The organism is Microbacterium testaceum (assembly GCF_006539145.1).
Classification (GTDB): Bacteria; Actinomycetota; Actinomycetes; order Actinomycetales; family Microbacteriaceae; genus Microbacterium; species Microbacterium testaceum.
This window is the reverse complement of the sequence record NZ_BJML01000002.1, coordinates 114,596-344,490: the sequence shown is the minus strand read 5'-3', so window position 1 is coordinate 344,490 and position 229,895 is coordinate 114,596. Positions and strand designations below refer to the sequence as shown.

Below are 229,895 nucleotides of genomic sequence, written 5' to 3'. Positions count from 1 at the left end.
GCACCCCCGAGGGCGGCCCGAGCGAAGACCTGCGCCACGCCATCCAGGCGGTCCTCGGCGTCCGGGTCAAGTACCTCGCCCGCCTGGAGGGGGACGGCCCCGGAGGTTCCGGTCCCGGGGGCGCGTCGCGTGGTCCTTCCGGCCCCGCGAGCGGTCCGGCGTCCGGCCCTCCCGCCCCCGCGCCGCGCTCTCCGCAGAGTTCGGCTCCATACTCGTCTTCGGTGACCGAGTGGGCCGTCGCTCCCATTCCGGCATCCGATGGTTCTGCTCCGGCCACGACGCGCGCCGCAGCGGCTCCGTCGACGGCGCTCGCGGTCGACGACGAACCCGACGAAGCGATCGCGGTCGCCCCCTCCGGGGTGCACGAGGGTGTCGTCCTCCCGCCGCGCGAGGTCACCCCCTCGGTGCCCGCGCCCGACGAGGCCGACGACGATGACGTGATCCCGCCGGTCGACGAGTCCGAGGTCCCGCTGCCGCCGGTCGTCGTTCCGCGTATGGCGCCGCTCAGCGGGGGAGTTCAGCGCTACGGCGAAGCCGTGGTGCGCCAGATGCTCGGCGCGAACTACGTGCGCGATGAACCCTACGAACCCCCGACGAGGTTCACCTGATGTACGACGGCATCGTCCAAGACCTGATCGACGAATTCGGGCGCCTTCCGGGCATCGGTCCGAAATCCGCTCAGCGCATCGCGTTCCACATCCTGCAGTCGCCATCGTTCGACGTGTCGCGTCTGTCGACGCTGCTCGGCGAGATCCGCGACAAGGTGAAGTTCTGCGAGATCTGCGGCAACGTCTCCGAGCAGGACCGCTGCTCGATCTGCCGTGATCCGCGTCGTAACGCCACCCTCATCTGCGTGGTCGAGGACGCCAAGGACGTCTCGGCGATCGAGCGCACGCGCGAGTTCCGCGGCCTGTATCACGTGCTCGGCGGAGCCATCAGCCCCATCGCGGGCATCGGTCCCGACGACCTTCGCGTGACCCAACTCATGCAGCGCCTCGCCGACGGCACCGTGCAAGAGGTCATCCTCGCGACGAATCCGAACCTCGAGGGCGAGGCGACCGCGACCTACCTCAGCCGGCTCATGCACACCCTCGAGATCCGTGTGACGCGTTTGGCATCCGGTCTGCCTGTCGGCGGCGACTTGGAATACGCCGACGAAGTGACCCTGGGCCGCGCCTTCGAGGGTCGTCGCACGCTCTGACCCGACTCGCCGCACGTGGTGATCCGATCCATCGCGCTGCTCGCAGTCCTTCGACCTGCCCCGACTCATGCTGCGACCCGGCGTACTCAGCGAGCTGAACCGGCTCGCCGCGTCGGCGCGGACGACCTCGTCACCCTGACGGCCCCCGCCTTCCCGACCAGCAGGTCGTATGAACCGGCGGGTGAACGCACCTTATGAGTTCGTGACGAATCGTTGAGGGCTGGTGAACCGCTCGTTCACCCGTTGATCGTGCCGCGGCCATGCCGGGGGAGGACGTTCTTCTGAGCGGAGAAGCACCGGTCGACCCGAAGGGCCGGTGCGAATCCGCGAGACAGGGGACCCCTCGTGAGCGAACAGCTCTCCGCGCGATCGAGCGCGCAGGCGCGCGTCGTCTTCGACACGTTCCGATCCACCGACGACCCGATGCTGGCGTCGTGGCTCTCTTTCCGGGCCCGCATCCTGCCCGCGGAAACCGGTCAGGGCGTCGTCGCCCCCCGCGCGAGCGGGCCGGTCGCACGCGGCGGCATGTACGGCGTGTGGAGACTGCTCGCCACGAACAACCGCGAGCTCGGTCGGGGGACGTGGCTGTACCCCGCCCCGGACGACGCCTGGGCCGATGCCGAGGTGTTGAGCGCCCGGGCGGGCGAGCTGTCGCCGACCACCGTGCGCGGCGACGTGCCCACCCGGCACGCCTGGGCCCTCCGACTCGGCGGTCTGCCCGTGCTCATCAGCTCCCGCTGGTACGAGTCGCCGGGTGAGGCCGCCGCAGCGGCGCGCGCGGCGCGTGATCACCTGGGTCGCGCCCACATCGCTCGTGTCGTGAACATCGGCACGCGTTCCGGGCGCCGTTACCGTCAGGTGCGCGAAGAAGTCCCCCTCCTTGGCTGAGCGACCGATGGCGACACCCGCGTCGGCGGCCGGGACGGCGTGCCCGTGACCGGTCCGCAGCTTCCTGATCTGATCGGCGGGCGATTCCGGATCCGATCTCTGCTGGGCTCGGGCGCCACCGCCTCGGTGTACGAGGCTCTCGATACGGTCGAGGGCGGAGTGGTCGCCGTGAAGGTCCTGCACCCCCATCTCGACGTGACGCCCACGGTGCGAGCCGCCTTCTTCCGCGAGGCGTCGATCGCCCGGTCTATCTCGCACCCGTCCGTGGCCCGGGTCGTCGCGATGGGCGACGACGGCGATCTCCGAGTGTGGACGGCCTGGATGTTCGCCCCGGGCGTCACCCTCGCCGAGCTCGTCCGCACGCGGGGGCCGCTGCCTCCGGCGGCGGCTCTCGCCGTCGTCGACCGCGTTCTGGGTGCCCTCGAGGCGGTCCACGCGGCGGGCTACGTCCACCGTGACGTGTCGGCATCCAATGTGCTCGTCCAACGCGAGGCCGGCGGCGACGTCACCGCCGTCACTCTCATCGATCTCGGTGTGGCGGACAGGCCGGGCCGATCCGCACGGGCCGGAGACGTCCTGCTGAGCGGCGTGACAGCCGCGGCCGAGGGGATCGTCGGTAACCCCGCGTACGCCTCTCCGGAGCACCTCCGCGGAGACGCGGTGGGAGTCGCGGGCGACATCTACCAGGTCGGGGCTCTTCTGTACCTGGCCCTCGTCGGGGAACCGCCGTTCGTGCGAGCGAGCATCGACGAGACGGTCCGGGCACACCTGATGGCCCTTCCGCCCACCGTTTCCGTCCGCGCACGCGGCGTTCCCGTCGAGCTCGATCGATTCGTCGTCCGAGCGCTGATGAAGGAGCCCGGCGATCGCTTCGCCTCGGCGCCGGCGATGCGATCGGCCCTCTCCGCCGCGGCCCTCTCCTCCCCACGCGGCGTCGCGGCTTCGATGGCCGTCGCACCGTCCGGGGTGCCGGCGCCGGCCACCCGACTTCTCCCGTCCCCGGTGGCCCGGTCTGCGGCCGAGACTGTCGGCCCGCGCTCCGGGGCGTCGTCCCTGATGTGGATCCTGCTCTCGACCGCCGCCGTGCTCGTGGGCATCCTGGTCTTCGCCCTCGTCCCTCGCGCGGCCCCGGTCGAAGCGCAGGAGCGGCCACACGCCTCCTCTTCCGCCGCCGCCTCGCCCTCCGTCTCATCGGCGTCGCCCTCACCCCCTGCCGCTCGAGCTGCCGAGACTCCGGTCCCGCGGAGTGTCACCGTTCCCACGGTGGTGGGCCGGCAGGAGGAAGACGCCCGCGCCCTCCTCGCGGCCGCCGGTCTCCGCGTCGCAGAGAAGACGGGTTCGTCGGATGGAACGGATGCCGTGGGCACGGTGACGGCGACGGATCCCGCGCCGGGCGAGGTCTCGGTATCCGGTGGTCCGATCACACTGGTCGTGGCGAGCGGCTTCAACACGGTGCCCGACGTGCGAGGCGCGACGGCGGATCGTGCTCAGTACTCGGTGGCGTCCGCGGGCTTCGCGATCGTCCTGCGGCACGCGACCTCGAGCATCGTGCCCGCGGGTGGCGTCATCGATGTCGACCCCGCGGCCGGCTCCCGATCGCCGCTCGGGACGCCGGTGACCCTGACACTGTCGACGGGAGCCGCCACCCCGACACCGCTGCCGTCGCCGACCGGGACGACGCGCGCCCCGACCTCGACACCGACTCCGGAGCCGTCGTCATGAAGCGCTCGTGGCCCGCTCACGTCTCGGCCAAGGCTCCTTCCCCGGAACGTGGTCGGTTGTTCATGTTCGGCCCCCACGCTGTCGAGGATCCGGCTGGAACCCGCCGCCGGTCCGTGTTCTCAGGAAGCCCGATGAGACCATCTCTGCGCGCCGTCGTGTGCGCGCCCCGGAGCGTGACGCGATGACCGCCGTCGGCCCGGACGCGCTCACCGAGCTCCTGCGCCCCGCTGAAGCACCGTCTGCCGAGGAGAAGCAGCCGGTCGCGCCCCGCGAGCTGCGCGCGCGGCCCTCACGCGGAGATGCCGTCTTCCGCGCCACGTCCTACGCCGCGGGCGGAATCACCGTCGCGATCATGCTGGCGGTCGGAGTGTTCCTCACCCTCCGCAGCGGCGAAGCGCTGAGCGTCGCGGGCCCGTCGTTCTTCTGGACGCAGGAGTGGAACCCGGAGGCCGGGGATTTCGGCATCGTCGCCGTGCTGTTCGGCACCGTCTCGATCGCACTGGTGGCGATGGCGTTCTCTGTTCCCCTCGCCGTGGGGACGGCGCTGCTCATCTCGGAGGTCGCTCCTCCCCGCCTCCGGTCGGCCCTGGTCACACTGGTCGATCTCATGGCCGCGGTGCCGAGCGTGGTCTACGGGCTCTGGGGGGTGTTCTTCCTCCAGGCGGCGGTCATCCCCGTCGCCCAGTGGATCTCCTACTACTTCGCGTGGGTTCCCGTCCTCGCCGTGACCGATCCCGATGGTGCACGCATCACCTCGGCGGGGGCGTTCACCTCCTCGGCCTTCATCGCCGGCATCGTCGTGGCGCTGATGGTGGCACCGACCCAGACCTCGGTGATGCGCGAGGCCTTCTCGCAGGCGCCGATCGGAGAACGCGAGGGGGCGCTGGCCCTCGGATCGACCCGATGGGGCATGATCCGCACCGTCGTTCTGCCGTTCGGTCGGGGTGGAATCATCGGCGGGACGATGCTCGGGTTGGGCAGGGCGCTGGGGGAGACGATCGCCGTCTACATGATCATCTCGCCGATCTTCACGATCAACGTCGAGGTCCTCAGCAAGGGGTCGAACTCCATCTCCGCGCTCATCGCCCTCCGCTACGGCGAATCGAGTCAGTTCGGTCTGTCGGCCCTGATGGCGGCCGGGCTGACGCTGTTCGTCATCACCCTCGTCATCAACTTCACCGCGTCCTCCGTCGTGGCCCGATCGCGCTCCGGCGCCCAGAGCGAGGGATGACATGACCCCGGATGCCACCCTGGCTCCGCCACCGGTCGGAGACGACGTCACGCGCCTCGTCGAGGTACCCGGAACGCCCCCGGCCCCCCGTCGCGGACGGACCGTGCTGCCCGACCCGGGCGCCGAGGCTCCGGGGCCGCGCCGGCGCGTGCGCGGCATCCCGGCCGAGCAGCGTTTCGACCTGATCGGCGCGGTCTGCGCCTCCCTCGCGGTGGCGACCCTGCTGTTCGGGTGGCTCACGCCGATGACCGGGGTGATCGGGTGGGCTGTGGTGGCCTACGCGTCGTTCTTGGCGATCTACGCATTGCTCATCGTTCTGCGCTCCGACCGGCTCGATGTGGTCGACCGCGTCATGACCGCCCTGCTCTACAGTGCCGGTGGCCTGTTGCTGGCCGCTCTGGTGTTCGTGGTCGTCTTCACGCTGCTGCGTGGTTTCGACGCGGTCACCCACCTCACCTTCTTCATCGAGACGATGAAATTCGCGGGTCCGCTCGACCCGCTCGACACGGGCGGCATCGCCCATGCCATCGTCGGCACCCTGATCCAGATCTCGATCGCCCTGGCCATCGCCGTACCGCTGGGCATTGCGACCGCGGTCTTCATGAACGAGATCGGCGGGCGGTTCGCCCGCTTCGTCCGGACCATCTCGGATGCCATGACCGCGCTGCCCTCGATCGTCGCCGGCCTCTTCATCTACGCCGCCGTCATCACCCTGGTGACCCAGGAGCGCTCGGGGTTCGCGGCGTCGCTCGCGATCACCGTGATGATGCTGCCGATCATCATCCGCGCCTCCGACGTCGTCCTCCGGCTCGTGCCGGGGAACCTGCGCGAGGCGTCCTATGCGCTCGGCGCATCGCGATGGCGGACGGTGTGGACGGTCGTGCTGCCGACGTCCCGTTCGGGGCTCGCGACCGCGGTGATCCTGGGCACGGCACGCGGTGTCGGCGAGACCTCGCCGGTCCTTCTGACCTCGGGTGTGACGGCCGTCATGAACACGAACCCCTTCCACGGGCCGATGATCTCGCTGCCGCTCCAGGTGTTCGACATGGTCAAATCTCCCGAGCCGTCGATGATCGCCCGAGGATTCGGGGCGGCCGCGACCCTCATCGCGCTCGTGCTCGTCCTGTTCATCGTCGCTCGCGCCATCGGCGGAAAAGGCGCGGGTCAGTTGAGCCCGCGCCGACGCCGCGCCCGCGCCGCGGCGTCACGGGGCGATCTCGCACGTATCGAGCGTCGCGCCGCTCTGTCGGCGGCCGCCGCGAGTGCTGTCCTCGTTCCCGCGACCTTGACGGCCAGCGAAGCGCTCGCCGCCGAGCGGGTCGCCGCCGACACTTCCCACCCCTCCGAGGAGACTCCGTGATCCCCCGCCGCTTCCGACTCGCCGCGACCGCCCTCGTCGCCGCCCTCGTCGCGGGGGTGGTCGGCGCCGGTGGCGTCACCCCCGCGGCCACCGCCGCGGACGCTGCCTACGCCGACATCTCCGGCTCCGGGTCGACCTGGTCGCAGAACGCCCTCGACCAGTGGCGGCGAAACGTGCAGTCCAACTACACGATGACCGTCAACTACCGGGGCCTCGGCTCCACGGCCGGTCGCACCGACTTCATCAACCGCAGCGTCGATTTCGCCATCAGCGAGATCCCGTTCCAGCTGCAGCCGACCGAGAAGGGGGCGCAGCCCGAGAAGCCTCCCGTCGGGGGCTACGCGTACATGCCCATCGTCGCCGGCGGCACCTCGTTCATGTACAACCTGAAGATCGGCGGCAAGCAGGTGACGAACCTGCGCCTCGCGGGGGCCACCGTGACGAAGATCTTCGCGGGCAAGATCACCAACTGGAACGATCCCGCCATCCAGGCCGACAACCCGGGGCTCGCGATGCCCGACCGCCCCATCCAGCGCATCGCGCGTTCCGACGGATCGGGTTCGACCGCGCAGTTCACGATGTGGATGTCGAAGCAGCACCCCGATATCTGGACGACGGGGATGACGTCGCAGTTCCCCGACGACGTGGGGGCCACCCTGCAGAACGGTTCGCTCGGCGTCTCCGCCTATGTGGGACAGAACTACGGCGAGGGTGCCATCACCTACGTCGAGTACTCGTACGCACTGAAGTCAGGGTTCCCGGTGGCGAAGGTGCTCAATGCCGCCGGCTATTACATCGAACCGACCGCCTCGTCGGTGGCGGTCGCGATGCTCAAGGCGCAGATCAACACGAACGCCTCGTCAGCCGACTACCTGACCCAGATCCTCGATGGGGTCTACAACAACGGCGACCCTCGCACGTACCCGCTCTCGAGCTACTCGTACATGATCGTGCCGACCCAGGAGGGCGGGACGTTCAACGCCGACAAGGGGCGCACGCTGGGTGCCTTCGCCAAATACGTCCTCTGCGAGGGGCAGCAGCAGGCGGAGCAGCTGGGCTATTCGCCGCTCCCGATGAACCTCGTTCAAGCGGGTGCCGAGCAGATCAAGCGGATTCCCGGCGCCCAAGGCTCGACCGTCGACATCAACGCGTGCAACAACCCGACCTTCCAGCCGGGGGACTCCCTGGACAACAACCGCCTGGCGCAGACCGCCCCGCAACCGGCCGACTGCGACAAGCAGGGGCCCAGCCAGTGCGTGACCGGGACGGCGGGTGCCGCCGGCACGAGCACCGACGTCACCGGGTCCGGTGACGGGGGAGCCGCTGCCGGCGCCGCGACCACGGGCACCGCAGCCGCGGGGGCGACCGCCGCGACCGACCCGGCCGCCGCATCCACGGCCGCGGAGGCGGTCTACGACGCCAACGGCAACCTCCTGTCCGGTGCCGCCGGGGGTGGGCGGGCAGCGGCATCCGCTCCCTTCTCGATCCCCGATCCGGTGCCGGGAGCCCCCGCGGTGATGATGGCTGCCGCGGCCGTGCTGCTGCTCGCCGCCATCGGTGTGCCGCCTCTGCTGCTGCGTCGCTCCCGTCGCCCCAACGGCCGCTGACGCGCCACTCGCCTCGCGTCCGACGCGGTCGGACGCGGCTTCGGCGTGCCTGAATTTGCCGTCGACCGGGTCTTTCGCAGAAACGTCTCTCCGCAACGCGAGCGCGAGACCTCGTTGTGAGCTTGTTCATCCGTCCGTCATAACCCGCCCATAACTTCGACCCGTCGACAGGCCCTGTCGATGAAGAATCAGGGGAATCCCGTGCGCTTGTCAGCACCCCACCACCGCCTCCGCCGAGTTCTCGCCTCGGTCGTCGCCGGCGTGGTCGTGTCCGGAGTGGTCTTCGCCGCGATGTCCGGCGGAGCTCTCGCGGCTCCTTCCGCCTCGGCCGCCGACGGCGCCGACCTCGGCGCGGCGACGGTCTCGGCCGCGTCCTACGACCCGGATGCCGCGAATGCGCCGTTCCCCGACCTCGAAGTGTCGGTGTCTCAGACGCGCGGGCTCGGCGCCCAGGGCATCGAGGTGTCGTGGAAGAACGCCGCGCGCTCGACCCCGCCGAGTCAGCAGACCGGTGGCGAGAACTTCCTGCAGATCATGCAGTGCTGGGGCGATGACCCCGACGACCCCGGTCGCCCCGATCGCACGACGTGCCAGTACGGCGCGAGCGGCACCTTCGGCGGCGGGAGAGTGGGCTCGCCGGACTGGGAGTATTCGATCCCGAAGCAGGACCTGCCCTACACCGTCCTGGGCAAGGGCGTCAGCGAGCCCAGCGAGACGGCGATTCCCTTCCGCTCATCCACTCTGCGCAACGGCGAGCACGAGATGGTCCAGCGCATCGCCGACGGAAAATACGTCGACGGTGACCGCGTCGACGTGAACCAGAACCCCTTCTTCTCGCAGTACACCTCGAACGAGGTCTCCTGGGCTGGCTCCGGGTCCAACGGCACCGGCAGCGCGAAGTTCGAGGTGCAGACGGCCGTGCAGTCCCGCGGTCTCGGCTGCGGGCGTCGGGTTGAAGCGACCGACGGAACCGCGCGCGGACAGTCGTGCTGGCTCGTGATCATCCCGCGGGGCACGCACGACAACGGCTCGCCGTCCATCACGCAGCCCGGACTGTTCTGGGACAGCTGGAAGCACCACGTCGCCGTGCGCCTCGACTTCCGCCCGCTCGGCAGCAGTTGCGCCATCGGTGCCGCCGAACGACAGGTCGTCGGCAGCGAGCTGCTCGCCTCGGCCATCTCGTCGTGGCAGCCGTCGCTGTGCGCGAACGGCGGCGACATCTACAACATGATCACCAGCAACGAGGCCGATGCCGTGGCAGCGGCCAATGCCGCCACGACCTCCGCACCCCTCGCCCTGACCTCGCGCCCCTACGCCGGCGATTCCGCAGACGACCTCATCTACGCGCCGGTGGGCCTCTCCGCCATCACGATCGCCTTCGCCATCGACCGGTTCCCGAACCCCGGGAGCACCGACGAGGTCGCACGGAGCAGGGCCGGCCTCCCGTTCACCTCGATGAAGCTCACTCCGCGGTTGATCGCGAAGCTCCTGACCTCCTCGTACATCGACGCCCTTCCCACCGAGACCGATCGTCGGCACCTGGGGAGCAACCCTCGCAATCTGCTGTTCGATCCGGATTTCCTCGCCATCAACGATGCGGAGTGGAAGGAGCAGGCCATCGCCGGCGTCGGCGTCTCCGACATGCTGGTGACGCAGGGGCGATCCGATGTCGCGCACACCCTGTGGAGCTACGTGCTGGCGGACCCCGAGGCCCGGGCCTTCCTCGACGGCGAGGCCGACCCCTGGGGGACGCGCGTCAACAAGTACAGCTCCACCAACCCCCAGGTGAACCCCAACGGTGCTCTCTCATTGCCCACGGACACGTTCCCCAAGGCCGACCCGACGAAGCGGGAGGCCGTCAAGGGCGGCGCGGGCGAACTCAACGTGATCGGATGGCGACCTTTCACGAACGACCTCGATACATCCGGTTACCTCACGCTTCGCGGCGACGCGCAGGTCGCCGGGTCATGGGATCCGCTGGCCAACCCGCCTCGCTACGTCAAGACGCCCCGCAGTCTCCAGGGCACTCAAGCTGTCATCGGCCTCACGGACAGCGCGGCCTCCGAGAAGTATCAGATCGTCTCAGCCGAGCTGAAGAACCCGGCAGGGGCCTTCGTGGGGCTCTCCAACGACGCGATGAGCGCCGCCGCCGCGGCGATGACCTCTACGACGGCGCAGACGCAGACCGTCGGCTTCGACTTCACCTCCGACGCGGCCCGCTCCGCCACCGCCGCCTACCCGCTCACCCTGCCCATCTATGCCGCGACCAACCCCTACATGACGGATGCCAAGGCTCGCGCCAGCTACGCCGCATTCATCCGCTACGCGGCCGGTTACGGTCAGCAGCCCGGCGTCGATCTCGGTCAGCTCCCGGTGGGGTACGCGCCGATCTCCGAGGCGTGGCACCAGCAGGCCGTCGTCGCCGCGAACGTGATCCAGTCCGGTCTCATCCGTTCCACCGCTCCGTCGCCGACGAAGGCCCCCGCGGCCGCTGCCCCCCTCGCCTCCGGGACCATGCCCGGCGCCTCGGGGAGCGTCGCTGCAGCGCCGGCTGCCGCGGCAGCGGGTTCCGCGGCGTCGGGCGACCCCGTGGCATCCGGAGCCGTCGCCGGTGCCCTCGCCGGGGCTCAGACCCCCGTGGATCCGGGTGTGGGCGGGCTGCCGGCGGTCTTGCCGGCCAGCCTGCTCGCGGGCGTGCTCGCCGCCGGCGTCGTGTTCCTCATCCCTCGTCTTCCGCGTCGCCTCGGCTGACGCGAGCCGCTCTTCCCTTCCGCGCATCACCAGAAATCACACCATCCACCTTTTCCAGATTGGTATCTCGTGAAGATCAAGAAGATCGCCGCCATCGGCGCGGCAGTCGGCCTTCTGCTGGCGGGAGCGGGCTTCGCCTCGACCGCTTCGGCCGAGCCGGTGTCGAACAGCTACGTCGCTGTCGGCTCCGACACCCTCCAGGACGCGATGAACGCGCTCACCAACGGCACCAGTGCCTCCGGCTCCTACGTCCGTGTGCTCGCCGACGGCAAGTCGATCGGCAACTTCGACGCCTTCGGCTCGGCGGCCATCCAGGCCAAGTCGAACGGCCCCTTCTTCGCCCGTCCGAACGGCTCGGGCGCCGGCCGCGACGCCCTGCGTCGCTCGATCGACGGCGCGAACTGGTCGATCAACGGCAACATCACCCCGGCGCGCAGCATCGCCGGTCAGGTCGACATCGCCCGCAGCTCGGGCGGGCCCGGCACCAACGCCAACGCCGACGGCCGTCTGCTGTACGTCCCCTTCGCTCGCGATGCGGTCGCCTACGCATACAAGGGCGGCACCGCGGCATGGGCCACGCTGACCCCCGCGCAGCTGAAGGGCATCTACGAGGGGACCATCACCTCCATCGACGGCGTCACGATCAAGCCCCGCCTTCCCCAGACGTCCTCGGGCACGCGCGGCTTCTTCCTCAACGCCCTCGGTGTGACCACCCCCTCGGGTGTGGCAGACGCCTCGAACACCACGGTGCCCGAGAACGACGCCACCGTGCTCGGTGACGGCGAGATCATCCCGTTCTCGGCTGCCAGCTGGATCGCCCAGGCCAACAACGTGGCGGGGGTCAACACCGTCGCCGTCGCCTCGACCGTGCAGCTGGGCTCGCCCGTCGCCGGTGCCAGCGCTTTCACGGGCACGGCTCCCTCCCTCGTCCCCAACGCGAGCTACTACTCCAACACCACCTTCGGACGTGACACCTACCTGATCGTCGAGCGCGCTCGCGTGCAGTCGACGTTCACCTACACCGGCTCGCCCGCGTACGACGCGGTCCTGGCGAACCTCGTCAACTCCTCCTCGCTGACCAGCCTGACCAACTTCGGCAACTCGCCGCTGGCTCCCGGCTCGGTGAAGCGCAAGTTCGGCTTCCTCGCCCCCTCCTCGACCACCCCCCTCTCGGCGTACGCCCAGGGCTGATCGAGACCACGGAAAGGTACACAGAGATGTTCCGCTCTACGACCCTGAAGGCCGCGGCTGCCGCGGCTCTCGCCCTCCTGCTGGTCGGCACAGGCGTCTCGGCCGCGCAGGCCGCCAACACCCCGGCCGGTTCCACCGAGCCGTTCTACATCTTCGACGCCACCACCGAGAACCTGGTCAAGAACGGCGAGGCCATCGCTTTCGACCAGCTCGTCGCGGGCTACCCCGTCGGCGAGGGCTTCTCGAACTACGACAAGATGTTCACCGGCCCGGCCGCGGCAACCGGTGTCTCGGTGTTCGTCTCGCCCCGCGGCGGCGAGCGCGACACCTCAAAGTGGCTCGGCAGCCAGATGAACGCCTTCAACGACACCACGAAGAAGACGGTCCTCACCCCGGCGCTCCTGCTCAACAATCTCGCCGGCGCCAACTACGCCTCGGTCAAGGCGAACGGTGGGGACTTCTCCGCCGGCCTCGCCTTCACCTCCAGCAACGGCGTGACCGTCGAGGACGCCTCGTTCGTCTACATCACGGTCAAGCCGGGCGGCTCGTGGAGCTACACCGCGACGGTACCCGCCACCGGCGGAAACACCGGCGGCGGTTCGGCGGCCACGACGGGTGACATCGGTCTCGAGGCGACCACCGTCGCGCCTCAGGACGGCGCTCTGTCGCTGTCGGTTCCCGCGGGTGCCACAGCCACCTTCGGTCAGGCGCAGTTGATCAACAACAAGTCGACCTCGACGGCGACGCTTCCCGAGGTCACCGTGACCGACGAGCGCGTCGTCAGCAAGAAGGGTTGGACACTGACGCAGACCGTCGGCGCCTTCACGAGCGACTCGGCCACCTTCACCGCCGCCAACCTCGGCGTCGCACCCAAGGTGAACGCGGCGGGGACCACGGCGACCGGGGTGACCGCCGCGGCCGCGCAGACCGCGGGCTCGGCCGTCTACCCGGCGACGTTCGCCGGTGCGGCCGCCGGCTCGGGTACGGGTGTGACCAAGCTCAGTGCCGACCTGACGCTGGTTGCACCGTCCGACGCTCCGGCCGGCACCTACACCTCGAAGATGACGCTCACGCTCGTCTCGAAGTGACCACGCGAGGGGCGGCGCCGTGGCGCCGCCCCTCGTCCGTCCCCCGAGAACCCGTGCGGCGTTCAGACGTCGTTCAGGTCGCGGATCGACCGCGGCCAGCCCCTTCTGCGGAGATGTATCGTGCTTTCCAACCTCGCTCCCGCCCGCCCGAACGCGTGGGGGATCCGATCGGCCGCTCTGGCCCTGATCGCCGCCGCCGCGGTCTCGCTGGGCCTGTCGTCTGCGGGCTCCGCGCGCGCCGACGACGCGCCGGCGCCGAACGACACCATCGGCATCTCTGCGGCACCCCAATCGGCGGACGCCGCCTCGCCCCGCTCGCGGTTCAGCTACCAGATGGGCCCCGGCCAGGAGCTCGACGACGTCTACGTCGTGACGAACGTGGGATCGACGCCGCAGTCGTTCACGGTGTTCGCGACCGACGCGTTCAACACGGACGAGGGCGGCTACGGCCTGCTCGAAACCGGTGTCGCCCCGACCGATGCGGGTGCATAGGTCGCCTTCTCCGGGCAGCCGTCCGTCGCCGTTCAGCTCGAGCCGGGAGCATCGACCGAGGTCCCGTTCCGTGTCGCCGTGCCCGCCGACGCCCGCCCCGGCGACCACGCCGCGGGATTGGCGGTCTCCGCGCTGTCGAACGATGGCCAGGTTCTCGTGGACCGTCGCGTCGGCACCCGTCTCTACGTGCGCGTCCCCGGTGATCTGCAGCCCCTCCTGTCCATCGATGGCATGTCCGCCTCGTACACGCCGAGCCTGAACCCGCTCGATGGCGAGACGGCCGTCACCTTCACCGTGCGAAACGCCGGCAACGTGGCTCTTTCGGGCCGCCTGAAGGCCGAGGTCCGTGGACTTTTCGGCATCGGCGTCTCGGGCGAGGTCGGCGCGGAGGTCGACGAGATGCTGCCGGGCAGCACCCGCACCGTCACGACCACCGTTTCGGGGGTCGGCCAGTGGATCTACCTTTCGCCCACGGTGACGTTGTATCCGTCCGTCGATCAGCAGGCGCTCAACCCCGGGCCCCTGCGCAGCGTCTCTCGCGACACGGTGCTCTTCGTCGTGCCGTGGGCCCTTCTCGCCGCGCTGATCATCGGTCTGCTCGTGTGGGGCGGGCTGCGCCTGCGTCGCCGTATCGACGATCGTCGCGCCCGGGCCTGGGTGGAGTACACCGAGGCCGAGGCTCGTCGAAAGGCCGAGCTCGAGCGTGAGGTCGTCGGGGCCGGAACCTCGGGAGCGACACGGTGACGTGGTCTCGGCGCGACCGGATGCCACGCCTGCTCGCCGCGGTACTGCTCTGCGCTGCTGCCGTGTCGGCGCCCGTCGCCGCCCACGCCTCCGCACCCGCTTCGGCGAGCAGCGGAGCGGTCACGTGCCCGACCGCGGCACCCTCTCCCGCCCCGACCGGTGCCCTCGACATGTCGGCGACGGTGATCGGCCCGCCGAGCTCTGAGTCCTCGCCGTGTCTGCCCGGAGCGACCGGATCCTCGCGGAGCGGGGCGACCTCGTCGACGCAGGGCTCGGGGTCACGGTCGGCGAGTTCCGGCGTGTCCACCGCACCGTCCAGCGTGTCCACCGTGCAGGCGGTGACCCCCTCGCCCTCGCCGGCTGCCGGTGCCGTGGATCTCGGTGGCGTCGTCCACGTCGGCGGTCTCGTCAGCGAGGTCCGCCTGACGCCCAACCCGTTCGAGGGATCGACCCTGCTGTCGTTCACCGTGCGCAACGTCTCAACGACCACGTTCGACGCGACGGCGGACTTCTGGATGGAGGGTCCCTTCGGCAACCGTCTCGCGCAGACGGACGCCGTGCAGATCCCGCAGCTGAAGGCGGGGGAGTCCCGCGTGGTCTCGGCCGACCTCTCGGGTGCCGGGCAATGGGGACTCGTGACCGCGCACGCCACGTTCCGCCCGCCCACCGAGGTCGGCGGAACGACGCTCAGTCCGCTGACCCGCGACACGACCGTTCTCGTCTTCCCGTGGCTGGTGGCCCTGTTGTTGCTCGCTGCGGCCGGAGCGGTGATCGTGGTGCAGATCGTCCTCCGCCTCCGCCTCCGCCTTCGCCGCTCCGCGACAGAGGTCGAGCTCGGTGCCGGTGCCCCCGCATGAGCGTGATCGACGACTCCGCCGCAGCAACCGCACCCGGGAACGGGGCGGTCGCCGAGCCGCCTCGGGAACCGCGGCAGCGATTGCTCACCCGTCCTCCGCGTCCTCCCCGACCTCCGCGTCGGCCGCCTGCGCCCCCGCGTGCGACGAGCGAGATGACAGGGGCCGAGGCTTTGGCGCGCAGCATCGTCGCGACGCTGCTGCTGCTCCTGCTCATGTTCGTGCTGAACGTGACCGTGTTCAGTCATCTGCAGCACCTCGCATCCCAGCAACGGCTCGAGGACGATCTGCGCGCGCAGCTCGCGGCGGGGACGGCCCCGGTCAGCGAGGGGACGTTCGAAGACGTCCTGCTCGCAGACGGTGCCCCGGTCGCGATCATGGACATCCCGCGGTTGAAGTTCCACGAGGTGGTCGTCGAGGGCACGGCATCCGCTCAGACCGCGCAGGGAGTGGGACACCGTCGCGACACGGTGTTGCCGGGCCAGGTCGGCGTCAGCGTGCTCATGGCGCGCGCCGCAGCGTTCGGCGGGCCGTTCTCGGCGATCTCCTCGCTCGATCCGGGCGATGAGATCACCGTGCGCACCGGTCAGGGACTCCAGCGCTTCGAGGTCATCGGCCTGAGGTACGCGGGAGACCCGACGCCGCCGAACCTCACCCGGGGAGAGAGCCGCCTGATCCTGCAGACGGCGCGCGGCGTGCCCTACGTGCCCACCGGCATCGTCTACGTCGATGCCCGATTGGTCTCCGAGACCCAACCCGCGGGTGCGCGCCTGACGACGACGGGCACTCTCGGTCCTGCGGAGAAGGCGATGGCGACCGACGCGCGCACGGTCTGGGCTCTCATCTTCGCCCTGCAGTTCCTCCTGGCGGTCGAGGTCGCGGCCGTGTGGTCGTTCCGTCGCTTCGGTGCGCAGAAGACCTGGATCGTCTTCGTCCCCGTCGCCGCCCTCGCCGGCTTCTTCGTCGCCGACCAGCTCACGCGGCTGCTTCCCAACCTGCTCTGATCACCGAGGACCACCCGACATGTCCGATGACATCACCGCCGTTCTTACTCCCGCCGGCGACCCCCACGGCCCGAACGGTCGCCGATCGCGCCGAAACCCCTCGCCGGCGGAACTCGTGTCCGCGCCCGCCGGCGCCGCGCCCGCGCCCTCGGTGAGCCTCCCGGCGTTCGCCCCGCCCCGAGCCGGAGGCGCGGCCGATGTGCACCTGCCGCTCACCTCCATCCCCGACCTCGCTGTGGACCTCCCTTCGCCGCTCGCGACGCTCGACGCACGGGGGATCACCGCCTGGTTCGGCGACCACCAGGTGCTCGACCGCGTCTCGCTGACGATGCCCGCGGGCGAGGTCACCGCTCTCATCGGTCCCTCCGGATGCGGCAAATCGACATTCCTGCGCATCCTCAATCGCATGCACGAGCTCGTCCCCTCCGCATCACTGGCAGGAGAGGTCCTCCTGGACGGCGTCGACATCTACGACACCGGGCGACGCTTGACCGAGGCTCGACGCGACATCGGCATGGTCTTTCAGAAGCCGAACCCGTTCCCGGCCATGTCGATCTACGACAACGTCGTCGCGGGGCTCAAGCTCACCGGCATCCGGGCCTCCCGCGACGAGAAGGACCACCTCGTCGAGCGCTCCCTGACCTCGGCGGGCCTGTGGAAAGAGGTCAAGGACCGCCTGCGCCAGCCCGGTGGCGGTCTGTCCGGCGGTCAACAGCAGCGTCTGTGCATCGCGCGCTCGCTGGCGGTCAAACCCAAGGTCCTGCTCATGGACGAGCCGTGTTCGGCGCTGGATCCGACGTCGACCCGCGTGATCGAAGAGACGATGGGCGAACTGCAGAAAGAGGTGACGATCGTGATCGTCACGCACAACATGCAGCAGGCGCAGCGCGTTTCGCAGCAGTGCGCCTTCTTCCTCGCGTCCCAGGGGCAGCCCGGACACATCGTCGAGCACGGCGACACGGCGGAGATGTTCGACGCGCCGATCGACCCCCGCACCTACGACTACGTCAACGGCCGGTTCGGATAGGCCGCGGCGCATGGCCCTCTCCGACCAGCAGACCGCCCTGCTACCGCCTCGACTCCAGCCGGGACCTCCCGACCCGGGACAACCTCGACCGGGGGTGCTGTTCGCGGTACTCGCCGTTGTCCTCGTCGCCCTCGCGGTGACCGCTCTCGCAACGGCGGAGGCGATTTCCCGAGCCGAGAGCCAGAGGACGATCGCCTCGATGGTCAGGGCCGCGCTGGAGCTCCCCGATAGTCAGCGGATCGACGTCGACATCGAGGGCTTCGCGCTCCTCCAACAGCCCTTCGGCCGATTCGACGGCGCCCACGCCACGGTTCGTAGCTTCCCGACCGGCCCGGCCACTTCCGATCTGACCTTCGACATGGAGGGACTTCGAGGCGGCGACGGCGACTGGACGCTGGACGGCCTCTCCGGAGCACTCACTCTCACCGCCGCGCAGGCCACGGCGCTGTTCGTGCCCGCCGAAGCCCGCGGCGCGGTGCGCGTCGGCTTCTCGGGCGATGACGTGGTCTTCGACGTTTCGCTGCCGGGCGGGATGGGCACGCAGACAGGGAGCGTCGCGATGACTCCGCGCTTCGAGAAAGGGCGCGTGAGTGCCGGGGTCTCGAGCGTCACGGCCGGGGGAAAGGTCCTGTCCGTCGAGGAGGTGACAGCGCTGACCGGTGGCGATCTCGCCGCGCTCCAGGTCGAGCCGCTCTGCTTCGCAGAGCTTCTTCCGCGTGCCCTTCACGTGAGCGACGTCGCCGTCAGCGAACAGCGTTTCCGGGTGGAGCTCGGTGTCGACCTCGCCACGTTCGACACCGCGGCAGGAAGCGAACCCGGCTCCTGTCCTTGAGAACCCGGGATGCCACGGCCCGGTGCCCGCGCGACGCGGGGGCCGTGGCATCCCGGCGCCTTTCGTTGACTACCGTCGCACGCGCGCTCGTACCCGGGTGACGCTCGACAGGGTCGCCCGCACGGGCTGACCCAGGTAGATGCCGAGTGAGGCGCCCACCGCCAGGGCGATGCCGATCGTCGCCGCCCCGGCGAGGGTGGTGACCCCGGTCATGAGCACCGCCGGGTCTTCGCCCGACTCGACGATCCCGAGCAGGCCTCGGAACACCGCGGCACCCGGAACGAGGGGGAGGATCGCCGCCGTTGTGATCGCGACCGAGGGCACGTGCAGCCGGTAGGCGACGACGATGCCCGCGAAGCTGCCGACGAAGGCGCCCACGCCGCTCGCGGCGGCGACCTCGAAGCCCAGGCCCGAGGCCGCGACGTACCCCGCCCAGGCAACGAGGCTGAGGGCGGCGCTGACGAGGACGATGCGCGCGCCGGCACCGTTGAAGACGGCGACGGCGATGGCGATGACGGCGGCTCCGACGAACTGTACGCTCACCGGTCCGAGCGGCAGAGCGTTCGACGGCGCTGACATGCCCATCCCGAGAACGCGCACCGTCTCGAGCCCCGCGAGGATCCCCAGCACCACACCGAGGGTCTGCGTGGTGAGTTCGAGGATGCGTCCCGTCGCCGTCAGCGCGAAGCCGTCGATGGCATCCTGTGCCGCGCCCACCACGGTGAGACCCGCGAGCATCAGGACGATTCCGGATGCCACGATCACCGACGGTCGGATCGCCGCTGCCGCATCGAGGCCGGTGTAGCGCAGCAGCGGCGACAGCGCCGCGAAGACGGTGAGGACGAAACCGCCGGCGATCTGCGCGAAGAAGTACGGCACGCGGGCCCGCGCCAGGATGTACTGCGTCGTGGCGGCCAGGGCCGCGGCGATGAACGACAGCACGAGGGCCAGCCAGTTCGCCCCGAACATGATCGCCACACCCGCGGCGAGCGATGCCTGAGAGGCGATGACGATCGCGGGGCGATAGCGGAAGGGGAGGCGACGGATGGCGCGGCACCGCGAGATCGCGTCGTCGAGACCCAGACCGCCGGCGATCTCCTGCACGAGAGCCTGAAGGCGCTGCAGCTTCGCATGGTCGGGGACCGAGCCGCGCACCACGCGGAGGAGAGTGGTGGGATGGCTGGCTCCCGGGCGGCTGTGCGCGATCGTGATGGAGTTGTAGGTCACGTCGACATGTACGGGGTCGAGTCCGTACGCCCCGCACACCCGCACGATCGTGAGGGTCACCTCGTTGGCCGGAGCGCCGACGACGAGCATGGTCTCGCCGATGCGGATCGCGAGGTCGAGGATGCGCGTCGACAAGGCTTCGTCGATGACGGGGAGCAGCGTCGTATCGGGCGACGAGACATCGTCGACCTGGACGAGACGACGCAGGGACGACAGCAGTCGGCGCGGGGTGGGGGACAACCGCGGGCCTCCAGAAAGGCGGGGGAGAGGGAGCGTTCGATCCTACCGACGGGGCCTGCGGTTTCGCCGGGCGTCGGCCCATGACGGGGGCGGTATGCGACCGCCTCTAGGATGATCCTCGGGCGCGGCACGAGCGCCCCGTCGTGGCATCCCGACGCACGACCTCTCCGGGAGTTCTCCTCATGGCTCTGATCGTCCAGAAGTACGGCGGTTCTTCCGTCGCCGACGCCGAGAGCATCAAGCGGGTCGCCAAGCGCATCGTCGACACGCGCCGCGCGGGACACGAGGTCGTCGTCGCGGTCAGTGCCATGGGCGACACCACCGACGAGCTGCTGGATCTGGCGAACCAGGTCGCGCCCATCCCGGCGCCCCGCGAGCTCGACATGCTGCTCTCGAGCGGAGAGCGCATCTCGATGGCCCTGCTGGCCATGGCGATCCACTCGATGGGCTTCGAGGCGCGTTCCTTCACCGGCAGCCAGGCCGGAATGATCACGGACGCCACGCACGGCGCCGCCCGCATCGTCGATGTCACCCCCGTGCGGCTGCGCGAGGCGCTCGACGAGGGGGCGATCGTGATCGTCGCCGGCTTCCAGGGCTTCAACCGCGACACCCGCGACATCACGACGCTCGGTCGCGGCGGATCCGACACGACCGCCGTCGCGCTCGCCGCCGCTCTCAAGGCGGATGTGTGCGAGATCTACAGCGACGTCGACGGCATCTTCACCGCCGACCCCCGCGTCGTGCCGCTGGCCCGAAAGCTCGACCGTGTCGGCAGCGAAGAGATGCTCGAGCTCGCCGCCAACGGCGCCAAGGTCCTCTACATCCGCGCGGTGGAGTACGCCCGCCGTCACGGCGTGCTCATCCACGCCCGGTCCACGTTCAGCTCGGGCGAGGGCACCTGGGTGCTCGATGCCTCGAAGTCCTCACCGCTCGTCCCCGAGGGAGCCACCATGGAAGAGCCCATCGTCGCCGGCGTCGCCACCGACCTCAGCCAGGCGAAGATCACCGTCATCGGCGTGCCCGACGTTCCCGGCAAGGCCGCCGACATCTTCAAGATCGTCGCCAAGTCCGGCGCGAACGTCGACATGATCGTGCAGAACGTCTCCGCCGCCGCGACCAGCCGCACCGACATCTCGTTCACGCTGCCCAAGACCGACGCCCCGACGGCGCTCAAGGCGCTCGCCGCGGAGCAGGCCGAGGTCGGGTTCGAGAGCCTCGTGCACGACGACCAGATCGGCAAGCTGTCGGTCGTCGGCGCGGGCATGCGCACGCACTCGGGCGTCTCGGCGACCCTCTTCGAGGCGCTGAGCCTCGCCGGGGTGAACATCGAGATGATCTCGACGTCGGAGATCCGCATCTCGGTCGTCGTCCGCGGTGTCGACCTCGCCGAGGCCGCACGACTCGTGCACACGGCGTACGGTCTCGACGGCGAGGCCGAGGCGACGGTGCACGCGGGCACCGGTCGCTGACCGGCTCTTCGCCTGGGCGGGTGACGTCGCCGCGCCCCGGGGCGAGGCGCACGAGGAGCGTCGCGGCTCGTTTCGGTGCGGCGTGATCGGTGACGGCGGCTAGCTCGTCGTCTCCCGTCGCTCTTGCCCGGTCTTCGGGAAGGGCTCGGGCAGTCGTTCGCCCGAGAAAGCCCAGACGACGATGTAGAGCACCGAGCCGACGAAGAAGAGCCCGAGCAAGACCACTCCGGCGATCGCCCCCGGCCACAGGAGCAGGAGCAGCCCGGCCGGTCGCGTCATCGCGCCCGGGACGAAGCCACGGGTCATGAGGTGGAACATGACCACGAGCACACCGCCGGCGTAGGCACTCGATAGGCCCAGGGCCAGCGCCAGAGGGCCGAGAGGGTCGCCTGCGGCGGCGTAGAGCACGATGCCGATGAAATCGAGGACGAGCGCTCCGGCGATCGCCCACGAGCTGAACTTCGACAGGGGACCGTCGTCCATTCGAGACGCGACGATGGGACGGAACAGTTCACCGAGGTGGCGCCGCATGCGACGGAGCCACAGACCCAGGATGGCGATGGCGGCGGAGAAGAGGATCGCCTGGAGACCCGCGCCGACGAGATGGCCGAGGCCGGTGTCGATGCGCCACCCCCAGAGGCCCCCGGTCGGCACGCACACTGCGAGGAGGGCGACGCACAGGCCGAACACGACCGACACGGGCAAGACCAGCGCCCGGCTGGTGGCGAGTTCGAAGAACACCTCGTTGTCGTCATCGCCGGGATCCCTCGCCGCGCGGCGAGCCGTTTCGAGAAGCGCGTCCGATCCGCGCTGCCCCGGCCCTCCGAAGACCGCCAGAATGCGTTGGGCGTCGTCGTTCGTCGGGTCGATGCGCAGCGCGGAGGCCGCCGTCTCGCGCGCCTCGCGTGTGCGGCCCACCTTCCACAGGCACGTCGCCCTCGCGAGATGCAGATCGACGTCATCGGGCTGTGTCTCGAGCGCACGCTCGAGGGCGGGGAGGGCGTCCGCGGCGCGGCCGAAGGCGTGCAGGACGCGCGCGTAGGTGTACACCGCGAAGGTGACCTCGGGCGCGAGCGCGTAGAGCCGGTGGGCGGCGTGAAGCGCATCCGCCTCGTGACCGGTCTCCATGTGGGCGAGGGCCAGCAGACGCCACGCCCACGCGTCGTCAGGGAACGACGACACCGCGTCTCGGGCCAGCGAGGTCAGCTCGTTCCAGCGCTCCAGTTCGACCAGGGCCTCCCCGACGATCCGCTGGGCGTCGGCGTTGCCGGGTTCGCGAGCGAGCACCGCTCCCGCATCGCGCAGCGCCTGCTCGTGCCGTCCGAGGTCGAGCAGTGTTTCGGCGTTCCGGAGTGCCCGGGCGTCGTCGCTCACAGCCGGCGCACGCTCTTGAGGTAGTCGCGCAACTGGGTGAAGGTGCCGTCGTCGTCGCCGAAACGGACGACGTTGCGCGCCGCCTCGAGCCAGGGGCCCGTGGACGAGGTGGTCTGGGCGACGCCGTGTCGCAGGTCGTCCATGCCGATGAGACGCGCGGTGCCCGTGCGCGCGCTCTCGAGCAGCGCGTTCTCGCTCGCGACCTCGCAGACGTACGCGATGTCGGCGCCGCTGTAGCCGTCGGTCGATCGCGCGAGCTCTGCGAGGTCGACGCCCTCGACGGGGCGGCGTGCCAAGTGGTGCCGGAAGATCGCACGTCGCGCCTCTTCGTCGGGAGGGAGGACCAGAACCGTGCGGTCGAGACGGCCCGGCCGCCTCAGCGCCGGATCGACGTCCCACGGCTGATTCGTCGCCGCGAGCACGAAGACGCCCTCATTGTCGCTCGCGACGCCGTCGAGCTCCTCGAGCAGGGCGACGACGACCCCGCGCATCCCGCTGTGGCGGGCCTGCGAACGGCGCTGCCCGATGGCATCCAACTCGTCCAGGAAGATCACCGTCGGCGCGTCGCGGCGTGCTAGCTGGAAGAGGTCGCGGACGTTGTGCTCGCTCTCGCCCAGGTACCGGTCGAGGATGTCGCTGATGCCGACGGAGATGAAAGATGCACCGAGTTCGCCGGCGATCGCGCGGGCGATGAACGTCTTGCCGCACCCCGGCGGTCCGTACATGAGCAGTCCGCCGCGCAGGCTCTTGCCGTAGAGCGCGCGCAGCTCGGGGTTCTTCAGCGGGGCGAGGAACGCGGCATTCAGGCGCTCTTTGACCTGGGTCATGCCCCCGACGTCGGCGAGGGTGGTCGTGGGGCGCTGCAGGTCGTGCGCGTCGAAGGCCGGGGCGCCCTCGCCGTCGACGAACGCGGGCTGCGCGATGTGCCCCACCTCGGTCTCGGCGGCCGACCAGTCGAAACCGCCTTCCGGGCGCGGCGGGGCGGGCGGATCGGGCAGCTGGCGACTCGCCGGATCGGGGGAGGGGAACGACGCGGCATCGGGCGCGGGAGCGCCCAGCGCCCGCGCGAGGAGATCGCGGGCCCGTGAGTCGGTCGGGGAGTGCGACAGAACGGTGCTCGCTTCCGCGACCGCCTGTTCGGAGAGACCGCGTTCCCACAGCTGCGTCGCGAGATGCAGGCGCAACTCGTCGTCGAGCGGTGCGGCCTCGACGGCGCGACGCAGGGCTTCGATCAGCGGGTCGTTCATCGGTCTCCTCGCAGCGGGGGTGCCCTGCCATTGTGGGCGAGACCACCGATACGTGCCAGGTGGTCATGCCACCTGTGGATGAACCGGCCGGCGGGGCAGCGGTCCTGCCATCCTCGCGCTCTCGACCGCCAGAGCGATCGGCACCGATCGGAGAGCTCGCGGGCGCACGCTACTCTGGCACGAATGTCGCGCGCATCCGTTCGCGCGCGCCCCCGCGTACCCGAGGAACAGTCATGACCCGCATCTCCGATTCCGGAATCTCCCTCGCAGTCGTCGGCGCCACCGGCCAGGTCGGCACCGTCATGCTCGAGATCCTCGCCGAACGCGCGTTCCCGATCCGCGAGCTGCGTCTGTTCGCGACGGCGCGTTCCGCCGGCTCGTCGATCGAATTCGCCGGTCACTCCGTCGTCGTCGAAGACGTCGCCACCGCCGACCCCGCCGGCGTCGAGGTCGCTCTGTTCTCCGCCGGCGCCACGGGGAGCCGCGCCCACGCCCCCCGCTTCGCCGAGGCCGGTGCCCTGGTCATCGACAACTCCAGCGCCTGGCGCATGGACCCCGAGGTGCCGCTGGTCGTCAGCGAGGTCAATCCCCACGCCATCGATCAGGCCGTCAAAGGCATCGTCGCCAACCCCAACTGCACCACCATGGCCGCCATGCCGGTCCTGAAGGTCCTCGACACCGAGGCCGGCCTCGAACGCCTCATCGTCAGCACCTACCAGGCCGTCTCCGGCTCCGGCCTCGCGGGCGCCCGGGAGCTCCTCGGCCAGGTCGAGGGCGTCCTCGCCCAGGGCGAGGTGGAGCGTCTCGTGCGCGACGGCTCGGCCCTCGACTTCCCCGAGCCCGAGAAGTACGTCGCCCCGATCGCCTTCGACGTCATCCCCTTCGCCGGCAACCTCGTCGACGACGGCCAGAACGAGACCGACGAAGAGAAGAAGCTCCGCAACGAGAGCCGCAAGATCCTGGAGCTCCCCGACCTGCGCGTCGCGGGGACGTGCGTCCGCGTCCCCGTGTTCACCGGCCACTCGCTCAGCATCAACGCCGAGTTCGCCCGCGACCTCTCGCCCGAGCGTGCGCGCGAGCTCCTCGCCGAGGCTCCCGGCGTGGCGCTCGAAGAGGTTCCGACTCCGCTTCAGGCCGCGGGCACCGATCCGAGCTACGTCGGGCGCATCCGTGCCGACCAGTCCGCCCCCGAAGGCAAGGGCCTCGTGCTCTTCATCAGCAACGACAACCTCCGCAAGGGTGCGGCGCTCAACGCCGTCCAGATCGCCGAGCTCGTCGCGCAGAAGCGTCTCGCGACCGCCTGAGGACACGGCATCCGGATGCCGGGTGCGAGGTGTCTCGACATCGAACCGACGGTTCTCTCGATGTCGAGACACCTCTCGGCTCGCGCCTAGAATCGACGGGTGACTGAAAACGTCGATGTTCTTCTCATCGGTGGCGGCATCATGTCCGCCACTCTCGGCACGCTGCTGAAGGACCTCCAGCCCGATCTCAAGATCGCGGTGCTCGAGCGTCTGAGCGACGTCGCTCAAGAGAGCTCGAACGCCTGGAACAACGCGGGTACCGGTCACGCGGCGCTGTGCGAGCTGAACTACACGCCCGAGTCCAAGGACGGCACGATCGATCCCGCCAAGGCGGTCGCGATCAACGAGCAGTTCCAGCAGAGCCGTCAGCTGTGGGCCTCGCTCGTCGCCGAGGGTGTTCTCGACGAGCCGTCGACGTTCATCAACGCCACGCCCCACATGACGTTCGTGCGCGGCGAGAAAGACGTCGCCTTCCTCCGCAAGCGCTACGAGGTTCTCAAGCAGCAGCCGCTGTTCGCGGGCATCGAGTACAGCGAGGACTCGCGCGTCATCAACCAGTGGGCTCCGCTGCTCATGCAGAAGCGTCGCAAGGGCGAACCCTTCGCCGCCACGCGCGTGCCCGCCGGCACCGACGTCGACTTCGGCTCGCTCACGCGCCAGCTGTTCGCGAACCTGCGCGAGAAGGGCGTCGAGGTCGCCACCAACCACGACGTCAAGAAGCTGAAGAAGAAGAAGGACGGCACGTGGGAGGTCTCGTACCGCCACGTGATCGGCGGGACCCCCGGCTCCATCAACGCGAAGTTCGTCTTCGTCGGCGCGGGCGGCTGGGCCCTCAAACTCCTGCAGCGCTCGGGAATCCCCGAGATCAAGGGCTACGGTGTCTTCCCGATCGGCGGGCAGTGGTTGAAGACCTCCCACCCCGACATCGTGGCGAAGCACCGCGCGAAGGTCTACTCGCAGGCCTCCGTGGGTGCGCCTCCCATGTCGGTGCCGCATCTCGACACCCGCGTGATCGACGGGGAGTCGTCGTTGCTGTTCGGTCCGTTCGCGACCTTCAGCCCGAAGTTCCTCAAGAACGGATCGATGCTCGACATCGTCACGCAGGTGCGCCCGCACAACATCGGCCCGATGCTGAAGGTCGCCGTCGACAACCCGAGCCTCATCAAGTACCTCGTCAGCGAGCTGCTCAAGACCCACTCGAAGAAGGTCGACAGCCTCCGCGACTTCATGCCCACCGCGAAGGACGAGGACTGGGAGCTGCTCGACGCCGGCCAGCGCGCCCAGGTCATGAAGCGCGACAAAGACAAGGGCGGTGTGCTGCAGTTCGGCACCGAGGTCGTCACCTCGGCCGACCACTCGATCGCGGGGCTCCTCGGTGCCTCGCCGGGTGCCTCGACCGCCGTGTCGATCATGCTGGGGCTCATCAAGACCTGCTTCCCCGAGCGCATGGCCGACTGGGAGCCGCGCCTGCGCGACCTGATCCCCAGCTACGGCGAGACGCTGAACACCAACCCGGCCGCGGCGCGAAAAGAGCTGGATGCCACGGCCCACGCTCTCGCGATCAACCCCTGAGTCGCGCGTGGCGAAGCTGTACTTCCGCTACGGGGCGATGAACTCGGGCAAGTCCACGGCCCTGCTGCAGGCGGCGTACAACTACGAGGAGCGCGGTCAGCGCGTGCTGCTGGCCAAGCCGGAGATCGACACGAAGGGCGCTGACCAGATCGACAGCCGCCTGGGTGTGAAGCGCCCGGTGGACTTCCTGGTGGCGCCCGACGACGACCTGCGCGAGGTCTTCCACGCCGCGGCCGGTCACGCGCCCGTCGCTTGTCTTCTGGTCGACGAGGCGCAGTTCTTCACCGCCGCGCAGGTCGACGACCTCTTGCGCATCGCCGTCCTCGACGGCATCCCGGTCCTCGCCTACGGGATCCGCACGGACTTCCGTACCGAGGCGTTTCCGGGGTCGGCGCGTCTGATGGAGATCGCCCACAGCCTCGAAGAGCTGAAGACGATCTGCCGGTGCGGGCGCAAGGCGATTTTCAACGCACGGCTCGTGGGTGGCCGGTTCGTCTTCGACGGCGATCAGGTCGCCATCGACGAGGGGCAGATCGAGGGCGAAGTGACGTACGAGTCGATGTGCGCCGCGTGCTACCTGCGCGAGTCCGGCGGGCGGCTCGACGGGCGCTGAGCCCCTCTCGCGCGATCGGCGCGGTGTCGCCGAGCGATAGCCTGGAGGCATGCGCGTACTCCTGGCCGGCGGAGCCGGTTACATCGGAACCCACACGGCCGTCGCCCTCCTCGAAGCGGGTCACGACGTCGTCCTCCTCGACGATCTGTCGGGCACGCACGCCGTCGCCGCCGAGCGGGTCGAGACGATCACCGGCAAGCCCGCGCCCCTGATCGTGGGCGACGCCGCCGACGAGACGGTCGTGGCGAAGGCGTTCGACGAGCACGGTCCGATCGACGCGATCATCCACCTCGCCGCGTTCAAGGCGGTGGGGGAGTCGACGCAGAAGCCGCTCGAGTACTACTCCAACAACCTCGACACCACCTTCGCCCTGCTGCGCGTGGGCATCGCCCGCGGCATCCGGAGCTTCGTCTTCTCGAGCACCGGGACGGTGTACTCCGACCCGGCCGATCTCCCCTTCACCGAGGAATCGACGACGAGCATCGATCTGTCGAACGCGTACAGCAAGTCCAAGCGCATGAACGAGGTCGTGCTCGCCGATGTGGCGCGGGTGAACCCCGAGCTGAACGTCACCGTGCTGCGCTACTTCAACCCGGTGGGCGCGCACCCCTCCGGTCTGATCGGCGAAGACCCCGCCGGCATCCCGAACAACCTCATGCCCTTCGTCTCGCGCGTGGCCATCGGCACGCTGGACGAGATCGGGGTCTTCGGCGCCGACTACGACACCCCCGACGGCACCGGCCTGCGTGACTACATCCACGTCGTCGACCTGGCCGAGGGCCACGTCGCCGCGCTCGAGCAGGCCCAGCCCGGACACCAGGTGTTCAACCTGGGCACCGGTCGCCCGGTGAGCGTGCTCGAACTCGTCGCCTCGTTCGAGAAGGCCGTGGGGCGCGAACTGCCCAAGAAGATCCTCGACCGTCGTCCCGGAGACGTCGCCGCCACCTACTGCGACCCGTCCAAGGCCGGCGAGGTGCTCGGTTGGCGCACGCGTCTCGGCATCGACGACGCCTGCCGTGACTATTGGAACTGGCAGACCACCAACCCGGCCGGGTACCGCACGACCGCCGACGTCTGACCATCCGCGCGTAGGGTGGTGTGGTCGGGTCACATCACCGTGTCCGAGAGGACGGGGGATGCCATGCCGAACACCGCACCCCGTGCCTGGCAGGTGGTCCTCGAGCGAATCGAAGGCGACCTCCGCGAGGGGCGTCTGGCTCCCGGCGACCGGCTCACCCCGGAACGCGAGCTTGCGACGCAGCTCGGCGTCGGTCGCTCGAGCGTCCGCGAGGCGATGCGTGTGCTCGAGGTGCTCGGGGTCGTCCGCACGGCGACCGGGTCCGGGCCGACCGCCGGGGCGATGATTGTCACGACGCCGAGGGGCGGCCTGGCCGCCTTCCTGCGGCTGCAGGTCGCCGCGAACGGCTTCCCCCTGACCGACGTGGTGCGCACGCGCATCGTGCTCGAGTGCGATGTGGCCGAGCGCGTGGCCCGCGACGACGTCGACCTCACCGAGGTGATGGCCATCTTGGACGCGATGGATGCCGAGGGCCTCGCGCCCGACGAGTTCCTGGCCCTCGACGCGCGCTTCCACCAGGCCTTGTCCGAGGTGTCGGGCAATGCGGTCATCTCGGCGATGATGGCGGGACTGCGCAGCTCCATCGAGGCGTACACGCGCGCGGGTGCGGCCCGTCTCGACGCGTGGCCCACCGTAGCCGAGCGGCTGCGATCGGAGCATCGGCACATCGTCGCGGCGGTCTCGGTGGGCGACGCCGACGGTGCGCGCGAGGCCGTGCGCGCGCACATCACCGACTACTACACCGAGGTGGCGCAGGCGCTGAGCCCGTCCGACGCGGCCGAGGCCGCCGTCGGTGACGCGGCGCGGGTCGCCGTGCGCTCTTCACCGTCCGCTCGAGAGGATCCCCATGAGTGATCGACCCGCGCGCCCGCCGCGCCCGCAGCACGTGCTCCACGTCGTCGAAACCGAGCGTCTGACCCCGCACCTCGTCCGCGTGCGCGCTCGGGGTGAGAACCTGGAGGCGTTCCGAGACAGCCCGCACACCGACAAGTACGTCAAGATCACCTTCGCGAAGCCGGAGCTGGGCCTCGAGCCGCCGTACGACCTGGCTGCCTTGCGCGAGACGCTCGCGCCGGAGGACCTCCCCGTCACCCGCACGTACACGGTGCGCGCGGTCGACGGCGACGAGGTGACCATCGATTTCGTGGTGCACGGCGACGAGGGGCTCGCGGGCCCGTGGGCGGCGCGCGCGCAGCCGGGGGAGCGCCTCGTGGTGTCGTCGCCCGGCGGCGGCTACGCGCCCGACTCCACGGCGGACTGGCACCTGTTCATCGGCGACGAGTCCGCGATCCCCGCGATCTCCGCGGCTCTCGAGGCCCTGGCCCCGGATGCCGTCGGCGCGGCGTTCCTCGAAGTCCAGGCCGCCGACGAGCAGCTCTCGCTCGACGCTCCGGCTGGAGTCGAGATCGTCTGGGTTCACCGCGGGTCCGCCGTGGCGGGTGCGACGAACGTCCTGGCGGATGCCGTGACCTCCTGGCATCCGCACGACGGGCGAGGACATGTCTTCGCGCACGGAGAGCGCGAGGCGATGAAGCGGATCCGCGACCTCGTCTTCACGCGGTGGGGCTTGGGTCGCGAGCAGGTATCTCTGTCGGGCTATTGGGCGTACGGGCGCACCGAAGATCGATTCCAGGCCGAGAAGCGCGAGCCGATCGGGCAGATCCTCTGACGGCTCGCGCCCCGCGGGCTCAGTGCCCGGTTCGTGCGGGAAGCGTCGGAATGAGCTGCTCGAGGAACGCGGCGGTGTCTTCCCACCCGTGCACGGCCTGGCACTCGACGCCCATCGCCAGCACGGGGTAGTCGTTTCCGTCGGGGTCGAGGCGGTCACCGACGAAGAGCATGTCGTCGAGGGGGATGCCGGTGGCCTCGACGAGTTTGTTCATGCCGTAGGCCTTGTCGATGCCGCGGTGGGTGATGTCGACGGAGGTCGATCCGCCGGAGCGGACCTCGAGGTCGGGGATGCGGTTCGCCACGGCCTCGCGCAGGCTGTTCTTCTTCTCGCCGGTGGGGTCCCAGGCCATCTTCGCCTCGAGGGGGGCGGACTGCCCGAGTGCCGAGAACGTGATTTGCGAGCCGCGGTCTTCGAGGATGTCTCCCCACGGCTCGGACTCCCAGAGGTCGAGGCGCTCGGCCTCTTCGCGCACGGCGGCGAGAGCGCGCTGCTTCTCGTCGTCGGTGAGCGAGTGGGCGTAGACGGTCTCGACGCCGGCGGGCGTGAGGAGGTAGTACTGGGTGCCGCACGTGGGCATGAGGTGAAAGTGAGAGAGCAGCTCGGGAGAGGCCTCGGGGAGGCGCTCGACGACCTGGCTGCGGAACTGCTGGAGCTGCCCGCCGGAGATGATGGCCACCTCCACCTTCTCGGCCAGGGCGAGCAGCAGGTCACCGATGCGCGGGTCGATCGCCGACTTCGAGGGGGCGAGGGTGTCGTCGAGGTCGAAGGCGACGAGGCGGGGCGAGGCGTCGGACACGGTGCTCCTGAAAGGTGAGAGGTCGTCGCACGGAGGTGTCGCGTGCGCGCGGCGGGCGGGCCGCCGAGGGGCCCGCGTACGAAGTGATTCTACCGGCGGGCTCCCGTCACCCCTTGCGTCGTGCAGTGGGTGGGGGCGCGGGTTCAGACGGCTCGGGTGAGGATGCCGATCCGAGAACCAGCGCGGTCGAACACCGTGAGCGTGTCTCCGGCGATTGTCGCGGTGGCCACCCTGCGCAGCCAGGTGTCGACGCCCATGCAGGCCTTCAGCGTCGACAGCCCGAGACGGACGGCGAGCGTGTCGCCCTCCCGGGAGTACGAGCCGTTGAGCCCATTGCAGCCGTCGCTGCCGGTGAGGACCTCGTCTTCCAGTGTGAGGAATTCCGGTCCCTGCCCGGCCCAGCGGCCGCACTCGGATGCCGGGGCGGTGCCGCTCGCGGGGGCGGCGCACGCCGCGGCAATCATGCCGCCGACGGCAAGCGCGGAGAGGGCAGCGAAACGGCGGGACATGAGAATCTCCTCATCCACATCGAAAAACGAAATCGACTTCATATACAACGCTCAGGTTCCCCTAAGGTAATCCTTGACGCTGAGAGATGGGTGGGGGCCCTATCGAGATTCCCGTCCTGCCTCATCGCGCGTTTTCACCAACACATGAGATGAGACGATGACACGAAACATGAAGCGTATGGGGTGGGCCGCAGCGTCCACCGCCGTCGCGCTCACCGCTTCCGGTCTGCTGGCCCCCGCGGCCTTCGCCGGGGAAGACCCGTCGCTCGCGCCGACCTCCGGTCCGGCATTCGATGCGACCGCACAGCAGCTCCTGGCCAACGACGACGTTCAGGCTGTGACGAAGGACACCCAGGGCCGCGTCGTCGTCTACACGACCGAAGCCGAGGGTGAGGCGAAGACCTTCGCCGACTCCAAGTCAAACGTCGTGGTGAAGCACATCGACAGCCCGTTCAGCCCGAAGGCCGAGACCGACGTGGTGGCGGGTGCCGGGTACTTCAGCGCAGACCCGTCCGCGCCGACGGCTGCCGGTGGTCTGTGCTCGATCGGTTTCACGGGATTCACGCCCACCGGTGACCCCGCCGTCATCACGGCCGGTCACTGCAACGACGACGGTGCGTTCACTGCCAGTCTGCTGACCGAGCCGACGGGAGATCCCGCGGGTGGCGGCGCCGCCAACAACGACGACGTCTCGTTCCGCGCTCCTCTCGGTACGCTCGGCTTCTCGCAGTACGGCGGACCCGGCAACTCTGCCGGCACCGTGGGCGACAAGGCCTCCGTCGACATCGCCGCTATCGACGTGACCAACACCGCGCTGAACCTCAAGCCGGAGATCACGAATTGGTCGACCGCCGCGTCGGGTGACCTTTCGCTCTCGACCATTGCCGTGACCTCTGTGGGCAAGGTGCAGGCGGGTCAGGTCTCGAAGTCGGGCCGCACGACCGGTTACACCACGGGTACCGTGCTCGAGCTCGAAGGCTGGGCCAAGGTCGGAGACCGCGAGGTCTACGGCTTCCCCGTTGAGAGCACCGAGGTCATGGTCCTGGAGGGTGACTCGGGTGGTGCCGTCTTCCAGGGCAACACCGCTGTCGGTGTCGTCTCGGGCGGCGACGACGCAGGAACGCTGCTCTGGGCGGCCGACCTGCAGGCAGGTCTCGAGCGGACCGGTGGCTACACCGTCGCCGTCGAGATCGCCGCCCCGGCTCTTATTACTCCCGCGAACGGCGGCGAGATCGGTGTCGGCGGAACCATCTCCGGCACCGCGCCGGCCGGCACGACCGTGGAGATCAAGCCCGCCTCCGGCGCGGCTTTCGACGCCCTGACCGATGCCGCGGGCAACTGGAGCTTCGCGGCCCCCGACAAGCTCGGTACCTACGCGTTCTCGGTGACGGCGAAGAGCGGTTTCAGCCGGTCGCCGTCGGTCGACGCAACCGTCGAAGTCAAGGCGGCTCCGCCCGTCATCACGTCACCCGGAAACGGCTCGATCGTCATCGATCAGCTGAATGAGTTCACGGGGACCGGTCTCCCCGGAGCGACAGTGACCCTGACTGCCGAGACGGTCGACGACTCCGCGCCCGGTGACGACGCCCGGGTCAAGGTGGCCCCGGCAGCCGTCGCCGCGAACGGCAGTGCGGTCGTGCGTGCGGACGGCACCTGGTCGATCCCGGTCGACCTCGGCATCGGTGCGTACACCGTCTCGGCGACCCAGGCTCGCGACGGTCAGGTCTCTGCTGCGGCTGTGATCTACTTCACGATCGCCCCGCCGGCACCGACGATCGACGGCATCCAGGACGGTGCGACCTACAGCGGTGCGGCTGTCCCGACGTCTGTCTCTGGTACGGGAGTCAACGGCGCGGAGATCGTTGTCGTGGTCAACCAGAGCGAGGTCGCTCGCACCACGGTGCAGAACGGCACGTGGTCGGTCGTGCTCCCCACCGTTCTCGGTGAGGGCGCGTACGAGCTCGGTGCTGTCCAGACGGTCCAGGGCGTGTCGAACGGCACGTACCTGAACTTCACCGTCGTCGCCGCTGCAGCCCCGGCCCCGAGCGGTACCCCCGCCCCGGCCGGTAACGGTGGTGGCCTGGCGGTCACCGGTATGGGCGGCGACGTCGCTCCGCTGGCCTGGGGCGCCCTGGCGCTCCTGCTCGGCGGGATCGGCGCCCTCGGCTTCCGCTCGCTGCGTCGGGCGAAGAGCTAAGCACGACTGAGCAAGCGCCCCCGGTGCCTCCCCGTTTCGGGAGGAGCCGGGGGCGCTTCGCTATGTCGGGATCACGCAGGAGGTGATCGCCAGCGGCACGTGGCTTCGAGCGCGGGTGTGGGAGCGTCTCGTTCGCGGTCCGCCGGTGCGGTCGGCGGGGTGCCGCTCGGGCATCCCGGGGCGATGCTCTACCCGTATAGCAGAAGGGCCCTCCGCCTGAGCAGAGGGCCCTTCTGTTGATGCAGTGGTCGGGGTGACAGGATTTGAACCTGCGGCCTCGTCGTCCCGAACGACGCGCGCTACCAAGCTGCGCCACACCCCGTTGCAACTAGACAAGTCTACCCTGCACCGAGGAGTGCTTCGAACCACTCCGGGAGTTCGAGTTCGATCAGTCAGGTTCTGCCGGAGCGGCGTGCGGGCCTCGAAGCGACGCACGCCACTCTGGCAGAACATCACCCGGTCAGCGGCTGTGTGCGTCGGCGACCGCGCCGCCAGGCATACATTCCTACGGCAATGGTGCCGGCGGAGACGCCGCTCGTCACCACCAGCGATGTCCCGGACACTCCTGTCAGTGCGAGTGCGGCGGGAACCAGCGGGGGTGCCGGCGGTGTCGGCGGAATGATCGCGGCGACGGTCGTGGGGGTCGCCGTTGGGGAGGGCTCGGGGTCAGCCGGCGGCGGAGAGAAAGCCAGCTGCTCCGTCTGTGCGGGAGTGGCGAAACGCTCCATCCAGAAGTAGCGCGTGGGGAAGTTGACGACCGAAGCAGGGTCCTGTGAGGTGCGCTCGATGCGCCACACCGCCGTGTAGACGCCCGGACCGGGCAGGGCGGCGGATACCGTCCGATAGACGGCGGGGCCGATCTTCGGGTCGGTGCGGAGTTCGAGGTGGGCTACCGGGCTGAGATTTGACGGGATCTCGGTGGCCTCGGCGGGGAACGCGTTCGTCCGGTAGACGTCGGCAGTTGCACTCACGACCACGAAAGTCCCGTCGCTGTGTCGCGGCCAGACACCGTCACCGGCAGACACCATGACGTCATCGACGAACCGGCCACGGGAGTCGATCGTGGCCGCCGTCTCGATCCGCGGGGAGAAGCGCACGGGCCGCGGTGAGGCGTCTTGGGTCGTCAGAGTGAAGGTGGTGGGTTCGGCCGGCCCGGCAGACTCCTGTTGGCCTGGGGTCGAGTAGTACCGGATGGCTGCCGAACGCACGGTGAATGTACCTGCGGCCCGGGCGACGTACGGTCGTCCGTCGTCGGACGCCGTCACCGGAGAGATGATCGGGTACGTGGCCGCCCCCTGGATTCCGGCACGCTCGGAGCTTCCCGTGTCGGCGAAGACCGCGTTTTCGAGTCGAAGTGTTCCCGAGGCGGTCGGGTCGACATCGAGCGTCACCGCTCCCCGCGTGGGATCGTCTTCGTCCATCGACAGCGTCAGCGAGCCGCCCACTCGTGGAACGGGCATGCCCTCGGCTTCGGCCAGATACCGCACGGTGCGCTGCTGAATCGCGGTGCTGTTCTCGGGGCTCGCTCTCCGCATGATGTAGTCGATCGCCTCGGTCAGCTCGTTCCCGCCGTACCCCCAGGAATGCAACGTCGTATCCCGGTCGACGATGGCTTTCACCGCCCACCCGACGCTTGCCGCCTGCACCGCGTCGCCGGTCTGCCCGTACGTGCTGACGAGGTAGTTGATGGAGATCAGCTGCTGCGGGGTCAGTCCGTTGACGTCGGTGGTGATGCCGTGGTCCGTCGTGGTCCCGGTGGCGACGGGAAGGCCGGGATGTATGCAATAGGTGTGAACATCTCCCACCCGCATCGAGCCGTGCCAACCGGTGCGGGAGAGCGGGGCCCACGTACCGAAGCCCGTGCCTCGGTCAGCGGCGTTCGCAGCCGGCGCCACGGCGACGCCCAACAAGACGGCGACGAGCGTCAGGACGGCGGGGAGGCGTCGGAGAGAGGGTGGACGGTGGCGCATCGGGGGAGTCCCTTCGGTCGAGGAACTCGATCTTCGGGGAACGACACGTCCTCTCGACGCGCGAAGGGGCCGATCCGTGCACGGATCGGCCCCCGAGGCGGCTGTGGAGAAGTTGTCAGCGCGGCAGCAGAGTGAGCAGCGATGCCTCCGGGCGGCACGCGAAGCGAACGGGGGCGTAGATCGAGTGACCGAGCCCCGCGCTGACGTTCAACGGCACGGTGCGGCCTTCGTGGGTCCAGTCGCTGAGCCCGCGTGCTTGATCCAGCGGGATGTCGCAGTTCGACACGAGCGCCTCGCGGCGGAACGGCACCCGCACCTGTCCACCGTGCGTATGACCGGCGAGCAGTACGTCGGCGCCGAGGTCGGTGAACGTGTCGAGAGTACGCCGGTAGGGCGCGTGCATCACGCCGAGCGTGAGGTCGGCGGCATCCAGGCGTTCCAACACCGGGGGGATGAGCTCGGGGTGGTCCCACTTGCGGTGGGCGTCGTTGACGCCGAAGGCGGTGACGCGTAGGCCCTTCACCTCGAGCGACACAGCGGTGTCGTCGAGGATGCTCCACCCCAGGTCATCGGTGAAATACCGGTCGAGGGCGTCGACATCGAGGTGCTTGTGCGCGGGCTGATGACCGGACGGCCCCAGAAAGTACCGCAGGGGGTTACGGGGCGCCGGCTCTTGGAAGTCGTTCGACCCGTGCACGACCAGTCCGGGCACACCCCGTAGGGGTGCGAAGGCCGTCCGGATGCCGATGAGTCCGTCGCGGTGACCGAGATTGTCGCCCGTGTTCACGACGAGGTCGGGCGATAGCTCGGACAGACGAGCCATCCATTCCTGCTTGCGGTGCTGCCAGGGAGCCATGTGCGCGTCGGAGACGTGAAGGACGCGGATCGGCTCGGCCCCTTTGGGGAGGACACGCAGCGCGTGGTAGCACACCGTGAACAGGTAGCGCTCGATGCCCGCGCCCCACACGGCGGCCCCGACAGCGGCCGCCCCCGCGACCCCGAGGGGTGCGAGGGCGGCCGTCACGAGAGGACGTGTCATCAGCACTTCTTCGCGACGATGGACAGAGCGATCGCGGCGCTCTTGTTCGTCGCCGTGCCGGCGGCCGGGTTCGTGGCCGTCACCTGGCCCTCGTTCGGAGCGTTGCCCTCGGGCTGGCAGGCGCCGATGGACACGTTCGTGAAGCCGGCCGCGTTCAGTGCTGCCTGGGCCGCGGGAACGGTCTGCCCGCCCACGTTCGGCACCGTCGCACCCTGGCCGTTACCGGGGCTCAACGTGATCTGCGAGCCCGCGGGGGCCGAACCGGCACCGGGGTTCTGCGCGGCGACCGTGTCAGGACCCGACGGGGAGTCGACGGGGTCACCGACCGAGACGCGGAAACCCGCGTTCTGGAGGGTCGAGGTGGCGTCGGAGATGCTCTGCCCCACCACGTTCGGTAGATCCCGCATCTGGGTGCGGAGGAGGTTCGACGAGGGGTCGGGGAACCGGTCGCCGCCGTAGAAGTCGTCGGACGCGCGCTGCACATCGGCCGCCAGGGGATAACGGATGTCCGAGAGAGCGCGACCGCCCCAGAACTTCTTGAAGACGTTGACGCTGCCCTCGTAGTTGCCGACCCAGGCGGCGGTCGTCGTGTTGGTCGACGACTCGATCATCCACGTCTGCCACTCTTCGTGGGTACCGGTCTTACCGAGAACGGGGGTGCCATCGCCGGGGTTGCCACGGGCACCGGTCCCGCCACGGGCCATGACGCCCTGCAGGGCGTATGCGGCCGTTGCAGAGACCTCCGGGGTCAGCGCAGCCGAGCAGGTGCGCTCGGGGATGGCACGCTCCGCGCCGCTGCTGTCGGTGACCTTGTCGATCACTTTGGGCTGGCAAAGCGTCCCACCGTTGGCGACCGTGGCGTAGGCCCCGGCCATCGCGATGGGAGAGACGTTATCGCTGCCGATGACGTTGTTGGCGTACTGCATCGTGATGTCCGAACCATCACCCCGGGTCACGCCGAGCTTCTTGGCCGTCTTGGCGATGTCACAGAGGTCGAGCTGCGCCGCCATCTGGAGGTAGCCGGTGTTGAGCGAGTCGCGCGTGAACATCATCGGCGTTCCGACGTAGCCGCCGTCGTTGCCGAAGTTGTTGATGCGGTCGTTGTTCTTGTTCACGTAGTTGCCGGTGCACGAGTTCGTCATGTTCGGCACGGGACCGATCCGGCCGTTCAGCGTCTCGTTCAGGGAGTGCCCTGTCTGGAGCCAGTCCACGAGAGTGAAAAGCTTGAAGGTCGATCCCGCGTTGAAACCGATGGACCCGCCGTTCGTGCTGTCGCCCGCGAAGATCACGGAGTTATAGGAGGGATCGGACTCCGCTTGCCCGGGGTCCTGCGTGAACTTGGTGTTCTGCGCGATGGCGAGGATGCGCCCGGTCTTGGACTCGAGGTTGACGACGGTCGAACCGAAGTTCATGCCGTCGATGCTTGCGGGCGTGTACGCGTTCATCGCGTTCTGAGCGGCATCCTGAACGCGCCAGTCGAGCGTCGTCTGGATAGTCAGGCCGTCCTGGCGGAGGGCGCGCACGCGGTCGTCGGTGTCAGTGCCGAAAGCCGGATCGTTCAGGATCGTCGACACCACGTACTGGCAGTAGTACGGCGCGGCGGACGAGGCGCACCCCTGGCTGGTCGGTGTGATCTTGGGGGTGATCGGCTCGATCGCGGCTGCCACATACTGCTCGTGCGTGATCTTTCCGTCGACCTCCATACGGCTGAGCACGTAGAGCTGTCGGCCCTTGGTCTCGCTGTAGCCGTCGGCGGCGTTGACGAGTTGCTCCTGTGTGATCTCGCCGTTGTCGCGCAACGTATAGAGGGCCTGGATCGTGCTCTGGTCGACGTCGTCGATCGAGCCGTCGGGTGCTTTATTCCACGCGGTCTCGCCGTCGCTGATCGAGCCTTCGGGGCGGTCGATTCGGAAGCGGTTGGGGTTCTGCACCATGCCCGCGAGAACTGCCGCCTGGCCGACGCTCAAGTTGGCGGCGGGGGTGTTGAAGTAGTAGCGCGCTGCGGCGTCAATGCCGTAGGTGGTGCCACCGAAGTTGGCGATATTCAGGTAGCCGAGAAGGATCTGGTCCTTCGTGTACTCCTTCTCGAGCTGGATCGCGTACCGCATCTCCTGCAGCTTGCGCTGGTAGCCGGCGGCGCCGTCTGACTGCACGGCCTCGAGGGCGCACTTCTGCAGCGCTTCGTCGCGCGTCATCGCGGGAGTGGTGTCGGTCGCCTCGACGGCCTTGGCGTCGCGCTCGCAGCGCTGCACGAGCACGTTCTTGACGTACTGCTGGCTGATCGACGATCCACCCTGCGTCTCGCCGCCCGAGGCGTTGCTGAGCAGGGCGCGGGTCGTTCCGATGAGGTCGACGCCGCCGTGCTGGTAGTAGCGCGGGTCTTCCGACGAGAGGATCGCGTCGTACATGACCGGGTTGACCTGGTCGAAGGTGACGGGGGAGCGGTTCTGGTCGTAGAACTTCGCCAGCACCCGGTCGCCGGCCATGAGCGTCGTCGGCTGCATGAGCTCGTCGGGCTTCAGGTAACTGGGCATGTTGTCGAAGACGGTGATCGCGCTGGAGGCAGCGGCACCGGAGACGGCGATGGCCGGCGTCACGGCAGCGGTGACCAGGAGTCCGGCGACCGCGCTCAGGCCGACCAGGCCGACGATGCCGCCGAGGGCACCGCTAGCCGTTCGTTTGTTCTCGGGCATAGGCTTGATGCTAAGCGACGTTGCTGGGCGATGCCTTGAAGGCGTGCGCTCGCGCGCGGACGCGTCCATCCTCGCGCGCATCACCGTTGCGCGCTCCGAGCCACCTCCGGGAGCCCGTCATGACCACGTGGGAGTACCTCACCACCCCCCTGCTCATCCACAACACCGCGGCGATCCTCAACAACTGGGGCAAGCAGGGGTGGGAACTCGTGCAGGTGGTCACCGGTCCCGAGGGTGGACTCGTCGCCTACTTCAAGCGCCCCACCGGTGGCGGCGCGGCCAACGCCGGCCTCGGTGCCGCCGAGACGGCCGCGCGGCAGTTCGAGGGCCAGCAGTGAGCGTCTCGGAGCGCCTCGCCGCCCTCGGCGTCGACATGCCCGCGGTCGTTCCCCCGGTCGCGTCCTACATCCCGGCCAAGCGCCATGGCGATCTCGTTTACACCTCGGGTCAGCTCCCCATGGTCCAGGGAGCCCTGCCCGCGACCGGCAAGGTCGGCGAGTCCGAGGGTCTTGTCGCCCCCGCCGACGCGAAGACCTACGCCCGTCAGTGCGCGCTCAACGCGATCGCCGCTGCTGCGGCCCTCGTCGGCGGCGTCGACAACCTCACCGGCGTGCTCAAGCTCACCGGCTTCGTGGCATCCGTCCCCGATTTCACCGGGCAGCCCGGCGTCATCAACGGCGCGAGCGAGTTCCTCGGCGAGGTCTTCGGCGAGACCGGCGCCCACGCGCGCTCCGCGGTCGGTGTGCCCGTCCTTCCCCTCGACAGCCCCGTCGAGGTCGAGGTGATCTTCACCGTCGCCTGACGATGATCCCGGATGCCGGCACCCCGGCCTCCGTCCGAGAGGGACGCCCTGGTAGCCACGGGGCGTCCCTCTCGTCGTCGGCGCGTCGGTGTCTCGGCTGATTCAGAAGTGTGCGGGGGCAGGATGCCCCCGTGACCTCTTCTTCCGCGCCGAGTGGGCCGTCGACGGCCGAGAGCGCTCTTCTCACTCCTTCGGCTCACCTCCGGCGCGACATCGTGGTGGCGATCTCGACCATCGTCGTGCTCCTCGCCGCCGGATTCGTCCTCCGCTTCGTGCCGATCGACGTGGCGTTCTCGAACGCGGTGCATCATCTGCATGTCAGCGTCCTCACCCAGGTGGCGGAGGGGTTCTACCGCTCGCTGAAACCCCTGCCGGCGGCGGGCATCATGGTCGTCGCCACGGTCGCCGTCGGCCTCCTCTCCCGCCGATGGCAGGTCGCCCTCGCCTTCTTCGGGGGAGTGGCCGTGACGTGGGGTCTCGCGGAAGCGGCGAAGCTCGTCGTCGACCGGCCGCGGCCGGGGATGTCCGAGGCGATGACGCACGCCGTCGGCGCGACGGCCGACCCGTCGTTCCCGAGCGGTCACGTCGCTTTCACGGCATCGTTCGCCGCCGTGTTGATCTGCGCGCTCTGGGCGACGCGATGGCGCGCCCTGGGGATCGTCGTCGGGGTGGTGCTGGTCGTGGGGATGTCGGTGTCGGTCGTGATCATCGGCGTGCACTACGCCGGGGACGCCATGGCATCCGTCGTCTGGGTGGCGGGGGTGTATCCGGCGGTGCGGGCGGGAGCGGCCATGCTCGTCATCCCGTCGGCCGAACGCGCGATACGACGATCGGTCTCGTCGCGGGGGCGCTGATTCGCTAGCATCGAGGCCGAGTCGATCACCGGGGGGAAGGACTCGCATGGATGACGCCGCGCAGATGCTGCTCGCTATCGCCGGGCAATTGGAACGAGCCCAAGAGCTGTCGAATGTGGCCGAGGAACTGTCGGGCGAGCTCGCCGCGCTGACGGGGATGGGTCGAAGCGACGAAGACGGGGCCACGGTGACGGTCGACCATCAAGGAATCGTCATCGATGTTGCCTTCTCGGATGCGATCCGGGATGCCGACGGACCCACCGTCTCGGAGTGGGTGATGTCGGCGACGACCCGGGCGATCGAAGACCTGCAGAATCAGGCAGAGCCCATCCGGGCAGCGATCCTGCAACCGCATCTGCCCGCTCCGGCGGTCGACTTCTCAGCGCGGATCGACGAGCTCTTCGAGCGGGTGCAGCGGTTGGACGCCGAGACGTCGGCCGCAACGCCCGTGAAAGACGAGTTCGAGGGGGGCCCACGATGACGGATCTCGAGGTACAGGCCGATGCGCTGCACGCGCACGCCTCTCGGCTGAACGGCTCGGCCGACCAGTTGAACGACGCAGCCGTGGCCGCGTTGAGTGCCGTGGCACTGCAGCCGGTGGCTTTCGGATTGCTCTGCTCGTTCCTCGTTCCCGTGGTGACCCTGCAGCAGTCGACGACGGTCGCCGGACTCTCGGCGCTCCGCCTGGCACTCGCCGCCGAGGCCACCGCGGTGTCAGCGGCTGGTACGACATACTCTCTTCTCGACGATCACCTGGCCGCCGAGATCGCGAAGGTCATCTGATGTCGCTCATCGCCGCACCGACGTACGAGAGCGGGCTGAGCGGGGAAGCCGTACTGGGCGCGCTGCCGGTCGCCGGGGGGATCGCTGATTCCGTGCGCGACTTCGGCAGCGGCAACATCACATCGGGCGTGATCGATGCGGCCGGCTCAGCGCTCGATGTCGTCAGCCTGATCGCGAACCCGATCGCGACGCTCGCGTCATCGTGCGCATCGTTCCTGCTCGATTACATGTCGCCGCTGCATGAAGAGCTGGAGCTGCTCACCGGCAGCCCCGAGATGGTGCGCGCACTCGGCAAGACCTGGGACAACGTCGGAGACGCCCTCACTGCCGTCGCGGACGACCGGGATCAGGCGCTCGGAAATCTTCGTGAGTCGTGGCAGGGAGCCGCCGCCACGGGGTACGAGACGGTCGCGACCGGCCTCACCACGATCATGCGATCCCTTGCGGAGGCCGCCCACAGCAACGCGAACGGGCTTCGTTTGGCGGCATCCGTCGTCCAGATCGTCTACGAGATCGTCAAGGGCATCATCGCCGACCTCGTCGGACAGCTCATCCAGGCGGTCGTCGAGGCGCTGGCCACCGTCGGCGTGGGGCTCCCGGTGATCATCGCCCAATGCAGCACCAAGATCGCGACCCGCGTTCCTCAGGTCGCTCGGTGGGTCGAGAAGATTCAGGAGGTGATGCAGAAGATTCAGGGAATCGTCGAGCGTTTCACCCAGTTCGGTCGCGAATTTCAGGTCGAGACGGCGGGAATCGAGAAGATGCTCAACGTGGGTGAGCTCCGGGTCAACTTCCAAGCACTCGACGTGGTCAACGCTGTCAAAGGCATCAACGCCGGAGTCGGTAAATCGGCAGAGGCCGACGCAAATCAGCAAGGGGAACGCTGATGGTCGCTCCTGATTTCTCCGGCGTCCCCTTCGATGTGCAGGAACGTCTCGCCGCTCGCGATGCGAAGTATGCCGCCGCGATTGCACGGGGTACGGCCTTCGAAGCGGTTCGAACGGCCGTCGAGACAGCCCAGGGGGCGGCCGTGTCGTTCCAGGGCGAGGTGAGAGCGACCGTGTCCTCTCGCGGGCTTCTGACCGAATTGCATGTTTCCGCGCGCGGAGTCGCTCTCGGTCCGCGCGCCCTCAGCCGTCTCGTGACCGCCACGATTCGCGAGGCGCTCACCAACCTGCAGGAAAATCTGACGAACGCAATCGAGGAGGCCGATCCTGGAGTGGCCGGGGCCTCGGTGTTGAGCGAGATGCGGGCTGGCCTCGTCGGTCCGCTATCCCTGCTCGATGCAGAAGGCCCGGTTCAGGGTCTCCGCTAGCGTCGACCGGTCTGCAGGGCGCCGCCTCACCGGCATCGCTGAGTGTCTTCCCCAGCCCACCGGTGGTGCGACAAGCGGAATGGTTCTGCACGCGACATCCGCCCGCGTCGTGTGCGCGACTCCGTCACTCAGCTGTCGTGACGCGGACCCGACAGGAGAGTGGACGCGACAGTGGGGATGCCGCGGGGTGTCGCCGTGCCCAGAGAGGCGCTCCCCACATGTGCACTCACGTTCAGCCCCGGCCGTGCGCCTGACGGCGCTTCCCAACGGTCGATCGCTTCGCTGCGCTTCATGAGCACATTGCTGGGTGCGTCGGGCGCCTCCTGCCAGGGGATTTTGTTGCCGAGACCGTAACCTTTCCAATCCGGGTGGACCAGCCGACGATCAAGAACCAAGCGCGGACCGTCCGCGTCATGATTGGGGAACACACCGACGCCAGCGACGAGCGCATCCGCTCGCCCCCATGAACTGGCGGGCACCCTGTCGAGCAGTGCGTCGAGCGTGTGAGCGACCGCACGGATCGTCGGCACGTCGTAGTCCCGCAAGCCGTAGGCAAGGATCACGCCTGCACGGATGACGACGGCGCTCAGGGGCGGGAGCGATGACAGGATCTCGACGAAAGCGGGCTGAAGCAAATCCGTCGCGAACGCGGGGACGAACCCTTCCACCTGCCAGCGTCCATCGGCCGTGCGCGAAGGTTCCAGAGGGGGGAGTGCCAGACCGAGGTCCTTCTCGGTTGCGAGAGTGTCGACCATCCGAAGTTCCGGAAGCGATGCGGGGAGCTCGAGCCAAACACCGGCGGTCTCGCGGCGATCACCGTAGGGCAGGCCGCCGTTTGTCGTGCTGTACCGGTAGCCGATCAGACGTGCTGCTCGAAATGCGCGCTTTTCGACAGATCCGTCAATGACCTCGCTCAGGCCCACCGGCCAAATGTCGAAGCCGTGTTCACCGCGCATCGAGGCCTCGGCCAATTCGAAGGGGCACGGAGGCTGCGCATCGTTCCACGACCACCCCTGAGAGGTGACGTCATGCCGCAATGTGGCACGGCGCTGCGCGGCCTCTTCGCGTTTCCGCTTGCCAAAGATCACGTCTGCCGTCTCCTCGATCTCTCTATCAATTCGGTGTCATGCCATCATGCCCACGGAGCCTCTCCGCCTGCGAAAACGCCGCGGAGACGGCTATCGGCGAGGTTGAGTCCAGTCTGCCGTCCGCCGCTTTCGGTACTCGGTCACACGACGTCGATGTCGCGGTTCTTCCGAAGCCGACCGACCCGCCGCCGACAGGACGGCATCGACTCTCCCCGTGGGCGTGATCGCGCTCCTCAGACGCCATGATGAGGAGCCGACGCGACCGTCGGTACGTCTGAACCGCCGGCCTGCGTACCGATGTAGATTCCCGAAGGCGTACCCGGCGGCACGTCCCAGACGTCCACCGCTTCGCGTCGCGACATCGTCACGTGCTTCAGAGCGTCGGAGGCTTGCCGCCATTGCACCTTCCCGCCGAGACCGTAGCCCTTCCAATCAGGTCGCACCAGCCGTTGCTCGAGCCTCAGCTCTGCACCGCCGACCGTCCGACGGGGGAACACACCGAGGCCGGCGACGAGGACGTCAGAACGTCCCCACGCGCCCGACGGCACAGCGTCGATCAGTGCCGCGAGCGAGTCGGCGACGGGTCCAATAGTAGAGGCGTCATGAGCGCGCATTCCGTAAGCGATGAGGAAGCCCGCGCGGATGACGATCGCCGTCACGGACGGCACTTTCGACAACGCCGGGGTGAACGTGGGTCGAAGAAGGTCGGTTGCGAAAGCGGGGATGAAGCCCTCCACCTGCCACCGGCCATCTGATGTCCGAGGGGGATTCAACACGGGAAGCGACAGACCCGCATCCTTTTCAGAGGACATCGTGTCCACCAACGTGATCTCCGAAAGGGAGGCGGGCAGCGAGATCCACACCGCATTCGTCTTGCGAAGATCGCCATGCGGAATGCGGCTGTTCGTCATTCCGTACTCGTATCCCATGAGACGGCCGGCCTGAAAATCTCGCTCACCGACGCTACCTCGGAGGGCATCCGCGACACCGATCATCCAGATGTCGTGATAGGGCGTACCGCGTAACGCGGCCTCGCCGAACTCGAAAATCGGTGCGGGTGCTGCACCCTCCCACGTCCATCCGGCTGCCGACGCCCCCTGGCGCAGGAGCTCTCGGCGCTGCTGTGCTTCGTGGCGCTGGGCTTTCCGAACCTTACGTTCGAAGTTTAGGCGCGCTTACCGAGTTCGCGAGGAAATCCGGGTGAGACGAGTGGCCCGTCGAATTGCTGCTTCGCGGCGTGACGCGGGTCCTTCCCGGCGACGCGTGACGAAGGTGACGCTCAGGCTCCCGTCGCTCTGTGATCAGCCCCGGCGATCAGGCACGCGGAGCCGCCACGCCCTGCGAGATCGTGGAGGCCACGGTCGGGATGCCCAAAGGCATCCCCGAGCCGATGGTCGCACGTCCGAATTGTGCGCTCAGGGAAAAGCCCGGTGCATCGTCGTGGGTGGGCTCCCACACCTCTACCGCCTGGCTGCGCTTCAACATGACATTCTTCGGGGCGCCGGGCGCGTCTGGCCACGGCACTTTCTCCGCCAGCCCGAAGCCTTTCCAGTCGGGGCGCACAAGACGCTGGTCGAGTGAAAGGCCGGCCCCGCCGGGGACGCGCCGTGGAAACACCCCGGTGCCCGCGACGAGAGCGTCGGCGCGGCCCCAGGCGTTGCCGGGCACCGCCTCGATCAGTGCAGCAAGGGTCGTCGCGACGGTTCGAATGGTCTGCGCATCGTAGCGCTGCAATCCGTAGGCGAGGATCATTCCCGCGCGGATGACGACGGCTGTGAGAGGGGGAAGGGTCGCAAGCGCCGTGACGAATGTCGAATGAAGGAGGTCCGAGGCGAACTGCGGGACGAAACCTTCGACCCGCCATCGTCCGTCGGTCGTCCTCGCAGGGTTCAGTGGGGGAAGAGGGAGCCCCTCGTCCTTCTCCGTCGACGAAGCGTCTACGAGACGGATCTCGGGCAGCGAGTCGGGCAGGTCGATCCACACCGCGCTCGTCTCGCGACGATCCCCGTACGGGATGCCTCCGTTCGTCGTGGTGTAGTCGTAGCCGATGAGTCGCGCGGCGCGAAAGGGACGGGTGTTCACCATGCCGTCGACGACATCGCCTAAGCCGACCGTCCAGATTTTGAACCGCTCGGGGCCTCGAAGGGCCGCCTCCGAGAGTTCGAAAGCGGGGGCGGGCTGGGCGTCGCTCCACCGCCACCCTTGCTCGGCGGCGGCAGCTTTCAGCTCTTCGCGTTGCTGCGCAGTCTGCTCATGCCTTCGCTTGCCGAAAATCACGTTCGCAGTGTAGGCAGACCGAAGCGATCAGAAGGACTTAGCGAGCGAATCCTCCGTCGCGGCAATCGCCTCACCCGTTCGCAGAAGTACCTCCGCGCACCCCTCCAACAGCGTCTGCATCGACCGCATCCGTTCTTCCCACTGGGCGCGTGCGACGGAGTACGCCTCCCGCGCCTCGCCTCGCCACCCGCTTTCCATGGTCGCCAGTCGCGCGTCGAGTGCGTCGAGCTCGCCTCGGATTCCCCCTGACGCGGCGCGGAGCACCTCGACCGTTTGACCGACCCTGCCGAACTCGATTCGAATGTGATCCGCCACGCTCATCCCCCCGGAACAATGGTTTCGACCCCTGTCACAATACGAGATCGCACGGCCACGGAGAGCGCCGCGCTCGGGTTCGCCGGAAGATCCCGGATGCCGAAGCCCTCGGCATCCGGAACCGAATTTCACCTCACCTGGGCGCTGATGACGCTCATGACTGCCGTATCGGCGAGGGTGGTGGTGTCTCCGACCTCGCGGCCCTCGGCGACGTCGCGGAGCAGACGGCGCATGATCTTGCCCGAGCGGGTCTTCGGCAGCTCGCCGACGATGTAGACGTCACGGGGGCGGGCAATCGGACCGATCTGCTGACCCACCCAGGTGCGCAGCTCGTCGCCGAGGCCCTCGACGGGGTGCTCTTTCAGGTACCGGCTCTTGATGATGACGAACGCGACGACGGCTTGGCCGGTGGTCTCGTCGCTCGCGCCGACCACGGCGGCCTCGGCGACGCCCTCGTGTCCGACGAGGGCGGACTCGATCTCGGCCGTCGAGAGCCGGTGGCCGGACACGTTCATGACGTCGTCGACCCGGCCGAGCAGCCACACGTCGCCGTCGTCGTCGAGACGGGCCCCGTCACCGGCGAAGTAGTAGCCCTTGTCAGCGAACTTCTCCCAGTAGGTCTCGCGGTACCGGTCGGGGTCTCCCCAGATGCCGCGGAGCATGCTCGGCCAGGGCTCGGTGATGACGAGGAGGCCCCCACTGCCGTTGCCGACCGGCTCGCCCTGCTCGTCGACCACGGCGATCGAGACGCCGGGGATCGGCACTTGGGCAGAGCCGGGCTTGGTCTCGGTCACTCCGGGGAGCGCGGAGATCATGATGGCACCGGTCTCGGTCTGCCACCACGTGTCGACGATGGGGGTCTTGTCGGCGCCGATGATCTCGCGGTACCAGATCCAGGCTTCGGGGTTGATGGGCTCACCCACCGAACCGAGCAGACGGAGCGACGACAGATCGAACTTCTGCGGCACGTCGCGCCCGATCTTCATGAACGAACGGATCGCGGTCGGCGCCGTGTAGAAGATCGTCACGCCGTGCTTCTCGATGAGCTCCCACCAGCGTCCCGGGTGCGGCGTGTCGGGGGTGCCTTCGTAGAGCAGCTGCGTCGCGCCGTTGGCTAGGGGACCGTACGTGACGTAGGTGTGTCCTGTGATCCAGCCGATGTCGGCGGTGCACCAGTACACGTCCGTTTCGGGGTGGACGTCGTGGACGACGCGGTTGGTGAATGCGGCTTGGGTGAGGTACCCGCCCGACGTGTGAAGGATGCCCTTCGGCTTCCCGGTGGTTCCCGAGGTGTAGAGGATGAAGAGGGGGGTCTCGGCGGGGAACGCCTCGGCCTCGTGGTCGGCGGAGGCTTTCGGAACCACGTCGTGCCACCAGAGGTCGCGGCCCTCGGACCAGTCGACCTCGTTGCCGCCCCGCTTGACCACGAGCACGTGCTCGACGGTCTCTTGCTCACCGGAGCCGTTGCGGTCGGCGAGCGCCAGGTCGACAGCGGGCTTGAGGGGGGAAACCTTCCCCTTTCGCCATCCTCCGTCGGCGGTGATGACGAGCTTGGCGCCGGCATCGTCGATACGCGCACGCAGGCTGTCGGCCGAGAATCCGCCGAAGACGACGGAGTGCACGGCGCCGATGCGCGCGACGGCGAGCATCGAGGCGATGGCCTCGGGGATCATCGGCAGATACAGCGCGACGCGATCGCCGCGCTCGACGCCGAGCTCGGTGAGGACGTTCGCCAGGCGCTTCACCTCGTCGGTCAGTTGGGCATAGGTGACGTTGCGCTGATCGCCGGGCTCGCCCTCCCAGCGCAGAGCGATGCGATCGCCGTTGCCCGCTTCGACGTGCCGATCGAGGCAGTTGTATGCGACGTTCAGCTCTCCGTCGGCGAACCATTCCGCGAACGGGGGGTTCGACCAGTCGAGCACCTGGGTGAAGGGAGTGTGCCAGTGCAGTTCACGCGCCTGATCGGCCCAGAAGCCCTCGCGGTCCGCTGCGGCGCGCTCGTAGAGGGTGCGGTCGGCGACGGCCTGCGCGGCGAAGTCGGCCGACGGCGCGAACCGGCGGGTCTCGTTGAGGAGGTGATCGATCTGGCTGCTCATCGCGGCGCTCCTTCGCGTTCACGGACCCGCGCACCTGCGCGCGGTGTCCTCACCTCGGTCACGCTATCGACCGCCTCCGACACCGGCCACCTCCGATAGATGGGATCGGGGTGGATGGGAAACAGGTGATATATCGCCATGAATAGGTCGGTCGAGTTGGCCTGACTGATTTGCACGCGTACTCTAGCTAGCGCCCGAACATCGCTTCCGGCACTCGCGTCGGGGGGAGCCCCCCAATTTTTCCCCGGCGCGTGGCGGCATCCCTCGCCCCCCACTGTAGGGATGCCGCCCCCTTTTTTTGCGCCGGCGGCTCTCGCTGACGAGAGGTGGCCGCGCCTCCTCGAACTTGTTCCTCCCCAGGAACGGGTGTTCGCGCCGCATCCACCGTTCGCCTCTGCCGGCCCGCAGCCCAGGGCATCGCAGCTCTACCGTCGTCGTCGTGACCTCCCTCGCCCCGCTCGGAAGCGGCTTCGACGCCGCGGCCGTCGACACGCTCGATCCGGCAGTGGCCTTCCTCCGCCCCTTCCTCGACGACCCGGGCGTGACCGACCTCTTCGTCAACGGCGACCGAGGACTCTTCGTCGATCGGGGGGAGGGGGTCGAGCGCGTGACATCGTGGCAGGCCACCGAAGCAGAGGTGCGCCGTCTGGCGGTGCATCTGATCGCGCTCGGAGGACGACACCTCGACGATGCATCGCCGTGCGTGGACGTCCGGCTCGAGAGGGGCGTGCGGGTGCACGCCGTTCTCGCTCCCGTGGCCGCGAGCGGAACGAGCATCTCCGTCCGGGTCCCCGCGTTCGACGGCCCCGACCTGTCCGACCTGCAGCGCGCGGGCATGTTCTCCGCGTATCAACAGGAGCGATTGCAGGCTCTGGTCGACGGTTGCGAGAACGTCCTCATCGCCGGACCGACCGGGGCGGGAAAGACGACTCTCCTCGCAGCTCTGCTGTCGCGGGTCCCCGCGACGGAACGCATCATCACGATCGAAGAGGTCGCGGAGCTCCACCCCGACCACCCCCACCACGTCGCGCTCGAGGCTCGGCAACCCAACATCGAAGGTGCCGGCGGCATCTCCCTCTCCCGCCTCGTGCGGGAGGCGCTGCGCATGCGCCCCGACCGGTTGATCCTCGGCGAGTGCCGAGGGGAAGAGATCCGAGACCTCCTCATGGCGCTCAACACCGGCCACGATGGTGGAGCGGGGACCCTTCATGCCAGCAGCCTGGCCGAGGTCGCGACGCGTCTCGAAGCCCTGTGTGCGCTCGCGGGGATGGATGCCAGAACGTGTGCGCGTCAGAGCGCCGGGGCCATCGACGCGGTGATCCACGTGGACCGGGTCGACGGGCGTCGATGCATCACCGGCCTGGGCCGGCCCGTGGTCAGGGACGGGCGCCTCTTCATCGAGCCGGAGAAGTGGACGTGAAGGCGCGGACAGCGCTCCGACCCGAGCGACATCGACGTCGCGAGGTGAGGGCCGCCGATCCGATCGAGACGGTTCTGCGTCTCGCCGTCCTGCTGTCCGGCGGAACAGCCCCGACTCTCGCCTGGAGATATCTCGCCGAGAGCGGTGATCCGACGCTCACCGCCGCTGCGGACGCCGCCGAGCGGGGAGCGGACGTCGGCACGGTCCTTCGGCAGGCCGGGGATTCGTGGAGCGGTCTCGCGGCGATCTGGAGCGTGGCCGTGGCCGCAGGGGCCCCGTTGTCCGATGCTCTCCGCTCGGTCGTGGGCGCGCTGCGCGAGACGGCCGAGGTGTCCTCCGACGTGCGCGTCGCTCTTGCCGAGCCGGCCGCGACCGCACGCCTTCTCGGCTGGCTACCTCTTGTCGGCGTCCCGCTCGGCGGTCTCCTGGGCTTCGACCCGGTCGGCACGCTGCTCGGAGATCCCCTCGGGCAGTGCTGTCTGGCGCTCGGGCTCACTCTCATGGCGACGGCGTACCTGTGGATGCGGCGTCTCTCCCGCAGGGCCCAGCCGCCGTCTGCGATCCCCGGGCTCGAGGCCGAGCTGTGGGCGGTGGCGCTCTCTGCGGGCGTCTCCGTCGACCGGGCGCGGGGGCTGATCGGCCATCTCGGCTTCGACCCCACCGGGCGCACCGATGTCATCGACACCCTCGAGCTGGCCACTCGCGCCGGAGTTCCGGCTGCCGAGTTGCTGCGCGGCGACGCATGGATCGCGCGCTACCGGGCTCGGAGCGCGGGCCGCGTGTCCGCGGCACGGCTCTCGACACGCCTGCTCGTGCCCCTCGGGTTGTGCACCCTCCCGGCGTTCCTTGTGATCGCGGTCGTCCCCACGGCGCTCGCCGTCCTACGATCCACGGCGCTGCCGTGATCTCCGTCCATCCACCCCTGAAAAGAAGGAGTTCCCGTGTTCCGTTTCGTTCCCACTGCCCCGCGTCCTCGACGGGGGGCAGACCTGCCCCCACTGACGAGCGCACGTGCCGGAGCCCTCTTCCTCGACGAACGGGGTGCGGCGACCGCCGAGTACGCCATCGCGACCATGGCGGCCGTGGCGTTCGCGGGGTTGCTGGTCATGATCATGCGCAGCGACGAGGTGCGCGGAATTCTGACGGATCTCGTGCGTCGGGCACTGACGGTCCAGTGAGGATGCCGCAGCTCGGGGAGCGTGGGGCGGTCACCGCCGAGTTCGCCGTGGCGCTGCCTGCTGTCCTTCTCGTCCTTGCGCTGGGCGCCGGTGTGCTCGGTTCGGTGGCAACCACTGTCCGTGCGCAGCAGATGACGGCGGAGGCCGCGCGTCTCCTCGGACGCGGTGACGGCGGGGCGCTGGCGCGCCTCGCAGAGATCGGTGCTGACGCGTCGGTGAACCGCGGCGGGGGAGTGGTGTGCGTCCGCGCATCGCTGCCGGTGCCGTTCGCGCTTCCGCTCCCGCCCGCATCCGCTCGGGCCTGCGCCCTCGACGGGGGTCGCTGATGGCGGGCGCCGTGTCCAGCGTCGGCGTGGCCGCGGTGATCGCGGGCCTCATCGCCGCTCTGGGCGTGGTCGGCGGCGCGGCGCTCGCCGCCGAACGCCTCGCGGGGACAGCCGATGCCGCCGCCCTCGCGGCCGCGGACGCCGCGAGTGGAGCGGTGACGGGTGTGCCCTGCGACGAGGCTGCGCGCATCGCTGAGGCCGGGAACGCGAGCCTTCGGGAGTGCGATGTCGAGGGCCTGATCGCCACCATCACCGTCGCCGGGGCGTACGGTGGGATTTCATTCGATGCGCGCTCGCGGGCCGGACCCCCTGAGGCCGCGATCCCGTGAGACCTCCCGGAACCCGAACAGGGAGGCGTGTGTATGGTGTGCATCGACGAAAGGACCCCAGTGGCAAACGGAAAGAAGCTCGTCATCGTCGAGTCCCCGACGAAGATGAAGTCGATCCAGGGATACCTCGGCGACGACTACGAGGTGCTCAGCTCGGTCGGTCACATTCGCGACCTCGCGTCGAAGAAAGAGATCCCGGCTGACAAGAAGGCGGCGTACGGCAAGTACTCCATCGACGTCGAGAACGACTTCGATCCCTTCTACGTCGTCAACGACCGCAAGACCAAGACGGTCGCCGAGCTCAAGCGGGCGCTGAAGGGCGCCGACGAAGTCCTGCTCGCCACTGATGGTGACCGCGAGGGCGAGGCCATCGCGTGGCACCTGCTCGAGGTTCTCAAGCCCAAGGTCCCCGTCCGCCGCATGATCTTCCACGAGATCACCAAGGACGCCATCAAGGAAGCGGCCGAGCACACCCGTGAGCTCGACGTCTCCCTCGTCGACGCGCAAGAAACGCGTCGCGTTCTCGACCGCCTCTACGGCTGGGATGTGTCGCCGGTGCTCTGGCGCAAGGTCGGCTCGGGTCGTGAGGGCACCGCCCTCAGCGCCGGTCGTGTGCAGTCCGCCGCAACCCGCATGGTCGTCGAGCGTGAGCGCGAGCGCATGGCGTTCGTCTCCGCCTCGTACTGGGACGTCGAGGCTCTCGCGTCTCAGTCCGGCTCCTCCTTCACCACCCGCCTGAACCGTCTCGACGGCGCGCCCATCGCCCGCGGCGGCGACTACGACGACAACGGTCAGCTCAAGAAGGCCGTCGTCGTGCTCGACGAGAAACAGGCCCGCGCTCTCGCTGACGCCATCACCGCCGCCGGCACCGCGACCGTCGCCAAGGTCGAGGCCAAGCCCGGCACGCGTAGTCCTCGCGCGCCTTTCACCACCTCCACACTCCAGCAGGAGGCGGGTCGCAAGCTCTCCATGAGCGCCAAGCACGCCATGGGCGTCGCGCAGCGACTCTACGAAAAGGGCTTCATCACCTATATGCGTACCGACTCGGTCGCCCTCTCGGGGCAGGCCATCTCGGCAGCGCGTGCTCAGGCCGTCGCTCTCTACGGCGACAAGGCGGTCCCTGCGAACCCGCGCGTCTATAAGAGCAAGTCGAAGAACGCGCAGGAAGCGCACGAGGCGATCCGTCCCTCGGGCGAGACCTTCCGCACGCCCGCGTCGCTCGCTTCCTCGCTCGATCGCGACGAGCAGAAGCTCTACGACCTCATCTGGAAGCGCACCGTCGCCAGCCAGATGGCGGACGCCAAGTACGAGACGACGACCGTCACCCTCACGGTGAAAGCCGGTGCACAGGTCGCCGAGTTCACGGCATCCGGGACCGTCTACACGTTCAAGGGCTTCCTCGAGGCGTACGAGGAAGGAGCCGACGAGAAGCGCAACGATGACGACGCCGATCAGTCCCTCCCCGCCGTCGCCGTCGGCGACACGCTGTCGGTCAGCGACGTCGAGCCCAAGGGTCACAGCACCTCTCCGAAGCCGCGTTACACCGAGGCCAGCCTGGTCAAGGCGCTGGAAGAGAAGGGGATCGGTCGCCCGTCGACGTTCGCCAGCATCATCGGCGTGATCCTCGATCGCGGCTACGTCAGCAAGCGCGGCCAGGCCCTCGTGCCGAGCTGGCTCGCCTTCAGCGTCGTGCGCCTGCTCGAGGAGCACTTCGCCGATCTGGTCGACTACGACTTCACCGCCGCCCTCGAGGACGATCTCGACGCCATCGCGCGCGGTGAGCAGCGTCGTACGGAGTGGCTGAAGTCGTTCTACTTCGGATCCGAGAAGCAGGTGGGCCTGCGTCACATCGTCGACAACCTCGGCGAAATCGACGCTCGCGAACTCAACTCCACGCGGATCACCGACACGGCGACGCTGCGCTTCGGCAAGTACGGCCCCTACCTCGAGGTCACCGACCCCTCAGCCGGCCCCGACGCGAAGCCCCGTATCGTCAACATCCCCGAAGACCTGGCTCCCGACGAGCTCACGCCCGCGAAAGCCCAGGAGCTCATCGACGCCCCCGTCGCCGGCGACCGTGTGCTGGGGGAGAATCCCGACAACGGCAAGCTCGTCGTCGTCAAGGACGGCCGCTTCGGTCCCTACGTGCAAGAAGTCGACGCCGAGGAACCCGAAGAGGTCGACCAGGCCACGGGCGAGGTCGTGGAGGCTCCGAAAAAGCGAGGGGCGAAGAAAGAAGCGGCCCCCAAGCCCCGGACGGCGTCGCTGTTCCGGTCGATGTCGGTCGACACCGTCGACCTCGACACGGCGTTGCAGCTCCTCTCGCTCCCGCGCGTCGTCGGAACCGATCCCGAATCGGGCGACGAGATTACCGCGCAGAACGGTCGCTTCGGTCCCTACCTCAAGAAGGGCACGGACTCGCGGTCGCTCGACGACGAGAAGCAGATCTTCGACATGACGCTGGAGCAGGCCCTCGCCAAGTACGCCGAGCCGAAGTACGGCGCCCGCCGGGCGTCCAGCGCGCTCAAGGAATTCGACGCCGACCCCGTGAGCGGCAAGCCCATCAAGCTCAAGGACGGCCGCTTCGGCCCCTACGTCACCGACGGTGAAACCAACGCGACCGTTCCCCGCGGCGAGGACGCGATGGCCATCACCTTCGAGCGTGCGGTCGAGCTGATTGCCGACAAACGCGCCAAGGGCCCGGCGCCCAAGAAGACGGCCGCCCGCAAGGCCCCGGCGAAGTCGGCGACGAAGGCCACGACGAAGACGACCGCGGCGAAGACCACGGCGACCAGAACCGCCGCGGCAAAGACCACGGCGGCGAAGACGACCGCGACCAAGAGCGCGGCGGCCAAGACCGCCGCCACCACAGCGGCGGCGCCCAAGGTGGCATCCACGCGCAAGGCGCCGGCGAAGAAGTCGTGACCGACGACCCCACCCGGCCGCTGACCGTCCCCCGGGCGGCCTCGGCCGGGGGCCCCGGCCTGTTCGTCACCTTCGAGGGCGGCGACGGCGCGGGCAAGACGACCCAGGCATCGATGCTCGAGGACTGGTTGGGCTCGCGTGGCCATACGGTCGTCCGCACGCGCGAACCCGGTGGTACCGAGGTGGGAGTGCGCATCCGCGACATCGTCCTGCATCATCGCGGTCATATCGCGGCGCGAGCCGAGGCCCTGTTGTACGCGGCGGATCGTGCTCATCACATCGAGACCGTCGTTCAGCCGGCCATCGCCCGCGGCGACGTCGTGATCCAGGACCGCTACCTCGACTCCTCGGTCGCCTATCAGGGCGCGGGCAGGGTCCTGGATGCCGACGACATCCGCACCCTGTCGCTCTGGGCGACGGGCGGTCTCCTCCCCGACCTCACGGTGCTGCTCGACCTCGATCCCGCTGCAGCGCGTCGTCGACTGGATGCCGACGACAAGCCGTTCGACCGGCTCGAGGCGGAGAAGAGCGAGTTCCATGCGCGTGTGCGGGCCGGTTTCCTCGCCCTCGCCGTCGCTGAACCGCGGCGGTTCCTCGTGCTCGACGCCACACTTCCGGCGGACGAGCTCGCGCGCCACGTGCGCGCCGCGGTCTTCGCGCGCCTCAGCTGACGCAGCGCCGGGCGATCCACAGTCGAACGCCAGCGGCCGTGTCCGACCCCGCGGTTAGGCTGGAGCCCATGTCCATCGCCCTCGATCCGTCCGTTCCCGCTGCGGGGGCGGCGGCATTTCCTTGGGATGCCGTGTGGGGGCAGGACGAGGCGGTGCAGACGCTGCAGAACGCGGCGTCCGATCCTTCCGCGCTCGCCCACGCCTGGCTCATCACCGGACCTCCGGGCTCCGGTCGCTCCACGTTGGCGTACGCGTTCGCCGCGGCACTCATCGCCGATCCCGGTGACGAACCGGCGCAGCGTCAGGTGCTCGCCCGCACGCACCCCGATCTCACCGCTCTGCGCACCGAGCAAGTCGTCATCCGCATCGACGAGGCGCGCCGACTGGTCGAACGCGCGTCTTTCGCCCCCTCGCTCGGTCGTCACCGTGTAATCGTGGTCGAAGACGCCGATCGCATGGCGGAACGCACCTCGAACGTGTTGTTGAAGGCCCTCGAGGAGCCACCCGAGAAGACGGTGTGGGTCCTCTGCGCGCCCAGCGACGCCGACCTTCTGCCCACCATCCGCTCGCGCGTGCGCGTGTTGCGCCTGCGCGAGCCGTCCGTCTCCGACGTCGCCGCTCTCGTCGTGGAGCGCACGGGAGTCAGCCCCGATATCGCCGAAGAATCTGCCCGGCACGCACAGCGCCACATCGGGATGGCGCAACGCCTCGCCACCGACGACGACGCCCGCGGACGTCGGGCCGAGACCCTCGCCGCCGTTCTCGCCGTCCGCGGCATCGGCGACGCCGTCGAGGTCGCCGGGCGAATCGTGCGCCTGGCGACCGACGACGCCAAGGCGCTCACGGCCGCCCGTGACGAAGAGGAGCGCCGCTCGCTCCTGCGCATGCTCGGCGTGGCCGAGGGGGCCGCGGTGCCGCCGTCCGTGCGCGGTCAGGTCAACGCCCTCGAAGACGATCAGAAGCGCCGGGCGACCCGCAGCCTGCGCGACGGCATCGACCGCGTGCTCACCGACCTGCAGTCGCTGTTCCGCGACGTCGTGATGATCCAATACGGCCGCGAAGGTGATCTCGTGAACAGCGAGCGCCTCGATGCCCTGCGCGCCTTGGCCTCGGAATGGTCGCCCTCGCGCACACTCGGAGTCCTCGACCGCATATCGGTCACCCGCCGCAACCTCGAACAGAACGCCGCCCCGCTGCTGGCGCTGGAGAGTCTCATGATCACCGTCGCCAACGGATCCGCCCCGTGAGCGTGCGCCGCCGGCTCGCGGCCGTCGTTGCGGGCGTCGCGGGTCTGGTCCTCACTCTGTCGGCCTGCCTCTACGCGCAGATCCCGCCCATGGCTCCCGCCGTAGGCCCGTCGTTGACTCCGCAGACCGAGGGCATCGACGCCTCGCTCCTGCCGTACTACGGGCAGGAACTCAGCTGGACCGACTGCGGTTCGGCGGGCTTCGACTGCACGACGGTCACGGCTCCGCGCGACTACTCCGACCCGTCGAAGGGCGAGCTGTCGTTGGCCGTCATCCGCCACCGAGCGACATCGGGACAGCCCCTGGGTTCGCTCCTGACCAACCCTGGCGGGCCCGGCGTGAGCGGTGTCTCCACCGTGCGCGACTCCCTCTCGCTCGTGGCGGACGAGACGCTCACGAGGGAGTACGACGTCATCGGCTTCGACCCGCGCGGTGTCGGCCAGTCTGCCCCGGTCACCTGCTACGACGCGGCGGGCATGGATGCGTTCCTCTACGACATCCCGCCGGGAGCGCGCGGCAGCGACGAGCGCAACTCCGCCCTCGAAAAGCGTCAGGCCGACTTCGCACAGGCGTGCCAGCAGAACAGCGACGGCATTCTGCCGTACGTCTCCACAGAGAACGCGGCACGCGATATGGACCTGCTTCGGGCTGTCCTGGGCGATAAGAAGCTCAACTACCTCGGTTTCTCGTACGGCTCGTTCCTCGGCACCACGTACGCGGGGCTCTTCCCCGATCGCGTGGGCCGGATGGTGCTCGACGGCGGCATCGACCCCAGCCTGCCCAGCACCGCGAGCGGAATCGCCCAGGCGGTCGGATTCGAGAACGCCCTGCGCGCCTTCATGGCGGACTGCCTGAAGAGCTCGGACTGCCCGTTCACCGGTTCCGTCGACGACGCGATGAACGACCTCTCCTCGCTGCTCGAGCGGGTCGACGCTCGTCCCCTGACCGGCCCCGATGGCCGACAGCTCGGCGCGGACACCCTCGTGACCTCGATCGTGGCGGCGCTCTACAGCGACCAGAACTGGCCGTACCTCCGAATCGCTCTGACCGGCGTGCAGAACGGTGATGCCTCCGTCGCCTTCCAGCTCGCAGATTTCTACAACGGTCGCGTCGATGGGAAGTACCAGGACAACACGATGCAGGCGCTGCGCGCCTACAACTGCGTCGATTATCCCGACGAGGGCGACGAGAACGACCCGCAGATCGAGCAGGAGCTTCAGCAGAAGGCGCCGGTCGTCGCACCGTACTGGCTCGGGCCCGACGCGTGCGCCGCGTGGCCGGCACCGCCGACCGGGAAGCGCGCGGCGATCACCGCCCCCGGCTCCCCGCCGATCGTCGTCCTCGGTACGACCGGCGACCCCGCCACACCGTACACGGAGGCGCAAGCGCTCGCCGGTCAGCTCTCGCAGGGCGTGCTCGTGACCTACGTGGGTGAGGGACACCTCGCCTATAACAAGGGCAACGACTGCGTGAACTCGGCCGTCGACGATTATCTGGTCGACGGCGCCGTGCCCGCCCAGGGGCTGCGCTGCGAGTAGCGCCGCGCGCCCGGCCGCCTGCCCGCCTAGGCTGATGACGTCACACCCCGAGGAGACCCCATGACCGCGCCCATCGCCGACCTGGCGACCTACATCGACCACACGCTGCTCAAGCCCGAGGCCACCCGCGCCGACGTCGAGCGCCTCATCGCCGAGGGCGCCGAGCTCGGCACCTACAGCGTGTGCATCTCGCCCTCTTTCCTGCCGGTGCAGCTGCCGGAGGGACTCAAGCTCGCGGTCGTGTGCGGCTTCCCGAGCGGTAAGCACCACGCCGAGGTCAAGGCGGCGGAAGCCGCCCTGTCGGTCGCCCAGGGCGCCGATGAGATCGACATGGTCATCGACGTGGGTGCGGCCGTCGAGGGGCGTTACGACATCGTCGAGTCCGAGATCCGCGCCGTCCGCGCCGCGGCTCCCGCCCCCACCGTGCTGAAAGTCATCATCGAGTCGGCGGCGCTCTCCGACGAGGCGATCATCGCCGTCTGCGAGGCCGCGGTGAACGCGGGCGCCGATTTCGTGAAGACGTCGACGGGTTTCCATCCCGCCGGCGGCGCGAGCGCCCACGCCGTCGAGCTGATGAAGCGCACCGTCGGTGACCGCGCCGAGGTCAAGGCCTCCGGGGGCGTGCGCACCCGCGCCGCCGCCGAAGAGATGATCGCCGCGGGCGCCACACGCCTGGGGCTGTCGTCGAGCCGTGACATCCTCGCCGACCGCACCGCGGCCGGCGACTACTGACCGCGTACCTCGACACCCGCTGGAGCATGTAAGATCGATGATCGTGCACGCGACAGCGCGCACATGCCGCCTTAGCTCAGACGGCAGAGCGATTCACTCGTAATGAATAGGTCAAGGGTTCGATTCCCTTAGGCGGCTCCGAAGGCCCTCACCCGCTTCCACCGGGTGGGGGCCTTTCTTCGTCGACGAGATACCCGACCGCCTCTTCCGCGCTGTTCCGTCTATGGTCGGCCCCGAGGGTCGCGGCTCCGCCGCTCACTCTCGCTCTGATCGCGACGCGGCGTCTCGAGGCGCTGCAGCCGGGTCCGTCTCCGGTGAGCCCGGTGGCAGCCCGATAGGCTGATCCCGCCTCGTTCCGCGCTCGCGTGACGGCCGTCCTCCGCCCGCTGACCTCGCTGGAGCTCCCGTGTCGAACGCCCTCGATGCCGTCATCGAGATCTTCACGTGGGTGGGTCTGGGTGGTGGCTTGCTGTTGGCTTTCGCGGCAGTGTTCCTCTTGCTGGCCGACGGCACCTGGCTTCCCGCTCGCGCCGTCGTCGAGGATGTCGAGGGCGGCCGCGTGGTCCGCTGGTTCGACGCCGACGGGGGAGTGAACGAGGCGCCCCTCTCGGCACATGACGAGGCGAAGATCGGCGCCGCCGATATGGCCGATATCTTCTATCGCCGTGGTGCGGTGAACCGCATGCGGCTCGCGCGCTCCTCGCCCCTCGTCCGTTTCGTCTCGCTGCTCGCCGCGGGAGTGCTCGGCCTGGGCGTGCTGGCGTTCGTCGTCTCGATCGTGGTGCTGTTCGCTCGGGGGTGACCGACTGGCGCACAGGCCATATAGCTAGATAAGCTAGCTATATGGCATCGTCCTCTGCGCCCACTCGTCGCTCCCCCCGAGGGGAAACAACCCGGCGCTCCGTGCGGCCCCCGCGTGTCTCGCGGTGGCTGCGTGTCGGCATCCCGAGTTTGCTCGTGCTGCTGTGGGTGGTCGGCGGATCGATCGGCGGGCCGTTCTTCGGCAGAGTCGACCAGGTCGCGACGAACGATCAGTCCTCGTTCCTGCCGCAGTCGGCCGATGCGACGCGCGTCAGCGAACGGTTGACGGACTTCACCGGCAGCGACACGATTCCCGCGATCGTGGTCGCCACGACGTCCGACGGCAGCGCCCTGAGCGATGCGCAGGTCGCCGCCCTGCAGAGCCTTGCCACCGACATCGCCGCCGTCGAGGGAGTGGCCGGCGACGCCTCGCCCCCCGTGGTCTCGGACGACGGTCAGGCGGCGCAGATCTTCGTTCCGATCGACAGCTCCGGCGAGGTGCGGGAGGTCGTCGAACAGGTGCGCGAGAGGGTGTCGGCGCAGATTCCCGCCGGGGTCGAGGCGTGGGTCACCGGTCCCGCCGGGTTCACCTCCGACCTCGTGAAGGGCTTCCTCGGCATCGACGGTCTGTTGCTGGTCGTCGCGCTCGCGGCGGTGTTCGTCATCCTCGTGATCGTGTACCGATCTCCTCTCTTGCCGATCCTGGTCCTGCTCACCTCGGTGTTCGCGCTCTGCGTCGCTCTTCTCACCGTGTGGTGGCTCGCCTATGCCGGGATCGTCGTGCTGAACGGCCAGGTGCAGGGGATCCTCTTCATCCTCGTCATCGGTGCGGCCACCGATTACGCCCTCCTCTACGTCGCGAGGTTCCGTGAGGCCGTCGGCGAAGGTCTGAGGAGATGGGATGCCACGACCCGAGCGTGGAGGGGCGCCTTCGAGCCCATCCTGGCATCGGGTGGCACCGTGATCGCGGGCCTTCTCTGCCTGTTGCTGTCCGATCTGGCTACCAACCGTGCTCTGGGGCCGATCGCCTCGATCGGCATCGCCTTCGCGGTGCTCTCGGCGCTGACGTTCCTGCCCGCACTGCTGGCGTTGGTCGGTCGGGCCGCGTTCTGGCCGTTCCTGCCCAAGCCGGGCCGGTCGGCACTCCCCGCCGACCTCACGCAGCCGGTGAAGGGCCTGTGGCCGCGGCAGGCGCGTCTCGTCGCCCGTCGCGCTCGTCCCATATGGGTCATCTGCACGCTCGTGCTTCTCGCGGCGTGCGTCGGCATCACGCAGCTGCGCGCCGACGGCGTGCCCGCGAGCGACCTCGTCCTCGGCGCCTCGGAGGCGCGCGATGGGCAGATCGCGCTCGCCGAGCACTTTCCGGGCGGCTCCGGCAGTCCTGCCTACGTGCTCGTCCCCGAGAGGGAGGCCGCTCGGACCGTGTCCGTGCTGCAGAACGCCTCGGGGATCGAGGCGGTCTCGGTGTTCAGCGCCGACGCCCCCGGCGGGCAGGCGTCGGTGACCGTGGTCGACGGCGTCCTGCAGACGACGGCGCTCGGTGCCCCCGGCGCACCCGCCCCGTCCCCGACGGTTTCCGACGGCGATGTGCTGCTGGCCGCCACCCTCGCCGACACGGCCGATTCGTCTGCGGCGGACGACACCGTCCGTCAGCTCCGCACCGCTGTGGCCGTCGAGTTGGGGGAGGGGACGGCGCTGGTGGGCGGGGTGACCGCGACCGACATCGATTCGATCGACACGTCGATCCGTGACCGCACACTGATCATTCCGATCGTGCTCGCGGTGATCCTGCTGATCCTCATGGCGCTGCTGCGCTCGATCGTCGCGCCCGTCATCCTCATCGGTACGGTCATCGTGTCGTTCGGGGCCGCTCTCGGCGTCAGCGCTCTGGTGTTCGACGGCATCCTGGGCTTCCCGGGAGCGGACCCGGCCGTGCCGCTCTACGGCTTCGTCTTCCTGGTGGCGCTGGGCGTGGACTACAACATCTTCTTGATGTCGAGGGTGCGGGAGGAATCGCTCGCGCACGGCACGCGTGCGGGGATCCTGCGCGGACTCGTCGCAACGGGTGGCGTGATCACCTCGGCCGGTCTCGTACTGGCGGCGACGTTCGCCGCTCTCGGGGTCATCCCGATCCTCTTCCTCGCCCAGCTCGCCTTCATCGTGGCGTTCGGAGTCCTGCTCGACACCTTCGTGGTCCGCTCCCTCCTCGTGCCCGCCCTCGCCTACGACCTCGGCCGCCGTATCTGGTGGCCGTCGAAGCTGGGGCGCGCGGATGCCGATACGCGTAGGCTCGACGCATGACGCGCGCCCTGTTCATCGTCGACGTTCAGAACGACTTCACCGAGCGCGGGGCGCTGGGCGTCGAAGGGGGCGACGCGGTGGCGGCGCGCATCTCGCACTACCTCGCAGAGCACGCCGACGACTACGCGCTGATCGTGGCTTCGCGCGACTGGCACCACGGCGACGATGACAACGGTGGACACTTCTCCGACGCCCCCGACTTCGTCGACACGTGGCCCGTCCACTGCGTCGGCGGGACCTTCGGCGCCGATTACGACGAGGTCTTCGATACCTCTCGCGTCACCCATCACCTCAAGAAGGGGCAGGGCGAACCCGCCTATTCGCTGTTCGAGGGCATCACCGACGATGGCGAGACCGCGGCGCACCTGCTCGAGTCTCACGGCATCCGGGACATCGACGTCGTGGGGATCGCGACGGACTACTGCGTACGGGCCTCGGCCCTCGATGCGCTCGGCGCGGGGCGACGGGTGCGCGTGCTGACCGACCTGGTCGCCGGGGTGCACCCCGACTCGAGTGCCGCCGCCCTGACGGAGATCGCGGCCGCGGGTGCGGACGTGACGACCTCGCGGGCCTGAGCCGACCCTCACGCGCGCGGTGCGGGGCCCGTCTCGTCGTCGGCGCGCGGAATCGTGATCGTCACGCTCGTCCCCGTGCCGGGAGCACTGGTGATGCGCAGTGTTCCGCCGTGCTCGCTGACGATCCGTTGGACACTCGCCAGTCCGATGCCGCGTCCGCCGTCGCCGGCGTCGGCGAGCCGACCGCGGTTGCCTTCCTGCGCGATCGAGGCGAGATCGTCGGGATGAATGCCACGCCCCCGGTCGCGCACACGGACCGCGGCGCCCTCGTCGGTTTCGAAGGCGTCGATCTCGATGAGGTCGTCGGAGTACTTCGCGGCGTTCTCGAGCACGTTGGCGATGGCGCGTCGCAGCCCCAGGACATCGCCCCAGACGGGGACGGCATCCATCTGTCCGAAGACGACTCGTCCGGGCGCATCTCCGGGGAGCACCAGCGAGACCGCCCCGCGCGCGATCAGATCGAGGCTCGCGCGGCGGCGTCCTCGCTCTGACGCGGTGGTGACGTCGGCCATGAGCGCCTGGGCCATCGCGATGATGTGGTCGCTCGCCTGGGCGGCGAGATGCAGAAGGCGGTGGTCGGGGGGAAGCTCCTCGCCGATGAGGTCGAGGTAGCCGCGCAGCGCGGTGACGGGAGAGAGCAGGTCGTGCGCGAAGGTTCGCTGCAGAGCCAGACGCTCGTCGGCCGCCTGCTTCTCGGTCGTCAGGTCGCGCACGATCTTGACGAATCCCCGCACCTGGCCTTGGTCGTTGCGGATCGCGGAGATCGTCACGCGTGCCCAGAACTCGCTGCCGTCGTTGCGCACGCGCCAGCCGGTGTCTTCGACGTGTCCGTCGCGCTGGGCGGCGGCGAGCAGCTGGTCGGGCCTGCCTCGGTGCCGGTCTTCTTCGCGATAGAAGCGCGAGAAATGAGAACCGAGGATCTCGTGCTCGTGGTACCCCTTGATCCGTTCGGCGCCGAGGTTCCAGCCGCGCACGAAACCGCCGCTGTCGAGCTTGACGATCGCGAAGAGATCGACCTGCTCGTCCCAGTCCTGGGGGATCGAGCGTCGGATACTCGTCAGGGGGTGGGTGGGGTCGACACCGGGAGGGGCGGAGGACAGGGGCGGATCATCCGGAACCATGGTCATAGGAGAGCGCCCGTGCGGGCCGGGGTGCTTGCTGAAGGCATATGCCGATCATGCCCCGGGTGCACGCCCGGGAATAGAGATTGACATTCCCGGGCGGCCCCTCACGACGAGACGGTGACGAGCGTCCGCTGCCACCCGCTCGATCCGTCGGGAGCGATCGGCGCCTGATCCTGGATCTGAAGGTTGCCCTGTTTGTCGGTGGCGCGAACCGCGATGTAGTGCGTGCCGGCCTCGGCGGTCCAGTCCAGCTTCCACTGCACCCACGATTGGTCGTTGATCGGCGTCGACAGCTGCGTCTCCTGCCATTCGCCGTTGTCGATGCTCACCTCGACCTTCTGCACGCCCACGGGCTGCGCCCAGGCCATGCCGGCGACGACGACGGCGCCCGCCGGGACGGGAGATCCGATCTTCGGGGTGTCGACGCGCGACGACATCTTGATCGGCGCCTCGGCGGAGTAACCACGCGGCGTCCAGTACGCCTCGTCCTTGTCGAACCGTGTCACCGTGAGCTTGGTGACCCACTTCGTCGCCGACACGTAGCCGTACAGGCCCGGCACGACCATGCGCACGGGGAAGCCGTGCTCGAACGGGAGGGGTTCGCCGTTCATCTTCACGGCGAAGATCGCGTCGAGGTTGTCGTCGGTGAGCGAGGAGAGCGGAGTGGATGCCGTGTACCCGTCGACGCTCTCGGACAACACCATGTCGGCATCTCCCTGCACGCCCGCCATGCGCAGCACGTCGCGGATGGGGATGCCGGTCCAGATGGCGTTTCCGACGAGACCGCCGCCGACTTCATTGGAGACGCACGTCAGAGTCACGCCGTACTCGTCGAGACCCATGTTGACGAGGTCGTCGAAGCTCAGCTCGATCGGGTTGTCGACCATGCCCTCGATCGAGAGGCGCCAGGTCGTGGGATCGACGTTCGGAACCGTCAGCGCCGTATCGACGCGGTAGAAGTCGCCGTTCGGCGTGATGATCGGGCTCAGGTTGGCGATGTCCCAGTTCGCCCCCTCGGGCACGGTGACGGTCGTGCGAGCTGCGGGGATCCGCAGTGCGTCGCGGGCCGCGGCGACCGACGAGGTGGCGGTGTTGAGCACGCGAGCGCCGACGCCCACGATCACCGCGCCGACCGCGCTGATGCCGGTGAACAGCAGGAACTGGCGACGGTCGGTGCCCACGGCATCCGCCCTGTCCGCCGTGGCCGCGGAGACCCAGCGCCGCAAGCGAACGATGGCCAGAAGGAGCACGAGGATGCCCGCGACGGTGCCGATGACCGGAGGGAGCCAGGCCAGGGCGCCTGCTCCGGTCCGGGTGACGATGGCTGCGGTCGCGAGGATGCCGCCGATTCCCAGCAGGATCGCACCCACGAAGCGGAAGCGATACTCGAGAGCACCGGCGACCGCGGCGGCCACGGCGGCGCCGAGACCCACGCCCGCGAGCAGGGCGATCTTGTCGCTCTCGCCGAACAGCGTGATGGCGAGCTCTTTGAGGGGGCGCGGGACGATGTCGACGATGAACGAGCCCACCGCGAGGATCGGGCTCGCCGACCGCGCGACAAGAGCCGCGAGCGCTTCGGCGACGGCGAGAAGGGCAGCCGCCGACACGATGCCGGCCAGTGCTGCCCAGATCCAGGCGTGCGGGCGGCGGACCGTGGTGTTCTTCCCGGTCCGGGCCGCGGTGTCGGTCGTCATGGCATTCCTCGTCTCCGCCCTTCGCGCAGACGCGACGAGCCTCCACCCTTCTTCGGAGCGGACGGGGGAATGGATGCCGTCAGCGCGCGGGTTCGGGCGCGTTCGTCGTCGCGGGGGTGAGGGCGAAGACCGCGACACCGGTCACGATGAGTGCCAGAGCGAGGCCGAGGCCCGGTCCGAGATGCTCTCCGAGCAGCGGCACGGCGACGATGGCGGTGAGTACGGGGCTGAGGGCGCCGGCGGCGGCGGGCAGACTGCTGCCGAGGTTCTTGACCGCTACGACGTAGCAGGCGGTCGAGAGAAGCCCCGTGCCGACGCCCTGCACGAGGGCGTAGGTCGCCACGCTGCCCAGGTCGGCGGTGCCGGAGAACAGCGTCGAGGGGAGCACTCCGGTCGCGGCCAGCAGCAGAGCCGATGCCACCGAGACGACGGACACGACCACGATCACCGCGACCGGATCGAGGCGTGTGCGGGCGACCCCGAGTGTGTAGGCGGCCCACACGAGGCCGGCGGCGAGCAGAACCGCGATCCCGCCGGGCCCGGCCGGTCCGCCGGTGAACAGCGCACTGGCCATCACGCCGGCGACGATCGCGGCGAGGGCGAGCAGGCGTCGTGCCGACATCCGGCGGCGGTAGCGGAGGAAGAGGAGCAGCGCGACGAAAAGGGGGACGGTCCCCGGCACGAGCAGTCCGGTGAGCGCCGCAGAGGTGAGGTGCGCACCCCACGCGAACAGCAGGAAGTGCGGAAGCCCGGCCAGCAGCACGAGGGCCAGCACCGACGGTCGCTCGGCGCGCAGGGCGCGGAACGTCCGAGGAATCCAGGGACTGAGCACGGCGGCGGGCACGGCGAAGCGCACGATCGCGGCATCCGCCATGGTGAGTCCGGCGCTCTCGAGAGCGCGAGTGGACAGCGCGAACGACGCCCACAGAGCGACGACGGCGGCGAGAGCGGTGACGCCGACGACGGTGCGGCGGGGCAGGGCGAGGGGGAGCGGAAGGGCGAACGTCGTCACCCTGCGAGCGTAGAAAGACCACCGACGCAGGCGATTGCGATTCTTGCTCCCGCGGGGTCGAAATTGGCAGAATCTGCCTTATGAACGCCCTCGACCGCATCGACCGACTCATCCTGCGCGAGTTGCAGAACGACGGGCGGCTCTCCAATCAAGAACTCGCCGATCGCGTCGGCCTCTCCCCGTCGCCGTGTCTGCGACGCGTGCGTCAGCTCGAACAGGCGGGCGTCATCGAGGGCTACCGCGCGGTCGTCTCGCCGAAGGCGGTCGACCTCACCATCACGGCTTTCGTGCGCCTGCGTCTCGCCTCGCACGAGGGGTCGACGGTGGATGCCGTGGAGCAACGCCTCCGCGCGATCCCGCACATCGTCGAAGCGCACCTGCTCGCCGGCGACTGGGACTACCTCGTGCGGATCGTCACGCCGAGCTTCGAGGAGTACGAGCGGCTCCTCCGAGAGCACCTGCGTGCAATCCCGTCGCTGTCGTCGATCGACACGACCTTCGCGTTCGGGGTCACCAAGCCCGTTTCGCCCTTGCCACTGGAACCGGCCCCCGGGCACGCGTAAGGCCCGGGTCGACGATCGCGACCCGGGCCCGGGGCAGTTCAGCGCTGCGAGCGCTGCCTGAGAACCTTCGCCTGCACCTTGCGGCGGATCTTCTGCACCTTCGGGTCTTTCCAGACCCGGTAGGCGACGGTGCCGGCGGCGGCAGCGCGGCCGATCGCCGTCCTGGCAAGGACGGCACCCGCCAGAGCGACCGCTCCGGTTCCGATCCAACGTGCGACACCCATAACGCCTCCTCGATTGTGTGTGGGTTCTCACCTCACACGATCCAGCGCCGGATGCCGCGCCGCTTGCGCCGACGCCGTGGTTGTGCGTCGCTCAGCGCAGCGACCCGCCGGAGGGGGCGGCGAAGGGCTCGAGGGCGGCGATCACGTCGTCGCTCAGTGCGACCTTGCTCGCCTCGACGGCGTCGTCGATCTGGCCCGGGCGCGAAGCCCCGATGATCGCGGTCGTGACCACCGGGTCGCGCAGCACCCACGCCACGGCCAGCTGCGGGATGGACAGCCCCGCCTCGCGGGCGACCCCGTCGATGCCGCGGATGCGCTCGAGGTAATCGTCGGTGAGGGCGGACTCGTCGAGGAAGCGGCTGTCGGCCGCTCGCGAGTCGGCGGGCACGGTGCCGTCGAGGTACTTCGCGGTCAGCAGGCCCTGGGCGAGCGGCGAGAAGACGGCGCTGCCGACCGAGAGCTCGCGCAGTGTCGGGAACAGCTCCGCCTCGGGCGTGCGGTCGAACAGCGAGTACCGCGGTTGGTGGATGAACAGGCGCACACCCTCGGCCGCGAGCAGCTCGTGCGCGCGACGGGTGAGTTCGGCCGGGTAGTTCGAGATGCCCACGTACAGGGCCTTGCCGCTGCGCACGATGTCGGCGAGGGCCGTGACCGTCTCTTCGATCGGCGTCTCGATGTCGACGCGATGCGAGTAGAACACGTCGACGTAGTCGGTGCGCATGCGCGTGAGACTCTGCTCCAGCGAGCGCACGAGATACTTGCGCGAGCCGCCGTCGCCGTATGGACCGGGCCACATGTCGTATCCGGCCTTGGTCGAGAGGAACAGCTCGTCGCGGTAGGGGCGCAAGTCGCTGTCGAGGACCGTCCCGAAGGTCGCCTCGGCCGCACCGTAGGGCGGACCGTAGTTGTTCGCGAGGTCGATGTGCACGACGCCCCGGTCGACGGCATGACGAAGAATCTCGCGCTGCGAATCGAGCGTGCGTCCGCTGCCGAAGTTCTGCCACAAGCCGAGCGAGATGCGGGGGAGGGGGATGCCGCTCGCCCCGGCGCGCAGGAACGGCACGTCGTCGTAGCGGGTGGAGGACGCGGTGAAGGCGGACGTCAGGCGGGGATCATCGGCGGCGATGGGCATGGTTCTCCTCGGCGGTGAAGGGGGACACCGTCGACTCTGCCACGGATCGCGCGGCTCTCAGGCGGGAACGCGCGCGAGCTCGTCGCGAAGAATGCCGGCACCCGCCGACAGGGCGCTGAGCTTCTCGAACGCCACCTGCCGGGGGAGGGGCGCCATGCCGCAGTTCGAACTGGCGACGAGCTTGTCGGCATCCACGAACTGCAGGGCTCGCCGGAGGGTATCGGCGACCTCTTCGGGGGATTCCACCTCGTGACTGGCGACGTCGATCGCACCGAGCATGACCTTCTTGCCACGGATGAGCTCGATGAGATCGATCGGCACGTGCGAGTTGTGGCTCTCGAGCGAGACGGTGTCGATGCTCGAGCGCTGCAACAGTGGGAACGACTCCTCGTACTGGCGCCACTCGGCCCCGAGCGTCGCCTTCCAGTCCGTGTTGGCCTTGATGCCGTAGCCGTAGCAGATGTGCACCACGGTCTCGGCGCGCAGTCCCTCGGCCGCGCGCTCGAGAGTGGCCACGCCCCAGTCCTTCATCTCGTCGAAGAAGACGTTGAAGGCGGGCTCGTCGAACTGGATGATGTCGACTCCCGCGGCCTCGAGCTCGCGCGCTTCCTGGTTGAGGATGGTCGCGAATTCCCACGCGAGCCTCTCGCGGCTGCGGTAGTGATGGTCGGCGAGGGTGTCGATCATCGTCATGGGGCCGGGAAGGGCCCACTTGATCGGTCGGTCCGTCTGCTGGCGCAGGAAGGCGGCATCCTGGACGAAGACCGGCTGGCGGCGGCTCACCGCGCCCACCACCGTCGGCACGCTCGCGTCGTAGCGGTCCCGGATGCGCACGGTCTCGCGGTTCTCGAAGTCGACGCCCTCGAGGTGCTCGATGAAGGTCGTCACGAAGTGCTGACGGGTCTGCTCGCCGTCGCTGACGATGTCGAGGCCCCGGCGCTCCTGCTCCTTGGCGGCGCTGCGCAGGGCATCGTGCTTACCCTCGACCAGCGTGTCGCCGTCGAGCTCCCATGGCGACCACAGCACCTCGGGCTTGGCGAGCCACGCGGGTTTGGGGAGGCTTCCGACGATGGAGGTGGGCAGGAGGGTGTTCACAGTGGTCGCCTTCGGGGTCGTCATCGGGTCGGGAGGGCGTCGGAGACGAGCCACGCGTCGAGCACGGCACGGTGGGGCTTCACGAAGTGCTCCTCGGTATAGCGGCCCTGCGTGATGCCCAGGCGGCTGCGCTCCTCGCGGTCGTAGGCGATGTTCGTGCGGGTGAAGTCCTCGTGGGCCAGCGTGGGGCGGTAGACCTCGCCCGCGGGCTCGTGCGCGTTGTAGATCTCGGGGCGGTAGATCTTCTGGAACGTCTCCATCGTGGCCACCGTGCCCGCCAGCTGCAGGTCGGTGTAGTCGGCGAGCAGATCGCCGCGGAAGTAGAACGCCAGCGGGGCGACGCTGCCGCGCGGCATGAAGTACCGCACCTGCAGGCCCATTTTTGCGAAGTACTCGTCGGTCAGCGAGAACGAGTCCTGCTCGTACTCGTGCCCCAGGACGGGGTGTACGACGCCGGTGCGGTGATAGGTGCGACTCGTCGACACGCTGATGCACACCACGGGCGACTGCGTGTAGCGCTCGCGGTAGGCCTCGGAGTCGAGGAAGTGCTGGAAGAGCTTGCCGTGCAGGATGCCGAAGTCCTCGGGCAGCGTGAAGCTCTTGCCCTCGCCGTTGGCCGCGGGCAGCAGCACGCTGAAGTCGTAATCGCGCAGGTACGACGAGAAGTTGTTCCCGACGATGCCCTGATGGCGCTCACCCGTGACGGTGTCGACGACGTGGATGTCGAGGACCTCGAGCAGGGGGAACGCGCGGTCGTCGCCGGCGTCGTCGAACTGCAGCTCGGCCGAGACGATGTCGAGCTCGACGCGGTAGCGGTCGCCCGAAGGGTTGTCGGCGTCGGCGAGCTCGTTGAAGCGGCGGTCGATCATGGCCAGCGCGTTGCGCAGGTTCTGTCGGCGGTGCTCGCCCCGGGCGAGGTTGGCGAAGTTCGTGGTGATCCGCGAGCTGGACGAGGGCGCGTAGTCCTCGTCGAAGCGTGTGGTGGAGATGCGGAACGTGATGTCGTTCGCCATGTCGAGCCAATCGGGAGGGGCCGGGGTCGGCCGTGCGGTGAGCGTGTCCTCATCGTCCCGCCGGCGAGGTGTCATCGGGTAATTCCGTCCGGCTATGCAGAGGTATAGCTTTGGGCTATGGCAAAGAGGGCGAGCGGCATCACTCTGCAGCAGTTGCAGTACTTCATCGAGGTGGCGGCCGAAGGATCGATCAGCGCCGCCGCCGACCTGCTCTACGTCGCGCAGCCCACGATGTCGGCGGCGATGCGCGATCTCGAGACGCGGGTGGGGCGAGACCTGCTCACCCGATCGGCGCGTGGCGTCACCCTCACCGTCGACGGGGTCGAGTTCCTGGGCTACGCCCGGCAGGTGGTGGAGCAGGCCGAACTGCTCGAGCAGCGCTACCTGGGGCGACCGCCCTCACGACGCCTGCTCGGCGTCTCGGCCCAGCATTACTCGTTCGTCGTCGACGCGTTCGTGCGGATGGTGAAGGCGACGGATGCCGCGGAGTACGAGTTCTCGCTGCGCGAGACGCGAACGTGGGACATCATCGAAGACGTCCGGACGCTGCGCAGCGAACTCGGCATCCTGTTCCGCAACGACTTCAATCGGAACGTCCTCGACAAGCTGCTGCGGGACTCGGGGCTCGCCTTCCACCCGCTCTTCCGCGCCGAGCCGCACATCTTCGTCTCTCGACGCAATCCGCTCGCCGGTCGCGAGCGCGCGACGCTGGACGACCTCGCAGACCTCCCGCGTCTCACCTTCGACCAGGGCGCGAACAACTCCTTCTACTTCGCCGAAGAGATTCTCTCGACCCTCTCGAGCAGGCAGGAGATCCGGGTCTCCGATCGCGCGACGATCTTCAACCTCATGATCGGTCTCGACGGGTACACGATCTCCACCGGCATCATCAGCGACGACCTCGACCCCGAGATCGTCGCGGTCCCCCTCGACGTCGACGAGCGGATCGAGATCGGCTGGATCGGTCGCACGTCCATCCCCCTGACCGAGCAGGCGCAGCGGTATCTCGCCGAGGTGCGGGATGTGGTCGCGGGGTTCGGCGTGGAACTGCTGGACTGAGAGCGTTTCACGCATGATGTGAAGCTTCACACGCGTAGCCTCCGACGTGATCTCTGCCGGAAACATGCCGCTACGACGGCGATTTCCGCCTGTCACGCCGCCGCACGATGAGAACTCGATGAGAACCCTCACGCGCTCCTTCTCTACGGCGGCGTGTTGCGCTTACTGTCTCAAGACGCGGCACCGATGCCGCGGACCATTCGAAGGAGAATGACCATGCAGCACGCATCCCCCCGATCCCGCCCCCTCTTCCAGCGCGTCGTCGTCGCGGCCGCGGCGCTCGCCGCCGTCGTCGCCCCGCTGACGGTGACCTCGACCCCGGCAGAGGCCGCGGGTCGAATGACCTACACTCTGTACACCGAGGCCAACCCCACGGCCGATCAAGCCGACGCGTACGACCGCATTCGAGCGGCGATGGATGCCGCGGTCTCGCGCTACAACGAGTTCAGCGACTTCGACCGCCACCTGAACGTCTACTACGTCCCCGGGGTGCCCACCGCCGAGGCGAGCATCGACGGCACCATCCGCTTCGGCGAGAACCGCGGCTTCATGCAGGAGCGCACGGCCCTGCACGAGATCTCGCACACCGTCGGCAACGGCACGGCCAACGCCTGGTACGCGATGTGCCAGAACGGACAGTGGACGGGCGCGAACGCCAACGCGAAGCTCGCCGAGTTCGACGGGGCCGGTGCGGTGCTCAACTGCGGGGGGTCGCACATCTGGCCCTACGGCCTCAACTACGACAACGAGATGTCCGACCTCAACGCCGACCGTCACGTGCAGATCATCTGGGCGATGATCGCCGACGGTATGTGACAGCGCACGCGGGCGCCGCGCGGCCGATACGGCTCGCGCGGCGCTCTGTGGTCGTTTAGCCGTGAAGACAAACGATGACACGTCTGCGGCGCAGCGCCAGAGCCGTCGCTCCAGCGAGGAGAGCTGCCGAGCCCAGGAGAGCTGCAACCCACGTCGCACCGACGCCCGTCTTCGCCAGCGACCCCGGCGCCACGACCTCGATGGCGAGCCGGCCGAAGACGCGGCCATCGCCCCGCGCGACCTCGAGCGTGTGCGCGCCCTGGTCGAAGCCGGCGGGGACGGTGACACGGAAGACGACGCGGCCCGAGTCATCGGCGGCGGGAATGCCGGCGATCGGCAGCGGCGTGCTGTGCAGGACGGCCGAGATCTGCTCGCCGGCGTTCAGCCCGGTCGCGGTGACCGTGAAGGACTCTCCCGGGGCGACGCGTGTGGCGCTCGCCGTGGCCGTCGCCTCCGACGCGGAGTCGCCGGGGGTGGGAGAGGGCTGCGTGGTGGGTTCGGGGGAGGGTGACGATCCCCCGGCGGGCACGATCGTGACGGTCATCGTCACGGTGCGCAGGGCGGGGAGCACCTGCTCGTCCTTGCTCATGTCGAGCACGGGTCGGTCGCCGGCTGCCCAGTGGACGCGGCCGATGCGGGTGTCACGGCCGTTGCCTTCGACGCCGTCGCCCCAGGTGTGGAACACGTAGAGCTCGTTGCCGTCCTCGTCGGTGGTGACCGCGCCGTGACCCGGGCCCTGCGGGTAGGTGAGATAGTCCCAGACCCCGGCCGGCATCGGCACGCTCTTCATCAACGGGGTGTTGTACTTGTGCCAGCTGTCGATGTCCATGAGGTCGCTGTCGAGGTCGGCCCAGACGCCGCCGACGACGTATCGCGGGCTCACACCGTCGCTCGAGTAGATCAGGAAGATCTTGCCGTCGCGCTCCATCGCGAACGAGCCCTCGGCCAGGCGCAGCTCCCACGAGAGCGACGGCGAGATCACGGGTTTCGCCTCGCCCACGATTCGGGTGGGGTCGGCGGGGTCGACCTTCGCGATCCACGTGAGCGGGTCGCCGAACCCGGGGGAGGTGTAGCGCTGCGACCACGTGTAGTAGGCCTGCCCGTTCGCCTCGAAGTACGTCATGTCGAGGCTGATGTTGCTGTAGCCCTCGCGACCGAGCGCTGTCCCGTCGGCCTGCAGGACCGGCGCGGGCTTCGACCAGTCCGCCGGGTTCGCGGGATCCCCGCCGTCGCGGAGCTGCATGATGTACGACTGCACGGTGCGCCAGTCGGCGCCGTCGTTGGCCTGCGAGTCGCCCGAGTTGAAGCACGGCGAGAACAGGATCGACAGCGTGCCGCCGATCTCGTGGATCTCGGGCGCCCAGTAGCAGCCGGCGATGGTCCGACCGTCGGTGGTGGTGTCGCGGCGCGTCCAGCGGTTCAGCAGGTCGACCTCGCGTTGCGCTCCGCCCGCGGCATCCGACAGTCCGTCGAACGTGTCCGAGACGCGGATGGGCAGGTGGGGCGAGGCGATGTTGTTGTTGTTCGTGTCGTCGGTCGCGATGAAGAGGTACTGCGTGCGGCCCTCGCGCTCGTAGCGGTAGATGGTCGGGTCGGCGCGGTTGGCGGCGAAGGGGACGCTGTAGTCCTTCTGGCGGACGGTGCCCGTCACCATGACGATGCCCTGAGTGGCGGCGCGCGCCGCCGCCAGGTCGTCGGCGTTCCAGTCCACGGGGAGGGTCGCGGTCGAGCCGTCGCTGTACGAGAGGTCGGCGCGCGTGCGGTCGAGGGCGTCGCCGGCGCCGGCCGTGACGGTCACGGGTGCGACCGAGACGGCGGTGTTCACGACGCGGTCGTATCTCTCGGCCAGAGCCGTAGCGATCGCGGCGCTGACCGGCAGTATGCCGCCGGGTTCGGCATTTGCGACGCGACCCGCGAACGAGCCCCAGGACGGATCCGCGACACCGAGCGGGGAGCCGGCGATGACGTCTCCGCGGTTGCCTGTCGATACGACGCGGCTGCGGGTGCCGTCGTTTTCGGTATTGAAGGGGTCGGCGACCTGCTCCGTGCGGGCGAGGTCGGTCACGGTCGTGTACCGGGCCTGGCCGGAGCGGTCAGCCCACGACACGAGGTAGCGCTGTTGCCCCGAGTCCCACACGGCGCGCGGAGAGACGACCCCGTCGGTGGTCCCCAGGTCGATCGTCCCGAGCTCCGCGAACTGTGAACCGCGGTCATCTTCGGCGCGGAACACGAGCGCCCCACTCGAGGCCGTGGCATCCGGTGTTCCCGACATCTCGACGCGCGTGGCGACGAAGCCGAGCCGGCCGTCGGCGAAGAAGAACGGTGAGGGGGAGCCGATCCCGCGCTGCTCCACGTTGTCGACGCCCACGTGCTCGCCGCGTGCGAAGACCACGCCGTAGTTGTCTTGCAGGGGCTGCGCGGTGTCGGCGGACGAACCCACCGCGAGGTGGATGCTCCGCGCGACGGTGTCCTGGTTCGCGTCGTGGTCGTTCGTCGGCGTGCGGGTGTAGGCGACGAGGCTCTGCGCCGTGGCGGGATCGAGCACCGTGACGGTGAACGTCTTCGAGAACGTGGTGGCTCCCCAGGTCGCGGAGGCGGTGACCTGAGAAGTGCGGTCACCCGAGCCCGGGTTCACGAGCGCCCCGTTCGCGACGGTGTCGCCGCTCCAGCGCAGGTCGACGCCCGCGACGGTCGGGAGGGAGGTTCCGGATGCCACGACCGGCGGCACGACGAGAGATGCGCTCAACCGAGCCGAGAGGTCGGCAGCGGAGTCCGCCTTCACGGTGACCTGTACGGGCGCTCCGGTTGCGGTGGCGCCGGCGAAGGTCGTGGTCGATGTCAGCGTGACGGTGGCGTCGGGCGAGCCGGGGGCGGGGCGGGTCACCCGACCGTCGGTGGAGACGACGGCGGGCGCGCTCGACGCCCACGAGATCGACGAGCCGCCGGTCCCCGCGCGGGGGAGCGCCAGGTCGGCGGTGACGGCGGAGGTGTCGCCGAGGTCGACGGCGGCCGCGTCGGCTCGCGCGATCGCGTCTGCCGCGGGAGCGGCGATCGCACGGACCTGCTCCGCGTCGAGTGCCGCGCGGTCCACGCGGACGTCGTCGACAGCGCCCGCGAAGAACGGGTCGCCCGGGTAAAGCGACTTGCCGATGAGTCCCGAGAACACCGAAGACCCGACGGTGGCGGCACCCGTGGCGGTCGTCGCGGTGGATGCCACGGCCTCGCCGTCGACGTAGGTGGTGACACGCTGCCCCGACGTGAGGGCGACGGCGAGGTGACTCCACCGAGTCGACGACGCGGGCCCGTTGCCGGTCGCCCGCTGCTCGGTGCCGGATTTGACGGCGCCGATGAGGTTGCCGCCGCAGCGCGGTGTGGCGAAGAGGTACCGGTCGTTCGAGCTGCCGAGGCTGTACGCCCACGAGCACTCCTGCCCGCCCGACCAGCGGACCCACGCCGAGATCGTGACGTCGCCCGTCGAGGCGTCGGTCAGGCCGGGCGCGATCTCGACGAAGGCCGCTCCCGACGTCGCCGCCCCGCCGGGCAGCGAGAGTGCGCGGTCGGAGCCGCCGCGGGGGCCCTCGACGATACTCGCGCCGGCGCCGCGCAGAGTTCCGGCATGGGCTCCGGCGGCATCCGGGATCTGAGCCCCGGCGGCGAGAGAGCCGGTGTCGAGGCTGTCGAAGTCGTAGAGGAGGGCGGCCGCGGGAACGGCGGCCTGGGCCGGAGCGATGCCGGTGACGAGCCCTGCGCCGACCAGGGCAGCGGCGACGGCGAGAGCGGCAGGGCGACGTGAACGCATGCGGGGAGCCTTTCGGGCGAACGGCGAGGCGTCGCGTCCGGGTCGCCGGTCCGGCGACCGAGACCGCACGTCGTCGTGGCGGTCCTGGCCGGGGTTGCGGTTTCCGGCCTGGGTCGCGACCGACACTAAACAATGCGGAGCGGAAGGCGCAAGGCAGAATGTGAACCTTCACTTGTGACCGCATTGTTTCTTGACCTCTTCGGGTGGCACTTGTAGCTTGCTCGTGAGTGTGAGCGCTAACACGCGCCGACTCGGAAGAGCAGCAGGGTTGCGGTCTTTCGTTCTCGGCGACGGGCGCCGCATCGCCTGCCCGTCCCCGCACCGAACGGAGCGTCCTGCCCCCATGCGCGTCCATCGTCTTCTCGCCGCCGGCGCCGTCGCCGCGGTCGCCGCGTCGACGTTCGTCACGACCCCCGCGGCTCTCGCCGCGAACGTGCCCGAACCCGGCCTGCACTACACCTTCGACACTCTCAGCGGAACTCTCGGCGCCGGCGCCGCGATTCCCGACACCGGCACCCGCTCGCCTCGGACCGACGGATCCGTCGTGAACGGCGGCATCACGATCGTCCCCGGGGTCACGGGAGCTTCGAGCGACAAGGCCATCCGCCTGTCGGGCGGCCGCAACGACGCCGACGCGGTCGCGTCGTACGTGTCGCTGCCGAACGACATCGTCGCCTCCACCGACGCCGCGCTGACCGTCAGCCTCTGGACGAAGTGGGAGGGTGCCGCCGACGGCGCGTGTCAGCTCGCGTTCGGGCTCGGCCGCTCGACGACGAAGAACGTCCTGGCTTCGACGAGCTGCAACGGCACCTACGGGGCGGTGTCGGACGGCTCGGGGGAGCGTCGCGTCGGGAACGGCAGAGCCGCCCTCCCGGTGGGGCAGTGGGCCAACGTCACCCTCGTCTTCCAGCCGGGTCAGCGCCTGAGCTACTACGTCAACGGTCAGCTCGACGGGGCGGATGCCGACCTCACCGGCATCACGCAGACCATCGACGCCGCACTCGGTCAGAACGGCGTCGGCGGCTACCTCGGGCGCTCCTTCTGGGACGACCCCTTCTACGTCGGAGCGATCGACGACGTCCGCATCTGGAACAGCGCGCTGTCGGCCGACGACATCCGCAGCGTCGGAGCGGACGGATACCGCGCCGTCCTGGCATCGGACTCCGTGTCGCTCGGCGACACCTCGAGCGTCGACCGGGATCTGCAGCTTCCGGCCACCACGGCGGCCGGCTCCTCGATCTCGTGGGCGACGAGCGACGCCGACGTGGTGGCCGCCGACGGCACCGTCACGCGTCCCTCCGCCAGCGCCGGAGACGCGACGGTCCAGCTGACGCCGACCTTCAACCTCGGCGGCCAGACGCGCGTCGCCCCGGCCATCGCGGTGACGGTGCGCGCTCTCTCCGCGACGGAACAGGACGAGGCCGTCCGCCAGGTCGCCGACGCCCTGCCCTCGCAGGCCGGGCTCTCCGGCGACGTGCGCGGTTCGATCACCCTTCCCGACACGGGCGCAGATCTGAAGCGCACGTTCTCGTCGTCGCAGGCCGGCGACGTCGAGATCTCGTGGTCGTCGTCCGACACCGCGGTCATCACCGACAGCGACTCGGGCGTCTCGCCCGACGTCGTGGCGAAGGGCCGCGTCACGCGCGGCGCCGCCGACACGGCGGTGACGCTCACCGCGACCCTCCGCCTCGGGGCGGCAACCCGCACCGTCGAGCTCCCCGTCACCGTTCTCGCCGCGTCCGAGCACACACGCGAAGACGACGAGGCGTACATGTTCGTGTACTTCCGCGACAACACGATCGACGGTGAGAAGATCCGCTTCGCCGTCTCCGAGGGGAACGACGCGCTCAACTGGCGCACGTTGAACAACGCCAATCCCGTCCTCGAATCCACCCAGGGCGACATGGGCCTGCGCGATCCGTTCGTGCTGCGCTCGAAAGAGGGCGACCGGTTCTTCCTCATCGCCACCGACCTGTCGGCCGCGCGCAAGGGCTTCCCGACCGACAACGGCAGCCGCTACCTCGAGATCTGGGAGTCGACCGACCTCGTCAATTGGGGCGAACAGCGTCACATCGAGGTCTCACCTCCCAGCGCGGGCATGACGTGGGCGCCCGAAGCGCACTACGACCCCACCATCGACGCCTACGTCGTGTACTGGTCGTCGCGCCTCTTCCTCGACGACGCGCACACGCAGGAAGACGGCAACGGTCCGCAAATTCTCATGGCCACGACGCGCGACTTCGTGACCTTCACTCCCGCCGTCCCGTACATCAAGTCGGGTGACATCGAGGGGCTGCGCAAGACCAACGCGGGCCTGATCGACACGACGATCATGGAGCGCGACGGCACCTACTACCGCTTCACGAAGGGCACCGAGCAGACCGCCTGCCGCCCCGACATCGTGGCCGAGAAGGGCACCGACCTTCGGGCACCCTCGACCTCGGGGGAGTGGACCAAGTTCGACACGTGCCTCTCGGCCAACGCGGGACTTCCCGAGACCGAAGGGCCCTCGGCCTTCCGATCCAACCCCGGCGACATCAACGGCGACCGCAACTACGTCCTCGTCGACTGGTACGGCGGCGGCGGCTACATCCCGCTCTACACGGACTCGCTCGAAGAGGGGAAGGTCGATTGGAAGGTTCCCGCGAAGTACTCGCTGCCGCCCTCCCCGCGTCACGGCGTCGCTTTCGGCATCACCCGCGAGGAGCGCGACCGCCTCATCGCGAGGTACAACCCCGAGCAGCTCGTGACCTCGGTCGAACCGCTGTCGTACGAGGTGGCCCCGGGCACCAGCTCGGTGGCGTTGCCCTCGACGGTGAAGGCCGGCCGGTCCGCCGGTGCGATCGACGTCGGCGTCACCTGGGAGCAGCAGGACCTCTCTGCCCTGAAAGCCCCCGGTGACAGCGTGCAGATCCGTGGAGCGCTGAACGACGGCTCCGTGACCCCCGCGATCGCCACCGTGACCGCGGGGGGTGGCTCGGTGGCATCCACCTCTCTCTCGATCGGCTACGACTCGCGCGCCCTCGCCGTCGGGGCGAGCACCTCGCTCACCGCGGCGGTGGCGCCCGCGAACGCCGACCAGAGGGTGAGTTGGACCTCGAGCGCCCCGGCGGTCGCATCGGTCGACGGATCAGGTCGGGTGACCGCGGTGTCTGCCGGCACCTCGACCATCACGGCCACGACGACCGACGGTCGCACGGCGACGCTGACGCTGACCGTGGTGACGGCCGAGGCCGACCTGCTGCTGCGCTACAGCTTCGACGGACTGGATGCCACGACCGACGGCTCCCGCGTGACCGACGTCTCGGGGCGCGGGCACGACGCGACGATCCGCGGCACGGGTGCCACGACCGCGGCAGGCGCACGGGATGCGGCCGGGGATTCCGCCCTGTCGTTCCCGGGCGGCCGATCGGGCTCGAACGCGGCCTACGCGACGATCGCGGGAGACGTGGTGCCCGACGGCACGCGTGATCTCACGGTGTCGACGTGGATGAAGTGGGATGGCGGCGCCCCCTGCGAGTGGCCATTGTCGCTCGGCTCGAGCACGACCAACTACCTCTTCACCAGCGCTGACTGCGGGGGCGTGGCCGCCGCGATCAAGTCGGGCTTCACCGAGAACAAGTCGGGCGCGGCGGCCCTGCCCACCGGTACGTGGGCGCAGGTGACCCTGGTGCTCACGGGCAAGAAGACCCTCGCCACGTACGTCAACGGCGCGAAGGTCGCCGAGATCGCCACGATCTTCGACGCCTCCGACCTCGAGGCATCCGGCGGGATCGGTGGCCTACTGGCCAAGTCGCAGTACGGGCAGGACAGCCTGTACGGAGGCGACCTCGACGAGGTGCGGGTCTACGGACGGGCGCTGGATGCCACCGAGGTCGGCACCCTGTTCACGAAGGGAACCCTGGTGACCGAGGTGACTCCTTCGCCGGAGCCGTCTCCCGACCCGTCGACCTCGCCGGACCCGGCGGTCTCTCCCTCGCCGAGCGCCTCCGTGCCCGGCCAGCCTGCGGCATCGCAGAGCCCGTCCGCGGGCCCGACGGCAACGGCGAGTTCGACGCGCGTCGAGCAGGGTGGGTCGTTCACGGTCTCGGTGACGGGGCTCGCGGCGGGCGAGCAGATCAGCGCAGTGCTCAACAGCCAGCCGCTGACGATCACCGGCATCCCGGCCGCGGACGCTCGTGGCGCGGTCACCTTTCGCGTGACGGTTCCCGCCGACTTCGCGATGGGCGCGCACACGCTCGTAATCTCGCGGGCCGACGGCTCCACCCTCTCGCGCCTCGGCGTGCAGGTGGTCGCAGCGGGAACCCTCGCCCGTACCGGCGCTGAGCTGCCCTGGGGCCTCGGCCTGGGCGCGTTCGCGCTGATCGCGGCGGGTGCGGGGCTGGTGGTGCTGCGGCGTCGGTCGCGGGTGAGCTGATCGCTGGTGTGGGCCCCGTCATTCGGGCGGGGCCCACGACCGCTGAGGCTGTATCGGTGCGTGTGCCTCCGCCACCGCGGGGGGAGCTTCGTCCCTAGACTCACGCCATGCTTACTTTTCTCGAGGCCGCGCCTCTTCTTGCGAACATGCAAACCACGGATAACTCCGGATCGACCGTCGGCGGTGCAATCGGCGGTGTCATCGGGTACATCCTGTTCGTCGCTGCGGTCTGGCCACTCTTGAGAAAAGCCGGGCAACCCGCATGGGTGGCGCTGATTCCCGTCGTCGCCGCGTTTTTCATCGTCCGCGCCGCAGGTCTGTCCGCGTGGTGGACGCTGCTCTACCTCATCCCCATCGTCAACATCGTCTTCGCCGTCATCGTCGCCCTACGACTGGGGCGAGCATTCGGCCACGGCGCTCTCTTCTCGATTTTCCTGCTCTGGCTGTTCCCGCTGATCGGATACTTCATCCTCAGCTACTCTCGCGACACCCATAATTCCGCCCGCATCTGAGATCGCCCCACACACTTCGCGACGAGTTCGAATGCGGGCACCTGAAGGAGCTGACCCCGTGATACCTGCGCCCGCTCGAGCGCGGCGTAGAGATCGAGTTCTCCACCTCAGCACCGTTCCGAGTGTCTCTCGCATCCACGTTCTCCTGCCCGAACAAGCGGGGGATGCAACGTGGAACGCCTTCGACGACACGACGGCCAGCGTCCGCGAATGGACACGCTGGGGCATTGCCGTACCCGTTCAGGAGGCCTACGACGCTCAGGCCCAATCCGGGTCAGTGGACGATCAAGGAACAATCAGGCTGCACATGCCATAACGGTCGGTGCGGGGCTGGTGCTGCGGCGTTGGTCGCGGGTGAACTGACTACCTCCCTGAGAGACGCCCTAAGGGAGCTAGCGCGGCGTCCATTGCCACCACCGCGCGTGATGCTCGCCTTCGTCGACGTGGAATTCTCTTCCGCAGATAGTGCACTCGCACTCGTAGGTCACCGGCCACCCCGAACGATCCTGAGTGAGCATTCTCACGTGACCGCGTTCCTCTTCCCTCGTCGGGTCGAAGGCGAGGAGACGCCGGTAGTCGTCGCACCAGCACTTCCATGCGCGGTAGTTCTGCACTTTGTCGAGGGCGTGGACCAGGGCGTCTCTGTTCGAGAAGATCATCCCGCCGAGTTCGATGTTCGCCGTAGCCCGTTCGATGGCGGGAAGCGCGGGACGGAGATGCTCCAGGACGTTCTTGTCCCGCGTCCCGATGATGTCCCACGAGGCCTGCCAGATGCGCTGCGGGTCGCCGGAGAGAAAGTCGGCGAGGGGGTCGGCCATCTCGTCAGACTATGGCGGCGAGCACCCGGTGGGGGAATCCCCCCTCGCGCCCGTCGGCGTTCTGAGATCTCGACGACAACCGCCCCAAGGAACGGGGGCGGGGATGCGACTCCTGAGGCAGGAGCACTCGTACATCGCTCTAGGCGAGTTTCGAGTAACGCTGACGTGGTGGGCCCCGTGGGGCTCGAACCCACGACCCGCGGATTAAAAGTCCGATGCTCTACCGACTGAGCTAGAGGCCCTCGACGACCAGCCTACCGGCCTCGCGGGGGCGTTCGTGCTCACCGCCGACGGCGCGACACGATCCAGAAGAGATACGCGCCGCCCACGACGGCGGTCACGAGGCCCACGGGGATCTGCAGCGGAGCCAGGGCTCGCTGCGCGATCACATCGGCGACCAGCAGCACCGCCGCACCCGTGACGGCCGAGCCGACCAGGGGAATCCCCGTCGCGCCCATGGTCCGTCGGGCGAGCTGGGGTGCCGCGAGGGCGATGAAGCCGATGGGCCCGGCGACGGCCGTCGCCGCCCCCGTCAGAAGGGCGGCGACGACGATCAGCAGCACGCGTACGCGGCCGGTGCGCACCCCGAGGGCCACCGCGGTGTCGTCGCCCAACTCGAGAGCGCGAAAATCGCGGTACACGGCCACGAGAACGAGCGACAGGATGCCGATCGACGCGAACAACAGCGCGACGTCGTCGAACGACGTCGCGGCCAGGCTCCCGTGCAGCCATTGCGTCGCATTGCGCGCGATTTCGAGGGGAGCGCGGGTGAGCAGATAGTCGTTGACCGCCGAGAGCAGGGTCGACAGGGCGATCCCCGCGAGGACGGTCCGCTCTCGCGAGATGCCGACGCTGCGGGCGATGGCCATGACCACCAGGACGGTGAGCAGCCCGCCCATCCACGCACCCGCCGCGGGAGAGGCTGCCGGTGCGAGAAGCGTCAGACCGACGAGCGAACCCGTGGCGGATCCGGCGCTGAATCCAATGATGTCGGGGCTTGCGAGCGGGTTGCGGGCGAGGGTCTGGAACACCGCGCCGGCGAGCCCGAGGGCGGCGCCGATCGCGAGGGCGGCGAGCACTCGCGGCACCCGCAGCCCCACCACCACGACCGTGGTGCGCCCATCGCCCTCTCCGGTGAGAGCGGATGCCACTTGCTCCAGCGACGCGTGGAAGGAGCCCGTCGTGAGGCCCACGACGGCGGCGATCGAAGCCACGACCAGGGTCGTCACGAGGACCAGGGCGTACCGGCGACGCCTCCGGGATCGAGCGGACGTGCGCAGGGGCGTTCCCAGGCTCACGGTGTCTTCGTCTTTCGCAGGATGAGCCACAACAACAGCGGGGCGCCGAGGAAGGCGGCAACGATCCCGGCCTCGACCTCACCCGGAAGAGCGATCACGCGTCCCAGCACGTCGCTCGCCAGGGTCAGGGCGGCGCCCGTGACGGCCGCGAGGGGGAGTGAGACGCGCACGGATCCGCCGACCGCCCCGCGCACGGCGTGCGCCACGAGCAGCCCGATGAAGGCGAGGGGGCCAGCAGCCGAGGTCGCGGCGGCGCAGAGCAGGGTGATCGCGGCGCCGGCGCCGAGCATGATGAGCGCCGGAGAGACGCCGAGTGAGCGGGCCAGGTCGCTTCCGAGCTGCAGCTGATCGAGGCCGCGTGAGACGAGAAGGGCCAGAACGACGCCCGCCACCGCGAACGGGAGGAGTTGCGCGGCCACGTCGGGATCGCGCCGCTCGAACGAGCCGACCGCCCAGAAGCGGAACGACTCGAAGGTGTCATCGTCGACCAGCGTGACGATCCGGACCACGGCGCCGAGACAGGCGCTGAGCGCGACGCCCGCGAGAACCAGGCCGATCGCGTCGTCACGGCGGTCCCCGCGTGCCGCCGCGTGGACGAGCAAGGACGCTCCGGCCGCACCGGCGAACGCGAACCAGACGTATCCACTCGCCGTCGCGACGCCAAAGAACGCGATGGCGACGACCACCCCGAGAGCGGCCCCCGCGTTCACACCGAGCAGGCCCGGGTCGGCGAGAGGGTTTCGCGTGGCGGCCCGCATGAGCACTCCCGCGACGCCGAGGCAGGCCCCGGCGAAGATCGCGGTGAGCGTGCGGGGCAGGCGCAGCTCGTGGACGATGACCCCCGCGGCATCCCGTCGATCGGTGAACAGGGCGCTGAGCACGTCGCCGGGTGCGAGTGCTCGTGAGCCCACGGCGAGGCTCGCGACGATCAGAAGGGCCAGGATGCCGCCGACGGAGAGGACGAGGACGAGAGCCCGCACAGGAAGAGAACGCCGATGTCGCCCCGGAGAAGCCACGCCCGGAATGGTGGGCGAGTGGACATCGAGCACGTAGGTAAGGTTAACCTAAGCGCGTGACTGTCCTTCGTTTCCCGTCCGCTCCCTCCCGTTTTCGTCCCCGACGCGTGCTCGCCACGGGACTCGTCGCCACCGTCCTGGTGCTCGCCGGGTGCTCCGGCGTCGCAGCGGGACCCGCCACCGTCGACGCCGAGTCCGGCTCCACCGGTCAGTGGATCGTCTCGCGCGACCTCGACCCGGGGATGGGCTCGCCCGAGGCCGACGGCGTCTTCCCCCGAGAGGTGGCCCACTACGCGGGAACGACGAAGATCGCGGCCAAGCCCCAGCGCATCGCCGTCGTCTCCACGGGGCAGCTTGACGCTCTTCTCTCGCTCGACCAGGTACCCGTCGCCGCAACCCGCGCCGAGAACAGCGGTCTGGTGCCGCAGTATCTGCGCGACGCGCTGCCCGACAAGGCGGCGGCGCTCGATGCCATGGCCGATATCGGCGAACGCACCGAGCCCGACCTCGAGGCGATCGCGCAGGCCGCCCCCGACCTCATCCTGATCAATTCGACCAGGGGCGCGCAGCTCTACGACGCTCTCTCCGCCATCGCACCGACCGTGGTGACCAAAGGCAACGGCGTCAATTGGAAGAGCGACTTCCTCCTCATCGCCGACGCTCTCGGGGAGGAGGGTGCCGCGCGCGGAGTGCTGGACGGCCTGCAGGATGAGAGCGCTGCCTTCGCCCAGACGCACCCGGCCGGGAAGCCTACGGTCTCGTTCCTGCAATCGACCGGTGACCGCACCCGCATCATGGGACTGCCGTCGTTCGCGGGAGGTATCGCCGAGGATCTCGGCCTGGGGCGCCCGGCGTCGCAGCAGTTCGACGAGACGTCGCAAGAGATCAGTGCCGAGCAGATCGACCTGGCCGACGCGGACCGCGTCTACTACGGCGGAACCGGGAAGGGGCGGAGCTTCATCGAGAGTGCCCCGCTGTGGCCGACCCTCGGCGCGGTGGCGGACAAGCGAACGGTCACCGTCGACTTCGACCCGTGGTTCATGAACGCCGGGCCGATCGCGGCGCGTCTCGTCCAGGAGGAGATCATCCGGACCGTCGGGGACTGAGGAACCCCGCAGACACGAAAGCGAGCGCCGGACCCCCTCGCCTGGGGTCCGGCGCTCGCCGTCAGGATCGGTCGATCATCGACCGTTCGGAAACGCGGGTGACCGCGCGTCCGGGAATTACATGGTGGGGGGCATCAGCACCGAGTCGATGAGGTACACGGTGGCGTTGGCCGTCTGGACGCCACCGCAGATGACGTTGGTCGAGCCGTTGACGGTGATCGCGTCACCCGAGCCGGCGACGGTGACGTCCTGGCCCTCGACCGTGGCGTGCGTGCCATCGATCTCGCTGGGGGTGAGCTGGCCGGGGATCACGTGGTACGTGAGGATCTTGGTCAGCGTGGCGGAGTCGGTCTTGAGTCCGTCGATGGTCGCGGCCGGGATCTTGGCGAACGCGTCGTCGACCGGGGCGAAGACGGTGAACTCGGAGCCGTTCAGCGTGTCGACGAGGTTCACGTCGGGGTTCAGCTGGCCGCTGACGGCCGCGGTGAGCGTCTTCAGCAGCGGGTTGTTCGAGGCGGCGGTGGCCACCGGGTCGGCGGCCATGCCGGCGACCGAACCCGAGCCCGAGGGAACGGCGGCGGCGTAGTCGGCGCAGCCGGGGCCCACGAGGTTGGCGGCGGGGTCCATCGCGCTGGACGACATCGACGGCGATGCCGACATCGAGGGCATCGAGCTCTCGTCGGTGGTCGAGCCGCCCGAGGTGGTGCCACCCGAACATGCGGTGAGGGCGAAAGCCGAGCCCAGAACGAGGGCGAGACCAGCGATAACGGGCTTCTTGTTGGTGAGCATGACATTCCTCCGAAATCATCCGGATCGCGTCTGCGACCCGTTTGGGACACCCCGGTGCGAGGGGCGGTTCGCCGTGGAGCGGCTTACACAGGGTCTTCGAGACCCCCTCGGGATCGGATTGCGAAATGTTGCGGATCCGGGGGTCTGGCGGCATCCATGAGTCGAAAAATACCAGATGAGAGGCGTGTAAATATTCTCCAGAATGTTTTTCGACGTGCACCGCTGTCGGGGTCGGGGCTCGGGTCTGCCAGATAACGGTTTGCTTTATCTACGCCGCCACGCGCGCGCACACGCGTGGGGGCGCGTGAGAGGTAAGCAATGATGGATGCCATGGTGATCGACGGCTTCGACCTTCCCGACGACGGGGTGGAGAACGCCGACTATGTGGGCGGACTCCTGCTGCGCGTGGCCGATGGCGACCGGACGGCTTTCGCAGAGCTGTACGACGCGCTGTCCGCTCGCGCCTTCGGCCTGATCCTGCGTGTGCTCGTCGACCGCTCGCAGAGCGAGGAAGTGCTCCAGGAAGTCTTTCTCGAGATCTGGCAATCCGCTGGGCGCTTCACTCCGAACAGAGGACAGGGAAGATCGTGGGTTCTCACGATCGCTCATCGTCGAGCGGTGGATCGCGTGCGGTCATCGCAGTCGAGTGTCGATCGAGACGTGCGTGCGGGCTTCCGGGATATGGATGTCGCCTACGACGCCGTGTCCGAGAAAGTCGAACTGAAGATGGAAGGGCGGCGCGTCGTCGATGCACTGGCGGCGCTCCCCGACGCCCAGAAGGAAGCACTCACGCTCGCCTATTTCGGCGGATACAGCCAAAGTGAGATCGCGACCCTGGTCGGGGCACCGCTCGGCACGATCAAGACACGAATGCGCGACGGACTGTCGCGCTTGAGAACGGAGATGGGGGTGGACAAGTGAACGAGAGGGATTTCGCCGACCTCGCCGTCGGACACGCGCTCAATGCGCTCTCCGAGGCAGATGAACGCGCGTACCAGGAGGCTTTGGCGGGCAACCCGCACTGGGGCCACCATGTACGCGGTGCCGCTGATGCTGTCGCCGCGATCAGCGCTTCTGTCGAGCCTGTCGAGCCCCCGCCGTCCGTCCGGGCCTCGCTGTTCGCGCGCATCTCCGAGCTGCCGCAGGAGTCAGCCGTCGCGTCCACTTCTGAGTCCTTCCCGCCCGGCGACGACGAGGACTTCGCCGCTGCGGGTGCTGCGCCCGTCGAGCCCGAGCGGGAGACCGTCTCCGTCGGTCCGTCCTCGGCGTCCGGCTCGCGCCCCCGTCGGTGGTTCACCCTGGCCGCATCGCTCGCGGCGGTGTTGATCCTGGGCTTCGGCGCCGTCACGGTGAGCCAGCTCGTCTCGCCGCCGTCGTCGGTCGTCGCGCTCCGTCAGATCGAAGACGCCCCCGACGCGCAGTCGGCGTCGACCACTCTGCCCGACGGCACGGTGGCGACCGCGCACTGGTCGCCCTCGACGGGGCAGAGCGTCCTCGTCACCGACGGGATGCCGGCCCTCGCCGCCGACAAGACGTACGAGCTGTGGTTCGTCCGCGGTGACACCCCGATCGCGGCCGGCACGTTCGAGCCCGATGAGGCGGGCAGGGCCACCGCCGTGTTGAAGGGCGAGATGCACGCGGGCGATGTCATCGCCGTGACGATCGAACCCGCCGGCGGATCGCCTGACGGTACTCCGAGCACCGCCCCCGTCGTCGCCGTCGCCACGGCGTGATCGTTCGCTTCCTGCGGCCGCGCGCGTCCGTGCGGGCGGCCGCAGCGAGCAGACCGACGCTCTAGCCTGGATGAATGAGCGATTCCCCCCGCGAGTTCCACAAGCCGGTCCGGCGTCCCGCCGAGCTGTTCGACCGCCTCTTCGCCGCGGAAGACCCGGCCGAGGTGTCGCGGGTCGCGCACAGCACGGCGCAGGCGCTCTTGTCGCGCGTGCGGGCCGACCCGAGCATCGACGTGGTCGAGCGTCTCGTCGCCTTCACCGACGACCACGGCATCGACGACATCGCCGAGCTGTGGTCGCGCTCGCCTGCCCGATCGCTGCCCGGGGCGCTCTGGCGTCTCTACCTGCTGCAGCTGATGATCCACGACGACGCGGCGACGGCCGCTCTGCTGTACGAACGCGGGCGCGTGGAGATCGCGACGGTGGATGCCGTGGTCGCCGGCGCTCCCGCCCCCGCAGGCCCCGAAGAACTCGTGCGGTTGATCGACACCATTCTGCGCGGCCTCTTCGAGGGGGACTTCGCCGTGGCCCTCGACCGCGCGGCGGCGTTCTGCCGTGTGCAGGCGGCGGGGTCGACGCACCTCGCCGATGATTACGAGAACACCGAATCGGAGCGGGCGTCCGCGCTGACGACGCGGGCCCTGCGCCTGGCGACCTACGCGGAAGACCTCTCGGCATCCGCTGCTCTCTGGCGCCGCGACGCGCTGACCTGAGCGGGAAAGAGAAGTGCCGGACCGCAGAACGCCTCTCGGCGCATGGCCGCTCATAGCGGCAGAAGATGGAGCCCGGGGTTACTGCGGCCCGGCTGAAGAAGTGTAACAAGACCCGCCCGCGGACATTCCCTTCCGCGGCCCCGTTGACAAGGCCCGGGCGTGTCGGCCCGGCGGCGTAGGCTCGCCTCATGGCTTGGCGCTTCGCTCTCGTGATCGACCCCGTGGCATCCGACGAGGAACGCAGCGACTACGCCGACACCCTGCGAGAGATCGATCCCGACGGCCCCGCCCTGGGGGTGGGCGAGCTGAGCGCGCAGCGCGGTGACGGGATCTTCGAGAGCCTCGGCGTCGTCGACGGGCACGTTCAGGAGATCGAACCCCACCTTGCGCGTCTGGTCCACTCGGCCGCGCTCTGCGACCTGCCCGCGCCGAATCTCGGGCAGTGGCGCGTCGCGATCGAGCGCGCAGCTCGTGCCGCGGGCGAGGGCGAGAACGTCATGAAACTGCTCCTCAGCCGCGGCGTCGAGCACGGGCCCGCACCGACCGCGTGGATCACCCTCGCCGACGCTCCCGACAACAGCCGCGGACGCACCGAGGGGGTCGGCGTCGCGACCCTCGACCGCGGCTACGCCCTCGACGTGCCGGCTCGCGCTCCCTGGCTCCTGCTCGGCGCGAAGACGCTCTCATACGCGGTCAACATGGCCGCCATCCGCGAGGCCAAGAGCCGCGGGGCCGACGACGCCGTTTTCGTCACGAGCGACGGGTATCTGCTCGAGGCGCCCACGGCATCCGTCGTCCTGCGTTTCGGTGATCGCTTCGTCACGCCGGAGCCGCAGGCCGGGATCCTGCACGGGACGACGCAGCTCAGCTTGTTCGCCTTTCTCGAGGGTCGCGGCTTCGCCACGTCGTACGAGACCGTTCCCGCCGGGGATCTTTCGAGAGCGGATGCCGCGTGGCTCCTGTCGAGCGTCCGGCTCGCGGCCCCGATCCGCTCCGTCGACGGCGCCGACGTGCCGGTGGACCGCGCGTTCACCGACGAGCTGAACGCGTACCTGCTCAGCCCTCGCGACTGAGGCTCGGAGAGACGACGAAGGCCCCGCCGGAGCGGGGCCTTCGCGCGGTGGCTGCTTATCCGAAGCGACCGGAGACGTAGTCCTCGGTGGCCTGGACGCTGGGGGCCGTGAAGATCGAGGCGGTGTCGTTGTATTCGATGAGCTTGCCGGGCTTGCCGGTGCCCGCGATGTTGAAGAAGGCCGTCTTGTCGCTGACGCGCGAGGCCTGCTGCATGTTGTGCGTCACGATCACGATCGTGTACTCGCTCTTCAATTCGCCGATGAGCTCCTCGATCGCGAAGGTCGAGATCGGGTCGAGGGCCGAGCAGGGCTCGTCCATCAGCAGCACGTCCGGCGAGACCGCGATCGCGCGCGCGATGCACAGGCGCTGCTGCTGACCGCCCGAGAGGCCGCCGCCGGGCTTGTCGAGGCGGTCCTTCACCTCGTTCCAGAGGTTCGCGCCGCGCAGCGACTTCTCGACGAGGGCGTCGGCGTCGCTCTTGGCCATCCGCTTGTCGTTCAGCTTCGCGCCGGCCAGCACGTTCTCGCGGATCGACATCGTCGGGAACGGGTTCGGACGCTGGAACACCATGCCGACGTGTCGACGGACGAGCACGGGGTCGACGCCGGGGCCGTAGAGGTCGTCGCCGTCGATGAGGACGCGGCCCTCGACGCGACCGCCGGGAATGACCTCGTGCATGCGGTTGAGGGTGCGCAGGAACGTGGACTTGCCGCAGCCCGAGGGGCCGATGAACGCGGTGACCGAGCGCGGCTCGATGTCGATCGAGACGCCCTCGACCGCGAGGAAGTCGCTGTAGTAGACGTTGAGGTCCTGGACCTCGATGCTCTTGGACACGAGTGTGCCTTTCTGGGCTCAGCGCGCCTTGGGCGCGAACACCGCCGCCACGATACGGGCGATCAGGTTGAAGATGACGACGAGGACGACGAGAAGGAAGGCGGCACCCCAGGCGTTCGCCTGCGACGCATCGATGTCCTGCCCGGGGAAGCTGTACGCGGTGTACGCCATGACCGGGAGGGTCTGCATGGGACCCTCGAAGGGGTTGGCGTTGAAGTTGTCGGTGAAGCTCGCGGCGATGAAGATCGGTGCGGTCTCACCCACCACGCGCGCGACGGCCAGCACGACGCCGGTGATGATGCCCGAGGCCGCCGTCCGCAGCACGACCTTGATGATCGTGGCCGAGCGCGGCACGCCCAGGGCGAGGGAGGCCTCGCGCAGGTCGGCCGGGACCAGACGCAGCATCTCCTCGGTCGAGCGGATGACGATGGGGATCATCAGCACGCACAGGGCGATGGATGCCGAGAAGCCGCTGAACGCCTTCGGACCGACGACCAGGCTGAACAGCGAGAAGGCGAACAGACCCGCGACGATCGAGGGGATGCCGGTCATCACGTCGACGAGGAAGGTGATCGCGCGGCGCAGCGGGTTGTTCGGCTGCGCGTACTCGACGAGGTAGACCGCGGCGAGCACACCGATCGGCACCGAGATGAGAGCCGCGATCCCCGTGATGATGAGCGTGCCCGTGATGGCCTGCCAGGCGCCCGCGGTGGCGACCACCTCGAGCGTGTCGGGGTTGAACGCGGTGCCGCCCACCTGCGTGACGAAGTTCCAGTTGACCACCGCGAGGCCCTTCGACACCACGGTCCACAGGGTCGAGATGAGCGGGGCGACAGCGAGCAGGAACGCCACCGTCACGAGACCGCGTACGACACGATCCACGGCCTTGCGGCGGTTCTCGACGATCGAGGAGCCGACCCCGATGGCGATCAGGTAGAGCACCGCCGAGAGCACGAGCCACGCCGCGAGGTTGAAGCCCCCGAGGAGGAACTGGATTCCGGCCACGACGACCGCGATACCCAGCAGCAGGGCGGGTTCGATGAAGCGGGGGAGCTGGCCGCTGGTCAGCGCCAGGGGAGCGGAGGACGAGGGGGCCGTGACGGTCATGAGCGCTTGCCCTTCTTGCGACCCTTCGCACCGGGGCCGGTCGCCCCGATGATGTAGCGGGCGAGCATGTTCACCGCGAGCGACACCACGAACAGCATGAGACCGGTTCCGATGAGCGCGGATCGCTGCAGGTCGGTGGCGATCGGGAAGTTCAGCGCGATGTTGGCCGCGATGGTCTGCGAGTTGTAGCCGTCGGTGAGCAGGAGCACCGAGTAGATGAGGCTGGGCGACACGATGAGCGCGATGGCCATCGTCTCGCCGAGGGCGCGGCCGAGGCCCAGCAGCGTGGCCGAGACCATTCCGCTGCGGGCGTAGGGGAACACCGCGAGGCGGATCATCTCCCAGCGCGTGGCGCCGAGGGCGAGGGCGGCCTCTTCGTGCAGACGGGGGGTCTGCAGGAAGATCTCGCGCGTGATCGAGGTGACGATCGGGAGGATCATCACGGCGAGCACGACGCCACCGGTGAACATGGTCGAGCCGGTGGTCGAGACGGGACCCTGGAAGAGCGGGATCCAGCCGAGGTACTGGTTGAGGAACTCGCCGACCGGCACGAGCAGCGGGCGCATGACGATGATGCCCCACAGGCCGAACACGATCGAGGGGACCGCGGCCAGAAGGTCGACGATGTAGCCGAGGAAGCCGGCGATGCGCCGGGGCGCGTAGTGCGAGATGAACAGCGCGATGCCGATGGCGACGGGAGTTCCGATCACCATGGCGATGAGCGCGGCCCAGATGCTGCCGAAGAGCAGCGGACCGACGTACTCCCAGAAATTCGTCCAGCTCCCGTTCTGGTACCCGGCGAGATCGCCCTCGGTCCAGTTGCCGGTGATGGCGGGGATGCCGCGGATGATCAGGAAGATCGCCACGCCGGCGAGGATGATCATGATCGACACGGCGGCCGTCGTCGACAGCCCCAGGAAGACGGAGTCTCCCACGCGGCGCTTGCCGACGATGGACGTCCGCGGGGGAGGGGAAGACGGGGCGGTCTCGGTGTCTGCGACGGTGTCAGTCACGGGGAATCTCACGCTCGGCACGGGTCATGGGTTCTCCTCGATCGGGTATCTCTGAGGATGTCGGCTCAGCGGAGCGTTCGACGAGTCGACCGCTCCGATCAGCCCGGCCCGATCCGCACGCGAGGTGCGGACCGGGCCGAGTCCGAAGAGATGTTTACTTGATCGACGCGAGCGTCTCGGCAGCAGCCGAGAGCACCGAGTCGGGCAGCGGCGCGGAGCCGGCGTTCTTGGCCGCGACCTGCTGGCCGAGGGTGCTGGTGACGAAGCCGAGGTACGACTTCACGAGCTCCGACTGCTTCGCGTCCTTGAACGTGGTGCAGGTGATCGCGTACGACACGAGCGGGATCGGGTAGGTCTCGGCCGTGAGCTTCGAGTAGTCGAACTTCTTCGACAGGTCGCCCGCGACGCCGTTGCTGGCGTCGACAGCGGCAGCGGCGAAGGTCGCCGTGACGGCCTCGGGGCTGTACGCGATCGCGGTGCCGTCCTGGATGATCGACGCGGCGTTCAGGCTGCCGATGGCGGAGTGGTCGGCGTAGCCGATGGTGCCGGAGCCGGCCTTGACGGCCTCGACGACGCCCGAGCCACCCTTCTGCTTCGACACGTTGCCCTCGATCGGCCAGTCCTTGCCCGCGGGCTTGGTCCAGACCGACGACTGCGTCGCGGCGAGGTAGTTGGTGAAGTTCTGCGTCGTGCCGGAGCCGTCCGAACGGGCGACGGTGGTGATGGCGCCGGCGGCGAGAGCCGTCCCGTTGTCCTTCGTGATGGCCGGGTCGGACCAGTCGGTGATCTGCAGGGCGAAGATCTTCGCGATGGTCTCACCCGAGAGCTTCAGGCTGGTGACGCCGGGGATGTTGAAGATGATCGCGACACCGTCGAGGTAGACGGGGATGTTCACGCCGCCCTCGGTGCAGAGCGCCTTGGACTGGGCCGTCTGGTCGGCGTTCAGCGGCGAGTCGGAGCCGGCGAAGTCGTACGCGCCGCTCAGGAAGTTGGTCACGCCACCGCCGGAGCCCTGCGACTTGTCATAGTTGATCGTGACGCCCTTGGCCTGGGCGTTGTATGCGCTGGTCCACGCGGCCTGCGCGTTGGCCTGGGCACTCGAACCGCCCGCGGTGATCGTGCCCGAGAGGTTCGGGTCGATCGTGAAGGCGACGTCGGACGAGGTCGACGAGGGGGTCGAGCCCGCGGCGTCGCCGGAGCCCGAGGGGCCGGCGCAGCCGGCGAGGGTCAGGGAGGCCACGGCGGCCACGGTGCCCAGCTGGGCGAGTCGGGAGAGCTTCACGGTGTGAATCCTTCGCATGTCGGGAACAGGAACCCGGTGCAGGGTTCGTCGTGAACGGTAAACAGCGACAGAGAACAGACTGCGTTGCACGGGTGAACGGAAGGTGAACCGGGGTGGCCGTTCCGGGGCGTTTTCCCGGGGGTTGTACTGTTCACCTCCGTGACGACCTTCGCTTCCGAAGCTCAGGCCCCGCTCGACCGGACAGGGGCCGCGCCGCCCCCGCGCACGCTCATCGACATCCTCACCGACGTCGCCGCACGGCATCCCGAGGCTTCTGCGATCGACGACGGGTCGGGTGCCCTCAGCTATCGCGAACTCCTGGCGCGCGTGTGGCGCACGGCCGCCGCCCTGCACGACGCCGGGGTGCGGCGAGGCGACCGGGTGGGCGTACGCATGCCGTCCGGCTCCAAGGAGCTGTACGTCTCGATCCTCGCGGTGATGGCGGCGGGCGCCGCCTACGTCCCGGTGGATGCCGACGACCCCGACGAGCGTGCGCGCTTGGTGTTCGGCGAGGCTGGCGTGCGCGGCATCGTGGCGGGCGCGGGGGAGTTCGTCGCGACGGAGGGTGATCTCGTGCGTCTCTACGAGGGGGACGCTCCGCACCCGAGCACGAGTGCCGTGCCGATCGTCGCCCCGCCCACCGTCGACGACGACGCGTGGATCATCTTCACCTCGGGCTCCACCGGTGTTCCGAAGGGGGTCGCGGTGTCGCACCGCTCGGCGGCGGCGTTCGTCGAGGCGGAGGGACGTATCTTCCTGCAGGGGGAACCGCTCGGTCCGGGGGACCGGGTGCTCGCGGGGCTTTCGGTGGCCTTCGACGCCTCGTGCGAGGAGATGTGGCTCGCCTGGGGTCACGGCGCGTGTCTCGTGCCGGCTCCCCGCTCTCTCGTACGATCCGGCGAGGACCTCGCCCCCTGGCTGCTCCGCCAGGGGATCACGGTCGTGTCGACCGTCCCGACGCTCGCGGCGATGTGGCCGGCGGACTCGATCGAGAACGTGCGTCTGCTGATCTTCGGCGGTGAGGCGTGCCCGCCCGAGCTCGCCGCGCGTCTCGTGGCCGAGGGGCGAGAGGTCTGGAACACGTACGGACCGACCGAGGCGACGGTCGTGGCGTGCGCCGCCCCGCTCGACGGCTCGCTGCCCGTGCGCATCGGTCTGCCCCTCGACGGGTGGGCTCTCGCGGTGGTGGATGCCGAGGGCCTCCCCGTGGCGGAGGGGGAGACGGGCGAGCTGATCATCGGTGGCGTCGGTCTCGCCCGTTATCTCGACCCGGCGAAGGACGCCGAGAAGTACGCGTCGATGCCGACCCTCGGGTGGGAGCGGGCGTATCGCTCCGGCGACCTCGTGCGCTTCGAGCCCGAGGGGCTGGTGTTCCAGGGGAGGGCCGACGACCAGGTGAAGGTCGGCGGTCGGCGCATCGAGCTCGGCGAGGTGGAGTCGGCACTGCAGGACCTGCGCCACGTCAGCGCGGCCACGGTCGCCGTGCGCACCACCGAGGCCGGCGTGCCGGTTCTCGTCGGTTACCTGGTGATGGAGGAGGGGGCGGAGCTCGATCGCCCCGAGGCGCGCGCGGCTCTCGCGGAGCGCCTCCCGGCGGCGACCATCCCGCTCCTGGGTGTGGTTGACGCTCTGCCCGTGCGCACCTCGGGCAAAGTCGACCGCGCCGCCCTTCCTTGGCCGCTACCCGGTGTCGAAGCACCCGTCCCCACCGACTTCTCGGACAACGAGGTCTGGCTGGCCGAGCAATGGCAGGCCGTGCTGGGCCTGCCGGTCACCGACCGCAAGGCGGATTTCTTCGATCTGGGCGGCGGCTCGCTCGCGGCCGCGCAGCTCGTCTCGCGCATTCGAGCGCGCGTCCCCGAGTTCTCGGTCGCCGACATCTACGACGTGCCGCGTCTGGGCGCGATGGCCAAGGCGCTCGGACCGCAGCTCGCCGACGAGGCCCCCGCCGAATTCCACCGCCCCGAGCCCACGCCGCGCACGACCCAGTGGGCGCAGACGCTGCTCGGGGTCCCGCTCTTCATCCTCTCGGGCGTGAGATGGGTGCTCTATCTGCTCACCGCCTCGGCGATCCTTCGGCTCGTCCCCGGGTTCGACGTGCTGCCGACGGTGCCGTGGCCCGCTCTCGTCGTCGGCCTCGTCGTGTTCGCGACGCCGTTCGGTCGCATGGCGATCGCCGTGGCGTCCGCTCGCGTGCTGCTCGCGGGGGTGCGCCCCGGCGACTACCCGCGCGGAGGGTGGGTGCACATCCGCCTCTGGCTCGCCGAGCAGATCGCCGATCAGGTGGATGCCGTGGGCCTCGCCGGTGCCCCCTGGGTGTCGTACTACGCCCGCGCTCTCGGCGCGCGCATCGGACGCAACGTCGACCTGCACGCGCTGCCGCCGGTCACGGGCATGCTCGTCGTCGGCGACGGCGCCTCGATCGAGCCCGAGGTCGATCTCACCGGGTACTGGATCGACGGCGACCTGGTCCGTATCGGCGAGGTGCGCATCGGGGCGGAGGCCACCGTCGGAGCCCGCTCGACCCTCGCTCCCGGAACGCGCATCGGTCGTCGCGCCGAGATCGCGCCGGGGTCCGCGGTGTTCGGCCGCGTCAAGGCCGACCAGTCGTGGGCGGGGTCTCCCGCCGTGCGGGTGGGCGGCACGGCGAAGGACTGGCCGAGCGAGCGTCCGGCGGCACCGACCCGGTGGCTCTGGGCGTACGCCGCGTCGGCGCTCGTCCTTGCCCTGCTGCCCCTCGCCGCCTTCACCGTCGGCGGGCTCGTCGTGTCGCAGGGGATGCGCGATGGGAATGACCTCGGCCGGGCCGCCGCGGGGGCCTTCGTCTGGCTCGTTCCCGGCGTCGCCGTCACGGGCCTGGTGTTCGCGGCATCCGTGGTCCTTCTCGTGCGCGTGATGTCGATCGGTCTCACCGAGGGCACCCATCCCGTGCGCAGTCGCGTCGCGTGGCAGGCGTGGACGATCGAGAGACTGCTGGATGCCGCCCGCACGGTGCTCTTCCCGTTGTACTCGTCGCTGTTCACGCCCGTATGGCTGCGTCTGCTGGGCGCGCGCGTCGGGCGGGACGTCGAGGCGTCCACCGTTCTGCTCATCCCCTCGATGGCGCGGATCGAGGACGGCGCGTTCCTCGCCGACGACACCATGGTCGCCTCCTATGAACTGCGTGCCGGATGGATGCGGCTCGGTCCGGTGCGCATCGGCAAGCGCGCCTTCCTCGGAAACTCCGGCATGGCCGCTCCCGGGCACCGCGTTCCGCGCGACGGGCTGGTCGCGGTGCTGTCGGCGGCACCGCTCAAGGCCAAGGCGGGCTCCTCGTGGCTCGGCTCGCCCGCGGTGCGTCTGCGGAGGCTTTCGGCGGCGGGTGACGAGTCGCGCACCTACCGGCCCACCTCGGCGCTGCGTTTCGCGCGAACGCTCTGGGAGCTGTGTCGCTTCGTGCCGGTGGTCGTCACGTGCGCCATCGGTCTCGGCGTGATCTTCGCGCTCGCGGCCCTGTGGGAAGGGCTCGGCCCCGTGTGGACGCTGCTGCTCTCGGGCATCGTGATGCTCGCGGCGGGTGCCGTGGCCGCAGGCGTATCCACCGCGGCGAAGTGGGCCATCGTCGGGGTCATCCGCGCCGGGGAGCAGCCGCTGTGGTCGAGCTTCGTGTGGCGCACCGAGGTGTCGGATACGTTCACCGAGATGGTCGCTGCCCCGTGGTTCGCTCGCGCGGCGGCCGGAACGCCCGCGCTCGCCGTGTGGCTGCGCAGCCTCGGCGCCACGATCGGGCGCGGGGTGTGGTGCGACAGCTACTGGCTGCCGGAACCCGACCTGGTCACATTGGGGGATGCGTCAACGGTCAACCGCGGATGCGTCGTTCAGACGCACCTGTTCCATGATCGAATCATGAGCATGGATACCGTCGAGTTGGAGCCGGGGTCGACCCTCGGTCCGCACAGCGTCGTCCTCCCCGCCTCGACCCTCGGCGCACACGCGACCGTGGGGCCCGCGTCGCTCGTGATGCGCGGGGAGACGGTGCCGGTCGGCTCGAGGTGGAGCGGCAATCCCATCGGCCCGTGGCGTGCGGTGAAGGTGCGCGCCTACCAGTCGACGACGTGAGCGTGGCCGACCCCTACGCCCCGCAGAGCGGCGACCTGTCGTACGACGTCGAGTCATACGATCTCGCGATCGCCTACCGGGTACGCACGAACCGCCTCGAAGGTGTGGCGACGATCGTCGCCGTGGCGCGCGAGACGGTGTCGTCGATCGCGCTCGATCTCGTCGGCCTCCGCACCTCGCGGGTGCGTGTCGACGGCGCGACCGCCCGGTTCTCGGCCGGTCCCCGGGTCGTCCGCGTCACGCTGCCCCGCACGCTCGCCGCGGGCGACCGGTTCGATGTCGAAGTGACCTACGCCGGGGCTCCGGCTCCGCGCTGTTCGCGCTGGGGCACGGTCGGATGGGAAGAACTGGCCGACGGCGCCCTCGTCGCGGGCCAGCCCATCGGAGCGCCCACCTGGTTCCCCTGCAACGACCGGCCCGACAACCGCGCACGTATGCGGCTCGAGGTCACGGTCGACGAGGGATACGTCGCAGCGGCCACGGGGGTCGCAGGTGCCAGCGTGCGGCGGGGTGGCCGGGTGACGACGAGCTTCGTCTCGGACGTCCCCACGGCGACCTATCTCGCGGCGGTGCACATCGGCCGGTACCGCACGCGCCAGCTCGCAGGTACCGGTGATTCCGTGGTTCCCGCGGTCACGGTCACCGCCCCGCCGGGACTCACCGCGGCCGCCGATCGGGCGTTCGCGACGGTGCCCGACATGCTCCGGGCCTTCGATCGCCTCTTCGGACCCTATCCGCAGGAGGCCTGCACGCTCGTGGTCACCGCCGACGAGCTGGAGATCCCGCTCGAAGCTCAGGGCCTGGCTGTCTTCGGCATGAACCATTTGGTTCCCGCCGCGCAGCGGCTGGTGGCGCACGAGCTGGCTCATCAGTGGTTCGGCAACAGCGTCGGTATCGCGCGGTGGAGCGACATCTGGCTGAACGAGGGTTTCGCCTGCTATGCCGAATGGCTGTGGTCGGAGACGTCGGGCGGGGCTTCCGTCGAGTCGTGCGTCGCGGATCATCACGCCCGCCTCGCCGCCAAGCCCCGTGATCTCGTTCTCACCGATCCGGGCCCCGACGACATGTTCGACGATCGCGTCTACAAGCGCGGTGCGTTGACGCTGCACGCCGTACGGCGAACTCTCGGCGACGACGCGTTCTTCGAGCTTCTCCGGTCGTGGACGGCGGACCATCGTCATGCTCTCGTCACCACCGACGACTTCCGTGCCGCGGTCGAAATCGCCGGGGGAGCGGATGCCGCCGCGGTGCTGTCACGGTGGATCGACGACGTGGCATTGCCTGCGCGACCCTGACGGCCGGCGTCACACCGGGGCGGTTTCGGCGCGAGCGACCACGGCCACCGCGATCACGACGCCGTTCGGACCGTCGACATCCCATCCGCGCCAGCGGCGTTCTCGCGCGTTCGCCGCGCTGCCGCCCCTCGGCGGCGACTCACCGAAAGGAGACGACCTCACCCGAGCGGACCATCCCGAGGTGACCGGTGTCACCTCCACGCGACGAGGATCCACGGCGAGGCCGCGCCCGTCGGCTTTCAGCACGGCCTCCACGCGCGCCCACGCGCGGGCCGGCGCGGTGCTCGACGGAGCCGACATCACAGCTCGCTCTCCCGCATCGTCGGGCAGCACTCGCTCCAGACCGCCCGCGTCGACGGGCACGGCGTCCACGCCGACCCGCTCGTGGCCCCACGCCGCCACCGCGACGGCCCATCCCTCCACGTACGACACCGAGACAGCGGCATCCGCCCCGTCCACGTGGATGCGGCCGTGGTCTGCGCCGCACGCGGGGCAGCGTGAGCGGAATCGAGCGCCCGGCACGAGTTCGGCCAACAACGCCCGTGAGACGTCGCGACGCGCAGAACCGGCGGGGACCTGGCGCCAGGCGACGCGGATGCCGGCGGGGAGCGTCACACCTTCGGATCGTGCGTCTCGATGGCCACGATGCCGGCGCCGGGGTGCTCGACCGGAATGTGCACGACCGAGAACGCCGCGGGCTCGAGCGCCGAGGCGCTTCCGAGATACGACCCGCCCATGGTCCCGGTCGCGAGCGCGAGCTCGTGCAGGATGTCGGGCAGCACCGGCCGATGGCTCGACACGACCACCGGCTTCCGGGCGCGAACCCGTTCTCCGATCAGTGAGCGAGCGTCGGCGCGTCCCTGCTCCCACGCGTCCTGACTGACGGCCTCTGTCAGGTTGATTCGCTGGCCGAGAGCCTGCGCGAGGGGGGTCGCCGTGCGAACGCATCGCTCCGCCGGGCTGGAGTAGACCCGCCGGACGCCGAACGCGAGAAGGGGGCCGACGATCGCCTCGGCCTGCCGACGACCACGCGGGGTCAACGGTCGAGCGCTGTCGGATCCCTGCCATTCCTCGCGCGGACGCGCCTTCCCGTGGCGCAGCACGACGATCGGAAAGGTCGGCAGCGCCCCCTCGTCGACGATCCGCGTGAACTCGTCGAGGATCTCGATGTCGACGGGATAGCTGAGGTTCTTGCGTGCCTTCTTGAGGCTCACCCACTCGATCGCCGCGACCTCCTTGTTCGGCACGAAGGTGGAGCTGCGCACGGCGGCGTCCGTCGCCTCGGCCGCCCAGTAGTGCACGATCTTGGTGCGGGAGCTCGGCATCCGATATCTCGAGACGCCGACGGGTACCCCGAGCGAGACCCGGATGCCGGTCTCCTCGCGGATTTCGCGCACGGCGGTCTCGGCGAGCGTTTCGCCGGGGTCCACCTTGCCCTTGGGCAGGGTGAGGTCCCGGTACTTGGTGCGGTGGATCAGCAGCACGCGGAGCTTCCCCTCCACGTGTCGCCAGACGACTCCGCCGGCCGCGTAGACGGCCGTTTCGGTCTCGGTCTTCGTCACCGTGCCGTCCGGGCCCGACGCTTGCGCTGCACGAGGGCCATGGTGTGCTCCTGCAGATCGATGAGAGGGGCGCCGGACTCGTCGACGCTGTGCCTCGTCCATTCGCCCTCGGAACCGAGGTGCCACGAACTCGTGCCGTCGTCCATCGCGAGGGTGAAGAGAGTGATGAGCTCCTGCACCTGAGCGGGGTCGACCACCCGCACGAGGGCCTCGACACGGCGGTCGAGGTTGCGATGCATCATGTCGGCGCTCCCGATGAAGACCTGCGGATCGCCGTCGTTCTCGAACGTGAAGATGCGAGAGTGCTCCAGGTAGCGTCCGAGGATCGAGCGCACCGTGATGTTCTCGCTCATACCGGGAACGCCCGGCTTGATCGAGCAGATGCCGCGCACCCACACCTCGACGGGAACGCCCGCCTGGCTCGCGCGATACAGCGCGTCGATGATCTCTTCGTCGACCATCGAGTTGACCTTGATCCGCACGCCGGAGGGCTTGCCCTCGAGGGCGTTGCGCCGCTCCTTGTCGATGTGGCGGAGGAGTCCCTTGCGCAGGTGCAGGGGAGCGACGAGCAGACGCTTGAACTTCTTCTCGATCGCGTATCCGCTGAGCTCGTTGAACAGGCGCGTCAGGTCGCGGCCCACCTGGTCGTCGACGGTGAACAGACCGAAGTCTTCGTAGATACGACTGGTCTTGGGGTTGTAGTTACCCGTCCCGACGTGACTGTAGTGGCGCAGGCGTCCCTCTTCTTCGCGGATGACGAGGGCGAGCTTGCAGTGGGTCTTGAGTCCCACGAGGCCGTAGACGACGTGCACGCCGGCCTTCTCGAGCTTGCGCGCCCACACGATGTTGTTGGCCTCGTCGAAACGTGCCTTGACCTCGACGAGCGCGAGCACCTGCTTGCCGGCCTCCGCCGCGTCGATGAGCGCCTGCACGATGGGGCTGTCGCCCGAGGTGCGGTACAGCGTCTGCTTGATTGCCAGCACGTGCGGATCGCGGGCGGCCTGTTCGAGGAAGGCCTGCACGCTCGTCGCGAACGACTCGTAGGGGTGGTGCACGAGCACGTCGCCCTTGCGGATCGCGCCGAACAGGTCGGCACGGCCGTTCTGCTCGGGCGGCTGGAAGGCCAGCGCCGTCTTGGGCACGTGCGGCGGGTAGCGCAGGTCGGGGCGGTCGATGCGTGACAGGTCGAACAGGCCGCGCAGGTCGAGAGCTCCGGGCAGGCGGTAGACCTCCTGCTCGGTGATGTCGAGTTCGCTCAGCAGCAGCGAACGCGTGACGTCGTCCATGTCCTCGGTGATCTCGAGGCGGATGGGGGGACCGAAACGACGACGCAGGAGCTCGGCCTCGAGCGCCTGGATGAGGTTCTCGGTCTCGTCCTCCTCGATCGTCATGTCCTCGTTGCGCGTCAGACGGAACGCGTGATGGTCGAGGACCTCCATCCCCGGGAACAGATCGCCCAGGTGGTTCGAGATGAGTTCCTCGAGCGGCAGGTAACGCACGCCGGGTCCGTCTCCGCCTATCTCGACGAAGCGCGGGAGCATCGGCGGCACTTTGAGACGCGCGAACTCCTGGCGGCCGGTGCGAGCATTGCGGATGCGGATTGCGAGGTTGAGCGAGAGCCCCGAGATGTAGGGGAACGGGTGCGCCGGGTCGACGGCGAGCGGCATGAGTACCGGGAAGACGTTCCGCTGGAAGTACTCGGTCAGGCGCGCGGCGGTGTCCTCGTCGAGCGACCCCCACGACACGACCTCGATGCCGGCTTCGGCGAGGGCGGGACGCACCTTCTCGGTCCACGCGGCGGCGTGTCGCAGCTGCAGGCGGTGGGCCTCGGCCGAGATGTCGGAGAGCACGTCGAGCGGGGCGCGGCCGACGTTCGTGGGGACGGCCAGGCCCGTGACGATGCGGCGCTTGAGACCGGCGACACGCACCATGAAGAACTCGTCGAGGTTGCTGGCGAAGATCGCGAGGAAGTTCGCGCGCTCCAGCACGGGGACCGTGGGGTCCTCGGCCAGCTCGAGCACACGCTGGTTGAACGACAACCAGCTGATCTCGCGGTCGAGGTATCGGTGGTCGGGCAGCTGATCGTCTTCGGCCTCGACGGCCTCGTCGAAGTCGTCGTCGTCGGCATCGCCGAGACCGGCATCCAGCGAGTCGTGTTCCATCATTCCCACATCATTGCAGGGGACGGTGACACGGGAGTGAACACGCGGTGCGCGCAGCTCTACGCGGGGGCGGATGCCGCGGCGGGGGCGTCGTCTTCGTAGACGTTGAAGCGGTAGCCGACGTTGCGGACGGTGCCGATGAGCTGCTCGAGGTCGCCGAGCTTGGCGCGAAGGCGACGCACGTGCACGTCGACCGTTCGGGTACCGCCGAAGTAGTCGTAGCCCCAGACCTCGCTGAGCAGCTGCTCGCGCGTGAAGACGCGCGACGGGTGCGTGGCGAAGAAGTGAAGGAGCTGGAACTCCTTGTACGTGAGGTCGAGCGGCTTGCCGTGCACCTTCGCCGAGTAGGAAGACTCGTCGATCGTGATGCCGGAGGTCTGGATGCGCGTGGACACCTGGTCTGCGGCGCGCCGCCCCATCGCGAGGCGGATACGCGCGTCGATCTCGGCGGGACCGGCGCCGACGAGCACGACATCGTCGATCCCCCAATCCGTGGAGACGGCGGTGAGGCCGCCCTCGGTCACGATGAGGACGAGGGGCGCCTCGACACCCGTGGTCGTGAGGATCTTGCTGAGCGACTTCGCCCCGACCAGGTCGAATCGCGCATCGACGAAGATGACGTCCGCACTGGGGGCGTTCACCAGTTGCGCAGCCTCGGCGGGGATCTGTCGCACCCGGTGACTGAGGAGTTCGAGCGCAGGCAGGGCAGCCCCGCCGCCCGGGGCGGAGCTGAGGACAAGAAGCTGAGCCAAGAGGACCTCCCGTGCGGCGTGTCGCGCACCCGATCATCTTAGGGTGACGCGCGGGAGCGGCTCGACACCGGCGCTGCGCGTGCGCATCACCGGGGTCGTGAGTGAAGATGGGTCTCATGTCGACCCCCGACCTCGCGCCGCGTCGCACCTTCGGCGGCATCGTGGCCGTCTGGGTGCTGGCCGCGGTGGCGGGAGTGCTCATCGGCCTGTTCGCACCCGAGCACTGGCGTGCGCAGTGGATCACGGTCGCTCTGGGCGGCTGCATCATCGTGGCCTTCGCTGTGCAGCTCTGGTCTGGGCGCTCGCAGGCGTTCATCCAGCGCATGGCGGCGAGCAGTCTGGGGGCGATGGTGGTGCTCGGCATCATCACGGCCGGGTTCGGACTCGCGGCGCTGGTGTCGGGCTAGGATTGCGCTATGGACCTTTTCGCGCTCGAAGCGTTCTTCGTGGGACTTCTCGGCCTCGCCTCGCTGGCGATCGCCTTCGTCTCCGGAACGGTCATCTGGAACCTCTACCGCGGCCAGCGCTGAGCGCGTCGTGATCGAGATCCCGACCGATCTCCCCGCCGACCTCGTCCCGCTCTCGTGGCTGGTGGGCGTCTGGGAGGGTACCGGAGTCATCGACTACGAGGTCGACGGACGATCCTTCTCGGGTGAGTTCGCCCACCGCGTGAGCTTCAGCCACGACGGCGGCGCGTTCCTCAACTACTCCGCCGACGCGTGGCTGCTCCAGGGAGAAGAACGACGTCCCCTGGTCTCCGAGATCGGCTACTGGCGTCTCGCGCGACCCGTCGGCGACGCCGATGCCGGCCCCGGCCTTCTCCCCGCGACCGCCGAGCCCGTCACCCGCACCGCCGACGACGTCGAGGCCCTGCGAAACGCCGACGGCGGCTTCGACATCGAGGTGAGTCTGGCGCACGCCGACGGCATCCTGGAGCTCTATGTCGGGCAGGTGAAGGGTCCGCGAATCGACCTGGCGACGGATGCCGTCGTCCGCACCGCCGGTGCGAAGACCTACACCGCGGCGACCCGTCTCTATGGTCTCGTCGACAACCACCTCCTCTGGGCGTGGGACATCGCCGCGCTCGGTCGGGAGCTGGGTTCGCACGCCTCGGCGCGACTGGCTCGAGCGGAGTGACCATGACTTCTCTCTCCGCCGTCCCGGGAGCGGTGATCGACGACCGCGGGCTGCGCCACGTCGGCTCTCCCGTCGCGGAGCAGCGCCGCCTGGCATCCGGAACGGCTCTCGCGCCCCTCGGCGACCGCCGCGTCATCACGGTCTCGGGCGAGGACCGCCGCAGCTGGCTCGACTCGCTGTCGTCGCAGGCCCTCACTCACCTCGCGCCCGGCGTCTCGACCGAGTTCCTCATCCTCGACCCCCAGGGCCGCGTCGAGCACGCCGCCTCGGTGGTCGATGACGACGAGACCACGTGGCTTCTTGTCGACGCGTCAGATGCCGCGGCCCTCGCCGTGTGGCTCATGCGGATGCGCTTCCGCCTCCGCGTGGTGGTGACCGACCGCTCTGACGACCTGTTCGTGCTCGGTGGCACGCGCGCGGCCGTGGGGTCTGTCTCGACCGTCGCGCCGGTGTGGGTCGATCCGTGGCCCGATGTCTCACCGGGCGGGTGGGCGTACGCCCGCGTCGAGCCCCATCCGGGGGCCGACCGCGACTGGGCCGAAGCGATCGTGGATGCCGCGGAGTTCGAGCGAGTGATCGCGTCGGCCGCGAGCGGCGAGACGGCGTTGGCCGGTCTCGACGCCGTCGAAGCCCTGCGCGTCGCCGCGTGGCGTCCTCGCGTGGCGATCGACGCCGACGAGCGGCTGCTCCCGCACGAGATGGACTGGCTCCGCACCGCCGTGCACCTGTCGAAAGGGTGCTACCGCGGTCAGGAGACGGTGGCGAAGGTCCACAACCTCGGGCATCCACCGCGCCGCGTCGTCGCCCTCCAGCTCGATGGCAGCGACAACGTCCTGCCCGCCCGCGGGGATGCCGTGCGCGCGGGCGACACCGTGATCGGCGCCATCACCTCGGTGGCCGTCCACCACGAGGAGGGGCCGATCGCCCTGGCCCTCGTCAAGCGCACCGCTCCCGAGGGCGAGCCGCTCGTCGTCGACACCGCCGACGGGCCGCTGGCCGCGGCGGCCGAGACCGTCGTTCCCGCCGACGCGGGCGCCACCGCCGCCGTTCCCCGCCTGCCGCGCCTCGGGCGCCGACGCGCCGCGGAATGACCCCCGACGACTCCTCGACGACCGTCGGGGTCGTCGTCGCCGGTCCGCGTTGGCGCTCCACCGTCGGGCGCCGGGTCAACCGCGTGCGCGAGTCGCTACCGGCGATCGCGCAGATCGTCGTCGCCGCGACCGCAGCGTACGCTTTCGCGCACTTCGTGCTGGGGCACTCGGTCCCTCTGCTCGCGGCGACGGTCACGGTGTCGAGCCTGGGGCTGGTGCGCGACGCGCGCCCGTGGCGGGTCGCCGAGACGGTCATGGGCATGCTCGTCGGCATCCTCATCGCCGAGGTCGTCCTGCTCGTCGCCGGGGCCGGATGGTGGCAGATCGCCCTCGCGATGACGGTGACCCTCGTCGTGGCCCGGTTCCTGTCGCCCCAGCCGGGCTTCGCGCTCGCGGCGGTCGTCCAGTCGCTCATCGCCCTCGTACTGGTGTCGGGCGTGCCGTTCCTGCGCCTCGTGGACGGGGCGATCGGCGGCGTCGCCGCGCTCATCGTGACCGCGCTGATCCCGCGCACCCTCCGCCGCACCGAGCTGCGCGACGCCGACGAACTCTTCGACGCGCTGGATGCCGCCATGGACACGATCGTCCGCGCGCTGCGCAGGGGCGATCGTGCTCGCGCCGAGCGCGGTCTCGAGCGAGCCCGTTCGCTGCAGACCTACGTCGACGCGTGGAGCGGTTCGCTCGAGTCGGGACGCGAGGTCGCGCGCATCTCGCCGTTCCTGCGCCGACAGCGCACCGAGCTCGATCGCCATGAGCGAGTCCGAGGGGCACTCGACCTCACCACGCGAAACCTCCGCGTGGTCGCCCGGCGCGCGGCTTATCTCTGCGCCGACGGCGAGAGCCGCCCCGTCCCCGCCGATCTGCTGGCCGAACTGGCGCGGGGCGCGGGGCTCGTCCGCGACAGTCTCGACGACATCTCGCTCGAACCCGTCGCCCGAGAAGCCGTCGGCGCGGTCGCTCGACGGCTCGATCCCGCGAACCTGCTGCCCGAGGGGCGTGTCGGCGAGCTCAACCTCATCGCGGCCCTGCGTCCGCTCGCCGTCGACCTCCTCGTCGCGGCCGGAATGCCCTCGGCTGACGCCCGGGCACTTCTCCCGCGGGTGTGACGCTCAGCGCGGAGCGACGGCTTCCCATGCGACGCCCACCTCGCCGAGCCGCCAGCGCTCGCGGCGCAGCAGGGGCCACCCGGCGTCCGCCAGGGCGCGCATGGCCGTGCGCCACCGGTGGACCGGCCCGAACGGGGCGACCACTGCGGCGCGCGCCCATTCGCGATCGAGGGATGCCACGAACTCCTGCACGCGCTCCCCGTCGACGTTGCGATGGATGAGGGCCTTCGGCAGGCGCTCGGCGGCGATCGCGGGGGAGTCGAGCTCGGCGAGACGGAGCGAGACGGTGAGGCTTCGGGGCACGGCATCTGCCCCCACCTCCGCCCAGGTCGCGATACGACCGATCTCATCGCAGGTGCCCTCGACCAGGATGCCGTCGGGCTGCAGCCGCGCGCACATGCGGCCCCACGCGTCGGCGACGTCGGCCTCGTCGTATTGGCGCAGCACGTTCATGGCCCGGATGATCGCGGGCCGGCGCCCGCCCGGTACCGGGACTTCGAAGCCTCCGCGAGCGAAGGACACCCCCTCGACCCCCGTCGACTGCTCACGGGCGCGGGCCACGCGCTCGGGGTCGATCTCGAGGCCGAGGACCTCGGCATCCGGCCTCTGGCCGCGGAGCCGAGCAAGAAGTTCGAGGGGGGTCACGGCGCTCGCCCCGAAGCCCAGGTCGACCACGAGGGGGTCGTCGGCGCGACGGAGGACCGGGTGCCGAGCGATCCACCGGTCGATGCGTCTCAGGCGGTTCGCCCCGGTCGTGCCGCGGGTGGGACGGCCGACGGGGGAGGGGGTCACTCCACTATTTTGCCAGGACTCCGCGCCCCGGCCCGCGGTCCGCACGTCGGTAGCATGGAGTCATGCCTCACACGCTGATCCTCCTCCGCCACGGGCAGAGCGAGTGGAACAAGACCAACCAGTTCACCGGCTGGGTCGACGTGCGACTCACCGACCAGGGCAAGGCCGAGGCGAAGCGCGGCGGCGAGCTGCTCGCCGAGTCCGGCGTCCTTCCCGACGTGCTGCACACCTCGGTGCTCAGCCGGGCGATCCAGACGGCGAACATCGCCCTCGACGCCGCCGACCGCCTGTGGATCCCGGTCAAGCGGTCATGGCGCCTCAACGAGCGTCACTACGGCGCCCTGCAGGGCAAGGACAAGGCGCAGACCCTCGAGGAGTTCGGCAACGAGCAGTTCATGCTCTGGCGCCGCTCCTTCGACGTTCCGCCCCCGGCGCTGTCCGCCGACGACCCGTACAGCCAGGTGGGCGACCCCCGGTACGTCGGCATCGACGGCGAGGTGCCCGACACCGAGTCGCTGAAGATCGTCATCGACCGCATGCTGCCGTACTGGCACAGCGACATCGTCCCCGATCTGCAGGCCGGCAAGACCGTGCTCGTCACGGCGCACGGCAACTCTCTGCGCGGACTGGTCAAGCATCTCGAGGGCATCAGCGACGCCGACATCGCCGAGCTGAACATCCCGACCGGCATTCCGCTGGTCTACCGCCTCGATGACGACCTCAAGCCCCTCGGTCCGGGCGAGTACCTCGACCCCGAGGCCGCGGCCGCCGGTGCTGCCGCCGTCGCCGCTCAGGGCAACAAGCACTGACGTCCGACAGAAGAGGGGGTGGATGCCGATCGGCATCCACCCCCTCTTCTCGCGCTCTGGGGTCAGATGACCGGGCTCGGCTCGGCCGCGCTCTCGTCGTCGGCGCCGGCCCAATCGCCGGTCGCGAGGTAGATGACCTTCTTGGCGACGGACACCGCGTGGTCGGCGAAGCGCTCGTGGTATCGGCTCGCGAGGGTGGCGTCGACCGTTGCGGTCGCCTCGCCCTTCCACGAGTCGCCGAGCACCTTCTCGAAGACACTGAGATGCAGTTCGTCGATGTCGTCGTCGGCGTCGCGGATGGCCTCGGCGAGCCGAAGGTCCTGCGTGCGCAGGAGCTCGGCGAGTTTGCGCGCGACCTCGACGTCGAGCTCGCCCATGCGGGTGAAGGTGCTCTTGAGCCCCTTGGGGATCGCGCGCTCGGGGAAGCGCGAGCGCGCGAGCTGAGCGATGTGCTCGGCCATGTCGCCCATGCGCTCGAGCGAGGCGCTCACTCGGAGGGCGGTGACCACGATGCGCAGGTCGCGGGCGACGGGCTGCTGGCGGGCGAGGATCTCGATCGCGAGCTCGTCGAGCTCGAAGGCCTTCTCGTCGATGATGGCGTCGGCCTCGATGACCTCTTCGGCGAGCGAGACGTCGCTCGTCCCGAACGCGCGGGTGGCGCGGTCGATCGCGATGGTCACGAGGTCGGCGATCTCGACCAGTCGGCTCTGAACGTCCTCGAGGGACTGGTGGAATACTTCGCGCATGGGCGGGTACCTTCCTCGTCGGCGGCACGGCACGGAGTGTCCCGCAACCCTCGGGATTCTTCCCAGCGAAGGTTAACGAGCGGTGCTGTGACAGTGAATAGTAGCCTCTGCTGCGACTCTCACGGGGGTGAACGGCCGGTGACGGTCGAGGGCCGCCCCTACGCTGGGGGCATGGAACAACCGCAGCTCGTGCTGCTCGCGCTCCTCGCAGGACTCCTGATCGGAGCCGCGGTGGTCGGCCTGGTGGTCGCGGCACTGCGTGCCCGCGATCGCTCCCTGGCACAGACCTCCGCGGAGGTGCCGGAGGGCGTGGAGGCCATGCTGGGGGCGATGGACGACCCCGCCTTCGTGTGCGACACCTCATCGACGGTGCTCGCGCTCTCGCCTGCCGCCGAGGTGTTCGGCGCCCATGCCGGAGAGGTGATCTCGAGCGAGGAGCTCAAGCGCGTGGCCCGCGTGGCGCGCGACACCGGATCGGGCATCGCCGAGAATCTCCGTCTGCGTCGCGGTGCCGCGCCCGCCGAGCCGCGTCTGGTCGCTGTCCGCGCGACTCCCATCTCGGGCCGTCTCACCCTCGTCGTGCTGCGTGACATCACCGAGCGCGAGCGGGTGGAAGAGATGCGTCGCGATTTCGTCGCCAACACGAGCCACGAGTTGAAGACACCGGTCGGTGCCGTGAGCCTGCTCTCCGAGGCGATCGAGTTCGCCGCGGACGATCCCGCTCAGGTACGCCACTTCGCCTCGCGGCTGCAGGCGGAGGTCACGCGGTTGGCGGCCCTCGTGAACCGCATCCTGAGCCTGTCGCGCCTGCAGGCCTCCGACGAACTGCGCGACGTGCGCGACGTCTCGATCGACGAGGTCGTCACCGCCGCGGTCGAGGGCTACGCGATCCAGGCGGATGCCGCTCAGGTCACGGTCGTCCGCGGCGGCACCAAGGGGCTGTGGGTGCGCGGCGAGCCGCAGATCCTCACCGAGGCCGTCGGCAACCTGGTGGCGAATGCGATCGCGTACTCGCCGGAGGGGTCGAAGGTCGGCGTCGGCGTCAAGCTCGACGACACCGTCGTCGAGATCGCGGTGACCGACCGCGGGATCGGCATTCCCGAAAGCGACCAGCACCGCGTCTTCGAGCGGTTCTACCGTGCCGATCAGGCTCGCTCCCGCCGGACCGGCGGAACCGGCCTCGGCCTGTCGATCGTGAAGCACGCCGTTCAACGCCACGGGGGAGAGGTGCGGCTCTGGTCGCGTCCGGACCGCGGCTCGACCTTCACCATCCGACTCCCCATGTCGGAGGCTCCCGATCTCGAGGGCGTCCGCCCCAAACCTCGTCGCAAGGGCCGCAAGAGCTCCGCGACGACCCCCGTACCCGCGAAGGGAGACACCGCATGACCCGCGTTCTGATCGTCGAGGACGAACCCGACCTGGCCGACCCCCTGGCCTACCTGCTGCGCCGAGAGGGCTACGAGGTCGAGATCGCCGAAGACGGTGCCCTCGCCCTGGCCGCCTTCCGAGAGCGCGGCGCCGACATCATCCTGCTGGATCTCATGCTTCCGGGGATGCCGGGGACAGAAGTGTGTCGTCAGGTGCGACTGGCCTCGCAGGTGCCGATCATCATGCTCACGGCCAAGGATTCCGAGGTCGATATCGTCGTCGGCCTCGAGCTCGGCGCCGACGATTACGTCACCAAGCCCTACTCGACCCGCGAGCTGCTGGCGCGAATGCGCGCTGTGCTGCGCCGTCGCGCGCCGGAGGAGGCCGACCTCGACGACCGCATCCTGTCGGGGGGACGCGTCGTGCTCGACATCGACCGCCACACCGTCGCGGTGGACGGCGGGGAGATCAACATCCCCCTCAAGGAGTTCGAGCTCCTCGAGGTGCTGATGCGCAACGCCGGTCGCGTGCTCACGCGGGGACAGCTCATCGATCGTGTGTGGGGGACGGACTACTTCGGCGACACCAAGACGCTCGACGTGCACATCAAGCGCATCCGCTCGCGCATCGAGCAGAACCCGAGCGAGCCGAGCATGCTCGTCACCGTGCGGGGACTGGGCTACCGCTTCGAGGCCTGACGGCTCGCGAGAACGACGAAGGCGCCGACAGAGAACCGTCGGCGCCTTCGTCGTGAGGTCAGGATGCGGGGGTCGGGCTGGCCGTCGGCGTCGCGGAGGGCGTGGCCGGAAGGGGGGTGACGCTGAAGGACGGCTCGGGGCTCGGCGCGAGCGGCGCGAGGTACTCGAGGGCGCCGTCGAGGACGGGCACCTGGATGAGCGCGCCCTGTCCGTCACCGGACTGGAAGTACACGGGCACCGTCGACCCGGGAACGGCGTCGATGTCGTCGAGTCGCAGCGGCTGGACACCGTCGGCCAGGTCGCCGAGGCTGAGCGTCCTGTTGGCCAGCACGTTCACCGAGGAGCGGACAGCGCTCGAGCCCTCGCCGACCTCGAGGCGCAGCGTGAGCGGCTCGGTGGTGTCGTTGACGACGGCCGCGACGAAGTTGCCGGTGGTGCCGTCGTCGTTGGCGACGATCATCGCGTTGCGGATGTGCAGCGGACCGGAATCGGCCGGGACGTTCACCCCGTCGGAGGCGGAGTAATCGATGGTGGTCGCCTGCGGGGCGAGGATGTTGCATCCCGTCGTACCGAGTACGACAGCGGCACCCAGGGCGATGGACGCGATCAGGCGCGTTTTCACGGATCCTCCAAGATCGACAGACGGCATCAAGATCATCCTACGGGGTCCGCGGTCCGGGCCTGCTCGCACGCGCGCGGGAGGGGCTGCGGGTGGGGAGGGCGGAACCTTAGCGCATGCGGGCCTGTGGTATCCTGGATGTTGCCGAAAGGACATAACTCCATGCTTTTTGAGGTTGGCGAGACCGTCGTTTACCCGCACCATGGCGCGGCCACGATCATCGAGGTCAAGGAACGCGTTATCAAGGGCGAGACGAAGAAATACCTGAAGCTCAATGTCACCCAGGGAGACCTCGTCATCGAGGTTCCGGCGGACAACGTCGACCTCGTCGGCGTTCGTGACGTGATCGGCAAGGACGGTCTCGACCGTGTCTTCGAGGTGCTCCGTGCGCCCTTCACCGAGGAGCCGACCAACTGGTCGCGTCGCTACAAGGCGAACCTCGAGAAGCTCGCTTCGGGCGATGTGATCAAGGTCAGCGAGGTCGTCCGCGACCTGTGGCGCCGCGATCAGGACCGTGGCCTGTCCGCCGGTGAGAAGCGGATGCTGGCCAAGGCGCGCCAGATCCTGGTGTCGGAGCTCGCTCTGGCCGAGAAGACCGACGAAGACCGCGCGAGCGTCGTGCTCGACGAGGTCCTCGCCTCCTGATCCTGCTCAGCGCGTCGCCCTTCCGCGGCGGCGCGCTAGCGTGAACGGGTGACTCTCACCCCCGTCCCGCATCTCGCGGTCATCGTCGTCGCCGCCGGTTCCGGCACCCGTTTGCAGGGTGGGGCGCCGAAGGCGTTCGTCGGCATCGACGACCGGTCTATCCTGCATCACGCTCTGCGGGGCGTCTTCGCGGCGATGTCCGCGCAGGTCGTCGTCGTCGTACCCCGAGGTTACGAGGGCGAGGCCCTGACCGATGCTCGGAATGCCGCCGGCGATCGCGCCGACCTCTTCACGGTCGTCGTGGGCGGGGCGACCCGGCAGGAGTCGGTCGCCGCGGGCCTCGCCGCGTTGTGGGCCGACGTCGAGATCGTCCTCGTCCACGACGCCGCGCGCGCGCTGACGCCCCCCGCTGTCTTCGACCGCGTCGTTCACGCCGTCGACGCCGGAGCCGCCGCCGTCATCCCCACCCTTCCCGTCGTCGACACCATCAAACGCGTCGACGAGAGCGGCCGAGTGGTCGGCCCCGTCGATCGCAGCGAGCTCGCGGCCGCGCAGACGCCCCAGGGCTTCCTCCGGTCGGTTCTCGAGGCGGCCCTTGCCGCGGTCGACGCCGACCACACCGACGACGCGGCTGCCGTCGCGGCAGCGGGGCACGCGGTCGTCACGGTCGAGGGAGACGCGGCGGCGTTCAAGATCACCACGGGGCCCGACCTCGAGCGTGCCCGCGCCCTCCTCGCGACCGAGCCCGCGGCATCCGTCGCCCGCCCGCCGGTGCACTCGGCCCCTCGCGTGGGTATCGGCACCGACGTGCACGGGTTCGGGGGAGAGGGAACGCTGTGGCTCGCGGGCCTGGAATGGCCGGGCGAGGTGGCATTGTCGGGGCACTCCGACGGTGATGCCGTGGCTCACTCGATCGTCGATGCGCTGCTGGCGGCGGCGGGGCTCGGAGACATCGGTACGCACTTCGGCACCGACCGACCCGAGTTCGCCGGCGCGCACGCGGCCGCCTTCCTCTCGCATACCGTGCAGCTCTTGTCCGACGCGGGATGGCGCGTCGGCAACGTCGCCGTGCAGGTGCAGGCCCGTCGCCCGCGCTTTGCCGACCGCCGCATCGAAGCGGAGCAGGCATTGTCCGCCGCGCTCGGGGGAGCGCCGGTCTCGGTCAGCGCTACCACCACCGACGGCCTCGGGTTCACCGGCCGGGGCGAGGGGGTCGCCGCGTTCGCAACCGCCCTCGTCGTGCCGGTCTAGCCGTTCTCGTTGCGACTTCTTCCTTCCGGGAGGCGCGGGGTCGGTCGTTTCTTCGCCCCCTCGGTGGCGTCCGCTGTGCCCGCACGCCGGGCCGTCGCGACGGCGCCCCGGGGCCGGGCCTCCAGGGTGCCGTCGCGTCCGAGGTCAGGCCACGGCGCGCCGTGACGGCTCGAGCAGCTTCAAGAACGAGAGGTCGTCGGCCACCTTCGTGATGAGCGCGTGGTCGATGGAGGGGATGTCCGGTGACCCGAGCGGGTGGATCGTCCGGATGGCTTCCACGAACGCGTCCGCGGGGATGGTCGAGCCGGCGTGCGGTTCTTCCGGGGTGGCGAACGCGTGCATCAGCGGCAGAACCGATCGCGCACGATCCTCGTCGGGCAGCGCCTCCAGCGCCGTGCGGAACCGGTCCACCCATTTGGCGTGGTCCGCGATGCGCTCGATGGCGTACCCGTCGTCCTGGAGCCAGTCGACGACGGTGTCGAGGGAGACGCCGTCGTCGTTCGGGTTCACCACGTTGTAGGTGCGGTATCCCACGTTGGTGGAGGCGCCGATCGCGTTCATGGCAGCGGAGGTGAAGTCGGCCGGCAAGCCGTCGTAGTGCGACGACAGACGCTCGCCGTCGGCACCACGCCGAACGAAGGACTCCGGTGCCAGCCCCGTGGCGAGAACGCTCCAGACCAGCCGGGTGAAGACGTCGGGCAGGTTCACCTGGCCGCGCCAGCGCGGGTGCGCCAGAACCATGTCGGAGCGGAATACCGCCACCGGTACGCCGTGCTGCTCGTGCGCTTCGCGCAGCAGCACCTCGCTCGCCCATTTGCTCGCCCCATACCCGTTGGCGTACTCGTCTCCGATGCTCCACGCGGGGATCGTGTCGCGGATGTCGGCACGCTCGTCGAGGGCGGCGGGGGCGGCCGGGTCGGCCGCGGCTTCGACGGTCGGCCGCGCGCCACCGGCGACCGCGACGCTCGAGACGAAGGTGACGGGCACGCTGCCGGCGGCGATGGAGAGGCGGATGATCTCGGAGGTGCCGACGACGTTCGGACCGAACAATGCCGTGTATGGCAGCACGTGATTGACAAGGGCGGCGGCGTGCGCGATGAGGTCGACGCGGGCGGCGAGGTTCCGCCACCGCGGCTCGTCGAGACCGAAGAGGCGCTCGCTGACATCGCCGGCCCTCACCTCGAGCGAGGCCCCGAGGTCTGTGAAGCGCTCAGCGAAGGCAGGATCTGCGGCGAACGCGGTGTCGAGGCGACGTCGGGCGTCGGCGTCGTCGGAACCGCGAACGATGCACACGAGCGTTCCGCCCACCGGAGCGAGGCGTTCGAGCCAGTCGAGGGCCAGGAACCGTCCGAGGTACCCGTTGGCGCCCGTGAGCAGGACCGTGCGGCCTCGGGCAGTGCCCGCGGGCTCCGAAGTGGCCGGGGTGCGCGAGGAACGCAGGACCGGCTCCGGGATGTCGCCGAGCACCCGGTCGAGGCGCAGGTCGCTCGCACGCAGCGTCGACGGGTCGGTACCGTGCACGCGCGCCACCGTGGGCCGGTCGTCGGCGGCCGAGCGATCGATGAACGCGGCGATGGCGGTGAGATCGTTCGTCGGGTCGGTGATGACCCCGACGGGCACCTCGGTACCGAAGACGTCCTCGAGCATCCCGGAGAAGGTCAGCGCCGACAGCGAGTCACCGCCCAGATCGGAGTACCGGGCTGCCGCAGCCGTTGCCGAGGACACCTCGGCGCCGAGGAACTCGCAGGCCGCGCGCACCACGGTGTCGAGCGTCGGCTCGACGCCGACGCGCTCGCGGAGGGCTGCCACCAGGGCACCACTACGCTCTTCGGCGAGGTCGGCATAGAGACTCGCGAGCCGTTCGCCGTACCGTGCCGTGATGCGCGGTCGCAGGAGCTTGCGGGCGTCCGAGAGCATGCCGTTCTCGACCGTGAACGGCTCCGGTTCGACGATGACTCCGCGGGGCACCTCGTAGGGGGCGAGCCCATGCTCGCGTGCGGTGCGTTGAAGAGCGGCGAGCACGTCGCGCTCCGACGATCCCGCATCAGCGGGCACGACGACCGCGACCAGGAACGCGTGTCGGCTGTCGCCGTGCAGCGCGATCTGGCGCACCTCGGGCGTCCCGCCGTACGTGGCCTCGAGAGCCGCCACCGCGACGAACTCGCCCTGCGACAGCTTGATGACGTTGTTCCGGCGGTCGAGGTATTCGTAGGAACCCGGTCCGGTCTGGGCCATGATGTCGCCGGTCCGGTAGAAGCCGTCCTGGTCGAAGACCGCGGCGGTGACGTCTGGCCGGCGGAAGTACCCCGTGATCGTGGAGGTGCTCTTCACCAGCAGCTCACCCCGCGGGTGCGGACGGTCGGTGACGCGGTAGCCGAGCTCGGGCACATCGATGAGCTTGTGCGCGGTGACGGGCGGTTGCTGCACGACTCCGTCGTGGAGGATGCTGCCCGCTTCGGTGGAGCCGTACACGTCGTGCAGCGCCGTGCCGAGGCACTCCTCGATGTAGCTGCGGAGCTCGGGGGTGAGCGGAGCACTGGCGCAGATCGCCCGGCGGATCCGTCCCCCGAACGCCCGCACGCGCAGATCGGCGTGCACCGCCGCGCGCACGGCATCCTGATCCGTATCGCCCGCGGCCAGGCGACGCTGCTCGTCGCGATCGCCCTCCTGCCGAACCATCTCCGCCACGCGAGGGACGAAGACGAACTCGGTCGGGGCGAACGTGCGCAGATCGTCGAACAGGGCCGACAGATCCGTCGAGGTCGCAAGCGCGAGAGTTCCGCCGCGTCCGAGGGTGGCGAAGACCGCCGCGCGGCCGGTGAGGTGACTCATCGGCAGGTAGGCGTACCCGACGATGTCGTCGGTGGTGCCGTCGTCGACGCCGGGCCGGCGCGCGTGCCACAGTCTCTCGACCATGGAGCGCGAGTACATCGCGCCCTTCGGGGTTCCGGTGCTGCCGGACGTGTAGATCAGGAGTGCGAGGGGGTCTTCGCCCGCCGCGGGATGCCACGGGGTCGGGCGCGGCAGGAGCTCGCCGCGGGTGACGAGCTCGGCGAGCGTCGGACCCGATGTGTCGGTGTCGACCGCCGTATCGAGCAGCATCGTCCGCACGTCTCCGGCGGATGCCTCGGCGATGGCCTGAGCGATGGCCGACTGCTCGGCAGAGGCCGCGAGCCACACCGGCTCCGTCTCGTCGACGATCGCGCGCAGCGCCTCGAACGACGCGCTCGCCTGGAGGGGCACGCTCACCGCGCCGAGGATCCACGACGCGAGATCGAGCGTCACGAAGTCGACGGTCGCGGCTCCGAGCATCGCGATCCGGTCGCCGGGCGAAACGGTCTCACCGAGTGCGGCCGCAACCGCACTCGCTCGGTCCCACAGCTCGTGAAAACTGGTGTCCTCGACGTCGGCCCCGAACCGCTCTCGCAGTGCCGGACGATCGGCGTGCTGTGCGAACACCGCCTCGACCGACATGTCGTCGTGCTGTTGCTCCATTTTCTTCGTCCTCTTCCCTTCATCCGGGCGCGCCCCCGCGCCCTGGCCTCTCGCCGCCCTCCGCTCACGGGCCCGTTGCGGTGGACGCCGCGTGCAGCGCGAACGGGCGCCACGGGGATCGCCCTGTCCGGAACGGTGTGCAGCGTGGCGGCGGCGTGGCGGGAACAGCTATGCGCTCGTCGTCGGTGAGGGCGCCGTCACGGTCTCGATCCGGGGTCGCCAGGATCGCCGGAGGAGGGAGGAGCGCTGTCCACGGGGACCGCACTCGACATCGCACACGTCAATAAGACGCCTGTTCCCTAGGTGTTGGCCGAGTGGAGCCGACAGCAGGCGCTCGGGTGGACGACGCGTGTGATCAGGGTGCCTCGACCGTGCGGGTCATGAACGTCGACAGCGGATCGGGCGCGTAGGGCGGGAACGCCGGGCATTCGACGAAGCCTTCACTCGCGTAGAGACGACGAGCGGGCACGAAGTCGTCGGTGCTCCCCGTCTCGAGCCAGAGACTCCGGATGCCGCGCTCCCGCGCATCGTCCATGATGTGCCGCAGGATCGCGCGGCCGATGCCCTGGCCGAGGAAGCCCTCGGCGACCCGCATCGACTTCAGCTCGGCGCGGTCGCGATCGAGGTCTTTGCACGCGCCGATGCCGGCGAGTTCGTCGTCGACCCACGCGGACCAGACCGTGATGCCGTCAGCGGTGAGGCGATCCACGTCGAGGGCGTGCACGCTCTCGACGGGTGTGTTCTCGAGCATGCCCGCGAGGTGGGCGGCGACGAGAGCACGCGTGGCGTCTCCGGACAGGTCATCGGGGCGGATCACGAGGGGCACTCCTGAACCCTAACGACCGCATGTTTCGTGCACGGGTCGCGCGGAGGGGCGGCCGGTAGGCTGAAGACGTGACTGTTCGGCTGTACGACACGAAGGCGCAGGGACTCCGCGACTTCGTCCCCCTCGACCCCTCGAACGTCACGGTCTACGTCTGCGGCCCGACCGTGCAGTCGGGCCCGCACATCGGTCACGTGCGCGCCGCGCTCGTCTTCGACCTGCTCCGCCGGTGGCTCTCCCACCGCTTCGGCCGGGTCACCTTCGTGCGCAACGTCACCGACATCGACGACAAGGTCCTCGCCAACGCGACCGACGCCGAGCCGTGGTGGGCTCTCGCCTACCGCATGGAGCTCGAGTTCTCACGGGCGTACGAGGCCATCGGCATCCTTCCCCCCACCTACGAACCCCGTGCGACGGCGTCGGTGACGCAGATGCAGGAGCTCATCACCGAGCTCATCGAGCGCGGCCACGCCTATGCGGCCGCCGGCGACGTCTACTTCGACGTGCGGTCGTGGCCCGCGTACGGCGAGCTCACCCGTCAGAGCCCGGATGCCATGGAGCCGGCCGCCGACGCCGATCCCCGGAGCAAGCGCGATCCCCGCGACTTCGCCCTGTGGAAGGGGGCGAAGCCCGGCGAGCCGGCTTCTGCCACCTGGAGCTCGCCCTGGGGTGCGGGACGGCCCGGCTGGCACATCGAGTGCTCGGCGATGTCGCGTCGCTACCTCGGTCCCGAGTTCGACATCCACGGCGGCGGTCTCGACCTGCGTTTCCCGCACCATGAGAACGAGATCGCGCAGTCGACGGCGGCGGGGGATGCCTTCGCTCGTTACTGGGTGCACAACGGCCTCGTCACCGTCGACGGGCAGAAGATGTCGAAGTCGCTCGGCAACTTCACCCTCGCTGCCGACGTGCTCGCCGCGCACGATCCGCTCGTGGTGCGCTACGCCCTCGCCGCGGCGCACTACCGGTCGAACCTCGACCTGAGCGAGGCGTCGTGGACCGAGGCCGAGACGGCCCTGGGTCGGATCCGCACGTTCCTCGACCGCGCCCGGCGTCTCGTGCAGCCGGGGTGGCCCGAGGCGAAGGAAGGCCTTCCGGCGGAGTTCGTCGAGGCCATGGACGATGACCTCTCGGTGCCCCGGGCGCTGGCGGCCATCCACACGAGCATCCGGTCGGGAAATGCGCTCCTCGACGACGGCAAGTACGATGAGGCGAAGCACGACGTCATGGACGTCATGCAGATGACGCTCGTCCTGGGGATCAACCCTCACTCTTCTCCGTGGGGTGGCACCGGAGGGGGAGCGGAAACCGCCGCTCTGGACTCCCTCGTCCAGACGATGATCACGCAGCGCGCGCACGCGCGCGCGGACAAGGATTGGGCGGCCGCGGATCGCATTCGAGACGCGATCGCCGCCGCAGGAATCACGCTGGAGGACACTCCGGCCGGAACGCATTGGAGTATCGATGGCTAAGCCTGGACGCCCGGGAGCACGCAACCCCGGCAAGAAGAAGGGCCCCCTCAAGGGCACGGGCGGCCACGTCCGCAAGGCTCTCGAGGGCCGGGGCCCCACCCCGAAGGCCGAAGACCGCGCCTGGCACCCCGCCGGCAAGCGCAAGGCAGCCCAGGAGCGCTACGCCGCCGCCGGTGGCAAGGCGAAGCCCGGCGTGCGCGCGGTCGGCAGCAATCCGAACCGCAAGAGCCCGAAGGCGGCCGACGACACCGAGACGGTCACGGGCCGTAACTCCGTGCTTGAGGCGCTGCGGGCGAAGATCCCCGCCACGGCGATGTACGTCGCCCAGCGCATCGAGATGGACGACCGCGTCAAAGAGATGCTGTCGATGGCGACCAACCGCGGCATCCCGGTGCTCGAGGTCACGCGCCCCGAGCTCGACCGCATGGCCGGCTTCGACGGCGTGCACCAGGGGGTGGCGCTCAAGGTTCCCCCCTACGCCTACGTCCACCCGCAGGACCTGCTCGAGCAGATCATCGATCGCGGCCAGGTGCCCCTGCTCGTCGCGCTCGACGGTGTCACCGACCCCCGCAACCTCGGGGCGATCATCCGCTCCACCGGAGCTTTCGGCGGTCAGGGGCTGATCATCCCGCAGCGCCGCTCGGCGAGTGTCAACTCCGCCGCGTGGAAGACCAGCGCCGGGGCCGCTGCGCGCATCCCCGTCGCTCTCGCGGCCAACCTCACGGCCACGCTCAAGGAGTTCAAGAAGCAGGGCGTGTTCGTGCTCGGACTCGACGGCGACGGCGATGTCTCGCTGCCCGCCCTCGAGCTCGCCGACCGCCCCGTCGTGATCGTCGTGGGTTCCGAGGGCAAGGGTCTGTCCCGCCTGGTCACCGAGACGTGCGACCAGGTCGTCTCGATTCCCATCTCCGCCGCGACCGAGTCGCTGAACGCCGGCATCGCGGCATCCGTCGCCCTGTACCAGGTGTCGACGCTCCGCGGCACCGTCTGACCCACCGAGAGGAACGCTCATGCCCCGTATCGCCGTCATCGGAGGCACCGGTTACGCCGGTAGCCACATCGTCACCGAGGCCGTCCGCCGCGGCCACACGGTCGTCTCGATCGCCCGCTCGGTACCCACCGAGCGTGTCGAGGGTGCGACCTACGTCGAGGGCACCGTCCTCGACGTCCCCGGTCTCGTCGCCCAGCTCGAGGGGGTCGACGTCGTGGTCTCGGCCGTGGCTCCCCGCGGCGACATGGAAGGCAAACTCCGCCCCGCGATCGCCGAGCTCGTCACGGCTCTGCCCGAGAACGTCCGCGTGGGCGTCGTCGGCGGCGCCGGCGGGTCGCTCGTGGCCGAGGGCGGGCCGCGCCTGATCGACACGGAGGGCTTCGCCGAGGAGTACAAGCCCGAGGCGCGCGAAGCGATCGGCATCCTCGAAGACCTCCAGGCCGACGACACCGGCCGCGACTGGTTCTACGTTCACCCGGCCGGCGGTTTCGGCTCGTGGGCACCGGGCGAGCGCACCGGTTCGTACCGCGACGGCGGCGACGTGCTCGTCGTCGACGGCGAGGGCAACTCGTTCATCGGTGGCGCTGACTTCGCGGTCGCCGTCCTCGACGAGATCGAGAACCCCGCGCACACGCGTGAGCGCTTCACCGTGGGGTACTGAGCCCGCGACGTACCGAGGCCGTGGCATCCTGGATCGATTCCGGATGCCACGGCCTCGGCGTTTCGCGGGGCGCGGTGCGTCAGACCAGATCGCGCCAGTCGACCGAGTCGGTGTCGGTCGTCGGAACCTCGCCGGTCGCCGGGGCATCGGCGTCGGACACCGTGGGCAGCGACATGGTGTCGGTGGGAGGGCCCATGACGGTTGCCTCATCGCGGCGGTGGCGCAGAACGTCGTCGATGTAGGAGCTCACGACCTCGGCGAGGGGGACCGAGCGGCCGCGCGCCTGCGACATGTACCAGCGGTGCTCGAGCACCTGGTGGAAGACCTCGGCGGGCTCGAGCTTGGCGCGCAGGTCCCACGGGATGGCCATGACGATGGGCTCGAACACGCGGGTGAGCCATTCGTGCGCGACCATCTCTTCGTCGGCTCCGAGGCGCGAGACGCGCGCACGGAACTCGTCGAGGTCGTTGAGAAGGCGGCGGGCCTGGTTCTCTTCGACGTCGAGTCCGGTCAGTCTCAGCAGACGCCGCTGGTGGTGACCGGCATCCACGACTTTCGGCTGGATCGACACCTTCGTGCCGTCGCTCGCCGTGCGGATCGACATCTCGCCGATGTCGAAGCCGAGGGCGTTCAGACGGTGCACGCGCTCGGTGATGCGCCACGACTCGTCGACCGCGAACGACTCCTTGTCGGTGAGGGCGCCCCACAGCGAGTGGTAAGACGACACCAGTCCGTCGGCGATGGCCACGGCATCCACCCCGCCCTCGAGGCGGCCGCCGGCCTCGAGGTCCATGATCTCGCCGGCGATGTTGATCCGGGCGATGTCGAGGTCGTGTGCGCGCTGACCGGGGGTCAGGCGGTTGCCGTGCAGTTCGCCCGTCTCGGCGTCGACGAGGTAGGCCGCGAACTCGCCCGCGTCACGACGGAACAGGGTGTTCGACAGAGACACGTCACCCCAGTAGAAGCCGACGTTGTGCAAGCGTACGAGCAGGACCGCGAGAGCGTCGACGAGACGGGTGGCGGTGTGCGGGCGCAGCACCTGAGTGAACAGGGCGCGGTAGGGGAGCGAGAAGCGCAGGTGAGCGGTGACGAGGGCAGCGGGAAGGGGGCGGCCCGAGGCATCGGTGCGGCCGGCGATCACGGCGACGCGCTCGACGCAGGGAGCGTCGAGCCGGTCGAGGTTCCCGAGCATGTCGTATTCGCGACGTGCCATCTCCTCGGTCGTCTCCTTGATGGCCACGACCCGGCCCGACAGGTTCGCGAACCGTACGAGGTGGCGTGAGATGCCTTTGGGGAGAGCCACGATGTGATTGCTGGGCCAGTCGGCGAGACCCGTCGACCACGGCAGCTGCAGGAGGCCCGGGTCGACGGTGCTCGCCGTGATACTGAGGGATTGGGACACGGGAACCTCCGGGAAAACGGTGCGGCGCGCCCCCGACCCGACGGATCGGGATCGGGGACGCGCCGCGTCGGTGCGTGGATCAGGCCGAAGCGATGGCCCGGTCGGTGAGTCGATCGCCCGTCTCGACGTCGAAGACGTGCACGTGTCCGGGGACCGGCGCCAGCACGACCGTCTCGCCCGCGTTGGGGTGACGTCGACCGTCGACGCGAGCGACGAGGTCGGTGCGCTTGCCGTTGATGTCGGTGTGACCGTACAGGTAACCGTCGGCGCCGAGCTCCTCGACGAGGTCGACGACGACCGAGAGGCCGCGGCCGTCGGCGGGGGCGACCTGGATGTCCTCCGGACGGACACCGATGGTGACCGCGGAGCCGTTGGCCTTGCCGATGGTGTCGGCCTCGACGGGAACGACGAGGTCGCCGAAGCGCACGCCGCCCTCGGCCAGGTCGGCGGTGAAGAGGTTCATCGCGGGCGAGCCGATGAAGCCGGCCACGAAGACGTTCTTCGGGGTCTCGTACAGGTCTCGCGGGGTGCCGACCTGCTGGAGGAGGCCGTCCTTGAGCACCGCGATGCGGTCGCCCATGGTGAGCGCCTCGGTCTGGTCGTGCGTGACGTAGACCGTGGTGACACCGAGGCGGCGCTGGAGCGAAGCGATCTGCGTACGGGTCTGGACGCGAAGCTTGGCGTCGAGGTTCGACAGCGGCTCGTCCATGAGGAAGACCTGGGGCTGGCGGACGATCGCGCGGCCCATGGCGACGCGCTGACGCTGACCACCGGAGAGGGCCTTGGGCTTGCGGGTCAGGTACTGCTCGAGGTCGAGCAGCTTGGCGGCCTCGAGGACGCGCGATGCGCGCTCTTCTTTACCGACGCCGGCGATCTTGAGCGCGAAGCCCATGTTCTCGGCCACGGTCATGTGCGGGTAGAGAGCGTAGTTTTGGAACACCATCGCGATGTCGCGGTCCTTCGGCGGGACGTCGGTGACGTCGCGATCGCCGATGAGGATGCGGCCGGAGTTGACCTCTTCGAGGCCGGCCAGCATGCGCAGCGACGTGGACTTGCCGCAGCCGGAGGGGCCGACGAGGACCAGGAATTCGCCGTCGGCGACGTCGAGGTTGAGTTTGTCGACCGCGGGGCGGGTGCCGCCGGGGTACAGACGGGTTGCGTTGTCGAAGGTGACGGACGCCATTTTCTCTTCTCCTTCACCGGCAGGTACGTGCCGGACGATCCGTAGTGAATGGAATGAACGGGGGCGACCCCGTGCGCCCGACGTTGGACGCATTCGTCAGTATCGCACGTGTCTGGTCATTTCTCAGCCAGCCTGGCTACCATCGATCCTCGTCCGCCCCACCCGCGCGGGCCCCCTGATTTCATGCGGCATCGTCCGTGCCCGGAAGGTTTCATGTCCAACGACCAGTCACCGAATGTGCCAGCAGAACGCGACCGCCGTGAGGCGGTCCGCGAGAAGGCGCAGCAGGTCAAGGCGAAGCAGGCACGCTGGCGCATCGCGCGACGCTCCCTGCTGGGCATCGGTGCCGTCGCGGTGATCGCGGTCGGCGCGGTCGGCGTCTCGTTCGCGTTGAACTCGCGCGAGGCCCGCTCGCAGGCCTTCCCCGACGCCGCGACCGACGACGGCTTCCTGATCACGAGCGCCTCGCAGGTGGCCGATCCGCTCGCCGATCAGACCGTCGACGGCAATGCCGCGACGATGTCGGCTCAGGCCACTCCTCCGGCGGACGAGCCCGCACCGGCCACAGAGCCGACGCCCGAGCCGACCGCCACCGCGGCACCCGTCGATATCCGTATCTACGTCGACTACATGTCGGCCGAGGCGCGCGAGTTCCAAACCGCGAACGCGAGCCAGCTGTCGAAGTGGGTCGGCGACAAGGCCGCCACTCTCACGTACTACCCGGTGGCGATGCTGACGTCGAAGTCGAACGGGACGAAGTACAGCCTGCGGGCCGCCGGTGCCGCGGCCTGCGTGGCGACGCACTCGTCGGACCGCTTCTTCGCGTACAACCACGAGCTGCTGACCAACCAGCCCGCGGTCGACTCCGACGGCTATAGCGACCAGCAGCTCGCCGACATGGCGCAGGGTGCCGGGGTGAGCGACGTCGGCACGGTTCGCGACTGCATCGAAGGCGAGACTTACACGGCGTGGGCGAAGGCCGCCACCGACCGCGCGATCAAGGGCCTGCCGGGCACGAAGGGGCAGGCGCTGACCGCGACCCCGACCGTGCTCGTGAACGGCACCGAATACGTCGGCAACATGGACGACGCCAAAGAGTTCGCTCAGTTCGTGCTCACCGTCGACAGCAACGCGTACTACTCGACCGCTACCCCCACCCCGTCGGTCACCCCGTCGGCTCCTCCCGCGGGTTGACGAATCGGTGCGGACGCGACGTCTTATGAGATTCTGGTGGCATGAACGAAGAGCTTGAGGACTCTCCGCCCCGGCGGTCCCTCACGCAGTTGAAGGCTTGGGTGCAGGAATTCCGTGAACAGGGACACCTGTTCGCCGGACAGCTGAAGGTCGTCGAGCAGGAAGACGCCGACAGCCAGGACACGGGTCTCGTGGTGATGAACCTGATGAACGCCCGAGCGTCGATCTACATGCAGCCGAAAGGCTACGACGAGCCGCTCTGGGAAGCGACGCTCACGTCGCGACCCGACGACCTGACGATGACGCCGCACGAGATGGCGAGCCTGGCCGCCGAGTTGGTGGTGGCCGGCAATCTCTGCTCGTTCCTTCAATGGAAGTCCCTGGAGTGGGACCGCGACAGTGGGAGGCACCGCATCTGACCGGTCTCGTGTGGCCCGCCCGCCGCTCTAGACTCGTTCATCGAGACGCCACGCGTCTCCTGCCGGCTTGGCGCAATTGGTAGCGCACCGTACTTGTAATACGGGGGTTGCAGGTTCAAGTCCTGTAGCCGGCACCACAGACACCAGATCAGTAGTGCGAAAAGCCCCGCTCCGCCGTGAGGAGGCGGCGCCGGGGCGTTCTTGCGGCACCTACCAGCCGGAGCCGCCGGCTTCTATCGCATCGCCTCGGCCGACGAGGCGCCTGCGATGGGCGGGCCCTGAGCAGCGGCAGAAGTAGCGGTGCATCGATGACGTCTTGTCGTATTCGAAGGTGGCGCACGCTGGAAGGAGGCGAAACCGACGGCGAACGAGACGGCTCAGCAGTCGAGCGAACCCTCCGGGGCGGAGTCCCACGGGTGCGTGCCCGCACAACTCGCACATCGTCGGTCGCGGCGTTGCGGGAGCGACTCGCAGCTGGGCACGATTGCGTGCTGCCGCGATCACGGCTTCGTGGCATGGGTGGAGGAAGAGTACGTCGTTGCCGCGATGAAAGCTGTCTGGCCTGATTGCGAAGGTGTAGCAGACGTGGATGGTCGGATCATCGAGGAGTATCCGGCGGATCGCCGCGTCGACACGCTCGGTCATGACGCCCCTCCTCACAACGGTCTGTGCCGGTGTCTCGGTGCGAGGGGCGCTTATGCCAGTGGTCCGTCGAAGTGCGGGCGCACGGCAACGCGCCTTCGCAATCCGTACACGAGAACGTAATACTCGTACGTCTCACGCGGCAACTGGGGAAGAACGGCCCCAGGGCGGCGCGGAAGCCAGACTCAGCGCATCCGCACGCGCAGCCATCGCACGCCGTGGGCGGCGAGGGTGAGTCCGGCGCCCAGCCATACGGGCTGAGACGACACGAGGTCGAGGGCCTCCGGTGCCATGCCCGAGAGGGTCAATGCGTCGATTTCGACGGCCGAGTCGCCGACGTTCGCCAGGACGAGCACCGAGAATCCCTCACCCGGGCGCAGGAATGAGACGACGGATGCCACGTTCGCCCCGAATGCGATCAGGTCGTTGCCCGCGAACTCCGGCGTCGACCGGCGCACGTCGATCAGTCGCGACAGCCGCGAGAAGACGCGCGCGGCCGGGGTGTCGGCATCCGTTCGATCCTCATGCTCTTGCTCGGAACGGAAGGGGCGATTGACCCACCGGCTGTCGCCCGCTTCTTCCGGCCGTTCGCGGTAGGAGTAGTCGTTGAGCTGGGCGACCTCGTCGCCGAGGTAGAGGAGCGGGATGCCGCCGGTCGAGAGGGCGAGGGCGTGGGCGAGCACGACGCGGTCCTCTCCGCCGGCGTCGCCCGCCTCGATGCCGGCGAGTGACGCGGTGGTGCCCGTGACGCGCGCATCGCCCGTGCGCGGGTTCTCCTGGAATGGCACGCCGCGCGCGAACGAGCCCTCGGCCCGACCGACGTAGAAGTCGTTGAGGAAGCGGCGGTGCGGGTAGCCGTCGATCCCGAGCTCGGCGGCGTCCTCGTCGGCGAAGGTCCAGCCGATGTCGTCGTGGCTGCGCACGTAGTTCACCCAGGCGGTCCCGGCCGGGAGCGCGTGCCGGCGCTCAAGCGCTTGTTGCAGCAGACGACCGTCGCGAGTGGCGAGCGCCTCCCAGGTGAGGGCCATCTGCAGGGGGTTGTACGAGATCTGACACTCGTCCGGTGAGATGTATGAGACCACCTCATCGGGGTGCACGATGGCCTCCGACTTGAACAGCAGCCCGGGAGCACCCATGCGCAGCACCGCGTTGAAGGCCTGCAGCAGCAGGTGCGCCTCGGGCAGCGACTCGCAGGTCGTGCCGAGTTTCTTCCAGATGAAGGCCACGGCATCCATGCGGAGGATCTCGACGCCCTGATTCGCGAGGAAGAGCATCTCGCCGGCCATCGCCTCGAAGACCGCGGGGTTGGCGTAGTTCAGGTCCCACTGGAAGTGGTAGAACGTCGCCCAGATCCAGCGGCCATCGTCGAGCTGGACGAACGTACCCGGATGATCGTCGGGGAAGATCTCGCGCGTGCTCTGCTCGTAGGCGTCGGGCAGCTCGCGATCGGGGAAGATCAGGTAGAAGTCCTCGTACCCCGCCTCGCCCGCGATGGCCTTGCGAGCCCACTCGTGCTCGTTGCTCGTGTGGTTGAAGATGAAGTCGACCACGAGCGAGATCCCCGCCCGGCGCAGATCGGTCGCGAGGGCGGCGAGCTGTTCCATCGTGCCGAGCGCCGGATTCACCCGGCGATAGCTCGACACCGCGTAGCCGCCGTCGCTGTTGCCCTCGGGGCTTTCGAACAGCGGCATGAGGTGCAGGTAGGTCAGGCCGAGTTCGCGGAAGTACGGAATGGATTCCCGGATGCCGTCGAGCCCGCCCGCGTACCGATCGACGTAGCAGACACCACCCAGCATGCGCTCGTTCTCGAACCAGTCCGGCGCGCTCTCGCGCTCCCTGTCGAGAGCCTTCAGGGTTCGCGGGCGCGCCGTCCACGAGGTGCGGGCCAGATCGAGGACGGATGCCAAGCGCTCGAGGCCGTCGGGTCGTTCGCCGTACAGCCGGGTGAACAGGTCGTGCAGGCGCGGAAGGTGTTGTTCGGCGTGCGCGAGGAACTCGTGGTCGGCGTCGGCGGCGCGGAGGTCGTCGATCAGGTATGAGACGTCGTCGGGGCCGGGGCGGAGCTGGGTCACGGGTCACAGCCTGACGCATCCGGGCGGGCCCCGCCGACATCGGCGTGCCGCGGGGAGGCGAAGGGGGTGGCCGACCACCCCGCGTCGTACGATCGACGGTGGCTCCCGTGCGGGGGCGCGAGAGGAGAGCCGTGGCGGAGCGGGGGTCGGTCGGTCTGGCCGTCGGGGGAGCGGTCCTCATCGGTGCCCTCACCGCGCTGCAGGCGCGAATCAACGGCAGCCTCGGCGGCGAGATCGGGGACGGATTCGTCGCCGCCGCGATCTCGTTCGGCTCCGGGCTCATCATCCTGATCGCGTTGTCGGCCCTGATTCCCGGGGGCCGACGCGGGTTCGGGCGGCTGATGGCCGGCATCCGGTCTCATTCGATTCCGCCGTGGATGCTCTTGGGCGGACTGGTCGGGGCGTTCACCGTCGCGAGCCAGGGCCTGACGGTGGCGACCATCGGCGTCGCGCTGTTCACCGTCGGATTCGTCGCGGGGCAGACCACCGGCGGGCTCGTGCTCGACCGCATCGGGTACGGACCGGCCGGCGTCGTCCCGGTGACGGTGCGGCGGCTGATCGGTGCGCTGCTGGCCATCGCGGGTGTCGTCGTCTGCCTGTCGGGAGATGCGCTCGGCGGGGTTCCGCTCTGGATGCTCGTCGTCCCGGCGATCGCGGGTGCGGGCGTGGCGTGGCAGCAGGGGACGAACGGGCGCCTGCGCGTGCGCGTGGAGAGCCCGCTGACCGCGACCCTCGTGAACTTCATCGGCGGAACGGTCGTGCTGCTGATCGCCGCGGGTGTGCATGTCGCCATCGTCGGAACACCGCGCACTGTGCCGACCGAGCCCTGGCTGTACATCGGCGGGGCGGTCGGCGTGATCTACATCTTCTTGTCGTCGGTCGTCGTGCGCCGCACGGGTGTGCTGCTGCTCGGTCTCGGCTCTGTCGTGGGTCTTCTCACGACCTCGGTTCTGCTCGACGCGCTGTGGCCCGCGCCGGCGGCTCCCTCGACCCTGGTGGCTCTGCTCGCTGCGGTCGTGGCGATCGCCGGCGTGGTCGTCGCCGCCGTGCCCGTCCGTCGCCGCCCGCGCTGACCACCGAACGACGAAGCCCGCCGCCGGTCGGGAGCGTGCCCGCTACGCGGGGCGGAAACGACGACGCCGCCGGGGACCGGGGTCCCGCGGCGGCGTCGATCGAAAGAGGTCAGAGACGCGTCTCGTCGACCGTGCGCCTCTTCTTGCCTCCGGGCATGCGTGAGAGGTGCTTCGCGGCATCCACGGTCTTGCGCCGCGTGGCTCGGGTGCGCGCGGGCTTGCCGCCGACATAGAGCCACCCGAGCAGGACTTCGCCTTTCTCGAGCCCGTGCGCCTTCGCGAGCACCTTGCTGCGGGTGTTGTCGTCGGTGCGCCAGAACACGCCGAAGCCCGCTTCGTCGAGCACGAGGCTCAGCATGTGGGCGACTCCGGATGCCACGGCCTCCTGCTCCCATGCGGGGATCTTCTTCGAGCGGAGGTTCGCCACCACCGCGATGATGAGCGGTGCGCGACGGGGCTTGGACGACAGCCCCTTCTTACCGTCCGCCTTGTTCAGCGCGCGGGCGAGGACGTCTCGGTCGGCGCCACGGATCTCGATGAGCCGCCAGGGCTTGAGACTCTTGTGGTCGGCGACGCGACCGGCCGCGGCGACGAACGCCTCGAGCTCGGGACCGGTGGGGGCGAGGTCGGTGACCTTCGACCACGACCGGCGGTCGCGCATCGCCTCGAGTGCGCTCACGCTTTGTCTTCGGGGGTGAAGTTGAGCGAGAGCGAGTTCATGCAGTACCGGTCGCCGGTGGGCGTGCCGAAACCGTCGGGGAAGACGTGTCCCAGGTGCGAACCGCAGTTGGCGCAGCGGACCTCGGTGCGCTGCATGCCGTGGCTGTTGTCTTCGATGAGCTCGACCGCCTCGGGGCGGACCGACTCGTAGAAGCTCGGCCACCCGCAGTGCGAGTCGAACTTGGTGCCGCTCTGGAACAGTTCGGCATTGCACGCCGCACACGTGTAGAGGCCGGCACGGCTCTCGTCGAGCAGCTCACCGGTCCAGGCGCGCTCGGTACCCGCCTGGCGGAGCACCGCGTACTGCTCGGGGCTGAGCTCAGCGCGCCACTGGTCGTCGGACTTGTCGACGGCGTAGGTCATATTCACTCTCCTTCTTCGTCTCTATTCTCTCGCGCCCAGCGGCGGTCAGGTCGTGACGGCATAATCTCCCGGGTGACTCCGGATGCCGCGACCACCGTCGCCGACCGCTATCGACGTTTCGCCCGCGACGAGGCACCGGGACGTTCGGTGGTGTACGGAGCCTGGGCGGGGCGCGTCGCCGACGATGCCGCCGTCGCGGCCGCCCTCGCGGGCATCCCCGACACACGCCGTCAGCCACCGCTGGTCTTCGCGGTGATGCGTCTTCTGGGGGCGCCGCTCGACGACGTCGACGAGTGGGCGTCATGGGTCGTGGCTCACGCCGACGCGATCGTCGAGGAGTGCGGCCGACGCAGCGTGCAGACCAACGAGCCGCTCCGGTGCGCAGCCCTGCTCCCGGCGTTGGCGGCGATCGAGGGGCCGATCGCCCTGCTGGAGGTAGGGGCGAGCGCGGGGCTCTGCCTGTACCCCGACCGGTACTCGTACCGCTATCACCGCGGCGGCGAGGTCATCCCGGTCGATCCCGTCGACGGTCGCAGTTCCGTCGTCCTCGACAGCGATCTCGAGGGGCACCCCGACCTGCGGATGCCGGAGATCGTCTGGCGTGCGGGGATCGATCTCAGTCCCCTCGACGCCCGGCGTTCCGAAGATCGTAAGTGGCTCACCGGCCTCGTCTGGCCGGGGGAGGAGGGCCGCCTCGAACGGATCGAGGCGGCACTCGACATCGTGGCGGCCGATCCGCCGATCCTCGTCGCGGGCGACGGCGCGCAGGCCCTTCCCGCGCTCGCCGCACGGGCTCCGGCAGGAGCGACGCTGGTCGTGACCACTCCCGGCGTCCTCGCTCACGTGCCGCGCGTGCACCGGACCGCGGTGATCGCGGCAGCCCGGGCGGCGGGCAGGTGGATCACCCTCGACGCGCCCGGCCTGCACGACGGATGGACGCGTCGACCCGAGCCCGCGCGGGGCGGCTTCGCCCTCGCCCTCGACGGCGAGGTGCGGGCGGAGGTCGACCCGCTCGGGGCGTGGGTGGCGTGGCATCCGGGATCGGGACCGACGGCGCAGTAGCGTGGCGGCGTGCCTCTGTCGGACCGTGACCTCGCCTTCCTCGCCTTCGAGGGGGAATGGCGCCGTCACGCGGGAGCGAAGGAAGAGGCGATCCGCGCCGAGTTTTCTCTGACGCCCGCCCGGTACTACCAATTGCTCGGCCGTCTCATCGACACCCCCGAGGCTCTCGCCCACGACCCCATGCTCGTCCGCCGCTTGCGACGTCGCCGCGACGACGCGACGGCCCAGCACCGCGCTCGCCTCGGTCGGGCGGCGGTCCGCTGACAGGCTCGCCTCGACGCGACCGATAGCATCGTCCAATGGCCAGATCGACCTTCCCTCGGGATCGCTTCGACGACCTCCCGGCCGAATCCGGTCGCGTCGGCGCTCACCGTGCCGAGAAACCGCGGCTGCGCGGATGGATCGTGTTCCTCTGGGCGGCCATCGCCACTCTGCTGTTGATCATCGCCGGCATCTTCGCGACACTCGTCGTCTCGGGTCGCATCTCGCTCGGCGCCGACACTGCGCCCAGCCCGACCGTCTCGGCCGAACCGACCATCCCGGCCGTCGTCGACACCTCGTACTCGGTCGTCGTGCTCAACGGCACCTCCGACAGCGGACTCGCGGCCTCGGTCCGTGACCAGATCGTGGCCGCGGGCTGGAGCGGAGACAACGTCGAGACGGGCACCTCCGACAGCACCGACTTCGCCGACACCACGATCTACTACCGCCTCGAGAGCGACGAGGCCGCGGCCGAGGGGCTGGCGCAGACCATCGGCGGGGCGCAGATCGCGCAGAGCGATTTCCTGCAGCCGACCGACGACCCGAACACCCCGGCTGATGAGAGCGACGTCAAGCGCCTGATCGTCGTGATCGGGCTCGACCGCGCTGCCGGCCAGCCTTCCGCCTCCCCCTCGTCCTGACACCGCGAGGGGCGCGTGTTTCCGCGGCGTAACAACTTGGATGCACGCGCGTCAACAATGCTCCGGAACCCCGATTCCGCGGCATCGCTCGTGCTTACGATGACCTCGTCGTTCAGCAACAGGAGATTCGCATGACGCAGGGCACTGTCAAATGGTTCAACGCCGAGAAGGGCTTCGGCTTCATCACCGTCGATGACGGGCAGGACGTCTTCGTCCACTACTCGAGCATCGAGATGTCGGGTTTCCGTGTCCTCGAGGAGGGGCAGGCCGTCGAATTCACCGTCGGCACCGGTCAGAAGGGCCCTCAGGCGGAGTCCGTGCGACTGGCCTGAGCGCTGATCCGAACGCCGTGGCATCCGAGTTCCGGATGCCACGGCGTTCGCTGTTTCCGGGACGGCGCGTGGCTTGCACTCCCTAGGGGCGAGTGCCAGAATGAATTAGCACTCGCTTTCGTCGAGTGCCAAAATCTGCAAGTCACCCGTCCGGGAGGGACGACACACTTATGGCAAAGATCATCGCTTTCGACGAAGAGGCCCGGCGCGGTCTCGAGCGCGGCCTCAACACTCTCGCCGACGCCGTCAAGGTGACCCTGGGCCCCCGCGGTCGCAACGTCGTGCTCGAGAAGAAGTGGGGCGCACCCACGATCACGAACGACGGTGTCTCGATCGCCAAGGAGATCGAGCTCGACGACCCGTACGAGAAGATCGGCGCTGAGCTGGTCAAGGAGGTCGCGAAGAAGACCGACGACGTCGCGGGTGACGGCACCACCACCGCCACCGTCCTCGCCCAGGCGCTCGTGCGCGAGGGCCTGCGCAACGTCGCCGCCGGCGCCGACCCCATCTCGCTCAAGAAGGGCATCGAGAAGGCCGTCAAGGCCGTCACCGACGAGCTCCTCGCCTCCGCCAAGGAGGTCGAGTCGAAGGAGCAGATCGCCGCGACCGCGTCGATCTCCGCCGCCGACCCCGCGATCGGCGAGCTCATCGCCGAGGCCATCGACAAGGTGGGCAAGGAGGGCGTCGTCACCGTCGAGGAGTCGAACACCTTCGGCACCGAGCTCGAGCTCACCGAGGGCATGCGCTTCGACAAGGGGTACATCAACCCCTACTTCGTCACCGACCCCGAGCGTCAGGAAGCGGTCTTCGAAGACCCGTACATCCTGATCGCCAACCAGAAGATCTCCAACATCAAGGACCTTCTGCCGATCGTCGACAAGGTGATCCAGGAGGGCAAGGAACTCCTCATCATCGCCGAAGACGTCGAGGGCGAAGCTCTCGCGACCCTGGTGCTGAACAAGATCCGCGGCATCTTCAAGTCGGTCGCCGTCAAGGCTCCCGGGTTCGGCGACCGTCGCAAGGCGCAGCTGCAGGACATCGCGATCCTCACCGGCGGCCAGGTCATCACCGAAGAGGTGGGCCTCAAGCTCGAGAACGCGACCGTCGACCTCCTCGGCCGTGCACGCAAGGTCATCATCACCAAGGACGAGACCACCATCGTCGAGGGGGCCGGTGAGTCCGAGCTGATCGAGGGTCGCGTGACCCAGATCCGCCGCGAGATCGAGAACACCGACAGCGACTACGACCGCGAGAAGCTCCAGGAGCGCCTCGCGAAGCTCGCTGGTGGCGTCGCCGTCATCAAGGCCGGAGCCGCGACCGAGGTCGAGCTCAAGGAGCGCAAGCACCGCATCGAAGACGCCGTGCGCAACGCCAAGGCCGCCGTGGAAGAGGGTGTCGTCGCCGGTGGTGGCGTCGCGCTCATCCAGGCCGGCAAGAACGCCCTCGTCAACCTCGAGCTCACGGGCGACGAGGCGACCGGTGCGAACATCGTCCGCGTCGCTATCGAGGCTCCGCTCAAGCAGATCGCGCTCAACGCCGGTCTCGAGCCCGGTGTCGTCGCGAACAAGGTCGCCGAGCTCCCCGTGGGCCACGGGCTGAACGCTGCGACCGGCGAGTACGGTGACCTGTTCGCCCAGGGCATCATCGACCCGGCCAAGGTGACCCGCTCGGCTCTGCAGAACGCTGCGTCGATCGCCGGCCTGTTCCTCACGACCGAGGTCGTCGTCGCCGACAAGCCGGAGAAGAACCCCGCTCCCGCGGGCGACCCGACCGGTGGCATGGACTTCTGATCCACGCTGACGACTGAGAACGCCCCCTCCCTCGGGAGGGGGCGTTCTTCGTTGGTAGGGGGAGGGTGCGCCGTGTCCCATTTCTGGCTGCCTGGGGTGGTGTCAGCCAGCCGTTTTTGGGACGCGGTCCGATTTCATCGGGACATACTCGGGGCGCGCGTTCGAGCGGGGAGCGTGCGGCCGGTGCACACCATCGACGACGGCGGAACGCGTCAGGCGCCGTTCTCGGGCCGGTAGTTCTCGGGGAGCCGCTCGAGGGGCTGGGTCTCGATGAGAGCGTGTTCCTGCGCGTCGCGGCGATCAGCGAGGGGGAGGGAGACCCGGAAGGTCGCTCCACCCCCGGGGGTGTCGCGTACATCCACCGTGCCGTGCAGCAGGTCGACGATGGATGCCACGATCGACAGGCCGAGGCCCGAGCCGCCGGTCTCTCGGGTGCGCGAGGTGTCAGCGCGCCAGAAGCGCTGGAAGATCTGCTCGCGGATCTGTTCCGGCACGCCCTCGCCATGGTCGATGATCTCGATCCATCCCATGTCGGTCTCGGCGTCGACACCGACGCGCAGGCCGATGGGCGAGTCCTCGGCGGTGAACCGACGCGCGTTGCCGAGCAGGTTCGCAACGACCTGACGCACCTTGTTCTCGTCGCCCATGACGACGGGGGTGAGGCGCGGTACGGCGCGGACCACCCCGATGGGTGCAGCCGGTGTTCCGTCCGGAGGAGTGGATGCCGCAAGCTCCGCCCCGTCTCTCGATCGGCGACGGAGCCGCGAAAGGGTGGCGCCCGCGATCGCCATCGCCGACGTCGTGGGGGCGTTACGCCGGCGGCCGTTTCCGCTCGCGGGCTTTCCTCCCGCGTCCAGGAGGGGGTCGAGAGTGATCGTGGGCAGGATCAGCTCGTCGCGGGAGGTGGTGTCGTCGACCGTGACTTCGCGCTGTGGCGACGTTACGCGCAGGTCGAGCGCGGCGTCACGAGCGATCGGACGCAGATCGAGGGCGATGATCGTGACGTCGCGGCGCTCGTCGAGGCGGGCGAGGGCGAGAAGGTCCTCGACGAGCGCGCCCATCCGGATCGCTTCCTTCTCGATGCGCTCCATGGACTGCGCGACGTCCTCGTCGGAGCGGATGGCACCCATGCGGTACAGCTCCGCATAGCCGCGCATGGTGACGAGGGGCGTGCGCAACTCGTGGCTGGCGTCGCCGATGAAGCGCCGCATCTGCCGTACGGTGGCATCCCGTTGTCCTAGGGCTCCGTCGATGCGCGCGAGCATCGCGTTGATGGCGGTCTTGAGCCGGCCCACCTCGGTGTCGGGGACGATATCGGTCAGCCGCTGACTGAAATCGCCGGCTGCGATGTCCATGGCCGTCGTCTCGACCTGTCGCAGGTTGCGGAACGCCAGGGTGACGAGCCACCGGGTCAGCAACGCCGTCGCGATGAGGATCAGCAGCGCCACGAAGGCGTAGATACCGATGTAGGCGGCGACGATCCGGTCGGTGGGGGCCAGCGGCTGGATCACCATCTGGGTGTAGACACCGGGGTTCCCGGGCACCTGCAGAACGCCCACGCGAGCGAGGAAGTGTTGGCCGGATTGGGGTGATTCGAGCTCGATACGGCGGTCGATCTGGCTGTACGTCTGCTCCACCGTGAAGGTGGGCGGAATCTCGGGCAGAGCCGTCGTCGATGTTCCGTTGTAGAACGCCTCGCGCTGACCGTCGGGACCGTACACGACGACCATCGACCCGATCTGCGGGGCATTGTCGACCTGCGAGAACACGACGCGTCCGTCGCCGGGCGCGGTGGTGAAGATGCTGTTCGCGATGCTTCCGGCGGCCTGCTGCGCGAGTTGCTCGTCGAGGTTGTTCACCAGGGTGGTGCGCAGGAACACCATGGTTCCGATACCCGCGGTGAACAACCCGATGGCGAGGAGCGCGACAGTCACGCCGGTGACCTTCGTGCGCAGGCTCAGCCCGCGCCACCAGCGCGTGAGCGAGTCGTCGGAGTGCGACAGGAGCGGACCCCCGCTCAGGCGGTCTTGCCCGACTTCAGCATGTAGCCGAAGCCGCGCTTGGTCTGGATGAGCGGCTCCGAGGAGTGCGGATCGATCTTGCGGCGCAGGTACGAGATGTAGCTTTCGACGATCCCGGCGTCGCCGTTGAAGTCGTACTCCCATACGTGATCGAGGATCTGCGCCTTCGAGAGCACGCGGTTGGGATTCAGCATGAGATAGCGCAGGAGCTTGAATTCGGTCGGGCTCAGGTCGATCGACACGTCACCGACGCTGACGTCGTGCGTGTCCTGATCCATCGTCAATTCGCCGGTGCGGATGATCGACTCTTCATCCGCCTGCATCGTGCGGCGCAGGATGGCTTGGATGCGGGCGACGATCTCATCGAGGCTGAACGGCTTGGTGACGTAGTCGTCGCCACCGGCGTTGAGCCCCATGATCTTGTCTTCGGTCTCGTCTTTGGCGGTGAGGAAGAGGATCGGAGCGGTGTAGCCCGCGCCGCGCAAACGCTTGGTGACGCTGAACCCGTTCATGTCGGGGAGCATCACGTCGAGCACGATGAGGTCGGGTTCCTCTTCGAGCACGGCCGAGATCGTCTGCGCGCCGTTGGCCACGGCTCGCACCTGGAACCCGGCGAAACGCAGGCTCGTGATGAGCAGGTCGCGGATGTTGGGTTCGTCGTCCACGACGAGGATGCGAGGAGCTGTCATGCCCTCATTATCGTGATCTGACCCAGCAATGTGCTGGATATGGAACGGAAAGCCGTGTGCTGGTATGCGTCAGGCGGCCTGTGCGTCGATTCCGTCGGCATCCAGGATGGTGTAGGCGTACCCCTGCTCGGCCAGGAATCGCTGACGATTCTGGGCGAAATCCTGGTCGACGGTGTCACGCGCGATGAGCGTGTAGAAGCTCGCGGTGTGGTTCGACTGCTTCGGTCGAAGGAGGCGGCCGAGACGCTGCGCCTCCTCCTGGCGCGAGCCGAACGAACCCGACACCTGGATCGCGACCGAGGCTTCGGGCAGGTCCACCGAGAAATTCGCGACCTTGGAGACGACCAGTAGCGGAATGCTCCCGTCGCGGAAGCCCTGGAAGAGCTCCTCGCGCTCGGGGATCGGCGTGGCGCCCGTGATCTGCGGCGCGTTCAGCGCTTCGGCGAGCTCGTCGATCTGATCGAGATACTGCCCGATGATCAGCACCCTCTCGCCCGGATGCCGTTCGACCAGGCGCCGGGCGACCTCGATCTTCGCGGGGGCGGTGGCGGCGAGACGGTAGCGATCCTCGTCGGCGGCCGCGGCGTATTCGAGTCGCTCATCGGCCGGAAGGTCGATACGCACCTCGTAGCAGGCAGCGGGCGAGATGAAACCCTGGGCCTCGATCTCTTTCCACGGCGCGTCGAAGCGCTTCGGACCGATCAGGCTGAAGACATCGCCCTCTCGACCGTCTTCGCGCACGAGCGTCGCGGTGAGACCGAGGCGGCGGCGCGCTTGCAGGTCGGCCGTGAGCTTGAACACCGGAGCGGGGAGCAGGTGGACCTCGTCGTACAGCACGAGGCCCCAGTCGAGAGCGTCGAGCAGGGCGAGATGGGCGTACTGGCCTTTCCGCTTCGCGGTGAGGATCTGGTACGTCGCGATGGTGACCGGCTTGATCTCTTTGACCTGGCCGGAGTACTCGCCGATCTCCTCGGGCGTGAGACTCGTGCGGCGCAGCAGCTCGTCGCGCCACTGGCGCGCGCTGACGGTGTTGGTGACGAGGATGAGCGTCGTGGTGCGCGTGTCGGCCATGGCGCCGGCACCGACCAGCGTCTTACCCGCTCCACAGGGCAGGACAACGACGCCGGAGCCGCCCTCGGAGAACGACTCGACCGCCTGGCGTTGGTAGGGACGGAGGCTCCAGCCGTCCTCGGCGAGGTCGATCGGGTGCGGCGTCCCCGGCGTGTAGCCGGCGAGATCCTCGGCGGGCCAGCCGATCTTCAACAGCTCCTGCTTGATGTGCCCGCGCGCCCAGGCGTCGATGAGAAAGCTGTCGGGGCTCGGGCGACCGATGAGAAGCGGGGAGATGCGCTTGTTGCGCGACACCTCGCTGAGCACCGCGGCATCGGTCGAGCGCAGCACGAGCTCACCCTCGTCGTTGCGCTCGATGACGAGGCGCCCGTAGCGGTTGACCGACTCGCGGATGTCGGTGCTGACCGACGCCGGCACCGGGAAGCGCGACCACCGGTCGAGGGTGTCGAGCATGGACTCGGCGTCGTGGCCGGCCGCGCGCGCGTTCCACAGCCCCAAACGGGTGATGCGGTAGGTGTGGATGTGCTCCGGTGCGCGCTCGAGCTCGGCGAAGACCGCCAGTTCGTGGCGCGCCGTCTCTGCGTGAGGGTGCGCGACCTCGAGGAGCACGGTGCGGTCGCTTTGCACGATAAGGGGGCCGTCAGCCATAGCGTTCGAGTCTACCGGGGTCGGGAAGGGCGGGGCGTGCGCGGCCGTCAGTCGACGCGTGCGACGCCGTCGATGTGAGACAGGGGGAGAGTGCGCTCGACGTCCGCTGCGCGGTCTCGACCGCGCAGGCGTCCGCCGCCGAGGCCGGTGGCCTCGAGGCGGAAGACCCGGGCCGAGCCGTCGGGGAGGCGGACCGTGACGTCGATGATCGAGCGCGCGCGGACCGCCTGATCGAGTTCGCGCTCGAGCCATGCGGCATCCGAGTCTCCCGCACCTGTGCGCAGCCGCTCGATGAGGCCGTCGTAGGCGTCCAAGGGGGCCGTGGTCCGAGCCTCGGGGGCAGCCAGCTTGGCACGCTCGAGAGCGCGGGGGCGTCCCGCGGCGTCAACCGCCACCGCGGGGTAATGGGCGTCGGTGAGCGCCCAGAAGACGACGTCTGCTGCGACGTGCGAGACGAGCTCGTCGTCGGTGCGGGTGAGGGCGATCGAGCGCAGCGACTGGTCGACCTCCATCGAGCGCAGGAGCGTCTCATCGTCGGTCAGGACCCGGGTGAGGTGAGAATCGGCGTCGGTGATGACGCGCACGCGACCGTGTTCGGCGGCGGTGCGCTCGATCACGTATGCGAGCGGCTGCGGGAGTCCGGTGAGCGAGATCCCGGTGAGGAACTCGCGAAGGCTGTCGGCCGTCTCTCCCGCGGTGATCGCGGCGCCGATCGTCGCGGCGCTGAAGCGATAGCTCGACGCCTGGGCGCGGGACTCGCGCGCGGCCATCGAACGCAGGCGTACGTCGAGGTGCGGGGCGAGCGGGCCCGGGGCGATCGCCGTGAGGTCGTTCTGCAGGTACACGCGGTCGACTTCCGGCGGCAGGAGCTCGCGCAGCGACGAGGTGTCGACGTCTCCGCCCTCGGCCAGCGGGGTCGCCCACGGCGTCGAGTGACCGGCGGCGTCGAGCAGCCCCCAGCGGACCAGACGCTTGATCCACAGGTCGGCACGCTCGGGACCCTCGGGGTCGAACGGCGTCGCAGAACGCCACTGCTCGGTGGGGATCCACCCGCCGTCGGGGGAGCGGTAGGCGGCGGGGAGAGCGTCGCGGAGGGCCTCGGCGGTGCGCTGCCAGCGCTCGAGTGTCGGCAGGCGCAGCCACTCGCGCCCGGCGGGAGACACGAGCCATGCGCGCTCATTCGTCCCGAGCAGGCCCACCTCGGCCGCGAGCCCGACGAGAAGGTCGGCTTCGGCGGCGGTGGTCACGGCTCCGGCCTCGACGAGACGTCGTCTCTCGGCGGCACCCAGCGACCCCGATCCGATGCGTCCGAGCGGAGCATCGAGCGTTTGCATGAGGATGTCGGCGAGGGAGGCGGCGTTGGTGAACACCGCTTCGGAGGCGGCGCCGTTTCTCTCGGGCGTCGCCCGGGTACGATGCGGAGCCGCGGCATCCGGGATGCCCGAGGGCAGGATGTCGCGCGCCGCGTCGATCACGGTGGGGAAGGGGAATCCGTCGTCTCCGACGAGAGCACGGGAAGCCAGACGCTCGCGGATATCGCCGGTCGTCGCACGGCCGTCGGCGGCGTCGAGCAGGGCGACGGCTTCGTCGCGACCCAGAGCGGGGAGTCCGCGCGCCACGGACGTCGGATCGAGGAGCGCTTCGGCCGCGTCGAACATGTCGCGCCAGGTGCTCGAGGGCGAGATGTGGCGTTCGGCGAAGAGGCGGGCGAGATCGGTGTCGCTGCGCGCGCTCAGCGAGACCGCCAGTGCGCGTTGTGCGGAGGCCTCGGGCACGTCATCAGGCCTTGTTGGCCTTGGCCCTACGGATGAAGCTCATGATGAGCACGGCGAGCAGGCACGCGAAGGCCACCGGAGGAGCGATGTAGACGAGCAGACCGATGACCGGCCAGACGCCCGTCCCCATGTCGGCGCCGGAACTCGAGCCGATGATGATGGCGAAGAAGCACACGATCGACAGCGCGAGAAGGCCCAACGACATGAACGCGAGAATGCGATCGATGCGGCGGACGGGGACGTCGTCGCCCGGTGTGCTGCCACCGGAGGTGCGGGTGCTCATCGGGCTCAGCCTACTGCCTGGCGGCGGTGCCGTAGGCTGGAAGACCGGGATCCGTTCGGGTCCCGTGTTCCGCCGCGCTCTCCGCGCATTCATCCAGCGAGGTGTCCATGCCCACCGGCAAGGTCAGGTTCTACGACGACGAGAAGGGCTTCGGCTTCATCGTCACCGATGACGGCCAGGACGTGTTCCTGCACGCCACCGCCCTGCCCGCCGGAGCCCCCGGACCGAAGGCCGGGACGCGCCTCGAATTCGGTGTGGCCGACGGAAAGCGCGGCCTGCAGGCGCTCTCGGTTCGCGTTCTCGATGCTCCCGTGAGCCTGTCGAAGCGCTCGCGCAAGCCCGCCGACGACATGGCGATCATCGTCGAAGACCTCGTGAAGCTGCTCGACGGCATCGGCGGGGATCTGCGACGCGGTCGCTACCCGAACGGTCCTCACGCGCAGAAGATCGCCGCGGTCCTGCGCAAGGTCGCCGATGACTTCGAAGCCTGAGCAGCCCGTCGATGAGCGCCTGACCGGCGCTCACGACCTGGCGCTCGCGGCTCTGCACGAGATCACTCCGGCCGACACCGTCGGCCCCGCGGCCGGATACACGGCCGAGGAGGACGGCGCGGTCTCTTTGCGCTTCCATACCCGACTCGCGGGCTACCCGGGCTGGTTCTGGACGGTCAGCGTGGCCGTGGTGGACGACTCCGAGCCGACCGTGCTCGAGGTCGAGCTCCTGCCCGGCGACGGGGCGCTGTTGGCTCCCGACTGGGTGCCGTGGGCGACCCGTCTGGCGGAATATCAGGCGGCGCAGGTCGCGCTGGCTGTCGACGACGACGACGACGAGGACGACGAGGACGACGACCTCGATGAGGACGTCGACGACGAGTCGGACGACGAAGACGACGAGCACGAGCCGAAGGCGCGCTTCCACGCGGGCGATCTGGACGGGGTCGACATCGACGAGCTCGACGGCGGCTCCGCGAGCAGCGACGACCAGGACGACTCGGATGACGACGACTCGGATGACGACGACTTTGACGACGACGAGGGCGATCGTAGCTACTGACTGCCGCTCATGACGAAGGCCGTCCCGCCTCGGCGGGACGGCCTTCGTCATAAGCGGATCAGGCTTGCGGCAGGCGCTCGATCGTGTAGTCGATCGCCCCGATGAGGCGGCGCACGTCTTCGGGCTCGATCGAGACGAAGGTGGCCACACGAAGCTGGTTGCGGCCGAGCTTGCGGTACGGCTCGGTGTCGACGATGCCGTTCGCGCGCAGGCTCTTGGCGATCGCCGCCGCATCGATGCGGTCGTCGAAGTCGATGGTGACGACGACGGGAGAGCGGTCGGCGGGATCGCTCACGAACGGCTTCGCCACCGCGCTCGCGTCGGCCCACTCGTAGAGGGCCCTGGACGATTCGGCGGTGCGGGCGCCGGCCCAGGAGAGGCCGCCGTTGTCGAGGATCCATCCGAGCTGATCGTCGAGGAGCAGGAGCGTCGCGAGAGCGGGGGTGTTCAGCGTCTGCTGCAGACGCGAGTTGTCGAGCGCGTTCTTCAGGCTGAGGAACTCCGGGATGTAGCGGTCGGATGCCGCGATCCGCTCGATCCGCTCGATCGCGGCCGGCGAGACGGCGGCGTACCAGAGCCCGCCGTCCGAGCCGAGGTTCTTCTGGGGCGCGAAGTAGTAGACGTCCGCCTGCGACACATCGACGTCGATGCCTCCCGCAGCGCTGGTCGCGTCGATGACCGTGAGAGCGCCGGCATCCGCGTCCATACGTCGGATCGGGGCGGCGACGCCAGTCGAGGTCTCGTTGTGCGGCCAGGCGTAGACGTCGACGCCGGCGACGGCCTCGGCGGACGAGCGCGTCCCGGGCTCGGCCTTGCGCACATCCGGTGCCTGAAGCCACGGGGCGGTGGCGGCCGCGGCGAACTTGCCACCGAACTCGCCGAAGACCAGGTTCTGGCTGCGGTTCTCGATGAGTCCGAACGCGGCGGCGTCCCAGAAGGCGGTCGATCCGCCGTTGCCGAGGAGGATCTCGTATCCCTCGGGCAGACGGAACAGCTGCGACAGGCGCTCCCGCGTGCTGGCGACGAGGTTCTTCACCGGCGCCTGGCGGTGCGAGGTTCCGAGGATCGACGCGCCGCGGGTGACGAGGGCCTCGAGCTGCGCACCGCGCACCTTGGAGGGGCCGCACCCGAAGCGACCGTCGGTGGGCAGGAGTTCGGCGGGCAGTTCCACGTGCGGCATGGCACCGATTCTAGGGTCACCCCCGGACGCCGCCCGCGCTCATGTCGGACAGGGTCGGTAGGCTGAGAGGACTTGCCGCGCGACATCGAGGACACCCGCATGACCGATCTGATCGACACCACCGAGATGTACCTGCGCACGATTCTGGAGCTCGAAGAAGAGAGGATCGTGCCGCTGCGCGCGCGCATCTCCGAGCGCCTGGGGCACTCGGGACCCACCGTCTCCCAGACGGTCGGTCGCATGGAGCGCGATGGTCTCGTGGTGGTATCGGAAGACCGTCGCCTCGAGCTGACGGACTCCGGCCGCCAGAAAGCCGTCGATGTCATGCGCAAACACCGGCTCGCCGAGCGCCTGCTGAGCGACGTCATCGGCCTCGACTGGGCCTACGTGCACGACGAGGCCTGCCGATGGGAGCACGTGATGAGCGAGCAGGTGGAGCGCCGGCTCGTCGAACTGCTCGGCCACCCCACGGAATCGCCGTACGGAAACCCGATCCCGGGTCTCGATCAGCTGGGCGACGCCGCGAGTGCCACCTTCGACGTCGGTGTGATCGGCCTGGTGCGCAAGCTGACCGACGCGGGTGGACCCATCACCGGTACGGTGCGCCGGCTCGCCGAGCCCGCTCAGGTCGATCCCGAACTCCTGCAGCAGCTGAAGGCCGCGGGTGTGCTCCCGGGTGCTCGTGGCGACTACCGCTTCAACGAGGGGTACGTCCTCGTCCAGATGGACGGCGTCGACGAGGGGCTCGAGCTGCCCGTCGAGGTGGCCTCTCACATCTTCCTCGTCGCCGAGGACTGAGCCCGGCCGTTTTCCGCAGAGGTCCGGCCGGGCATCGCCTGGGAGCGGTTACCGAGGCGTGACTTGTTCGTTATCTTCGGGTAGCCTCAGAAAGTCCACAGGCGAGAAGCCCGCCGTCGGACCCCTCGCGGTTTGCCTCATCGGCTCGTCGTCCGCGCAGGGACCAGCCCGCACATCGTGCCCCACATTCGAGTGCTGACGAGCCAGCGTCCCCGAAGACGCAGAGGCGCCGGAGGAACTTTGGCTGAACACAACGAGCCCGCAGCGGACCTACCCGAAGGTGCCGCGACGGGACCCACTCGCAAGAGCACGCGCGCCGCGGTCGCCCGACCGACGAGCCGCGTCCTGCAGGCCGCGGCTCCCGCGACCGCCCCGGTCGCTCGTACCGCTCCCCCTCGTGGCGCCTCGTCGTCGCGCCGCGTCGGCAAACCGCTGCGCAGCGCCGTGATCCTCTCGATGGTCGCGGGCCTCGTCGCCACCGTCGCGATCCCCGCCTACGCCGCGACCATGCCTGCCGCCGACACCATGACGTTGCAAGAGATGTCGGCCGCCGACAACCAGTCGCTCGTCGTGGCCTCCGACGCGGCCGCCGAAACCCTCGACCGCAGCAGCTACTCGGCCACCACGGCCGATGAGATCCAGAAGAAGAAGGATCAAGAGGCCGCTGCTGCCGCCGCCGCCGAGCGCGCGCGCCAGCTCGCCGCCAACGCCTCGAAGGCGTCGACCTCGGTGAGCTCCATCGATCTGAACATGACCGCACCCGGATCGGGTGAGGTGCGCTGGCCGCTCACGAGCTACACACTCGGTCGCGGTCTGTGGGACTCCGGCTATCACCAGGGCGTCGACCTGCTCGCTCCCGGCGGTCAACCGATCTTCGCCGCCGCCGGTGGAGTCGTCAGCGTCTCGCAGGAGAGCTACGGCGGATACGGCGTCGCGATCGTGATCGAGCACGTGATCAACGGCCAGAAGGTGTCGACCACGTACGGCCACATGACCTACGGCAGCCGTCAGGTGCAGGCCGGCCAGACCGTCGCCCCCGGCCAGCTCATCGGCCTGGTCGGATCGACGGGCAGCTCGACCGCCAACCACCTCCACTTCGAGGTGCACATCAACGGCTCGGTGGTCGATCCCTACGCCTGGCTGCAGCAGAACGCCGGCTGATTCTTCTCTCGAGGCGGCGTGCCGGGGACATCGTTCTCCGACACGCCGCTTTCTGTTTCCCCCCTCAGCCGACCCCGGGCGTGTCGCAGTGGGTTAGCCTGTCACCGACGTCGGAAGAACCGAAGGGACATGCCGATGAACACCAGTCAGCGCATCCGCACCATGGATGCGCTCGGGCTGCTCGTTCTTCGGCATCGTGTGACCGGATGCCGTGGCTTCGCCGCGACTTCTCAGGCGCTGTCTGTCTAGACAGCGCCTTTTTCATACCCTTTCGCGCCTGCCGTCGTCGCGAGTCGAACATCCGAGAAGCCGTCTCGGCCATTCGAGAGGACGAGAAATGCGCACACTGGTGCTGAATGCGGGCTACGAGCCCCTCGCGGTCGTGTCTTTCAAACGAGCCCTCGTGCTCGTCATGAACGACAAGGCCACCGTCGTCGAGAGCGTCGACGAAGACCCGGTCTGGGCTGCCCGCGGAACCTACGATCGCCCGGCGGTGATCATCCTGACGCGTTACGTGCGGGTTCCGGGCGCCCGCCAGGTTCCGGTCACCCGCCGTGGAGTTCTGCGCCGCGACGCGCACCGGTGCGGATATTGCGGCAAGGCCGCGTCGACGATCGATCACGTGCTTCCCCGCTCCCGCGGTGGTAAGGACACGTGGGAGAACCTCGTGGCCTGCTGCCTGCTCTGCAACAACGTGAAGGGCGATCGCACCCCGCAGGAGATGCGCTGGGAGTTGCGGCTCGTGCCCGCACCTCCGCGGGGCTCGTCGTGGACCGTGCGCGGCGTGGACAAGAGCGACCCGCTCTGGGAGCCGTATCTGGCACTGGCGGCCTGAGTTTGGCATCCACCGCTCTTGTGGGGGGGCGTGTGGTGGGATGAGGGGTATGACTCGTGCTCTTCTCGTGATCGATATGCAGAGGGGATTCGACGACCTCGCCTTCTGGGGGCCGACGGCCAACCCCGATTGCGAACGCAACGTCGTCGCCCTGATCGATGCGTGGCAGCGTGCGGAGGAGCCGATCGTCGTCGTGCGGCACGAGTCTGCGTCCCCTGGCTCTCCTCTTCACCCGGACGGTGAGGGCAACGCCCTCGTCGAGGCGGTCGCCGACGTTCCGGCGGATCTCCTCGTGTCGAAGAACGTCAATTCGGCGTTCTACGGCGATCCCGATCTGCACGCGTGGCTGCGTGAGCACGGCATCCGAGAACTGGTGATCTGCGGCATCCAGACGAATATGTGCGTCGAGACGACCGCGCGCATGGCCGGAAACCTCGGCTACGACGTGACGGTGGTGCTGGATGCCACGCGCACCTTCGACCTGAGTGCAGAGATCGCGGGGCTCGGAACCGTCACCCGTCCTGCCGCCGAGCTCATGGCGAACACCGCCCTCGTGCTGCAGCAGGGAGGGTTTGCGCGGATCGCCGCGACGGTCGATCTGGTCTGAAGCAGACATGCGTGCGGGGGCCGTTCTCGGCCGGATGCCGGGGGATCGGCGTGCTCGTTCGATCATTCGATCGGAGCTTCTGCGCAATGTCGGAGGTCGATCGTATCTTCGACACACAGGGATTGAGGTCATCGAACAGATGTTCTAACCTGTGGGAGTGAGGGCGATCGTGAGAGACCAGGTACAGGCCGTACCCGACATCCCTGCGCTCCGTGATCGCCTCGAGCGCATGCAGGGGCGGCGCATGGACGCCCCCGTCCTGCCGACGCACCCGGCGTTCTCCGCACTGCTGCCCGGTGGGGGGCTGCGGTCGGGGTCCGCATACGCCCTGGCACGTTCGGCCTCTCTTCTGCTGGCGCTCATGGCCCGTCCCTCCCAAGACGGCGCGTGGTGCGGGGTGATCGGCATGCCCGAGCTCGGTGCCGAGGCCGCTGAGAAGTACGGTCTCGATCTCGATCGTCTCGTTTTCATCCCCGATCCGGGCCCCCGGTGGTTGGCCGTGACGGCGACGATTACCGAGGTGCTTCCCGTGGTGGCCGTACGCCCACCCGCGGGAGCGGCGGCCGCGCGCGGGGGCGTCGAGGCCACGCGGTTGGCCGCGCGCCTGCGCGATCGCGGTTCGGTGCTGCTCGTGCAGGGGGCCTGGCCCCAGGTCGAGGCCGTGATCGACGTCGCCGATCCCCGATGGTCGGGAATCGGCCAGGGGCATGGGTATTTGGCCGGTCGTGAGCTGACCGTATCGGTGACCAGCCGCCGTTCGCCGAATCCCCGCCGCGCCCGCATGCTGCTGCCCGCGGCCGACGGGTCGATCGAGTTGCTGGGCTCCCCGGCCGAGCGTCTGGTTTCGCGTGACCGCGATGCTGTTCCCGTACGGGCAGTGGGCTGATGCACGCTCCTACGCGCAGCCTCGTGCTGTGGTTCCCCGACTGGCCCATCACGGCGTTCGTGAGCGAGGCCGTGAGTCCTCCTCGACCGGATGCCGCGGTGGCGGTGTTCGCCCATAACGTCGTCGTCGCGTGCTCGTGGGCGGCTCGGGCGCAGGGCGTGCGACGCGGGCAGAAACGCCGAGACGCGCAGGCGTTGTGCCCGGGGCTGCAGGTGGTGCCGGCCGACCCGGTACGGGACGTACGCGCATTCGCCCCGGTCGTCGCCCGGGTCGAGGAGCGCGCTCCCGGGGTGCAGGTCGTGCGCCCCGGACTCTGTGCTCTCCGGGCGCGGGGTCCGGCGCGGTACTACGGCGGGGAACTCGAGGCAGCTCGCGTGCTGGTCCGGCTGCTCGATGACGACGGGTTCGGGGGCGTGCGCGCGAGCGTCGCCGACGGGGTGTTCACCGCTGAGCAGGCGGCACGTTCGGCGGCTGTGGATGATCCCGTCCGTATCGTCGAGCCCGGTGCGGCCGGAGCCTTCCTCGCGCCCCTCTCGATCGCGACCCTCGAAGACGACGAGTTCGGGAGCCTGTTGGCGCGGTTGGGCGTGCATACCCTGGGCCAGTTGGCCGCGCTCCAGGTCGAGCGAGTACGAGAGCGATTCGGCGAGAGGGGAGTGCGTCTGCACGCGCTCGCCGGGGGACTCGATTCCCAACCGGTCCAGCCGCGTACGCCCCCGCCCGAGCTGCACCGCGACGTCGCGTTCGAACCACCGCTCGAGCTCGCCGACCAGATCGCGTTCGGCATGCGCGTGGCCGCCGAAGAGTTCATCGCCCAGCTCGGCGCGCACGACCTCGTCTGTACGGAGCTACGGGTCGTGCTCACGGGAGAACGGGGCGAGCGCAGTGAGCGCGTATGGCTGCATCCCGGTTCGTTCGACGCTGCGGGGGTGGTCGACCGCGTGCGCTGGCAGCTCGCCGAAGACGCACAGGGAATCTTCGGCAGCGGTGTCGCGGGTGTCCACATCGAGCCCGAGGCCGTCGATGTCGCGGCGCACCACGCCAAGGGACTGTTCGGGGCCGGACCCGACGAACGCGTACACCACGCCCTTTCTCGGGTGCAGGCCATACTCGGCCACCGCGGGGTCGTGACCCCGACGATCGGCGGTGGTCGCTGGCTCGCCGAGCGCCAAGTGCTCGTACCGTGGGGTGATCGTGTGGTCGCCGAGAAGGTGCGGACACGGCCGTGGCCCGGCAGTCTCCCCGATCCCCTGCCCGCCACCGTGTACCCCGAACCACGCCTGGTGGGAGTCACCGACATCGCGGGGGCTCCGGTCACTGTCGGGGAGCGCGATGTCGTGAGTGCTCCACCCGCCGTCCTCGAGACCGCGGGGCAGCGACGCCGCATCCGCGAGTGGGCGGGCCCATGGCCGATCAGTGAGCGGGGGTGGGACGCCTTGCGCGCTCGCAAAGCGCACCGGTTCCAGGTGGTGGATGCCGAGGGGGGCGCGTGGCTCCTGGTGGTCGAAGAGGGCGAGTGGCGAGCGGAGGGGCGGTATGACTGATCATCGACCCGGTCCCCGGGCGGAGGGGCGCTGATGGGCTGGACCAACCCTCCCGTGAAGTGGTCGGAGCTCGAGCGCCTGCTCAGCGACGCCCGCCGCCCCACCGGCGCTCCACCGAACGGTGACGGCGGCGACAGCCCGGCCTGGTCGCACAAGCGCGGGGCCTACGTGCCGCCCTCGATCGAACGCCCGGCCGACACCGTTCCCTACGCCGAACTCCACGCGCACTCGTCGTACTCGTTCCTCGACGGCGCCTCTTCCCCCGAAGAACTCGTCGAAGAGGCCGAACGTCTGGGCCTGCACGCACTCGCCCTCACCGACCACGACGGCTTCTACGGCATCGTGCGGTTCGCCGAAGCGGCCGAACAGCGCGCGGTGAACACGGTCTTCGGTGCGGAGCTCTCGCTCGGGCTCTCCGGCCCCCAGAACGGGGAAGCCGACCCGATGGGTTCGCACCTCCTCGTCCTCGCCCGTCAAGAAGAGGGGTATCACCGCCTTGCCGCGGCCATCACCCACGCCCACCTCACCGGTGCGGAGAAAGGGAAACCGGTCTACGACCTCGAAGACCTCGCCGAGCGCGCCGGAGGACCCAGCGACCCGCAGTGGGCGGTGCTCACCGGATGCCGCAAGGGGGCGGTGCGGCAGGCTCTCGCCTTCGAGGGCCCGGTCGGAGCCGCGCGCGAACTCGACACCCTCATCACCCTGTTCGGTGCGGAGGCCGTCTACGTCGAGCTGATGGACCAGGGCGATCCGCTCGATTCCCGACGCAATGACGTGCTCGCCGGTCTCGCCGCCGAGCGGGGCCTGCCGATCCTCGCCACCAACAACGTGCACTACGCCGCTCCGCAGAAAGAGCTGCTCGCGGCCGCCGTCGCCGCGGTGCGGGCGAACCGCGGCCTCGACGAGCTCGACGGCTGGCTCCCGGCCCACGCCGGGGCGCACCTGCGCTCGGGGGTGGAGATGGCGGCGCGGTTCCGGCGGTATCCGGGAGCGGTGGCCCGCACGGTCGAGCTCGCCGATGAGATCGCCTTCCCGCTGCGTCGGGCCAAGCCCGCCCTGCCGAAGCAGAAGGTGCCCGAGGGGCACACCCCCATGTCGTGGCTGCGGCACCTGGTGTGGGAGGCCGTCCCGCGGAAGTACCCCAACCTGTCCGACGACGACCGGCGCCGCATCGAGCGCGAACTGGGTGTCATCGAGATGAAGGACTTCCCGGGCTACTTCCTCATCGTCTACGGCATCGTCGCCGAAGCGCGTCGGCGCGGCATCCTGTGCCAGGGGCGCGGCTCGGCGGCCAACAGCGCGGTCTGCTATCTGCTCGACATCACCGCGGTCGACTCGATCTTCTACAAGCTGCCGTTCGAGCGGTTCCTGTCGAGCCTGCGCGACGAAGAGCCCGATATCGACGTCGACTTCGATTCTGACCGCCGGGAAGAGATCATCCAGTGGGTCTATGGCGAGTACGGGCGGGAGCGAGCGGCCCAGGTGGCGAACGTCATCCAGTACCGACCGAAGAACGCCGTGCGCGACATGGCCCGGGCACTCGGGCACTCCCCGGGGCAGCAGGACGCCTGGTCGAAGCAGGTCGAGCGGTGGGGGGCGACGCTCGAGACCGGAGCCGACCACGACATCCCCGACCAGGTCATCGAGTTCGCGTCGGAGCTGCTGAAGGCACCGCGGCACCTCGGCATCCACTCGGGCGGCATGGTGCTCACCGACCGCCCGGTGGGCGAGGTCGTTCCCATCGAGCACGCGCGCATGGAGAACCGCACGGTGATCCAGTGGGACAAAGACGACGCCGCCTGGATGGGGCTGGTCAAGTTCGACCTGCTGGGCCTCGGCATGCTCGCGGCGCTGCAGTACTGCTTCGACCTCATCCGCGGGGCGACGGGCGAGAACTGGGAGCTGTCGACACTGCCCAAGGAAGAGAAGGCGGTGTACGACATGCTGTGCCGAGCCGACTCGATCGGGGTGTTCCAGGTGGAGTCGCGCGCCCAGATGGGCCTCTTGCCTCGACTGCAGCCGCGGAAGTTCTACGACCTCGTGGTGCAGATCGCCCTCATCCGTCCCGGGCCCATCCAGGGCGGGGCCGTGCATCCGTTCGTGCGTCGCAAGCTCGGACAGGAGGCGATCACCTACGTGCACCCCAAGCTCGAGCCGGTGCTCGAGCGCACGATGGGGGTGCCGGTGTTCCAAGAACAGCTCATGCAGATGGCCGTCGCCATCGGCAACTGCTCCGCCGAAGACGCCGACCTGCTTCGCCGGGCCATGGGCTCCAAGCGTGGGCTCGAGCGCATCGACTCCCTCCGCGAGACGCTGTACGCGGGCATGGCCGAGAACGGTCTGGAGGGGCAGGTCGCCGACGAGCTCTATGCCAAGATCCAGGCGTTCGCCAACTTCGGTTTCGCCGAGTCGCACTCGCTGTCATTCGCTCTGCTGGTCTACGCCAGTTCCTGGATCAAGCTGCACTACCCGGCGGCGTTCCTCGCCGGTCTCTTGCGCGCGCAGCCCATGGGGTTCTACTCACCCGCCACGCTCACCGCCGACGCCCGCCGCCACGGGGTGCAGGTGCGTCGACCCGACCTCCTGCGTTCGGGAGTCGAGGCCACCCTCGAGAGAGCCGATGACACGCCGGGAAGGACCGGAACAGAGCGGGCGGATGCCGTGGGCCCGGCGGCGGAGACGGGATCGGAGCCCCATCCGGCAAGAGGTGTACCGACCGGGCTCGACGCGTGCGCGCACGCGGTTCAACCGCCGACGGGGGAGTTCGACCCTTCCGAAGCCGACGAGACGCGCGCTCATCGCCGCGACGGGGGATTCGCCGTGCGTCTCGGGCTGGCCGGGGTCACCGGAATCGGTGCCACGGTCGCCGAGCGCATCGTCACCGAGAGAGAGGCCAACGGGGACTACCGCGATCTGCGCGACCTCGTTCGCCGTACGGGGATGGTGACCGCGCAGCTCGAGGCCCTCGCCACGGCCGGCGCATTCGAGTGCCTCGGGCACACGCGGCGCGAGGCGATCTGGCTGTCGGGCTCGGCCGCTCTGGACCGCCCGGAGTTTCTTCCCGACTCGCTGGTGGCCGTGCAGCCGCCCTTGTTCACCGATCCGTCGAGCTATGAGATCCTCGCGTCCGACCTCTGGGCGACGGGGCTGTCGGCCGACGATCACCCGCTCACACACTTCCGCGCCGCTCTCGATGCCCGCGGGGTGCTGACCTCGCGCGAGTTGCGCACCTGCGAAACCGATCGGCGTATCGAGGTGGCCGGACTCGTCACCCACCGGCAACGGCCGGCGACGGCATCCGGGATCACGTTCCTCAACCTCGAAGACGAGCACGGGTTGATGAACATCATCTGCTCGGTCGGCGTGTGGAACAGGTACCGCCGGGTCGCACGCGAATCACCCGCTCTCATCGTGCGGGGGATGCTCGAACGCTCGGTCGAGGGAGTGACAAATGTGATCGCCGACGGGTTCACCGATCTCCGGGTGGGCGTGGCGCACGCGTCGCGAGACTTCCGATGACGTCGGATGCCATCACTAGACTCGGGCCATCTCGCCCGGTTCCGCACCTGACAGGGGAAACGACATGACTGACACTCCCACTCCGCCCGACGGCTGGTATCCCGACCCCGCGGGGGGCGGTGGTCTACGCCGCTGGAACGGCACGAGCTGGACCGATGAGGTACGTTCCGCGGGCGGCGAGCCGGCCGCGCCGAGCGAAACCGAACAGCACGCTGCCGCTGACTCCGGGGCGGGGTCGCGCACCGGTGAAGAGTCCGCCGCGTCCCCCGGGTCCGCGTTCGCCGAGGCATCCTCGTCGGCTGACGGTTCCACGTCTGCAGACCAGTCCGCGGCGGGCCACAGCCCTGCGGAGGGACTCGATAGCGACTCCCCGTCCGGTGGTGCGCACGTCACCGGGCCGTCGCACGACATCTCGGCGAGCCTCGACCCGCACGACGGTCCCGCAGCCGTGACCCCGGCAGGGGCCGCATCTACCGCAACCGGCACGAGCGTCCCGCCCGTGACGCCGCCCGCCGCTCCCGTCGCTCCTCCCGAGGCCCCGGCGTACACGTCGGCTCCGGCGTTCCCGAGCGCCCCGTCGTACCCCGCCGCTCCGGCGTACGGTGCGGGTGCGGCCGCCGCAGGTGCGGGTTACGGCGCGACTCCCGGCTACCCGAGCGCACCTCCGGTGACCTACGACACCGCCGCCCCCCGCCGCGACATCAAGACCAACACCGTGTGGGTGTGGCTGATGGTCTTCCTGCCGCTGCTCAGCCTGCTCGGCGTGGTCATCTTCGACTGGTCATCGTACTTCCGTGACGCCTTCTACGCCGGCGTGTACTCGTACGATTCGGGTCCCGCGTCGATGGCCGGCACCAACGCGGCGACCGCACTCATCACCGTGGTGACGTCGGTCGTGAGCATCGTGGTTTCGGCGCTCACGGTGCTGTTCGCCTTCCTCGACTGGCGTCAGCTGCGCGCACGCGGCGTCGATCGCCCGTTCCACTGGGCTTTCAGCTTCTTCGTGCTGGCCATCGGCTCGGGGCTGGTGTACATCATCGGCCGCGGCGTCATCCTGCGCCGCCGCACCGGTTCGGGGCTCGCCCCGATCTGGGCGTCCATTGCGGTCAACGTCGCCGTGGTCATCGCGTTCATCGTCTGGATCGTCGTGCTGGTGTCACAGATGACGGCGCTCATCAGCGAGTTCTCCAGCAGCTACGGCTACTGACGCGAAGGGGGTGCTGCCGATCGATTCGGTGGTGCCCCCTTCTCTTCGTCGATGACGTTGCGTGACGTTATGTTCCGCTCCGCGACATCGTCGCCCGAGGCCTCTTTCGACTGACATACGCTCCTCGAACCGATGCCCGATGTCGGTACCGCCGGGGAGGCTACGCATGTCCACACCATCCATCGCTCAGCAGGTCGACGACTTCAACGTCGGCTTCGAATCACAGATCGGCGATCGCCTCGCCGCGGTCTTCTCCGGGGAGCAGAGCGAGCTTCGCGCCGCCGGTGTGCCGGACGGCGCGCTCGGAGAGGGCGACACGGCTCCGGACGCCGATCTGCTGACCGCCGACGGCGCGGCGGTCTCGTTCTCGTCCGTCCTCGACGACGCCGCGACCGTCGTCGTCTTCTACCGCGGCGCGTGGTGCCCGTACTGCAACATCACCCTGCGTACCTACCAGCAGGACCTCCTGCCGGCGCTCGAAGAACGAGGGGCGCAGCTCGTGGCGATCTCACCCCAGACCGCCGACGGCACCGCGCAGAGCCAGGGCAACAACAGCCTCGATTTCACGGTTCTGTCCGATCCGGGCAACGTCCTGGCCGACCGGTTCGGAATCGTCACGGAACCGAGTGCGCACGCCCAAGAAGCGCACACGGAGCTCGGATTCGCCGTCTCGGACAGCAACGCAGACGCGACGGCGCGCGTGCCCTTCCCCTCGGTGTACGTGATCGATCGGTCCGGACGCATCCGTTTCGCGGATGTCCACGTCGATTACACCTCGCGTACCGAAGTCATCGACATCGTCGGAGCCGTCGACCGCCTCGGCGACAACTGATCAGCGCCGTCCGCCGGGGCGTCGGGCCTCGGCGGACGGCTTTCGACCGCTCCCTCAGCGGCGATGCACCGCCAGAACAGCGTCGAGCACAGCGTGCGCCGTGTCGTCCTTCGAGCCCGACGCGATCGCGACGATCTCGCCCGCGGCATCCACGATCGTCAGCGCATTGCCCGTCGTCTCGAAACCGCGCGTCCAGCCCACGGCATTCGCGGCCAGAAGATCGACTCCCTTGCGGGCCGCCTTCACACGAGCCCGCTCGAGGAGTTCCGCGTCGTCGGCGACCGTCTCGGCCGCGAAAGCGACGATCGTCTGCCCCACCCGCCGAGCGGACACGAGCCCCGCGACGATGTCACGGTTTTCGCGCAGTTCGAGGACGAGGCCGCCGGGGGAGTCCTGCTTGCGGAGCTTGTGCTCCGACACCGCGGCGACGGAGTAATCCGCCACCGCCGCAGCCATGACGATGACATCGGCGTCGGGTGCCACGGCATCCATCGCCTGTCCGAGTTCGTCGGCGGTGCCCGCGGCGATCACCTCGACGCGAGGGTCGGGACGGACGTCGGCGCCGAGATGGGCGGCGACGAGTGTCACACATGCGCCGCGATCGGCAGCGGCTCGCGCGATCGCCACCCCCTGCCGTCCGCTCGAGCGATTGCCGAGGAAGCGCACGGGGTCGATGGGCTCGCGCGTGCCCCCGGCACTCACGACGATCGAGAGTCCGTCGAGGTCACGGGGGCGTTCGACCAGAGCGAGGGCGACGGCGACGATCTCCTCGGGCTCCGACATGCGCCCCGGGCCTGAGTCGCCGCCGGTGAGGACGCCGTCGGCGGGGCCGACCACGTGCACGCCGCGAGCGCGCAGCACGTTCATGTTGTGCTCGGTGGCCGGATGCCGCCACATCTCCGTGTGCATCGCGGGGGCGACGACCACCGGGGCGGTCGTCGCGAGCAGGGTCGTGCCGAGCAGGTCGGACGCCAATCCCGCCGTCATCGCGGCGAGGGTGTTCGCGGTCGCGGGTGCCACGATCACGAGATCGGCGGACTGGCCCAGGGCGACATGTCGGACGCGCGCGACGTCGTCGTGCACGGAGGTCGTCACCGGGTTGCGACTGAGCGCCTCCCAGGTGGGCAGGCCGACGAAGCGCAGAGCGTCCTCGGTGGGGATGACGTGCACGTCGTGTCCCGCCTTCACGAGGAGGCGCACGAGGCTCACGGTCTTGTAGGCGGCGATGCCCCCGGTCACTCCGACGACGACGAACATCGTCACAGTCTTCCAGGTCGGCGTCCGCGACGGGTGCAGGCGGTGCGACGAGAACAGGGACAATGACCAGAACAGGGGGGTTCGGAGTCGAAGGGCCCGTTCCCGCGCCGCGTCTGTTCTCCTGACGGACGCCGGCACCCTCGGACCTGCCCGACGCCTGCCTCGCGAGGGTAGCGTGGGGGCAATGTGCACCGTCGTGATCGACGTCCCCACCGCTCCCGGCGAACCCGTGCGGGTGCTCGCCGTCCGCGACGAGGACCGCGACCGCCCCTGGCGCGGCATCGGACCCTGGTGGCCCGAGCGCGACGGCATCGTGGGCGTGCGAGACGACCGCGCCGGCGGTGCCTGGCTCGCAGTCGATCCGACCGCTCGGCGGCTGGCGGTGCTGCTCAATCGCGAGGACCTCTCCGACCGCCGCGACGATGAGGTCGTCAGCCGTGGCAGCGTTCCCCTCGATGCGGTGGGGGCCGGCATCCCGAGCCGTCCCGCCACCCGCGGCTTCAATCTCGTGGAGGTGGATGCCACGGGCGCGCACCTGGTGGAGTGGGACGGCCTCGTCTCGCGTCGCACGCCGCTGACCCCCGGCACGCATATGGTCGCCCACCACGCCGTCGACGACCCGGGCACCCCCCGTATCGCCCGCTGGCTCGACGCCTTCCGCGGGGCGGGCCTTGCTGCCGGAGACGACTGGTGGATGCCATGGCTCGGCGTGATCGAGAGGGCCACGCACGAACCCGAGGCGTCTGTCCTGCGCCGGGACGCGCATGACGGGCTCGTGCTCGAGTCGCTCCTGGTCTGCGTCGCGAGCATCGGCCCCGACGGGGTGGATCTGCGCGAGGCGACGCTCGCGGAGCCGGGGCGGTGGGATGCCGGCCTCGTCGACGCCCTGCGTGAGAGCGTTCCGCTCGCGCGTCCGTCCGTAGCCGCGCGCGCGGAAGCGTCGCAGTAGGCTGGGGTGATCCCGCCTCCGTAGCTCAGGGGATAGAGCGCCGCACTCCTAACGCGGGCGTCGCAGGTTCGAATCCTGTCGGGGGCACACCGAGGGGACACGTTCGACAGGGTCGTGTTCTCGTCGCGATCGCACTCAAGCGAGCGGCGTCATGGGCTCATGACGCCCAGCGTGCGAGATGACCGTGCTGGTGGGCTCCGAGCCGCGGCCGCGTGTACGCGGCGCCGCGGACGCGCACGAGGTGGTGCTCGACGAAGGCACGGAGCATCTCGACCGTGACCCCCAACTCTTCGGCGACCTCGCCGGTGCTCAGCCCGATCGATTCGAGCCGCGCGTAGTGAGCGGGGGCGACGAGCAGGGCGGCCGCGTACGCATCGGCCGCGGCCTCGGCGGCGGGATCCGTCGCGCCCTTGGTGACCGTGGAACGCATGACCGAGCTCGTGCGCGAGGACGCACGCGCGCTTGATGGGAGTGAGGCCGAAGTGGGAGACCACGGGCTCGTGGCTTTCTTGACGTACTCGGACGAGGTGCACCCCACTGCCAGGCTCGTCGCATCCTTGGGGAAGTAGCCGATGAGCTAACGCCGCGCCGGGTCAGCATCGAACGTCACCGAGCGCAGCACCTTGCGGCCGTGCACCTCGACCGTGCGGACGATCGCGATTCGCTTGTTCTTGTCGAAGATGAGGCCCCCGGCTCGAGGGAGCGCTGCAGCTGTGACACGGGCAACCACACGTGCACCATGCGAATGACCACATGAGCCGACGGGGTGTGAACGCTCGCCCATAGCGGCAATGTGAGGTGGGCGCCGTTGCCTCGGGAGACGCCTTCTGCCATGATTACTGAACGATCGGTCGGAAAACCTCGCGGGTGAGGTGGACGGGCCCCGCCAGAGTCGGCGGGGGAGAGGGTGGCGATGGCGGACGCGTTTCTCATCGGAGGTGTGCGCACCCCGGTCGGACGGTACGGCGGGGCTCTGGCATCCGTTCGTCCCGACGATCTGGCGGCGCTGGTGGTCGGCGAAGCGGTGGCTCGCGCGGGCGTTCCCGTCGAGGCCGTCGACGAGGTCGTCCTCGGTGCGGCGAACCAGGCCGGCGAAGACAATCGCAACGTCGCCCGCATGGCCGTTCTGCTCGCGGGGCTTCCCGACAGCATCCCGGGGCTCACCGTCAACCGCCTCTGCGCCTCGGGAATGAGCGCGATCGCGCTCGCCGCTCAGGCGATCCGCGCGGGCGATGCCGAGGTGATCGTCGCGGGCGGCGTGGAGTCGATGACCCGTGCTCCCTGGGTGCAGGCGAAACCCGAGAAGCCATGGTCGAAGCCCGGGGCGGCCTTCGACACGTCGATCGGCTGGCGCTTCACCAACCCGCGCCTCGCCGCGCGCGACAAGGCCACCTTCGCCATGCCCGAAACGGCCGAAGAGGTCGCCCGCGTCGACGGCGTCTCGCGCTCCGACGCGGACGCCTTCGCGCTGCGCAGCCACCAGCGGGCGATCCAGGCTCAGGATGCCGGTCGCTTCCGCGCCGAGATCGTGGCCGTCGAGACCGCCCGGGGCATGATCGACACCGACGAGGGTCCGCGTCGCGACACCTCGCTCGATGCGCTCGCGCGACTCCGACCCGTCGTGAAGGGGGGCGAGGTCGTGACGGCGGGCAACTCCAGCTCGCTCAACGACGGGGCGTCCGCGATCGTCGTGGCCAGCGCCGCCGCCGTCGAACGGTTCGGACTGCGTCCGCGCGCGCGGATCGTCGCGCATGCCTCCTCCGCGCTGGCGCCCGAGGTCATGGGGCTCGGTCCCGTGCCCGCGACCGAGAAGGCCCTCGCGAAGGCGGGGCTGTCGGCATCCGCTCTGGGAGCCGTCGAACTCAACGAGGCCTTCGCGTCGCAGTCGATCGCGTGCGTGCGGCGACTCGGACTCGACCCCGAGATCGTCAACGCCGACGGCGGGGCGATCGCGCTGGGTCACCCCCTGGGGTCGAGCGGCTCGCGGTTGATCGTGACGCTGCTCGGCCGCCTGGAACGCGAGGACGCGCGGTACGGCCTCGCGACGATGTGCGTCGGGGTGGGGCAGGGCACGGCGATGATCCTGGAGCGGGCCCATGGCTGAGTCGCCCCTGGCCAGGGCGCGGGAGGCTTCGCCGGGTTCCGACGCCGATGCGTCAGGCTCGCCCGCCCGGCTCCGCATCGACGCCCGCGACGACCGTGTCGTCGCCACCCTCGACAGACCCGACCGCCGCAACGCGATCGATCAGGCGATGGTCGACGAGTTGCACGCCCTCTGTGCGGACCTCGAGGAGCGTCCGCGCACCCTCATCCTCACCGGGGCGGGAGGCATCTTCGCCGCGGGGGCCGACATCGCCCAGCTCCGCGACCGCACGGGCGACGACGCCCGCCGCGGGATCAACGCCACGGTGTTCGATCGCATCCGCCGCCTGCCCATGCCCGTGGTCGCCGCCGTCGACGGATTCGCGCTGGGCGGGGGAGCCGAGCTCGCCTACGCCGCCGACATCCGCCTGGGGACACCTCGCGTGCGCTTCGGCAACCCCGAACCGGGTCTCGGCATCATCGCCGCGGCGGGAGCCTCGTGGCGCCTGCCCGAGATCGTCGGACACGCCCGCGCGAGCGAGCTGCTGCTCACCGCCCGCGTGATCGACGCCGACGAAGCGCTCGCGTGGGGGCTGCTCTCGAGCATCCACGAGCCCCAGGATCTGCTCGACTCCGCTCACGCGGTGGCCGACCGGATCGCCGTGAACTCCGCCCGCGCGACGATCCTCACCAAGCGTGCCCTGCTCGCCCCGCGCAACGCGCACCCCGCCATCGACGGCGAGCTGCAGGCCGAGCTGTTCGACAGCGCGGACAAGTACGCCCGCATGACCGCGTTCCTCGAGAGGAAGAAGAGATGACCTCCCCCGTTACCGCCACGGTCCGAGACACGCCATCCGTTCCCGTCGTCGTCGGTGTGCTCGGCGGAGGCCGCATGGGGGCCGGCATCGCCCACGCGTTCCTGCTCGCGGGAGCCTGCGTGCACGTCGTCGAGCGCGATGCGGAAACCGCCGCCCAGGCGCGGGGCCGCGTCGAGGCCGCTCTCGCCCGCTCGGCAGCGCGGGGCACGCGGCTTCCGGATGCCGACGCCCTCACGACCAGCGTCGACACCGGCGCGTTCGCCGAGGCGGACCTCGTCGTCGAGGCCGTGCCGGAGGACCGGGCCCTGAAGCTCGGCGCCCTCGCGCGGATCGAGGGCGCCGTGCGCGACGACGCCGTCGTGGCATCCAACACCTCCTCCATCTCGATCGACGCGCTCGCCGGAGCGATGCGGCGTCCGCAACGGTTCCTCGGCCTGCACTTCTTCAACCCGGTGCCGGCCTCGGCGCTGGTCGAGGTCGTGACGGGTGCCGACACCGCGCCCGAGGTCGTGACGCGAGCGACTCGGTGGGTGGAGGCGATCGGCAAGGCCGCTGTCGTCGTGCGCGATGCGCCGGGCTTCGCGTCGAGCCGCCTCGGGGTCGCTCTCGGTCTCGAGGCCATCCGCATGCTCGAAGAGGGCGTCGCCTCCGCGCAGGACATCGACACGGCGATGGAGCGGGGGTATCGGCATCCGATGGGCCCCCTCCGCACCACCGACATCGTCGGTCTCGACGTACGGCTGGGCATCGCCGAAGAACTCGAGCGCGCGTTCGGTGCGCGCTTCACCCCGCCCGCCTTGCTGCGCGACCTCGTCGCCCAGGGCCACCTGGGTCGCAAGACCGGCCGCGGATTCTACGAATGGAGCGAATGATGACGTTTCTCCCCAGCTACGTGAACGGTTCGTGGTGGACGCCCGCCGACGATCCGGATGCCGCGATCGTCCGCGACGCGTCGACCGGCGACGAGATCGTCCGCGTCAGCACGAAGGGCCTCGACCTCGCGGCCGCCGTCGCGTACGCCCGTCGCGAGGGGCGGGCGAGCCTGGGCGCCCTCACCTTCCCCGAGCGCGCGATGGTGTTGAAGAACCTCGCGATCGCGCTGAACGAGCGTCGTGACGAGCTCTACGCCCTGTCGGAGCGCTCCGGCTCGACCCGCCGCGACTCGCTCAGCGACATCGACGGCGGCATCGGGGTGCTCTTCACCTTCTCGTCGAAAGCCCGCCGGGAGTTGCCCGCGGGGACGGTCGTGCTCGACGGACCGATCGAGCCGCTGTCGAAGGACGGCTCCTTCCTCGGAAGGCATGTCTACACGCGTCTTTCGGGGGTCGCGGTGCAGATCAACGCCTTCAACTTCCCCATGTGGGGCGCGCTCGAGAAGTTCGCGCCCGCGTTCCTGGCCGGCCTTCCCACGATCGTCAAGCCCGCGACCCCCACGGCCTACATCGCCGAGGCGTGGGTGCGGATGGTGGTCGAGACGGGCCTGCTCCCCGAGGGCTCGCTGCAGCTGGTGAGCGGCAGCGTGCCGGGACTGTTCGATCTGCTCGACCTCGGCGACACCGTCGGCTTCACCGGCAGCGCCTCGACCGCCGAGCGGCTGCGCGCCCGGGCGAAGCCCGGTGTGCGCTTCACGAGCGAGACCGATTCGATCAACGCCTCGATCCTGGGCCCCGACGCCGTCCCCGGCACGCCCGAGTTCGACGCGTACGTGAAGCAGCTGCTCGTCGAACTGACCACCAAGGCGGGACAGAAGTGCACCGCGATCCGCCGCGCGATCGTGCCGACGGGGACCACGGATGCCGTGGCCCGCGCGCTGCGCGACAGGATCGCCGAGCGCGTGGTCATCGGCGATCCGCGCGCCGAGGGCGTGACGATGGGCCCGGTCGTCTCGATCGAGCAGCGCGACGAGGTGCTGCGCCAGGTCCGGGCGCTCACCGACGCCGGGGGACGCTTCGTCGTCGGTTCGGCGGACGTGCCGCGGGGCGTGCCCGCCGAGGGCGCGTTCCTCCAGCCGATGCTTCTCGCGTTCGCGGATGCCGCGACCCCGGCCGTCAACGACATCGAGGCCTTCGGTCCCGTCGCGAGCATCGTCGAGTACGCCGACGTGGCCGAAGCGGCGACCATCGTGAGCCGGGGCGGGGGATCGCTGGTCACCAGCGTCGCCACCCACGACCCCGACGTCGCGACCGAACTGCTCACGCGCATGGGCGCGATGAACGGCCGCGTGCTCTTCCTCGACCGGGACGACGCCCGCACCTCCACCGGGCATGGGGCACCCGTCCCGCACCTCGTCCACGGCGGGCCCGGTCGCGCCGGCGGCGGCGAGGAGCTCGGCGGCATCCGCTCGGTGCTGCACTCCATGCAGCGCACCGCGATCCAGGGCTCGCCCCGCATGCTCACCGCGCTCACCGGCGTGTGGCATCCGGGAGCCGACACCGATTCCTCGGGTGCGCACCCTTTCCGCAAGCCCCTGTCGGAGCTTCGGATCGGGGATGCCGTGGAATCGGCCGAGCGCCAGGTCACTCTCGACGACATCGAGGTCTTCGCGAACTTCACCGGCGACACGTTCTACGCGCACATGGACGAGGAGTCGGCCGCGGCCAACCCCTTCTTCCCGGGGCGGGTCGCGCACGGCTACCTGCTCGTGTCGTGGGCGGCGGGACTGTTCGTCGACCCGGCGCCGGGGCCGGTGCTCGCCAACTCCGGGCTCGAGAACCTGCGCTTCGTCACCCCCGTCTCACCCGGAGACCGCATCCGCGTCGCCCTGACGGCGAAGCAGATCACCCCCCGAGAGACCGACGACTACGGCGAGGTGCGCTGGGACGCCGTGATCCGCAACCAGCACGACGAGATCGTCGCGCACTACGACGTGCTGACGCTCGTGGCGAAGACGTGGCAGCCTGCTCCCGCGGCGGTGCTCGCATGAGCCTGCGGCCGATGATGCAACGCGATCAGGCATCGGCCATGCTCGGCATGGTCGTCGAGCACGACGCCCCGGGGGAGTCTCGCGTGTCGATGACCGTGCGCGACGACATGCTGAACGGGTTCGCCATCACCCACGGCGGGCTCGTCTTCACCCTCGCCGACACCGCTTTCGCGATCGCGTGCAACGAAGACGAGCGGGTCACCGTCGCGGGCGGCGCCGACATCTCGTTCCTGAAGTCGACGACGGCCGGGCAGACGCTCACCGCGACCGCCGTCCGCCGCGCGCGCAGTGGGCGCACGGGCCTCTACGACATCCGCGTGACCGACGAGACGGGCGACCTGGTCGCCGAGGTGCGCGGCCGCAGCATCACGACGGATCGGCGTCCGCCGACGCCGGAGGCCGACTCCGCAGAGGCCTCCGGCCCCCCATCCGCCTACGACCCCGAGCCCGAGCGCCGCGCCGCGCTCTCCACCACGGAGGTGTCCCGATGACCATGACCGTTCCCTCACGCCCCGACGTCCTGGCATCCGTCGATCCGACCGGCGTTCCGCTCGAGAGCCTGCGCGCTCTGCAACTCGAACGCCTGCAGTGGACGGTCCGCCACGCGTACGACAACGTCGAGCTGTACCGTCGGAAGTTCGATGCGGCGGGCGTCCATCCCGACGACATCCACGCGCTCGACGACATCCGCCTGCTGCCTTTCACCACGAAGGCCGACCTGCGCGAGACCTACCCCTTCGGCATGTTCGCGGTGCCGATGGCCGACGTTCGGCGCGTTCACGCGTCGTCCGGCACGACCGGGCGTCCCACGGTCGTCGGGTACAGCGCGGGCGACCTCGACCGGTGGGCCGATCTCGTCGCGCGGTCGCTGTCGGCAGCCGGCATCCGTCCCGGCGATCGCGTGCACAACGCCTACGGCTACGGGTTGTTCACCGGCGGCCTCGGCGCACACGCGGGTATCGAGCGCCTCGGGGCGACGGTCATCCCGATGTCGGGCGGACAGACGGCTCGTCAGGCGCAGCTCATCCAGGACTTCCAGCCGGATGCCATTCTCTGCACGCCCAGCTACCTCCTCACGATCGCCGACGCGCTCGAGGCGGCGGGCGTCGACCCGCGCTCGACGTCACTGCGGGTCGCAGTCCTCGGGGCGGAGCCGTGGACGAACGAGATGCGCCGAGAGATCGAACGGCGCCTCGACCTCACCGCCGTCGACATCTACGGCCTCAGCGAGGTGATGGGCCCGGGCGTGGCCTCCGAGAGTGCGCTCACCAAGGACGGCCCGCACATCTGGGAGGACCACTTCCTCCCCGAGACGATCGACGGCGACACGGGCGCCCCCGTCGCCGATGGAGAGCTCGGCGAGCTGGTCTTCACCTCGCTCACCAAAGAGGCGTTCCCCGTCATCCGCTACCGCACCCGCGATCTCACCCGGCTGCTGCCCGGGACGGCGTTCCCCGCCATGCGCCGCATCGAGAAGATCACCGGCCGCAACGACGACATGATCATCCTCCGCGGGGTGAATCTCTTCCCGACGCAGATCGAGGAGATCGTGCTGGGCATCGAGAAGCTCACCCCGCACTTCGTGCTCGAGCTGCGCCGCGAGGGGAGGATGGATGCCATGACCGTCCGTATCGAGAGGCACCCGGCCCTGGAGCGCGAGGTGTGCGAGGCGGCGGGCGTCGTGCTGCAACAGCGGATCAAGGTCGTGATCGGCACGACGGTCGAGGTGCGCGTCGAGGAGCCCGGCTCGCTCCCGCGCAGCGAGGGCAAGTACCAGCGCGTGTACGACCTGCGCTGAGCTCGGTCTGTTGTCGAGGACGTATCGATCTGCCGAGGCCGCAGCCGTTCGGCGTCGATCTCGACGAACGGGGGCGGTCTGGCCGCGCGGGCGCGATGCCGGGTCGTCAGGAACGCGGTCGCGCGAGCGGCGTGTCGTCCAGGCCGGCGATCAGGTCGCGGAGGCTGTCGAAGACGCGGGAGGCTCCGGCATCCCGAAGCTCCTCCGCAGAGAACCCGCCCGTGCGTACCGCGATCGTGGCCATGTCCGCCTTCGCCGCAGCGATGGCGTCCCACGGCGAATCGCCGATCATGATGCCGCTCGAGCCGGGCACGCGATCCAGCGCCGTCTCCACGAGGTCGGGGGCGGGCTTGCTCGCCTGGACGTCGTCGGAGGTGGTCCACGCATCGGCCAGGTCGCGGGCGTCGACGAGGTCGAGGAAATGCTCGACATGGTCGCTCTTGCCGGAGCTGGCGAGTACGACCTGGAATCCGCGCTTCTTCACCTCGACGAGCAGGTCGTGTGCTCCGTCGAAGGGCTTCACCTCGCCGAGGAACGGCTCGAACTCTTCGGTCCACGCGTCGCGCAGGGCCTCGCCGTGGTCTTTCTCGACGTCGTCGCCGGTGAGAGAGGCGACGAGCTGATCGCCGCCCATGCCGATCGCCCGGTGGATGCGCCAGATCGGCAGCACGACGTCGAACCGCCGGAAGGCGCGGTACCAGGCGAGGGCGTGCTGGTAGTTGGTGTCGACGAGGGTGCCGTCCACGTCGAAGATCGCGGTGTCTGCCATGGCTCCACCCCACACCGCCGGGGGCGAGGGGGCAGGCCCGTTGCGGCCTCGCGCACCCTCCGCTACAGTTTTACTGAACGATCGGTCTGTAAAAGGAGTCGACGATGACGATGACCGCACCCCCCACGGATGCCGCGAGCGGTGAGAGCGACGGCGAAGCGATGTTCGACGCCCTCATCGAGGCCGACGGACGGATCGAACCGCGCGACTGGATGCCGGAGGGGTACCGCCGCACGCTGATCCGCCAGATCTCGCAGCACGCGCACTCCGAGATCATCGGCATGCAGCCCGAGGGGGCCTGGATCACTCGCGCCCCGAGCCTCAAGCGCAAGTCGATCCTTCTGGCGAAGGTGCAGGACGAGGCGGGGCACGGCCTCTACCTCTACTCCGCCGCGCAGACCCTCGGCGTCACGCGCGACGAGATGACACAGCAGCTCGTCGACGGCACAGCCCGCTACTCTTCGATCTTCAATTACCCCACGCCGACCTGGGCCGACATGGGCGCGATCGGCTGGCTCGTCGACGGCGCCGCGATCTGCAACCAGGTGCCTCTCTGCCGCGCCTCGTACGGTCCCTACGGTCGGGCGATGGTGCGCATCTGCAAAGAGGAGTCGTTCCACCAGCGTCAGGGGTTCGAGATCCTGCTCACCCTCATGCAGGGCACCGACGAGCAGCGTCAGATGGCTCAGGATGCCGTGAACCGCTGGTACTGGCCGAGCCTGATGATGTTCGGACCCCCCGACGACGACTCGCCCAACTCGGCGCAGTCGATGGCGTGGAACATCAAGCGCTTCAGCAACGACGTCCTGCGTCAGCGGTTCGTCTCGATGCTCGTGCCGCAAGCCGCGGTGCTGGGCGTGACCCTGCCCGATCCCGACCTGCGTTTCAACGACGAGACGGGGGAGTACGACATGGGCGAGATCGATTGGACCGAGTTCCACGAGGTGCTCGCCGGCCGTGGCCCCCTCAACACGATGCGCCGGCAACACCGCCGCGACGCGCACGAGGAGGGTGCTTGGGTGCGCGAGGCGGCGGCGGCGTACGCGGCGAAGAAGAGCGCGAAGGCGGCCGCCTGATGGCCACCCCCGGCGGCAGCCCCGCCGAGACCTGGCCCCTGTGGGAGGTCTTCGTGCGCGCGAACCGCGGCCTCAGCCACGTGCACGTCGGTTCGCTCCACGCCCCCGACGCCGAGCTCGCCGTCCGCAACGCCCGCGACCTGTACACCCGTCGCGGTGAGGGCGTGTCGGTGTGGGTCGTCCCCTCGGATGCCGTGACCACGAGCGACCCCGGAGCCAAGGGCGCCTTCTTCGAGTCGCCGGCGGGCAAGAACTACCGGCACGCGGTGTACTACACCGCGTCGGAGGGGGTGCCGCACCTGTGAGCACCTCGACCGACCGCGACGTGCACGGCGACGTCTCGCTCGACGCCCTCGACCTCTCCGCGGAACTGGCCGGGGGAGAGGGCCGTGCCACCGACCCCGATGTCGCCGCGTACGCGATGCGCCTCGGTGACGACGCGGTGATCCTCGCGCAGAACCTCTGCGGATGGGTGGCCCGTGCCCCCGAGCTCGAAGAAGACGTGGCCCTCGGCAACATCGCCCTCGACCTGCTCGGTCACGCGCGCTCGCTCCTGCGCTACGCGGGCTCGTACGACGGTCGCAGCGAAGACGATCTCGCCTACTGGCGCGACGAGCCGGAGTTCCGCAGCGCCTGGCTGTTCGAGCTCCCCAACGGCGACTTCGCGCACACGATCGCCCGCCAGCTGTTGGCATCCACCTATCTCCTCGAGCTGTACCGGGAGCTCGCGGCATCCGCCGATCCCGTCCTCGCCGCCGTCGCGGCGAAGGCCGAGAAAGAGGTGGACTACCACCGCGATCACGCCGTGCAGTGGACGCTGCGGCTCGCCGGGGGCACCGAGGAGTCACGGCGGCGGTTGCTGGTCGGCCTCGACGACACGTGGCCGTATCTCGACGAGCTGTTCCGCGACGAGCCCCTGCACGACCGTCTCGGCGGTGTCGCCGTACGGCCGTCGATGCTCCGGGCTCGCGTCGATGAGGTCCTCCACGCTGTCCTGGCGCAGGAGGACGTGCCCGTGCCGACGATCCCCGGTTCGTCTGCCGGGGGGCGCCGCGGTGTCCACCACCCCGCGCTCGGTCCGCTTCTCGCCGAGATGCAGGTGCTGGCGCGCCGGCACCCGGGAGCGACCTGGTGACCGCGACGCTGGAGCACGCCCGCGAGGTGGTCGCCGCCGTCGTCGATCCCGAGGTGCCGGTGCTGACGATCGATGACCTCGGCGTCCTGCGCGACGTGCGCTTCGACGGCGACACCGTCACCGTCACGATCACACCGACCTACTCGGGGTGCCCGGCGGTCGACGCGATCCGCGACGACATCGTGCTGGCCCTCACCTCGGCGGGTTTCGATCGGGCGGTCGTCCGAACGACGCTCACCCCCGCGTGGACGACCGACTGGATGAGCGACGCCGGAAGACGCAAGCTCACCGAGTACGGCATCGCCCCGCCCTCGGGCCGCGCGCCGGCCGGCCCCATCCGGCTGAGGCTCAGCGTCGCCTGCCCGCGCTGCGGCTCCCTCGACACGCGCGAGGTCTCGCGCTTCGGCTCGACCTCGTGCAAGGCGCTGTGGGAGTGCCGCGCCTGCCTCGAACCCTTCGACCACTTCAAGGCCCTCTGATGACGATGACGGATGCCGAGACCCCGGCCACTCCGCGCACCCGCGCCCGTTTCCACACCCTTCGCGTCGCGGACGTGCGCCCCCTGACCCCCACCGCGATCGAGGTGACCTTCGCCGTTCCCGAGGAGCTCGCCGAGGCGTTCGACTACGCACCCGGGCAGTACGTGGCCCTGCGCGCCCGCGTCGACGGACAGGACCTGCGCCGGTCGTACTCGCTCTGCCGGCCGCCGGTGCGCGGAGCGATCAGCGTCGGCATCAAGCGCGACCCCGACGGACGTTTCTCGACCTGGGCGCACGAGGGGCTGCGGCCCGGCGACGAGATCGACGTCATGAGCCCGGCGGGCACCTTCGTGTCGCGGGCGTCGACGGCGACGGGGCACGTCGTGGCGATCGCCGCCGGTTCCGGGATCACCCCGATCATGGCGCTCGCCGCCGGAGTGCTCGAGCGTTCCGAGAACGCCCGCATGACGATCGTGTACGCGAACCGGTCCTCGACCGATGTCATGTTCGTCGACGAGCTCGCCGATCTCAAAGACCGCTATCCCTCTCGTCTCACGCTGCACCACGTGCTCTCGCGCGAGCAGCGCGCGGCGCCGGTGTTCTCGGGCCGCATCGACGAGGAGCGTCTGCGCCTGATCCTGTCGCGGCTGATCGATCCGGCATCCGTCGACGAGTGGTTCCTCTGCGGGCCCTTCGCGCTCGTCGAGCTCTGTCGCGACACCCTCGCCGAGGTCGGTGTCGCCCGCGATCGTGTGCGGTTCGAACTGTTCACCGCGGGAGACGGCGACGCTCCCGCCCAAACGGGGGGAGCGCGCCCCGTGAGAGTCCGCGCCGATGAACCGGTGCGCTCGATCGAGATCACCCTCGACGGGCAGTCGGCGCACGTCGACAGCCCGGTCGCCGCGAACGAGACGATCCTCGCCGCCGCTCTCCGCGTGCGCCCCGACGTCCCCTTCGCGTGCGCGGGCGGGGTGTGCGGCACCTGCCGCGCGCGGGTGATCGAGGGCGCGGTCACCATGACCGAGAACTACGCGCTCGAGCCCGACGAGATCGAACGCGGGTACGTCCTCACCTGCCAGTCGCATCCGACCTCCGACGTCGTCAGCGTCGACTACGACGGCTGAGCGCGATGATCGACTACCGCCTCGACGCCGGCGTGGCCGAGATCGTCCTGAACGCCCCCGCCCGTCGCAACGCCCTGGCCCTCGAGGGTCTGCACGCGCTCGCCGATGCCTACGACCGGGCCGAGGCCGACGGCGCCCGCGCCCTGCTGCTGCGCGGTGAGGGGCCGTCGTTCTGCGCCGGGCGCGACATCTCGGGGGTCGACCCCCGCACCGACGACGTCGCGGGTTACCTGGACGACACGCTGGCGCCTCTGCTGCGTCGCATGGCGACCTTTCCCGCGCCGACGTTCGCGGCCGCCCACGGGGCCTGCCTGGGTGTCGGCCTGGGCCTGCTCATCGCCACAGACGTGGTCTACGTCGCCGGGGACGCCAAGATCGGCTCGCCCTTCGCCGCCCTCGGCGCGACGCTCGACTCCGGCGGTCACGCGCTGTTCGTCGAGCGCCTCGGCTCCCACGCCACGCTCGACCTGATCTACACAGGTCGACTGATGTCGGGTGCCGAAGCCGTCCGCGCCGGACTCTTCTCGCGCGCATTTCCGGCGGAGGAGGTCCACGATGCCGCGACCTCGGCGGCCCGCACGGCCGCTGCCGGTCCGACGCAGGCGTTCCGGGCGAGCAAGCGCATCGTCGGCGCGATCCGCGACGAGCGGCTGGGGTTGTGGGAGGCGATGGCGCTCGAGAACCGCGCCCAGGCAGCCCTGGCGGCGACCGAAGACTACCGCGAGGGCTTCGCCGCATTCCAGGCGAAGCGTCCGCCGGAGTTCACGGGACGATGAGGCCTCGGCATCCGCACGACGTGGTCTCGTGGCGGTATCGTCAGCCTGCCTCCCGCACCCACGGGAAGCGATCGTCACGGTAGTCGCGCCGATAGCCGTCCGGGTCGGGGTGAGCTTCGCCAGGACCGTGACGGAGGAAGACGTGGCCGGCGCGCCGCCCCGCCCCGACCCTCCCACGACGGCGGTCGGCCGGGAAACGCACGAACGGTCCCCGCGAGACCGTCGTCGTCGCGACCATCCTGATTGAATCGGGGGATGCCGAGCATCGATGACGATGATGAACTCGCGGTCCTGCGCCGAAGGGCGTACGCGCCCGGGGCCGACATCTCCTCGGACCCGGCCGCTCTGCGGCGGCTCATCGAACTCGAGAGCCGCAGCTCCGACGATGTCGCTCTCGCGCCGTCGGAGGTCGAAGAGGAGCCGGTCGACCCCGGCGACGTCGACGAGCCGGTCGACCCACCGCGGCGGAGGTTCCGGATGCCGCGCCTGCGCCGTTCCACCACGATCCTGCTGACCGCGGCGGTCCTCGTCGTCGTCTGCGCCGCGACGGCGCTCGTCGTCGTGCAGCGCGTGCAGACCGACCCGCTGCAGGTGGGGGCGACGCAGATCGCCCGACTCGCGCCCGATCCAGACTTCAGCCCGCCGAGCTCTTTCACACAGGGGCTCTCGAGCGGTGTGACGTCGTACGCGCAGTTCCAGGGGTTCCGCGTCGCCGTCTACGCCTCGTTCGACACCGGCGAGGGCGCGTCGAAGTGCATGACCGTCTGGCAGCCCGAGCTGCTCCAGGAGCTGGGGAACGGCACGTCCTACAACGGCCGGTACATGATCCCCTCGTGCGGCGCGGGTGTGTTCCCGCCGAGCGCCACCATGCTGCTCAGCGATGGCACGCCCGAACTCCGCAACACCGATCTGCCCGCCGGCACCGCGCTGCAGTTCGTCTACGACGCGGCGAACGACGAGGTCGTTGTCTTCGAGGGCTGAGGTCGCGGCATCCGCCCCGCGAGACGGCATCTCGCTGACGAGTCGAGTCGGTTGCGCGCTGACGCCGGAACGTCAGCGAGATGCGGTCTCGGGCGCCGGTGCCGCGCAGAGACCCGCGCACACGACGATGCCCCGGCACGAAGCCGGGGCATCGATCACGCGACGCAGCGCGTCAGGCGGCGCTGGTGACGGCGAACTGCACCGACCCCTGCGGGTCGATCTGCGCGTCGAGCACGCGGTCGTCGAGGACGGCTGCGGCGTCGCTGTCGAGGAAGACGCGCGCTCCGGCGTTCTCGACGACGGCGTCATCCGGCTGCGGGCCGTCGACGACCGACAGCGCGAACTGCGACTCGGGGGAGCCCGCTCCCTCGATGCGGACGCCGCCCTGAGCGGCATCCGGGAACTGGGCGGTGATGGTCTTCACGGCGGTCGTGGCCTCTTCGGTGAGCGTCAGCATGTGACTCTCCTTCTCTGATCGACGACAGGAGCCAGCAACGATGCCGAGAATCCGCGTCGCTCTCAAGCTCACGCGGCCATTGCCAGGGTTTTCCCACCGGCCTCGCAACGGCTCTCAGGGGAGGAGCCCGGCCCGACGTGCCCGGGTCACCGCGGCATGCCGGGTGGACGCGTCGAGCTTCGACATCGCCGAGGCGAGGTACGACTTCACGGTGGTCTCGCGCAGGTGGAGGGATGCCGCGATCTCGCCGTTCGTCGACCCCACGGCGGCGCACGCGAGCACGTCGATCTCCCGTCGCGAGAGGTGGACGTCGGGGTCGGATGCCGTGTCGCCGGCGTCCCCGGTCAGAGCGGCGAGGCGGGCCTCGACGGCCTCGAGTCGGCGCCGCACCTCGTCGTCTCCGACGATCGCCGCGATGCCGCGGAGTTGAGCGTAGCTCTCGCGGATCTCCTCGCGCACGCCGGCTCCGAGACCGCCCTCGGGGTGGGGAGCCGAAGCGAGGCGTCGGTCGACCTCGGCGCGCACGCGCAACTCGGTTCCCAGCTCGCCGGCCACGTCGAACGCGGGCCGTGCCTCGACGTCACCGACCGGGGATTGCGCCCACGACCCGCAGTAGAGGACCCCGCGCGCCGCTCCGCTGACGAGCACGGGGACGGCGAAGAGGGTCGCGATGCCCTCGCCGAGGATGGCGCGGTCGTAATCGTGCGTGATGGAGCGCGACGTGCGGTAGTCGAGCGTCATGCGCGGCCGCCGCTCGACGAGCGCGCGGCCGCCGAGACCCCGCGAGGCGTGGACGACGAGCCCCTCGATGCTGCGCGTGCGCGCACCGACGATCGTGGTGACGTGGACCGCCCCGTCGTGTTCCAGGCCGCCGAAAGCGACGGGGAAATGCGTGCGACGGGCGAGCTCGACCACCGCGTGCGACACGAGAGCCGCATCGTCGCGAAGGGTGGAGGGTGCAGTCACGCACTACCTACTTCCGGGGGTGACGGCTTCGTCGCCGCGTTTCGTAGTGTCGACCCTATCACCGGGGAAGCAGCGGCCGACCCGGACTTTTCCCCCGTTCGGCGCAGCGTTGCGCCGTACTCATGAGGCAAGGAGGCCACATGACGGACCGTCGCATCGACGAAGCCCACAAGGGCGGCGTCGACTACATCGCGGTCGAGGAGTCCGCCCCGTTCCGGGAGTTGAAGAAGCGCCAGCGCCGCTTCGTCTTCCCCCTCGCGGTGGCGTTCCTCGTCTGGTACTTCGTCTACGTTCTGCTGTCGTCGTTCGCGCCGGAATTCATGGCGCAGCCGGTCTCGGGCGCCATCACCGTGGGGCTCGTGCTCGGACTCGGACAGTTCGTCACGACATTCGCCATCACCATGGGCTACGTGTCCTACGCCAACCGGCGACTCGACCCGGGCGCCGAGGCGCTGCGCGCCGAACTCGAGCGAGCGGACGGGACCCGCTCGTGAACGAGATCTTCGCCAGCGTCGAGGCGGCCGTGCAGACCGTCGAGAACAACCCCGTGCTGAACATCTCGATCTTCGGCGCATTCGTCGCCGTGACGCTGTTCATCGTCATCCGTGCCAGTCGCAACAGCAAGACGGCGGCCGACTACTACGCGGCGGGCCGCTCGTTCACGGGCCCGCAGAACGGCTTCGCGATCGCCGGCGACTATCTGTCGGCGGCGTCGTTCCTCGGAATCGTCGGCGCTATCGCCATCAACGGCTACGACGGGTTCCTCTACTCGATCGGCTTCCTCGTCGCGTGGCTGGTCGCCCTGCTGTTGGTCGCCGAGCTCATGCGCAATACGGGCAAGTTCACGATGGCCGACGTGCTGTCGTTCCGCCTCAAGGAACGGCCGGTCCGCATGGCCGCGGCCATCACCACGCTCGCCGTCTGCTTCTTCTACCTCCTCGCCCAGATGGCCGGAGCCGGCGGCCTCGTGTCGCTGTTGCTGGGCATCACGGAGCGCGTCGGCCAGTCGATCGTCGTTGCCGTGGTCGGCATCCTGATGATCGTGTACGTCCTCATCGGTGGCATGAAGGGCACCACGTGGGTGCAGATCGTGAAGGCGTTCCTGCTCATCGGCGGCGCGATCGTGATGACCGTCTGGGTGCTCGCGATCAACGGCTTCAATCTCAACACGCTGCTCGAGAGCGCCGTCGCGGCGTCTCCCAAGGGTGATGCCGTCCTGGCGCCGGGCCTGCAGTACGGAAAGAATCCGTGGGACTTCATCTCGCTCGCGCTGGCGCTGGTGCTCGGTACCGCGGGTCTGCCGCACGTGCTGATGCGCTTCTACACCGTGCCGACCGCGAAAGAAGCGCGTCGCTCGGTCGTGTGGGCCATCTGGCTGATCGGGCTCTTCTACATCCTCACCCTCGTCCTGGGCTACGGCGCCGGTGCGATGGTCGGATCCGAGACGATCCTCGCGGCACCCGGTGGAGTGAACGCGGCGGCGCCGCTGCTCGCGCTGGCTCTCGGCGGACCGCTCCTGCTCGGGTTCATCTCGGCGGTGGCGTTCGCGACGATCCTCGCGGTGGTGGCCGGTCTCACCATCACGGCGGCCGCCTCGTTCGCGCACGACATCTACGCGAACGTGGTGAAGAAGGGCGATGTGCCGCCGGACGGCGAGGTCAAGGTCGCGCGACGCACGGTCATCGTGATCGGTGTGCTCGCGATCCTCGGCGGCATCGGCGTGCAGGGGCAGAACGTCGCCTTCCTCGTGGCGCTGGCCTTCGCGGTGGCCGCGTCGGCCAACCTGCCGACGATCCTGTTCTCGCTGTTCTGGAGACGCTTCACGACCCGCGGCGCGGTCTGGAGCATGTACGGCGGTCTCGGCTCGGCGCTCGTCCTGATCTTCCTCTCACCGGTGTTCTGGGGGACCGCGACGAGCGTATTCGCCAACACGGGCGTCGCGATCTGGCCCCTGAACAACCCCGGGATCGTGTCGATCCCGCTCGGATTCTTCCTCGGCTGGCTCGGTTCCGTCACCTCGCGGACGCCCGAAGACCCGCGTAAGGCCGCGGAGATGGACGTCCGATCTCTCACGGGATACGGCGCCGAGAAGGCGTCGAACCACTGACCGATCGACGCCCGGTCTCGCTGCGGCGGGCCGGGCGTCGTCGTGCCCGGGCACGGACGCCCCGTCGTGTTCAGGCCGAGGCGTGCAGGGTTTCTCCGAGCACCGCGTCGCTCTCGAGCGTGAGCAGATACTCCTTCACGTCAGGATGCCCGCCGTACTCGCCGATCGAGCCGTCGGCGCGAACAACCCGGTGCACCGGGACGACGATCGAGAACGGAGACGAGGCGCACGCCGTTCCCACCGCCCGCGCGGCCCGCGGGGCTCCGGCCATCATGGAGACCTCACCGTACGACGCCACTTCGCCGTAGGGGATCTGCAGGGTCGCTTCGAGCGCGGCGCGCGTGAAGCCGCGCACGAAACGCCAATCGAGGGAGACGTCGAACGACCGCCGCGCGCCCTCGAAGTACTCGTCGAGTTGCGCGACGACTCCTCGTCCGATCGACGCATCGGGGTCGGGGACGACCCCGAGACGCTGTGCGATCTCGGCGCGCGCGACATCGAGGCCGTCGTGGGCGACGTGCAACCGCACGAGGGCGTCGTCGATGAAGGTCAGCAGGATCGGCCCGACGGGGCTGTCATATGCGGTGCTGGTGACTCTGTTCATGCGTCCATCCTCGTGACCGTGCCATGGCCCTGCGGACGGATCGAGGGCGCAGGGGGAGGATGCCGCGAACTCTCCGCCTGTGGAGGAAGAGCCGATGACGCGGCGTGTCGCCGATTACCGCGAAACTCGGGCCCGCTGCGCACGATCCCGCACTGCCCGGCTTAGTCTGACAGGTGTGTGGCGAGCTGAGGACGGTGCCGTGATGGGCACTGACGGAGACGAGACGGTGTCGTCCGTCGATCCCGGCGAGCTGCGATTGTCGGAACCCGGCATCGTGGTTCGCCACGTGGCCGACCCCGAACGCGATCGCATCCGCGCCGAGGCGGCGGCCCTCGGCGGCCGCTCGACCCTCCTGCGCTTCGACGATGCGCGCGACGCGGGCATCGACATCACCAAGGCCCACCCCGGTTCGCTTCCGCAGTTCATCACCGGCCGCGCGACCATGCTGTCCAACCTCTTCCGTGACGAGGTCGCCCTGCGCACCGCGCGCATGGCTGCCGAGCGCATCACGGCCAAGAACGTCGAGCTCCGCACCGCCCGCGGCCTGGAGCCGGTGCACCTCGCCGTGGGCCTGTCGGCCTGGAAGGTCGGTGGCGTGGAGTGGTCCGCTCCGGTCCTCCTCCGCCCGCTCGCCATCCGCCGCCACCACGGTGATTTCGAGCTCAAGCTGCACGGCGCGTTCGTGATGAACCCCGAACTCGCCCGCGCCTTCCGCACGCACCTCGGCATCCAGATCGATCCCGCCGCCCTCGCGGGCCTCGCGTACGACCAGGGCGTGTTCAAGCCGCAGCCCGTCATCGATCACATCCGTCGCCTCACCTCTCACGTGCCGACTTTCGTCGTGCACCCGCGTCTGGTGATCTCGTCCTTCGCCGACGTCGGTTCGGGCATGGCCCGCGACACGCACGACCTCGACCACACGCTCCTGAACGCGCTCGCCGGCCACCCCGACGACCGCGCGCGCATCACGGTCCGCCGCGACGACCCGCAGGTGATCGGCCCCGACGAGCGCACGCCCGCCGCAGACACCCTCCTGCTCGATGCCGATGCCGAGCAGGAGCGCGTGCTCGCGCGCATCGCGGCCGGTCAGTCGCTCGTCGTGCACACGCTTCCCGGAACCGGCGGCACGCAGACGGTCATCAACGCGATCGGGCAGCTCGTCCACGACAACAAGCGGGTGCTGGTCGTCAGCGCTCGTCGGTCGACTCTCGACGGCATCCGTCACCGTCTCGCCGGAGTGGGTCTCACCGGCCTGGCGGTCTCGCCCCACCACGTCCGCCGCGATCTCATCCGCGCGATCGGCCGCAACGAGAAGGCCGAGCAGCCCAAGGTCGCCGAGATCGACGATGCCCTCGTGCGCCTGCGGACGGTCCTGCGCGACTACCGCTCCGCCGTGACCGAGCCGCATCTGGCCCTGGGCGTCTCCGCGCTCGACATCCTCCGCGCGCTGACATCGCTGGCATCCACCTCTCCCGCCCCCTCGACCGAGGCCCGCTTCGATCTGGCGACCCTCGAGCGTCTGGCCGGACGACGGGATGCCGCCGCCCGGGCCCTCGCGATGGCGGCGCGCCTCGGCGAATTCCGCTTCGGCCCCGACGACTCGCCCTGGTACGGCGTGAGCTTCTCCCGCACCGAAGACGCGCGGGCGGCGCATGACCTGGCCGGCAAGCTCCACACCAGCGACGTGCCTCGCCTGCTCGAGCGCGGCTACGAGCTCATCGCCCAGACGCGCATGCGCCCGTTCCAGACGGTGTCGGAACTCGGCTCGTACCTCAAGCTCCTGCAGGGGATCCGCGAGTCGCTCGACCGCTTCAGCCCGACGGTGTTCGAGCGCCCGCTGGGCGAGCTCATCGACGCCCATTCGCCGCGCCGTGACGCTTCCGCGATGAGCGGTCCGAACCGTCGCCGTCTCAAGCGTCTGTCGAAGGAGTACGTGCGTCCGGGCGTGCACGTGCCCGACATGTACGAGGCGCTCGTGCGCATCCAGCAGCAGCGCACGGAATGGCAGCGCGTGGTCGAGGCCGGCGTGACGCCGGAGGTGCCTCTCGGTCTCGCCGACGTGAACGTCGCGTGGCAGCGCACCGACGCCCTGCTCGGCGAGCTCGACCAGATCCTCGGACGCCAGGGCTCGGAGCGCCTGGCGACTCTGCCCGTTCAAAGACTCGTCCGCACGCTCGCGGGTCTGGTCGCCGAGTCCACCTTCTTCGACAACCTCGTCGAGCGGGCCCAGCTGCGCTCCGAGCTCGCGCGCCTGGGCCTCGAGCAGTTGCTCGTCGAACTCTCGGTTCGCCACGTTCCCGAGGAGCGGGTCGGCGCCGAGCTGGAGTTCGCGTGGTGGCAGTCGGCCCTCGAGCATCTGCTCCGCACCGACCGTGCCCTGCTCGGTGCCAACACGAGCGTCGTCGACCGCCTCGAGCGCGACTTCCGTCTCGTCGACGAGGCGCATGCCGCCGCCGCGGGTCCCCTGCTGGCCGCGCAGCTCGCGACGCAGTGGCGCATCGGCATCGTCGACCACTCCGACGAGGCGGCCGCTCTCAAGCGCGTGCTGAAAGACGGCCTGCACACCGCGCAGGAGATGTCGGATGCCGCCCCCACCCTGCTGCGCACGCTCGCCCCGGTATGGCTCGCGTCGCCTTACGAGGTGCCCGACGTTCCGACCGATCTCGCGTTCGACGTCGTAATCATCGCGGACGCCGCCGCTCTCTGCCTCGCCGAAGCGGCTCCGGCTCTGCGGCGCGCCCGTCAGGTGGTGCTGTTCGGTGACCCGGTAGTGCAGAAGCCGACGCCCTTCAGGGTCAGCGCGTCGATCCTCGGCACTCCCGACGAGGCCGACGAGGTGCCGTTCGACGGCACCTCGGTGTTCGAGCGCGTCGCCGAGCTCCTGCCTGTCGAAACGCTCACGCGGAGCTATCGCGCGGGCGGCGAAGACCTCTCCCAGCTGGTGAACGACGCCTTCTACGGGGGAGAGATCGTCTCGCTCCCGTGGGCGGGTTCGTACCTCGGTCGCGGCAGCCTCAGCGTGGACTACGTCGAGGGCGGTGTCGGCGCCCCCGATCCCGTCAGCGGTGCCGTCGAGAGCCCCGACGCCGAGGTCGCTCGTGTGGTGACCCTCGTCGTCGAGCACGCGGTCAACCGTGCCTCCGAGTCGCTCATGGTCGTCACCGCGAGCCGCACGCACGCCGAGCGCGTGCGCGCCTCGGTGGTCGCGGCGCTGGCCGGCCGGTCCGACGTGGCGGAGTTCATCTCGCGGGATGCCGCGGAGCCCTTCGCCGTGCTCACCCTCGAGGAGTCGGTGGCCGAGAGTCGCGACCGCGTGGTGTTCTCGCTCGGCTTCGGTCTCACGCGCCACGGCCGCGTGCTGAGTGATTTCGGCGACCTGTCGACGCCCGACGGCGAACGGCTCCTCACCGTCGGAATGACGCGTGCGCGTCGTTCGATGGTGATCGTGTCGTCCATCCGCCCCTCGGCGTTCGACGACGGCCGTCTCGAGCACGGCGCTGCCACCCTCATGGGCATCCTCGGCAACCTCGCCTCGCGCAACCGCGAGGCCCGTCTCGAAGACCTCGCCGACCCGTTGACGCGCGCCCTGGCACGCGAACTGCGCCGACTGGGCATCGAGGTCGACGTCGATTACCGCGGTCTGCTCCCCATCGTCGCTCGCTATCAGGGCAAGGCCGTCGTCGCCGAGAGCGACCCCGAGACGATCGGCGAGTCGCTGCGCGAGACGCTCCGCCTGCGACCGCAGATCCTCCGCCGGCTCGGCTGGCACTACGTGCGTGTGCACGCCTTCGACCTGTACAGCGACCCCGCGGGAGTGGCCTCCCGCATCGGGGAGCTCCTCGGCATCGCGCCCGCCGGCGCGGCCGCACCCGACGCGACCACCGAATCGCTCGATCTTCCCGACTGAGCGAGCGATGAGCGAGTCACCGGATGCCGCCGGCCGGGCCGCCGCTCCCGACGCGGGCGCGATGGAGTCCGGCGCCGAGCGTCAGCCCGTCGTCCGGGTGCGCGGTGCGCGGCGTGCGCGCTTGCTCGCCGCCCCGGGCACGACCGCGGAGCCCGCGCCCGCCGACGACCCCGGGCGCGGCGTAGGTGCTCGGCCCACGGCATCCGGGCCCAACGACGAGCGCATGATGCGCGACGTCCCCCCGCACTACTGACCCGCGGGGCGCCCGATCACGCGAGACGGCGCCCGACCCCGGGACGTGGTCCCGGCGCGGGCGCCGTCTCGGTGGCCTGAGATCGATTCAGAGCTTGTTCTGCCGCTCCAGCAGGTCGCGAATCTGCACGAGCAGTTCCTGCTCGGTCGGCAGCTTGGGCTCGTCCGCGGCGGGCTCGTTGACTCCCGCGCGCGCGGCGGCGATGGCCTTCCACCGGTTCATGGGGTAGACGAACACGAGGTACACCACGAGCGCGACGGCGAAGAAACTGATGATCGCCGACAGCAGGGCGGGCAGGGGGAAGACCACTTCCTGGCCGTAGATGCCGGTGATCGACGGGCCGACCTCGCCGTTCTCTGCGGGCTTGTAGAACACCGAGATCAGCGGGGTGATCACCGAACTGACGATGGCGTTCACGACCGCGGTGAACGCGGCTCCGATGACCACCGCGACGGCGAGGTCGATGACATTTCCTCGGAGAATGAACTCCTTGAATCCCTTGATCATGCGCTGGTTCCTCTCAGGCCGCGCCGACTCGGGCTCAAGAAGCCGAGGGCGAGGCGGACGACGTCGATTCCGACTTCGATGATGTCGAAGAAGTGGACGAGCCGCCACCGCTTGCGCCCGAGGACGAACCGCGCGAGTCGGTGCGGTAGAAGCCCGAGCCGTTGAAGGTCACGCCGATCGACCCGTACTGCTTGCGCACCTCGCCGCCGCATTCGGGGCACTCGGTCAGGGCGGCATCCGAGAACGACTGCACGGCGTCGAAACGGTGACCGCACTGCTTGCAGGCGTAGGAGTAGGTGGGCATGAGCGTCCTTCGGGTGTTCAGGAGGTGTGGGCGGCGAGCGGCAGCGTGCGCGTGGGGGTGACCACGCCCGTCACGGGCTGGTCGTGCACGTCGCGCGGCACGTCGTCGATGAGCTCGGTGTCGAAGATGACCGCGTAGACGGGCGGGCACTTCTCCATCGAGCCGAGGGTCTTGTCGAAGTAGCCGCGTCCCCACCCGAGGCGCATGCCCTGTCGATCGACGGCGGCCGCGGGGATGATCAGCAGGTCGACGTCGTTGACCGCGATCGGCCCCAGCACGTCTCCCACCGGCTCGGGAAGACCGAACAGTCCCTCGGTGATCTCGGTGTCGGCGGTGGCCACGCTCCAGTCGAGGAGCCCGTCTTCGCGGGTGATCGGGAGCAGGACCCGGATGCCGCGATCCAGGGCCGCGCGCACGAAGGCGTGGGTGCCGGGCTCGGTGGGCGTCGACAGAAAGCACGAGATGCTGCGGGCTCCGAGACGCGCGACGAGGGCGTCGAGTTGCTCTGCGACGCCGGCCTCGGCCACCTCGCGGGCGTGCGCGGAGATGGTCTGGCGGCGTTCGCGCAGATCGGCGCGCAGTGCGCGCTTGGCCTGCTCGATACGATCCGGCATGCGATAAGTCTAGGGGTGGGCGCGTTGCCGCCGGTGGCGCAGGACCCCGCTAGGGTATGCCCATGCCTCACAAGCCCTTCAAGGCCGTCATCCCGGCCGCCGGACTCGGTACGCGCTTCCTGCCCGCCACGAAGGCGATGCCCAAAGAGATGTTGCCGGTCGTCGACAAGCCGGCCATCCAGTACGTCGTCGAAGAGGCCACCGGCGCCGGTATCCAGGACGTGCTCATCATCATCGGCCGCAACAAGAACAACATCGCCAACCACTTCGACTCGATGCCCGAGCTCGAGGCGAAGCTGCGCGAGAAGGGCGACGACGACAAGCTCGCCAAGGTCGAGCACTCGTCCGACCTCGCCGACATCCACATGGTCCGTCAGGGTGAGCCCAAGGGCCTGGGCCACGCAGTGCTGCGTGCCCGCAGTCACGTGGGCGACCACCCGTTCGCCGTGCTGCTGGGCGACGACCTCATCGACGAGCGCGACCCGCTGCTCACCAAGATGATGGAGGAGTACGACAAGCGCGGCGGTGCCACCGTCATCGCGCTCATGGAGGTCGACCCCGCGCACATCCACCTCTACGGTGTAGCCGCTGTCGAAGCGACCGACGAAGAAGACGTGGTCAAGGTCACGCAGCTCGTCGAGAAGCCCAAGGCCGAAGACGCCCCGTCGAACCTCGCGATCATCGGTCGCTACGTGCTCGGCCCCGACGTGTTCGACATCCTCGAGCGCACCCAGCCCGGCAAGGGCGGCGAGATCCAGCTGACCGATGCCCTCGAAGAGCTCGCGACCGGTGGTGGCGACGGCGGTGGCGTCTACGGTGTCGTGTTCCGCGGGCGCCGCTACGACACGGGCGACCGCGTCGATTACATCAAGGCGATCGTGCAGCTCGCGGCCGACCGAGACGACCTCGGTCCCGCCCTCCGTCCGTGGTTCAAGGAGTTCGCGCAGGGTCTCTGACCCGGCAGGATGCCATGGATCTGTCCGTCCCTCGGCGGCACGGCGACGTGTCGATCCGTCTCATCCGCAACCGCGACGCGCGAGTCCTTCAGCAGCAGCTGATCGACAACCGGTCGTGGTTGAAGCGGTGGGAGGCAACCAGTCCCGACGGCCCCGTGTCGTTCGACATGCGCCTCGGCATCCGCCGTCTTCTGCAGCAGTACCGTGACGGCGTCGGCGTCCCCTTCGTGATGGCGTGGGACGACGACGTCGCCGGGCAGCTGAACGTGTGGGGTGTCTCGCGTGGGTCGCTGGCCTCGGCGACCATCGGGTACTGGGTGGCAGAGGAGTTCGCCGGCCGCAACATCACGACGATCGGCGTGGCGATGGCGACCGACGTGTGTTTCACGGAGCTGAACCTGCATCGCGTCGAGATCTGCATCCGCCCCGAGAATCACGCGAGCCTGCGCGTCGTCGAGAAGCTCGGCTTCCGGTACGAGGGCCTGCGGCGCAAGTACATCCACATCGACGGCGATTGGCGTGACCACTACGCCTTCGCCCTGGTGCGCGAAGAGGTTCCTTACGGGGTGCTCGACCGGTTCGTGCGGGGGCAGGTGCCGCCCGACGCGGCGCGCGTTCCGCCGGCCGACCGCAACTGAGCGACCCGGCTCCGGCCTTTCTCGCTCCATCGACGAAAGTCTCGTCACGACACGCCGGGGGATGCCGAGGTGTGATCTCTCGGTGACCTACCTTTATGGCATGGGTGGGCAGGTTCTCAGCGGCGGCGTGATCTTCTTCGTCGCGGTCGCGCTCTGGCTCGTGTACCTGCTTCCGTCGTGGCAGAGCCGTCATCGCTTCACCTCCGCCGAACGCAATGCCGTGCGCCTCAACCAGGCCCTTCGTGTGCTCGCCGAGACGGCCGAGACGCCGCGCGAGGTACGGCTCGAGCTGACGGCACGTACCGCTCACCAACAGCAGAAGCTCGCGCGCCAGATCCAAGCCGAGAAGGCTCAGACCGAGCTCGCTGCGGCCAAGGCGCGGCTCGAGGTCGCTCGCCTCGAGAGTGCCCGTGACCGCGATGTCGTCAAGGAGCAGCGCGCCGCGGCCGTGGACCTGGCTCGTGCCGAGCGTGCCGCGGCCGTCGAGGTCGCTCGAGCCGAACGCGCCGCCGCCCTCGAGAAGACCCGCGCCGAGCGTGCCGCCGCCGTCGAGCGGGCGCACGCCGAGCGCGCCGCGGCCGTTGCGCGGCCCGAGGCGCGTCGAGCCCGTGCGCGACGCCGCTTCCGTCTCAGCGTGACCACGGTGGCCCTTTCGGGCCTCGTCGCCGCGCTGGTCGGCCTCGTGCAGGTCGTCACCGGGGGAGTGCCGGCGCTGCTGTCCCTCGGGTCGGTCGTCGTCGTGGCATCCCTCGTCGTCCTCCGTCGCATCTCGGTCGTGGCCGCCCGCACGGCGCCCGTATCCGTCGCGACCTCAGTGGCGAAGCGCACCGTCGCGACCGAAGTGCAGGACGTTTCCCTGGTGCCCGAGCCGCGCCCTACGTGGACGCCTCGCGAACTTCCGCGCCCGCTCGTGGCGTCGGCCGGGTCACGTGCTGCCGCCGTGGTCGACGAGCAGATCGCCCGCGAGGCGCTGCGTGCCGCCGCTCGCGAGGAGGCCGCGCGCGAGCTCGCCGCCCAGCAGGCCCCCACCCCGATCGAGACGGCCCGTCCGGCCGCTGTCGCCCCCGCTCCGTCGCCGTATGCCGCGATGGGGTACGTGGATGATTCCGAGATCCAGGATCACGTTCAGCGGCTCCTGGCGCGTCGCGCGTCGGGGGAGTGACGCCGGTCTCTTCCGCGGGTGGCGGGCGTGCTCCGTCGACCGCCTTCTCGACCGATGCTGCCAGCGGCATACGCCGCTCCTCGCGTGCCCGACGATGCCGACGCGCGTCGAGGTGAGCGCGGATGACGTGATAGTGTTTACGAGGTTTCCGGGCCTGTGGCGCAGTTGGTAGCGCGCCTCGTTCGCATCGAGGAGGTCAGGGGTTCGAATCCCCTCAGGTCCACCAGAACACCACGAGAAGGCCTCCGTCCAGCGGGGGCCTTCTTCTTTTTCGAACGGAATCGTTCAGGAACCGAGCGCCCACGGGCGCGCCCGGAGAGCGTCGAAGTCGCCGCTCCAAGGGGTCGCCGGGAATTCACGGATGAGAGGCCGGAGCGCGGGTGAACGGCGGGCGGCGCGGCATCCGGACTTCCCTCGAACTCGCGCCTGAAGGCGCGTCCGGTGCCTACGACACGGGATCGGGAAGCCGCGCTCCCGCGCGGATCTCCTGCAGGGCCCAGGAGTTGCCGTCGTGATCTGCGAAGAATGCATAGCGCACCCCGCCGCCCATGTCCTGCACCGGCGACACCTCGAGGCCCTTCGCGGCGAGGTCGGCGCAAACGGCGTCCAGGTCGTCGACGACCAGGTGCAGGTTCGACACCGGCGTCCCAGCCCCCATTCCGACGCCGAAGGAGATCGAACAGGCGGAGCCGGGCGGGGTGAGCTGGACGACACGCATGCCGTTTCCGGGGGAGACGTCGTGGTCGAGGACGAAGCCTACGACGTCGCGGTAGAACGAGATGGCTCGGTCGACGTCGGACACGGGCAGGGGGACTAGCTCGAGGCGCATGCTCACGAGCTCACGCTCCCGCTCTCGGCCCAGCCGCCGGGGGCAGCGATGTTGAACATCCAGGCCACGCCCCACGGATCGGTCACCTCGCCGTAGAGGTCGCCCCACATCTGCTTCTCGAGCGGCTGCACGACCTCGGAGCCCCGCTCGACGAAGCGGTCGTAGAAGCCGCGCACGCGATCGAGTTGGTCGCTCATGAACGCGGCGTGTACGCGATTCGCGCCCCAGCCGCCCTCGGGCTCGCCGAAGGCGTCGGCTCCCATCACGGTGAAGCCGTCGGCACGCAATTCGGAGTGCATCACACCGTCGGTGGGGGCGTCTGTCATGCCGAAGTCTCCGAAGGTGCTGATCTTGAGCTCGCCGCCGAAGACCGACTCGTAGAAAGTCATTGCCTCTCGGGCGGCTCCGGCGAACGAGATGTAGACGACGAGCGAGGTGGCCATGAGGCATCCTTCCGGCGGCGGGCGGTGGCCCTCACCTTAGACCCGTGCGTGGTGACCGCGATGGCCCGCCCGCCGCGAGCACCGAACGAACCACGCCCCGAGGCAATGGCGCTCGACGACGCCGCCTGGCATGCTCGACACCATGAAGCCGTCTGCCAAGGTCATCGTCGGCCTCGTGTGCGGCGCGGTGGTCGTGGGATTGGCGGCGTTGACGGTGCCGGCCTTCGCGCCGCTGGGGACGGTCGCCACGGTGGCCGCGGGCCTCACGTCGTCGCTGGAAGTGATTCCGAACGACGCGACGACGCCCACGGCATCCGCCCCTGCCGATCCCTACGGACCGCCCGAGGGGTACGTCGACGTCGGCAACGGTACGTACATCCCCGGGGGAGGGTTAGGCGACTGCACGGAACCCGCCTACATCCACATGGGCAGTCAGGACGGGCAGGCCCCCACCGCGAGTCTGTTCGGAAAGCTCGTCGACACGGGCGTCCGCGAGTTCGCGGCGGGAACCCCCACGTCCATGGAAGATGGACGCATCGCTACGTACACCGTGGCCCCCGGTGACACCCCCGCCGCGATCGGCGACCGGTTCTGCATCTGGAACCCTCTCTCGCTCACCACGCTGAACGGCATCCCCGGCAGCACGATCCACCCCGGCCAAGTGCTCGTGCTGGATCCCGCGGCCGTCCCGGGCTTCGTCTTCGACTACCCCTACGACGACTGAGCCCACGCCGAGACCGGCGCGCGGCATCCGGTCTCAGGCGCCCGCGAACGTTCGCAGCTGCGCGAGCAGCCTCGGCGCGCTCGCGTCGAAGCGCGCGCCGCCGATGAGCACCCCGCCCGCGAAGACGACCGCGCCCCAGACGAGTCCGATGCCGAGCGACACCCACCCCGCGCCCGTCGCGCCCGCGAAGACCGCGAGGATGGCGGGGATGAAGACGGGATGCACAACCTCCCGAGAAGCAGCGCGGCCCTCCTGCGTCACTACTGTCGACGTATGACCGACAGCCTCGCCGACACTTTTGATCTCGGCGCACTCCGAAGTCCGGTGGCTATGCACGACGTCCGCCGCTTCGACCGAGCCCAGGGCACGCCACTGGGAAGACGGTGGAAAGCGAAAATCGTCGTTTGCACCCTTTATCTCGCCGCGCAGGCGGTGTTCTTATCGCTCTACGTGCCGGTAGCGAAGTTGCCGTCGGCGACCGCCGACACGATCACGGGCGCGGTGTTCGTCCTGTCGGGCTTGCTTGCGGCATGGTGGTGCGCTGTCGCGTGGAGAGACGCCGTGCGCGCCGTGCGCGTCGCCCGCGCTGCCGCATCGAACGGGCTCGATTTCGACGTCCACCCTCGCGTCGTCGACCTGCCGGGGACGGCCGTCGTGTCTCTTCCGGGCGCGGTCGCCACGCATGCCCTGCGCCCCCGCTCGGCCGGGCGGTGGCCGGTGTTCACCGCCGCCAGCGTCGGGCCCGAATTCGCACGGGCGGTGCGCCACCGCGGTATTGTGGCGATCACGCTTGAGGTGCAGACGCCGCACATCGTGGTCCACAATCGTCGCGCTCGCGCTCGAGACGGGTTTGCGTCGAAAGTGCGGGGCGGTCAGCGGTTGCGCCTCGAGGGTGACTTCGACCGCACCTTTTCGCTTTACGTGCCAGCCGGTTACGAGCGCGACGCCCTCTACGTCTTCACTCCCGACGTCATGCAGCGGATGCTGGATGTGGCCGCCGACTGCCAAGCCGAGCTGGTCGACGGCTGGTTCGTGCTCACCGCCCGCAGGCCCTGGCGCCTCTGGCGGGAACAGGAATTCGTGGCGCTCCTAACGATGGTGAGCGTTCTCGGCACAAGGGTGCGTTCGCAGACGCAGCGTTACCGCGACGATCGTTCGCTTCGGTCAGGCGAGGTCGCCCCGCACGGACGGAGATTGCGTGTTCGGCTGTCTGCGGGGTTTATCGCCGCCATCTTCGTACCGGGTGTCTTCGTCGTCGCGGGTTTGTGCCGGCTGCTCGGACTTGTCTGACAGGCAGAACGGCGAGGAAGCTCGGTGTCGGCGCGCGGCATCCGGTCTCAGGCGCCCGTGAAGGTCCGCAGCTGCGCGAGCAGCCTCGGCGCGCTCGCGTCGAAGCGCGCGCCGCCCATGAGTACGCCGCCCGCGAAGACGATGACGCCCCAGACGAGTCCGATCGCGAGGGAGACCCAGCCGGCGTCCGTCACCCCAAAGAAGATCGCCATCACGGCAGGTACGACAGCGGGCAGCGCCAGCACGGCGACCAGGGCCCAGCAGAGGAAGAACGCGAGGAACATCGTGAACGTCGAGCCGGGCACCCGCTTGAAGGGCGAATCGCCGGGGGCGGGCGTGGGCACCACGAGGAGGGCCGAGCTCACGGCGCTCACACCGAGCCCCACCAGCGTGAGGCCGATCGAGCCGCCGATCACCGCGGGGAGCAACTCCCACTTGCCGACGATCGCCAGTGTCACGACGTCGGCGAGCAGCACCAGCGGGATGCTCACGGTCGCCGACCCGAGCATGCGTCCGAGCCGGTCGGCGCGCCCGCGGATACCGGTCTGCAGCACCGTGGCGAAGGCGGTGCCGTCGTACGACACGTCGGTGTACGCCAGGATGCCGGCGAAGAATCCGACCAGCAGGCCCGAGGCCGCGAAGAACGGTCCGTCGAGGTCGCCGCGCGAATAGACCAGCACGAGGACGGGGGCGAAGGGAATCAGCAGCAGCTGCCGTAGGTAGCGGAAGTCGCGCGTCCACGACGTGAGGGAGCGCGCCCAGGTCGCCCCGACGGGGTTCGAGGGCATGACGCCGAACCACCCCAGCGATCCGGACGGGCGACGCGTGGCCGCGCGTGCCGGAGGACCGACGAGGGATGCCGACAGGCTCCGCTGCCAGAGCCACCACAGCACCGCGAGGGTGACGACGGCGATCACGAGCTTCAGCACCCCCGTGGTCCAGGCGCCCCCTGCGAGGTCTCCGGGCACCGCCCACGCGGCGGCGATCGGCGTCCACGACAGACCCGTGACGAGGGCCTGCAGCTGAACCCCCTGCTCGCTCGCCGAGACCAGAGCGCCGGTGATGCCGATGAAGATCGGACTCGCGAAGATGACGAGGGCGAAACCGACGAGGCCGATGATCTCGCGGGTGCGGCGGCCTCCGCCGATGCCGGCGGCGAGGGCGGCCACCGCGCGCGAGGCGACGACGCAGATCACGACGCCCAGCGGAACGCACACGAGCGCGGCGACGGCCGCGACCGGGTACCGCGCCCACACGAGGAACACGGCGAGCGAACCGACCGCGGTCGTGATGCCCGGCACCCCCGTGAGCCCTCCCGCGGTGATCGCGACCATCATCTGCCGCGTCGTCATCGGGAAGGGCGCGAGCTTGGCGGGGTCGAGCGTCGTGTCGAGCCCCGCGGCGAAGATCGGGCCCACGACCCACCCGAGGGTGAGCAGCGCCCCCGCGGCAGTGATCACGGACCGCGCGATGTCGAGGTCGAGCGTGCCGACGAAGAAGAGCCCGACGCCGACGAGCAGCAGCATCCACAGCGCGCCGATCACTCCGAAGATGAAGCCGACCATCTGCATCGGGCTCCGCATCAGGGTGTTGCCCAGGACGCGGAACCGGATTTTCAGGACTGTCGCAACCACTGCGGCCCCTCCGCGTGGTGGCGTCCGCCGACCAGCTCGACGAAGCGGTCCTGCAGGGTCTGTCCACCTCGGACCTCGTCGACGGTCCCGGATGCCAGCAATCGGCCCTGCGCGATGATGGCGACGTGGTCGCACATGCGCTGCACGAGGTCCATCGAGTGGCTCGAGACGATGACCGTTCCGCCCGAGGCGGTGTAGCCGCGCAGGATGTCTTCGATGTTGGCAGCCGACACCGGGTCGACGGACTCGAAGGGCTCGTCGAGGACGAGCAGACGTGGAGCGTGCACGAGAGCGCAGGCGAGGGCGACCTTCTTGGTCATGCCCGCGGAGTAGTCGACGACGGGGGTGCCTGCGGCCTCGGTGAGGTCCATGATCTGCAGCAGGTCGGCCGTGCGGGCGCCGACCTCGTCACGCGTGAGGCCGAACATCATGCCGGTGTAGGTGACGAGCTGTTCGCCGGTGAGCCGGTCGAACAGACGCACGCCGTCGGCGAGGTTGCCGATGAGCTTCTTCGCCTCGACCGGGTGGGTCCAGACATCGACTCCGTGGATGCCGACCGTGCCGGCATCCGGCCTCAGAAGTCCGGTCGCCATCGACAGCGTGGTGGTCTTGCCCGCGCCGTTGGGACCGACCAGACCGTAGAACGACCCGGTCGGGACGGTGAGGTCGAGACCGGCCACCGCGACCTTCTGCCCGAAGTGCTTCGCCAGACCCGCCAGCTGCATCGCCGGAAGCGAATCGCGGGAGGCGGGCGGTGCCACCGCCTCGGGCAGAGCGGACGGCTGGGGGGCGTCACGAGGAATGTCGGTCACGTCCCGAACCTATCGGCGGGCGGCGGGGCGATCCCAGCCCCGCCGCGGAACTTTTCGTTCTCCGTACCGGATGGCGTCGACGACCTCCGCTCGCACGGCGACGGCCTCGTGCCGCCCGTGGGAGTCGCGAAGGCCGCCCCGACCACCCGGGTGGGTATCGCCCGGGGCGGTTCAGTGCGGGTCGGCGGCGTTGAGCTGTCGCACCGTTTCGGCATAGCGCCCCTCGGCCTCGGCGCGGCGCAGGAACGCCAGACGCTCGACCTGCACCTCGGCCACGTCGGGCTGATCGCGGAGGATCGCCATGACCTCATCGGCGAATTCCTCCAGATTCATGGCGAAAGAGCTCTCGCGCTGCCCGGGCAGCAGGTCGGTGGCGACCGACGGCGGCTCCAGTTCGAGTACCGAGACGCTCGTCCCCTCGAGCTGCAGGCGGAGCGACTCGCTGAAGAGGTGGATGGCGGCCTTCGTCGCATTGTAGGTGGGGGTTGCGCGCAGCGGCACGAACGCCAGACCCGACGAGACGGTCATGATCGTGGCATCCGGTCGGCTCTGCAGGTGAGGGAGCAGGTGCGCGATGAGCCGCAGGGGACCGAGCACGTTCGTCATGACGGTCTCCTCAGCGGATGCCAGGACCTCGGGGCCCGCGGTCCAGTCCTCGACGCGCATGATCCCGGCCATTGCGATGACGACGTTCAGGTCGGGGTGACGGCTCACGACCCCGGCGGTCGCAGCGCGGATCGAATCAGCGTCGGCGGTGTCGATGAGCACCGTGTCGAAACCCTCCGAGGCCGCGAGCTCGTCGAGACGCTCGCGACGTCGGCCGCCCACGACGACGGTGTTGCCCGCGTCACGCAGTCGCTCGGCGAGGGCGAGGCCGATCCCGCTGGTGGCGCCGGGGAGGAAGACGGTGTTTCCGGTGATGTTCATGAGCCCAGTCTTCGTTGCCGCGCGCACGGCATCCAGGCCCCGTCGATCGGGGGATCGTCGATCCCTGGATGCCGACGGCTCGACGCGCGAGGATGAGGTCATGAATCGCACGGGGGTGGCGGAGTTCCTGCGGGCGCGGCGTGAGGCGCTGCGGCCGGAGGACATCGGTCTCGTGTCCGGCGCCCGTCGCCGCACCGCCGGATTGCGTCGTGAGGAGGTCGCGCAGGCGGCCACGATGTCGACCGACTACTACACGCGCCTCGAGCAGGCGCGGGGACCGCAACCGAGCACCCAGATGCTCGCGGCCCTCGCCCGCGCCCTGCGCCTCGGCATCGACGAGCGCGATTACCTCTTCCGTCTCGCCGGCCACGCGGTGCCCGATCGTCTCGGCCGCGCCGACCATGTGGTGCCGGCGTTGCAGCGCGTGTTCGCGCGCCTCGACGACACGCCCGCCCTGGTCATCTCGCACCTGGGTGAGACGTTGCTGCAGAACCCTCTGGCGGCGGCACTGCTCGGAGACCACGCCGGCGCCCGCGGCTGGGACCGCTTCGAAGCGTGGCGGTGGTTCACGCGCCCCGGCGACGAGCGCCGGAAGTACCCCGCTCACGACCGCGAGAGGCAGAGTCGCGCCATCGTCGCCGGGGTGCGCGCGGCGTACGGCGTGCTGGGGCCCGCGTCCACTGCCGGCGAGCTCGTCGCCGAACTGCAACGCCGCAGCGAGGAATTCCGGTCGCTGTGGGAGCGGCAGGAGGTCGCGCAGCGTTTCGCCGACCACAAGGTGCTCGTGCACCCCGAGCTGGGGGAGATCGAGGTCGACTGCCAGGTGCTCTTCACCGAGGATCGCGCACAGGCCCTGCTCGTGCTCACCCCGCAGCCGCGCAGCGCGGCGGAGGAGAAGATCCGTCTGCTCGGCGTCCTCGGCTCACAGCGCTTCGCCTCGCGGTGAAACGACGGATGCCACGCCCCGAGCGTCCTGAGAACGACGGGGCGTGGCATCCGGTGCCTGCTCGGGTCATTCCTTCGGTGGAGAGACCACGTTCGGCTTCGTCGGGTCGAGCGAGGCGCCCGTGCCCACGCGGGCGTGGCTGCGCGAGTACGCGAAATAGATCGCGAAGCCCAGGGCCAGCCAGATGAGGAACCGCAGCCAGGTCTCGACCGAGAGGTTGAGCATGAGGTACGTGCAGATCAGTGCCGACAGGATCGGCAGCACGGGGCTCCACGGCACGCGGAAACCGCGCTTGAGGTCGGGGCGTTTGCGGCGCAGCACGATCACGCCGATCGACACGAGCACGAACGCGGAGAGCGTTCCGATGTTGACCATCTCTTCCAGCACGCCGATGGGCGTGACGCCGGCCACGATCGCGACGATCACGGTGACGAGGATCGAGATGACCCACGGGGTGCGGAAGCGTGGGTGCACTTTCGCGAGCGCCCCGGGGAGCAGGCGGTCCCGCGACATGGCGAAGATGATGCGGGTCGCGCCGATCATCAGGGTCAGCACCACGGTCGTCAGACCGGCGACGGCGCCCGCGGCGATGACGGTGGCCATCCACGTCTGACCGTGGAACGCGAAAGCGTTGGCGAGGGCTGCCGAGGGGTTCAGTTCGGAGTAGGGCACCATGCCCGTGACGACGATCGCCACGGCGCAGTACAGGATCGTGCAGATGATGAGCGAGGCGATGATGCCGATCGGCAGGTCGCGCTGGGGGCGCTTGGTCTCTTCTGCCGTGGTCGCCACGACGTCGAAGCCGATGTAGGCGAAGAACACCAGGGCTGCACCGGCCAGGATGCCGCCGACACCGAAGGTGGCGGGCTGCAGGCCCGACAGGAACTGCAGGAGCGGCTGGGTGAGACCCGACGCCGACTCGGTCGGCACGGAGTCCGGCACGAAGGGGCTGTAGTTGGCCGGGTTGATGAACATGATGCCCGCGATGATGACGAAGAGCACGATGAAGAGCTTCACGGCCACGAGAACGAGGTTCACCCGCAGGGACTCCTTGATGCCGAGGGTCATCAGACCACCGAGCACCAGGACGAGCAGAATCGCCGGGAGATCGACGACACCGCCGTAGGAGATCTCCGGTGGAAGGACGATCCCCAGTTGCTGGAGGAAGGTGCCGAGATAAGCACTCCATCCCTGGGCGACGACACTCGCGCCGAGGAACATCTCGAGAATGAGGTCCCAGCCGATGATCCAGGCGAAGAGCTCACCGAGAGAGGCATAGGAGAAGGTGTACGCCGACCCCGAAACGGGGACGGTCGAAGCGAATTCGGCGTAACACATGGCTGCCAGACCGCACGCGATCGCGGCGACGATGAAGCTGATCACCACGGCGGGGCCGGCGACGTCATGGGCGGCTCGACCGGTCAGGGTGAAGATGCCCGCGCCGATCACGACGCCGACGCCGAAGACGGTCAGATCGACAGCACTGAGGGACTTCTTGAGGCGGAACTCCGGCTCATCGGTGTCGGCGATGGATTGCTCCACCGACTTGGTACGGAAAAGGCTCACGCGACGCTTCCTCTGTCTCGAGTGATGTCCTGGGAGCGAACACCACCCGTGGAGGATAGTCCCCCGACGGGCGCCGTGCCTATCCGTTCGGGGGGCTGGACGAGCGCGCCTTTACCAGAATCGACTTATGCGGGAAATTCATCGAATGCGGGTGTAAGGTTTTTCGTATTATGGCTATGAAGCACATCACGCACCTCGTCGACGACCTCGACGGCTCCGTTCTCGAAGACGGACAAGGAAAGCAGATCACCTTCTCCGTCGAAGGTCGCGCTTACGAGATCGACCTCTCCGACCGCAATGCCGACAAGTTCTACTCGGCGATCGCCCCGTTCGTGGATGCCGCTCGTTCGGTGTCCCGAGGCAATTCGGCCGCGCGTCGGCCGCGGGCGGCCCGTCGTTCGAACGACGTCGATCTCGGCGCCGTTCGGGAATGGGCGCGCGCGAACGGACACACCGTCAGCGACCGTGGTCGGGTTCCCGCCACGATTCTCGACGCGTACACCGAGGCCAATTCCTGACCTCTCCCTCTTATCCTCTCGGCCGCTCGCGAAAGCACCGGCCGAGAGGATGTCGGTTCGGCCGCCCCCGTCGTCCGTAGACGCGCGGAAACCGCGGAGGAATGCGGAAGGCTCCCTCGGCGGCCGGGGCCGGTGAAAGCGGGCGAGCTGACGGGTGAATTTTGGAAGCGTGGCCCGGAATGCGCCTCGTCGGCGGCATATGGTCGCGGCATGGCGAAAAAGCACATCACCCAGACGATCGACGATCTCGATGGATCGGTCATCGAAGACGGAACGACTCTGACCTTCTCCGTGGAAGGCCGTTCCTACGAAATCGATCTGTCTGCCGAAAACGCCGAGAAGCTCCGCAACGCTTTTCGGCCGTTCATTTCCGCCGCCCGATCGATCGGGTCTTCTTCGACCCTCCCTCGACGCACTCCGCGAGGGCGCGCCATTCCGACCCGCGACCTGGTCGACGTGCGAGCGTGGGCTCAGAAGAATGGGTTTCCGATCAATGATCGAGGACGCATTTCCGCCTCCGTTCTCACGGCCTACGACGCCGCTCACTGACCCTTTGACGAGAAAGAACCGGATGCCCCCCGCTCGGGTGGCATCCGGTTCTTTTTCGTTCGGCCGGTGATCTAGACGAGCGCGGCGCGGCCCGTTCCCGCGGCGAGTCGCTCGGCGGCGAGCCCCTCGGCTGCGGCGAGGGGGGTCACCCCGCGGGTCGCGGCTTCGTCGAAGACGCGGCGGACGGTGTCGCCGATCTCGGCGACCCGCGCCATGATCTCGTCGATGCTGCCGCGCTCCTTGGCCACCAGGTCGAGATAGATGACACCTCCGGCGTTGACGACGAAGTCGGGGGCGTAGAGGATCCCGCGCGCCGCGAGTCGGTCGGCACCGGAGCGATCGGCGAGCGGGTTGTTGGCGGGACCGCATACGGCACGCGCGTCGAGTGCGTCGATGACCTCGTCGGTGAGGACGCCGCCGATGCCCGCGGGGACGAAGACGTCGGCGGGGATGAGATGCGCCTCGCTCGGCTCGACCCAGGCCGCGCCGAGTTCGACGGCGAGGGCGCGCTTGGCGGGGTTCACGTCGGTGACGGTGAGAACGGCGTTCTCGGCGGCCAGGCGCTCGGCGAGACGCCCACCGACCTGTCCGAGGCCGGCGATCGTGATGCGACGACCGGCGACGTCGCCCGTGCCGACGGCGCGCTCGAGGGTCGCGACGAGAGAGGCGTAGACGCCGAGGCTCGTGGGGCCCGCGGGCTCGCCCGAGCCGCCGACGGCGTCGGGCAGACCGACGACGTGCGGAGTGCGCTCGCTGACGACGAGCATGTCGTCGGTTGTCGAGCCCACGTCTTCGGCCGTGCGGTAGAGACCCCCGAGGCTGTCGACGGCATCGCCGAGGTCGAGGAAGGCGGCTCGCCGCCGGTCGGGGTCGAGCACCGTGCCCTCGGGAAGACCGATCACGGACTTGCCGCCTCCCGCGTCGAGACCGGCGGCGGCGTTCTTGAGCGTCATCGCCGCCGAGAGGCGCAGCGCGTCGCCGAGCGCGTCGGTCCACGAGGGGTACGTCCACAGGCGCGCACCGCCGAGTGCGGGACCGAGCACGGAGGAGTGCAGAGCCACGGCGACGAGCAGACCGCTGCGTCGCCCCGTGATCACCTCCACGCGTTCGTGCGTGAATTCGGGCAGGGGCAGAGCGTTGGTCATCGCGTTCCTTGTCGTCGGCCGCCTTGTGGGCAGCGCTTCTCGGAGGCCGCGGCGTTGCGACATCCGGCATCCATTCTGACGGGTGAGGCGGTCGGATGCGAGTGCAGCGACGGGGAGCCCGGACGGCGCCACACCATACGACCTCGAGCGGATCGTGTGACGGCGGGCGGGGGCGGGGGACACGCAGACGGACCTAGGCTGGGCGGCATGTCCGACGCCCTCCCCACCCGCAGTCGTCTCGTCGCCGCGTCCCTGCAGGCCGCGGAAATCGACGGTCAGATCGTCGTACTCCCCGATGCCGCATCCACCGCGGCTCTCGCGGCCGCCGCCCTGGGGGTGGACGTCGGGGCCATCGCGAACAGCCTTGTGTTCTGGAGTGACGACGAACCCCTGCTCGTCATGACCAGCGGCGCACACCGCGTCGACACGACGGCTCTGGCCGAGCGGCTCGGACGCAGCGGCATCCATCGTGCCACCCCCGATCAGGTGTTGACCGCCACCGGGCAGCCCATCGGGGGAGTGGCCCCCACCGGGCACCCGCAACCACTGACCACGGTCGTCGACGAGGATCTCGCCGCTTTTCCCGAGATCTGGGCCGCGGGCGGCACCCCGCACACCGTGTTCCCGTTGACGTTCGCCGAGCTCGTGCGGCTGACCGGCGGTACGGTCACGCGGGTGGCGTGAGGTCGCGCGGCGGTCGGCTGTGGACCCAAAGCCACGGGGGTGGCCCGGGGCCACTTCTGGCGCCCCACCGCGGAGGGGGCGCCGGGCGGTGGCGCTCGGGCCACCACCGCCCGGCGGGCTCACTCCCCGGGGGCGGGCGCGAGCGCGGTCAGGCACACCACCGCGGCGGCTGCCGACCACGCCTGGGGCCGGCACGCGGCCGGGTAGGGCGTCGGCACGGACGAGTGTGACCGCGGATCGCCGGCGTGCAGCTCGGGAACGCGGTACCCGAAGCCCTCGGCGGCATCCAGCAGCCCCTCCACCACCGCCCGCGCCGACTCGACGAGTCCCGCGCGCAGCATGCCGTGCGCCGCGATCGCGGTGTCGTGCACCCAGACACTGCCCCCGTGGTAGGACAGGGGCCAATACCCCGCGGCGTCCGTCGACAATGTGCGGATGCCGAAACCGCTCGACATGGTCTCACCGAGCAGCAGCGAGGCGACGTGCACCTCTTCGTCGGAGGAGAGGATGCCGGTGCCGAGAAGATGCCCGATGTTGCTGGTGAGGGAGTCGACGGGGCGCTTGTCGCGGTCGAGCGCGATCGCCGGATACCGTCCCTCGGGCGTCTCGACCCAGTACGTCGAGGCGAAACGCGTCTTGAGATCGGCAGCCCAGACGCGCCAGAACGAGATGTCGTCGGCATCGGTGGTGTCTCCGAAACGCTCGAGCAGGTCGGCGCCGGCGAGAGCGGCCTCATAGGCGTAGGCCTGCACCTCGCAGAGGGCGATCGGTCCCTCGGCGAGGCTGCCGTCGCGCCATTGGACCGAGTCGCCGGAGTCTTTCCACCCCTGATTCGACAGGCCCGTGCCGAGCCGGTCGATGTAGTCGAGGAAGCCGTCGCCGTCGCTGTCGCCGTAGTCGCGGATCCAGCCGAGCGCCCGGCGGAGCGCGGGCAGCAGCTCGCGCACCTCGCCGTCGGGCATGCCGGCACGGTGGGCATCGGCCAGCAGACAGATCCACAGCGGAGTGGAGTCGACGCTGCCGTAGTACTTCGGGGGCAGCACGATCCCCTCACCCGGCATCTCGAGCGCGGAAGCACGCAGTTCGTGCAGGATCTTGCCGGGCTCCTGCGCCGTCTGTGCGTCGTCATCAGTCCCCTGCAGGCGCGCGAGCACGCGGAGGGTGGATGCCGCGATCTCACGGTCCACCGGCAGGGTGAGGCGCGCGGCCCAGATGGAGTCGCGTCCGAACAGGGTGAAGAACCACGGTGCCCCGGCGGCGAAGAATTCATCGAGCGGGTGGTCGGGAAGCGCCAGACGCAGGGCGTCCAGATCGTCGAGGGCCGTCCGCAGCCACCGGGACAGGCGCGCGTCGGGAGCTCCGGCGGCGACGCCCGCGGCATCCCACCGGGCGGGCGCGGTGGCGGAGTCCACAACGAGGGTGTCATCGCGCAGCCTGAGCGACCAGCCGATCTCGACCTCGCCGAACGCGGGCACCTCGACGCTCCAGACGGCGACCACGCCGTCGACGCCGGATGCCACCCGGGCCCCGGGAGCGATCAGTTCGAGCCCCAGAGCGCCGGCGTTGACGCGCGCGCCACCACCGTCGACCGTCACGTCGGTGCTGCGAGCGAGCGCGTGACCGGACTTCACCTCGTGCAAATGCGCGAACTCGGGCTCGACCCGCAGACGCAATGCGGCGCGAACGGGCCGGTCGAGACGCGAGCGCAGGGTCCACGACTCGCTGACGACGCCGTCGGCAACCCGCCGATCGCGCAGAAGCCGCACCTTGGGGTCGGGGGTCGTGTCGTCGATCCCGCGCAGGAGCCCGCCGAAGACCACGCGCGACGCTCCGTCGGGAGCGGTCGAGATCCACTCGATCGTGGAATCGTCGCACGACACGGTCAGTGCCCGGACGTGCCGCACGTCGCCGTGGTAGACCCCGTGCACGGCAGCGGAGCCGATGTCGCCCGTGGTGTCGGACCAGACCTGGGTCGGGGCGCGCAGCACGATCAGGGCGTCGTTCAGCAGCGGTTGCAGAGCAGCCGGGGCGACGGCGGTTGCGGCGGGCGGGGTGGTCGTGGGGGCGGTGGTCATTCTTTGACGGCTCCTTCGCTGGCGTTCATGATGCGGCGCTGGAAGATGAAGAACACCACGGCGACGGGAATCGTCATGATGGCCGCGGCCGCGAGTTTGAGGGGGAATTGGCTGCCCTGGCTGAGCTGCCCGCTGGCCAGAGAGGCCACGCCCTTGGTCAGGGTGGTCAGCTCGGGGGACTGGGTGGAGATGACGAAGTGGCTCAGCTCGTTCCACGATCCCTGGAACGACAGGATGACGATCGTGATGAGCGCGGGTCGAGCCATCGGAAGGACGACCGACCAGAAGATGCGAAAGGTCCCCGCCCCGTCGATGCGCGCTTGCTCCTCGACGGACGGTGGGATCGACTCGAAGAAGTTCTTCATGATGAAGACGCCCGCGGCATCAACGAGCAGCGGGAGGATCATGCCGGCGTAGGAGTCGTAGATGCCGAGCTGGTTGATCACGAGGAACTTCGGGATGAGCAGCACGACGGTAGGAACAGCCATGACCGCGATGAGTCCGGCGAAGACGAGACCGCGCCCCCGAAACTGCAGCCGCGCGAGCGCGTATCCGGCGAGCGAATTGAAGAACACGCGCCCCGCGGTGACGAAGACGGTGACCACGACGGAGTTGCCGAACCATACAGGGAAGTCGGAGTTGAGGAACAACCGTTCGTACGCCGCCCACGTGAAAGGCTGCGGCGCGAGCGAGATCGGGTCGGCCGCCGCCGAGGCATCCGTCTTGAACGACGTCGCCACCTGTACGAGGAAGGGGTAGATGTAGATGACGGCGAGCACGACCAGAAGGGCGTAGAGGCCGATCTGCCAGCCGAGGGCTTTGCGCGACATGCGGTGCTTCGTCGGCTTCTCGGGTCCGCCGAGGCGCTGTTCGGCGAGGACCGTGGTCTGTGGGGATGCGGTCGCGGTCATCGTCGAGCTGCTTTCGTGTGCACGTCGTATTGGCGGAGGCGCCGCTTCGACACGGGACGATCGCGCAGCACGAACCGCTGCAGGATCGTCAGCGCCACGATGATCACGAACAGCACGAAAGCGATGGCCGCACCCTGGCCCCACTGCTGCGACAGGAACGCCGAGGAGTAGCTGAGGTAGGCGGGGGTGAGTGTCGTCTTGCCCGGGCCGCCCTGGGTGCCCGTGTAGATCTGGTCGAACACCTGCCAGGTGCCGATGAGGCCGAGGGTCAGCACCGTGAACAGCACGGGCTTGAGCTGCGGAAGGGTGACGCGCCAGAACCGCTGCCAGCCGTTCGCGCCGTCCATCATGGCGGCCTCCTGCACATCGGCACCGATGTTCTGCAGGCCCGCGATGAACAACAGCATGAACGTGCCCGAGGTGGTGAAGACCGCCATGAGGATGAACGCCGACATCGCGACAGACGGACCGGCGAGCCAGTCCCACCACGAGACGCCGAGCAGCGTATTACCGGTCAGAAACGCGGGGCCGCTGGTCACCCCCACGGCGCCGAGCAGGTTGTGCACGACGCCCGAGGGATCGCTGAACCAGTTCGGTCCATTGATGCCGAGCCACGACAGTACTTCGTTGACGGCTCCGGATGCCGAGAAGAGGAAGAGCCACAGCACGGTGATGGCCACCGAGCTCGTGACCGAGGGGAAGTAGAAGGCCGTGCGGAAGAGCCCCCGGCCGCGGAGGATCGCGCGGTTGACCAGCACCGCGAGAAACAGTGACAGTGCCGTCTGAAGGGGGACGACCAGCAGCACGTACCAGGCGTTGTTGCGCAGCGCCGTGCCGAAGTCGCGCTCGGCGAGACCGCCGCCTGTGGTGACGGCGGCGTAGTTGTCGAGACCGACGAAGCCGACGTTGGGCGAGAAGGGGCTGCCGCGCCCGGTCCAGTCAGAGAAGCTCACCCACAGCGCCATGAGCACGGGGACGAGCAGGAACACGCCCAGGATGATCAGCACGGGGGCGGTGAACAGCCAGCCGGCGGCGGCCTCGCCGCGCCGGATTCCCGGGGAGGAGGATCCGGCGCGACGCGGCGCTGAGGTGAGAGCACTCATGGCTACTTCGTGATGGCCTCGAGGTTGGATTGCGCCGTCTGCAGCAGCGCCTGCGGGTCACCCGTCTTCAGCGACTCCAGCTGGGCGTTGAAGTCGGTGATGACGTCGGCGGCGCCGGCCATGTTCGGCGGGAACTGCGCGTTCTCGGCACCGGAGAGGAACGCCGTGAGGTCGGGGTTCGCCGCGCTCCACGCGTCGGCGGCCGACTGGATCGAGGGCATCGGGCCGAAGGCTTTCGAGAACGCCAGCTGCTGGTCGGTGGAGGTCAAGTACTCGACGAGCGAGCGCGCCTGATCCTGGTTGCCGCTGTCGGCGGCCATGCCCCAGCAGTTGGTGAACTGCAGCGTGCCCTTGCCACCGGGACCCGCGGGCAGTTCGGCGACCTGATACTTCACGCCCGGGTAATCGGCCGACATGGCGCCGGTGATCCAGTTGCCTTCGATGACCATCGCGGCCTTCTGGGTGCCGAACGCCTCGCCGCCCCACCCGGCGCCCACGTCGGACGCGAACGCGAACGTGCCGTCATTCAGGTGCGTCTTGACGTAATTCAGCGCCTCGACGTTCGCGGAGCTGTCCGCCGTGGCCTTGCCGTCGGTGACGAGTCCGCCGCCGGCCTCGGCCATGAAGGCTCCGATGCGCTGGTACTCGGCGCCGAACGCCAGGCCCACGCGGCCGTCGGTGGTGAGCTTCTGGGCGACGGATGCCAACTGGTCCCAGGTCGTGGGGACATCGGCATCCGTCAGCCCTGCCGCCGACCAGAGGTCGGTGTTGATGATGAGGGCCAGGGTCGAGAAATCCTTGGGTGCGCAGTAGAACTTCCCGTCGACGGTGAAGTTGTCGACGAGCGATGGATAGAAATCGTCCTTGTTCGCCAGGTCGTCGCCGTAGGCGGCGATCGAGCCGTTTGCGGCGTAGCCGGCGAGGGCCTCGGGGGCGAGGTAGAAGAGGTCGGGCGGAGACCCGGCCGCGAAGCCCTGAGAGAGTTGCTGGGGGAGGTCGTTGGCGGTCTGGACCTCGGCCTGCACGCCCGACTGCTCGCTCCAGGCGGCGACGGCGTCGGTGACGGCCTTCGTCTCGGCGTCGCCCGACGAGCCGATGAGGAGCCTGAGCGTGCCGCCGCCGGAGGCCTGACCTTCGCCGGGGGTGTCGTCGAAGCCCGACCCGCAGGCCGTCAGGGCCAGGGCGCCGGTGGTCAGCAGTGCGCCGGCTCCGAGCCAGGTTCGCGCCCGGCGGTTGGGGGTGTGCCGTGTCATTGTCTCTCTCCTTCGATGAGGCATGCGACCCCTCCGCAGGTGCTCGGAGGGCCATCTTTTGAACGTTCAAATGACGGTTTGACAACGGTAAAGAACGGCGGGCCTGGCTGTCAAGAGGGTGCCCGGCGTCCTAGGCTGACGATCTGGCCGGACTCGTGGCGGCCCGGTCGGATCTCTCCGGAGCGGACTGAGGGGGAGGGCAGACATGGCGAAGGCGCCCACCGTCGACGACGTCGCGCGTGTCGCGGGGGTCTCCCGGCAGACCGTCTCGAACGTCGTCAACACGCCGGATATCGTCCGCGAAGCGACGCGCCTGAGGGTCGAGGCGGCGATCGCCGAGCTCGGCTATCGGCCGCACGCCGCCGCCCGTCGGCTTCGCACGCGACGCAGCTCGACCATCGGCATCCATCTCGATCCCTACGCCGGTGGTATCTCAGGCGTCGTCCTGGACCGCTTCGTGCACGCCCTCACCGAACGTGCGGGAGAACGTGACATGCGCGTCTTGCTCTACGCCGCGCGCACGCCCGAAGAAGAGATCGCCCGCCTCGGCGACCTTCTCGAGGGGGGAGAGGTGGATGCCGTGGTGGTGACCGGAACCTTCCACGGCGACCCCCGCACCGGCTGGCTCGTGGACCGCGGGCTGCCGTTCGTCTCGTTCGGTCGCCCGTGGGGCGAGAACGACGTCGAGGCGCCCGCGCATCTGTGGGTCGATGTCGACGGGGCCGCGGGAACTCGCGCGGCGACGATACACCTGCAGGAGCGGGGCGTACCGCGCATCGCGTTCCTCGGGTGGCCCTCCGGCTCGGGCACGGGTGACGATCGTGAGCGCGGCTGGCGCGAGAGCTCAGCTTCGGGGCCGCGATGGGTCGTCGAAGAGAACGTCGCCGCCGCGCGCGACGTGGTCACAGCGGGCCTGGCGGCCGATCCCGGCGTGCGCGGCATCGTCTGCGCGAGTGATTCGCTCGCGATCGGCGCGCATCTCGCCGTGACCTTGGCTGGTCGCCCCGATGTCGCCGTGATCGGTTTCGACAACACCCCCGCCGTCGAAGCGCTCGGGCTCTCGAGCGTGGAGCAGTTGCCCGAGAGGGTGGCATCCGGCGCCCTCGATCTGCTCATGGGCGAGAACGGCACGGTCGTCGCGCCGCGCGCCGCGACGGCCGGGGCCGCCCACGTGCTCGTGGAGCCGCGGCTGGTGGTGCGCTGAGGCGCCACGGTCCTGCCCGGTACTGAGCGGCGCGCGACTAGGCGGGGTGGCCGATGCGTCGGGCGAGTTCGGCGGCAGTCGCGGATGCCGCGGACGCCAGTGCTTTCGCATCACGCTCGGCCCCGTCGGCGGGCCACGTGATCGCCACGGCCGCGGCGGGCCACCCGGCGTGATCGAGCACCGCGGCGGCGACGGAGCGGAATCCGGGGGTGATCTCGCCGTCCTCGCTCGCGTGACCCGCTGCCCGAACCTCGCGGAGCAGCTCGCGCAGGTCACGCGGCGTGGCGGGGCCCGCGTCGTGGCGCAGCGTGAGGGCGGTGGCATCCGGGAACAGTGCCCGAACCTGCTCGCGGGGGAGCGCGGCGAGCATGGCCCGGCCCGTCGCGGTGAGGTGCGCGGGGAGGCGGACGCCCACATCGGTCACGAGCGCGGGGCGGCGCGGGGCGCGTTCCTCGACGATATAGAGCACGTCTCGCCCGGCCAGCACGGCGAGGTGCGCCGATTCGCCGACGCGGTCCGACAGCCCCGCGAGCAGCGGCCGACCGAGGCGGGCGAGCGGCTGTTGCCGGGCGTAACCGCCGCCGAGCTCGAAAGCCGCCGTCCCCAGGCCCCAGCGCCGGTCGCCCGGAAGGTGCACGACGTAGCCGTGCTGCTCGAGAGTCGCGAGCAGGTGGTAGGTGCTGGAACGGGGGATCCCGAGCGCGGTCGCCATCGACTGCGCGGCCATCGGCCCCGGTTGCCGCGCGAGCAGCGAGAGGATCCGCAACGTCTGGTCGGCGGCGGGGACTTGAGGGCGGGGTTTGTCTGGCATGACAGACACAGGATGCCAGATCCCCCGCATTCCGTATCGCCCGAGGCGATGGAATCGGCGTATGAACGCACGCGTCACCGTCGGAGCCAGCCCCCTCACCCCGCGCGAGGTCGTCGACGTCGCCCGCCACGATGCCCGGGTCGACGTGGACGCCGACGCTCTGCAGCGGGTGGCCGACACACGGGCGCTCATCGAGGGGCTCGCCGACGACCCGCAGCCGCACTACGGCATCTCGACGGGCTTCGGCGCCCTCGCGACGACCTTCATCGCCGAGGACCGCCGGGCGCAGCTGCAGGCGAGCCTCATCCGCTCGCACGCCGCCGGAACCGGCGCCGAGGTCGAGCGCGAGGTGATCCGCGCCCTCATGCTGCTGCGCTTGCAGACCCTCGCCACCGGGCGCACCGGCGTCCGCCCCGTCGTCGTCGAGACCTACGCCGCCCTGCTGAATGCGGGGATCACCCCGGTCGTGCGCGAGTACGGCTCGCTCGGCTGCTCGGGCGATCTGGCTCCGCTCTCGCACGTCGCCCTGGCCGTCATGGGTGAGGGCGAGGTGCGCGATGCGTCCGGGGAGCTTCGGGCAGCCGCCGACGCGCTCGCTGCGGCGCACATCGCCCCCGTCGCCCTGCGCGAGAAAGAGGGCCTCGCCCTCATCAACGGCACCGACGGCATGCTCGGCATGCTGCTGCTCGCGCTTGACGACCTCGAGATGCTGTTGACGACGGCCGACGTCTCGGCCGCGATCTCGATCGAATCGCAGCTGGGGACGGATGCCGTGTTCGCCGCCGACCTCATGGCGTTGCGTCCGCAGCTCGGCCAGGCCGACTCGGCGGCGAACCTGCGAGCGTTCCTCGCCGATTCGCCGATCGTCGCGAGCCACCGCGGCCCCGAGTGCACGCGCGTGCAGGACGCCTACTCGCTGCGCTGCGCCCCGCAGGTGCACGGTGCCGCGCGCGACACGATGACGCACGCCGCCCTGATCGCCGAACGCGAGCTGGCCTCCGCCGTCGACAATCCCGTCGTCACGGTCGACGGACGCGTCGAGTCCAACGGCAACTTCCACGGCGCCCCCGTCGCCTACGTGCTCGACTTCCTGGCGATCGCGGTGGCCGACGTCGCCTCGATGTCGGAGCGGCGCACCGATCGCGCTCTCGACGTCTCGCGCAGCAACGGTCTGCCGCCTTTCCTCGCCGACGAGGTCGGAGTGGACTCGGGGCTGATGATCGCCCAGTACGCCGCGGCCGGCATCGTGTCGGAGCTCAAGCGCCTCGCCGCCCCCGCCTCCGTCGACTCGATCCCGTCGAGCGCCATGCAGGAGGACCACGTCTCGATGGGGTGGGCCGGGGCCCGCAAGCTGCGCCGCGCCATCGACGGGCTCGCTCGGGTGCTGGCGATCGAAGTGCTGACCGGATGCCGGGCCCTCGATCTTCGCGCTCCGCTTCAGCCGACGGCGGCCACCGGAGCCGTCCGTGCTCTCGTCCGGGAGCACGTGCAGGGCCCTGGCCCCGACCGCTTCGTCTCGCCCGAGATCGAGGCGGTGACCGATCTGGTCGCCTCGGGAGCGGTCGCCGATGCCGCGCGGGCCGCCGCCTCTCGCGGGCAGAGCCGTCGGGAGCCCTCGGACGGACCTACGGGGTGAGCAGTTCGAACTCGTCGGGAGGGGTGGCGTCGACGTCGTCCCACGTGCCGTCGTGCCACGTGAAGATGGCCACGGCGCACGTCACCATCCGTTCGTCGCGATCGGCGAGCCGCGACACGAGCGCGCTCATTCCGGGATCGTGGGCCACGACCATCACCTCGTCCACGCCGGCGCCACGCGCGGCGGCGAGGATCTGTGCGGGCTCGGCCAGGTAGAGTTCCGCCTGCTCGATGACCCGTGCGTCGAATGCTCGGGCGAATGCTTCAGCCGTCTGTCGGGCGCGACGCGCCGTGCTGGAGAGGATCACCTCGGGTCGAACGCCTTTTCTCACGACGGTCCGGGCCATCGCCGGAGCGTCGCGGACGCCGCGGGTGTTGAGCGGGCGGTCGTGATCGTCGAGGCCGTCTTCGGTCCAGTCCGATTTCGCGTGCCGCGCGAGGATGAGTTGAATCATCGTCTTTTCGCCAATCCTGCCGGGGGCTGGGGAACGCACTGCGCGGCCGGTCGCGCTGTGCGAGCTGCGGGGGCGCCCGCGGCGGTATGTGCCTCGATGAGGTCGGCGTTCGCGACGCTCGGAACCGGAGCACACCGGCGCACGGGCGCGCTAGAGTCCCGGGCGACCAGTCCGTCGATGCCCATCGCGCGGTATCCGGGGGTGATCGAGAGGTAGGACGCCTCGACAGCGAGGGAGAGGGCTCTCATGTGGCCACGTACACCCAGGCGCGGATGCCGCTGACGAGAACGACCGAGGCGCGGCGGTAAAGCGACACGTCGTACTCGTCGGCGGCGTCGAGTTCATCGGGCGTCAGGCGCAGCACGCGACCGAACACGCGGTCGCGAGGGTCGTCCGTGCGGCGGAGGATCGGGTGCCGGTCGAGACCCGAGAGCGCGGCGACGTGTGCGTCGGAGATATCGGTCCAGTCGAGCCGGTACCCCGCGAGGGCGTCGTCGTCGCCGTCGACGCGGTGGCCGAAGGTGTCGAGCTGCACGTCGGGCAGCTGAAGCGTCCCGTACGTGAAGAGGGACTCCGTGCCCGAACCGTCGCTCACGCGCACAACGCTACTCACGTGCCGGCCGCGCGGGGCGGCGAGATGTGCGACGTTTCGGCCAGGTCTTGCGCGAACCGTCATGATCCCCACACGAGGTGCGCGACGGTGAAGATGACCAGGCCCGCCAGGGCACCGACGATCGTTCCGTTCAGGCGGATGTACTGCAGGTCGCGGCCGACCATGAGTTCGATCTTCTCGGTGGTCTCTTCGGCGTCCCAGCGCTCGACGGTGTCGGTGATGATCGAGGCGATGTCATGGCGGTAGCGTCCGACGACGAAGACCGCCGCGTCGGTGACCCATCCGTCCACGCGCTTCTGCAGGGCTTCATCGCGTTGCAGACGGCCGCCGACCTCGGCGAGGGCCGCGGCGGCGCGGCGGCGCAGAGCGCTCTCGGGGTCTGCGAGCGACCGCAGCAGTCCGGCCTTGGCCGTGTTCCAGGCGTCGGCCGCCAACTGGCGTACGCGCGGACTGTCGAACACCGCGGCCTTGGCTTCTTCGAGGCGGACCATCGTCGCGGGGTCGTGCTGCAGGCTGTCGGCGAGGCGACCGAGGTACCCGTCGATCGCCCCCCGCGCCTGGTGGTTCGGATCGGTCCGAACGGCGTCGACGAATTGCACGGCCTCGCGGTAGACGGTGTCGTCGACGAGACGGGCCGCCATGCCGGGAACCCACGACGGAAGCCGTCGTGAGACGAGTCCCTGGAACGTGTCGCGGTTGTTCCCGAGCCAGACCGCGATGTTGTCGAGGGCCAGATCGACGGCGCCGTGATGGGCGCCCGAGCCGACGACGCGTTCGAGCCAGCCGCCGATGGAAGGACCCCAGTCGGGGGAGAGCAGGTGCTCGCGGGCCAGGTCTTCGATCAGGCCCTGCACGTCGTCGTCGCTGAGCGCGGTGAGGATGCTCGTAGCGAGCGTCGCCCCCTCGGCCGCGACGCGATCGGCGTGTGCGGGATCGGCGAGCCAGGCCCCGGCCCGAGCCGACAGGGGGGTCGACTCGAGCTTGGTCCGCACGACATCGCCCTCGAGGAAGTTCGTCTCGACGAACTCGCCCAACTGCCGCCCGATCTCGTCTTTCCGGCGCGGGATGATCGCCGTGTGCGGGATCGGCAGCCCGAGCGGGTGCCGGAAGAGCGCGGTGACCGCGAACCAGTCGGCGAGGGCGCCGACCATTCCGCCCTCGGCCGCGGCGCGGACGTACTGCAACCACTCGACCTCGCGCTGGAGCGAGAACGAGACGGCGAAGACGATGGCCATCGCGATGAGCGCGCCGAGCGCCACACCCTTCATCACGCGCAGGGCGCGGCGACGCTCCTGATCGGCCGGGCTCAGCGCCCGGGTGGGTGTGCGCGGCATCAGTCGGCCACCGGGCCGAGCCACGCCGCCGCGGCGGTCGCGTGTGCGGACTCGGAATCGGAGGGGTGGAACATGCCGGCGAGCACGTCGCGGTACATGCGGCTGAGTTCGTTGCGCGAGAAGTACGCCGAACCGCCGCCGACGAGGATCGCGTCGTCGACGACCGCCTTCGCCATCGCGACGGCGCGGTACTTCACGCCGGAGAGCAGCGTGAACCACCGACCACCGTGATCGGTCAGGGTGTCCACGTCGGAGGCGAGCTCGGCCAGCTGCGGCGGGAGCGCGTCGTACGCGAGTGCCATCTCGGCGATGCGCCACCGGATGTCGGGGTCGTTGGCGTACGTCGTGCCCGTCTTCTTCGACCGTCGCGAGGTCGCGGCCTCGACGGCCAGGTCGAGTGCACGCCTCGCGATGCCGGTGTAGACCGACGCGAGCAGGATCTCGAAGACCGCGAAGATCCCGAACACGAGGGGGTCGGGCTGCGGGCCCGGGTCGAGGCGACGCACGACTCGGTCCGCGGGCGCGTGGGCCCCTCGGAGTTCGGTCGTGCGACTCTGCGTGCCGCGCATGCCCAGGGTGTCCCAGTCGTCACGGGTCACGATCTCGTCGCTGCGGTCGAGGAACGCGAACACCATCTTCGGACCGTCGGGCGAGGTCTCGTCGAGCCCGTGCACACCGAGGTGGTTCCACACGGGGGAGAGGGAGGTGAAGATCTTCGTCCCCGTGAACGTGTAGCCGCCCTCGCCATCGGGGCGCGCCTCGGTGTCGCTGCCGAACAGCACGAGATCGTTGCCGGCCTCGCTGATGCCGAAGGCGAACACCTCGCCCGCCGCGGCGCCGCGCTGAACGAACGCGAGATCGTCGATGCCGCGATCGAGCAGCACTTTGGCGACTCCCGTCCACACCAGGTGCATGTTGACGGCCAGGGCCGTGGCCGGGGCCGCACCCGCGAGACGCTGCTGCAGGAGCGACGCGTCGGCGAGGCTCAGGCCCGCCCCACCGAGCTCGGCCGGCACCAGGATGCCGAGATACCCGGTCGCCCGGAGCTCGTCGAGGTCATCGCGCGGGAAGGTGTTCTCGCGGTCGTGCACGACGGCGCGCTCGCGGATGCGTGCGAGCAGGTCGTCGGGAAGGTACCGAGCCGGGTCGAACGAGGTCATGGCATCCATTCTGCTGGGCACCGCCGACATTGCGCGCCGGGCTGGCACCGCGCCGGAAATGGCGTATGAGAGCTCAGCGGAGGGCGTGGAGCACCGCCGCGACCGCCGTCTCGGGGCGGTCCCGATGAGGGGAGTGCCCGGCGCCCTCGACGACGCTCATCGTGACGACCGGATTGCGCAGGACCTCGGCCGCGAGCGCGCCCGTGAAGATCGAGTGCACGGCCGGGTCGGCGCCCACCACGTGCGTGGGCACGGTGAGAGCAGCCGCGGCGGAGCGCACGTCCCACACGGCGTTCTGCAGACTCGTCTGCTCGACCGCCCAGCGGCTCGCCCGCTGCGTTGCCCGTGCCTTCAACTCGACGTCGATCGGATGCCAGTCGGGGTGCGCCGCGCGCACGGCGTCGATGCTCGGGTCGGCGAACGACTGCTCCTGGCTCACGCGTACGACCTCGCGATCGTGCTCCGACAGGGCGATGGCCGGGTCGATGAGCACGAGCCGGCGGGTCCAGTCGGGACGCTGAGCCGAGGCGAGGGTCGACGACGCACCGCCGAGCGAGTGCCCGACGACAGCGTCCCACGCACCGCCTCGCGCGGGCACCGTGCCCGCCAGATCGGCCGCGTAGGACGACAGGCGGTAGTCGAGGGTGCGCGGGGCGTCACCGTGGCCGCGGAGGTCCACCGCGACCGCGTGCCACCCGGCATCGGCCAGCGCCACGCCGTAACGCCACATGAGCGCACCATCGGATCCGAGTCCGTGGGCGAGGAGCGCCTGCGGTCCGTGCGGGTCGCCCCACGACAGTCGGGGGAGGGTCACGGGTGTCGACATGGCATCCATCTTGCTCCGTCGACGTGCCCGACCGGCGACCGGCCGTCACAGAACGCCCCCAGAATGGATGCCATGATCTCGACCGAGTTGGCCCAGGCCCTGCGCGAGGCGGGATTGGTGTGGCATCCGCGCTCCGGTGACCGCTTCCAGCTCGACGAACCGGAGTTCGAGGCCGATGTCTTCACCGTGAGCGACATGACGGTGGAGCCGCGCGATTACCCCACCGGTCGGATCCTCGCGTTCAACGGCACGACGGAGTGGGCGCTTGACTCCGTCGCCACCGAAGACGCTCTCTGGCTGCCCTCGGAATCCCAGCTGCGCGAGATGCTGCGCTCGACCTTCCGCTCTCTGCGTCGTCTCTCCGACACCTACGAGGTCGAGATCTCGATCGGCGGCTCGACGCTGGTGTTCGACCACCCGGCTCCGGCTGATGCGTACGCGCTCGCGGTGCTCGAGCTGCTGCGGCGCACTCACTGACCCGCGGGTCGAGCGGTTCGGATCCGGGATGCCGAGCACCCCGGCATCCGCTCAGGTGATGGTGTGGACCGGCTCGGTGTCGGGGATGGGGCTCGCATCACGGTGCCGGAGATCGGGGAAGCCGCGCACGAACACCGCGGCGACGACGAAGCCGGCCACCGCGAAGCCCGCGGCGGCGACGTACGCACCGGTCGGGCCGACGCCGTCGACCAGGAACCCCGCGACCGCCGAGCCCGCGGCGGCGCCGATGAGCTGACCGGTGCCGATCCAGCCGTAGGCCTCGGCCGTCTCGCTGAAGCGGACGCTCGCCGAGGTCATCGCGAACATCACCGCCAGGGCCGGAGCGATGCCGGCTCCGGCGACGAGGAGGGTCGCTCCGATCCACCACGCATTGAGCGAGAGGACGGTCAGCGAGAGACCCAGGGCCACGATCGCGAAGCGGCGCGCCATGGCCCAGGGGCCGATGGGGATGTGGCCGAACGACAGCCCGCCGGCGAGGCTGCCGACGGCGAAGACGGCGAGGATGAGGCCGGCCTCGAGCCCGCCGTGATCGAAGGTGGCCACGACGCCCGCTTCGACGGCGGAGCAGGCGCCGATGAGGAGGAACCCGGTCGCGGTGGCGAGGATGACCGGCGGCTTGGCGAGCACCCGGCCGAGACCGCGGCGGCTGCGCGGGATGCGCACGCGGCCGACCTCGGGGCTGAGGATGAACCACGCCCCGCCGCCGAGCAGGATGATCACGACGAGGAGCAGACCCGGGACGGTACCGACCTGCGTCGCCACCAGGGTGATGAGCACGGGCGCGAGCACCCAGATGATCTCTTGAAGGGATGCGTCGAGCGAGTAGAGCGGGGTGAGCCGCTTCGCGTTGACCATCTTGGGGTAGATGGTGCGCACGGCCGACTGCACCGGGGGAGTGGAGAGACCCGCGATGAGACCGAGCGCCATGTAGAGGGGAAGCGGCATCTCGATGAGCGCGAGGGTCGTGATCGCGGCCGCGCACACGAGGAGCGTGACGGTGAGGACCCGGCGCATGCCCCAGATGCCCATCCAGCGGCTCGTGACCGGGCCCGCGACGGCCTGGCCGATGCTCGTGGCGGCCAGCACCAGACCCGCGGCTCCGTAGGAACCGGTGACGTGCTCGATGTGCAGGAGGACCGCGAGGCTGGTCATGCCGTTGGGGAAGCGCGCCGTCAACTGCGCGGCGATGATGCGCCCCACGCCTGGGGTTCGGAGGAGTTCGCGGTAGCCGGCCACCGGATAACGCTACAGCCGACCTCCGACACGCGCCGAGGCGTCCTCGTGCGGGACCGACGCGACACGCCGCGACACGCCCTCGGGCGAATTCGCTCGTCTGTGCAATGTCGGACCCCCCGTCTACCGTCCGACCTGTGGACAGACATCGACCGGTCCCGCCAAATCCGCGGAATCGCGCCCGTCGACAAGGTTCCGGGAGGGGTGCGATCTGTGGATGAAATCGTGGACAACCTGTGTTGTACATGGGGAGAGACGGTGGAAAATCACATCGCTGTAACTACTACCCCTTGTGGTGCCTTCCGATGTCCGTCCCCATATGTAGTATTGAGGTCCCGGCTGGCCCTGCCCGGCCGGACACAGATTTTCCAGGGGAGAGAGAGAACGACATGGCGATCACGGTCTACACCAAGCCGTCCTGCGTCCAGTGCACGGCGACCTACCGCGCACTCGACTCGAAGGGCATCGAGTACAACGTGCTCGACCTGTCCGAAGACCCGTCGGCGCTCGAGCAGGTCAAGTCGCTCGGGTACCTGCAGGCACCCGTCGTCATCACCGACGAGGACCACTGGTCGGGATTCCGTCCCGACAAGATCGACGAGCTCGCTTCGCGCCTCGCCTGATCCGGCGACAGGCTCTCAGACCTTCGTCATGAGCACTGTCTTGTCGGCGACCGAGGCTCCGCTGCTGGTCTACTTCTCGAGCGTGTCGGGCAACACCGCGCGTTTCATCGAGAAGCTCGGCAAGCGGGCCGTGCGTATTCCGCTCCGGCCGACCGATCCGCCCCTCCAGGTCGACGAACCCTTCGTGCTGGTCACCCCCACTTACGGTGGGGGTGCCGGCCGGGGCGTCGAGAAGGGCGCGGTCCCCAAGCAGGTCATCCGATTCCTCAACGAGGAGCGGAACCGACGCAACATCCGTGGTGTCATCGCCGCGGGAAACACGAACTTCGGCGACGCCTTCTGCCTCGCCGGCGACATCATCGCGCGCAAATGCGGGGTGCCGCACCTGTACCGGCTGGAAGTTTTCGGCACCCCCGACGATGTCGAGCGGGTCAACGAGGGATTGGAACGATGGTGGAAGTTGAGCTGACCGACGTGGACTTCAAGACCGAGGCGCGATTCGAGGGATTGGATTACCACGCCCTCAACGCGATGCTGAATCTGTACGACGCCGACGGCAAGATCCAGTTCGACGCCGACAAGCGTGCCGCGCGGGAGTACTTCCTGCAGCACGTGAACCAGAACACGGTGTTCTTCCACTCGCTCAAGGAGCGTCTCGACTACCTCGTCGAGAAGGAGTACTACGAGCCGACCGTGCTCGAGAAGTACTCGATGGACTTCATCCAGGAGCTGAACGACCGCGCGTACGGGGCGAAGTTCCGCTTCGAGACCTTCCTCGGCGCCTTCAAGTACTACACGAGCTACACGCTGAAGACCTTCGACGGAAAGCGCTATCTGGAGCGCTTCGAGGACCGCGTCGTCATGACCGCCCTCGCGCTCGCCGACGGCGACCCCCGCCTGGCCGTGCAGCTGGTCGACGAGATCATCTCGGGCCGCTTCCAGCCCGCCACCCCCACCTTCCTCAACGCGGGCAAGGCGCAGCGCGGCGAGCTCGTGTCGTGCTTCCTGCTCCGCATCGAAGACAACATGGAGTCGATCGCCCGCGGCATCAACTCCGCTCTGCAGCTGTCCAAGCGCGGCGGCGGCGTCGCCCTGCTGCTGTCGAACATCCGCGAGGCGGGGGCTCCGATCAAGCAGATCGAGAACCAGTCGTCGGGCATCATCCCCGTGATGAAGCTTCTCGAAGACAGCTTCAGCTACGCCAACCAGCTCGGCGCGCGTCAGGGCGCCGGCGCGGTGTACCTCAACGCCCACCACCCCGACATCCTGCGCTTCCTCGACACCAAGCGCGAGAACGCCGACGAGAAGATCCGCATCAAGACGCTGTCGCTGGGTGTCGTCATCCCCGACATCACGTTCGAGCTCGCCAAGAACGGCGAGGACATGTACCTCTTCTCGCCGTACGACGTCGAGAAGGTCTACGGCAAGCCGTTCGGCGACATCTCGGTCACCGAGAAGTACCGCGAGATGGTCGACGACCCCCGCATCAAGAAGACGAAGATCAACGCGCGCGAGTTCTTCCAGACCCTCGCCGAGATCCAGTTCGAGTCGGGCTACCCGTACATCATGTTCGAGGACACGGTGAACAAGGCCAATCCGATCGCCGGACGCATCAACATGTCGAACCTGTGCTCGGAGATCCTGCAGGTCAACACGCCGACCACGTACAACGAGGACCTCTCGTACGACACCATCGGCAAGGACATCTCCTGCAACCTCGGCTCGATGAACATCGCTCTCGCGATGGACGGCGGCGACCTCGGCCTCACGGTCGAGACCGCGATCCGTGCCCTCACTGCCGTGAGCGTGCAGAGCCACATCGCCTCGGTGCGTTCCATCGAAGACGGCAACGACCGTTCGCACGCCATCGGCCTCGGCCAGATGAACCTGCACGGCTACCTCGCTCGCGAGCACGTCTACTACGGCTCCGAAGAGGGCATCGACTTCACGAACATCTACTTCTACACGGTGCTGTTCCACGCGCTGCGTGCCTCGAACCGCCTCGCGATCGAGCGCGGCACCGCCTTCGACGGCTTCGAGAACTCCACCTACGCGTCGGGTGAGTTCTTCGACAAGTACACCGAGCAGGTGTGGGCGCCCGAGACGGCGAAGGCCAAGGAGCTGTTCGCGAACGTCCAGATCCCCACGCAGGACGACTGGCGCGAGCTCAAGGCGTCGGTGCAGGCGCACGGCATCTACAACCAGAACCTGCAGGCCGTGCCCCCGACCGGTTCGATCTCGTACATCAACAACTCCACGAGCTCGATCCACCCGATCGCCTCGAAGATCGAGATCCGCAAGGAAGGCAAGCTCGGTCGCGTCTACTACCCGGCTCCGTTCATGACGAACGAGAACCTGGAGTACTACCAGGACGCGTACGAGATCGGCTACGAGAAGGTCATCGACACGTACGCCGCCGCGACGCAGCACGTCGACCAGGGCCTGTCGCTGACGCTGTTCTTCAAGGACACCGTCACCACCCGCGACATCAACAAGGCGCAGATCTACGCGTGGCGCAAGGGCATCAAGACCATCTACTACATCCGTCTGCGTCAGCTGGCGCTCGAGGGCACCGACATGACCGAGTGCGTCTCGTGCATGCTCTGAGCCACTGACCTCTCATCGATCAAGGACACAGGAACGACATGGCTGAGAAGCTGCAGTTGCTGAACCACGTGCAGGCCATCAACTGGAACCGCATCCAGGACGACAAGGACCTCGAGGTCTGGAACCGTCTGGTGAACAACTTCTGGCTGCCCGAGAAGGTGCCGCTGTCGAACGACATCCAGTCGTGGAACACGCTCACCCCCGAGGAGCAGACGCTCACGATGCGCGTGTTCACGGGGCTCACGCTCCTCGACACGATCCAGGGCACGGTCGGCGCGGTCTCGCTCATCCCCGACGCGATCACCCCGCACGAGGAAGCCGTGTACACGAACATCGCGTTCATGGAGTCGGTGCATGCCAAGAGCTATTCGTCGATCTTCTCGACGCTGTGCTCGACGAAGGAGATCGACGAGGCCTTCCGCTGGTCGACCGAGAACGAGTTCCTTCAGAAGAAGGCGCGCATCGTCATGGATTACTACCGTGGCGATGACCCGCTGAAGCGCAAGGTCGCCTCGACCCTGCTCGAGTCGTTCCTGTTCTACTCGGGGTTCTACCTGCCGATGCACTGGTCGAGCCGCGCCAAGCTCACCAACACCGCCGACCTCATCCGCCTCATCATCCGTGACGAGGCCGTGCACGGGTACTACATCGGCTACAAGTTCCAGCGCGGTCTCGAGACGGTCGACCAGGCCCGTCGTGACGACATCAAGGACTACACGTTCTCGTTGATGTACGAGCTCTACGACAACGAGGTGGGCTACACGCAGAGCCTGTACGACTCGGTCGGACTGAGCGAAGACGTGAAGAAGTTCCTTCACTACAACGCGAACAAGGCTCTGATGAACCTCGGCTACGAGGCGATGTTCCCCGCGTCGGTGACGAATGTGAACCCCGCGATCCTCTCGGCCCTCTCGCCGAACGCCGACGAGAACCACGACTTCTTCAGCGGCTCGGGCTCGTCGTACGTCATCGGCAAGGCCGAGGCGACCGAGGACGACGACTGGGACTTCTGAGTTCCTTCGGTGCCCCTGGACACCATCCCTGAGAAGGGCCCCCGCGAACACGCGGGGGCCCTTCTGCACGGGAGGGGCCGGACACAGGCCGTTCGAAGGGAGGCGTCAAGATCCTCGCGAAGCTCGACGGACGGTCGCCACCCCGACGAGGGGCCCGAGGGCGGCGCCAGCCGCACCCAGCAGGCCGAGGCCCAGCACCAACGCGAGAGCGTCGGGCCGCTCGTCGGCCGGCGGGGGAACCTCCAGCGTCAGCGGTTCGTCGCGCGCGGCAACGATCTGCGCGGGGGCGAGACGCGAGATCGCGGCGACGGGGTCGACCACGCCGGCACCGAGCGACGGATCGGTGCTCGCTCCCTCCGGCAGCGGTCGAGTCGGCGCATCGGCTGTGACCATCAGGCGCTGGATGACGGCTTCGACGGTGAGCGTGGGGTCGTCGGCTCGGACGAGGGCCGCTGCACCGGCGGCGTAGGCCACGGCTAAGCCGGGCTCGTCGCCGACCACGTGCCCCGCGCCGTCCGGCACGGCGCCCACGAGACCGGCGGAGGGAGCCGCGATATCCGGCGCGGCACCGAGCCGAGACACCTCGACGCCACCGTCCTCGCCGAGCGGCGCGACCGACAGCACACCGTCGAGGCGGGCCGGGTAGGCCGCCGCGTCCGTCGTCGGAGAGCCTGCCGCGGCGACGACGAGGACATCGGCCGCGACCGCCGCCCGCACGGCCTGCTCCAGCTCGGGAGAGCTGGCCGTCGCCGTGAGCGGGACGGCGATCACTCGGGCGCCCCCGTCGACCGCTGCCGTGATGCCCCGTGCCAGGAGAGTCGGCAGCGCGTCGATCAGGGCGATGTCGTCGGGATCGTCCGTGATGCGGACGGGAAGGATCGTCGCCCCCGGTGCGAGTCCCACGAACTGTGTGCCCTCGACGGCCTGCCCAGCGATGAGGGAGCCGACGAAGGTGCCGCGGCCGTAGCAATCGCTGGCGGCGGGACCGCCCGCCAGGTCGACACCCGGCAGCACATGACCCTGCAGCGATGTCGTCGCCGCGCTGACCCCCGTGTCGAGCACGGCCACGACGACATCGCCCGTCGTGCGAGCCCACGCGTGCTCGGCGCCCATCCGCTTCTGCCCCCACGAAGCGCCCTCGATGACCGGCGAACCGGCCGAAGCCGCGCACGACGCCGCGACTGCCGCGGGAAGGCTCGGCAGCGCGACAGCCGGCAGCCCCGCCGCGAGGGACACCAGGGCGACGACCGTGAGGCGTCGGCGCGTGCGCTTCGTGCGGTCGAGGCTCACTGCGGCGGCTCCGTCCAGCCGATCTGCAGACCGGTTCCCCCGCGTCGCGTGAGAAGAGACGCGCGTCCGGCCGGCAGCGGCCTGCCCCGGCCCGGCGAGAACGTCATCGGCTCGGATGCGGGCATCGAGAGCGTCAGCTCGGGTGTGTTCGACTCGTGCAGGCGTCGGATGACGGCATCCATCGCCGTTCTGCTCGAGCCCGCGCCCGCGCGGGCGAGGACGAGGTGCAGTCCGATGTCGCCCGCCTGCGGGATGAGCTCGACCAGCGGCATGAGTGGGCCCGACATCCCCCCGCCCAGCAGCAGGTCGTAGTCGTCGACGAGCACGAAGAACTCCGGGCCGCTCCACCAGTCCCGCCGACGCAACTGCGCCGGTGTGATGTCGGCGCTCGGTACGCGGCCGCGCAGTTCGGCGACGAGCTTGGCGACCACCTGCTCGGTGGCCGAGGTCGAGAAGGCGGTGGCGAACTGGTACGTCTCCGGGACCGATTCGACGACGCCGCGGCGCGGGTCGATGACGACCATCCGCACGTCGTCGGGCGCATACGCGTCGACGACGCCGCGCGCGATGAGCCGAAGAGCCCCGGTCTTGCCGCTCGCCGAGTCGCCGACGATGCTCAGGTGCGGCTTCAGCGCGAAGTCGTGCCACACCGGCTGAAGGTCTTGCTCGCCGTGCCCGAGCGCGATGATCGGGCCGGGCAGCGTCGGAGCGGGCAGCACGGCGGCGTCGAGCACCGCGGGCAGCATGCGCACCGGCGGGGCGAGGGGACCGTCCCACGCCTCGTCGAGGGCCTCGCCGAGACCTCGGGATGCCGCGGCGAGCCCCTCCACCGAGGTATCGCCATCGATGCGCGGCACACCGGCGAGGAAGTGCATGCCGTCGACGGTGATGCCGCGTCCCGGCAGCTGCGGCACGGTCGCCGCCTTGCGCATGCCATGGACGGAGTCGATCGGGTCGCCCAGCTTCAGCTCCACGCGCGTTCCGAGCTGGTCGCGCAACGAGCTGTGCACGTCGGTCCAGCGGCTCGTCGAGATCATGACGTGCACGCCGTAGGCCAGGCCCTGTCGCGCGATCTCCCGCAGCGTCATGTCGTGCTCTTCGAACTCGGCGCGCAGAGCCGCCCAGCCGTCGACGACCAGGAAGACGTCGCCGAACTGCTGCTCGGCGAGCTCTCCGGCGGCGCGCTTGGCGCGGTACTCGGCCATGCCCTCGAGAGCTGCGTCGGTGAAGAGCTGTTCGCGGTCGCGGAGCAGGGTGCGCACCTCGGCGATCGTGCGCGCGACCTGCTCGGCCTGCCGGCGGGTGGCGACACCGCCGACGTGGGGGAGTCCTTCGAGCGTCGAGAGGCCGCCGCCGCCGAAGTCGATGCAGTAGAACTGCACCTCGGCCGGGGTGTGCGTGAGCGCGAGGGCGCTGACCATGGTGCGCAACAACGTCGTCTTGCCGGATTGGGGGCCTCCGGCGATGCCGACGTTGCCGCCCGCGCCGGCGAGGTCGATCTCGTAGAGCTCCCGCGTCTGCTCGTAGGGCTTGTCGACCACGCCGATCGGCACGCCGAGGTGCCCGGAGCCGGTCCACCCGATGGCGTGCAGTCCGCGGTCCGGGTCGACCAGCAGCGGCGGTAGGAGCTGATCGAGCGTCGGCGGCGCGGCGAGCGGCGGCAACCAGACCTGGTGAGCCGGGGGGCCGAAACCGACCAGGCGGTCGACGATCATCGACATGACCGTGTCGTCGACCCCGGGCGAGATACCCGTAGGGGCGGGTCCGGCGGCCGTTTCTTCCGGCACGGGCAGTGACGTGTCCTCGACCACGGGGGGCGCGACGCGCGACGCCTGGAAGACGACGACCTGCTGACGCACTTCTTCCTGTCGCTCCTCGCGCGTGCGCCGCCGGTAGGTGCCCGAGACGTACGCGGCTTTGAATCGCGTGAGCGTCGCGACGTCGCTGCGGAGGTACCCGTTGCCGGGTGCGTTCGGCAGTTGGTGCGCGTCGGGGACGCCGATGACGCTCCGGCTCTCCATCGCCGAGAACGTCCGCAGGCCGATGCGGTACGACAGATGGCTCTCGAGTTTCGTCATGCGGCCGTCCTCGAGGCGCTGGCTGGCCAGCAGGAGATGCACACCGAGGGAACGCCCCAGCCGTCCGATCATGACGAACAGCTCGGCGAAGTCCGGATTGGATGCCAGCAGCTCACTGAACTCGTCCACGATGACGAACAGCGTCGGCATGGCCTCGAGCGGTGCTCCCGCGAGCCGCGCCTTCTCGTGCTCGAGCAGCGACGAGTAGTTGCCGGCCGCGCGTAGATATTCCTGCCGCCGGTTCAGCTCACCCGCCAGGGCGTCCTGCATGCGGGTGACGAGCGTCGCCTCGTCGGCGAGGTTCGTGATGAGCGCCGAGACGTGGGGCAGCTCGTCGAGGCCCAGAAACGTCGCGCCCCCCTTGAAATCGACGAGCACGAAATTGAGGGTCTCGGACGAGTGCGTCATCGCCATGCCGAGCACGAGCGTGCGCAGCAGCTCGCTCTTGCCGGAGCCGGTGGCCCCGATGAGAAGGCCGTGCGGCCCCATGCCCCCCTGGGCGGCCTCTTTGATGTCCAGATGCACGGGGTGTCCACGCTCGTCGACGCCCAGCGGGATGCGCAGGCGCGTGCGATCGAGGCCCTCGCGCAGAGAGCTCGCGGGGGCCCACTTGTCGACGTCGTCGATGCCGAGCAGCGTCGGCAGCTCGAAGTCCGACACCATCGGCTCGCTCGCATCCGCCGAGCGACCGCCCGCACGGTAGGGAGCGATCACACGAGCGAGCGCCGTCGCGGCGGCGAGACTCATGGCATCCGGAACGCACAGCAGCGAGCGCTGCACGCCCTCGGTGCGATCGCGGCGCAGCATGTGCACGGCATCCGTCCGCACGTCCAGCAGAAGACCCGACGTGTCGTTCTCGTCCACCTCGACGCCGAGGGTGATCGCGGTGGTGCAGCGGTATCCGCCCGACGTGATGCGCGACCCGGGCGCGGGGGCGATGCCGTCGAAGACGACGAGATGGTAGGGCTCTTCGGCGGTGGGAGAGGCGCCGGGCTCGAAACGCGAACGCCCGTTCATGTCGGCGTCGATGAGCTCGATGAACTCGGCGACGTCCGTCGCGAAGAGTCGCGCAGATCCCGCTCCGTCCTGGCCGCTCGGGTGCTGCGCGTGCGGCAGCCACTTCGTCCAGTCCCAATCGGCGGCGCGATCGGGTGACGCACAGACGGCGACGCGCAGCTCATCCGGCGCGTGCGTCGTCACCGCTTGAGCGACGAGCGCCCGGGCCATGCTCCGCGCGGCATCCGCGTCGCCCGTGAGCCGGATGTTCGCGAGACGACGGACGAACAGGGAGACGGGAAGGTCGGGCACCGAGCCGTGCACGGCGATGAAGCGCCGCAGCGCTCGCGCCGAAAGGGGCTCCAGATCGGCGATGGGCTTGGTCGAGAGGGGCGTGATGCGCTGGCTGAGGCTGTGCGACCCGGTGCCGATGCGCAGCTCGCCGAAGTCGCCGTGAGTGCCGCGGCGCTCCCACAGCCGCGCGGTCATCGCCATGTTCGACAACGACGCCGGGTCGGGATGCCGCCACATCAGGGAAGCGCGCTGCTGCGCGGCCGCACCTCGGACCTTTCCGCGCATCTGCCCGAGGTAGCGGAGGAAGTCCCGGCGATCGCCGCGCACGGTGGTCCGGCGTTCGGCCGCGGCCCGGGTGAGCTGCACCAGAACCATGAGCACCGCCAGGGCGAGCATGCCCAGGAAGAGTCCGACGGCGAGGGCGGGATTGCGCTCGCCGAGGAAGACGAGCATCATCACCCCGCTGATGAGCATCATCGGCACCATCATGAGCATCGTCAGCGGGTCCTTCGGCTGCAGCTCCGGCAGCGACGGCGGCTCCTGCAGTTCTATGTCGCCCGAGGGCAGCTCGGGCGGCTTCTCTCTCTGCTGCCTGCGGAAGGGGATGGTGCTCATGTCGGCTCTCCTCGCTGCATGTGCGTCACCCCTTCCACGGCTGTCCCCCCGCGCGGGGTTCATCGCGACGCCGCCGACGTCGCGCCGCCACGATGAACCCTCGCCTCGTCTCGGCGCGTGTGCAGTGCATGACCACGCTCGATCAGCGCACAGCACCCGGCACGGCAGAGGATCACCGGCGGGCCGAGGAGCCCTTCGTCGCCGCGAGCACCGGCGACATGTGCCGCCTCAGCGTGGTCGGACCGACCTCCCGCGTCGAGCTCGCCGTCCCGTCGCACATCCCGATCGCGGAGTTGCTGCCGACGATCGTGGGCCATCTCGACCCGTCGCTCGCGACACGGGGCCTCGACCACGGGGGGTGGGTCCTGCAACGCCTCGGCCACGCGCCGCTCGACGAAGACCTGGGTACGGCATCCGCGGGGCTCCTCGACGGCGACGTGCTGTTCTTGCGCCCGCGCGCGGCCGCACTCGCCCCGGCGCAGTATGACGACGTCGTCGACGGCGTGCAGTCGGTGCTCGATGCGCGCGATGACGACTGGTCGTCCAGGTCGACGCGCCGATCGGCTCTGGCCGCGACCGTGGTCGCCTCTTCGGCGGCCGTCGTCATCGCCGGCGGCGCCGGCACGATCGCCCCCATCATGGCGGGGGCGCTCGCCCTGGTGCTGCTCGCCGCGGGAGTCCTCGTCGGGCGGCTGTGGGACGACCCGATGGGGGCGGTCCTGACCGGTGTGGGCGTGACCGCAGCCGGCGTCGCGGGCGCGACGGTGCCCGCCGCCCTGTTCCCCGGCGCCGAGGCGTCTGCGCCGGCGATCCTCACGGCGGGAGCCGCCCTGTGGGGGGTCGCGGCGGGCGCGGCGGCCTACGCCCGCGGCGGCGTCCGTCCCGTGCTGTTGGCCTCGACGGGCGCGGCCATGTTGGCGGTCTCCGCCCTGTCTCTGCCGCTCGTGCTCGGTCTCGACCTGGCCGCCGCGGCGGCGATCCTCGTGGTCCTCGCGCTCGGTCTGGCGCGCGGCATCCCGGGGCTCGCCGCGTGGATCGGCGGACTCGCCGTCGATTCCGTGCCGCTGTCGACGGCGGAGTTCCAGACCGGCCTGGACGCCGTCCCGGCCGACGACGTGCAGCGGCGCGCGACGGTCGCGCACCAGACGGCCACCGCCCTGTGGGTCGCCTGGGCCGCCCTGCTGTGTGCGGCGCTGATCGACCTCGCGCTGGTGCGCGAGTGGACCTGCGTGGCCCTGACGGTCGCCGCAAGCGTGGCGGTCGCGCTGCAGGCGAGAGAGCTGCACGCGACGCTGCAACGCGGTGCGGTGCTCGTCGCCGCCGCTCTGCCGGCGGCGGTGCTCGGTGTCGCGCAGGCCGCGGTCCTCGACCCGGTCTGGCAGGTCCTCTCGGTCCTCCTGCTGATCGTCGTCGCCGGCCACGCGTGCGTGCTGGCCCTGGTGCTTCCGCGCACGCGTCTCGCACCGACCTGGGGGCGAGCCGGCGACGTCCTGCACTGGTGCTGCGCCATCGCCGTGCCCGGTCTGATGCTCGCCGTGGCGGGTCTCTTCGATTGGATCGCGGACATCGTGTGAACCATCCTCGGCCGTTCGGCCGTGGTCGAGATGACGGCAGGAAAGGAGAGACGACATGTACGGCAGACGGGATCTCGTCGACGCGCACCTGTTCCTGCGCGGGCGTCTCTCGGCGGCGGTCCTGCGGTCCGACCCCGACTCGCCCGATCGTCCGCTGCGGCGCACGTCGACCGGCATGGGGATCGGCGCCGCCGTCGCGGCGGCCGCAATCGTGGTCGTGGTCGTCCTCAACCTGTTCCTGTTCACGACGAACGACAGCTGGCGCGAGCAGCGCGGCGCGCTCCTCGTCGATGAGACCACCGGTAGCCGCTACGTGCTCATCGACGACGTGCTCCACCCCGTCATGAATCTGGCATCCGCCGCCCTTCTCGTCGGGGGACCGCCGTCCGTCGTCCGCGTCTCGAGTGCGGACCTCGCGTCCATGCCCCGGGGCCGCGCGGTGGGCGTCGAGGGTCTGCCTGACGAACTCCCGTCCGCCTCGTCGCCCGCGCCGACCTGGACCGCGTGCGCTGCCGACGGAACGACGTCTCTGACGATCGGCGGAGCGCCGCGGACCACGCCCCTGGGCGACGGTGAGGGAGCGCTCGTGACATCGGGTGGCCAGCTGTGGCTCCTCTGGGACGGGGTGCGCTCTCGCGTCGAGGAGGCCTGGGCCGCGCGCGCGATCGGCTTCGAGCCGACGCAGGCCACCCCGGTCGAGCCCGCGTGGTTGGACACCATCCCCGATGGTCGCGACCTCGACCTGTCGCCTCTGACGCTCGGCGGGGTCGGACCGGAGATCGCCGGGCAAGGGACCACGCTCGGGCAGGTGATGGATACCGAGGGCGACGGGTCACGCTACGTCGTGACCTCCAGCGGCCTGATGCCCATCACCGAGACGGTCGCGGCGCTGCTCACCGCGGCCCCGGCCTCCGGACTGCCGTCGCCGCGTGCTCTCGATCGGCGCGATCTCGTCGCGGCGCGGATCGCGGATGCTGCGTCGTGGCAGGACGAGCTGCCCCGCACGCCCCCGACGCCGATGGCGCCGGATGCGGCGCCGTGCTCGGTGTGGGCGGACGGACGGACGACCATCGCGTCCGTCGAGACCACCGCGCTCGTCGAGGCAGGCGGGGCCGTCGAGGTCGCCCCGGGCGCCGGGCTCCTCGCCGCCACGGCGGCTGCGCCGGGCGTCAGCGGAATCGGCCTGTACCTCGTCTCGGACGACGGCACCAAGTACCCCGTCGCCGACACCGCCACGGCATCCGCCCTCGGGCTCGACGCCTCTCGATCTCCTGCCGTGCCGGAAGCGCTGCTCGCGCTCCTGCCGACAGGCCCCACGATCGCGACGTAGGAGAGGAGGCGCCCGCAGGTTTCGTATCCACGTCCCCATTCGTTCGAACTCATCCCCTCATCACCCCCGAACAAGGAGAAAGTCATGGCACAGCTCACCGGTTTCGAAGCAGGAACCCTCCAGCAGATCATCAGCCGCACGATGGAGCAGGTCTCCGCAATGGAGGCCGCCCGCGGTCGCGTCGAGGACGCCACCCAGACGATGGCCGCAGCGGCGCGGGCCGAGGCCGGCATCGTGCTGCAGCGCCGGCTCACCGAGTGGCAGAGCGAGTACAGCGACATCAAGAACAAGCTCGACGTCCTGAACACCCAGGTGCAGGCGCTGCTGACGCAGCGCACCAACACCGACGACTCCACCACGTCCAGCGCCGCGGCCTGATCACCCCTTCCCCCCGAAAGGAAAACGCTATGTCCTTCAACGTCGACCTCGTCCAGTTCGAGGTGGCCAACCAGTCGCTCAACAGCTCCTGCCAGGAGGTCGAGCAGATCCTGCAGAACATCTACGACACCATCCGCCCGATGGGCGAGGCCCAGTGGGGCCGCTCGCTGCCCGTGTGGGGCGAGCTGCAGCAGCGCTGGAACGTCGAGTACGAGGAGGTCCAGCAGGCGGGCCTCAACATCAAGAACGCCGCCATCCGCGTTCGCGAGGAGTTCTTCGACGGCGACGTGCGCGGCGCGGCCGTCTTCAACTGAGCACGACGGGGTACCCGCCGTCGGCGGGTACCCCGTGACCCCGACGAGAGGAGAAATCGTGGCAGATGACGGCACCCGCGTCGCCTTCGATCGCGAACAGTACAAGCAGGTCAAGGCGCTGGTCCAGGACGTCGAGACCACCACGGACGACGCGCTGTACGGCACGGACGGTTACGCCATCAGCTCGGATCTGCGTGCCCAACCCGTCGAGGCGCGATGGGAGGCTGCCGCGCAGGTCGGCAACACCGTCTCGGCGCTCGCCGGTCAGGTGCGTTCGTTCACGGACACCTTCACCGAGAAGACGTTGCCCGAGTTCCGCGACCAGCTGGACAAGGCGGAGCAGCTCTTCGAGGAGACCGACGATCTGAGCGCGGTGCAGGCCCAGGCCTGACCGAGAACCCACCCCGAGAACCCCCTGCGAACAAGGAGACGACATGGCCGAGGACGAGACCACCACGGGCTCAGGCGACCACGGAGCGACGGGCGCAGGGGGTTCGACGAGCGGGTCCACCGCGACGGGGGACATGGGGTTGGAGGCGCTCCTCGCGCTTGTCGCGGGTGTGGAGGACAGTGGACTGGCGACGGTGCTCGACGAGCTGCAGGCCGCCGAGAACGGATGGATCGGCGGGACGCCCGGCGGAGCGGGCCGTGACGACTGGTCGGCGGACATGCGGTACGGATACTTCCATTACGAGGACAACGTCCGCACGTACGAGCTCATCAACAACCCGGACTCCGGCGTCCGTTTCGCCGACGCCTTCCAGGCGCTGAGGAACAACGTCGCCAAAGTGGCCAGTGACAACGGCCCGGGGCTCAGCGCCCGGCGATCCGATACGGCGGCCGCCCTGTTCGAGACGTTCACGTCGGTGATCGGGCAGAACGCCGAGGAGATCTCCGCGCGCGCGACGGCGCTCGGTGCAGAGGACTCGTCCATCCGCGGCTCGGCGGCGACGGCCCTGCTGGCGCAGCTCACCGCACAGCAGAAATCACTCGCCTCCCTGCACCGCCAGCTCACCGATGACGGCGGCGTCGGGGCCAACCTGCGGACCGTGGCCGAGGCGGTACGCACCTTCGAGACATCCGTGCAGAACACGTGGAACCAACACCAGGAGGCCATCGCCAATCGTGCGGCGCAGGCCAAGTCGGCGGTGATGGAGGACATCGTCCGGTACATCGAGGAAGCCGACCGCGCCTGGCGCGCCGGGGCGAAGGGACGCAACGGCATGTCGGTCGAACATGCCAAGGGCGTCTTCGCCGCCTACACCTGGGGCGACCGCGCACAGCTCGCCCCGCCGGGGTTCACCGGCGTCGGTGGAGATCTACGGAGCCCGTCGACGTACGGCCCCATCAACCGCGCGATCTCGCAGTCCGTGCGCGACGTCCTCGCGACGGCCGCGGCCGAGGTCTACGCGGCACAGCAGACCCTCGAGACGGCCATGCGATCGTCGTTGCGGGCTCTCAAGCAGATGCAGGATCCGACCGCGATGCCGGAGGACCCGTCTCTTCTCTACCCGGGAGGGAACGGAGTAGGCGGGGACGGCTCGGGCGGGGGCGGTGGCGGTGCCTCGGGTAACGGCGACGGTGTGTTCGGCGATGGTCCGGGTGGCGGCGCGGGTGCCTCGGGTAATGGCGACGGGGTTTTCGGTTCCGGTCCCGGCGGCGGCGCGGGTGCCTCGGGCAACGGCGACGGGGTTTTCGGTTCCGGTCCCGGCGGCGGCGCGGGTGCCTCGGGCAACGGCGACGGGGTCTTCGGTTCCGGTCCCGGTGGTGCCGGCGGCGGTGCGGCAGCGGGAGTCGGCGGTGGGGGCGCGGGCTCGGCGGGCGGAGCCGGTGTCGATGGCGGCTTCGGCGCAGTCGGCGACGGTACGGGTCCGGGCGGCGCCGGTGCCTTCGGCGGGTCCGGATCCGGCGGCGTGCGCGGGTTCGGCGCAGAAGGCGCAGGCGGCGGCGCGGGGACCGGCTCGTGGTCCACCGGCGATGTCGGGAGTGGTCAGGGTATCGGTGGCGTGGGTGTCGTGGGCACACCCGGGGGCGGCGGGGGTGGCTTCGGCGGCGCGCGCGGGACCAACAGCGGATCAGCCGGCCGACGACCCGGGACGAGCGACGGTGCCTACGACGACGGGGCTTCGCTGATTCCGGACGACGTGACCATGCCCGACCTCGACGAACCGGCGGCGGACTTCGCCGGGCTCACGGCCCCCACCGAGTCCGGAGGCGGCGCCGGTGTGAACGGATCGACGTCGGCGCCGGGAGCCGCCCTTCCCGATCTCGGGTCTTCGGGCGCGGGCGCCGGCGGCGGTGCCGGCTGGACGGCCCCCGGAGCGACCGCCGGCGGTGCGGGTCTCGGAAGTGGCGTCGGCACGGGCGCCGGCAGCACGGACTCCGATTGGTCGACGGGCGGCGCCGGGTTCGGCAACGACGTCGGTGCGGATTCCGGCGGCGCGGACGGTCTCGGCTCCGACTGGGCGTCGGGCGGCAGCGGCTCGGGCGTGGGCGGCGCTGCCGGTGCGGGTTCTGCCGGTGTCGGTGTCGGCTCCGACGGGGCGTCGGGCGGTGTCGGCGCAGACTGGTCGACCGGGGGAGCCGGGTTCGGGAACGACCTCGGCGCGGGTTCCGGCGGTGCGGCGGGCTCCGGGGCGGACTGGTCGACCGGCGGTGGCGGTGCCGACTTCGGCGATGGTGTCGGTGCGGGTTCTGATTGGTCGTCGGGCGGTGCGGGTGCGGGTGGTTCCGGCTCAGACTGGTCGACGGGCGGTGCGGGTGCGGGTGGTTCCGGCTCGGACTGGTCGACGGGCGGTGGCGGTGCCGGTTTCGGTGATGGCGTCGGTGTCGGTGCCGGCGTGGGTTCTGACTGGTCGACGGGCGGTGCGGGCTCGGGCGCTGGTGCCGGTGCGGGCTCCGACTGGCTTCCCGGTGGCGGTGGCGCCGGGGACGACTGGGCGGCCGGTGGCGGTGCCGGTATCGGGCAGGACGGCGGCGCCGGCTTCGACTGGTCGCCCGGACGAGGAGTGGATCTCACCCCCGGTGTCGGCGCGGACGCGAGCGATTTCGCCGCGGGCGGCGGTGCGGGCTTCGGGGGCAGCGGTGGCGCGAGCGACCTCCCGAACGTCGGCGGTGGCGGATACTCGCCCGGCGGAGGCGTCGGCGGGGCCGGCATGCTCGGGGACGCCGGCTCGGGCATCGCCGGCTCAGGCGGCGGAGCGGGCGACGCCGCGTCCTTCGGCGCCCCCGGCGGCGGCGCCGGCGGAGACACCTGGGGCGCGACCGACGGCGTCCGCGGTCAGGACGACTTCGCCGCGGGCGGCGGTGCGGGCGGTAACGGAGCCGTCAACGGCGGCGCGGCCGGCGGCGGAGGGATGGGCGGCGGAGGGATGCCGATGATGCCCATGTCGCCGCAGGCGCAGGCGTCGCGGGACCGCGACCGGGAACGCAACACCTGGCTCGCCGAAGACGAGTCCGTCTGGGGCACGACCAACGTGGACGGCAACGGGGTCGTCGGCCTCGGCGAGGAGCGCGAGCCGGTGCAACCGGCGCACGTCCCGGCCGGTGTGGCTGCCGGACGCGCGCCCGTCGCGGGCAGGCGCGCCGAGTCCGGCGCGTCCGAAGAGGCTGCGGTGGCGCAGCAGAAGGGATCATGATGCAGTTCACCGGAGACGACATCGAGCAGATGATGACGGAAGTGCGCCAGACGCACGCCGATCTCGCCGCCCGCGCCGCCGACATCGACGCGCTGACGGCGACCGCGACGTCGAAGGACCGTGTGCTGAGCGCCACGGTGGATGCGCGAGGTGTGCTCACCGATCTGCGGATGACCGGCCAGTCGTGGCGCGAGCTCGCACCGAAAGAACTGTGCGCCAAGATCGTCGCCGTCGTCGCGCAGGCGCAGCGCGAGGTTCAGGAGCGCGGTCGGCTTCTTCTCGCCGAGGGCGGACCGGACGGCCTCGATCCCGCGGCGGGACTGCCGACCGCGGATGAGATGACGGCCATGATGCAGACCATGGTCGACCAGCTGCAGGGCGGTCGCCATGAGCGATGACCGCTTCGCCGCCGACCCCGACCGGATGCGTCAGAGCGCGCGACGGATCAGCGCCCTCCACAGCCGGGTGCGGGGTCTGTCCGCGACCGTCGAGCAGCTGGCATCCCGTTATCCGAGCGCGGCGGGCGACGGCGACTTCAAAGAGTCGTACGACGCGAACTACTTGCCGGCAGCCGAGGCCGCCCGCGCGTTCACCGCGCAGCTCGCGACCTCCGTCGAGGAACTCGCCCAGGACACGGCGACGGTGGCCGGCGAGTTCGCCGAGACGGAGAACGTCGCCGTGCGCGAGAGCCGACACCAGAAGTAATCGGCCGGAGACCGGCTCGGCGGGACGTCCGCCGGGCGATCGAGGAAGGGGGACGCGATGGCGCTCATGGTCAGCAACGAGGCCGCGAATCTCTTCCTCGTGCTCGCGGGAGAGCGCTTCCCGATGGCGAACGAGGACCAGCTGCGCGACCTCGCGCGGGGCTGGCAGCTGGCCGCTCGCGAGCTCAGCGATCTCGACGGCGACCTGCGCCGCGATCTGATGGCGACGCAGCGTGGCTTCACCGGCAGAAGCCGCGACGCGTACGACCAGTACATCGTCTCGCTCACCGAGGGCGACGCGCTGCGGGAGGTCGCCGAATCGATGCTCTCGAGCTCGCAGTTCCTCAGCAAGCTCGCGCTCGACGTCGAGTACACGAAGTACACCCTGATCGGCGCCCTGATCGCGCTCATCGCCGAGATCGCCTGGGCGATCGCCATGGCGGTGCCGTCGTTCGGGTCGTCGATGGCCTGGCTCGCCGCGCGCAAGGCGATGTACTCCATCCTGTTCCGTACGGTGCTGCGCAAGCTCCTCGCCGAGATCGCGAAAGGGGCGGCGTTCAACGTCCTGAGCGAGGTCGCCATCGACGCGGTCGCGCAGCTCGCGCAGATGGCGGAGGGCAATCGCACCGACTGGGACGGTGACAAGACCTCCGGTGCAGCGGCGGGAGGCGCTCTCGCGGGCATGTTCGGCGGCGCCGTCATCGTCGGTGGCGCGGCGATCGGCAAGGGCCTCGGCAAGGGCGCCGGGGACATCGCCGTGCCCGGACCGGGTAAGGGGGTGGGCGGCGATGCTCTCGACGCCGTGCCGAGCCCGAGCGGGGGTCCGACGCCGACCCCGCGTCCGACGCCGAGCCCGAGTCCGGCGCCCAGCCCGACGCCGCCCACCCCGACGCCCAAGCCGGGGCCGGCGCCCACCCCGACGCCGGGCGGCTCGGGGCCGTCACCGGTGCCCTCGGCGACGGGAGCGGGGCCACGGCCGCACGGCTGGCGAGAGACCGGTCAGGGCATCGTCACGGACTTCGCCGGCGAGGCGTTCGTCGAGGTGATGACGGAGGGCACGTACAACGCCATTCAGGGACAGGGGTTCGATGTCAGCGCCGGCGGAGTGATGTCGGCGGCGTCGTCGAGCATCGGCACCGGTCTCGGCGAGGCAGCCGGATTCCACCTCGGCGGCGGGTCCGCCCAGGACGGCGGGGATGCCACGGGCGAGGGGACGAGCGCGGATGATCGATCCGGCGCGATGTCCGAAGGCGGCGCAGCGAGTTCCGCCGCGGGGCCGATGACGAACCCCGCCTCGGGCTCGGGCACGGGTGTGGGACGAGCCCCGGGTCCGGCGGCGACGCCCGTCGCGGGCGTGGGCACGGGGCCGGGCAGACGCCCGGCGAGCGACGCGGTCGGTGGCCCGGCAGCCGACCCCGACCGTGCCGCGGCGGCACCGGAACGCGGGCAGAGCTCTCCCGGGACTCAGCCACCCTCCGGGGCGACGATGCCGCCCGTGCCGCGGGGGGAACGGCCGCACGCCGAGTCCTCGATGGGGGCGGCGGCACAGACCGATTCGGCCGCTTCGCGCCCCGTGGCATCCGCGCCCTTCGGACAGCCCTCGTCGGCACCGGATCCGGTCGGTCCGCCCGCGACGCCGGGCGCCGGTCAGGAGGCGACGGCGGACCCCGGGAGCTCCGACCGGCCCGGAGCGCCGACCGATCCGCGCGCGACGCCCGGTGGAGGTCCGTCGGGCGATGACGGCGAGACGGCGACCGGTCCGACGGCGCCGCCCGACTCGGCGACGGCCTCCGGTGTCGATGCACGGCCGGCTCCCGCTCGCCCCTCGGACGCGGTGACGCCCGGCTCTGCGGCGACGCCGGGCTCTGCGGCGACGCCGGATTCCGCGGGGACGCCGGGTCCTGCGGCGACGCCGAACCCAGCGGCGACGGACACGACCGGTCCGGCGGACGCGGCAGCCGGCCCCGCGACGTCGGG

210 protein-coding genes and 6 tRNA genes (2 of these 216 running past the window's edge) are annotated in these 229,895 nt (G+C 69.5%); 134 read left to right on the top strand and 82 right to left on the bottom strand.

Features of this window, described 5'->3' with window-relative positions:
* From MTE01_RS05680 to MTE01_RS05605, 16 genes are all read left to right on the top strand, one after another.
* On the top strand, positions 1-608 hold the final stretch of the coding sequence (locus MTE01_RS05680; RefSeq protein WP_141376190.1) for a DNA polymerase III subunit gamma and tau. It extends 2,326 nt beyond the left edge of the window; only the last 608 of its 2,934 coding nucleotides appear in the window; its start codon lies beyond the left edge, outside the window; its stop codon occupies positions 606-608.
* The gene (recR, locus tag MTE01_RS05675; RefSeq protein WP_103206090.1) at positions 608-1,201 is read left to right on the top strand and encodes a recombination mediator RecR; all 594 of its coding nucleotides are present in this window, start codon (positions 608-610) and stop codon (positions 1,199-1,201) included. Before MTE01_RS05680 ends, recR begins: the two co-directional genes overlap by 1 nt.
* Before the next feature lie 345 nt (positions 1,202-1,546).
* The gene (locus MTE01_RS05670; RefSeq protein WP_116239141.1) at positions 1,547-2,089 is read left to right on the top strand and encodes a hypothetical protein; all 543 of its coding nucleotides are present in this window, start codon (positions 1,547-1,549) and stop codon (positions 2,087-2,089) included.
* Positions 2,090-2,134: 45 nt separating this feature from the next.
* The gene (locus MTE01_RS05665; protein WP_170210623.1) at positions 2,135-3,811 is read left to right on the top strand and encodes a serine/threonine protein kinase; all 1,677 of its coding nucleotides are present in this window, start codon (positions 2,135-2,137) and stop codon (positions 3,809-3,811) included.
* A gap of 181 nt (positions 3,812-3,992) precedes the next feature.
* The gene (gene pstC, locus MTE01_RS05660) at positions 3,993-5,042 is read left to right on the top strand and encodes a phosphate ABC transporter permease subunit PstC (RefSeq protein WP_141376186.1); all 1,050 of its coding nucleotides are present in this window, start codon (positions 3,993-3,995) and stop codon (positions 5,040-5,042) included.
* Position 5,043: 1 nt separating this feature from the next.
* Positions 5,044-6,402 carry a phosphate ABC transporter permease PstA gene (pstA, locus tag MTE01_RS05655; RefSeq protein WP_141376184.1) on the top strand — a complete coding sequence of 453 codons (1,359 nt, stop codon included), beginning with the start codon at positions 5,044-5,046 and terminating at the stop codon, positions 6,400-6,402.
* Positions 6,399-8,009 carry a phosphate ABC transporter substrate-binding protein PstS gene (gene pstS, locus MTE01_RS05650; protein WP_246077992.1) on the top strand — a complete coding sequence of 537 codons (1,611 nt, stop codon included), beginning with the start codon at positions 6,399-6,401 and terminating at the stop codon, positions 8,007-8,009. The genes pstA (MTE01_RS05655) and pstS overlap by 4 nt, the downstream gene beginning before the upstream one ends.
* Positions 8,010-8,210: 201 nt before the next feature.
* Positions 8,211-10,760, top strand: coding sequence for a hypothetical protein (locus tag MTE01_RS05645; protein ID WP_141376181.1), 2,550 nt, complete (start codon positions 8,211-8,213; stop codon positions 10,758-10,760).
* 69 nt (positions 10,761-10,829) lie between these two features.
* A complete protein-coding gene (locus tag MTE01_RS05640; RefSeq protein WP_103206095.1) occupies positions 10,830-11,951 on the top strand; it encodes a substrate-binding domain-containing protein in 1,122 nt (373 codons plus the stop codon).
* Between the two features lie 26 nt (positions 11,952-11,977).
* Positions 11,978-13,039: a hypothetical protein gene (locus tag MTE01_RS17215; RefSeq protein ID WP_141376177.1), complete on the top strand. Its 1,062-nt coding sequence runs from the start codon at positions 11,978-11,980 to the stop codon at positions 13,037-13,039.
* A gap of 120 nt (positions 13,040-13,159) precedes the next feature.
* Entirely contained in the window at positions 13,160-13,531 is a 372-nt protein-coding gene (locus MTE01_RS05630; RefSeq protein ID WP_141376174.1) for a hypothetical protein, read from the top strand.
* Positions 13,532-13,609: 78 nt separating this feature from the next.
* Positions 13,610-14,275: a hypothetical protein gene (locus tag MTE01_RS05625; RefSeq protein WP_141376172.1), complete on the top strand. Its 666-nt coding sequence runs from the start codon at positions 13,610-13,612 to the stop codon at positions 14,273-14,275.
* A gap of 299 nt (positions 14,276-14,574) precedes the next feature.
* Positions 14,575-15,132: a hypothetical protein gene (locus MTE01_RS05620; protein ID WP_141376170.1), complete on the top strand. Its 558-nt coding sequence runs from the start codon at positions 14,575-14,577 to the stop codon at positions 15,130-15,132.
* Between the two features lie 152 nt (positions 15,133-15,284).
* Complete coding sequence (locus MTE01_RS05615; RefSeq protein ID WP_170210622.1) at positions 15,285-16,133, top strand: sortase domain-containing protein; 849 nt, start codon at positions 15,285-15,287, stop codon at positions 16,131-16,133.
* Positions 16,134-16,368: 235 nt separating this feature from the next.
* Positions 16,369-17,160, top strand: coding sequence for a phosphate ABC transporter ATP-binding protein (locus MTE01_RS05610; RefSeq protein ID WP_218026330.1), 792 nt, complete (start codon positions 16,369-16,371; stop codon positions 17,158-17,160).
* A 10-nt stretch (positions 17,161-17,170) separates the two neighbouring features.
* Entirely contained in the window at positions 17,171-17,992 is an 822-nt protein-coding gene (locus MTE01_RS05605) for a hypothetical protein (RefSeq protein ID WP_141376166.1), read from the top strand.
* Between the two features lie 69 nt (positions 17,993-18,061).
* On the opposite strand, the gene MTE01_RS05600 is transcribed toward MTE01_RS05605, so the two are convergent.
* On the bottom strand, positions 18,062-19,459 hold the full coding sequence (locus MTE01_RS05600; RefSeq protein WP_103206101.1) for a threonine/serine exporter family protein: 1,398 nt from the start codon (positions 19,457-19,459) through the stop codon (positions 18,062-18,064).
* Positions 19,460-19,641: 182 nt separating this feature from the next.
* Here MTE01_RS05600 and MTE01_RS05595 point away from each other — a divergent pair, with 182 nt between their 5' ends.
* A complete protein-coding gene (locus MTE01_RS05595) occupies positions 19,642-20,928 on the top strand; it encodes an aspartate kinase (protein ID WP_103206102.1) in 1,287 nt (428 codons plus the stop codon).
* 99 nt (positions 20,929-21,027) lie between these two features.
* Here MTE01_RS05595 and MTE01_RS05590 read toward each other — a convergent pair whose 3' ends face one another.
* Positions 21,028-22,302 carry a tetratricopeptide repeat protein gene (locus tag MTE01_RS05590; RefSeq protein ID WP_170210621.1) on the bottom strand — a complete coding sequence of 425 codons (1,275 nt, stop codon included), beginning with the start codon at positions 22,300-22,302 and terminating at the stop codon, positions 21,028-21,030.
* Positions 22,299-23,549 carry an AAA family ATPase gene (locus MTE01_RS05585; protein WP_141376163.1) on the bottom strand — a complete coding sequence of 417 codons (1,251 nt, stop codon included), beginning with the start codon at positions 23,547-23,549 and terminating at the stop codon, positions 22,299-22,301. The genes MTE01_RS05590 and MTE01_RS05585 overlap by 4 nt, the downstream gene beginning before the upstream one ends.
* Before the next feature lie 233 nt (positions 23,550-23,782).
* Between MTE01_RS05585 and MTE01_RS05580 the strand changes: the two genes are divergently transcribed.
* The 6 genes from MTE01_RS05580 to MTE01_RS05555 all read left to right on the top strand — a co-directional run bounded on the left by MTE01_RS05580 (position 23,783) and on the right by MTE01_RS05555 (position 29,785).
* Positions 23,783-24,853 carry an aspartate-semialdehyde dehydrogenase gene (locus MTE01_RS05580; protein WP_103206105.1) on the top strand — a complete coding sequence of 357 codons (1,071 nt, stop codon included), beginning with the start codon at positions 23,783-23,785 and terminating at the stop codon, positions 24,851-24,853.
* A 99-nt stretch (positions 24,854-24,952) separates the two neighbouring features.
* Complete coding sequence (locus MTE01_RS05575; protein ID WP_103206106.1) at positions 24,953-26,425, top strand: malate:quinone oxidoreductase; 1,473 nt, start codon at positions 24,953-24,955, stop codon at positions 26,423-26,425.
* Positions 26,426-26,432: 7 nt separating this feature from the next.
* Positions 26,433-27,038, top strand: coding sequence for a thymidine kinase (locus tag MTE01_RS05570; protein WP_103206107.1), 606 nt, complete (start codon positions 26,433-26,435; stop codon positions 27,036-27,038).
* Positions 27,039-27,087: 49 nt separating this feature from the next.
* The gene (galE, locus tag MTE01_RS05565; RefSeq protein WP_103206108.1) at positions 27,088-28,116 is read left to right on the top strand and encodes a UDP-glucose 4-epimerase GalE; all 1,029 of its coding nucleotides are present in this window, start codon (positions 27,088-27,090) and stop codon (positions 28,114-28,116) included.
* 63 nt (positions 28,117-28,179) lie between these two features.
* Positions 28,180-28,971 carry a FadR/GntR family transcriptional regulator gene (locus tag MTE01_RS05560; protein ID WP_141376161.1) on the top strand — a complete coding sequence of 264 codons (792 nt, stop codon included), beginning with the start codon at positions 28,180-28,182 and terminating at the stop codon, positions 28,969-28,971.
* Positions 28,964-29,785, top strand: coding sequence for a siderophore-interacting protein (locus tag MTE01_RS05555; RefSeq protein ID WP_116239130.1), 822 nt, complete (start codon positions 28,964-28,966; stop codon positions 29,783-29,785). Before MTE01_RS05560 ends, MTE01_RS05555 begins: the two co-directional genes overlap by 8 nt.
* Before the next feature lie 19 nt (positions 29,786-29,804).
* Here MTE01_RS05555 and MTE01_RS05550 read toward each other — a convergent pair whose 3' ends face one another.
* The gene (locus tag MTE01_RS05550) at positions 29,805-30,584 is read right to left on the bottom strand and encodes an HAD-IIB family hydrolase (RefSeq protein ID WP_141376159.1); all 780 of its coding nucleotides are present in this window, start codon (positions 30,582-30,584) and stop codon (positions 29,805-29,807) included.
* Between the two features lie 143 nt (positions 30,585-30,727).
* Entirely contained in the window at positions 30,728-31,093 is a 366-nt protein-coding gene (locus tag MTE01_RS05545; RefSeq protein WP_170210620.1) for an META domain-containing protein, read from the bottom strand.
* A 169-nt stretch (positions 31,094-31,262) separates the two neighbouring features.
* Here MTE01_RS05545 and MTE01_RS05540 point away from each other — a divergent pair, with 169 nt between their 5' ends.
* Positions 31,263-33,290 (top strand): chymotrypsin family serine protease, encoded by a 2,028-nt coding sequence (locus MTE01_RS05540; protein ID WP_141376155.1) that lies wholly within the window; start codon positions 31,263-31,265, stop codon positions 33,288-33,290.
* Between the two features lie 245 nt (positions 33,291-33,535).
* Here MTE01_RS05540 and MTE01_RS05535 read toward each other — a convergent pair.
* The 4 genes from MTE01_RS05535 to MTE01_RS05520 all read right to left on the bottom strand — a co-directional run bounded on the left by MTE01_RS05535 (position 33,536) and on the right by MTE01_RS05520 (position 38,992).
* Positions 33,536-33,612, bottom strand: a tRNA-Pro gene (locus MTE01_RS05535).
* Positions 33,613-33,742: 130 nt separating this feature from the next.
* Positions 33,743-35,260 carry a hypothetical protein gene (locus tag MTE01_RS05530; RefSeq protein ID WP_141376153.1) on the bottom strand — a complete coding sequence of 506 codons (1,518 nt, stop codon included), beginning with the start codon at positions 35,258-35,260 and terminating at the stop codon, positions 33,743-33,745.
* Positions 35,261-35,375: 115 nt separating this feature from the next.
* The gene (locus tag MTE01_RS05525; RefSeq protein WP_141376151.1) at positions 35,376-36,299 is read right to left on the bottom strand and encodes a metallophosphoesterase; all 924 of its coding nucleotides are present in this window, start codon (positions 36,297-36,299) and stop codon (positions 35,376-35,378) included.
* Positions 36,299-38,992, bottom strand: coding sequence for a transglycosylase domain-containing protein (locus MTE01_RS05520; RefSeq protein ID WP_141376149.1), 2,694 nt, complete (start codon positions 38,990-38,992; stop codon positions 36,299-36,301). Before MTE01_RS05520 ends, MTE01_RS05525 begins: the two co-directional genes overlap by 1 nt.
* Before the next feature lie 119 nt (positions 38,993-39,111).
* On the opposite strand from MTE01_RS05520, the gene sp36 reads away from it, so the two are divergent.
* The 7 genes from sp36 to MTE01_RS05485 all read left to right on the top strand — a co-directional run bounded on the left by sp36 (position 39,112) and on the right by MTE01_RS05485 (position 42,746).
* Positions 39,112-39,330, top strand: coding sequence for a Sp36 family protein (sp36, locus tag MTE01_RS05515; RefSeq protein WP_056229468.1), 219 nt, complete (start codon positions 39,112-39,114; stop codon positions 39,328-39,330).
* Positions 39,327-39,794 (top strand): RidA family protein, encoded by a 468-nt coding sequence (locus tag MTE01_RS05510; protein WP_141376147.1) that lies wholly within the window; start codon positions 39,327-39,329, stop codon positions 39,792-39,794. The genes sp36 and MTE01_RS05510 overlap by 4 nt, the downstream gene beginning before the upstream one ends.
* Before the next feature lie 131 nt (positions 39,795-39,925).
* On the top strand, positions 39,926-40,648 hold the full coding sequence (locus tag MTE01_RS05505; protein ID WP_141376145.1) for a phosphatase PAP2 family protein: 723 nt from the start codon (positions 39,926-39,928) through the stop codon (positions 40,646-40,648).
* 46 nt (positions 40,649-40,694) lie between these two features.
* Entirely contained in the window at positions 40,695-41,129 is a 435-nt protein-coding gene (locus tag MTE01_RS05500) for a YbaB/EbfC family nucleoid-associated protein (protein WP_141376143.1), read from the top strand.
* Positions 41,126-41,431: a hypothetical protein gene (locus tag MTE01_RS05495; RefSeq protein ID WP_141376141.1), complete on the top strand. Its 306-nt coding sequence runs from the start codon at positions 41,126-41,128 to the stop codon at positions 41,429-41,431. The genes MTE01_RS05500 and MTE01_RS05495 overlap by 4 nt, the downstream gene beginning before the upstream one ends.
* Positions 41,431-42,318, top strand: a complete 888-nt coding sequence (locus tag MTE01_RS05490) for a WXG100 family type VII secretion target (RefSeq protein ID WP_141376139.1) — start codon at positions 41,431-41,433, stop codon at positions 42,316-42,318. Before MTE01_RS05495 ends, MTE01_RS05490 begins: the two co-directional genes overlap by 1 nt.
* The gene (locus MTE01_RS05485; RefSeq protein ID WP_141376137.1) at positions 42,318-42,746 is read left to right on the top strand and encodes a YbaB/EbfC family nucleoid-associated protein; all 429 of its coding nucleotides are present in this window, start codon (positions 42,318-42,320) and stop codon (positions 42,744-42,746) included. Before MTE01_RS05490 ends, MTE01_RS05485 begins: the two co-directional genes overlap by 1 nt.
* A gap of 128 nt (positions 42,747-42,874) precedes the next feature.
* On the opposite strand, the gene MTE01_RS05480 is transcribed toward MTE01_RS05485, so the two are convergent.
* From MTE01_RS05480 to acs, 5 genes are all read right to left on the bottom strand, one after another.
* The gene (locus MTE01_RS05480; RefSeq protein ID WP_141376135.1) at positions 42,875-43,834 is read right to left on the bottom strand and encodes a hypothetical protein; all 960 of its coding nucleotides are present in this window, start codon (positions 43,832-43,834) and stop codon (positions 42,875-42,877) included.
* 233 nt (positions 43,835-44,067) lie between these two features.
* Positions 44,068-44,745 carry a hypothetical protein gene (locus MTE01_RS16975; protein ID WP_170210617.1) on the bottom strand — a complete coding sequence of 226 codons (678 nt, stop codon included), beginning with the start codon at positions 44,743-44,745 and terminating at the stop codon, positions 44,068-44,070.
* A gap of 403 nt (positions 44,746-45,148) precedes the next feature.
* A complete protein-coding gene (locus MTE01_RS05470; RefSeq protein WP_218026323.1) occupies positions 45,149-45,817 on the bottom strand; it encodes a hypothetical protein in 669 nt (222 codons plus the stop codon).
* Between the two features lie 321 nt (positions 45,818-46,138).
* The gene (locus tag MTE01_RS17490; RefSeq protein ID WP_141376129.1) at positions 46,139-46,432 is read right to left on the bottom strand and encodes a WXG100 family type VII secretion target; all 294 of its coding nucleotides are present in this window, start codon (positions 46,430-46,432) and stop codon (positions 46,139-46,141) included.
* A gap of 122 nt (positions 46,433-46,554) precedes the next feature.
* On the bottom strand, positions 46,555-48,522 hold the full coding sequence (gene acs / locus MTE01_RS05460; protein WP_141376127.1) for an acetate--CoA ligase: 1,968 nt from the start codon (positions 48,520-48,522) through the stop codon (positions 46,555-46,557).
* A 439-nt stretch (positions 48,523-48,961) separates the two neighbouring features.
* Between acs and MTE01_RS05455 the strand changes: the two genes are divergently transcribed.
* The 14 genes from MTE01_RS05455 (at position 48,962) to MTE01_RS05390 (ending at position 62,565) form a co-directional block, all read left to right on the top strand.
* A complete protein-coding gene (locus MTE01_RS05455; RefSeq protein ID WP_174799646.1) occupies positions 48,962-49,942 on the top strand; it encodes a TadA family conjugal transfer-associated ATPase in 981 nt (326 codons plus the stop codon).
* Positions 49,943-49,986: 44 nt separating this feature from the next.
* Complete coding sequence (locus tag MTE01_RS05450; RefSeq protein ID WP_170210616.1) at positions 49,987-50,847, top strand: type II secretion system F family protein; 861 nt, start codon at positions 49,987-49,989, stop codon at positions 50,845-50,847.
* A 36-nt stretch (positions 50,848-50,883) separates the two neighbouring features.
* Positions 50,884-51,120 carry a DUF4244 domain-containing protein gene (locus tag MTE01_RS05445; RefSeq protein WP_103206127.1) on the top strand — a complete coding sequence of 79 codons (237 nt, stop codon included), beginning with the start codon at positions 50,884-50,886 and terminating at the stop codon, positions 51,118-51,120.
* Positions 51,121-51,122: 2 nt separating this feature from the next.
* The gene (locus MTE01_RS05440) at positions 51,123-51,446 is read left to right on the top strand and encodes a TadE family protein (protein WP_103206128.1); all 324 of its coding nucleotides are present in this window, start codon (positions 51,123-51,125) and stop codon (positions 51,444-51,446) included.
* A complete protein-coding gene (locus MTE01_RS05435) occupies positions 51,446-51,775 on the top strand; it encodes a helicase (protein ID WP_103206129.1) in 330 nt (109 codons plus the stop codon). The genes MTE01_RS05440 and MTE01_RS05435 overlap by 1 nt, the downstream gene beginning before the upstream one ends.
* Positions 51,776-51,835: 60 nt before the next feature.
* Positions 51,836-54,700 carry a type I DNA topoisomerase gene (gene topA, locus MTE01_RS05430; protein ID WP_141376123.1) on the top strand — a complete coding sequence of 955 codons (2,865 nt, stop codon included), beginning with the start codon at positions 51,836-51,838 and terminating at the stop codon, positions 54,698-54,700.
* The gene (gene tmk / locus MTE01_RS05425; protein ID WP_141376120.1) at positions 54,697-55,371 is read left to right on the top strand and encodes a dTMP kinase; all 675 of its coding nucleotides are present in this window, start codon (positions 54,697-54,699) and stop codon (positions 55,369-55,371) included. The genes topA and tmk overlap by 4 nt, the downstream gene beginning before the upstream one ends.
* Positions 55,372-55,439: 68 nt before the next feature.
* A complete protein-coding gene (locus MTE01_RS05420) occupies positions 55,440-56,618 on the top strand; it encodes a DNA polymerase III subunit delta' (protein WP_170210615.1) in 1,179 nt (392 codons plus the stop codon).
* Positions 56,615-58,156, top strand: coding sequence for an alpha/beta hydrolase (locus tag MTE01_RS05415; RefSeq protein WP_246077990.1), 1,542 nt, complete (start codon positions 56,615-56,617; stop codon positions 58,154-58,156). The genes MTE01_RS05420 and MTE01_RS05415 overlap by 4 nt, the downstream gene beginning before the upstream one ends.
* Positions 58,157-58,216: 60 nt before the next feature.
* Positions 58,217-58,888, top strand: coding sequence for a deoxyribose-phosphate aldolase (gene deoC, locus MTE01_RS05410; RefSeq protein WP_103206132.1), 672 nt, complete (start codon positions 58,217-58,219; stop codon positions 58,886-58,888).
* 65 nt (positions 58,889-58,953) lie between these two features.
* Positions 58,954-59,026 (top strand) — tRNA-Thr (locus MTE01_RS05405).
* Positions 59,027-59,294: 268 nt separating this feature from the next.
* On the top strand, positions 59,295-59,690 hold the full coding sequence (locus MTE01_RS05400; protein WP_103206133.1) for a hypothetical protein: 396 nt from the start codon (positions 59,295-59,297) through the stop codon (positions 59,688-59,690).
* Positions 59,691-59,731: 41 nt separating this feature from the next.
* Complete coding sequence (locus MTE01_RS05395) at positions 59,732-61,990, top strand: MMPL family transporter (protein ID WP_141376118.1); 2,259 nt, start codon at positions 59,732-59,734, stop codon at positions 61,988-61,990.
* Entirely contained in the window at positions 61,987-62,565 is a 579-nt protein-coding gene (locus tag MTE01_RS05390) for an isochorismatase family protein (protein ID WP_116239118.1), read from the top strand. The genes MTE01_RS05395 and MTE01_RS05390 overlap by 4 nt, the downstream gene beginning before the upstream one ends.
* Before the next feature lie 8 nt (positions 62,566-62,573).
* On the opposite strand, the gene MTE01_RS05385 is transcribed toward MTE01_RS05390, so the two are convergent.
* The 3 genes from MTE01_RS05385 to MTE01_RS05375 all read right to left on the bottom strand — a co-directional run bounded on the left by MTE01_RS05385 (position 62,574) and on the right by MTE01_RS05375 (position 66,395).
* Positions 62,574-63,692 carry a PAS domain-containing sensor histidine kinase gene (locus tag MTE01_RS05385; RefSeq protein WP_246077989.1) on the bottom strand — a complete coding sequence of 373 codons (1,119 nt, stop codon included), beginning with the start codon at positions 63,690-63,692 and terminating at the stop codon, positions 62,574-62,576.
* A gap of 101 nt (positions 63,693-63,793) precedes the next feature.
* A complete protein-coding gene (locus MTE01_RS05380; protein ID WP_141376116.1) occupies positions 63,794-65,383 on the bottom strand; it encodes a molybdopterin-dependent oxidoreductase in 1,590 nt (529 codons plus the stop codon).
* A gap of 79 nt (positions 65,384-65,462) precedes the next feature.
* Positions 65,463-66,395, bottom strand: coding sequence for an EamA family transporter (locus tag MTE01_RS05375; RefSeq protein WP_141376114.1), 933 nt, complete (start codon positions 66,393-66,395; stop codon positions 65,463-65,465).
* An 80-nt stretch (positions 66,396-66,475) separates the two neighbouring features.
* Between MTE01_RS05375 and MTE01_RS05370 the strand changes: the two genes are divergently transcribed.
* Positions 66,476-66,958 (top strand): Lrp/AsnC family transcriptional regulator, encoded by a 483-nt coding sequence (locus MTE01_RS05370; RefSeq protein WP_141376112.1) that lies wholly within the window; start codon positions 66,476-66,478, stop codon positions 66,956-66,958.
* A 38-nt stretch (positions 66,959-66,996) separates the two neighbouring features.
* Here MTE01_RS05370 and MTE01_RS05365 read toward each other — a convergent pair whose 3' ends face one another.
* From MTE01_RS05365 to MTE01_RS05350, 4 genes are all read right to left on the bottom strand, one after another.
* On the bottom strand, positions 66,997-67,182 hold the full coding sequence (locus MTE01_RS05365; RefSeq protein ID WP_116239113.1) for a hypothetical protein: 186 nt from the start codon (positions 67,180-67,182) through the stop codon (positions 66,997-66,999).
* A 91-nt stretch (positions 67,183-67,273) separates the two neighbouring features.
* Positions 67,274-68,314 carry an aldo/keto reductase gene (locus MTE01_RS05360; protein WP_141376110.1) on the bottom strand — a complete coding sequence of 347 codons (1,041 nt, stop codon included), beginning with the start codon at positions 68,312-68,314 and terminating at the stop codon, positions 67,274-67,276.
* Between the two features lie 57 nt (positions 68,315-68,371).
* Positions 68,372-69,409: a methionine synthase gene (locus MTE01_RS05355; protein WP_141376108.1), complete on the bottom strand. Its 1,038-nt coding sequence runs from the start codon at positions 69,407-69,409 to the stop codon at positions 68,372-68,374.
* 20 nt (positions 69,410-69,429) lie between these two features.
* Positions 69,430-70,422 carry a putative oxygenase MesX gene (locus MTE01_RS05350; protein WP_116239111.1) on the bottom strand — a complete coding sequence of 331 codons (993 nt, stop codon included), beginning with the start codon at positions 70,420-70,422 and terminating at the stop codon, positions 69,430-69,432.
* 117 nt (positions 70,423-70,539) lie between these two features.
* On the opposite strand from MTE01_RS05350, the gene MTE01_RS05345 reads away from it, so the two are divergent.
* Positions 70,540-71,481: a LysR family transcriptional regulator gene (locus MTE01_RS05345; RefSeq protein ID WP_103206142.1), complete on the top strand. Its 942-nt coding sequence runs from the start codon at positions 70,540-70,542 to the stop codon at positions 71,479-71,481.
* A gap of 216 nt (positions 71,482-71,697) precedes the next feature.
* Positions 71,698-72,297: a hypothetical protein gene (locus MTE01_RS05340; protein ID WP_103206443.1), complete on the top strand. Its 600-nt coding sequence runs from the start codon at positions 71,698-71,700 to the stop codon at positions 72,295-72,297.
* Between the two features lie 55 nt (positions 72,298-72,352).
* Here the strand turns inward: MTE01_RS05340 and MTE01_RS05335 are convergent, their stop codons facing one another.
* A complete protein-coding gene (locus tag MTE01_RS05335) occupies positions 72,353-76,096 on the bottom strand; it encodes a family 43 glycosylhydrolase (protein WP_141376106.1) in 3,744 nt (1,247 codons plus the stop codon).
* A 343-nt stretch (positions 76,097-76,439) separates the two neighbouring features.
* On the opposite strand from MTE01_RS05335, the gene MTE01_RS05330 reads away from it, so the two are divergent.
* Together MTE01_RS05330 and MTE01_RS05325 are read left to right on the top strand one after the other, a co-directional pair.
* Positions 76,440-80,513 carry a LamG-like jellyroll fold domain-containing protein gene (locus tag MTE01_RS05330; protein ID WP_141376104.1) on the top strand — a complete coding sequence of 1,358 codons (4,074 nt, stop codon included), beginning with the start codon at positions 76,440-76,442 and terminating at the stop codon, positions 80,511-80,513.
* A gap of 107 nt (positions 80,514-80,620) precedes the next feature.
* Positions 80,621-81,025 carry a DUF5684 domain-containing protein gene (locus MTE01_RS05325; RefSeq protein ID WP_141376102.1) on the top strand — a complete coding sequence of 135 codons (405 nt, stop codon included), beginning with the start codon at positions 80,621-80,623 and terminating at the stop codon, positions 81,023-81,025.
* A gap of 392 nt (positions 81,026-81,417) precedes the next feature.
* Here the strand turns inward: MTE01_RS05325 and MTE01_RS05320 are convergent, their stop codons facing one another.
* The 4 genes from MTE01_RS05320 to MTE01_RS05305 form a co-directional block, all read right to left on the bottom strand.
* Positions 81,418-81,843 (bottom strand): hypothetical protein, encoded by a 426-nt coding sequence (locus tag MTE01_RS05320; RefSeq protein ID WP_141376100.1) that lies wholly within the window; start codon positions 81,841-81,843, stop codon positions 81,418-81,420.
* Between the two features lie 166 nt (positions 81,844-82,009).
* Positions 82,010-82,085, bottom strand: a tRNA-Lys gene (locus MTE01_RS05315).
* A gap of 39 nt (positions 82,086-82,124) precedes the next feature.
* A complete protein-coding gene (locus MTE01_RS05310; RefSeq protein ID WP_170210614.1) occupies positions 82,125-83,141 on the bottom strand; it encodes a FecCD family ABC transporter permease in 1,017 nt (338 codons plus the stop codon).
* The gene (locus MTE01_RS05305; protein ID WP_246077988.1) at positions 83,138-84,190 is read right to left on the bottom strand and encodes a FecCD family ABC transporter permease; all 1,053 of its coding nucleotides are present in this window, start codon (positions 84,188-84,190) and stop codon (positions 83,138-83,140) included. Before MTE01_RS05305 ends, MTE01_RS05310 begins: the two co-directional genes overlap by 4 nt.
* A gap of 23 nt (positions 84,191-84,213) precedes the next feature.
* Between MTE01_RS05305 and MTE01_RS05300 the strand changes: the two genes are divergently transcribed.
* Positions 84,214-85,263, top strand: a complete 1,050-nt coding sequence (locus tag MTE01_RS05300; protein WP_246077987.1) for an iron-siderophore ABC transporter substrate-binding protein — start codon at positions 84,214-84,216, stop codon at positions 85,261-85,263.
* 117 nt (positions 85,264-85,380) lie between these two features.
* Here the strand turns inward: MTE01_RS05300 and MTE01_RS05295 are convergent, their stop codons facing one another.
* Positions 85,381-86,052, bottom strand: a complete 672-nt coding sequence (locus tag MTE01_RS05295) for a fasciclin domain-containing protein (protein WP_116239103.1) — start codon at positions 86,050-86,052, stop codon at positions 85,381-85,383.
* Between the two features lie 318 nt (positions 86,053-86,370).
* Between MTE01_RS05295 and sigK the strand changes: the two genes are divergently transcribed.
* From sigK to MTE01_RS05275, 4 genes are all read left to right on the top strand, one after another.
* Positions 86,371-86,973 (top strand): ECF RNA polymerase sigma factor SigK, encoded by a 603-nt coding sequence (gene sigK, locus MTE01_RS05290; RefSeq protein WP_174799645.1) that lies wholly within the window; start codon positions 86,371-86,373, stop codon positions 86,971-86,973.
* Complete coding sequence (locus tag MTE01_RS05285; RefSeq protein ID WP_141376096.1) at positions 86,970-87,785, top strand: anti-sigma factor; 816 nt, start codon at positions 86,970-86,972, stop codon at positions 87,783-87,785. The genes sigK and MTE01_RS05285 overlap by 4 nt, the downstream gene beginning before the upstream one ends.
* 74 nt (positions 87,786-87,859) lie before the next feature.
* Positions 87,860-88,498: a DNA-directed RNA polymerase subunit beta gene (locus MTE01_RS05280; protein ID WP_141376094.1), complete on the top strand. Its 639-nt coding sequence runs from the start codon at positions 87,860-87,862 to the stop codon at positions 88,496-88,498.
* 188 nt (positions 88,499-88,686) lie between these two features.
* The gene (locus MTE01_RS05275; protein WP_141376092.1) at positions 88,687-89,571 is read left to right on the top strand and encodes an aminodeoxychorismate lyase; all 885 of its coding nucleotides are present in this window, start codon (positions 88,687-88,689) and stop codon (positions 89,569-89,571) included.
* A gap of 55 nt (positions 89,572-89,626) precedes the next feature.
* Here MTE01_RS05275 and pstB read toward each other — a convergent pair whose 3' ends face one another.
* The 4 genes from pstB to MTE01_RS05255 all read right to left on the bottom strand — a co-directional run bounded on the left by pstB (position 89,627) and on the right by MTE01_RS05255 (position 93,808).
* The gene (gene pstB / locus MTE01_RS05270) at positions 89,627-90,406 is read right to left on the bottom strand and encodes a phosphate ABC transporter ATP-binding protein PstB (RefSeq protein ID WP_103206156.1); all 780 of its coding nucleotides are present in this window, start codon (positions 90,404-90,406) and stop codon (positions 89,627-89,629) included.
* Positions 90,407-90,424: 18 nt separating this feature from the next.
* Positions 90,425-91,513, bottom strand: coding sequence for a phosphate ABC transporter permease PstA (gene pstA, locus MTE01_RS05265; RefSeq protein ID WP_103206157.1), 1,089 nt, complete (start codon positions 91,511-91,513; stop codon positions 90,425-90,427).
* On the bottom strand, positions 91,510-92,526 hold the full coding sequence (gene pstC / locus MTE01_RS05260; RefSeq protein WP_103206158.1) for a phosphate ABC transporter permease subunit PstC: 1,017 nt from the start codon (positions 92,524-92,526) through the stop codon (positions 91,510-91,512). The genes pstA (MTE01_RS05265) and pstC (MTE01_RS05260) overlap by 4 nt, the downstream gene beginning before the upstream one ends.
* A gap of 154 nt (positions 92,527-92,680) precedes the next feature.
* Positions 92,681-93,808 (bottom strand): phosphate ABC transporter substrate-binding protein PstS, encoded by a 1,128-nt coding sequence (locus tag MTE01_RS05255; protein ID WP_103206159.1) that lies wholly within the window; start codon positions 93,806-93,808, stop codon positions 92,681-92,683.
* 159 nt (positions 93,809-93,967) lie between these two features.
* Between MTE01_RS05255 and MTE01_RS05250 the strand changes: the two genes are divergently transcribed.
* Both MTE01_RS05250 and MTE01_RS05245 read left to right on the top strand, forming a co-directional pair.
* On the top strand, positions 93,968-97,906 hold the full coding sequence (locus tag MTE01_RS05250) for a Pls/PosA family non-ribosomal peptide synthetase (RefSeq protein WP_141376090.1): 3,939 nt from the start codon (positions 93,968-93,970) through the stop codon (positions 97,904-97,906).
* On the top strand, positions 97,903-99,201 hold the full coding sequence (locus tag MTE01_RS05245) for a M1 family metallopeptidase (protein WP_141376088.1): 1,299 nt from the start codon (positions 97,903-97,905) through the stop codon (positions 99,199-99,201). The genes MTE01_RS05250 and MTE01_RS05245 overlap by 4 nt, the downstream gene beginning before the upstream one ends.
* Before the next feature lie 9 nt (positions 99,202-99,210).
* Here the strand turns inward: MTE01_RS05245 and MTE01_RS05240 are convergent, their stop codons facing one another.
* Genes MTE01_RS05240 through MTE01_RS05225 form a run of 4 tightly spaced genes read right to left on the bottom strand, consistent with a single transcriptional unit; the run spans position 99,211 to position 103,677 of the window.
* Positions 99,211-99,816, bottom strand: coding sequence for a 4'-phosphopantetheinyl transferase family protein (locus MTE01_RS05240; RefSeq protein WP_141376086.1), 606 nt, complete (start codon positions 99,814-99,816; stop codon positions 99,211-99,213).
* Entirely contained in the window at positions 99,813-100,763 is a 951-nt protein-coding gene (locus MTE01_RS05235) for an NUDIX hydrolase (protein ID WP_246077986.1), read from the bottom strand. The genes MTE01_RS05240 and MTE01_RS05235 overlap by 4 nt, the downstream gene beginning before the upstream one ends.
* Positions 100,760-102,928 carry an RNA degradosome polyphosphate kinase gene (locus MTE01_RS05230; protein ID WP_141376084.1) on the bottom strand — a complete coding sequence of 723 codons (2,169 nt, stop codon included), beginning with the start codon at positions 102,926-102,928 and terminating at the stop codon, positions 100,760-100,762. Before MTE01_RS05230 ends, MTE01_RS05235 begins: the two co-directional genes overlap by 4 nt.
* Positions 102,929-102,984: 56 nt before the next feature.
* A complete protein-coding gene (locus MTE01_RS05225; RefSeq protein WP_103206165.1) occupies positions 102,985-103,677 on the bottom strand; it encodes a response regulator transcription factor in 693 nt (230 codons plus the stop codon).
* A 116-nt stretch (positions 103,678-103,793) separates the two neighbouring features.
* Between MTE01_RS05225 and MTE01_RS05220 the strand changes: the two genes are divergently transcribed.
* From MTE01_RS05220 to MTE01_RS05205, 4 genes are all read left to right on the top strand, one after another.
* A complete protein-coding gene (locus tag MTE01_RS05220; RefSeq protein WP_103206166.1) occupies positions 103,794-104,084 on the top strand; it encodes a hypothetical protein in 291 nt (96 codons plus the stop codon).
* Positions 104,085-104,214: 130 nt separating this feature from the next.
* On the top strand, positions 104,215-104,814 hold the full coding sequence (locus MTE01_RS05215; protein WP_103206167.1) for a heme-binding beta-barrel domain-containing protein: 600 nt from the start codon (positions 104,215-104,217) through the stop codon (positions 104,812-104,814).
* Between the two features lie 2 nt (positions 104,815-104,816).
* Complete coding sequence (gene ygfZ, locus MTE01_RS05210; protein ID WP_141376082.1) at positions 104,817-105,905, top strand: CAF17-like 4Fe-4S cluster assembly/insertion protein YgfZ; 1,089 nt, start codon at positions 104,817-104,819, stop codon at positions 105,903-105,905.
* Positions 105,902-107,011 (top strand): FUSC family protein, encoded by a 1,110-nt coding sequence (locus MTE01_RS05205; RefSeq protein ID WP_174799644.1) that lies wholly within the window; start codon positions 105,902-105,904, stop codon positions 107,009-107,011. Before ygfZ ends, MTE01_RS05205 begins: the two co-directional genes overlap by 4 nt.
* Before the next feature lie 3 nt (positions 107,012-107,014).
* On the opposite strand, the gene MTE01_RS05200 is transcribed toward MTE01_RS05205, so the two are convergent.
* Positions 107,015-107,803, bottom strand: coding sequence for a class I SAM-dependent methyltransferase (locus tag MTE01_RS05200; RefSeq protein WP_141376080.1), 789 nt, complete (start codon positions 107,801-107,803; stop codon positions 107,015-107,017).
* A 62-nt stretch (positions 107,804-107,865) separates the two neighbouring features.
* Here MTE01_RS05200 and MTE01_RS05195 point away from each other — a divergent pair, with 62 nt between their 5' ends.
* Entirely contained in the window at positions 107,866-108,612 is a 747-nt protein-coding gene (locus tag MTE01_RS05195; RefSeq protein WP_103206170.1) for a phosphoglyceromutase, read from the top strand.
* A 62-nt stretch (positions 108,613-108,674) separates the two neighbouring features.
* On the opposite strand, the gene phoU is transcribed toward MTE01_RS05195, so the two are convergent.
* The gene (gene phoU / locus MTE01_RS05190) at positions 108,675-109,358 is read right to left on the bottom strand and encodes a phosphate signaling complex protein PhoU (protein ID WP_141376078.1); all 684 of its coding nucleotides are present in this window, start codon (positions 109,356-109,358) and stop codon (positions 108,675-108,677) included.
* A 171-nt stretch (positions 109,359-109,529) separates the two neighbouring features.
* Between phoU and MTE01_RS05185 the strand changes: the two genes are divergently transcribed.
* On the top strand, positions 109,530-110,744 hold the full coding sequence (locus tag MTE01_RS05185) for a sensor histidine kinase (protein WP_103206172.1): 1,215 nt from the start codon (positions 109,530-109,532) through the stop codon (positions 110,742-110,744).
* The gene (locus MTE01_RS05180; RefSeq protein ID WP_103206173.1) at positions 110,741-111,424 is read left to right on the top strand and encodes a response regulator; all 684 of its coding nucleotides are present in this window, start codon (positions 110,741-110,743) and stop codon (positions 111,422-111,424) included. The genes MTE01_RS05185 and MTE01_RS05180 overlap by 4 nt, the downstream gene beginning before the upstream one ends.
* Before the next feature lie 58 nt (positions 111,425-111,482).
* Here the strand turns inward: MTE01_RS05180 and MTE01_RS05175 are convergent, their stop codons facing one another.
* On the bottom strand, positions 111,483-112,046 hold the full coding sequence (locus MTE01_RS05175) for a DNA modification methylase (RefSeq protein ID WP_116239093.1): 564 nt from the start codon (positions 112,044-112,046) through the stop codon (positions 111,483-111,485).
* Between the two features lie 159 nt (positions 112,047-112,205).
* Here MTE01_RS05175 and MTE01_RS05170 point away from each other — a divergent pair, with 159 nt between their 5' ends.
* Positions 112,206-112,688: a CarD family transcriptional regulator gene (locus MTE01_RS05170; protein WP_103206175.1), complete on the top strand. Its 483-nt coding sequence runs from the start codon at positions 112,206-112,208 to the stop codon at positions 112,686-112,688.
* 48 nt (positions 112,689-112,736) lie between these two features.
* Positions 112,737-113,939: a 2-C-methyl-D-erythritol 4-phosphate cytidylyltransferase gene (gene ispD, locus MTE01_RS05165; protein WP_141376076.1), complete on the top strand. Its 1,203-nt coding sequence runs from the start codon at positions 112,737-112,739 to the stop codon at positions 113,937-113,939.
* Between the two features lie 144 nt (positions 113,940-114,083).
* Here ispD and MTE01_RS05160 read toward each other — a convergent pair whose 3' ends face one another.
* Together MTE01_RS05160 and MTE01_RS05155 are read right to left on the bottom strand one after the other, a co-directional pair.
* Positions 114,084-117,434: a thioester reductase domain-containing protein gene (locus MTE01_RS05160; protein WP_141376073.1), complete on the bottom strand. Its 3,351-nt coding sequence runs from the start codon at positions 117,432-117,434 to the stop codon at positions 114,084-114,086.
* A gap of 355 nt (positions 117,435-117,789) precedes the next feature.
* Entirely contained in the window at positions 117,790-118,260 is a 471-nt protein-coding gene (locus MTE01_RS05155) for a GNAT family N-acetyltransferase (RefSeq protein WP_246077985.1), read from the bottom strand.
* A 68-nt stretch (positions 118,261-118,328) separates the two neighbouring features.
* On the opposite strand from MTE01_RS05155, the gene cysS reads away from it, so the two are divergent.
* From cysS to MTE01_RS05140, 3 genes are read left to right on the top strand one after another with little or no spacing between them, the layout of a single operon-like run.
* A complete protein-coding gene (cysS, locus tag MTE01_RS05150; RefSeq protein WP_141376071.1) occupies positions 118,329-119,729 on the top strand; it encodes a cysteine--tRNA ligase in 1,401 nt (466 codons plus the stop codon).
* Positions 119,722-120,720 (top strand): 23S rRNA (guanosine(2251)-2'-O)-methyltransferase RlmB, encoded by a 999-nt coding sequence (rlmB, locus tag MTE01_RS05145; protein ID WP_141376069.1) that lies wholly within the window; start codon positions 119,722-119,724, stop codon positions 120,718-120,720. Before cysS ends, rlmB begins: the two co-directional genes overlap by 8 nt.
* 19 nt (positions 120,721-120,739) lie before the next feature.
* A complete protein-coding gene (locus MTE01_RS05140; protein WP_103206180.1) occupies positions 120,740-121,381 on the top strand; it encodes an NAD(P)-dependent oxidoreductase in 642 nt (213 codons plus the stop codon).
* Between the two features lie 79 nt (positions 121,382-121,460).
* Here MTE01_RS05140 and MTE01_RS05135 read toward each other — a convergent pair whose 3' ends face one another.
* Both MTE01_RS05135 and MTE01_RS05130 read right to left on the bottom strand, forming a co-directional pair.
* Complete coding sequence (locus tag MTE01_RS05135) at positions 121,461-122,783, bottom strand: DUF4032 domain-containing protein (RefSeq protein ID WP_103206181.1); 1,323 nt, start codon at positions 122,781-122,783, stop codon at positions 121,461-121,463.
* 79 nt (positions 122,784-122,862) lie between these two features.
* Positions 122,863-123,966 (bottom strand): ABC transporter ATP-binding protein, encoded by a 1,104-nt coding sequence (locus MTE01_RS05130; protein WP_103206182.1) that lies wholly within the window; start codon positions 123,964-123,966, stop codon positions 122,863-122,865.
* 237 nt (positions 123,967-124,203) lie between these two features.
* Between MTE01_RS05130 and MTE01_RS05125 the strand changes: the two genes are divergently transcribed.
* The 3 genes from MTE01_RS05125 (at position 124,204) to MTE01_RS05115 (ending at position 125,716) form a co-directional block, all read left to right on the top strand.
* The gene (locus MTE01_RS05125) at positions 124,204-125,160 is read left to right on the top strand and encodes a DsbA family protein (protein WP_307723123.1); all 957 of its coding nucleotides are present in this window, start codon (positions 124,204-124,206) and stop codon (positions 125,158-125,160) included.
* Positions 125,161-125,201: 41 nt separating this feature from the next.
* Positions 125,202-125,579, top strand: coding sequence for a hypothetical protein (locus tag MTE01_RS05120; protein WP_103206184.1), 378 nt, complete (start codon positions 125,202-125,204; stop codon positions 125,577-125,579).
* Positions 125,580-125,640: 61 nt separating this feature from the next.
* Positions 125,641-125,716 (top strand) — tRNA-Thr (locus tag MTE01_RS05115).
* Between the two features lie 690 nt (positions 125,717-126,406).
* On the opposite strand, the gene MTE01_RS05110 is transcribed toward MTE01_RS05115, so the two are convergent.
* On the bottom strand, positions 126,407-128,251 hold the full coding sequence (locus MTE01_RS05110) for an amylosucrase (protein ID WP_371861596.1): 1,845 nt from the start codon (positions 128,249-128,251) through the stop codon (positions 126,407-126,409).
* 173 nt (positions 128,252-128,424) lie between these two features.
* Between MTE01_RS05110 and MTE01_RS05105 the strand changes: the two genes are divergently transcribed.
* Positions 128,425-129,366: a DMT family transporter gene (locus MTE01_RS05105; protein ID WP_174799643.1), complete on the top strand. Its 942-nt coding sequence runs from the start codon at positions 128,425-128,427 to the stop codon at positions 129,364-129,366.
* A gap of 109 nt (positions 129,367-129,475) precedes the next feature.
* Here the strand turns inward: MTE01_RS05105 and MTE01_RS05100 are convergent, their stop codons facing one another.
* Together MTE01_RS05100 and msrB are read right to left on the bottom strand one after the other, a co-directional pair.
* On the bottom strand, positions 129,476-130,027 hold the full coding sequence (locus MTE01_RS05100; RefSeq protein WP_116239347.1) for a nitroreductase family protein: 552 nt from the start codon (positions 130,025-130,027) through the stop codon (positions 129,476-129,478).
* Positions 130,028-130,041: 14 nt separating this feature from the next.
* Positions 130,042-130,449: a peptide-methionine (R)-S-oxide reductase MsrB gene (msrB, locus tag MTE01_RS05095; protein WP_103206243.1), complete on the bottom strand. Its 408-nt coding sequence runs from the start codon at positions 130,447-130,449 to the stop codon at positions 130,042-130,044.
* Positions 130,450-130,521: 72 nt separating this feature from the next.
* Between msrB and MTE01_RS05090 the strand changes: the two genes are divergently transcribed.
* The 5 genes from MTE01_RS05090 to groL all read left to right on the top strand — a co-directional run bounded on the left by MTE01_RS05090 (position 130,522) and on the right by groL (position 134,535).
* Complete coding sequence (locus MTE01_RS05090) at positions 130,522-131,511, top strand: DUF2332 family protein (RefSeq protein WP_141376065.1); 990 nt, start codon at positions 130,522-130,524, stop codon at positions 131,509-131,511.
* A gap of 9 nt (positions 131,512-131,520) precedes the next feature.
* Complete coding sequence (locus tag MTE01_RS05085) at positions 131,521-131,775, top strand: DUF3263 domain-containing protein (protein WP_103206245.1); 255 nt, start codon at positions 131,521-131,523, stop codon at positions 131,773-131,775.
* Positions 131,776-131,810: 35 nt separating this feature from the next.
* Positions 131,811-132,413, top strand: coding sequence for a LytR C-terminal domain-containing protein (locus tag MTE01_RS05080; RefSeq protein WP_141376063.1), 603 nt, complete (start codon positions 131,811-131,813; stop codon positions 132,411-132,413).
* Positions 132,414-132,544: 131 nt separating this feature from the next.
* Positions 132,545-132,745, top strand: a complete 201-nt coding sequence (locus tag MTE01_RS05075; protein ID WP_056229192.1) for a cold-shock protein — start codon at positions 132,545-132,547, stop codon at positions 132,743-132,745.
* 170 nt (positions 132,746-132,915) lie between these two features.
* Complete coding sequence (groL, locus tag MTE01_RS05070; RefSeq protein WP_103206247.1) at positions 132,916-134,535, top strand: chaperonin GroEL; 1,620 nt, start codon at positions 132,916-132,918, stop codon at positions 134,533-134,535.
* Between the two features lie 212 nt (positions 134,536-134,747).
* On the opposite strand, the gene MTE01_RS05065 is transcribed toward groL, so the two are convergent.
* From MTE01_RS05065 to MTE01_RS05045, 5 genes are all read right to left on the bottom strand, one after another.
* Entirely contained in the window at positions 134,748-136,418 is a 1,671-nt protein-coding gene (locus tag MTE01_RS05065) for a sensor histidine kinase (protein WP_174799652.1), read from the bottom strand.
* 134 nt (positions 136,419-136,552) lie between these two features.
* Positions 136,553-137,245 (bottom strand): response regulator transcription factor, encoded by a 693-nt coding sequence (locus tag MTE01_RS05060; RefSeq protein WP_055838218.1) that lies wholly within the window; start codon positions 137,243-137,245, stop codon positions 136,553-136,555.
* Between the two features lie 69 nt (positions 137,246-137,314).
* Positions 137,315-138,964, bottom strand: a complete 1,650-nt coding sequence (locus tag MTE01_RS05055; protein ID WP_103206248.1) for a DNA repair helicase XPB — start codon at positions 138,962-138,964, stop codon at positions 137,315-137,317.
* Positions 138,965-139,011: 47 nt separating this feature from the next.
* Positions 139,012-140,739, bottom strand: coding sequence for a helicase-associated domain-containing protein (locus tag MTE01_RS05050; RefSeq protein ID WP_174799642.1), 1,728 nt, complete (start codon positions 140,737-140,739; stop codon positions 139,012-139,014).
* Positions 140,740-140,743: 4 nt separating this feature from the next.
* On the bottom strand, positions 140,744-141,022 hold the full coding sequence (locus MTE01_RS05045; protein ID WP_103206249.1) for a multidrug ABC transporter ATPase: 279 nt from the start codon (positions 141,020-141,022) through the stop codon (positions 140,744-140,746).
* Positions 141,023-141,129: 107 nt separating this feature from the next.
* Here MTE01_RS05045 and MTE01_RS05040 point away from each other — a divergent pair, with 107 nt between their 5' ends.
* A complete protein-coding gene (locus MTE01_RS05040; protein WP_056229171.1) occupies positions 141,130-141,513 on the top strand; it encodes a cold-shock protein in 384 nt (127 codons plus the stop codon).
* Positions 141,497-142,075, top strand: coding sequence for a DUF3027 domain-containing protein (locus tag MTE01_RS05035; protein WP_141376061.1), 579 nt, complete (start codon positions 141,497-141,499; stop codon positions 142,073-142,075). The genes MTE01_RS05040 and MTE01_RS05035 overlap by 17 nt, the downstream gene beginning before the upstream one ends.
* A 58-nt stretch (positions 142,076-142,133) precedes the next feature.
* Here the strand turns inward: MTE01_RS05035 and serC are convergent, their stop codons facing one another.
* Positions 142,134-143,255: a phosphoserine transaminase gene (gene serC / locus MTE01_RS05030; RefSeq protein ID WP_116239042.1), complete on the bottom strand. Its 1,122-nt coding sequence runs from the start codon at positions 143,253-143,255 to the stop codon at positions 142,134-142,136.
* Between the two features lie 99 nt (positions 143,256-143,354).
* Here serC and MTE01_RS05025 point away from each other — a divergent pair, with 99 nt between their 5' ends.
* From MTE01_RS05025 to MTE01_RS04985, 9 genes are all read left to right on the top strand, one after another.
* Positions 143,355-144,053 carry an iron-dependent transcriptional repressor DtxR gene (locus MTE01_RS05025; protein ID WP_141376059.1) on the top strand — a complete coding sequence of 233 codons (699 nt, stop codon included), beginning with the start codon at positions 143,355-143,357 and terminating at the stop codon, positions 144,051-144,053.
* A gap of 240 nt (positions 144,054-144,293) precedes the next feature.
* Positions 144,294-145,214 carry a M23 family metallopeptidase gene (locus MTE01_RS05020; RefSeq protein WP_246077984.1) on the top strand — a complete coding sequence of 307 codons (921 nt, stop codon included), beginning with the start codon at positions 144,294-144,296 and terminating at the stop codon, positions 145,212-145,214.
* A 337-nt stretch (positions 145,215-145,551) separates the two neighbouring features.
* The gene (locus tag MTE01_RS05015) at positions 145,552-146,049 is read left to right on the top strand and encodes an HNH endonuclease (protein WP_103206252.1); all 498 of its coding nucleotides are present in this window, start codon (positions 145,552-145,554) and stop codon (positions 146,047-146,049) included.
* Between the two features lie 49 nt (positions 146,050-146,098).
* Positions 146,099-146,656, top strand: a complete 558-nt coding sequence (locus tag MTE01_RS05010; RefSeq protein WP_116239041.1) for a cysteine hydrolase family protein — start codon at positions 146,099-146,101, stop codon at positions 146,654-146,656.
* Between the two features lie 244 nt (positions 146,657-146,900).
* A complete protein-coding gene (imuA', locus tag MTE01_RS05005; RefSeq protein ID WP_246077983.1) occupies positions 146,901-147,542 on the top strand; it encodes a DnaE2-dependent mutagenesis accessory factor ImuA' in 642 nt (213 codons plus the stop codon).
* The gene (locus tag MTE01_RS05000; protein WP_141376057.1) at positions 147,542-149,086 is read left to right on the top strand and encodes a DNA polymerase Y family protein; all 1,545 of its coding nucleotides are present in this window, start codon (positions 147,542-147,544) and stop codon (positions 149,084-149,086) included. The genes imuA' and MTE01_RS05000 overlap by 1 nt, the downstream gene beginning before the upstream one ends.
* 33 nt (positions 149,087-149,119) lie before the next feature.
* Positions 149,120-152,605, top strand: a complete 3,486-nt coding sequence (locus tag MTE01_RS04995) for an error-prone DNA polymerase (protein WP_141376055.1) — start codon at positions 149,120-149,122, stop codon at positions 152,603-152,605.
* A 64-nt stretch (positions 152,606-152,669) separates the two neighbouring features.
* Entirely contained in the window at positions 152,670-153,812 is a 1,143-nt protein-coding gene (locus MTE01_RS04990) for a DUF2510 domain-containing protein (protein WP_141376053.1), read from the top strand.
* Positions 153,813-153,978: 166 nt separating this feature from the next.
* The gene (locus MTE01_RS04985) at positions 153,979-154,644 is read left to right on the top strand and encodes a peroxiredoxin-like family protein (protein ID WP_141376051.1); all 666 of its coding nucleotides are present in this window, start codon (positions 153,979-153,981) and stop codon (positions 154,642-154,644) included.
* Positions 154,645-154,698: 54 nt separating this feature from the next.
* On the opposite strand, the gene coaBC is transcribed toward MTE01_RS04985, so the two are convergent.
* On the bottom strand, positions 154,699-155,901 hold the full coding sequence (gene coaBC, locus MTE01_RS04980; RefSeq protein WP_170210613.1) for a bifunctional phosphopantothenoylcysteine decarboxylase/phosphopantothenate--cysteine ligase CoaBC: 1,203 nt from the start codon (positions 155,899-155,901) through the stop codon (positions 154,699-154,701).
* Between the two features lie 184 nt (positions 155,902-156,085).
* On the opposite strand from coaBC, the gene MTE01_RS04975 reads away from it, so the two are divergent.
* Positions 156,086-156,850: an NRDE family protein gene (locus MTE01_RS04975; protein WP_141376047.1), complete on the top strand. Its 765-nt coding sequence runs from the start codon at positions 156,086-156,088 to the stop codon at positions 156,848-156,850.
* A gap of 14 nt (positions 156,851-156,864) precedes the next feature.
* A tRNA-Arg gene (locus MTE01_RS04970) sits at positions 156,865-156,937 on the top strand.
* A gap of 70 nt (positions 156,938-157,007) precedes the next feature.
* Here MTE01_RS04970 and MTE01_RS04965 read toward each other — a convergent pair.
* Positions 157,008-157,280, bottom strand: coding sequence for a hypothetical protein (locus MTE01_RS04965; RefSeq protein ID WP_116239035.1), 273 nt, complete (start codon positions 157,278-157,280; stop codon positions 157,008-157,010).
* A 147-nt stretch (positions 157,281-157,427) separates the two neighbouring features.
* Positions 157,428-157,580, bottom strand: coding sequence for a hypothetical protein (locus MTE01_RS16970; protein WP_170210612.1), 153 nt, complete (start codon positions 157,578-157,580; stop codon positions 157,428-157,430).
* Positions 157,581-157,763: 183 nt separating this feature from the next.
* Here MTE01_RS16970 and MTE01_RS04960 point away from each other — a divergent pair, with 183 nt between their 5' ends.
* From MTE01_RS04960 to paaK, 6 genes are read left to right on the top strand one after another with little or no spacing between them, the layout of a single operon-like run.
* On the top strand, positions 157,764-158,954 hold the full coding sequence (locus tag MTE01_RS04960; RefSeq protein ID WP_141376045.1) for a thiolase family protein: 1,191 nt from the start codon (positions 157,764-157,766) through the stop codon (positions 158,952-158,954).
* Complete coding sequence (locus MTE01_RS04955; protein WP_246077982.1) at positions 158,947-159,750, top strand: enoyl-CoA hydratase/isomerase family protein; 804 nt, start codon at positions 158,947-158,949, stop codon at positions 159,748-159,750. Before MTE01_RS04960 ends, MTE01_RS04955 begins: the two co-directional genes overlap by 8 nt.
* Positions 159,747-160,622: a 3-hydroxyacyl-CoA dehydrogenase family protein gene (locus MTE01_RS04950; RefSeq protein WP_141376043.1), complete on the top strand. Its 876-nt coding sequence runs from the start codon at positions 159,747-159,749 to the stop codon at positions 160,620-160,622. Before MTE01_RS04955 ends, MTE01_RS04950 begins: the two co-directional genes overlap by 4 nt.
* Entirely contained in the window at positions 160,619-162,673 is a 2,055-nt protein-coding gene (gene paaZ, locus MTE01_RS04945) for a phenylacetic acid degradation bifunctional protein PaaZ (protein ID WP_170210611.1), read from the top strand. Before MTE01_RS04950 ends, paaZ begins: the two co-directional genes overlap by 4 nt.
* Positions 162,674-162,684: 11 nt before the next feature.
* Positions 162,685-163,164 (top strand): hydroxyphenylacetyl-CoA thioesterase PaaI, encoded by a 480-nt coding sequence (gene paaI / locus MTE01_RS04940; protein ID WP_141376039.1) that lies wholly within the window; start codon positions 162,685-162,687, stop codon positions 163,162-163,164.
* Positions 163,161-164,471, top strand: coding sequence for a phenylacetate--CoA ligase PaaK (gene paaK / locus MTE01_RS04935; protein WP_141376037.1), 1,311 nt, complete (start codon positions 163,161-163,163; stop codon positions 164,469-164,471). Before paaI ends, paaK begins: the two co-directional genes overlap by 4 nt.
* A gap of 106 nt (positions 164,472-164,577) precedes the next feature.
* Here the strand turns inward: paaK and MTE01_RS04930 are convergent, their stop codons facing one another.
* Positions 164,578-165,240: an HAD family hydrolase gene (locus tag MTE01_RS04930; protein ID WP_141376035.1), complete on the bottom strand. Its 663-nt coding sequence runs from the start codon at positions 165,238-165,240 to the stop codon at positions 164,578-164,580.
* A 104-nt stretch (positions 165,241-165,344) separates the two neighbouring features.
* On the opposite strand from MTE01_RS04930, the gene paaA reads away from it, so the two are divergent.
* The 7 genes from paaA (at position 165,345) to MTE01_RS04895 (ending at position 170,811) form a co-directional block, all read left to right on the top strand.
* On the top strand, positions 165,345-166,316 hold the full coding sequence (gene paaA, locus MTE01_RS04925) for a 1,2-phenylacetyl-CoA epoxidase subunit PaaA (protein ID WP_141376033.1): 972 nt from the start codon (positions 165,345-165,347) through the stop codon (positions 166,314-166,316).
* Complete coding sequence (gene paaB / locus MTE01_RS04920; protein ID WP_055838158.1) at positions 166,316-166,621, top strand: 1,2-phenylacetyl-CoA epoxidase subunit PaaB; 306 nt, start codon at positions 166,316-166,318, stop codon at positions 166,619-166,621. Before paaA ends, paaB begins: the two co-directional genes overlap by 1 nt.
* Positions 166,618-167,451: a 1,2-phenylacetyl-CoA epoxidase subunit PaaC gene (gene paaC / locus MTE01_RS04915; RefSeq protein WP_103206268.1), complete on the top strand. Its 834-nt coding sequence runs from the start codon at positions 166,618-166,620 to the stop codon at positions 167,449-167,451. Before paaB ends, paaC begins: the two co-directional genes overlap by 4 nt.
* The gene (gene paaD / locus MTE01_RS04910) at positions 167,445-167,930 is read left to right on the top strand and encodes a 1,2-phenylacetyl-CoA epoxidase subunit PaaD (RefSeq protein WP_116239029.1); all 486 of its coding nucleotides are present in this window, start codon (positions 167,445-167,447) and stop codon (positions 167,928-167,930) included. Before paaC ends, paaD begins: the two co-directional genes overlap by 7 nt.
* Complete coding sequence (gene paaE / locus MTE01_RS04905) at positions 167,930-169,054, top strand: 1,2-phenylacetyl-CoA epoxidase subunit PaaE (protein ID WP_141376030.1); 1,125 nt, start codon at positions 167,930-167,932, stop codon at positions 169,052-169,054. Before paaD ends, paaE begins: the two co-directional genes overlap by 1 nt.
* A 5-nt stretch (positions 169,055-169,059) precedes the next feature.
* Complete coding sequence (locus MTE01_RS04900) at positions 169,060-169,830, top strand: enoyl-CoA hydratase/isomerase family protein (RefSeq protein WP_141376028.1); 771 nt, start codon at positions 169,060-169,062, stop codon at positions 169,828-169,830.
* 255 nt (positions 169,831-170,085) lie between these two features.
* On the top strand, positions 170,086-170,811 hold the full coding sequence (locus MTE01_RS04895; RefSeq protein ID WP_141376026.1) for a hypothetical protein: 726 nt from the start codon (positions 170,086-170,088) through the stop codon (positions 170,809-170,811).
* Positions 170,812-170,983: 172 nt separating this feature from the next.
* On the opposite strand, the gene MTE01_RS04890 is transcribed toward MTE01_RS04895, so the two are convergent.
* Positions 170,984-171,268 (bottom strand): Fe-S cluster assembly protein HesB, encoded by a 285-nt coding sequence (locus tag MTE01_RS04890; RefSeq protein ID WP_103206273.1) that lies wholly within the window; start codon positions 171,266-171,268, stop codon positions 170,984-170,986.
* Positions 171,269-171,382: 114 nt separating this feature from the next.
* Positions 171,383-172,234, bottom strand: a complete 852-nt coding sequence (locus MTE01_RS04885) for a helix-turn-helix transcriptional regulator (RefSeq protein WP_141376024.1) — start codon at positions 172,232-172,234, stop codon at positions 171,383-171,385.
* 140 nt (positions 172,235-172,374) lie between these two features.
* Between MTE01_RS04885 and MTE01_RS04880 the strand changes: the two genes are divergently transcribed.
* Both MTE01_RS04880 and MTE01_RS04875 read left to right on the top strand, forming a co-directional pair.
* On the top strand, positions 172,375-172,728 hold the full coding sequence (locus MTE01_RS04880) for a DUF485 domain-containing protein (protein ID WP_103206275.1): 354 nt from the start codon (positions 172,375-172,377) through the stop codon (positions 172,726-172,728).
* A complete protein-coding gene (locus tag MTE01_RS04875; protein WP_174799640.1) occupies positions 172,725-174,341 on the top strand; it encodes a monocarboxylic acid transporter in 1,617 nt (538 codons plus the stop codon). Before MTE01_RS04880 ends, MTE01_RS04875 begins: the two co-directional genes overlap by 4 nt.
* A 70-nt stretch (positions 174,342-174,411) precedes the next feature.
* Here MTE01_RS04875 and MTE01_RS04870 read toward each other — a convergent pair whose 3' ends face one another.
* Positions 174,412-174,945 (bottom strand): methylated-DNA--[protein]-cysteine S-methyltransferase, encoded by a 534-nt coding sequence (locus tag MTE01_RS04870; protein WP_141376022.1) that lies wholly within the window; start codon positions 174,943-174,945, stop codon positions 174,412-174,414.
* 202 nt (positions 174,946-175,147) lie between these two features.
* On the opposite strand from MTE01_RS04870, the gene MTE01_RS04865 reads away from it, so the two are divergent.
* Positions 175,148-178,852: an AAA family ATPase gene (locus tag MTE01_RS04865; protein WP_141376021.1), complete on the top strand. Its 3,705-nt coding sequence runs from the start codon at positions 175,148-175,150 to the stop codon at positions 178,850-178,852.
* 7 nt (positions 178,853-178,859) lie between these two features.
* Positions 178,860-179,105, top strand: coding sequence for a hypothetical protein (locus MTE01_RS04860; protein ID WP_246077981.1), 246 nt, complete (start codon positions 178,860-178,862; stop codon positions 179,103-179,105).
* Between the two features lie 87 nt (positions 179,106-179,192).
* Here MTE01_RS04860 and mscL read toward each other — a convergent pair whose 3' ends face one another.
* From mscL to MTE01_RS04845, 3 genes are read right to left on the bottom strand one after another with little or no spacing between them, the layout of a single operon-like run.
* The gene (mscL, locus tag MTE01_RS04855) at positions 179,193-179,612 is read right to left on the bottom strand and encodes a large conductance mechanosensitive channel protein MscL (protein ID WP_103206278.1); all 420 of its coding nucleotides are present in this window, start codon (positions 179,610-179,612) and stop codon (positions 179,193-179,195) included.
* A 34-nt stretch (positions 179,613-179,646) separates the two neighbouring features.
* Positions 179,647-179,916, bottom strand: a complete 270-nt coding sequence (locus tag MTE01_RS04850; protein ID WP_103206279.1) for an FmdB family zinc ribbon protein — start codon at positions 179,914-179,916, stop codon at positions 179,647-179,649.
* A gap of 17 nt (positions 179,917-179,933) precedes the next feature.
* Positions 179,934-180,530 (bottom strand): 5-formyltetrahydrofolate cyclo-ligase, encoded by a 597-nt coding sequence (locus tag MTE01_RS04845; protein ID WP_141376019.1) that lies wholly within the window; start codon positions 180,528-180,530, stop codon positions 179,934-179,936.
* Positions 180,531-180,592: 62 nt separating this feature from the next.
* Here MTE01_RS04845 and galU point away from each other — a divergent pair, with 62 nt between their 5' ends.
* The 4 genes from galU (at position 180,593) to MTE01_RS04825 (ending at position 183,512) form a co-directional block, all read left to right on the top strand.
* Positions 180,593-181,486 carry a UTP--glucose-1-phosphate uridylyltransferase GalU gene (galU, locus tag MTE01_RS04840; RefSeq protein ID WP_103206460.1) on the top strand — a complete coding sequence of 298 codons (894 nt, stop codon included), beginning with the start codon at positions 180,593-180,595 and terminating at the stop codon, positions 181,484-181,486.
* A 14-nt stretch (positions 181,487-181,500) separates the two neighbouring features.
* Complete coding sequence (locus MTE01_RS04835; RefSeq protein ID WP_103206281.1) at positions 181,501-182,124, top strand: GNAT family N-acetyltransferase; 624 nt, start codon at positions 181,501-181,503, stop codon at positions 182,122-182,124.
* An 82-nt stretch (positions 182,125-182,206) separates the two neighbouring features.
* Positions 182,207-183,286 carry a SepX/GlpR family protein gene (locus MTE01_RS04830; RefSeq protein WP_246077980.1) on the top strand — a complete coding sequence of 360 codons (1,080 nt, stop codon included), beginning with the start codon at positions 182,207-182,209 and terminating at the stop codon, positions 183,284-183,286.
* Positions 183,287-183,436: 150 nt separating this feature from the next.
* Positions 183,437-183,512 (top strand) — tRNA-Ala (locus tag MTE01_RS04825).
* Positions 183,513-183,731: 219 nt separating this feature from the next.
* On the opposite strand, the gene MTE01_RS04820 is transcribed toward MTE01_RS04825, so the two are convergent.
* Both MTE01_RS04820 and MTE01_RS04815 read right to left on the bottom strand, forming a co-directional pair.
* On the bottom strand, positions 183,732-184,115 hold the full coding sequence (locus tag MTE01_RS04820; protein ID WP_307723124.1) for a VOC family protein: 384 nt from the start codon (positions 184,113-184,115) through the stop codon (positions 183,732-183,734).
* Positions 184,116-184,117: 2 nt separating this feature from the next.
* Positions 184,118-184,558, bottom strand: a complete 441-nt coding sequence (locus MTE01_RS04815) for a VOC family protein (protein WP_141376015.1) — start codon at positions 184,556-184,558, stop codon at positions 184,118-184,120.
* 142 nt (positions 184,559-184,700) lie between these two features.
* Here MTE01_RS04815 and MTE01_RS04810 point away from each other — a divergent pair, with 142 nt between their 5' ends.
* Positions 184,701-185,282 carry a LysM peptidoglycan-binding domain-containing protein gene (locus tag MTE01_RS04810; RefSeq protein ID WP_141376013.1) on the top strand — a complete coding sequence of 194 codons (582 nt, stop codon included), beginning with the start codon at positions 184,701-184,703 and terminating at the stop codon, positions 185,280-185,282.
* A 33-nt stretch (positions 185,283-185,315) separates the two neighbouring features.
* Here MTE01_RS04810 and MTE01_RS04805 read toward each other — a convergent pair whose 3' ends face one another.
* Positions 185,316-185,507: a hypothetical protein gene (locus tag MTE01_RS04805; RefSeq protein ID WP_103206286.1), complete on the bottom strand. Its 192-nt coding sequence runs from the start codon at positions 185,505-185,507 to the stop codon at positions 185,316-185,318.
* Between the two features lie 48 nt (positions 185,508-185,555).
* On the opposite strand from MTE01_RS04805, the gene MTE01_RS04800 reads away from it, so the two are divergent.
* On the top strand, positions 185,556-186,572 hold the full coding sequence (locus tag MTE01_RS04800; protein WP_141376011.1) for a hypothetical protein: 1,017 nt from the start codon (positions 185,556-185,558) through the stop codon (positions 186,570-186,572).
* A gap of 47 nt (positions 186,573-186,619) precedes the next feature.
* Here MTE01_RS04800 and MTE01_RS04795 read toward each other — a convergent pair whose 3' ends face one another.
* The 3 genes from MTE01_RS04795 to MTE01_RS04785 all read right to left on the bottom strand — a co-directional run bounded on the left by MTE01_RS04795 (position 186,620) and on the right by MTE01_RS04785 (position 189,945).
* Positions 186,620-188,206 (bottom strand): hypothetical protein, encoded by a 1,587-nt coding sequence (locus MTE01_RS04795; RefSeq protein WP_246077979.1) that lies wholly within the window; start codon positions 188,204-188,206, stop codon positions 186,620-186,622.
* Positions 188,188-188,931 (bottom strand): ABC transporter ATP-binding protein, encoded by a 744-nt coding sequence (locus tag MTE01_RS04790; protein WP_103206462.1) that lies wholly within the window; start codon positions 188,929-188,931, stop codon positions 188,188-188,190. Before MTE01_RS04790 ends, MTE01_RS04795 begins: the two co-directional genes overlap by 19 nt.
* Before the next feature lie 258 nt (positions 188,932-189,189).
* The gene (locus MTE01_RS04785; RefSeq protein WP_103206288.1) at positions 189,190-189,945 is read right to left on the bottom strand and encodes an SDR family oxidoreductase; all 756 of its coding nucleotides are present in this window, start codon (positions 189,943-189,945) and stop codon (positions 189,190-189,192) included.
* A 100-nt stretch (positions 189,946-190,045) separates the two neighbouring features.
* Here MTE01_RS04785 and MTE01_RS04780 point away from each other — a divergent pair, with 100 nt between their 5' ends.
* Positions 190,046-190,891, top strand: coding sequence for a helix-turn-helix transcriptional regulator (locus MTE01_RS04780; protein WP_116238995.1), 846 nt, complete (start codon positions 190,046-190,048; stop codon positions 190,889-190,891).
* 66 nt (positions 190,892-190,957) lie between these two features.
* On the opposite strand, the gene MTE01_RS04775 is transcribed toward MTE01_RS04780, so the two are convergent.
* Positions 190,958-192,457: an amino acid permease gene (locus MTE01_RS04775; RefSeq protein WP_116238994.1), complete on the bottom strand. Its 1,500-nt coding sequence runs from the start codon at positions 192,455-192,457 to the stop codon at positions 190,958-190,960.
* A gap of 170 nt (positions 192,458-192,627) precedes the next feature.
* On the opposite strand from MTE01_RS04775, the gene MTE01_RS04770 reads away from it, so the two are divergent.
* Positions 192,628-192,975, top strand: coding sequence for a histone-like nucleoid-structuring protein Lsr2 (locus MTE01_RS04770; protein ID WP_103206291.1), 348 nt, complete (start codon positions 192,628-192,630; stop codon positions 192,973-192,975).
* Between the two features lie 210 nt (positions 192,976-193,185).
* A complete protein-coding gene (locus MTE01_RS04765; protein WP_141376009.1) occupies positions 193,186-193,524 on the top strand; it encodes a histone-like nucleoid-structuring protein Lsr2 in 339 nt (112 codons plus the stop codon).
* Positions 193,525-193,595: 71 nt separating this feature from the next.
* Here MTE01_RS04765 and MTE01_RS04760 read toward each other — a convergent pair whose 3' ends face one another.
* Positions 193,596-194,669, bottom strand: coding sequence for a Glu/Leu/Phe/Val dehydrogenase family protein (locus tag MTE01_RS04760; RefSeq protein WP_141376007.1), 1,074 nt, complete (start codon positions 194,667-194,669; stop codon positions 193,596-193,598).
* A 207-nt stretch (positions 194,670-194,876) separates the two neighbouring features.
* Between MTE01_RS04760 and MTE01_RS04755 the strand changes: the two genes are divergently transcribed.
* A complete protein-coding gene (locus MTE01_RS04755) occupies positions 194,877-195,353 on the top strand; it encodes a YbaK/EbsC family protein (RefSeq protein ID WP_116238991.1) in 477 nt (158 codons plus the stop codon).
* Between the two features lie 119 nt (positions 195,354-195,472).
* Here MTE01_RS04755 and MTE01_RS04750 read toward each other — a convergent pair whose 3' ends face one another.
* The 4 genes from MTE01_RS04750 to MTE01_RS04735 form a co-directional block, all read right to left on the bottom strand.
* Positions 195,473-197,428 carry a glycogen debranching N-terminal domain-containing protein gene (locus MTE01_RS04750; protein WP_141376005.1) on the bottom strand — a complete coding sequence of 652 codons (1,956 nt, stop codon included), beginning with the start codon at positions 197,426-197,428 and terminating at the stop codon, positions 195,473-195,475.
* Positions 197,425-198,258 (bottom strand): carbohydrate ABC transporter permease, encoded by an 834-nt coding sequence (locus tag MTE01_RS04745; RefSeq protein WP_246078022.1) that lies wholly within the window; start codon positions 198,256-198,258, stop codon positions 197,425-197,427. The genes MTE01_RS04750 and MTE01_RS04745 overlap by 4 nt, the downstream gene beginning before the upstream one ends.
* A 77-nt stretch (positions 198,259-198,335) precedes the next feature.
* Positions 198,336-199,442, bottom strand: a complete 1,107-nt coding sequence (locus tag MTE01_RS04740) for a carbohydrate ABC transporter permease (RefSeq protein WP_103206297.1) — start codon at positions 199,440-199,442, stop codon at positions 198,336-198,338.
* Positions 199,443-199,444: 2 nt separating this feature from the next.
* Positions 199,445-200,695 carry a sugar ABC transporter substrate-binding protein gene (locus MTE01_RS04735; protein ID WP_141376003.1) on the bottom strand — a complete coding sequence of 417 codons (1,251 nt, stop codon included), beginning with the start codon at positions 200,693-200,695 and terminating at the stop codon, positions 199,445-199,447.
* Between the two features lie 205 nt (positions 200,696-200,900).
* Between MTE01_RS04735 and MTE01_RS04730 the strand changes: the two genes are divergently transcribed.
* Positions 200,901-201,899: a LacI family DNA-binding transcriptional regulator gene (locus tag MTE01_RS04730; protein WP_141376001.1), complete on the top strand. Its 999-nt coding sequence runs from the start codon at positions 200,901-200,903 to the stop codon at positions 201,897-201,899.
* 37 nt (positions 201,900-201,936) lie between these two features.
* On the opposite strand, the gene MTE01_RS04725 is transcribed toward MTE01_RS04730, so the two are convergent.
* On the bottom strand, positions 201,937-202,710 hold the full coding sequence (locus MTE01_RS04725; RefSeq protein ID WP_103206300.1) for an IclR family transcriptional regulator: 774 nt from the start codon (positions 202,708-202,710) through the stop codon (positions 201,937-201,939).
* Positions 202,711-202,771: 61 nt separating this feature from the next.
* Between MTE01_RS04725 and hutH the strand changes: the two genes are divergently transcribed.
* A complete protein-coding gene (gene hutH, locus MTE01_RS04720; protein WP_141375999.1) occupies positions 202,772-204,346 on the top strand; it encodes a histidine ammonia-lyase in 1,575 nt (524 codons plus the stop codon).
* On the opposite strand, the gene MTE01_RS04715 is transcribed toward hutH, so the two are convergent.
* The 5 genes from MTE01_RS04715 to MTE01_RS04695 all read right to left on the bottom strand — a co-directional run bounded on the left by MTE01_RS04715 (position 204,336) and on the right by MTE01_RS04695 (position 208,733).
* Positions 204,336-204,800: a SixA phosphatase family protein gene (locus MTE01_RS04715; RefSeq protein WP_141375997.1), complete on the bottom strand. Its 465-nt coding sequence runs from the start codon at positions 204,798-204,800 to the stop codon at positions 204,336-204,338. The genes hutH and MTE01_RS04715 overlap by 11 nt on opposite strands.
* A 244-nt stretch (positions 204,801-205,044) precedes the next feature.
* Entirely contained in the window at positions 205,045-205,395 is a 351-nt protein-coding gene (locus MTE01_RS04710) for a gamma-glutamylcyclotransferase family protein (RefSeq protein WP_246077978.1), read from the bottom strand.
* 77 nt (positions 205,396-205,472) lie between these two features.
* Entirely contained in the window at positions 205,473-206,747 is a 1,275-nt protein-coding gene (locus tag MTE01_RS04705) for a DUF445 domain-containing protein (protein ID WP_103206304.1), read from the bottom strand.
* Positions 206,747-207,907, bottom strand: a complete 1,161-nt coding sequence (locus tag MTE01_RS04700; protein WP_141375993.1) for an acyl-CoA dehydrogenase family protein — start codon at positions 207,905-207,907, stop codon at positions 206,747-206,749. The genes MTE01_RS04705 and MTE01_RS04700 overlap by 1 nt, the downstream gene beginning before the upstream one ends.
* Before the next feature lie 73 nt (positions 207,908-207,980).
* Positions 207,981-208,733 carry an alpha/beta fold hydrolase gene (locus tag MTE01_RS04695; RefSeq protein WP_141375991.1) on the bottom strand — a complete coding sequence of 251 codons (753 nt, stop codon included), beginning with the start codon at positions 208,731-208,733 and terminating at the stop codon, positions 207,981-207,983.
* Positions 208,734-208,805: 72 nt separating this feature from the next.
* On the opposite strand from MTE01_RS04695, the gene MTE01_RS04690 reads away from it, so the two are divergent.
* Positions 208,806-209,210: a pilus assembly protein CpaE gene (locus tag MTE01_RS04690; protein ID WP_103206306.1), complete on the top strand. Its 405-nt coding sequence runs from the start codon at positions 208,806-208,808 to the stop codon at positions 209,208-209,210.
* Positions 209,211-209,261: 51 nt separating this feature from the next.
* Here MTE01_RS04690 and MTE01_RS04685 read toward each other — a convergent pair whose 3' ends face one another.
* The gene (locus MTE01_RS04685) at positions 209,262-210,467 is read right to left on the bottom strand and encodes an MFS transporter (RefSeq protein ID WP_103206307.1); all 1,206 of its coding nucleotides are present in this window, start codon (positions 210,465-210,467) and stop codon (positions 209,262-209,264) included.
* A gap of 386 nt (positions 210,468-210,853) precedes the next feature.
* Here MTE01_RS04685 and nrdH point away from each other — a divergent pair, with 386 nt between their 5' ends.
* From nrdH to nrdF, 4 genes are read left to right on the top strand one after another with little or no spacing between them, the layout of a single operon-like run.
* Positions 210,854-211,087 carry a glutaredoxin-like protein NrdH gene (nrdH, locus tag MTE01_RS04680; RefSeq protein WP_055838040.1) on the top strand — a complete coding sequence of 78 codons (234 nt, stop codon included), beginning with the start codon at positions 210,854-210,856 and terminating at the stop codon, positions 211,085-211,087.
* Between the two features lie 28 nt (positions 211,088-211,115).
* Positions 211,116-211,556: a class Ib ribonucleoside-diphosphate reductase assembly flavoprotein NrdI gene (gene nrdI, locus MTE01_RS04675; protein WP_103206464.1), complete on the top strand. Its 441-nt coding sequence runs from the start codon at positions 211,116-211,118 to the stop codon at positions 211,554-211,556.
* A complete protein-coding gene (gene nrdE, locus MTE01_RS04670) occupies positions 211,538-213,694 on the top strand; it encodes a class 1b ribonucleoside-diphosphate reductase subunit alpha (protein ID WP_141375989.1) in 2,157 nt (718 codons plus the stop codon). Before nrdI ends, nrdE begins: the two co-directional genes overlap by 19 nt.
* A gap of 38 nt (positions 213,695-213,732) precedes the next feature.
* Positions 213,733-214,707 (top strand): class 1b ribonucleoside-diphosphate reductase subunit beta, encoded by a 975-nt coding sequence (gene nrdF / locus MTE01_RS04665; protein ID WP_074696716.1) that lies wholly within the window; start codon positions 213,733-213,735, stop codon positions 214,705-214,707.
* Positions 214,708-214,812: 105 nt separating this feature from the next.
* On the opposite strand, the gene MTE01_RS04660 is transcribed toward nrdF, so the two are convergent.
* Both MTE01_RS04660 and eccCa read right to left on the bottom strand, forming a co-directional pair.
* Entirely contained in the window at positions 214,813-215,997 is a 1,185-nt protein-coding gene (locus tag MTE01_RS04660; protein WP_141375987.1) for a S8 family serine peptidase, read from the bottom strand.
* Positions 215,994-219,980 carry a type VII secretion protein EccCa gene (eccCa, locus tag MTE01_RS04655; RefSeq protein WP_141375985.1) on the bottom strand — a complete coding sequence of 1,329 codons (3,987 nt, stop codon included), beginning with the start codon at positions 219,978-219,980 and terminating at the stop codon, positions 215,994-215,996. The genes MTE01_RS04660 and eccCa overlap by 4 nt, the downstream gene beginning before the upstream one ends.
* A 128-nt stretch (positions 219,981-220,108) precedes the next feature.
* On the opposite strand from eccCa, the gene eccD reads away from it, so the two are divergent.
* The 9 genes from eccD to MTE01_RS04610 all read left to right on the top strand — a co-directional run.
* Positions 220,109-221,554, top strand: coding sequence for a type VII secretion integral membrane protein EccD (gene eccD, locus MTE01_RS04650; protein ID WP_170210610.1), 1,446 nt, complete (start codon positions 220,109-220,111; stop codon positions 221,552-221,554).
* 55 nt (positions 221,555-221,609) lie between these two features.
* Positions 221,610-222,884 carry a type VII secretion protein EccB gene (eccB, locus tag MTE01_RS04645; protein WP_141375981.1) on the top strand — a complete coding sequence of 425 codons (1,275 nt, stop codon included), beginning with the start codon at positions 221,610-221,612 and terminating at the stop codon, positions 222,882-222,884.
* Positions 222,885-222,968: 84 nt separating this feature from the next.
* On the top strand, positions 222,969-223,262 hold the full coding sequence (locus tag MTE01_RS04640; RefSeq protein WP_103206313.1) for a hypothetical protein: 294 nt from the start codon (positions 222,969-222,971) through the stop codon (positions 223,260-223,262).
* 29 nt (positions 223,263-223,291) lie between these two features.
* Positions 223,292-223,576, top strand: coding sequence for a hypothetical protein (locus tag MTE01_RS04635; RefSeq protein ID WP_103206314.1), 285 nt, complete (start codon positions 223,292-223,294; stop codon positions 223,574-223,576).
* 58 nt (positions 223,577-223,634) lie between these two features.
* The gene (locus MTE01_RS04630) at positions 223,635-223,967 is read left to right on the top strand and encodes a hypothetical protein (RefSeq protein ID WP_103206315.1); all 333 of its coding nucleotides are present in this window, start codon (positions 223,635-223,637) and stop codon (positions 223,965-223,967) included.
* Positions 223,968-224,010: 43 nt separating this feature from the next.
* On the top strand, positions 224,011-227,214 hold the full coding sequence (locus tag MTE01_RS17430; RefSeq protein ID WP_141375979.1) for a hypothetical protein: 3,204 nt from the start codon (positions 224,011-224,013) through the stop codon (positions 227,212-227,214).
* Positions 227,211-227,612 carry a YbaB/EbfC family nucleoid-associated protein gene (locus MTE01_RS04620; protein ID WP_116238980.1) on the top strand — a complete coding sequence of 134 codons (402 nt, stop codon included), beginning with the start codon at positions 227,211-227,213 and terminating at the stop codon, positions 227,610-227,612. Before MTE01_RS17430 ends, MTE01_RS04620 begins: the two co-directional genes overlap by 4 nt.
* Positions 227,602-227,919: a hypothetical protein gene (locus tag MTE01_RS04615; RefSeq protein ID WP_141375978.1), complete on the top strand. Its 318-nt coding sequence runs from the start codon at positions 227,602-227,604 to the stop codon at positions 227,917-227,919. The genes MTE01_RS04620 and MTE01_RS04615 overlap by 11 nt, the downstream gene beginning before the upstream one ends.
* A gap of 57 nt (positions 227,920-227,976) precedes the next feature.
* A protein-coding gene (locus MTE01_RS04610) for a WXG100-like domain-containing protein (protein ID WP_141375976.1) crosses the window boundary here: on the top strand, positions 227,977-229,895 show its 5' portion. The gene runs 8,668 nt beyond the window's last position; only the first 1,919 of its 10,587 coding nucleotides appear in the window; it begins with the start codon at positions 227,977-227,979; its stop codon lies off the right edge, out of view.

Coding starts and splice junctions, on each gene's coding strand:
- recR (WP_103206090.1), top strand. CDS start 608: ATGTACGACGGCATCGTCCAAGACCTGATCGACGAATTCGGGCGCCTT.
- pstC (WP_141376186.1), top strand. CDS start 3,993: ATGACCGCCGTCGGCCCGGACGCGCTCACCGAGCTCCTGCGCCCCGCT.
- pstA (WP_141376184.1), top strand. CDS start 5,044: ATGACCCCGGATGCCACCCTGGCTCCGCCACCGGTCGGAGACGACGTC.
- MTE01_RS17215 (WP_141376177.1), top strand. CDS start 11,978: ATGTTCCGCTCTACGACCCTGAAGGCCGCGGCTGCCGCGGCTCTCGCC.
- MTE01_RS05615 (WP_170210622.1), top strand. CDS start 15,285: ATGACAGGGGCCGAGGCTTTGGCGCGCAGCATCGTCGCGACGCTGCTG.
- MTE01_RS05605 (WP_141376166.1), top strand. CDS start 17,171: ATGGCCCTCTCCGACCAGCAGACCGCCCTGCTACCGCCTCGACTCCAG.
- MTE01_RS05595 (WP_103206102.1), top strand. CDS start 19,642: ATGGCTCTGATCGTCCAGAAGTACGGCGGTTCTTCCGTCGCCGACGCC.
- MTE01_RS05585 (WP_141376163.1), bottom strand. CDS start 23,549: ATGAACGACCCGCTGATCGAAGCCCTGCGTCGCGCCGTCGAGGCCGCA.
- MTE01_RS05580 (WP_103206105.1), top strand. CDS start 23,783: ATGACCCGCATCTCCGATTCCGGAATCTCCCTCGCAGTCGTCGGCGCC.
- galE (WP_103206108.1), top strand. CDS start 27,088: ATGCGCGTACTCCTGGCCGGCGGAGCCGGTTACATCGGAACCCACACG.
- MTE01_RS05560 (WP_141376161.1), top strand. CDS start 28,180: ATGCCGAACACCGCACCCCGTGCCTGGCAGGTGGTCCTCGAGCGAATC.
- MTE01_RS05555 (WP_116239130.1), top strand. CDS start 28,964: ATGAGTGATCGACCCGCGCGCCCGCCGCGCCCGCAGCACGTGCTCCAC.
- MTE01_RS05545 (WP_170210620.1), bottom strand. CDS start 31,093: ATGTCCCGCCGTTTCGCTGCCCTCTCCGCGCTTGCCGTCGGCGGCATG.
- MTE01_RS05540 (WP_141376155.1), top strand. CDS start 31,263: ATGAAGCGTATGGGGTGGGCCGCAGCGTCCACCGCCGTCGCGCTCACC.
- MTE01_RS05530 (WP_141376153.1), bottom strand. CDS start 35,260: ATGCGCCACCGTCCACCCTCTCTCCGACGCCTCCCCGCCGTCCTGACG.
- MTE01_RS05525 (WP_141376151.1), bottom strand. CDS start 36,299: ATGACACGTCCTCTCGTGACGGCCGCCCTCGCACCCCTCGGGGTCGCG.
- MTE01_RS05520 (WP_141376149.1), bottom strand. CDS start 38,992: ATGCCCGAGAACAAACGAACGGCTAGCGGTGCCCTCGGCGGCATCGTC.
- sp36 (WP_056229468.1), top strand. CDS start 39,112: ATGACCACGTGGGAGTACCTCACCACCCCCCTGCTCATCCACAACACC.
- MTE01_RS05500 (WP_141376143.1), top strand. CDS start 40,695: ATGGATGACGCCGCGCAGATGCTGCTCGCTATCGCCGGGCAATTGGAA.
- MTE01_RS05495 (WP_141376141.1), top strand. CDS start 41,126: ATGACGGATCTCGAGGTACAGGCCGATGCGCTGCACGCGCACGCCTCT.
- MTE01_RS05490 (WP_141376139.1), top strand. CDS start 41,431: ATGTCGCTCATCGCCGCACCGACGTACGAGAGCGGGCTGAGCGGGGAA.
- MTE01_RS05485 (WP_141376137.1), top strand. CDS start 42,318: ATGGTCGCTCCTGATTTCTCCGGCGTCCCCTTCGATGTGCAGGAACGT.
- MTE01_RS16975 (WP_170210617.1), bottom strand. CDS start 44,745: ATGACGAACAGCCGCATTCCGCATGGCGATCTTCGCAAGACGAATGCG.
- MTE01_RS17490 (WP_141376129.1), bottom strand. CDS start 46,432: ATGAGCGTGGCGGATCACATTCGAATCGAGTTCGGCAGGGTCGGTCAA.
- acs (WP_141376127.1), bottom strand. CDS start 48,522: ATGAGCAGCCAGATCGATCACCTCCTCAACGAGACCCGCCGGTTCGCG.
- MTE01_RS05440 (WP_103206128.1), top strand. CDS start 51,123: ATGCCGCAGCTCGGGGAGCGTGGGGCGGTCACCGCCGAGTTCGCCGTG.
- MTE01_RS05435 (WP_103206129.1), top strand. CDS start 51,446: ATGGCGGGCGCCGTGTCCAGCGTCGGCGTGGCCGCGGTGATCGCGGGC.
- MTE01_RS05420 (WP_170210615.1), top strand. CDS start 55,440: ATGTCCATCGCCCTCGATCCGTCCGTTCCCGCTGCGGGGGCGGCGGCA.
- deoC (WP_103206132.1), top strand. CDS start 58,217: ATGACCGCGCCCATCGCCGACCTGGCGACCTACATCGACCACACGCTG.
- MTE01_RS05395 (WP_141376118.1), top strand. CDS start 59,732: ATGGCATCGTCCTCTGCGCCCACTCGTCGCTCCCCCCGAGGGGAAACA.
- MTE01_RS05390 (WP_116239118.1), top strand. CDS start 61,987: ATGACGCGCGCCCTGTTCATCGTCGACGTTCAGAACGACTTCACCGAG.
- MTE01_RS05385 (WP_246077989.1), bottom strand. CDS start 63,692: ATGACCATGGTTCCGGATGATCCGCCCCTGTCCTCCGCCCCTCCCGGT.
- MTE01_RS05380 (WP_141376116.1), bottom strand. CDS start 65,383: ATGACGACCGACACCGCGGCCCGGACCGGGAAGAACACCACGGTCCGC.
- MTE01_RS05370 (WP_141376112.1), top strand. CDS start 66,476: ATGAACGCCCTCGACCGCATCGACCGACTCATCCTGCGCGAGTTGCAG.
- MTE01_RS05365 (WP_116239113.1), bottom strand. CDS start 67,182: ATGGGTGTCGCACGTTGGATCGGAACCGGAGCGGTCGCTCTGGCGGGT.
- MTE01_RS05360 (WP_141376110.1), bottom strand. CDS start 68,314: ATGCCCATCGCCGCCGATGATCCCCGCCTGACGTCCGCCTTCACCGCG.
- MTE01_RS05350 (WP_116239111.1), bottom strand. CDS start 70,422: ATGGCGAACGACATCACGTTCCGCATCTCCACCACACGCTTCGACGAG.
- MTE01_RS05345 (WP_103206142.1), top strand. CDS start 70,540: ATGGCAAAGAGGGCGAGCGGCATCACTCTGCAGCAGTTGCAGTACTTC.
- MTE01_RS05340 (WP_103206443.1), top strand. CDS start 71,698: ATGCAGCACGCATCCCCCCGATCCCGCCCCCTCTTCCAGCGCGTCGTC.
- MTE01_RS05335 (WP_141376106.1), bottom strand. CDS start 76,096: ATGCGTTCACGTCGCCCTGCCGCTCTCGCCGTCGCCGCTGCCCTGGTC.
- MTE01_RS05330 (WP_141376104.1), top strand. CDS start 76,440: ATGCGCGTCCATCGTCTTCTCGCCGCCGGCGCCGTCGCCGCGGTCGCC.
- MTE01_RS05325 (WP_141376102.1), top strand. CDS start 80,621: ATGCTTACTTTTCTCGAGGCCGCGCCTCTTCTTGCGAACATGCAAACC.
- MTE01_RS05320 (WP_141376100.1), bottom strand. CDS start 81,843: ATGGCCGACCCCCTCGCCGACTTTCTCTCCGGCGACCCGCAGCGCATC.
- MTE01_RS05295 (WP_116239103.1), bottom strand. CDS start 86,052: ATGCTCACCAACAAGAAGCCCGTTATCGCTGGTCTCGCCCTCGTTCTG.
- sigK (WP_174799645.1), top strand. CDS start 86,371: ATGATGGATGCCATGGTGATCGACGGCTTCGACCTTCCCGACGACGGG.
- MTE01_RS05280 (WP_141376094.1), top strand. CDS start 87,860: ATGAGCGATTCCCCCCGCGAGTTCCACAAGCCGGTCCGGCGTCCCGCC.
- MTE01_RS05275 (WP_141376092.1), top strand. CDS start 88,687: ATGGCTTGGCGCTTCGCTCTCGTGATCGACCCCGTGGCATCCGACGAG.
- pstA (WP_103206157.1), bottom strand. CDS start 91,513: ATGACCGTCACGGCCCCCTCGTCCTCCGCTCCCCTGGCGCTGACCAGC.
- MTE01_RS05230 (WP_141376084.1), bottom strand. CDS start 102,928: ATGATGGAACACGACTCGCTGGATGCCGGTCTCGGCGATGCCGACGAC.
- MTE01_RS05220 (WP_103206166.1), top strand. CDS start 103,794: ATGTCGACCCCCGACCTCGCGCCGCGTCGCACCTTCGGCGGCATCGTG.
- ygfZ (WP_141376082.1), top strand. CDS start 104,817: ATGACTTCTCTCTCCGCCGTCCCGGGAGCGGTGATCGACGACCGCGGG.
- MTE01_RS05205 (WP_174799644.1), top strand. CDS start 105,902: ATGACCCCCGACGACTCCTCGACGACCGTCGGGGTCGTCGTCGCCGGT.
- MTE01_RS05195 (WP_103206170.1), top strand. CDS start 107,866: ATGCCTCACACGCTGATCCTCCTCCGCCACGGGCAGAGCGAGTGGAAC.
- phoU (WP_141376078.1), bottom strand. CDS start 109,358: ATGCGCGAAGTATTCCACCAGTCCCTCGAGGACGTTCAGAGCCGACTG.
- MTE01_RS05185 (WP_103206172.1), top strand. CDS start 109,530: ATGGAACAACCGCAGCTCGTGCTGCTCGCGCTCCTCGCAGGACTCCTG.
- MTE01_RS05180 (WP_103206173.1), top strand. CDS start 110,741: ATGACCCGCGTTCTGATCGTCGAGGACGAACCCGACCTGGCCGACCCC.
- MTE01_RS05170 (WP_103206175.1), top strand. CDS start 112,206: ATGCTTTTTGAGGTTGGCGAGACCGTCGTTTACCCGCACCATGGCGCG.
- MTE01_RS05160 (WP_141376073.1), bottom strand. CDS start 117,434: ATGGAGCAACAGCACGACGACATGTCGGTCGAGGCGGTGTTCGCACAG.
- rlmB (WP_141376069.1), top strand. CDS start 119,722: ATGGCTAAGCCTGGACGCCCGGGAGCACGCAACCCCGGCAAGAAGAAG.
- MTE01_RS05140 (WP_103206180.1), top strand. CDS start 120,740: ATGCCCCGTATCGCCGTCATCGGAGGCACCGGTTACGCCGGTAGCCAC.
- MTE01_RS05130 (WP_103206182.1), bottom strand. CDS start 123,966: ATGGCGTCCGTCACCTTCGACAACGCAACCCGTCTGTACCCCGGCGGC.
- MTE01_RS05120 (WP_103206184.1), top strand. CDS start 125,202: ATGAACGAAGAGCTTGAGGACTCTCCGCCCCGGCGGTCCCTCACGCAG.
- MTE01_RS05100 (WP_116239347.1), bottom strand. CDS start 130,027: ATGCGCGACCGCCGGTCGTGGTCGAAGGTCACCGACCTCGCCCCCACC.
- msrB (WP_103206243.1), bottom strand. CDS start 130,449: ATGACCTACGCCGTCGACAAGTCCGACGACCAGTGGCGCGCTGAGCTC.
- MTE01_RS05080 (WP_141376063.1), top strand. CDS start 131,811: ATGGCCAGATCGACCTTCCCTCGGGATCGCTTCGACGACCTCCCGGCC.
- MTE01_RS05075 (WP_056229192.1), top strand. CDS start 132,545: ATGACGCAGGGCACTGTCAAATGGTTCAACGCCGAGAAGGGCTTCGGC.
- groL (WP_103206247.1), top strand. CDS start 132,916: ATGGCAAAGATCATCGCTTTCGACGAAGAGGCCCGGCGCGGTCTCGAG.
- MTE01_RS05065 (WP_174799652.1), bottom strand. CDS start 136,418: ATGGTGTTCCTGCGCACCACCCTGGTGAACAACCTCGACGAGCAACTC.
- MTE01_RS05060 (WP_055838218.1), bottom strand. CDS start 137,245: ATGACAGCTCCTCGCATCCTCGTCGTGGACGACGAACCCAACATCCGC.
- MTE01_RS05055 (WP_103206248.1), bottom strand. CDS start 138,964: ATGGCTGACGGCCCCCTTATCGTGCAAAGCGACCGCACCGTGCTCCTC.
- MTE01_RS05045 (WP_103206249.1), bottom strand. CDS start 141,022: ATGAGCACCCGCACCTCCGGTGGCAGCACACCGGGCGACGACGTCCCC.
- MTE01_RS05040 (WP_056229171.1), top strand. CDS start 141,130: ATGCCCACCGGCAAGGTCAGGTTCTACGACGACGAGAAGGGCTTCGGC.
- MTE01_RS05035 (WP_141376061.1), top strand. CDS start 141,497: ATGACTTCGAAGCCTGAGCAGCCCGTCGATGAGCGCCTGACCGGCGCT.
- serC (WP_116239042.1), bottom strand. CDS start 143,255: ATGCCGCACGTGGAACTGCCCGCCGAACTCCTGCCCACCGACGGTCGC.
- MTE01_RS05025 (WP_141376059.1), top strand. CDS start 143,355: ATGACCGATCTGATCGACACCACCGAGATGTACCTGCGCACGATTCTG.
- MTE01_RS05015 (WP_103206252.1), top strand. CDS start 145,552: ATGCGCACACTGGTGCTGAATGCGGGCTACGAGCCCCTCGCGGTCGTG.
- MTE01_RS05010 (WP_116239041.1), top strand. CDS start 146,099: ATGACTCGTGCTCTTCTCGTGATCGATATGCAGAGGGGATTCGACGAC.
- imuA' (WP_246077983.1), top strand. CDS start 146,901: ATGGACGCCCCCGTCCTGCCGACGCACCCGGCGTTCTCCGCACTGCTG.
- MTE01_RS05000 (WP_141376057.1), top strand. CDS start 147,542: ATGCACGCTCCTACGCGCAGCCTCGTGCTGTGGTTCCCCGACTGGCCC.
- MTE01_RS04995 (WP_141376055.1), top strand. CDS start 149,120: ATGGGCTGGACCAACCCTCCCGTGAAGTGGTCGGAGCTCGAGCGCCTG.
- MTE01_RS04990 (WP_141376053.1), top strand. CDS start 152,670: ATGACTGACACTCCCACTCCGCCCGACGGCTGGTATCCCGACCCCGCG.
- MTE01_RS04985 (WP_141376051.1), top strand. CDS start 153,979: ATGTCCACACCATCCATCGCTCAGCAGGTCGACGACTTCAACGTCGGC.
- coaBC (WP_170210613.1), bottom strand. CDS start 155,901: ATGTTCGTCGTCGTCGGAGTGACCGGGGGCATCGCCGCCTACAAGACC.
- MTE01_RS04975 (WP_141376047.1), top strand. CDS start 156,086: ATGTGCACCGTCGTGATCGACGTCCCCACCGCTCCCGGCGAACCCGTG.
- MTE01_RS04965 (WP_116239035.1), bottom strand. CDS start 157,280: ATGCGTTCCACGGTCACCAAGGGCGCGACGGATCCCGCCGCCGAGGCC.
- MTE01_RS04960 (WP_141376045.1), top strand. CDS start 157,764: ATGGCGGACGCGTTTCTCATCGGAGGTGTGCGCACCCCGGTCGGACGG.
- MTE01_RS04955 (WP_246077982.1), top strand. CDS start 158,947: ATGGCTGAGTCGCCCCTGGCCAGGGCGCGGGAGGCTTCGCCGGGTTCC.
- MTE01_RS04950 (WP_141376043.1), top strand. CDS start 159,747: ATGACCTCCCCCGTTACCGCCACGGTCCGAGACACGCCATCCGTTCCC.
- paaZ (WP_170210611.1), top strand. CDS start 160,619: ATGATGACGTTTCTCCCCAGCTACGTGAACGGTTCGTGGTGGACGCCC.
- paaI (WP_141376039.1), top strand. CDS start 162,685: ATGATGCAACGCGATCAGGCATCGGCCATGCTCGGCATGGTCGTCGAG.
- paaK (WP_141376037.1), top strand. CDS start 163,161: ATGACCATGACCGTTCCCTCACGCCCCGACGTCCTGGCATCCGTCGAT.
- MTE01_RS04930 (WP_141376035.1), bottom strand. CDS start 165,240: ATGGCAGACACCGCGATCTTCGACGTGGACGGCACCCTCGTCGACACC.
- paaA (WP_141376033.1), top strand. CDS start 165,345: ATGACGATGACCGCACCCCCCACGGATGCCGCGAGCGGTGAGAGCGAC.
- paaB (WP_055838158.1), top strand. CDS start 166,316: ATGGCCACCCCCGGCGGCAGCCCCGCCGAGACCTGGCCCCTGTGGGAG.
- paaE (WP_141376030.1), top strand. CDS start 167,930: ATGACGATGACGGATGCCGAGACCCCGGCCACTCCGCGCACCCGCGCC.
- MTE01_RS04900 (WP_141376028.1), top strand. CDS start 169,060: ATGATCGACTACCGCCTCGACGCCGGCGTGGCCGAGATCGTCCTGAAC.
- MTE01_RS04895 (WP_141376026.1), top strand. CDS start 170,086: ATGCCGAGCATCGATGACGATGATGAACTCGCGGTCCTGCGCCGAAGG.
- MTE01_RS04890 (WP_103206273.1), bottom strand. CDS start 171,268: ATGCTGACGCTCACCGAAGAGGCCACGACCGCCGTGAAGACCATCACC.
- MTE01_RS04880 (WP_103206275.1), top strand. CDS start 172,375: ATGACGGACCGTCGCATCGACGAAGCCCACAAGGGCGGCGTCGACTAC.
- MTE01_RS04870 (WP_141376022.1), bottom strand. CDS start 174,945: ATGAACAGAGTCACCAGCACCGCATATGACAGCCCCGTCGGGCCGATC.
- MTE01_RS04865 (WP_141376021.1), top strand. CDS start 175,148: ATGGGCACTGACGGAGACGAGACGGTGTCGTCCGTCGATCCCGGCGAG.
- MTE01_RS04860 (WP_246077981.1), top strand. CDS start 178,860: ATGAGCGAGTCACCGGATGCCGCCGGCCGGGCCGCCGCTCCCGACGCG.
- mscL (WP_103206278.1), bottom strand. CDS start 179,612: ATGATCAAGGGATTCAAGGAGTTCATTCTCCGAGGAAATGTCATCGAC.
- MTE01_RS04850 (WP_103206279.1), bottom strand. CDS start 179,916: ATGCCCACCTACTCCTACGCCTGCAAGCAGTGCGGTCACCGTTTCGAC.
- MTE01_RS04845 (WP_141376019.1), bottom strand. CDS start 180,530: ATGCCGGATCGTATCGAGCAGGCCAAGCGCGCACTGCGCGCCGATCTG.
- galU (WP_103206460.1), top strand. CDS start 180,593: ATGCCTCACAAGCCCTTCAAGGCCGTCATCCCGGCCGCCGGACTCGGT.
- MTE01_RS04835 (WP_103206281.1), top strand. CDS start 181,501: ATGGATCTGTCCGTCCCTCGGCGGCACGGCGACGTGTCGATCCGTCTC.
- MTE01_RS04820 (WP_307723124.1), bottom strand. CDS start 184,115: ATGCGCCTCGAGCTAGTCCCCCTGCCCGTGTCCGACGTCGACCGAGCC.
- MTE01_RS04815 (WP_141376015.1), bottom strand. CDS start 184,558: ATGGCCACCTCGCTCGTCGTCTACATCTCGTTCGCCGGAGCCGCCCGA.
- MTE01_RS04810 (WP_141376013.1), top strand. CDS start 184,701: ATGAAGCCGTCTGCCAAGGTCATCGTCGGCCTCGTGTGCGGCGCGGTG.
- MTE01_RS04800 (WP_141376011.1), top strand. CDS start 185,556: ATGACCGACAGCCTCGCCGACACTTTTGATCTCGGCGCACTCCGAAGT.
- MTE01_RS04790 (WP_103206462.1), bottom strand. CDS start 188,931: ATGCAGCTGGCGGGTCTGGCGAAGCACTTCGGGCAGAAGGTCGCGGTG.
- MTE01_RS04785 (WP_103206288.1), bottom strand. CDS start 189,945: ATGAACATCACCGGAAACACCGTCTTCCTCCCCGGCGCCACCAGCGGG.
- MTE01_RS04780 (WP_116238995.1), top strand. CDS start 190,046: ATGAATCGCACGGGGGTGGCGGAGTTCCTGCGGGCGCGGCGTGAGGCG.
- MTE01_RS04770 (WP_103206291.1), top strand. CDS start 192,628: ATGGCTATGAAGCACATCACGCACCTCGTCGACGACCTCGACGGCTCC.
- MTE01_RS04765 (WP_141376009.1), top strand. CDS start 193,186: ATGGCGAAAAAGCACATCACCCAGACGATCGACGATCTCGATGGATCG.
- MTE01_RS04760 (WP_141376007.1), bottom strand. CDS start 194,669: ATGACCAACGCTCTGCCCCTGCCCGAATTCACGCACGAACGCGTGGAG.
- MTE01_RS04755 (WP_116238991.1), top strand. CDS start 194,877: ATGTCCGACGCCCTCCCCACCCGCAGTCGTCTCGTCGCCGCGTCCCTG.
- MTE01_RS04750 (WP_141376005.1), bottom strand. CDS start 197,428: ATGACCACCGCCCCCACGACCACCCCGCCCGCCGCAACCGCCGTCGCC.
- MTE01_RS04745 (WP_246078022.1), bottom strand. CDS start 198,258: ATGTCGCGCAAAGCCCTCGGCTGGCAGATCGGCCTCTACGCCCTTCTG.
- MTE01_RS04740 (WP_103206297.1), bottom strand. CDS start 199,442: ATGAGTGCTCTCACCTCAGCGCCGCGTCGCGCCGGATCCTCCTCCCCG.
- MTE01_RS04735 (WP_141376003.1), bottom strand. CDS start 200,695: ATGACACGGCACACCCCCAACCGCCGGGCGCGAACCTGGCTCGGAGCC.
- MTE01_RS04730 (WP_141376001.1), top strand. CDS start 200,901: ATGGCGAAGGCGCCCACCGTCGACGACGTCGCGCGTGTCGCGGGGGTC.
- MTE01_RS04725 (WP_103206300.1), bottom strand. CDS start 202,710: ATGCCAGACAAACCCCGCCCTCAAGTCCCCGCCGCCGACCAGACGTTG.
- hutH (WP_141375999.1), top strand. CDS start 202,772: ATGAACGCACGCGTCACCGTCGGAGCCAGCCCCCTCACCCCGCGCGAG.
- MTE01_RS04715 (WP_141375997.1), bottom strand. CDS start 204,800: ATGATTCAACTCATCCTCGCGCGGCACGCGAAATCGGACTGGACCGAA.
- MTE01_RS04705 (WP_103206304.1), bottom strand. CDS start 206,747: ATGCCGCGCACACCCACCCGGGCGCTGAGCCCGGCCGATCAGGAGCGT.
- MTE01_RS04700 (WP_141375993.1), bottom strand. CDS start 207,907: ATGACCTCGTTCGACCCGGCTCGGTACCTTCCCGACGACCTGCTCGCA.
- MTE01_RS04695 (WP_141375991.1), bottom strand. CDS start 208,733: ATGTCGACACCCGTGACCCTCCCCCGACTGTCGTGGGGCGACCCGCAC.
- MTE01_RS04690 (WP_103206306.1), top strand. CDS start 208,806: ATGATCTCGACCGAGTTGGCCCAGGCCCTGCGCGAGGCGGGATTGGTG.
- nrdH (WP_055838040.1), top strand. CDS start 210,854: ATGGCGATCACGGTCTACACCAAGCCGTCCTGCGTCCAGTGCACGGCG.
- nrdI (WP_103206464.1), top strand. CDS start 211,116: ATGAGCACTGTCTTGTCGGCGACCGAGGCTCCGCTGCTGGTCTACTTC.
- nrdE (WP_141375989.1), top strand. CDS start 211,538: ATGGTGGAAGTTGAGCTGACCGACGTGGACTTCAAGACCGAGGCGCGA.
- nrdF (WP_074696716.1), top strand. CDS start 213,733: ATGGCTGAGAAGCTGCAGTTGCTGAACCACGTGCAGGCCATCAACTGG.
- eccCa (WP_141375985.1), bottom strand. CDS start 219,980: ATGAGCACCATCCCCTTCCGCAGGCAGCAGAGAGAGAAGCCGCCCGAG.
- eccD (WP_170210610.1), top strand. CDS start 220,109: ATGACCACGCTCGATCAGCGCACAGCACCCGGCACGGCAGAGGATCAC.
- eccB (WP_141375981.1), top strand. CDS start 221,610: ATGTACGGCAGACGGGATCTCGTCGACGCGCACCTGTTCCTGCGCGGG.
- MTE01_RS04640 (WP_103206313.1), top strand. CDS start 222,969: ATGGCACAGCTCACCGGTTTCGAAGCAGGAACCCTCCAGCAGATCATC.
- MTE01_RS04635 (WP_103206314.1), top strand. CDS start 223,292: ATGTCCTTCAACGTCGACCTCGTCCAGTTCGAGGTGGCCAACCAGTCG.
- MTE01_RS17430 (WP_141375979.1), top strand. CDS start 224,011: ATGGCCGAGGACGAGACCACCACGGGCTCAGGCGACCACGGAGCGACG.
- MTE01_RS04620 (WP_116238980.1), top strand. CDS start 227,211: ATGATGCAGTTCACCGGAGACGACATCGAGCAGATGATGACGGAAGTG.
- MTE01_RS04615 (WP_141375978.1), top strand. CDS start 227,602: ATGAGCGATGACCGCTTCGCCGCCGACCCCGACCGGATGCGTCAGAGC.